The following is a 163,979-nucleotide window of genomic DNA, read 5'->3' as shown; positions in this document are numbered from 1 at the left end:
ACGGCGAGTTACTTTTTTGGCAAACGCCCCAAAAACGTAACCAAAAAAGGGCTTGGCTCCACATCCGGCCCCTCCGCTGCGCTGCGGGGTTCCCTCGCTCCGGTCTTGCTCCCGGGAGGACCGCGCTGTACGGGCCATCCTGGCCCGCAGCACTTGCCGGCCATCCATGGCCGTCACCTCCCTGCGCAAGACCTGCGCTCGGCCTCCTGAGTCGCCGGTGGATCAAGATCAAAAGCAGATCAAGATCAAGGGCACGCATCGCTGCGCTGGCGTAGATCAAGAGCTGGGGGCGCTCAGCGCCCCCGGCTTTTGGACTTAGAACAGGTCCATCGGCGCTGCTTCGTCCGCTGGCAGCGGGCTGCCAGGCGCTGCGCCGTTGCCCAGTTCATCCACCGACGGCGGCGAGTCTTCGGCCTTGAACAGTTCGAAGTAGGCGTTCGGCGTGCTTGGGGTCGCTGCGCGGCCGCTGACCGGATCGACCCGCAGGCTGAGGATGCCTTCAGGTTCGGCTGGAGCGTGGTTGGGTTTGTCTTTCAAGGCGGCGCCCATGAAGCTCATCCAGATCGGCAGAGCCGCAGTGCCGCCATATTCGCGGCGGCCGAGGGTTTCTGGCTGGTCGAAGCCAACCCAGACAGTGGTCACGTAGTCGGCGTTGTAGCCGGAGAACCAGGCGTCCTTCGATTCGTTGGTGGTACCGGTCTTGCCAGCCAGATCGGTTCGGCCCAGAGCCATCGCCCGGCGGCCAGTGCCGCGCTTGATCACGTCCTGCAGCATGCTGGTGAGGATGTAGCTGGTGCGCGGGTCGATGATCTGTTCAGCGAGCACTGGTGTCTGCGCACTGAACTGGGCGTTGGTGGTCGGCGCTTCGCCCGGCAGGCCGCTGCTGCTGATCGGCTGCTCTGGCGCGGCGATGCCGGCCTCGTCGCTGCCGCCGCCCTGCGGCACATGCGCAGGGTTGGCAGTAAACAGGGTTTCGCCGTTGCGGCTCTCGATGCGTTCGATCAGGTACGGGCTGATCTTGTAGCCGCCGTTGGCGAAGGTGCTCCAGCCGGTGGCAATTTCCATCGGGGTCAGGGTTGCGGTGCCGAGCGCCAGCGACAGGTTGCGCGGCAGGTCCTGCTTGTTGAAGCCGAACTTGGCGATGTAGTCGATGGTGCGGTCGACGCCCATCGCCTGCAGCAGGCGGATCGAGACCAGGTTGCGCGACTTGTACAGCGCTTCGCGCATGCGGATCGGGCCAAGGAAGGTGTTGGTGTCGTTTTTCGGCCGCCAGACCTTGTCCAGGTACTCATCGACAAACACGATCGGCGCGTCGTTGACCAGGCTCGCGGCGGTGTAGCCGCTGTCCAGGGCCGCGCTGTAGACGAACGGCTTGAAGCTCGAGCCCGGCTGACGCTTGGCCTGCATGGCCCGGTTGTAGTTGCTCTGCTCGAACGAGAAGCCGCCGACTAGCGCGCGGATCGCGCCGTTGTACGGGTCGAGGGTGACCAACGCACTCTGCGCGCCCGGCACCTGGCTGAACTTGAGCTTGCCTTCATCCAGGCGCTGCACGCGGATCAGGTCACCGATCTGGGCGACATCGGCAGGCGATTGTGGCGCCCGGCCTTGAGCGTTGGTATTCAGATACGGCCGCGCCCATTTCATGGTGTCCCAGGCCACGTCCTGCTCTTCGCCATTGCGGGTGAGCACTTTCAGGCCGGTTTTGTCGACCTGTGTAACGATAGCTGGCTCCAGCCCGCCAAGGGTGCGCTGCTTGCCCAGCTCCTGCAGCCAGGCGGCGTGGGTCTTGCCCGGGAAGCGTGACTCAGGGCCGCGGTAGCCATGGCGTTCATCGTAATCGGACAAGCCATTGAGCACGGCGCTGTTGGCCATGTTCTGCATATCGCTAGGCACCGTGGTGGTCACCCGGAAGCCTTCGGTGTAGGCCTCACTGCCATAGCGGCCGACCATTTCAGCACGGGCCATTTCGGCAATGTACGGCGCGTTCACTTCAGGCGTCGGCACGTGGTAACTGGCGTTCAGCGGCTCGGCCAGGGCGGTCTCGTAGCTGGTTTGGTCGATCTTGCCGAGTTTGTACATGCGCCCGAGGATCCAGTCGCGGCGCTCTTTGGCCCGGGTTGGGTTGGCCAGCGGGTTGAACCGCGAAGGGGCCTTCGGCAGACCGGCGATCATGGCCATCTGCGCCAGGCTGACGTCGCGGATCGACTTGCCGTAGTAGACCTGCGCTGCGGCGTCGATGCCGTAGGCGCGGTTACCCAGGTAGATCTTGTTGACGTACAGCTCAAGGATCTCGTCCTTGGTCAGTTCGCGTTCGATTTGCAGGGCCAGCAGGATTTCGTTGGTCTTGCGCGAGAAGCTGCGCTCGCTGGTAAGGAAGAAGTTCTTCGCCACCTGCATGGTGATTGTGCTGCCGCCGGTCTGGATATGACCAGACTTGACCAGTTGGGTCGCGGCACGCATCAGGCTGCTCGGGTCGACCCCGTAATGGTTGAGGAAATTATCGTCTTCGGCTGACAGAAGCGCCTGAATGAATTGTGGGGGAATTTCCGCGAAGCGAATCGGCGAGCGGCGCATTTCGCCAAACTCGGCAATCAGCTTGCCATCGCTGCTGTAGACCCTCAGGGGGATCTGCAACTGGATGCTTCTGAGCGAGTCGACCGAGGGCAGGCTGGGACTAAGATACAGAAACGCCCCGCTCAGACCGAGTACGAGGGCACAGATGACTGCGACGAAAGACCACCAGAAGAACTTCAGCAGGCGTATCAAGGCTTTTGGGTGTCCAGGTTGAGAAATGGAGTGCGCACAGGTCCGGCAGACAGGCAAAAACGCTGGGCATTATAAGCAGTTTTCGCCCCATCGGGCGACCGCCGGGGCTACCGGTCGGGCCAATGACGCGGGCTGACAATCATGGAGCAGGGAGACAGCGATGCTTGGACGCTTGGGCAAGGATGCCGGTTCATTGTTGGGTGTGGAAATAGCCGCCGACTCGGTGCGCATGCTTCAACTGCAGGGGCGCCAGGGGATTGAGCACGTCAGGGCCTGGGCGTATCAGCCGCTGCCGGGGGCAGTTGGCAATGACTGGGCGCAAGCCCCAGATGCTCTGATAGACGCGCTGCGCTGCGCCTTTGAGCGCTGCGGCAGTCGGCGTGCGCAGGTTGCAGTTGCGCTGCCGGGCGGGGCGCCGTTGTGCAAGCTTTGTTGCCTGCCAGCAGGCTTGTCGGCGGCTCAACTCGAGCAGCGCCTGCTGGTCGATGCCGAGCAGATGTTCCCGTTTGCCCTGGAAGACCTGGCGTTGGACTTTCAGGTGCTCGGCCCGGCGGTCGAGCCGGTGGGGCATGTCAATGTGCTGGTTGCCGCTTGCCGCCAGCGCTCACTGGATCAGCTCGAGCAGCTGCTGGAGGCCGCAGGTCTGTGCGCGGTGGCAGTTGAAGTCGACAGCATCGCCCTGCGCCGGCTGGTGCCCGACGGCCAGGCGTTGCTGCGTATCGAGCAGGGCGGGGCAGCGTTACATAGCTGGTCGGCAAGTGGCCTGCCGCAGCGTCAGGAGCTGACTTTCGGCGCCCATGAGCCAGACGATGCGCGCTTGCAGCGCATGCTTGAGTTGTGCGCAGCGGCGCTGCTAGGCGAGCACAGTGTGCAGGTGGTTGCGGCCAGCGAACAGGCATCACGCTGGCTAGCCGCTCTTGCTGCTCAATTGTCCTGCGATGCGCTGTCGCCGCTGCACGGTCTGGGCACGGCTGGCCTAAGCAATCGTGCCGAGCTGGCGCGGGTGGCGCCGCACATGGCGCTGGCCTGCGCTCTGGCACTCGGCGGTGTCTGCTGATGTTGCGTCTGAACCTGCTGCCCTGGCGCGAACGGCAGCGGCTGGCGGCGCTGCGACGGTTTCAATTGGCGCTGATTGGGAGCCTGTTGCTGGCGCTCGCCGGCGTGATCATGCTTGACCAGCTGGCGCGCCAGCGTGGTCAGCAGCAACTGGCGGCGATTGCCGAACGCCAGGCTGACGTCGCCCGACTCGATATCCAACTGCAGCAGTTGAAGGCGGTGCAGGACAACCACGCTGATGTAATGGCGCAGTCAGCAGCGCTGCAAGCGCTGCGCAATGGCCAAGACCTGCTACCGAGGATGTTCGCTGAGCTGGAGCAGGCACTCGGTGCCAGTTTGCAGCTGACCGAGATGTCCATCCAGGAGGGGCAGTTGCAACTGCTCGGGTTGGCGGCGTCGCCTGCGGTAGTGGCGCAGTTCATCCGCGATCTGCAGCAATCAAGGCGATTCGACGCGCTTGAACTGAAGCATATCCGTGCAGTTGCCGACGGCGATGAGTTCCTGTTGCTGGCACGGCTGTCGGCGCTTGAGCTGTGAGCGGGCCATGGCCTCCCGACTGGCAGCAGGTGGTGGGCAGCTCGCCGGTGGCCAGGCTGGCGATGCTGCTCGTACCGCTGCTGGTTGTGGCCAGTGTGGCCTGGCTGATGCGCTTTGAGGGTGTGCAGCGCACCTACCGGATGCAGGCGGCAACACTGCAGGCACTGGAGCAGACCTTCGCGGCCAAGGCGCTAGGTGTGCAGGACTTGCCCGCCGCGCAGGAGGCACTCGCTGACAGTAAGGTGCAGTTGCAGGACGCCCGCTGGCGCTTGGCGGCTGGGCAGGAAATGAGCGACCTGCTCGATCAGTTGGCGCGGTTCGGTCATGCCCATGGGCTGCTGATCGAGCAGGTGGATGTCGGCGAGCCGAGCCAGGCAGCCGGCTACCTGGTCGCGCCGCTGCAGTTGCAGGTGATCGGCAATTACCCGGCGCTGCGGGCATGGCTGGATGACTGGCTGGGTCAGATCCGCCTGCTGCACGTCTCGACCCTGCAGCTTGCAGCAGCAGGCCAGCCCGGGATGCTGCGGCTGCGCTTGCACGTGCAGGCCTTTGACGCGGGCCAGCAGTTACCGGCGCCGACCTCGCTAGCGCATGAAGCCGCCAGGCAGCGGGCACCGCCAGCGCAGGTCGATCCATTCCAGGCCTGGTCTGCACGCAGCGCAGCTGATGGTCTGGCCTGGGTGCCGCTGGCTCAGTTGCAGATGGTCGGCAGCCTCGCCCGCGATGGCCAGTATCAGGCTCTGGTGTGGTGGTCCGGGCGTTTGTATCGCGTGCGCGTGGGTGACCCATTGGGTCGCGACCAGGGTGTGGTTGTGCGGGTCGACGAACGGCAGCTGGAGGTGCGCGAGCAGGTCTTGCTTGGTGGAGCCTGGCAGGAGCGATCAACCCTGGTTGGGTTGCGAAAGCATGTGACGCAAGGAGGCATGGATGAAGCTCGGACAACTGGCAATGCTGCTGGCGACGGTTCTGGCGATGCACGGGGCGCAAGCGAAGACCTATCAGGGTGAACCGCTGTCGCTGAATTTTCAGGATGTTGAAGTTCGCGCAGTGCTGCAGGTGCTGGCCGACTATGCCGGGATCAACCTGGTGGTTAGTGATACGGCAACCGGCAACGTTACTCTTAGGTTGATACAGGTGCCCTGGGATCAGGCGCTGGATCTGGTCCTGCGCAGCAAAGGGCTGGCGAGCCGGCAGGAAGGCAATGTGCTGCTGGTAGCGCCGGCGACCGAGCTGGCCGGGCAATCCCGCGAAGAACGGCTGGGTCGGGAACTGGACGCCCAGTTGCAGCCGCTCGAACGCGCGTTGTTGCCAGTGCATCACGCCAAGGCAGCGGAGCTGGCCGAGTTGCTGCTGGCGACCTTGGCCGACGACGGCATCCTGACCGGGCGCGGCAGCCTGGGTGTCGATGCGCGGACCAACACGCTGGTGGCACATCAACCGGCAGAGCGACTTGCCGAGCTACGCCGACTGGTCACCGAGCTGGATGTGCCGGTGCGGCAGGTGCTGATCGAAGCACGCATCGTCGAAGCCAACGTCGACTATGAAAAAAGCCTCGGGGTGCGCTGGGGCAAGCCGTTCAGCAGCGCCGAAGGCCGCAGCGGCAAAGGGCTGTTCGTCGATCTCGGCGTGGATCGGCCGACTTCAGCGGTGGGCCTGGGGTTGCTGCGCGGCGACGCCTTGCTGGATCTGGAGCTCAGCGCGATGGAAAAGAGCGGCAATGGCGAAATCATCTCGCAGCCCAAGGTGGTGACCGCCGACAAGGAGACCGCGCGCATCCTCAAAGGCACCGAAGTGCCCTATCAGGAAACCAGCAAGAGCGGCGCGACCTCGGTGTCGTTTCGCGAAGCCTCGCTATCGCTCGAAGTTACCCCGCAGATCACCGCCGATGGTCAGGTAATCATGACCGTGCGCGTGACCAAGGACGAGCCGGATTACGTCAATGCACTCAACGATGTTCCACCGATTCGCAAGAACGAGGTCAACGCCAAGGTGCGCGTGGTCGACGGCCAGACCATCGTCATCGGTGGCGTCTACTCGACTACGCAAAACAATGTGGTCGACAAGGTGCCATTTTTCGGTGATCTGCCGTATGTTGGGCGGCTGTTTCGACGCGATGCATTACAAGAGAAAAAATCCGAGCTGCTGGTCTTCCTGACTCCGCGTATCATGAGTGACCAGGCGATTGCTGTGAGTCGTTGATTCTGTGCGAAATTTGATACTTGTAGGGCCCATGGGCGCTGGCAAAAGCACCATCGGACGCCTGTTGGCCAAAGAGCTGCGCCTGCTGTTCAAGGATTCCGACAAGGAAATCGAACTGCGGACGGGCGCCAATATCCCGTGGATCTTCGACAAGGAAGGCGAGCCGGGCTTTCGCGATCGTGAAGAAGCGATGATTGCCGAGCTCTGTGAGCTGGACGGCGTAGTCGTGGCTACCGGCGGCGGTGCAGTCATGCGTGATGCCAATCGGCGTGCTCTGCATGCCGGTGGCCGGGTGATTTATCTGCACGCCTCGGTTGAGCAGCAGGTCGGCCGCACGGCACGTGATCGCAATCGGCCGCTGTTGCGCACCGCCAATCCGGAAGCGACCCTGCGTGCTTTGCTCGAGTCGCGAGATCCGCTGTATCGCGAGATCGCCGACGTGATCGTGGAAACCGACGAACGGCCGCCGCGCATGGTGGTCCAGGATATTCTCGAGCGCCTCGAGCAGTTGCCGCCCCGCTAAGCCGGGACTATTCTCGGCCACCAACGCCGAGGCAGGGGTTCAACCTTACCGCGTGTGTCGTCCAGGCGACGCCGCGCTCCAGACATTGTGGGGATACATGCAGACACTTAAGGTCGATCTGGGCGAACGCAGCTACCCGATCTACATTGGCGAAGGCCTGCTGGACCAGCCTGAACTGCTGGCCCCGCACATTGCCGGCCGGCAGGTCGCCATTGTCTCCAACGAAACTGTCGCGCCCCTGTATCTGCAGCGCCTGAGCCAGACCCTGGGTGCCTATTCGGTGTTGCCGGTGATATTGCCGGACGGTGAAGCACACAAGAACTGGCAAACCCTGCAACTGATTTTCGATGGCCTGCTGACGGCTCGCCACGACCGCCGCACCACCGTGATCGCACTGGGCGGCGGGGTCATCGGTGACATGGCCGGTTTCGCCGCAGCCTGCTACCAGCGTGGTGTCGACTTCATTCAGGTGCCGACCACACTGTTGTCCCAGGTCGATTCGTCGGTGGGCGGCAAGACCGGCATCAACCATCCGCTGGGCAAGAACATGGTCGGCGCGTTCTATCAGCCCAATGCGGTGCTGATCGACACCACCAGCCTGAAGACGCTGCCGGCGCGCGAGCTGTCGGCAGGCCTGGCCGAAGTGATCAAGTACGGCCTGATCTGCGACAAGCCATTCCTCGCCTGGCTCGAAGAGAATATGACCGCCCTGCGCAGTCTCGACAACACGGCACTGACCGAAGCGATTCGTCGCTCTTGCGCGGCCAAGGCCGCGGTTGTGGGCGCCGACGAGCGCGAAACCGGCCTGCGCGCCACGCTGAACCTCGGCCATACCTTTGGCCATGCCATCGAAACCCACATGGGCTATGGCGTCTGGCTGCATGGCGAGGCGGTGTCTGCAGGTACCGTGATGGCGCTGGAAATGTCCATGCGTCTGGGCTGGATTGATCAGGCCGAACGTGATCGCTCGATTCGCCTGCTGCAGGACGCAGGATTGCCGGTGGCGCCACCACAGGAAATGACCCCGGCGCATTTCATGGAGCATATGGCGGTCGACAAAAAGGTCCTCGACGGGCGCATGCGGCTGGTGCTGTTGCGCCAGCTCGGCGAAGCCGTGATTACCGACGACTATCCGCAAGAGATCCTTCAGGCCACGCTGGCAGCGGATTACCGCGCCATTGTGGCCCAGCTTTGAGGTTGTGACAGCGCAATGACCAGTTTGCATGCCGATGAGGCGTTTCTCGACCATTACCAGCTGAGCCACGATCCGTTCGCGCCCCGTGTGCCCGGTTTCAAGTTCTTCCCCGCCCAGCGCAAGCCAGTGCTTGGCCAACTGCATCACCTGGCGCGTTACAGTCACCTGATGCTGGTGGTCACAGGTCCGGTGGGCAGCGGCAAGACCCTGCTGCGTCAGGCGCTGGTCGCCAGCACCAACAAGCAGTCGGTGCAGAGCGTGGTGGTCTCGGCCCGCGGTGCCAGCGACGCGGCCAGCGTGCTCGGCCAGGTGGCTCAGGCGCTTGGCGTGGCGCAGCCGGAAGTGCAGGCGATCCTGTCGCAGGTGGTGCAACTGGCCCTGACCGGCCAGGAAGTCTATCTGTTGGTGGACGATGCGGAACAACTCGACGAGTCGGCACTCCAAGCGTTGCTGGAATTGGCGGCAGGCGTTGCCGAAGGGCGCCCGCACGTATTCCTGTTTGGCGAGCCTTCGCTGATTGCTGGGTTGGATCAGCTCAATGGTGAGGGAGATCGTTTCCACATCATCGAGCTTGAACCCTACAGCGAGGAGGAAACCCGCGAATACCTTGAACAACGCCTGGAAGGCGCTGGCCGCGGTATCGAGGTATTCACGGCCGAGCAGATCGCCGATATCCACGAACATGCGGATGGCTGGCCTGGCAACATCAACCAGGTTGCCCGCGACACTTTGATCGAAGCCATGATCGCCACGCGCAGCACGGCGAAGCGACCATCCATGGGGTTCAAGATGCCTAAGAAACACGTACTCGCGCTGTCTGCAGTTGTCGTGGTCGCCGTAGCGGCGGCGGTCCTGATGCCGAAGAAAGGCGCTGACAAGCCTGCTACCGACGCACCCGCAGCGCAGGCTCAACTGCCGCTGGGCGAAGGCCAGGCCAACAGCAGCAACCCGGCTATCGAGTTCTCCGGCTCGCAGCCAACACCACTGCCGCTCAATGGGCAGTCGCAACCAGTCATGCGCGAGCCGCTGGCCCAGGCTGCAGGCATGGGCGACGGTGAAGAAGCCAGCCCAGCCGGCAGCACCGCATTGCAGCCTGCCAATCCACCAACCGTGACCACCATTGCCCCGCCTGAAGGCGTGCCGGCAGGCCCCGCCGCGGCTCCTGCGCAGCCAATCGCCAGCGCGCCAGCGCAACCGGTTGCACCTGCGCCCAAGCCTGCTCCGGCTCAGCCGGCGACCCAGCCAGCCAAGCCTGTTGCAGCGGCCAAGCCGGCCCCGGCGCCAACCCAGGTTGCCAGCGCCAAGCCTGCGTCGACTGCCGCTGGCGGCAGCGGCAACAGCGCCTGGTACGGCAGCCAGAAAGCCGGCAACTATGTAGTACAGATTCTCGGCACCAGCTCCGAGGCGTCGGCCCAGTCGTTCGTCAAGGCGCAGGGTGGTGACTATCGCTACTTCAAGAAAACCCTGCAGGGCAAACCGCTTTACGTCGTCACTTACGGCAACTTTGCCAACCGTGATGCTGCAGTTGCTGCAATCAAGAACTTGCCAGCGAAGGTCCAGGCTGGTAAACCTTGGCCACGTACCGTCGGCAGCGTCCAACAAGAGCTGACCACGACCCGCTGATACCTTCCGGGCGGCACCACCCCGCCGCCCAGTTGCTGAGCGACTCCTGACTTTCGTCTAGCCTGCTGCGTGTGATCGCGGCAGGCTTTTCTGTCCCAGACTGCCGGCCACAAGCCTCTAGTTGCAGTTCAGGCTGAAACGCTTCAGACTCCGAACCATGCCTTACCACGGCAAACGTTCAAAAACATTCAAAAATGCGACATAAATTTACAACGATTCGTCGTTTGAATTTGTGGGCTTCCCTGTCGCTGTGCAACAATGGTTTCACGTTGCCCCCCGCAAAAAAGCTGGCATTCGACCGGTGTGGATGGTAAGTGGTTGTACTAAAAAGAGATTTGCCTCCGTCGAGGGGCGAACCTGGTGAGAATGTGTCTATGAAAACAGGTCTGTACCATCCCGAAGAATTCAAGGACAACTGTGGCTTTGGCCTGATCGCCCATATGACGGGCGAGCCAAGTCACCACCTCCTGCAAACGGCCATGCAAGCGCTGACCTGCATGACCCACCGCGGCGGCATCAACGCTGACGGCAAGACCGGTGACGGTTGTGGCTTGCTCATGCAAAAGCCCGATCAGTTCCTGCGTGCCATGGCCAAAGAGCACTTTGCTGCGGAACTGCCCAAGCAGTACGCCGTCGGCATGGTGTTCTTCAACCAGGACCCGATCAAAGCCGAAGCCGCGCGGGCCAACATGGACCGCGAAATCATCGCGGCCGGCCTGCAGCTGATCGGCTGGCGCAAGGTGCCAATCGATACCAGCGTGCTGGGTCGTCTGGCCCTCGAGCGCCTGCCGCAGATCGAACAGGTGTTCATCGGTGGTGAAGGCCTGAGCGATCAGGACATCGCGATCAAGCTGTTCAGTGCCCGTCGCCGTTCGTCCGTGGCCAATGCCCACGACAGCGATCACTACATCTGCAGCTTCTCGCACAAGACCATCATCTACAAAGGCCTGATGATGCCGGCGGACCTCGCCGCATTCTTCCCGGACCTGGGTGACGAGCGCCTGCAGACCGCGATCTGCGTGTTCCACCAGCGCTTCTCGACCAACACCTTGCCGAAATGGCCGTTGGCGCAGCCGTTCCGCTTCCTCGCCCACAACGGCGAGATCAACACCATCACCGGCAACCGCAACTGGGCCATGGCCCGGCGCACCAAGTTCGCCAACGACCTGATCCCCGACCTCGAAGAGCTCGGCCCACTGGTCAACAGGGTCGGCTCCGACTCATCGAGCATGGACAACATGCTGGAGCTGATGGTTACCGGCGGCATCGACCTGTTCCGCGGCGTGCGCATGCTGGTACCGCCAGCCTGGCAGAACGTCGAGACCATGGACGCCGACCTGCGCGCCTTCTACGAATACAACTCCATGCACATGGAGCCGTGGGACGGCCCGGCCGGTATCGTCATGACCGAAGGTCGCCATGCGGTTTGCCTGCTCGACCGCAACGGCCTGCGCCCGGCGCGTTGGGTCACCACCCGCAACGGCTACATCACCATCGCCTCGGAAATCGGCGTATGGGGCTACCAGCCGGAAGACGTGGTTGCCAAAGGCCGCGTGGGCCCTGGGCAGATCTTTGCCGTGGACACCGAGACCGGGCAGATCCTTGATACCGACGCCATCGACAACCGCCTCAAGTCGCGCCATCCGTACAAGCGCTGGTTGCGCCAGCATGCCACGCGCATCCAGGCCACCCTGAGCGACGATCAGGGCGCGGCCAGTTACGACGCTGACCAGCTCAAGCAGTTCATGAAGATGTTCCAGGTCACCTTCGAAGAGCGTGACCAGGTGCTGCGTCCGCTCGGCGAACAGGGCCAGGAAGCGGTCGGCTCGATGGGCGATGACACGCCGATGGCCGTGCTGTCGCAGCGCGTGCGTTCGCCGTACGACTTCTTCCGCCAGCAGTTCGCTCAGGTGACCAACCCGCCGATCGACCCGCTGCGCGAAGCGATCGTGATGTCGCTGGAAATCTGCCTCGGCGCCGAGCGCAACATCTTCCAGGAATCGCCTGAGCACGCCTCGCGCGTGATCCTCAGCTCGCCAGTGATCTCCCCGGCCAAGTGGCGTTCGTTGATGAACCTCGAGCGCGAAGGTTTCGAGCGGCAGCTGATCGACCTCAACTACGAAGAAAGCCTCGGCCTGGAAGCGGCCATCCGCAACATCGCCGATCAGGCTGAAGAAGCGGTGCGCAGCGGCAAGACCCAGCTGGTGCTGAGCGACCGTTTCATCGCCCCGGGCAAGCTGCCGGTGCATGCCTCGCTGGCAGTTGGCGCGGTGCACCACCGCCTGACCGAGCAGGGCCTGCGTTGCGACAGCAACATCCTGGTCGAAACCGCAACCGCGCGTGACCCGCACCACTTCGCTGTGCTGCTCGGCTTCGGCGCCTCGGCGGTGTACCCGTACCTGGCCTACGAAGTGCTGGCCGACCTGATCCGCACCGGTGAAGTGCTGGGCGATCTGGATGAAGTGTTCAAGTACTACCGCAAAGGCATCTCCAAAGGCCTGCTGAAGATCCTGTCGAAGATGGGCATCTCGACCATCACTTCGTACCGCGGTGCGCAGTTGTTCGAGGCCATCGGCCTGTCCGACGAAGTGGTCGGCCTGAGCTTCAAGGGCGTACCGAGCCGCATCAAGGGTGCGCGCTTTGTCGACCTTGAAGGCGATCAGAAGCTGCTCGCCGCCGAAGCCTGGAGCGCGCGCAAGCCGATCCAGCAAGGTGGCCTGCTCAAGTTCGTCCACGGTGGCGAATACCACGCCTACAACCCGGATGTGGTCAACACCCTGCAGGCAGCCGTGCAGCAGGGCGACTACGCCAAGTTCAAGGAATACACCGCGCTGGTCGACAAGCGTCCGGTGTCGATGATCCGTGACCTGCTCAAGGTCAAGGTTGCCGAGCAGCCGCTGGCGATCGACCAGGTTGAGCCGCTGGAGGCCATCCTCAAGCGCTTCGACTCGGCCGGCATCTCGCTCGGCGCGCTGTCGCCCGAGGCACATGAAGCACTGGCCGAGGCGATGAACCGCCTGGGCGCGCGCTCCAACTCCGGTGAGGGCGGCGAAGACCCGGCCCGTTACGGCACGATCAAGAGCTCGAAAATCAAACAGGTGGCCACCGGCCGCTTTGGCGTCACCCCGGAATACCTGGTCAATGCCGAAGTGCTGCAGATCAAGGTCGCTCAGGGCGCCAAACCGGGCGAGGGCGGCCAGCTGCCTGGGGGCAAGGTCAACGGCCTGATCGCCAAGCTGCGCTATGCAGTGCCTGGCGTAACCCTGATCTCGCCACCGCCGCACCATGACATTTACTCGATCGAAGACCTCGCGCAGCTGATCTATGACCTCAAGCAGGTCAATCCGCAAGCGCTGGTTTCGGTCAAGCTGGTGGCAGAAGCCGGTGTCGGTACCATCGCGGCCGGCGTGGCCAAGGCCTATGCCGACTTGATCACCATCTCTGGCTACGACGGCGGCACCGGCGCTTCGCCGCTGACCTCGATCAAGTACGCCGGTGCACCGTGGGAACTGGGCCTGGCGGAAACCCACCAGACCCTGCGCGGCAATGACCTGCGCGGCAAGGTCCGGGTGCAGACCGACGGCGGCCTGAAAACAGGCCTCGACGTGATCAAGGCGGCCATTCTCGGCGCCGAAAGCTTTGGCTTCGGTACCGCGCCAATGATCGCTCTGGGTTGCAAATACCTGCGTATCTGCCACCTGAACAACTGCGCCACCGGTGTAGCCACGCAGAACGAAAAGCTGCGCAAGGACCACTACATCGGCACCGTCGACATGGTGATCAACTTCTTCACCTTCGTTGCCGAAGAAACCCGCGAGTGGTTGGCCAAACTGGGCGTTAGCAGCCTCGGCGAGCTGATCGGTCGCACCGACCTGCTCGAAGTGCTGCCGGGCGACACCGAGCGTCAGCAGTATCTGGACCTCAGCCCGCTGCTGGGTAGCTCGCACATCCCGGCCGACAAGCCGCAGTTCTGCGAAGTCGACAAGAACCCGCCGTTCGACAAGGGCGAGCTGGCCGAGAAGATGGTCGAGATGGCCTTGCCAGCGATCCGCGATCAGGCCGGTGGCGAGTTCGACCTCGACATCTGCAACTGCGACCGTTCGATTGGTGCGCGTATCTCTGGTGAAATCGCCAAGCTGTACGGCAACCAGGGCATGGCCGCCAAGCCGATCACCTTCCGCTTCAAGGGCACTGCCGGGCAGAGCTTTGGCGTGTGGAACGCCGGTGGCCTCAACCTGCATCTGCAGGGCGACGCCAACGACTACGTCGGCAAGGGCATGACCGGTGGCAAGGTGACCATCGTGCCGCCTGCTGGCAGCCCGTTCAAAACCCAGGAAAGCGCTATCGTCGGCAACACCTGCCTGTATGGCGCCACCGGCGGCAAGCTGTTCGCTGCCGGTACTGCCGGTGAGCGCTTCGCGGTACGTAACTCGGGCGCCCATGCGGTGGTCGAGGGTACCGGCGATCACTGCTGTGAATACATGACCGGCGGCTTTGTCTGCGTATTGGGCAAGACCGGTTACAACTTCGGCTCTGGCATGACTGGCGGCTTCGCCTACGTGCTCGACATGGACAACAGTTTCTTCGACAAGCTCAACCACGAACTGGTGGAAATCCAGCGTATCAGTGGTGAAGCCATGGAAGCCTACCGCAGCCATCTGGCGCGGGTCCTTGCCGAGTACGTCGAGGAGACTGGCAGCGAGTGGGGACGTGAGCTCTCGGAAAACCTGGACGACTATGTGCGCCGCTTCTGGCTGGTCAAGCCAAAGGCTGCGACGCTCAAGCAGTTGTTGTCCAGCACCCGTGCCAACCCGCAGTAAAAGCAGCTGCAAGTGGCAAGCCCCAAGCTGCGGCCAAAAGCAGCATGGGGCATTGCCCTGCTTATGTGATTGTCTTGCGGCGTGCAGCTAACAGCTCGCAGCTGCTGTGAAGAGGTATTGAAAATGGCTGAACGTCTGAACAACGACTTCCAGTTCATCGAAGTTGGGCGCAAAGACCCGAAGAAAAAACTGCTGCGCCAGCGCAAGAAGGAGTTCGTCGAGATCTACGAACCGTTCAAGCCGCAGCAGTCTGTCGACCAGGCGCACCGCTGCCTGGGTTGCGGCAACCCGTATTGCGAGTGGAAGTGCCCGGTACACAACTTCATCCCCAACTGGTTGAAGCTGGTATCCGAAGGCAACATCCTCGCGGCCGCCGAGCTGTCGCACCAGACCAACACCCTGCCGGAAGTGTGCGGCCGGGTCTGCCCGCAGGATCGTCTGTGTGAAGGTGCCTGCACCCTCAACGACGGTTTTGGCGCAGTGACCATCGGCTCGGTCGAGAAGTACATCACCGACACCGCCTTCGCTATGGGCTGGCGCCCGGACATGTCCAAGGTCAAACCGACCGGCAAGCGGGTTGCCATCATTGGTGCTGGCCCGGCTGGGCTAGGCTGCGCCGACGTGCTGGTGCGCGCTGGGGTAACCCCGGTAGTGTTCGACCGCAACCCGGAAATCGGCGGTCTGCTGACCTTCGGCATCCCTGAGTTCAAGCTGGAAAAGACCGTGCTGAGCAATCGCCGCGAAGTCTTCACCGGCATGGGTATCGAGTTCCGCCTGAACACCGAAGTGGGCAAGGACATCACCCTCGAGCAGTTGCTGGCCGAGTACGATGCCGTGTTCATGGGCATGGGCACCTACACCTACATGAAGGGCGGCTTCCCGGGTGAAGACCTGCCAGGCGTGCACGATGCGCTGGACTTCCTGATCGCCAACGTCAACCGCAACCTGGGCTTTGAAAAGTCGCCGGAAGACTTCGTCGACATGGCTGGCAAGAAGGTCGTAGTGCTCGGCGGTGGTGACACCGCGATGGACTGCAACCGGACTTCGATCCGCCAGGGCGCCAAGTCGGTCAGCTGCGCCTATCGTCGTGACGAAGCGAACATGCCGGGCTCGCGCAAAGAAGTGAAGAACGCCAAGGAAGAGGGCGTGAAATTCCTCTACAACCGCCAGCCCATCGCGATTGTCGGTGAAGACAAGGTCGAAGGCGTCAAGGTGGTCGAGACCCGTCTCGGCGAGCCAGACGCCCGTGGCCGCCGCAGCCCTGAGCCGATTCCGGGTTCCGAAGAGATCCTGCCGGCAGATGCGGTGGTGATCGCCTTTGGTTTCCGCCCAAGCCCAGCGCCGTGGTTCGAGCAGTTCGACATCCAGACCGACAGCCAGGGCCGGGTGATTGCTCCGGAGCAGGCGCGCTTCAAGCACCAGACCAGCAACCCGAAAGTGTTTGCTGGCGGGGATATGGTGCGGGGTTCGGATCTGGTGGTGACGGCAATCTTTGAAGGTCGTACTGCGGCTGAGGGGATTCTGGATTATCTCGAGGTCTGACTGATCGCCGGGGCTGCAAAGCAGCCCCATTCCCGCCATCTTGTATACAAAATCGTTTGATCCAAGACACCCAATAGACAAAACGCATGGCCTTGGCCGTGCCTTTTGTGCTGGCGTCTGAGAAAATGCCCGCACTTTTTTTCCGGATGCCGACATGACTGCCCTGAAGAACGACCGTTTCCTGCGTGCACTGCTCAAGCAACCCGTAGACGTCACGCCCGTCTGGATGATGCGCCAGGCCGGCCGTTACCTGCCGGAGTACCGCGCCAGCCGTGCTCAGGCCGGCGACTTCATGAGCCTGTGCAAGAACCCGCAGTTCGCCTGCGAGGTGACCATGCAGCCGCTTGATCGCTACCCTCTGGATGCGGCGATCCTGTTCTCGGACATCCTCACCATCCCTGATGCCATGGGTCAGGGCCTGTACTTCGAGACCGGCGAAGGCCCGCGTTTCAAGAAAGTGGTCAGCACCCTGGCCGATATCGAGGCGCTGCCGATCCCGGACCCGCACAAGGACCTTGGCTATGTGATGGATGCGGTCAACACCATTCGCCGTGAGCTCAATGGTCGCGTGCCGTTGATCGGTTTCTCCGGTAGCCCGTGGACGTTGGCCACCTACATGGTCGAAGGTGGCTCGTCGAAAGACTTCCGCAAGAGCAAGGCCATGCTCTATGACAATCCGCAGGCGATGCACCTGCTGTTGGACAAGCTGGCTCAGTCGGTTACCAGCTACCTTAACGGGCAGATCCAGGCTGGTGCGCAGGCGGTGCAGATCTTCGATACCTGGGGTGGCAACCTGTCGGCGGCGGCGTATCAGGAGTTCTCACTGGCTTACATGCGCAAGATCATCAGCGGGCTGATCCGTGAGCATGATGGGCGCAAGGTGCCGGTCATTGTGTTTACCAAGAATGGTGGCATGTGGCTGGAGAGCATTGCTGAGTGTGGCGCTGATGCGTTGGGCCTGGACTGGACCTGCGAGATCAGCGATGCCCGCCGCCGGGTTGGCGACAAGGTGGCGTTGCAGGGCAACATGGACCCGACCGTGCTGTACGCCAAGCCTGCGGCGATTCGTCAGGAAGTCGGGCGCATCCTGGCCAGCTACGGCAAGGGTACTGGCCATGTATTCAACCTTGGCCATGGCATCACGCCTGAGGTTGATCCGGAACATGCGGGTGCGTTCATCAACGCCGTGCATGAGCTGTCGGCGCAATACCATCAGTGATCAGTCGCTGAATAAAAACCCGGCCATGTGCCTGACGCTGTTTACTTAAGAATGCCTGGGCCGCAAAGCGGCCCCAATGCAGGCGATGTAGAGCTTAAGTGGACACCATTAGGCCATGTGCCGGGTTTTTTGTGCGTTAAGTTTAAATTCAGCGATCGTCGTTAATCTGGTCCCATCTCAACCAGTACAGGACTTGATCATCATGAAAGCCCGCTACCTCGCTCTGATTCTCGCGCCACTGTTCAGCACCGCCGCTCTGGCCAATACCTACACCGGCCCTGGTGCTCAGCCGGTCACTACCGTCACTGCTGCCAATGAGGCTGCTGACGATACCCGCGTAGTGCTTCAAGGCTTCGTCACCAAGAAGCTGGATAACGACGACAAGTACGAATTCAAGGACAACACCGGCACTATCAAGGTCGAGATCGACGACGAAGACATGCCGGCGGCAGGCTTCAACGACAAGACCAAGGTCAAGCTGACCGGTGAAGTGGAAAAAAACCTGATGAGCCGTGAAGTGGATGTCGATCTGGTCGAAATCATCAACTGATCGACGCTTTCAAAGCGACCGCGTGCGGCCTTTGGCTTCACGCGGTTTTTGGTGCTAGCCGGCTCAGGTGCAGCGCCACCAGCAAGGCCACTGCCAGCAGGCTGCCGATGAACAGGCCGATGCCGTTCCAACCGGCCATGTGCCAGAACACCCCGCCCGCGGTACCCGCCACACTCGACCCTGCGTAGTAACTGAACAGATACAGCGAGGACGCCTGGCCCTTGGCTTTCAAGGCCCGGCGGCCGATCCAGCTGCTAGCCACCGAGTGCGCGCCGAAGAAGCCGAAGGTGAACACCAGCATGCCGACGATGATCATTGCCAGCGGGCTGGCCAGGGTCATCAACATGCCGCCGGCCATCACCACGATGCTTGCCCAGAACACCTTGCGCCGGCCCAGCCGGTCGGCCAGGGCGCCGACCTGGGCGGAGCTGTAGATGCCCGACAGGTAGACAATCGACAGCAGCCCGACCAGTGCCTGGTTCATGTGATAGGGCTCGGCCAGCAAGCGGTAGCCGATGTAGTTGAACAGGGTAACGAATGCACCCATCAGCAAAAATGCTTCGAGGAACAGCCAGGGCAGGCCGGCGTCGCGAAAGTGCATGACAAAGCCGTTGAGCAGGCTGCGAGGGTTCAGCGTCTGCGGGCGGAAGTTGCGCGACTCGGGCAGTACCTTCCAGAACACCACTGCTGCCACCAGCGCCAGGCCGCCGATGCACAGCATCGCTGTGTGCCAGCTGACGAAGTCGATCAGCACGCCACTGATCAGCCGCCCGCACATGCCGCCAATCGCGTTGCCGCCGATGTACAAGCCCATCGCCAGGCCAATGTGCTGTGGGTGGATCTCTTCGCTCAGGTAGGTCATCGCCACCGCCGCCAGCCCGCTCAGCGACAGGCCGACCAGCGCTCGGGTCGCCAGCACCAGCTCCCAACTTGGCATCACCGCGCTGGCCAGGGTCGACAGGGCGGCGCAGACCAAGGCGAATACCATCACCGGCTTGCGGCCGATGCGGTCAGAGATCGGCCCGGTAATCAGCAGGCCGATGGCAAGCATGGCAGTGGCTACCGACAGCACCAGGCTGCTTTGCGCAGCGTTGATGGCAAATTCCTGCGACAGCAGCGGCATCATCGGCTGTACGCAGTAGAGCAGGGCAAAGGTGGCAAAGCCGCCGCTGAATAGCGCCAGCACTGTTTTCATGAAAGCCGGGCTGCCTTTTTCGATCCAGATATCCGGCAGCGGGGCGGCTTCGATCACGTGGGGCATTGCAGCAGTTTTCACGACGGCTCCCTCAAAAGCGCTGGCTGATTTGCTAATTGGAAAAAATCATATAGCTGGCTAATGATTAGATCCAATATATTGTTCGACCTGTTTAAGAGGTTTAACGACTCGTTTGGAGCAGCTATGGAATTGCGTCATCTGCGTTACTTCATTGCCGTGGCCGAGGAGCTGCACTTCGGCCGGGCTGCACAGCAGCTAGGCATCTCCCAGCCGCCGCTGAGCCAGCAGATTCAGGCGCTGGAGCATGAGTTGGGCGCGCGTTTGTTCGAGCGCACCAATCGTCGGGTCGAGCTGAGCGAGGCCGGGCGCTTGTTCCTCGAGGAGGCGCGGCAGGTGCTGGCACAGGTCGATAAAGCTGCCGACGTCGCCCGCCGTGCGCAGTTGGGTGAACTCGGCGAGATGAAGATCGGCTTCACTTCGTCAGCGCCCTTCACCTCGAAGATCCCCAAGGCGATCCATGCGTTCCGTCAGCGCTACCCGGCGGTGCACCTGAGTTTGAAGGAGATGAGCAGCCGTGATGTTGCGGCGGCGGTGTTTGATGAATCGATTGAAGTTGGCCTGATGCGGCCGATGCCATTGCCCGACGGCCTGCAGGTCACCGAGCTGTTCCGCGAGCCGCTGGTGGCAGTGCTGAATGCTTCGCACCCATTGGTTGCCGCCAGTGAACAAGGGTTACACATGGCTGATCTGGCCCGTGAACCGTTCGTGTTCTTCCCGCGCAGTTACGGCAGTGGTTTGCATGCACAGTTGCTGGCGCTGGCCCGCCAGGCAGGCTTCAGCCCGCATTTTGCCCAGGAGGTGGGCGAGGCGATGACGATTATCGGCCTGGTTTCGGCAGGCCTCGGCGTCTCGGTGCTGCCAGCCTCATACCAGCGCATGCGCATCGATGGCGTGGTCTATCGAACGGTGCTGGATGAAGGGGCGGATACCGCCGTGTGGCTGGTCCAGCGCCAGGCTGGCAGCTCGGTGATGGCCAAGGCGTTTGCCGACCTGCTGATCGGCAACGCCTGATGGCGGCGGTTTAGTCGACGCGAGCCAGGTCGCCTTTCAGTGCGACGCCTGCGATCACGGCGCCGGCGTGGCACTCGTAGGTGCTGGCATCTTTGCGCTCGTTCTTCTTGTAGTAGCTGGCGATGTTGGTCACTGCGTTGGCATTGGCCTGGCGCGCAGCGTCCTGCAGGGTCAGCAGGGCCGATTGCAAGGCCCACTCACAGGCACCCTGGTCGGTCTTGTTGAATGCGTTGGTCTTCTTGTTGGTGACCGCGCCGGGCTGGATCACGCTGACCTTGCCGCGCGGCTGTACACCGGCCAGGTAGAACTTCACCGAACCGTCGAGTTTCTTTTCGGCGAGCATTTGCTGGACGACTTTGTCGAAGGGCAGGTACAGCGCGGTATCGCGTGCCTGGCTGATGCCGGGCAGGGCGCAGAGCAGCAGGGCGGTGGTGGCAGTCCAGGTCTTCAGGCGCATCGGATCGTTCCTCGATCGGGGTGTGTTCAGGGCCAGCGGCGGAATATCAACGAAGTATTGACGCCGCCGAAAGCGAAGTTGTTGTTCATCACATGCTGGTTGCTCATCCTGCGAAACTCGCCGCGCAGGTAGTCCAGCTCGCCGCAGCGGGGGTCGATTTCATCCAGGTTGAGGGTGTGCGCATACAGGTCGCTGTTCATCATCTCGATGCTGAACCACGACTCCAGCGCGCCGCAGGCGCCGAGGGTGTGGCCGAGAAAACTCTTCTGCGAACTGATCGGCATGTGCGGGCCAAACAGGCTGCTGGTGGCCAGTGTTTCGGCAATGTCGCCCTGTTCGGTAGCGGTACCGTGGCCGTTGACGTAGCCGATGGCCTCTGGCGCCAGAGCAGCGTCCTCCAGGGCCAGCTCCATGGCCCGGCGCATCGTGCTCTGCTCGGGGCGGGTGGTGTGCTGGCCATCGGCATTGCTACCAAAGCCGACGATCTCGGCGTGGATGCGCGCACCGCGGGCCAGAGCATGCTCGAGCTCTTCGAGCACCAGCATGCCGCCGCCTTCGCCGATCACCAGGCCGTCGCGACCATTGTCGTAAGGACGTGGGCTCAGCTGCGGGGTGTCGTTTTTCAGGCTGGTGGCGTACAACGCATCGAACACCATCGCCTCGGTCGGACAGAGCTCTTCGGCGCCGCCGGCGAGCATCATCGGCAAGCGCCCGAACTTGATCGCTTCATAGGCATAACCGATGCCCTGACTGCCGCTGGTGCAGGCGCTGGAGGTGGGGATCAGGCGCCCGGTCAGGCCGAAAAAGATGCTGATATTGGCAGCAGTGGTGTGCGGCATCATGCGCACGTAGGAGTTGGCGTTGAGACCATCGGCTACCGAGTTGAGCAGCATGTTGCCAAATGCCTTGATCTCGTCGGTGCTGCCGGTCGACGAGCCGCAGGCCACGCCCATGCGGCCGTCGCGGATGATTGGATCATCGAGCAGGCCGGCATCGGCCAGTGCCTGCTCGGCCGCAGCCACGGCCAGGCGCGATACCCGGCCCATACTGCGCAACTGCTTGCGGGTCCAGTGCCCGGGCACCTTGAAATCGTCGATCGGGCCAGCAAGACGCGTGTTCAACTCGCTGAAGCGATCCCATTCAGCCATGCGCCGGATACCGCTGCGCTGGTTGGCGAAGTGGCCGGCGATGGTTGCCCAGTCGCTGCCCAGGGAGGTGATGCCGGCCATGCCGGTTACGACTACGCGACGCATCAGCACAACCCTCCGTTGACCGCCAGCACCTGGCGGGTGATGTAGGCGGCTTCCGCCGACATCAGGAAATTGACCACGCCGGCGACTTCCTCGGGCGTGCCCATGCGTCCGGCAGGAATCATCTTCATCAGCTCGTCGACCGGCACGTGCTCATCGAGCATGGCGGTGTCGATCAGCCCTGGGGCCACGCAGTTGACGGTGATCTGACGTTTGCCCAGCTCGATCGCCAGCGCCTTGGCCGCGCCGATCACGCCGGCCTTGGAGGCACTGTAGTTGACCTGGCCGCGGTTGCCGATCAACCCCGAAACCGAGGTGATGCAGACGATCCGGCCCGGTTTGCGACGGCGGATCATGGGCATGCTCAGCGGATGCAGAACGTTGTAGAACCCGTCCAGGTTGGTCCGCAGGACCTGGTCCCAGTCAGCGTCGGTCAGAGCCGGGAAGGCGCCATCGCGGGTCAGGCCGGCGTTGCAGACCACGCCATAGTAGGCGCCGTGGGTCTCCACATCCTGTTCGAGGATGGCCCGGCAGGCTTCGCGGTCGGCTACGTCGAACTGCAGCACCCGGGCCTGTTGACCCATGGCGTGGATTTCGCCGGCAACGCCATCGGCTTCGGCACGGCCACTGCGGCAATGCAGCACCAGGTCATAACCTGCTCGCGCCAGGCGCAGGGCGATCGCTCGGCCGATGCCGCGGCTCGACCCGGTGACCAGGATGGTATCAGTCATGGCAAGGTTCCTCAGGGGCCGCTTCGGTCAGGTAACCAGCGACCTGCGGCGGGCGATAGACATTCAGGCGGGCGCTGGCATGCAGCCCCGGACCGCGCAGGTGACACTCGAACACACCCATGCCGTTGTCGTCTTCCAGCGAGCGTAGGGCGTGGATGTGCAGCTCGGCGCCGGCAGGGAAGTGTTCGACATCACATTGGTAGTTGCGCGTGCCGAGGAGAAACCCCAGCTCCACCGGCAGGCCATCGCGACGGGCGCGGCAACCGGCATAGGCGGCAACGCTCTGAGCCATCAGCTCCAGGCCGAGCCAGGCCGGCAGGCTGCCGTCGGCGCGGTTGAAAAGGCCGCCAGGGCGCACTGTGCTGCGGGTGTGGATCTGCTCGTCGTCGCAGCTGTCGACCTGATCGATCAGAATCATGTCGCCGGCATGCGGCAGCAGTTCGGCCAGAGGCAAGGCAATCATGGGGTGTCTCCAACAATCAGGCTGACGTTGTTGCCGCCGAAGGCGAACGAGTTGCTCATTATCCGGCGTGGCCGCGCCGCATGCATCCGCTGCGTGCCGTCGACCAGGTTAAGGGCAGGCAGGCGCGGGTCGGCCTGGCCGTCCCAGACCTGCGGTGGCAACTGGCCGTGCGGGTTATGCTCACTCAGGCTCAGCCAGCACAAGGCGGCTTCCAGCGCGCCGGCGGCGCCTAGGGTGTGGCCGGTCATCGGTTTGGTCGACGAGCAGGCCAGCTGCGCGCCGAACAGGCCGTGCACCGCCAGGCTTTCCATGGCGTCGTTGTGCTCGGTGGCGGTGCCGTGCAGGTTCAGGTAGTCGATCTGTTCGGGCTCGAGGCCGGCGTTGTTCAAGGCCAGGGCCATAGTTTGCCGCGCGCCGGCGCCGCTCGGGTCAGGCGCTGAAATATGGTAGGCATCGCTGCTGGCGCCAGCGCCGAGCAGGGCCAGTGAAGGGCCATCGGTATTGCGCTCTGCGGTCATCAAAAACAGCGCAGCCGCTTCGCCGATATTGATCCCGTCACGGTTTTGCGAGAACGGATTGCAGCGTGCCTGGCTGATCGCCTCAAGGGAGTTGAAGCCGTTCAGGGTCAGGTCACAGAGGCTGTCGACGCCACCGCACAGCACCGCATCGCAGACGCCCAGGTCGAGCAGGCGCCGGGCGCTGAGCAAGGCCCGCCCGCTGGAGGTGCAGGCGGTGGAAATCACATAGGCCGGGCCGCTCAGTTGCAGCCAGTCGGCAAGGAACTCTGCCGGCGCGCTGAGGGCTTGCTGGTCGTAGCGATAGTCCGGCGGAAACTGCCCGCTCTGGCGCTGCTGGGCGATGGCTGCGCTGCCCTCGGCAATCCCCGAGGTGCTGGTGCCGAGCACCACCGCGATACGCTGCGCGCCGAACCGGGCGATGGCCTGGCGGATTGCCGGCTCGATCTGCATAGCGGCGCTGTACAGCAATTGATTGTTGCGGCTGTGCTGCGTTGGCAGCGGTACCGCCGGCAGCTCACCTTGCACCGCGCCGACGGTCGGACAGCGCTCCGGGATCCACCCAGGTTGGGCCTGCATGCCCGAACAGTCACCGGCAAACAGGCGTGCGGCGACCTCAGCCTGGCCACGGCCGAGGGCGCAGGTCAGGCCCAGGGCATTCAGGTAGGCGGTCATGGCAGGCGCTCGCTGGGTAGGGGGTCGACTAGATAACGCAGGCCGTGGGCCAGTTTCAAGTCAAAAGCGCCCGGCTGCCGATAGCTGACCTGCCAGCGCTCGCCCAACCAGCGCTGCTGGCCTTGTTCGCGGGCATCCGGGTAGAGCTGCGCCAGTTGCTCGGAGGGGGTCAGAGCAAACAGCAGCGCGGCAAACAGCTCGCGTGCCGGCGGATTGGGTGGCAACAGGCCGTCGGCCTGCCAGTGTTGACCATCGAACAACTGGCGTGCCTGGGGAATACCCAGCAGATCGAGTAGCGACCAGCGCAGTTGGCCGTTCTCGGCCTGCACCACGAGCATCCAGTCCTGGCGCTCGCCGGCCTGCTCGCGCTGCACGTGCAACTGCTGGGGCAACTGCAACTGCGGCATCTGCGCGGGCAGCGGCGCGCGGCTGCTGCAGGCGGCCAGCACCAGGCACAGCGTCGCCAGCAGCAGCGCCCTCATGGCTGCACCAGCGGCTTGCGGGCGACCACATTGACCAGGGTTTCTTCGCGCTGGCCTGGCGCGGGCGGCTTGCGCAGGCGCAGCCGTTCGAGCAGGCCGAAGTCCTTGGCGCGGCTCCACCACAGGTACGGGTAGGAGACATTGCGCGCCGTGAAGGCAAAGCCCTGTTCGCGCAGCATCTGCAGATAACCCTCGGCACTCTTCTGTACATGCATTGGGTGGCGGAACAGCCAGCGGATCACCCAGGTGTCGATATAGGCTTCGGTGGATTCGGCGAACAGCAGATAACCACCGGGCTTGAGCACCCGCCAGAACTCGGCGAGGGCCTGCTCCTGTTCCACCAGATGGTGGAAGGTCTGATGGCAGAAGACGATATCGACGCTGGCGTCTGCCAGTTGCAGCTGGGCGCAGTCGCTGCCCAGCAGCTCGACCGTAAGGCCCTGGCGCGCAGCTTCGGCGCCGCTTAGTTGCAGGCTGTGCGGGTCGGCATCGATACCGATCAATCGGCCGGGCGCAAATACTCGCTGCAGATGCTTGAACGATTTGCCCTGGCCGCAGCCGGCATCGAGCAGCACCGGCGCCGCTGGCAGCGGGCTGTCGAACAACTGGCGCAGGTCGTCGATCGCCACCCGTAGTACATGATGCTGCCAGGTGTGGCTGCGCAGGAACCAGAAACCAAAGCGAGTTTCTTCGACATAGCTGGCGCTGAGGAACGGAGGCTGGCTCATGCCTGGCCCCTCGCGCAAAGCGCCGCCAGCGTGGCCAGCCGACGCCGTGGTTCAGCCACGAACGGGTTGCGCTCATCCCAGGCGTAGCCAGCCAGAATCGAGCTGATCATGGCGCGAATCTGCGGCGAGCTGCCGGGGTGATAGATCACGTCCTGGAAGCTGCCGTCATACCAACCCTCGACATAGGCGCGGAAGGTATCCACCCCACGTTTGAGCGGCGCGGCAAACTCCAGCTGCCAGTCAACCGCTTCGCCGCGCAGCTGGCGGTCGAGCAGGGCGGCAGCCATGCTGGCCGAGCGCATGGCGATGGTGACTCCGGACGAAAATACCGGGTCGAGAAACTCTGCGGCGTTGCCGAGCAGGGCAAAGCCGTTGCCATGCAGGGTTTTGACGTTGGCCGAGTAGCCGCCGATGGTCCGCGCCGGGGTGTCCCACACGGCGTTGGCCAAGACCTTGGCCAGGCTTGGCGTCTGCGCCACGAAGTGCTGCAGGCAGGCGTCCAGATCGGTCGGCGCTGCAGCAAAGCGCTCGGCGGCCGCGACGACACCCAGCGAAGCGCGACCGTCGCTGAACGGGATGGTCCAGAACCAGATGTCGCGGTGTTCCGGGTGGGTGGTGATAAGGATCTTGTTGCGGTCGAAGCCGGGCAGATCGATGCGGTCTTCGATGTGGGTGAATACCGCCTGGCGCACCGGGAAATTCGACGGTGCTTCCAGGTCGAGCAGGCGCGGCAACACGCGGCCATAGCCGCTGGCATCGAGGACGAAGTCTGCCTGCACTTCGTATTCGCTGGCGTCTGGCCGGCGTGCGCGCAGGCGTGGCTGCGCTGCGCTCATGTCGGCGCTGATGATCTCGTGCTCGTAGCGGATTTCCACGCCCTGGGCCTCGGCCTGGTCGGCCAGCAGCTTGTCGAACCGCGCCCGTTGGACCTGGAAGGTACTCCGCCGGCCCTGGCTGAAGGTTTCGCCGAAATCAAACGCACTGTACTCATCACCCCAGGCAAAGGCGGCGCCGTCCTTGTACTGGAAACCCGCCGCTTCGAGCGCTTCGAGCATGCCGGCTTCTTCGACGAAGTCGATACAGTGCGACAACAGGCTTTCGCCAATGGAGAAGCGCGGGAAGCGCTGACGCTCGATGATCAGCACGTCGTGGCCGCGGCGCTTGAGCAACGCGGCAGCGATGGCGCCCGAGGGGCCAGCGCCAATGACCACGACCTGGTGGTGTTGCAGTTCACAGTTCGGCATGTGGCCTCCTTGGCGGCGTGAGGGAAGTCTGCGGGATGCGATGCAGGCCGGCGAAGGCAGGCATGAGGGTGGCGATCAGGCTCATCAGCATCAGCGCGAAGTACAACGCCGGGCTGATCAGTTGCTGGGTCAGCAACAGATTGAGAAAAACGATTTCGCTGAGGCCGCGGATGTTCAGCAGCAGGCTCTCGCGCCACTTGCTGGCGCCGGCGAACGAGGCGGCCGCCCAGCTCAAACCGAGCCAGTTGCCGAGCAGCTTGCTCAGGATCGGCAGCACCAGCAGCGCCAGCAGCTGGCTGGCGTCGAAGCCTGCGAAGGCATGCTGCAGGTCGATCTGGACCACGCCGTAGGTGAGGATCAGGGGCACGGCCAGGCCTTGTTGCAGGCGGCGGTTGCTGGCCTCTGGCAGCGGCAGGCGTAGCTGCAGGCCAAGCACGCGCAAGCAGGCCAGGTAGCCAACGCCGAAGATCAGCGCGTTGAGCCGGTAGTGCTCGGCGGCAAACAGCAGTAGCAGAAACACCAGGCCGTACAGACGTGGCGCGCGCAGGCCCAGCCCTCGCAGCACCAACGGCGTCAGTGCCGCCAGCGCCGGCAGGGCCAGGCTGCTTGGTTGCAGGCTGCCCTGGCCCATGCCGAGCAGCAGCCAGCAGGCCAGGTCGATGACGATCGCGGCCTGCAGCAGGCGCTGGCTAGCGGCTGGCGGGTAGTCGATGGCGCGCAGGTACAGGTACAGCACTGGGATTGCGGTGATGGCGAACACCAGGCCCATGGCCAGGGCGCTGACCCCGCTCAGTTCAAGCAGCCACAGCGCGCAGGCCAGGCCGCAGGCAAACGGCACGGCGAAGCTGGGCAGGGCGATCTTCAATGCTTGCGGGTCGAGGCGCAGGTGCGCGACGTCAGCGAGAATGTGCCCCAGCAACAAGGCAAAGCTGCAGCCGTAGAGGGTCTTCAGCCAGCTCGGGGCAATCAGCTGGGCCCCGTCAAGCTGCCAGTGCGGTTGTACCCACAACAGCATCAGCAGCGGCAGCACCAGCGCGGCCAACAGCAGCTGGCTGACGATAGGGATTAGCCCCAGGCGTTTGCCGAATGCGCTGGCCACGGCAAACAGGGCCAGGGTCATGAGCCAGAACAGGACGATGCTCATGGCTGCACCGCCGGCGTCTCGCGTGCCGCTGCCCACGGCGCCAGCAGGAAACTGAAGATCAACCCGAGGCTGACGGCCATGCCGAAGTTGCTCACCGCAGGCGTCTGCGACAGCGCCAGCAGGCCGAACGACAGCCAGGTGGTCAGAGCCGCCAGCAAGGTGCCGAGCAAGCTCACCGCAGCCCCGCCGATACGCTCGTGCATGAGGATGGCGTAGTCGACGCTGATGGCCGTGACCAGCAGCAGGCCAAACAGGCTGAACAGTGTCAGCGGCTGCCCCAGCCAACCGAGGCTGGCCAGGCTGCATAACGCTGCCAGCAGCGGCAGGGCGACAATGCGCAGCGAACCGCGCAGGCCGAACGGGGCTGCCAGCAGCACCAGGATCAGTGCGCAGGACAGCAGCTTGAGCTCGGCGGCGCTGATCTGGGTGGCGGCGAACAGTTGATTGAGTTCGCCGAGCCGGTCGACCAGTTGCACGCCATCCAGGCCGTCGGTCTGCAAGCGCAGCAGGCTGGCATCGCTCAAGCCTTGCAGACTGACGATGGCGGCGACGCCGGTGGCGTCCTGGCCAAGCCAGAGCGGTCGCCAGGCTTCAGCAAGCGGACCGGCGAGGGCCTCTTCGACGCTCAGGGGCGGCAACGTTTGCAGCTGTTGCAGCTGCGTTTGCAGGCCGGCTTGCGGCACACCGAGTTCAACCAGCGGCTGCCAGTAGTCGCTCAGGTGGGCCAACGCCTGCCGGGTTTGCGCCTGCTGCTCAGGGCTGGCGACGATCTGCGAGAGGCTCAGATAACCCTTGAGCTTGCCTAGGTCACGCAGCTCGTCGAGCTTGGCCGACAGCGCCTGCAGGCGCTGGAACAGTTGCTCTGGGTCGGCCCCGCGCACCAGGTAGAACTGACTGGTTGGCTGGTAGCCGGTGATGCGTGCGACTGCCTGGGCTTGCTCTTGCAGTTGCGGCGGGCTCGCCACCCATTGGCGGATGTCGTTACGCGTGTCCAGCTGCCACAGCCCAGCGGCGCAAAACAGCAGCACCAGCACCAGCAGCACTGCGCTGGGCACTCTGCGCAACAGCCGCTCGCGCCAGTTGGTGAGGGCTTGCGCGATGCGTAGCGGCCACTGCGCCGGCTTCAGCTCGACCTGGCCCAGCAATGCCGGCAGCAGGCACACCGCGCACAGGTAGGCGCCGATCAAGCCGGCGGCCGAGAACGCGGCAATCTGGGTCAGGGCCGGAAACGGCGTGAACGCCAGCGCCAGATAACCGATGCAGCTGGTCGCCAGGCTCAGGCTCAGCCCCGGCAGGGTCAGGCGTACCGCCGGCCAACTGCGCCATGGCTTGAGGCTCCAGCTCTTCGACAAGTAATGCAGCGGGTAATCCACCGCTACGCCGATCAGGCTCGAACCGAGTACCAGAGTCATCACGTGCATGTGGCCGAACAGCGCCACGCACACCACCGAGCCGAACAGCATGCCGGTCAGCACCGGCACGAACGCCAGCAGGGCCCGCCAGCGACGAAATGCCAGCAGCAGCAACAACAGAATGCTCAGCGTCGCGCCACCGCCGACCCAGGTGATTTCGCGGCTGGCCTGTTGCTGGCCGGCGGCCGCGTACAGCAGGCCACTGGCGGCCAGCAACTGGGCGCCTTGCGGCTCGGCCTGGCGGCGGGCGTCAGCCAGCAGCTCGGCCACCAGCAGCGGTAGCTTCATGTCGAAGGCAGTGCCCAGGGTGCGCGCCCGCAGCAGCACCCACTGGCGGCCATCGGCCTGCGCGATCAAGGCGCCACTGGCCGTGTCCAGTTCGATATTGACAGGTTTCGGCTGGCTGTTCTGAATACGCCCGGTCAAGCCCAGCCAGTCGTCCTGGGCAGGCACCAGGCTGAACCCGGCAAACGGGTCGAACAGGCTCTGCATGCGCTGCTCGATGAATGCCGCAGGCCGTTCGCGCAGCTGCGTGCGGTCAGCTGCCGAGAGCATCGCCACGCGGCCGGCGAGCAATTGCTCGCGGACCGCGCCGAGGTCTGTCTGCAGGCTCCACTGCACGTGCTCGAATAGTCCGCTGGCCTGCCATTGGCCGGCCAGTTGCTCGGCCAGGGCTAGCGCTTGGGGGCGTTCGGCGTGGCCAACCAGCACCAGTACCTCGCGGTTCAGTGGCTCTTGCACGCGCAGTTCGGCGCGCTTGACCAGGGCGTCTTCGGTGGCGCCCGGCACCAGCGCCATCAGGTCGGCCGACAACGGCGCGCCGCGCTGCCATTGCCAGCCGGCGATGGCCAGCATCACCAGCAGCAGGGCGAGAAAGCCGCGCGGCAACCAGCGTTCAATCGACAAAATCGCTGCGCTCCGTGTCGCTGAGGGCGGCAGCGCCATGGCTGTCGGTCATTCGCAGCAGCGTGCTGTCGCCCTGGGTTTCACTGAGCTGAATCTGTTCGACGAACTGCCCGCCGCTGATGTCGATGCGGGTGAAGATCTGTTTGAGCAGCAGCGAACGCGGGGTCAGTTGCAGCTGCCAGTGCGTGGCATCACCGCTCAGGCTCAGTTCGAAGTCGCGCTTGAGACCGGCACTGTCGCCTTGCAGCACGGCAAAGAACAGCCGGTTCTGCTCGGCGCCGGCACTGGCGCTGGGCAGGCGCTGCCAGCCGCTCGGATCACGCCGGGCAATGCCGTTGGCGTCGATCCGGTAGTCCTGGCGCAGCGGCGTCTGCAACAGCCACAACAAACCATGCTCGCGGGCCAGTACGAACTGGCCCTTGCTCAGCAACGGCTGGGGCAGGGCGCGCAGGTGCTTTTCCTGAATGAACGGGCCTTTGACCACCGCCGGCGCGCTGAGCTGGCGCTGCAGGTCATCAAGGCTGAATGCTTGCGCCAGCGGGCTGAGCAGGCTCAGGGCAAGGGTGAACAATGCGCACAGGCGCTTCATGGCAAAACCCTCTGCACGGCGTCGAGCATGACCTGCGGCGAGGCCAGCTGCATTTCGCCGCTGTCGATGTGCACCGCGACCTGCACCGTGCTCGCGCGGGTCATCCGCTCGCCGGTTTCGGCGTCGCTGATCAGGTAATGAATCTTCAAGCGGTTTTCCCACTCGACCAGGCTCGCGCGCACGGTCAAGCGCTGGCCAAAGGTGGCGCCGCGGATATAACGCAGCTGCAGGTCGATCACCGGCCAGGCAAAACCGCTCGCCTGCATCTGCACGTAGTTGTGGCCGAGCTGGTCGAGCAGCGCGCAGCGGGCCACTTCCAGGTATTTGACGTAATGGCCGTGCCAGACCACATGCATGCTGTCGACGTCGAAAAACGGCACCAGCAGTTCAGTGTCGACGTGGATCACTCCCGCACTACGCATGCAGCCTCCAGTGGCGTTGGCCGATGCGCAGCAGGCAGTGGCGCAGGTCGGCTTCCAGCGCGCGGTCTTCGATCACCGGGACGAACTCGTCGAGCAGGGCTTCGTGCATCTGCGCCAGTGCTGGCGGCAGTGCATGGCTCTCTGCCTGGCGGGCACGCAGCCACACGCCCTGATTCGCCGCCAGCAGGGTCGCAGCGGCAACCTGCTCGGTCAGCTCCAGCACGCGCAGGGCATCGCGCGCAGCGATGGTGCCCATGCTCACCTTGTCCTGGTTGTGGCATTCGGTGGAACGCGAGAACACGCTGGCCGGCATGGTCAGCTTGAGCGCTTCGGCGGTCCAGGCGCTGGCGCCGATCTGCACGGCCTTGAAGCCATGGTTGATCATCGCCCGCTCGGCCGGGGCGCCCGACAGGTTGCTTGGCAGGCCGTGGTTGTAACGGGTGTCGACCAGCAAGGCGAGCTGGCGGTCGAGCAGGTCGGCAACGTTCGCCACCAAGGTTTTCAGGCTGTCCATGGCAAAGGCGATATGGCCGCCATAGAAGTGCCCGCCATGCAGTACGCGCTCGGCGTCGCCGTCGATGATCGGGTTGTCGTTGGCGCTGTTCAGTTCGGTTTCGATAAAACCGCGCAGCCAGCCCAGGCTGTCGGCCAGCACGCCCAGCACATGTGGGGCGCAGCGTAGCGAGTAACGGTCCTGCAGGCGGTGCAGCGGTGGCAGCGGGGCGTCGATGGCCAGGTCCTGGCGCAACCAGGCGGCGACTTGCGTCTGGCCGGGGTGCGGCTTGGCGGCGAACAGGCGCTCGTCGAAGTGCTCCGGGTTGCCCTGCAGGGCGATCACGTTGAGGGCGGTGATGCGCGTGGCCAGTTGCAGCAGGTAGTCGGCGCGGGAGAAGGCCAGGCAGGCCAGGCCGGTCATCACCGCAGTGCCGTTCATCAATGCCAGGGCCTCTTTGGGGCGCAGCACCAAGGGCTGCCAGCCCAGCTCGCGGTGCACGTCGGCACTGCTGCGGCGCTGGCCCTGGTAGCTGACCTCGCGCTCGCCGGACAGGGTCGCGGCGACGTACGACAGCGGCGTCAGGTCGCCGCTGGCGCCGACCGAACCTTCTTCCGGGATCAGCGGCAGGATGTCGTGTTCGAGAAATGCGCGCAGGCGCTCCAGCAACTCCAGGCGCACCCCCGACACGCCGTGGCTCAGCGAGCGCAGGCGGGCCGCCAGCACGGCGCGCACCGCCGGTGCTTCGAGCAGGCGGCCCAGGCCGCAGCCATGGAAGGTGTACAGGTGCTGCGGCAGCGCCTCGACATGCTCCAGCGGCACGGCCACCACGCAGGAATCGCCGTAACCGGTAGTGACGCCGTAGATCACCCCTTCCTTGCTCAGCAGGGTGTCGAGAAAGCGCGCGCCACGAGCGATGCGTTCGCGGTAGGCGGCGTCGTCCTGCAAGTGGGCGCTGACCCGGCGTTCGGCCAGGGCTACAACAGCTTCGATGGCCAGGTGCGACTCACCGAAAGTTACAGGCTCATGCGGATGCATCGTCGTCGGTCTTCCAGAAAGGGTAGAAGTTGAACCACTGCAGCGGCGCTTGGCTGCAGTAGTGCGCCAGGCGTTGCGCATAGCGCGCGGTCCATTCGGCAATCACTTGGTCGCGCTGGCCGCGGCGCCATTGCACGCGCTCGGCGAAGGGTTCGAGAGTGACTCGGTAGCGGCCTTGCAGCTTGAGGCAGAACAGCAGGTTGAGCGGGCAGCCAAGGATCCCTGCCAGCAGCCACGGCCCCTGCGGGAATGCGGCGCGGTGGCCGAGGAAATCCACCTCGACGGTGCGCGCGCCATGCAGCGGTACCCGATCACCGGCAATCGCCAGCCATTCGCCGCGCTCGAGCCGTTCGGACAACTGCAGCATCACTACCGGGTCCAATTCGCTGACCTGAATCAGGCGCAGATTGGTCGCGCCGGCCTCGCCCAGCAGGCGGTTGAAGCGCTCGGCGTGGCGGGTGTGCACAAGCACGTTCATGGTCACCTGCTCGCCCAGTTCGGCCAGCGCCCGGCACACTTCAAGGTTGCCCAGGTGGGCGCCCACCAGCATCTGCCCGCGCTCGCCGCGCAATTGCGTGCGCAGTTGCGCGGGGTCGTCGATTTCGATGTCTTCCAGGCGCAGGCGGCCGTTCCATACATCGAGCTTGTCCAGCAGGGCGTCGGCGAACGCCATGAACTGGCGGAACACCTGCCACTGGCTCGGCGCCGGTGTCTGTCCGCCGTTGCATGCGCTGAGCCGTTGCTGGTATTGCCAGGCACTGCGCCGGGCGCGGCGGCCGAACAGGAAGAAGTAGCCGACGATGACGTGGATCAGCGGGCTCAGCACGCGCCGGCCAAGCAGCCGTACCAGTGTTGCGGTCAGCTTCATCAGCCAGAAACTGCCGCGCTCCTGATGCTGTGCCCAGTGCCGCGAAGGAGTAGTCATGCGCGCCACCTGCGCCAGACGATCAGCGGTGCGCGCAGCAGCATGCCGAAGAACAGCTTGGCGTGCATTTTCGAGATCAGCGCGTTGTCGTGCACCAGGCGAAAGTGCGACAGGCCGTCCTGTGGGTAGTGCACGCGGGTTGGCAGCCAGCGCATCGGCTGGTTGCGCCAGGCCAGGCGCACCAGGATCTCCGGGTCGAAATCCATTCGCCGGCCAAGCTTGACGCTGTCGATCAGGGCCAGCGTGGCAGGCAGCGGGTAGACGCGAAAACCGCACATGGAATCGGGAATCTGCAGCGACAGGCTGTTGATCCACACCCATACATGGGTCAGGTAGCGCGCATACAGACGGCCCTTGGGCACGCTGGCGTCGTATTGCGGATAACCACATACCAGCGCCTGTGGATCATTCTGCGAAAGCTCAAGAAAACGGCCGATGTCGCCCAGGTCATGCTGGCCGTCGGCGTCTACTTGCAGCGCATGAGTGAAACCCAGCCGCGCCGCTTCGCGCAGGCCGGCCATCACCGCGCCGCCCTTGCCCTGGTTGACGCTCAGGCTGACCAGATAGATGTCCGTTTGAGTGGCCAGCTGTGCCAGCACTGAGGCGCAGGCGGGGCTGCTGGCGTCGTCAACCAGCACGCAGGGCAGCCTGGCGCGCTGCAGGTCGCTGACTACTGCCGGCAGCGCGTGCTCGTGGTTGTATACCGGGATCACTGCGCAAGGCTTATGCATCGACCGTCTCCATCAGAATGCGGCCGCTGGAGCAGGCCTGCCCGGCGCAGGTGTAGGCGAAGTAAAGTTTGCCACGCTCGCTGTCCCAGCGCAGGCTCAGCAGCACTTCGTCACCGGGGCGCACCAGTTGCTGGAATTTGAGCACTTCCATGCCGGCAAAGCGGCGCTCGCCCGGCAGGAGTGCGCTGGCCAGGGCAATCGCCCAGTCGACCTGCACCACACCGGGCAGCACCGGCGTTTTCGGGAAGTGCCCGCTGAAGCAGGCCAGGTCCAGCGGCACGTGCAGTGTGAGCAGGTGCTGGTCCTGCTCCTGGCGCTGTTCGAGCAGCTCTGGCTGCATGCTGCGTGGGGCTTGCAGCAGCGCCTGCACCTGGGCCTCGGGCAGCTTGCCCTGGCTGGTCAACGGCAGCTGGCGCAGCAGTCGCCAGCGCCGCGGCAGGGCGACCGCTTCGCAGTGATCGGCCAAGTGCCGTCGCAGGCCTTCGATCAACGCGCGTCGGCCCTGATTGCGCAGGGCGTGCCGGCCGCTGGCCGACAACACCAGCAAGGCGCCGAGGTAGGCGCGGCCCTGTTCGAGCATGCCCAGCCGCGCTTCGCTGACCCAGGCATGGCTGCACAGCGCTTGTTCGAGCAGGGGCAGCGACACGCGTTTTTCTTCCAGCTTGACGATCCGGTCGAGCCGGCCGAGCAGGCGCAGGCGGCCGTCGGTGCTGAACTCGACCGCATCGGCCGTTTGTTCGACATGCCCGACGGGCAGGTAGGGTGAGGCAATGCGCAGGGCGCCGTGCGCGTCCTGGCTCAGTTGCACCTCGGCAAAGGGCTGCCACAGGGTGTCGCCCTGACGCCAGGCGATACCGCCCGTTTCAGAGCTGCCGAAGATCTCGGTCGGCCATTGGCCGAGCAACTGTTGCAGGCGCTGGCCTGCTTCGGCGGGCAGGGCGCCGCCGGAGGTGAATACCCGGCGCACGTGGCTCAGCGCTGGCCAGTCGAGGTTGTCACCCATGCGTTTGAGCAGGGCTGGGCTGGCCACCCAGGCGAAGTCTGCATGCTCGCGGCTGGCCCGTTGCAGGTCTTCGGGGAACGGCAGTTGGCGGCGCTCGAAGCCGCGCCCCGCGCACAGTGGCCAGAGCACGCGGAACAGCAGGCCATAGATGTGCTGGGTGGCGACGCTGCCAATGATCCAGGCATCGCCCAGGCTGGCGCCCCACAGTGCCTGCAGCGCGCTGACTTCATTGGCCAGTTGGCTCAGCTGCTTGTCGATGCGCTTGGGCTCGCCGCTGGAGCCGGAGGTGCACAGGCTGATCGAGCAGGTGTGCGGGTCGAGGTCGGCTGCCGGCAGTGGCTCATCGAGCAGGCTGAGCAATGAACGATCGCCGGCCTGGTCGCTGAGCCACAGGTCGACCTGCTCGCTCCAGCGGGCCCGCGTGGCGGCTTGCAGGTCGGCTGGCAGCAACACGGTGACGCCAGCGCGCCAGGCGCCGAGCAGGGCGATCGCCAGCTCGGCGGCGTCTTCCAGGTGCACCGCCAGGCGCTGCACGCCGCGCTGCTGCAGGCCACCGGCGAGGCGCAAGGCCTGGGTGCACAGCTCGGCGTGGTCCAGTGCTGGCGCCTGGGTCACCTGGCGCGGCGCATCCAGCGGGCGCAGCAGGTGGTGAAGATTGATCCAGTTCATGGGCGTCCTCGCACACGTTGTCTTGTCAGCCATTCGCCAGCGAACAGCAGGCCCATCGCGATATAGGCGATCAGGCCGTTGTACAGGGTCCACCAGCTCAGTGGCGCCCACAGGGTCAGGCCCGCTGCGATCAGCCCGTTAAGCAGAAAGAACAGGCACCACACCTGCGTCACCCGGCGGGTGTACTGCACCGCGCGGGCTGGCAAGTCAGGCTCTTGCAGGCGTGCCAGGCGCTCGGCTATGGGCATGCCGTGGAGCAGGCTGGAGCCGAACAGACCGAGCATGAAGGTGCTGATCAGCACCGGGTACCAGCGCAGCAGTTGGGCACTGTCGCTCAGCCCGAGCAGGGCGCAGAAGGCCAACGCCAGCGCGGCCATGCACAGGCTGGCCGGGCGGCGCGGCGCGCTCAAGACGCGGGCCAGCCACAGACCACCCAGCAGCAGGGCGAACTGCCTCGGGGCAAAGTGCGCCAGGCCGAAATGCACGGCAAACGGGTACAGCACCCCAGCCACGACCAGACCGAGGCCGATCAGGCGTTTCATGCGGCCGGGTTGACCAGGCGGAACACCGCTTCGACCACATCATTGACGGTGCGCACGGCCTTGAACTCTTCGGCGGCGATTTTCTTGCCGGTCTGGCGCTTGATGTGGTCGATCAAGTCGATCGCATCGATGCTGTCGATTTCCAGGTCCTGATACAGGTTGGCGTCCAGGGTTACGCGCTCTGGCTCCAGCTCGAACAGCTCGACCAGCGCATCGCGCAAAATATTGAAGATGTCTTCGCGGGTTTGCATGTGAATTCTCAGGCGGCGTTGCGGGCAGTGACGAACGCCGCCAGGGCGGCGACGCTGCTGAAATGGTTGCGGGTGTCCTTGGCGTCGGCGTCGATCTTGATGCCATAGCGCTTCTGTATCGCCAGACCGAGCTCGAGGGCGTCCACCGAGTCCAGGCCCAGGCCGTCGCCAAACAGCGGTTGCTGGTCGTCGATGTCGTCCACGCCTATGTCTTCCAGGCCGAGGGCGTCGATGATCAATTGCTTGAGGTCACGGTTAAGGTCTTGCTGTGGATCGCTCATCGGTGGCGAGCTCCTTGATGTAGTACTGATGCAGATAATCGTTGAGTGCGCGCGACGCCTTAGGCGCAGGTCCGAGGGCGGCGAACGTTTGTGGGTCGATATCGTTGCCGACACTCAGGCTCAAGTGCACGCGGCGCTGAGGGATGCGGTACCAGGGTTCGTTCTTGGTCAGGGTGGTCGGGCTGACCTTGATGGTTACGGGGGTGATGATCTTCGCACCGCGCAGGGCAATCGCGGCGGCGCCGCGATGAAAGGCCGGCGCTTGGCCAGGCGGGGTGCGGGTGCCCTCCGGGAATATCACCAGTGGCTGGCCGTCGCGCAGGCATTGCACGGCGTTGTCGAGCATGTCCATGCTGCCATCGTTGCCCAGGTACTGCGCTTCACTGACCGGACCGCGGGTGAAGGGGTTGTCGAACAGGCTCTGCTTGATCACGCAATTGCCCTGACGCACCAGACCGATGAGAAATACCACGTCGATCAGCGAGGGGTGGTTGGCGATGATCATCTGCCCGGGGCGGCCGAGGTGCTCGGCGCCGTCGATCTGGTAGGTGAGCACGCCACTGAACCGCATCACCCGTACGAACTGCCAGAACAGCCAGCTGATGGTGTGGCGCGCGCGTTGGCGATGACGCACCACTCCGCCTGGCAGGCAGCTGAGCAACGGAAACACCAGCACGCGCAGGCACAGGCCGCCGAGACCAAACAGGCAAAAGCACGCAGCTGTCGCCAGCAGGCGCCAGTAGTAGTGATCGCGGGGCTTGCTCACGGCTGCCGTTGCCAGGTCCATGACCGCCGCTTCCAGGTATGAGTGAAGCAATTCACGCCGCGCAGCGTGGCCTGCAGCCAGCTCAGGGCATGTGGCAGGGCGGGCGGCAACGACTGCGTGGCTGCCGGGCCAGGGCTCAGTTGCCACTGCTGACCCGGGGTGACCAACAGGCCAAGGGCGTAGGCGAAAGGCACATCGTCGACCCAGGCGTCGTATACCGCCGGCGGCAGTTCTTCACAGAGGATCAGTAGCACTGCTGGCGCGCCTTCCGCCAACAGCGCCGCCGCTTCGAGCAAGCCCTGCTCGAGGCCATCGCCGGCAGCGGCAATGGCGGTCATCTCGCTGGTTTCGCCGCGCAGGATCGACCACAGCCCGATTATCGCGTTGTGCACCGACAGGCTGAACTGGGTCGGCGACAACGGTTGCTGATCAGCCAGGTCACTGAGAATGGCAAAGGTGCGCGGGGTTTCGCCATGACGCGAGGCAAATACCAGCGGCAGTGCCTCGTACCCTTCAGCCAGCGGCCAGCCGACAGCAAAGGCCATGCGCGCCAGATTGCTCAGGCGACGGCGCTGCATGGCCGGCAGGAACGAGACGTCTGGCGACGCCGCTTCACTGCAGCTGTGTCGGCTGCCCTGGGCCCACGCCTGCCAGTCGGCAGGCGTCACCAGGCCTGGAGCCCAGGCACGCCATTGGCTGATATCGAAGGTGATCACGGTGCTTTTTATTCCGCCCTGAAGGACTGCCTTGCCGAGGAATGACTCGTAACAACGACCTGACAGGGTTGGCATATTCGCCGAGTGGCGCGCATTATCACGGCGCCAGCGATGTGTAGCAATTGCTGGTTACATAATCGCCATCAGACAAGTTCATTTACGTTTTGCACAATGCCGACATGTGGTGCAGGCAAATTCCGACAAACGGTGCAGCCGGCATGTCGGCTGCCGTTGAAGCGGCTTAAGCGAAGTGGCGCTGGCCAATGCATGGGCCTCGACACATACTCGGACATTCGTTGATACACGGAGGTCTCTCATGCGGCGCGTGGTATTCAATCAGAAAGGTGGCGTGGGCAAATCGAGCATTGCCTGCAACCTGGCAGCGGTCAGCGCCAACGAAGGCTACCGGACCCTGCTGATCGACCTGGACTCCCAGGCCAATTCAACCCAGTACCTGACCGGGCTGACCGGCGACGACATCCCCATGGGCATCGCCGACTTCTTCAAGCAGAGCCTGTCGACCGGGCCGTTCTCGAAGAAGAACAAGGTCGATATCTACGAAACCCCGTTCGACAATCTGCACGTGGTTACCGCCACGGCGGAGTTGGCCGACCTGCAGCCCAAGCTCGAGGCGAAGCACAAGATCAACAAGCTGCGCAAATTGCTCGAAGAGCTCGACGAGGATTACGATCGGATCTACATCGATACCCCGCCGGCGCTGAATTTCTATGCGGTATCAGCGCTGATCGCGGCTGACCGAGTGCTGATCCCCTTCGACTGTGACAGTTTCTCACGCCAGGCGCTGTACGGCCTGCTGGCCGAGATCGAAGAATTGAAGGACGACCACAACGAAGACCTGCTGGTCGAAGGCATCGTGGTCAATCAATTCCAGTCACGCGCCAGCCTGCCGCAGCAGATGCTCGATGAGCTGATCGAAGAGGGCCTGCCGGTGTTGCCGGTGTACCTGACCAGCTCGGTGAAGATGCGCGAATCGCACCATGCCAGCCTGCCGCTGATCCACCTGGATCCGCGGCACAAGCTGACCCAGCAGTTCGTCGAGCTGCACGCGTTGCTTGAAGAAAACGCCTAAACGCCCTGGCTGCTCAGCCACTCAAGTAATGGCTGGAGTGGAAATGCGCCAGCCTGACGGCTGATTTCGCGACCGTTCTTGAACAGGATCAAGCTGGGGATCGAGCGGATGCCCAGTTGGCTGGCCAGGTTGCGGTTGGCTTCGCTATCGAGCTTGGCCAAACGGCAGCGACCGCTCAGTTGCGCCGCTGCCTGGGTGAAGATCGGCGCGAACGACTTGCACGGCCCACACCAGTCGGCCCAGACGTCCAACAACAAGGGCAGATCGCCTTTGATCTGGCTGGCGTAGTTTGCCTCGCTCAGATCGAACGGCCGGCTCAGCAACACGGCCTGTTTGCAGCGGCCGCATTTGGGCGTGTCGTTCAGGCGCTCGGCCGGCAGGCGGTTGAGGCCGTTGCAGTGTGGGCAGGGGATTACTAGTGGCTCGGGCATTTTGCCTCCTTGTGAATGCGATTCGGTCGCGAAAGGGGTGCGCAGCACCCCCCGACGTCCTTAAAAGTTACTCAAGAAGAGCAGCTGATCTCCAGATGCTTACCCCACTCCGGCGGCCGCTCGGCATAGGCCTGCATCCCTGGTTGTTCTTCGAACGGCCTGCTCAACACCTGATGCAAACGGCGCACTTCGGTGTAGTCACCGCCATTGGCCGCTTCGATGGCCTTCTGCGCCAGGTAATTACGCAACACATACAGCGGGTTGACCGCATGCATGCGCTCGCGACGACCTTCGGCGTTGGCTGGCTCGCGCTCACAGCGGGCCAGATAGGTCGCGCTCCAGGCATCGAAGCCGGCCAGATCGACAAAATCGTCGCGTACTACCTGTAGGGCCGCTGCGGCGGGCTGATCGCCAAGCCGGCGGAAGAACAGCGTGTAGTCGACGCCGCCGCTCTGCATACGTTGCAGCAGGGTTTCGACCAGTTGCAGGTCGTCGTCCTCGGCGGTAGTCAGGCCCAGGCGGCGGCGCATCAGGTCGAGGTAGTGGGTCTGGTACAGCGGCAGGAACAGGCCCAGGGCCTGCTTCAGTGCCTCGACCTCGACAAACGGAGTCAAGGCCTGGGCCAGTGCGCTGAGGTTCCAGTGGGCGATGGGCACCTGATTGCTGTAGCTGTAACGCCCCTGATCGTCAGAGTGGTTGCAGATGAAGTTGGCGTCGAAGTCGTCGAGGAAGGCAAACGGGCCGAAGTCGAAGGTGATGCCCAGGATCGACATGTTGTCGGTGTTCATCACCCCATGGCAGAAGCCATAGGCCTGCCAGCGCGCGATCAACTCGGCGTTGCGCTCGACGATGGTCTGGAACATCGCCAGGTACGGTTGCTCGGCGCTGCGGCATTCTGGGTAATGCTGCTCCAGCACATGGTCGATCAGCAGCTGCTGCTGTTCTGGCTGGCGGGTGTAATAGAAATACTCGAAGTGGCCAAAACGGATATGGCTCTGTGCCAGGCGCAGGATCATTGCCGCGCTCTCCTGGGTCTCACGCCACACCGTCGTGCTCGAGCCGATCACGCACAGCGCGCGGCTGCTGGGGATGCCCAAGGCGTGCAGGGCTTCGGAACCGAGGAACTCGCGGATCGACGAGCGCAGCACGGCGCGGCCATCACCCATACGCGAGTAAGGCGTTTGCCCGGCACCCTTGAGGTGCAGGTCCCAGTGCTCGCCGGCATCGTTGACTACTTCGCCCAGCAGCAATCCGCGGCCATCGCCCAGACGCGGCGTGTAGCCGCCGAACTGGTGCCCGGAGTAGACCATCGCCCGTGGGTCGGCGTCTTGCCAGGACTGGTGGCCGCTGAACAGCTCGGCAAACAGCGGCAGCGCTGCCTGCGCCGGGTCGAGATCGAGCAGGGCCATCGCCGACTCGCTGGCCACTACCACCCGCGGCTCGGCGATCGGGTCAGGCAGTACCTGAGTGGAGAAGGCATCGCCGAGGCGGGCGAAGCGATTGTCGAAGGTCAGTTGGTCTAGGGCTTTCACGGGCCGGCTCCTGGCATGGCGGGCGAGGGCCAGGCCCTCGCCGTGAGTGTGCGGTGCATGCCGGTTTGAGTCCAGTCAGACCGGTTGAGTGCCTTCGGGTTTTGTCCCGTCGCCACCTTCAACGGCGATCAGCTTCTGCTTGTGGCCCAGGGTGTCCATCAGGAACACTTCGACCTGGCGCACCGAGATCTTGATGTCGTGGGCCTTGAACTCGCGGCTGATGTAGCGGTTGATCTCGTCCAGGGTCGGGTTGCGGTCGCCGAGGTCGCGCACGTGCATGCGCAACTCGTGATCCAGCGAGCTCTCGCCGAAGTTGAGGAAGTACACCAGGGGCTCCGGGTCTTTGAGGACCCGCGGGTTGTCGTGGGCGCCCTTGAGCAGCAGCTCGCGCACCAGGTCCAGGTCCGAGCCGTAGTCGATCCCCAGCTTCAGCGTGACGCGGGTGACCGTATCGGTCAGCGACCAGTTGATCAACTGGCCGGTGATAAAGGTCTTGTTGGGGACGATGATGTCCTTGCGGTCGAAGTCGGTGATCGTGGTGGCGCGGATGCGGATCTTGCTCACCGTGCCGGACAGGTTGCCGATGGTGATGGTGTCGCCGATCCGCACTGGGCGCTCGAACAGGATCATGATCCCCGAAATGAAGTTGGCAAAGATCTCCTGCATGCCGAAGCCCAGGCCTACCGAGAGCGCCGCGACCAGCCACTGCAGCTTGTCCCAGCTGACCCCGAGGGTCGACAGGGTGCTGACAAAACCGACCCCGGCGATCACATAGGACAGCAGCGTAGTTGTTGCGTAGGCGCTGCCCTGGGCCAGGTTCAGGCGTGACAGCACCAACACCTCGAGCAGGCCGGGCAAGTTGCCGGCCAGAGCGAAGGTGATGCCGATTATCACCAGTGCGCCGAGCAGGTCGCCGAGGCTGATCGGCACCATGCTGGCGGCGGCGCCGGTACCGCTGGTGTACTCGTACAGGGTGAAGTTGTTGAGGTAGGCGAACACCGAGAGCAGGTCCGCCCAGACCCAATACAGGCCGCCGATGAAGCCGCCGAGCAGGGCCAGACGGATCAAGCGCAGCGATTGCTGGTTGACCTGTTCGATATCCAGGGTCGGCTCTTCGACGATCACTTCACCGTCCAGGCCTTCCTTGCTGGCCTGGCGTTTACTCAAGGCCCGTTGATAGGCCAGGCGCCGCGCCGCAACAGACAGGCCGCGGACGAAGGCGGCTTCGATCACCAGCCAGAACAGCAGCAGGTACAGGGTGTAGATCAGCCGGTCGGTGAGTTTCAGCGCGGTGTAGTAGTAGCCGAAACACACCGCGACAAACAGCGCGATCGGCAACGCGGTGAACGCTACCCCGACGATCTTGCGAAACAGCGAGGTGTCGCGGTGTGCCGGGCTGCTCAACAGCAGACGACTGAGCAACCAGGCCATCAGCGCGTAGCAGGTCAGCACCACGCCGATGCCGAGCACGTCGTTGGCCAGCGCTGACGGCTGATGCTCGGCCACGGCGACCACACCAACCAGCGCCAGCACCACGGTGCCCAGGCGGCGGACCCAGCCACGGAGGAACTGCACCTGCGGCTTGTGCCAGCGGAAATGCACCTCGGCGACGCCGCCCGGGGCGAGAATGCGGTAGGCGGTATAGAACACCAGCCAGGCCTGAGCCAGCTGCCACAGGGCGGCACTCAGGTTGGCATTCTGCCCGCGTGCATCGACTTGGAGGATGTACGCGCACAGTGCCAGGGCCAGGCTCAGCGGCATCGCCAGCAGCACGTTGATCAGCAGCGCCTGCGGCGTGTGCCACTGGCTGTCGCGCTTGAAGTGACCGATGTCCATGTGCACCTTGCTCAGGCGCTGATACAGATAGCGCCGGCGCCATTGCAGGGCGCCGATCAGCAGCAACAGCGGCACGAACAGCAACGGTCGTAGGCTGAGACCCTGCAGCAGTTCCGTGACGCCCGAACCCCAAGGTAGGTTGGCTACCTGGTCGACCAGGCGCCCAGGCACACTGCTCAGCCATTCCCAGTCCAGCGGCTTGTTGCTGGGGATCCAGAACATCTGCTCTTCCAGGGTGGTGCGCAAGCCTTGAGCGGTGCTGAGCAACTGCTTCTGGTTCAACTGCAGGGTGATCGATTCGTTGAGCAGTGCCGACAGCTCGCGGTTGAGCCGTTCGAGCAGATCGCTGCGGGTGATGGCCACGTCCAACAGGGCCTTGCGCAGTTCGGGCGTGACGTCCTGCGGTGGCTGGTTGGCGAGCACCCCGTCGACGTAGCTGACCGGGTTGCTCATCTGCTCGCGCTGCTGGCTGACCTCGAACTGGTACAGGCGGATATCGGCGATCTGGTCGGCCAGGTCACGGTCGAGCTTCAAGTGCGGCAGGGTCTGCTTTTGCCGGTAGAGAATCTTCGACAGCAGCAGGCTGCCCTTGAGCACTTCGATCTGCTCGTCGAGCACCTGATCGGCCTGGGTCAGGCTGTCGAGTTGCTGCTTGGTCTTGAGGTTCTGCTGGGTCAGCTCGTTGAGGCGGTCGGTACTTTTCAGCAGGTAGTCGGAGAGCTTCAGGTTGGCGGCGCTTTCGTTGGCCAGCAGGACACTGCCGCCGGACTTCTGCGCTTCCAGCGATTGCTGGGTCACCGTCTGCTGCGACTGCGCCAGACGCTTGTCGTTGATCAGCGTCTGCAGTTGCTGGATTTCCTGCTCCAGGCGCGCGGTGCGCTCGACCAGCAGGTCATGCTGGGCGCTGCCCAGGTCCTGCAGCAGGCCGTTGCCGGCCAGTTCCTGGCGGCGCAGCAGGGTTTGCGCGTTGAGCGAGGCGAGCTCGGCGGCGAGCTGATTGCGTTGGTCGGCGGAGAGGGGCTTGCCAGCATCCTTGCCGGACTTGAGGCTGCTGTTGATCTGCTGGATACGGGTCTGGTTGCTGCTGATCTGCGCTTGCGCCCGTTCCGGGCGGGTCTGCGAGCTGATCACCAGACTGTTGGCATCGGCCAGCGCCTTTTGCAGCTCGCCTTGCAGCGTGCTGCGCTCGCTGAGCAGTTGCTCGAGTTGCGGCACGCTCAGGTTGGCATAGCGCTGGGTGACTGGGGCCGGTTTGCTCGCCTTGAGCTTGGCCAGCTCGCGCTGGGCCTCGCTGGTCAAGCGTGGCGCGTCGGCCAGCTGCTGCTTCAGCGCCTTGAGCTTGGCCGCGCTGTCCTGCTGGCTGGCGAGCAGACTCAGGGTCTGCTCGAGTACCTGCTGCAGGCTCTTCTGGTCAGCCTCGGGCAGCTTGCGCTCGGCGATCTTGTCGAGGCTGTTCTGCACGCTGGCAGTGGTCGGGGCCTCGGCAGCGGTGGCGCCGAAAGAGAGGGACAGGCACAGCCCGAGCAGGGCTGCGCGAAGGTACACGCGCAGGGACATAAGCAGAGTCTTGTCAGGGGTTCGTGTGATACGAGGCAAGTCGAGGGCTACAGGAACAAGCCCGGGCCGGGGCGAGTTCCTTCGGGGAATTTGACGCCGACTTTGTCGATCTTGTTCCCGTCCATGACTGCGACCGTCCAGATTGTGCCGTGCCATTCGATCTGATCGCCTACTACTGGAGCGCCTCCGACCTTTTGTCGGATGAACTGCGCCAGCGCCATATCGGCGTTCAAACCGTCCAGTTGCAGGCCATAAAGTGCTGCCACCTGGCCCAGTTCGGCATCGCCTTCGAGAACGAAATCGCCAAAGAAGCGCAGGTCCAGGCCACGTTGTGGTGCCTGGCTGAACAGCTTGCCCAGCGCCGGCAGGTTATGTTCGTGGCCGATCACGCAGAGCATGTCGTCCACTTCGAGCACGGTACTGCCGGATGGGTGCAGCAGCTGCTCGCCGCGAAACAGCGCGGCAATCCGCGTGCCTTCGGGCATCTTCAGCTCGCGCAGGGCGGCGCCGATGCACCACTTTTCTGCGCCGAGGCGGTAGACGAACATCTCCCACTCGCTGGTGATGTGTACCTCCAGCGCTGAACGGGAGATTGGTGCCGGGTCTGGCGGTACCGTGACCTTGAGCAGCTTGGCCATCCACGGCAGGCTGGTGCCCTGCACCAGCAGCGAGATCAACACGATGAAGAAAGCCAGATTGAAGAACAGCTGCGCTTGCGGCAGCCCCGCCATCAGCGGGAACACGGCCAGAATGATCGGGACCGCGCCGCGCAAACCGACCCAGGCAATAAAGCCCTTCTCGCGGTCGTGGAAGGCCTTGAACGGCAGCAGCGCGGCTAATACTGACAGCGGCCGCGCCACCAGGATCATCCACAGCGCCAGGCCCAGGGCCGGCACTGCAATCGGCAGCAGGTCATGTGGCGTGACCAGCAGCCCGAGCACCAGGAACATGCCGATCTGCGCCAGCCAGGCCATGCCGTCGAGCATGTGCAAAATACCGTGGCGGCTGCGGATCGGCCGGTTGCCGAGCACCAGGCCGCACAGATAAACCGCGAGGAAGCCACTGCCGTGCAGGGCATTGGTCAGCGAAAACACCACCAGCCCGCCAGCCACTACCAAAATCGGGTAGAGGCCGCTGGCGAGGTTGATGCGGTTGACCATCTGCAGCATCAGCCAGCCGCCGCCCAAACCCAGCAGGCCGCCGATACCGAACTCGCGCAGCAGGTGAGTGAGCAGGCTCCAGTGCAGGCCGGTCTGGCCGCTGGCGATCATGTCGATCAGGGTTACGGTGAGGAATACCGCCATCGGGTCGTTGCTGCCCGATTCGATCTCGAGCGTGGCGGTGACCCGCTCGTTGAGGCCTTTGCCACCGAGCAGCGAGAACACCGCCGCAGCGTCGGTCGAGCCGACGATGGCGCCGATCAGCAGGCCCTGGATCAGGCTCAGATCGAACAGCCAGGCCGCGACCATGCCGGTCAGCGCGGTGGTGATCAATACCCCGACCGTGGCCAGTGACAGCGCCGGCCACAGCGCTACGCGAAAGCTCGCCACCCGCGTGCGCAGGCCACCGTCGAGCAGGATCACGGCCAGCGCCAGGTTGCCCACCAGGTAAGCGGTCGGATAGTTGTTGAAGATGATGCCGCCACCGTCCACGCCGGCAACCATGCCGACCGCAAGAATGATGACCAGAATCGGAATGCCCAGGCGCGATGACAGCGAGCTGACCAGAATACTTGCACCCACCAGCAATGCGCCGATCAGGAACAGGCTGTTGATGGTGCTTGCATCCAAGGGCGGTACTCCGGAGAAACGGGGGGACAGGCGGCGCTGTTACGCAGGTTGCGTGCCAACTGATTCTAACCCGAGGTCTGCGCGGGCTGTAAAGCGTTACCGCATATTGATGCGGCATCCAGGTTGAAGTGCGGGCTCCCATTTGCACAGGCCACCGCGCATGACCCACCCCGACGATATGCCTCTGGCGGACATTGCCCGCCGTTATCTGGGCCAGTTCCCTGACCTGCATGGGCTGGCCCGTCAAGCCGCCGGCCATGTGCTGCGGCGCCAGCTGGGGTATTGGCTCGATCCAGACCAGGTGTTCTGGCATGAATTCGCCAGTGCCAGCAGCAGCTCGCGAACCTACACCGGCTGGCGTCATTCCGGCCCACCGCGGCGCTCGATGAGTCTGACCGAACTGATGACCCAGCGCTTCAGCCCGGCGCAGCAGGCCAATGTAGACGAACTGTCGGTGTACGGCGGCTTCTATCGGGTTGACGCCAGCCATGCCCTGTTCGATGAGCGCAACGAGCTGCGCCTGGACGCCCGGACTGTGCTTGAGCAGTTCTGGTCGATGGACTTCGCTGCGACCTACGGCCACCGGCTTGCGGGGTTTCGCGCCGAACGCGGCGAGGACTTCTGCGTGTTGGCGCGTTCGCGTTTTCTTGCGGCTGTCGCCCAGGCGCCACTGACCAAGGACGAGCAGCGCGAACTGCTCAGCGCTTCACTGGCCAACCCGCAGTTGCCGCTCAGCACCAAGGCCCTGCGCCTGTCTCAGGCTGACCACAGTCAGAGCGGCTGGGGCCGCCTGAGCCTGGGCGGGGCCGCCGCTCGGACGCTGTTGCTGCGGACCCTGAAAAGCGGCAGGTGCTGCCTGTATCTGGCGGATGAACACGCCAGCCTGGTCCTGCTGAAGGATGCCGTGGCGCTCAAGGCGTGGCTGGCTGACCTGGCGGCAACCGTACCGGGCCGGGAGCGACTTGTGAGCAATTTCGTCGGTAACGACCTGCTAGGTCAGCCGCTGCGCCCGCGTGTGGAAAAATACCTGCGCCTGCTGGCACAGCAGACGTATTCGCCGACGATCAGCAGCCAGGCACTGCACGGTGATCTGTTCGTGCAGCTGCGCGAACAAGCGCTGGATGCGCTGGCCGCTGATGCGCATGAGCGCCTCACCAGCAATGCCCAGTTGCGCAAGGCGGCCTGGTTGTCAGGGTTGCAGACCGCCTCGCTGGTGCTCGCACCCATGAGCATAGGCGGCTGGCCCGTGGCGTTGACGTCGCTCGGGGTCGGCGTCGGTTGCCTGGCATTGCACGTCGACCGGGCCATCAATGGCAAGGCCGGGTGGCGCTCGGCAGCCTGGTGGGCTGTATTGCTGGACGTCCTGTTTATTCTGCTGGACGCCGCCTTGATGCGCTCGGCCGAGCTGTTCGCCCCGACGCGATTGCCACCGCCGAGGACTGTCGAAGCGCCGCTGGCGGTTGCTGAAGACGGCTGGGAGGACTTCATGCGACCTGCTGTGGATACCTTGCTGGCGCGTTCCGACCAGGCCTTGGCGCGCCAGGAGGCGGCGCTGGGTGCGCTGCCATGGGCCGATGCCAGCCAGCTCGATGAGGCGGGTCGCTATCTGGATGCGTTCAGCGAACCGTATGCGGTCTATCGCGATGAGCTTGGTTATGGCGCGCCCGCCATTGCCGAGTACAGCCACTCGCCTGAGCGCTACAACAACCTTTGGCGCGGTCTGCCGCTGGGCGATCAGCTCGCGGTCTGCGTTGCCCGTAGCCATACGCTGGCTGAGGCATTGGAGCAGATCGGGGTGCACAGCCCGGTAACCTTGTATCGCGCCGCTTCGGGCATTCGCAGCACCGGCAATGCTGCTTTTGCTGCGGGCAGGGTCAAGGTTGGCGATGCGCTGGTCAGTACCGACTTCACCTCGTTCACCGAGAATCCTTACGTGCTCTGGGAGACGTTCAACAGCCCGCAGGTAGAGGGCAGTGGCAGGCCGGCATTCGATGACGAGGCTGTGGTGTATGTGCTGGAACCGGGCGAACATGTGCGGGCGACGCCGGTCGCGGCGTTTTCCAGCAGGCCGGATGAAGCCGAGTCATTGATGATGCCGGGGCGCTATCTGCAAGTCGCGCAGATCACGCCTGTGCGCAATGCGCGGTATCGCTTTGTCGAGGTGCGTTTGAAGGCGGTGGCGCAGGTGCCGGCAGGGGGGCAGGTGTACGATCTGCGCAGTGGCGAGGTGTTTGATCGGGAGGTGCTGGCGCAGCGCCTGGGGGCAGCGGATGACTCGCTGATGCGGCGGTTCTTTCCAATTCCTACGTAGCTTGGCGGTTGAGAATGCTGGGGGCGCTACGCACCCCTTTCGCGACACAAGGCCGCTGCTACAGGGGACCGCGCATGTCGGTTATGAGCGGTTCCTGTGGAGCGGCCTTGTGTCGCGATAGGGCTGCAAAGCAGCCCCAGCAATCTTGAACCAGGCGCGATCAGGCAGCCGTTACGGCTGCTTCACTTCACGCATCGGCTTGCCTTTGACTGGCGCGCCGTTAGCCACGTAGTACTTGGCGGTGCTGCGTGGCAGCGCCTGGCGGCCACGGATCTTGTCGGAGATTTTCTCGGCAATCATGATCGTGGTGGCGTTGAGGTTGCCAGTGATGATGATCGGCATGATCGACGCATCGACCACCCGCAGGCCTTGCATGCCATGCACACGGCCCTGATCGTCGACCACGGCCATCTCGTCGGTGCCCATCTTGCACGAGCACGACGGGTGGAATGCGGTTTCGGCATGCTCGCGGATGAACTTGTCGAGCTCTTCATCGGTTTGCACGTGGGCGCCCGGGCTGATTTCGCGGCCGCGGTACTGGTCCAGCGCAGGCTGGGCCATGATCTCGCGGGTCAGACGGATGCCATCGCGGAATTCCTGCCAGTCCTGTTCAGTCGCCATGTAGTTGAAGAGAATGCTCGGATGCTGGCGCGGGTCCTTGGACTTGAGCTGAATACGGCCGCGGCTAGGCGAGCGCATCGAGCCCATGTGCGCCTGGAAACCGTGTTCCTTGACGCCATTCGAACCGTTGTAATTGATCGCTACCGGCAGGAAGTGGTACTGGATGTTCGGCCACTCGAACTCAGGCCGCGAGCGGATGAAACCGCCCGCCTCGAACTGGTTGCTGGCGCCGATACCAGTCCCGTTGAACAGCCATTCGGCACCGATGGCCGGCTGATTCCACCACAGCAGCGATGGGTACAGCGAGACTGGCTGGGTGCAGGCGTACTGCAGGTACAGTTCAAGGTGATCCTGCAGGTTTTCACCCACGCCTGGCAGGTCGTGTACCACGGGCACGTCGAGGCTTTCGAGCAGTGCACGCGGGCCGACGCCGGAGCGTTGCAGCAGTTGCGGCGAAGCAATCGCGCCGGAGCTGACGATGACTTCCTTGCGGGCGCGGGCTTCCACGCGCTCTTCGCTGTCGCCGACCAGGTAGGTCACGCCGACGGCACGCTTGCCTTCGAACAGGATACGGTCGCTCAACGCGTGGGTGACGATGGTCAGGTTCGGGCGCTTCTTGGCCTGATCCAGATAGCCGCGGGCGGTGCTCGAGCGACGGCCGTTCTTGGTCACCGAACGGTCCATCGGGCCGAAGCCTTCCTGCTGGTAGCCGTTGAGGTCTTCGGTGCGCGGGTAACCGGCCTGCACGCCGGCTTCGACCATGGCGTGGAACAGCGGGTTGTTGCCGGCTTTGGGCGTGGCAACGCTGACCGGGCCGTCACCGCCGTGATAATCGTTGGGGCCGATATCGCGGGTTTCGGCCTTTTTGAAGTACGGCAGGCAGTCGAGGTAGGTCCAGTCTTCCAGGCCTGGCAGCTTGGCCCAGCCATCGAAGTCCATGGCGTTGCCGCGGATATAGCACATGCCGTTGATCAGCGACGAGCCACCCAGCCCCTTGCCACGGCCACATTCCATGCGACGGCCGTCCATGTGCGGCTCTGGATCGGTTTCGTAGGCCCAGTTGTAGCGACGGCCCTGCAGCGGGAAGGCCAGCGCGGCCGGCATCTGGGTGCGGAAGTCGAAGCGGTAGTCTGGGCCACCAGCTTCGAGCAGCAGCACGCTGACGTTGGCGTCTTCGGTCAGGCGGGTGGCGATGGTGTTACCGGCCGAGCCGGCACCGACGATGATGTAATCGAATTGTTGGGACATGCAAGTACCCTCGTTGTGGCGGTGTCAGGGAGCAAGACGCCCGCGCCGCAAGGCGCGGACTTGACTACACAGGTGCACACGAGGTGCTTAGAACACCGAGGTGTAGCCGCCGAGCTCGACCTGAACCGACTTGATGCGGGTGTACTGGGCCAGCGAGCTGACGCCGTTTTCGCGGCCGACACCGGATTGCTTGTAACCACCGACCGGCATTTCTGCCGGCGACTCGCCCCAGGCGTTGATCCAGCAGATGCCGGCTTCAAGCTGGTGAATGATGCGGTGGGCGCGGCTGATGTCGTTGGTGCAGACGCCGGCAGCCAGACCGTATTCGGTATCGTTGGCGCGGCGGATGACTTCTTCTTCGGTCTCGTAGCTGAGGATGCTCATGACCGGGCCGAAGATCTCTTCCTTGACGATGGTCATGTCGTCGCTGCAGTCGGTGAACACGGTCGGCGCAACGAAGGCACCCTTGGCCAGGTCGCCTTCGCTCAGACGCTCGCCGCCGCAGAGGACGCGGGCGCCTTCTTCCTTCCCTTTGGCGATGTAGCCGAGCACGCTTTCCATGTGCTGGAAGCTGACCAGCGGGCCGAAGTTGGTGTTCTCGTCTTCCGGGTTGCCAACGCGGATGCGCGCAACGCGCTCGGCGATCTTGGCTTCAAAGGCGGCTTTCATCGACGCCGGGATGAATACCCGGGTGCCGTTGGTGCAGACCTGACCGGAGCTGTAGAAGTTGGCCATCATCGCGATGTCGGCGGCCTTGTCGAGGTCGGCATCGGCGCAGATGATCAGCGGCGACTTGCCGCCCAGTTCCATGGTGACTTCCTTGAGCGACGAGCTCGAGGCGCTGGCCATGACTTTCTTGCCGGTAGTGGTGCCGCCGGTGAACGATACTTTTTCGATGCGCGGGTGCTCGGTCAGCAAGGTGCCGACTTCACGGCCGCTGCCGGTGAGGACGTTGAACACGCCATTCGGCAGGCCGGCTTCGGTGTAGATCTCGGCCAGTTTCAGGGTGGTCAGCGAGGTGACTTCCGACGGCTTGAAGATCATCGCGTTGCCGGCCGCCAGGGCTGGCGCCGATTTCCACAGGGCGATCTGGATCGGGTAGTTCCACGCACCGATACCGGCGGTCACGCCCAGCGGCTCGCGACGGGTGTAGACGAACGAGCTTTCGCGCAGGGGGATCTGCTCGCCTTCGATAGCCGGGACCAGGCCTGCGTAGTACTCGAGCACGTCGGCGCCGGTGACGATGTCGACGTAACGGGTTTCCGAGTACGACTTGCCGGTGTCGAGGGTTTCCAGCATGGCCAGTTCATCGTTGCGCTCGCGCAGGATGTCAACGGCACGACGCAGGATGCGCGAACGCTGCATGGCAGTCATCGCGGCCCAGACCTTTTGGCCACGTTCGGCGCTCTCGACGGCACGTTCGACGTCAGCGGCAGTGGCGCGCTGGACGTGGGCGAGGACTTCGCCGGTCGCCGGGTTGATGGCTTCGAAGGTGGCATTGCTGCCAGCGTCGACATAACCACCATCGATGTAGAGTTTTTGCGTTCCGAAACGGGCCATAGAATCCTCGCAAGTGCAGTGTGTGATTGGCTAGCCGCGTTGCGCTCCTGCTAGTGAGGCAGTCGCTGCGTGCGATTGTTCAGCAGCCTGGGGCGTTGTATCCAGGGCGTGCTGCTTAGCCAGTTGTAAATCCATGTATTCGTAGGCAATCCGAATTGCCTGCTCGGTATCGAACGCGTCGCCCGAGAGCGCGCCACGCAACCACAGGCCGTCGATCAAGGCTGCCAAGCCGCGGGCGGCCTTGCGCGCATGGTAGAGCGGCAGGACGCGGCGAAACTGACAGCACAGGTTGGAATAAAGGCGGTGATCGTTGATCCGCTGCAACCTGTGCAAGGACGGCTGGTGCATGCTGGCGGCCCAGAAGGCCAACCAGGTTTTCATTGCCGGGCCGCTGACCTGGCTGGCGTCGAAGTTGCCCTCGACGATGACTCTGAGGTGCGCCCGCGGGCTGTCGTCGGTGAGGGCTAGTCGACGTGCGACGGTGCCTTCGCTCAACGCGTTCATGAGGTGGCGCATGGTCGCTGCGATCAGGCCGTTCTTGTCCTGAAAGTAGTGACTGATGATGCCGTTCGACACTCCAGCCAAACGGGCGATCAGCGCAATGCTGGCATCTCCCAGACCGACCTGATCGACCGCCTGCAGGGTGGCTTCGATCAACTGCTGACGGCGAATGGGTTGCATACCGACCTTGGGCATCTGGCAAATCTCCTCAGGCCTGCGGGCAGACGACAAGCGGCTGCCTCGGCGAAGGCCAGTCTATTTTGTTTTGATTGAACGTTCAATCAATAAAGAATAAGCTCTGCGACAATTTGTGCCATTGACAGTTGTTTAAGGCTGTCGAGAAGGCATCGATTGGCACCCAGAAAAAACGTGCAACCCCCGGAATACAAGGCGTTGACGGGCATGGGCGCTGCGCGATACAGAATCTGCCGAGCGGTCGCGAGACTGCGCGCAGGGCCCTCGGAGCGGGGCTTGGCTCTGTAGTTGTGCATCGTTTCGCTACGGGATCACGGTTTTCCTGAGTGCTTTTATAACACCTGTCGCAGTGGCATTAATTGACCAATTGCACGGGATTGACTGATTAGCCTCCACCCCAGCACTGCCCGGAGCATTCGTGCAATGAGTTCTGCCTCCCTAACCAAACCCCCCGCCGAGAGGGTCCGGGTCAACAACGTGGTGTTCATCACCTCTGCGCTGCTGATCCTTGTTCTGACTGCCTTGCTTATCGCTGTACCCGACACCGCCGGTGAAGTGCTCAACGTCGCCCAGACCTGGCTGACGCGCAGCTTCGGCTGGTATTACATGCTGGTGATTGGCGGCTACCTGGTGTTCGTCATCGTTCTGGCCTTCTCCAGCTTCGGCAAACTCAAGCTGGGCGGCAAGGATGACCAACCGGACTTCAGTTACGGTGCCTGGGCCGGCATGCTGTTCTCGTCGGGTATCGGTATCTCGCTGCTGTACTTCGGTGCGTCCGAGCCGCTGGATCATTACTTCAACCCGCCCGAAGGCACCGCGGCCAGCGCTGAAGCGGCGCGCCAGGGCCTGCAGCTGACCTTCCTGCACTGGGGCCTGCATGGCTGGGCGATCTATGCCTTGGTCGGCCTGGCGGTCGGCTACTTCGCCTATCGGCACAACCAGCCGCTGGCCTTGCGTTCGGCGCTGTACCCGTTGATGGGCGAGCGCTGGGTCAAGGGCAGCGCCGGCCATGCGGTGGACATCTTCGGCATGTTCGTGACCCTGCTGGGGCTGGTGACCAACCTCGGTATCGGCTCGATGCAGGTTGCCTCGGGGCTCGAGTACCTGTTCGGCATGGCGCACAGCAACACTAACCTGCTGATCGTCATTCTGGTCATGGCGACGGTGGCGACGGTGGCTGCGGTATCGGGTGTGGAAAACGGCATCCGCCGCCTGTCCAACTTGAATATCGTGCTGTTCAGCGGTCTGCTGATCTTCGTTTTGCTGGCCGGCGATACCCTGCACCTGCTCAACGGCTTTGTGCAGAACACCGGCGACTACCTCAACGGCATCGTGCTGAAGACCTTCGACTTGTATGTATACGAGAACGAAGCGGGCAAGTCCGAGCGCTGGTTGGGACTGTGGACCGTGTTCTACTGGGCCTGGTGGATTTCCTGGGGGCCGTTCGTGGGCATGTTCATCGCCCGTATCTCAAAGGGCCGCACCGTGCGCGAGCTGGTTGCCGGCGTGCTGCTGATCCCGCTGGGCTTTACCCTGGCCTGGCTGTCGATCTTCGGCAACACCGCACTGGACCTGGTGATTAACCATGGTGCGGTGGAGCTGGGCAAGACGGCGCTTGAGCAGCCATCGATGTCGATCTACCAACTGCTGGAATACTTCCCGGCAGCCAAGATCGTCATTGGGGTGGCGGTGTTCGTCGGCTTCGTGCTGTTCCTGACCCCGGCCGACTCCGGCGCGGTGATGATGGCCAACCTGTCGTGCAAGGGCGGCCAGGTCGACGAGGACGCGCCGCACTGGATGGTGGTGTTCTGGTCGGTGGTGATCACCCTGGTAACCATTGGCCTGCTGCTGGCCGGCAACTTCGCCGCCATGCAGACCATGGTCGTGCTCGCAGGGCTGCCGTTCTCGGTGGTGCTGGTGCTGTTCATGTTCGGCTTGTACAAGGCCATGAAGCAGGACGCGCAACTGGAGCAGGAGCGGGCCGAGCTGGCCGCGCGCGGCCGTCGCGGTTTCAGCGAGCGGCTCAGTGCGATGGAGTTGCAGCCGACCCAGGCGGTGGTTCAGCGCTTCATGGACAAACACGTCAGTCCGGCCCTCAAGGACGCCGCAGCGCAGCTGCAGGCGCAGGGTTTCGAGGTCGAGACCCGCTTAGGCCAGTCGCGCAATATGATGGGCCTGCGGGTGATGATGGAAGAGGGCAACCCGTTCGTCTACGAGGTCAGCCTGGACGGCTACCTGGCGGCGCCCAACGAGGCACAGGTGCAGGGCGAGGCCGATGTGCGCCAACGCTATTATCGCGCCGAGGTCTATCTGCACGATGGTAGTCAGGAGTACGACCTGATGGGCTTCTTGCCGGAGCAGATCGTTCGCGACGTGCTTGATCAGTTCGAGAGCCATCGCCAGGTGCTGGGCCGCGTGTACAGCTAGGGCACGTGCGCAGCTTTGCTTGAAACAGGCCTTGTCCATTGGACAGGGTCTGTTTCGTTGTTGCGCCAACTGCCTGATGGCGCAGTGTCGACCCCAGCAATAACTAACACCGGAGCACCCTCCACTACGCGTTAGGTTGAGCCTTTTCTCATCAGGAAAGTGCCGCCATGCCCAGCAACCCATCCGCAACAGCTTTTGATTTCCACGCCAGCGTAGCTGCTCAATTCGCCAACCGCCCTGGCCTGCGCCAGATCGCGGCTGAGCGGATCATGCAACTCTTGATCGAACACCATCCCATTCTCAAGACTGCCAGACCTGACATGCATTCAGCTGAAGGGCTGATGCTGATGACACCTGGACTTCCTCTCCGGTCGCTGGTCGACCTGGTGCTGCAAGCGCTGATTGACGGCAAGTTGCTGGACTTGTCGCCGGTAGACAACGTTGCCCAGTACTTCTGCCTGGAACCGGGTAGGCGCTTTTATGCGATCGAAGACTCCATGACCACCGGCGAGGGCGATGTCATAAAGCCTGAGCGGCTGCAGACAGCCTTCGACGAACTGGTTAGGCAGTTGCCAGATGACTTCTGTCAGGCCCAGGTCGACTATTGGCGGGCGACTGGCAGCATGGGCGTCGACCACCTGAGCTGGCTGCAGCAACTGCTCAAATCGGCGCTACTCTGCAACTTGCCCTGGCAGGCGCTGGACGAACAGCAGGCGCAGTGCGTGCGCGAGCTGCTGGCACGCGGCAATGTGCCGTCCGGTGTGTATCTGGTGCAGGTCGAACTGGACATTGGCGGGGCTACCTTCAGCGAGACATTGCCAAACCTGCTGATTCAGGCGCAATGGGACGAGCGCGAGTCCCTTATGTGGTGCGCGCCCTCGGGGATCATCCGTGCATTCGACTCGTTCGACGAGTTTGCTGCTGCGCTTGCCGACGAGCTCGGCGTGCGTTACCGCTTCGAGGCCATGACCTGGCACCGCTTTGCGTTGGAGGGCGACTGCTTTGTGCAGCAGGCGGCAATGTTGCTGGATATTCTCCTGGCGACGCTGTCGCGGCTGCGCCCCGCCTTGCTGGCAGATGTCGGCGCGCTTGAGCAGGCATATGCCTCGCTGAGCGACCCTGCCAGCTTCTTCATCCCGGCCTATTCCAACGTTGGCAATACCAAACTGAGCCTGCCTCCAGGACTGAATAGAGCGTCTTCCGAGGACAGCTTTGCCTACCAGTGTGGCCTGTTCGAGCTGGCCTTGGCGCAGGCTGACTCCGACGGTATCGCTGCACTTGATGGCATTCTTGACCTGCATGGCTACGCCAGCCAGCGTTTGCGTGAGCAGATGTTGAGTGATCATCCGATCGACGCCAATTACTTTGCGGATGACCTGTTGCTGACCCTGAGCGTGGCCAGGGGAGTGCCAGGCGGTGCGGGCGCGGGTGTTGGCGGTGGGGTGGTTGAAACGCGCAAGGTTTCGCTTACCCAGCTTGCCGTAGGCAATTTGAGCTCGCTGGCCGGAGCTACCCTGACGGCGATCGAGCATCGGGACGATCAACTGATCATGGACTGGATGAACGTCGAGTACGTCAAGGCACTTATCCAGCGTGTCGACATCGGTGCTCATTATCCGGTGTATGTCGCTGACCGCCTGGATGAGCCGGCCCAGCGTGAGCTGCGCGTCAGTCGTTTCGCGCGTGAATGGCGTTGTTCCTTCCTGTTCAGTGCCTTGCAGGCAAAGCTGGCAGGTAGCCTGAGTGAGGCCGCGCTGCAAGCCGTGGTCAATTACTGCCGGGGGCTGGATGACAAGCAGTTGCCAGGCAGCATGTTGATGCCACTCGCATTTCGGCGCGAGCCCAGCAGTGAGCACTACGACCTGGTGCGTGGAATGTATGTGCTGTTTTGCGTCGAGCCTGCGGTGGTTGTGCTATATCGGCCGTTGTATGCATCGCGCTCGGTGTGCGAGTTCGCCAGTCTGGATGCGATGATGCAGGCGATTCGTTCCGATATGGCCTTGCAGCAGGACATCCTTGAGTGGATCCTGCCACAGGCTCGAAGCGTGTATGCGCACGGCGGATTTACCGAGCCGCATCTGGGTGTGCCGATCTTCGATTCCTCGCTCCTGCCCGAGCGCGTGCAACCGCCTGCGCTCTGGCCGCAGTTTTGGCGCATTGATGTCGACGCAAAGATGTATGCAGCAAACCGCGACCTGCTGGTGGAGCTGGCTGACCGGCAGAGTGTGTCGAATGCCGAGAGCCGTTGGGCCATTCTGTGTGAAGGTGCCTGGTTGCTGTTCGACCTGATTACCTTGCAACTGCGCGGGCCGGTAGCAGTGGTGGCCTGGATGGTGCAACTGGCCAAGAGCGTCGACAATGACCTCACCGCGTTGGCTCAAGCTAGTCCCTTCGGGCGCTCAGCGGCGGTTGTCGACCTGATCCTCAATGCCGGCATGGCGCTGCTGCATGCGCGGTTGCCGCAGTTGCAGGAGCCCGTCCCCGTAGAGCAACCGCCGCTGGATCTGTTGCGCGGGCCGACAATCGCAGGCCACGGTGCATTCACGGCGATGACTCGCCCAGTCCAAGGCAAGGTTTACCTGCCTGGCGAGGTGCTCAACCAAGCCAGCCTGAACCTGGACTTTTCTTTCAGTGGAGGGCAGGGCTTCAATGTCCTGCCTCCTCAACGGCGGCAGGCCTTGCTGGCGATGCGCAGTGCTGTATCGCTCAACGGCATCCAGCCGCTGGGTGCTGGCCCTGAACAGGGCTTGTACATCAAGGACGGGCAGCATTATGTGTCGCTGCGTGGGGACATCTACGCGGTGGCGCTCAGCGCCGAAGGCGCACGCATTGAAGGCCGGGACGGCGCCGTCGGGCCGTGGCTGCTGCGCGAGTTCGGAGCGTGGCGTATCGATGCTCGGCTGCGCTTGGATGGCGGTATGCCGCGTAATCGCGTTCAGCGCCTGCAGGAGACCAAGAAGCAGCAGCTTACTCTGCTCAAGAATCAGGAAAGTGCGCTGATCGTGGACAGCGAACCACGGCGGCGAGACCTTGAAAAATATATCAGGCAAGAGTTCGAGAACAAGGCGCTGATCCTTGATCTGGAACAGGAGGCATCACTGGACAGCGTTCAAGTAAGCAAGTTGGCGCTGCTCAGGAGCCTTCAGAAGCGCTACAGCGAGCGTGTTGTCGGTGGCTATAAACGACTGATCGAGGTAGACCGCAAGCATGATCGCATTCTGACCGAGATTACTGCCGTCAGGTCCGTTGACCCATTGCTGGATCAGGTGCTGGACGGACAGCGCAGCGATATTCGGCGCAGCCTGGTCGAGAACTGCGCGCATTACTACAACCGTCTGGCGGACATGATCAACGACGAAGACATTGAGGAGCAAAGGGAGCAGCTGTTGGTCCTCCCGGAAACCGAGGCCGAAATCCAGCATTATCGGGAATTCACCAAGGCGCTTGAGGGCGTGCAGGTGTGGGAGCAGGAGTTGATCGAACTGTCCGGGCCGTTCGACGCCCTGCTCGAGGAAACGCTAAAGGACAGCACGATTCATTTCAAATCCGAGGAAGGCGGCAGAGACACCAAGGTTCAGATGCTCAATCGGATCATCGAGGCAAGGCGAGCGAACGCGGTAGACCTTGAATTCCGTATGCTGCAGGACCTTGCCGAGCTTAGTCTGGATCGCCTTGGTGGGGCCGACGAAGCGACCTTGAACGAGTACCAGAACTATCTCAACGGCCCGGCGTTGGCCAGTGCTGGCGCTGCGCACGCCGAGCTGGCGGGTGGGGACCTCGCGCTGAGCGAGCGGCTGGAAGTCCTGAACGGTGTAATGGATGCCTACGAGGAAGCAGCAGGTATGGCTGATTACTTGCTGAGCGTGGGCAAGAGAGTCATCCGAGCGGACAAGCTGCGGCTATACCAGCAGACGCTGGGCAAGCTCAAGGACTCGGTCAGGATCGAGATTGCCAGCGACCTGCGTGAACTTGAGCTGGCGGATGTACCGAGGGTGCGTACGCCTCTCTATGCAAAGCGTGGCGGCATACGTCGAGTGGTCCGCACGCACCGTGGCCGAAGCGTGGTGGGAGAGGAGGTGCAGGTCGATGGCGAGTCGGTTATCCAGCAAAGAGATTCCCACTCCAAGGTTTTGAAAACTTTCAGACGCCAGAACAGTACATGGGTCGAAGACGCCGAGTCCAACCCGCTCGACGTAGCTTCCCCATCGACGCAAGGGCTTGCCAGTGTCCGCCGACGCGGACGCGCGCTGTTGGACGAGATGGATTCGGTGGTCAAGATCGCTCGGCGCTATGTTTCATCTGACGAGCCGTTGGGCTTGAGCACGGTATTGGAGCTGCACCGCGAAAAACTCAGCGAGGTGCTCGCAGCACTGCCTCGCAGCGAAGGCGATGCAGCGTTGTATGAAGACCTTGAAACGGGCATCGAGTCATTGCAGGCGACCCAGGATGACTTGCTCAGATCGATCTACTTCAACACCACTCACCCAACGGCACGAGCGCTCAAGTACCTGCACGAGCAGAAACAACTGACTATTGTACGCACCGTCAAACGCAGACCGCTGCCGCGCAACGACTACCTGGATATCTATGAAATCAAGCGGCTGGCCGTGTCCGGACATGGTCGAGGCATTGGCTTGTGGGAGGCGCATTTCCACTACGCCAGCGAGGGCGCAGCTGACCTTGATTTTGTCGCCGGGCACCTCAAAACCTGGGCGCAGCGCGCGTTGGGCCGCGACGCTCAATTACGTGCAGCGCAGAACAGTGAGGTATTGGAGATCTACCGCGGCAAGCTGACCAAGGCCGATGTGCTCGGCATCATCCCGTTCGAGTAGGCTTCAGCGATTGCTGTAGCGGCCTTGCTTGCCATGTGCAGGCATGGCCAGATTGCTGCGCACGGCGATCATCTGGCGCAGCTCTATCAGTTCGATGCCCTGGCTCTTGAGCCGGGGCATTTCTCTTTCCAGAACCTCCAGCGTTTGTGCGTAAGGGTGGCCAATCAGCACAGCAGAGCCCTGCCTGCGGGCCAGCTCGACGCCTTCACGCAACTGAGCGGTGATGGCTTCGCTGGTGCGCACGTCGTCCAGAAATACATCCCGTGACACGTGTGCCAGGCAGTCTTCCTGCGCCTTGGCGGCAGCCACGGTAGCGGCACTGGTGCGGCTGTCGACGAAGAACAGGTCACGGCGCTGCAACTCAGCCATCAACCAGGCCATGGCAGTTGGCTCAGCGGTCATGCGGCTGCCCATATGATTGTTCACGCCTGCGGCAAACGGCACCTTGAGCAACGCTGCGTCGAGGCGCCGGGCGAGCTCTTCGGTCGGTAGGCCGGGGTGCCAGGCATATGGGCCGGTGGCCGGGTCCATCGGCATGTGCAGGATCACCGTCTTGCCGGCTTTATGGGCCTGGCGGGCGAAGTCGCTGGCGTGCGGGGTATCAGGCATCACTGCCATGGTCACCGGGCCGGGCAGGGCAAGGGTGCGCTGGTCGCGCTCGATGCTCTGGCCAAGGTCGTCGATGATGATGCTCATGTAAGCCTTGGCCGGCGCCGCATGGGCGGCGCCGGTCAGCAGGCAGAACAAGGTCAACAGCAGATAACGCATCAGCGGATCATTCGCCCTTGGTGATGTTCAGGCCTTTGAGCAGGCTCAGTGCCTGGCTCAGCTGGAAGTCATCATCCTGCGGGCGCTCTTTGCGCTTGCTGCTGCCGGTCGGGCGGTCGGCGCCGCCGTTGCCGTTGCCGAGGTGACCTTGCAGGTCGGCTTCCTTGAAGTTCTCGGTGTCGGCCTCGGCAGTGAGCTTGGCCTGGCGCACTTCGATATCGGGGACGATGCCCTGGGCCTGGATCGAGCGGCCGTTGGGGGTGAAGTACAGCGCGGTGGTGAGCTTCAGGGCGCGGTCGTTGGCCAGCGGCAGCACAGTCTGCACCGATCCTTTACCGAAGCTGTCGGTGCCCATCAGCACGCCGCGCTTCTGGTCTTGCAGGGCGCCGGCGACGATCTCCGAAGCCGAGGCACTGCCGCCGTTGATCAGCACCACCAGCGGTACGCCTTCACTGGCGTCGGCCGGGTCGGCCGAGAAGCGCAGCTCGGAGTTGGCGATGCGGCCTTTGGTGTAGACGATCAAACCTTTGGTCAGGAAGTGGTCGGCCACTTCGACCGCCGACTGCAACACGCCGCCGGGGTTGTTGCGCAGGTCGAGCACGACCCCGCGCAGCTTCTTGCCGTTGTCCTTGCGCAGCTTGGCCAGGGCCTTGCCGACTTCTTCGCCGGTCTTGACCTGGAACTGGGTGATGCGGATATAACCGTAGCCGCTTTCCAGCAGCTGGCTCTTGACGCTCTTGACCTGAATGACCGCACGGGCGAGGGTCACGTCAAACGGCGTGCCGCCATCGCGGACCAGGGTCAGGGTGATCTTGTCGCCGATCTTGCCGCGCATCTTGTCGACCGCTTCGGTCATGCTCTGGCCACGGGTCGGCGCGCCGTTGATCTTGACGATCAGGTCGCCGGCTTCGATACCGGCACGCGACGCCGGGGTGTCGTCGATTGGCGAGACAACTTTGACGAAACCGTCTTCCATGCCCACTTCGATGCCCAGGCCGCCGAATTCGCCGCTGGTGCTTTCCTGCAGTTCCTGGAAGTCTTCCGGGCCGAGGTAGGCCGAGTGCGGGTCAAGGTTGCTGAGCATGCCCTTGATGGCGTTCTCCAGCAGGGTCTTGTCGTCCACCGGTTCGACATATGCCGCTTTGATGCGGTCCATGACTTCGGCAAAGGTGCGCAGCTCTTCCAGCGGCAGCGGCGACTTCGCCGTGGCCTCGGGAGCTGGCGTTGCGGCTGGCTTGGCCGGCTCGGCGGCATGGGCCAGGGGCGCGCCGATCGCCAGGGCGACGGTCAGGGCCAGTTGGGTGAGGCGAGGCGAGTGCAGCATGTCGAACGAACTCCTGATCCTGTTGGCGCTCCCGCAGGAGCCTCGGTGCAGCCACCATAAATAAGTTGAAATGCCTAGCCACGACACCATTGCGCCGGGTCGCTCGGGCGGCCCTGCTGACGAATGGCAAAGTACAGACCTGCGCTTTCCTGGCCACCGCTGTCACCCACGGTGGATATGGCTTCCCCAGCCTTGACCACATCACCGGCGCTCTTGAGCAGGCGTTGATTGTGGCCATACAAGCTCAGATAGCCATTACCATGGTCGAGAATGACCAGAAGTCCAGCCCCACGCAACCAATCGGCAAATACCACTCGGCCGCCGTGCACTGCGCGAACCTGGGTGCCACTGCTGGCGCTGATCATCACGCCATCCCATTTGGCGCGGGCATCACCACCACGGGCATCACCGAAGCGTGCCAGCAATCGACCATTGACTGGCCATGGAAGTTTGCCCCGCGCTGCAGAAAATGCACCGCCATAGCTGGCGCCATCGCCGGAAACCATCGGACCGAGGGTGGTCAGGGCCTTTTTCGGTGGCTCGGCCGGCGCCTCGGCTGGGGCCTGGCGTGCGGCCAAGGCCTCCTGCTGGCGGCGTTGTTCGGCTTCGCGCTGAGCGATCAGGGCTTTTTGCCGCGCCTCTTCAGCTTCGCGGGCCTGGCGCGCGAGGGTTTCTTCGATGGTCTTGAGCACCTTGCCCAGCTCGGCCTGGTCCTGCTCGCGGGCTTGCAGCTTCTGGTCGCGCTGCTTCAAGTCGCTGTTGAGCTTGGCCAATACCGCCTTGCGCTTGTCGCGCTCGGCTTCGAGCTCCTGCCGGCGGCTGTCGAGGTTGCCGCTCTGGGCGAGCAACTGTGCCTGCTGGCTGGCAATGTCCTTCTCGACATTGGCCAATTGACGCAGGGTCTCGTTGAACACGCGCAACTGCTCCATACGCGCCTTGCTCAGGTAATCGTAATAGGTGAGGGTGCGGGCGAATTTCTCTGGGTTCTGCTGGTTGAGCAGCAGTTTCAGGTATTCCTCGCGGCCGTTGTTCTGATAGGCCGAGCGGGCCTGACTGGCAATCAGGCCTTGTTGTTCAGTGCGGGCGGACTGGAGTTTTTTTTTCTCGGTATCAAGGCGCTCCAGTTCGCCCTCGGTCTTTTTTAGTTCTTGCTGCAGGGCCTCCACCTGCTTTTCCAGGTTACCGATGTCGGTTTCGGTGCTCTTCAGGTCTTTTTGCACACCGGATTTTTCTTCCTGGAGCTTGCCCAGCATCTTCTTGAGCTCGGCGATGTCCTGGCGGGTGGCATCCAGTTGTTGCTGGGTCTGTGCGCGCTCATCGGCAAAGGCCGGGCTGAGCAGGCATGACAGGGCGAGAAGGATCAGGGCGCGGAACATGGAGTGGGCGTACCAGGGATGGAGACTGGCCTAGTATGCCCGCCTGGGCCTGCAAACAAAACGCCCCGCGGCATCTGCAGCGGGGCGTTTGTCTGGAAACAGCGGTGTAGCGGGCGGTTTATTCGACCAGAATCGAAGTCCCGGTCATTTCTGCCGGGATTTCCAGGCCGAGCAAGGTCAGCATGGTCGGTGCTACATCGGCCAGCACGCCGCCTTTGCGCACCTTGAGCTGGCGCTTGCCGACGTAGATGAATGGCACGGGCTCGGTGGTGTGAGCGGTATGCGCCTGGCCGGTGCTCTCGTCTTCCATCTGCTCGACGTTACCGTGGTCGGCGGTGATCAGTGCTTCGCCACCGACTTTGTCCAGGGCATCGACAATGCGCCCGACGCAGGTGTCGAGTGCCTCGACGGCTTTGACCGCAGCGGCAAACACACCCGTATGGCCGACCATGTCGCCATTGGCGTAGTTGACCACGATCACGTCGTAGCGCTGCTGCTCGATCGCTTCGACGATGCGGTCGGTGACCTCGGGTGCGTTCATCTCGGGCTGCAGGTCATAGGTAGCAACCTTGGGCGACGGGATGAGGATACGTTCTTCGCCTTCGAACGGCTCTTCGCGGCCACCGGAGAAGAAGAAGGTGACGTGGGCGTACTTCTCGGTTTCGGCAATCCGCAGTTGGGTCTTGCCGTTTTTTGCCAGGTATTCGCCAAGCACGTTGTCCAGGCTGGCCGGGACGAAGGCTGCCGGCGCGGGGATCTTCGCCGAGTACTGGGTCAGGCCGATGAAGGCTGCCACTTTTGGCTGGCGGGTGCGGGCAAACTCGTTGAAGTCAGGCTCGACGAACACCCGCGACAGTTCGCGGGCGCGGTCGGCACGGAAGTTCATGAAGATCACCGCATCGCCATCTTCGACAGTGACCGCTTCGCCAATCCGCGTGGCCTTGACGAATTCATCGCTCTCGCCGCGCGCGTAGGCCGCTTCAAGCCCTTCCACGGCGCTAGCCGCAGTGTGGTCGGCACTGGAATCGACGATCAGGTTGTAGGCCGCAGCGACGCGGTCCCAGCGGTTATCGCGGTCCATTGCGAAGTAGCGGCCGATGAGGCTGGCGATACGGCCTTTACCCAGCTTGGCAAAGGCAGCATCGACCAGCTCCAGCGACGACTGTGCGCTGCGTGGCGGCGTGTCGCGGCCATCGAGAAACGCGTGCAGGTAGATCTTTTCGGCGCCGCGCTGCGCGGCCAGTTCGGCCATGGCGATCAGGTGATCCTGGTGACTGTGTACCCCACCGTCGGAGAGCAGGCCGAGGATGTGCACGGCCTTACCGGCACCGACAGCCTTGTCGACTGCATCGCAGAGCACCGGATTGGTGAAGAACTCGCCATCGCGGATGGCCTTGGTCACCCGGGTGAAGTCCTGGTACACCACGCGGCCAGCGCCGAGGTTCATGTGGCCGACTTCGGAGTTGCCCATCTGCCCGTCAGGCAGGCCGACGTCCATGCCCGAGCCCGAGATCAAGCCGTTCGGCTGGGTAGCGCGAAGGCGATCGTAGACCGGCGTATTCGCGGCAAAGATGGCGTTGTGTTCAGGGTGTTCGCTATGGCCGAAACCATCAAGGATGATCAGGACCAGAGGTTTGGGCGTGTTCGTCATCAATCGCACTCACGGTTGCCAGAAGATGATAAAGACCAGATTTTAGGGCAAATGCGCCACCCCAGGCGAAAATTCATCGTGTTTGCCGACTGGCGCTGTAACGTTTGCAGATGAATGCTGCACGCCTGCCCGGCGGGCGGGCTTTGGTGGGCCTTGGCTGCTGTGTATACTGGCCGACATTTTCAATCGCGTGGAACACACCTGATGGTTGCTAACCTGATTACATTTGCCACAAACCACTTGATTCTGGTGGCGATTTTCTTTGTTCTGCTGATCCTGCTGTTGCTCAATGAAATCCGTCGTGGCGGCCAGAGCCTGAGCAACGGCCAGCTGACTGCGCTGGTCAACGCCGACAAAGGCGTGGTGCTCGACATCCGCACCAGCAAGGAATTCGCGGCCGGCCACATCGTTGGCGCCCTGAACATCCCGCAAGACAAGCTCGCCAGCCGTATGGCCGAGCTGGAAAAGCATAAAGACAAGACCCTGATCGTGGTCGACAGCATGGGTCAGCAATCCGGTACCCATTGCCGTGAACTGCTCAAAGCTGGTTACACCGCGGCCAAGCTCAGCGGTGGCATTTCCAGCTGGAAAGCCGATAACCTGCCCCTGGTGAAGTGATATGAAGCCCGTCATCGTCTATTCCAGCGACTACTGCCCGTTCTGCATCCGCGCCAAGCAACTGCTGCAAAGCAAAGGCGTGCCGTTCGAGGAAATCAAGGTCGACGGCAAGCCCCAGGTTCGCGCCGAAATGAGCCAGAAGGCCGGCCGTACCTCGGTACCGCAGATCTGGATCGGCAGCACCCACGTCGGTGGTTGCGATGACTTGTACGCCCTCGAGCGCGCGGGCAAGCTCGACAGCCTCCTCGCGGCCTGAATCACACCGCATTCAACCCATTAGGATTAGGATCAGCCATGACTGAGCAACAGAACAACGGCGCTGCCACTGACGACAACGCAGCACAATTCTCCATGCAGCGTATCTACGTGCGCGATCTGTCTTTCGAAGCACCGAAGAGCCCGCAGATCTTCCGTCAGCAGTGGGAGCCGGCTGTTTCGCTGGACCTCAATACCCGTCAGAAAGCCCTCGAAGGCGACTTCCATGAAGTCGTGCTGACCCTGTCGGTGACCGTCAAGAACGGTGACGAAGTGGCTTTCATCGCGGAAGTGCAACAGGCTGGTATCTTCCTGATCAAGAACCTCGACCCGGCTTCCATGAGCCACACCCTCGGCGCGTTCTGCCCGAACATCCTGTTCCCGTACGCTCGCGAAACCCTGGACAGCCTGGTAACCCGCGGCTCGTTCCCGGCGCTGATGCTGTCGCCAGTGAACTTCGACGCCCTGTACGCGCAGGAAATGGAGCGCATGCAGGCCGCTGGCGAGGCACCGTCGCTGCAATAAGCACGGCTGCCAGACCGAGAAAAGCGCCCTGTTGGGCGCTTTTTTTGTGGCTCAGACAAAGCCCTGCTGGCGCCAGGCTTCATACACCGTCACTGCCACGGTGTTGGACAGGTTCAGGCTGCGGCAGCCCGGGCGCATTGGCAGGCGCAGCTTTTGCTCGGTGGGCAGGGGGTCGAGTACCTCGGCCGGCAGGCCGCGGCTTTCCGGGCCGAACAGGAAGGCATCGCCTGGTTGGTAGGCAACCTCGTGAAACGGGTGCGAGCCCTTGGTGGTGAAGGCGAACAGACGCGGCTGGCCGAGGCTTTCCAGGCACGCCGCCAGGCTCTCGTGGCGCTTGAGCGTGGCATACTCGTGGTAGTCCAGCCCGGCCCGGCGCAGGCGCTTGTCGTCCAGCTCGAAGCTGATCGGCTCGATCAGGTGCAAGGCGCAGCCGCTGTTGGCACACAGGCGGATGATATTGCCGGTATTCGGCGGAATTTCTGGTTGAAAAAGGATGACGTGAAACATGCACGGCTCCAAGCGTGAAGATGACGAGCATTCTACCCCTGAACCGGATCAGCGTTCGAAAGCGTTCCCGCGGGTAATGCTGTCGCTGGCCATCGTCGGGGTGATGGTCGGCTTGATGATCGGCCGCCTGACCACGCCGGAAGAGCGTTTGCTGGAGCAGATCGGGGTAGTGCAGGGCGGGCTTGACCTGTGGTTCAACGAAGAGCCAAAGCTGCATGGCGAGAACGTCGAAGGTACGGTGGCGATTTTGTTCGAAGCGAAGGGCAAGGCGCAGCGCGGGCAACTGATGCTGGAGGAGAAGCCGGTCGGCTGGCGTTTGCAGAACAGCGACAAGGGCTTGCTGCTGACGGTGGTGGCCGCGCGCCCCCTGCAGGGCGAATGGAGCGCTGCAGAGGACGCGGGACGTTGGCGTGTGCAGGTGAGGCTGCACTAATAAAAGAGGGGATTCCCGGCCTGCCTGTACCGAGGTCCCCAGAACTTGCTCGACTTGCGAATAAAATAGGGGTCACCCGGCCTGCCTGTACCAGGGCCCCCGAAACTGGTTGTGCAATAGCTATTGCAGGGGGCGTGCCAGGTTTGTAAAAGCAGTGTTTGTTGGGTTTTGCGGGTGATTCGGCCGGGTTTTGAGGTTGTTTTTGCCTTGCGGCGGTGCGTTGAGCACGATCTCGGTGCATGGTAAAGACTGCGCCGATCCCCAACCGAGCGCGGTCCCTGTGGGAGCGGCCTTGCCGGGGCGCCGGACCGGTCGGAAAGGCCAGCGAAGCTGGCCCGGCGATTCTGTGGCGTTGCGCAGATCCTGGGGCCGCTACGCAGCACTTTCGCGACACAAGGCCGCTCCTGCAGGGGGCGCGATGGACCGGTCAAAAAAGGCCGCTATGCGGCCCGGCGTGTATGGCGTCAGGTGTGGATCAATGATCGTCGCCGTCATCCTCATCGCCGCCGTCGATCTTCATCCCCAGTTCTTTGATCTTGCGGGTCAGGGTGTTACGCCCCCAACCCAGCAACACCGCAGCATCACGCCGACGCCCGGCGGTATGCTTGAGTGCGGTCTCGATCATGATCCGCTCGAAACTCGGCACCGCGCTGTCGAGCAGGTTGGACTGCCCCCGCGCCAACGCCTGATCCGCCCACTGGCGCAGTGCCTGCTCCCAGTTGGTTACCGGCGCAGCATCCTGCGGCAGGTTGAGCAGCTCCGGCGGCAGGTCACCCACCAGCACTTCGCGGCTAGAGGCCATTACCGTGATCCAGCGGCAGGTGTTCTCCAGCTGGCGCACGTTGCCCGGCCACGGCAGGTTGCGCATGAACTCTTCGGTTTCCGGCTTGAGCAGCTTTGGCTCGACCGACAGCTCTTGCGCCGCTCGGCCGAGGAAGTGCCTGGCGAGCGTGGGGATATCCTCACGGCGGTCGGACAGTCGCGGAATATGGATGCGGATCACGTTCAGGCGGTGAAACAAGTCCTCACGGAATTTGCCCGCCTGGACCAGGGTTTCCAGGTTCTGGTGCGTTGCGGCAATGATGCGTACATCGACCTTGACCGGGATATGCCCGCCCACGCGGTAGAACTCACCGTCAGCCAATACCCGCAGCAGGCGGGTCTGGGTGTCGGCTGGCATGTCGCCGATTTCGTCGAGGAACAACGTGCCGCCGTCGGCCTGCTCGAAGCGGCCACGGCGCAGGTTGGCAGCGCCGGTAAAGGCGCCTTTCTCATGGCCGAACAGCTCTGACTCCATCAGATCCTTGGGGATCGCCGCCATGTTCAACGCAATGAACGGCGAAGCAGCCCTTGGGCTGTGACGGTGCAGGGCGTGGGCAACCAACTCTTTACCGGTACCCGACTCACCGTTGATCAACACGGTGATGTTGGAGTGGCTGAGGCGGCCGATGGCGCGGAATACTTCCTGCATCGCCGGCGCTTCGCCAATGATCTCCGGCGTGCGCGTCAGCGTCGGCGCGACATGCAGGCCTTGCTGCTCCTGAGCATGTTGGTTGGCCCGCTTGACCAGCGAGACCGCCTCGTCAACGTCGAACGGCTTGGGCAGGTACTCGAAAGCGCCGCCTTGATAGGAGGCTACCGCACTGTCCAGGTCCGAATGCGCGGTCATGATGATCACCGGCAAGCGCGGATGTTGTTCGCGAATCTGCGCCAGCAGGTCCAGGCCGCTGGCGCCCGGCATGCGAATGTCGGAAATGATCACGTCTGGCTGCTGCCGTGCCAGGCGACCCATGACTCCGTCAGCGCTGTCAAAGCTCTGGGTGGTCATGCCCTCCTGTTGCAGGGCTTTTTCCAGGACCCAGCGGATGGAGCGATCATCGTCGACGATCCACACGGTTTCACTTCGGCTCATGGGGCAGTGGCTCCTTGTTCCAGAGGCAGGAAGATCGAGAAGGTGGTGTGGCCGGCATGGCTCTCACACTCGATCAGGCCCTGGTGCTGGCTGATGATGTTCTGGGTGATGGCCAGGCCGAGGCCGGTACCGTCCGGGCGCCCGCTGACCATGGGATAGAAAAGGGTGTCCTGCAGTTCCGCCGGGATGCCGGGGCCGTTGTCGGTGATTTCGACGCGGGCTACCAGGCGATGACGGATGTGGCCAATGGTGAACTGGCGCACGGCGCGGCTGCGCAGGCTGATGCGGCCCAGGCGCAATTCGTTCTGGCTGCTGATCGCCTGCATTGCGTTGCGCACGATGTTAAGTACGGCCTGGATCATCTGCTCGCGGTCGATCAACACGTCCGGTAGGCTCGGGTCGTAATCACGCACCAAAGTGATGCAGCCTTGGCTTTCGGCCTCGACCAGGCTGCAGACGCGCTCCAGCACTTCGTGAATGTTGGTCATCGCCAGCGACGGCAGCTTGTTTGAGCCGAGCATGCGGTCGACCAGGTTACGCAGGCGGTCGGCTTCTTCGATGATTACGTTGGTGTAATCACGCAGGCCATCATTGGGTAGTTCACGGGCCAGCAACTGCGCCGCGCCACGAATGCCGCCCAGCGGATTCTTTATTTCATGGGCGAGGCCACGCACCAGCATCTTGGTGGTTTCCTGCTTGGACAGCTGGGCCTCTTCCTTGGTGATACGCAATAGCCGGTCACGCGGGTGCACCTCGAGCAGCAGCAAGGTCTGGCCTTGATGCAGGATCGGCGTAACCGCGTAATCGACGGTGATGCTTTGCCCGGTCAGCGAGGTCAGTTGCGCTTCGCGCTTGGTGAACGGGTGAGCCTGTTCAACGGCCTGGCGCAGCGAGTTGAGCGCCTCGGTCGACTCGGTGAACAGCTCGCTGATGAACTGCCCATGACTGCGCTGACCGCTGACCGCCAGCAGCATCTCCGCGGCCGGATTCATGTACTCCAGGCGCAGTTCGGCATTGAGCAGCAGGGTCGCTGTGGTCAGGTTGTCCAAGAGTAGACGGTGCTGCGCATCGCTGATGGTCATGGGGCGTCGTCGACCTCTTTTGGCACATGGGTCGCCGTTGGCTGAGCCAAGGGCGGGCGCGCTGGTGATCCGCGTGATGGTTTGAAAATGCAAGAAACAAACCAAGGCTCCGAAAAGAAGCGCAATTGCCGGAAAAAGCCCTGTTCATGCGCTATTGCAGGCCAAAAAATGCCGATGAAACGTTTCACTTGAACCATATTGGGGTGCATGGCGGAGCGTTCGGCATACCTATGCACCAATATAGAGCATCTTGACCCGTAGCTAGTCGCACAGTTGCCCGGTGGCGCGGATCATGCCAACGCGGTGCAGTGGATCGCCCTGACGTTGCGCCAGACTCAGTGCCAGCTCGCGCGCGCACTGGCGGCTGCGGGTTTGATTTAAGGACGCCAACTGGCGTAGCAGATCTGCCTGCAGACCATCCAGTCGCGGGCGGATGATGCGCTGCAAGTCGTGACGGGGCAGTGCGGGTGCCGCTCCGGCGAGCTGCCATTGCGACAGTCGCGCGTACTGCACCAGCTTGTTGCCTTCTATCTGATCGGTGAAAAATGCTGCTGCCTGCTCAGGGTCCTTTTCCAGTGGAGGCTGCAAGTGTGCGGTGATGCCGAAGGTGCACAAGTCGGACGCTTCTGAAAATCATGCCTGGCGGAAATGAAAACGGCCTCCCGAGGGAGGCCGTATTCAGTTGATGCCTAGCGACGACAGGCGTCGCTTACATCAGCAGCTGTAGTACAGCTCGTATTCCAGCGGGTGTACGAAGGTGCGAACCTTGATTTCTTCTTCGCTCTTCAGCTCGATGAAGGCATCGATGAAGTCGTCGGAGAACACGCCGCCCTTGGTCAGGAACGCACGGCCTTTATCCAGCTCTTCCAGAGCTTCTTTCAGGCTGCCGCAGACTTGCGGAATGTCCTTGGCTTCTTCTGGTGGCAGGTCGTAGAGGTTCTTGTCGGCGGCATCGCCTGGGTGAATCTTGTTCTGGATGCCGTCCAGGCCAGCCATCAGCAGGGCTGCGAAGGCCAGGTATGGGTTGGCCGATGGGTCCGGGAAGCGCGCTTCGATACGGCGAGCTTTCGGGCTGCTGACGTAAGGAATACGGATCGAGGCGGAACGGTTACGGGCCGAGTAGGCGAGCATTACCGGTGCTTCGAAACCTGGGACCAGACGCTTGTAGGAGTTGGTCGACGGGTTGGTGAAGCCGTTCAGTGCCTTACCGTGCTTGATGATGCCGCCGATGAAGTACAGGGCGGTATCGGACAGGCCGGCATAGCCTTCGCCAGCGAAGGTGTTCTTGCCGTCTTTCCAGATCGACATGTGCACGTGCATGCCCGAACCGTTGTCACCGTACAGTGGCTTCGGCATGAAGGTAGCGGTGCGGCCGTAAGCGTCGGCAACGTTGTGCACGACGTATTTCAGGGCCTGGACTTCGTCAGCTTTCTTCACCAGGGTGTTAAACTTGACGCCGATTTCGTTCTGACCGGCAGTCGCCACTTCGTGGTGGTGAACTTCAACGATCTGACCCATTTCTTCCAGTGCATTGCACATGGCAGTACGGATTTCGTGGTCGTGGTCGAACGGAGGTACCGGGAAATAGCCGCCTTTGACGCCTGGACGGTGGCCTTTGTTGCCGCCTTCGATGTCAGCACCGGTCATCCACGAGCCTTGCTCGGAGAAGATCTTGAACATCGAACCGGAGATGTCGGACTGGAACTTCACTTCGTCGAAGATGAAGAACTCAGGCTCTGGACCGGCGAACACGGTGTCACCCAAGCCAGTGCTCTTGAGGTACTCTTCAGCGCGCTTGGCGATCGCACGTGGGTCGCGATCGTAGCCGAGCATGCTCGACGGGTCGACGATGTCGCAGGTGATGATCAGGGTTGGCTCTTCGGTGAACGGGTCGAGCACAGCGGTATCGTCAACCGGCATCAGGATCATGTCGGAGGCTTCGATGCCTTTCCAGCCGGCAATCGACGAACCGTCGAACATTTTGCCGACTTCAAAGAAGTCTTCGTCCAGACCATCACGCGCCGGCATGGTCACGTGATGCTGAGTGCCTTTGGTGTCCGTGAAACGCAGATCAATCCACTTGACGTCATGATCTTTGATGAGTTGAACCGACTTCGACATGTTGTCCTCCGGAGGGTCTAGAGCGCGGTGGGCCGCTGCCCTGGAAAAAGGGTGTTGCTGGGCGCGGATAGTCGGCCAAGCTTACCTGCCTCACAAGAGAGCAAATTGCATGCCAGTGCCCGAAAATGGCGAGCCTGAGATAAAAGCGGGCGTTCAGGGGCATTTATGAGTATTGGACCGAGCAAAAGCGCACCTTTTAGATGCGGAAATTGCGAGTTGCGCACCAAATCAGTGCGCATCTTTGCGGGAGCGTTCTCTGGAACCTCTTCGCGGCGGCCCGGCGTCCCGGTAAACCCGTTCCCACAGGGATAGCGGTGGAGTCGGGCTTTGCACCATCCTGTGGGAGCGGGCTTAGCGGGACGCCGGATCGCCGCGAAAGGGCCGACACAGGCGCGGCAAAATCAATCTCTTGCACTCATCTCAAACCTTTCTGTTCAAAAGTTGGTCAAATCCTGAGCAATTTCCGCTATAATTCGCGCCCCTCATTTTCGGCAGGCCCTGGGCGCGCTGTTTACCCATGAAACTCATCGTCAAAGTCTTCCCAGAAATCACCATCAAGAGCCGGCCGGTGCGCAAGCGCTTCATCCGTCAGCTCTCGAAGAACATCCGCAACGTGCTCAAGGATATCGACCCTGAGCTGAAGGTTGACGGTGTCTGGGATAATCTCGAAGTGGTCACCCGCCTCGAAGACGAGAAGCTTCAGCGCGAGATCATCGACCGGCTGTCGTGCACGCCGGGGATCACCCACTTCCTTCAGGTAGAGGAATACCCGCTGGGCGACTTCGACGATATCGTCGAGAAGTGCAAGGCGCATTACGGCCATCTGCTGGCCGGCAAGCGCTTCGCCGTACGCTGCAAGCGGGGCGGCCACCACGACTTCACCTCGATGGATGTTGACCGTTATGTTGGCAGCCAGTTGCGCCAGCAGTGCGGCGCCGCCGGTATCGACCTGAAGAACCCGGAAATCAAGGTGCGGATGGAAATCCGCAATCAGCGCCTTTACGTCATCCACAATCAGCATCAAGGTATCGGCGGTTATCCGTTGGGCGCGTTGGAGCAGACTCTGGTGTTGATGTCCGGTGGTTTCGATTCCACCGTGGCTGCCTACCAGATGATGCGTCGCGGCCTGATGACCCACTTCTGCTTCTTCAACCTCGGCGGCCGTGCCCACGAGTTGGGGGTGATGGAAGTCGCTCACTACCTGTGGAAAAAATACGGCAGCAGCCAGCGCGTGCTGTTCATCAGCGTGCCGTTCGAAGAAGTGGTCGGCGAGATTCTCGGCAAGGTCGACAACAGCTACATGGGCGTCACCCTCAAGCGCATGATGCTGCGCGCAGCGGCCAACATTGCTGACCGCCTGCAGATCGACGCGCTGGTCACCGGTGAGGCGATTTCCCAGGTGTCGAGCCAGACCCTGCCCAACCTGACAGTGATCGACCAGGCCACTGACAAGCTGGTACTGCGTCCGCTGCTGGCCAGCCACAAACAGGACATCATCGATACCGCTTATCAGATCGGCACAGCCGAGTTTGCCAAGCACATGCCAGAATACTGCGGCGTCATCTCGGTCAACCCGACTACCTGCGCCAAACCGCAGCGGGTTGTATATGAGGAGGCCCAGTTCGATATGCAGATCCTGGAGCGCGCGCTGGAGCGTGCCCGCTTCATTTCGATCGACCATGTGATCGACGAACTGAGCCAGGACATTCAGATTGAAGAGGTGGCCGAGGCCACTCCAGGCCAGATCGTCATCGACATTCGTCACCCCGATGCGCAAGAGGATCAACCTTTGGTGATCGACGGTATCGAAGTCCAGGCCATGCCTTTCTATGCCATCAACAGCCGCTTCAAGCAGCTCGATGGCAATCGTCAGTACCTACTTTATTGCGACAAGGGCGTCATGAGTCGCCTGCATGCGCATCATCTGCTCAGTGAGGGACATGCCAATGTGCGTGTTTATCGTCCGGCATAAACTGCCAGGGCTGTATGGCGGCAGCATCCGCCATCGCCCTCCCGACCCGCGGGCCCGCTGAGCCTTTTACCTTCATATTGGCCGTCTAGAATGGGCGGCAACCGAATCCTCTGATCGAGATACATTTGTGATCGAAAATCTGCGTAACATCGCCATCATCGCCCACGTTGACCATGGTAAAACCACTCTGGTCGACAAACTCCTGCGTCAGTCGGGCACCCTGGAGCGTAACGAGCTCAATGACGAGCGCGTCATGGACTCCAACGACCAGGAGAAAGAGCGCGGTATTACCATTCTGGCGAAAAACACCGCCATCAACTGGAATGGCTACCACATCAACATCGTCGACACCCCCGGCCACGCCGACTTCGGTGGCGAAGTTGAGCGTGTAATGTCGATGGTCGACTCCGTGCTGCTGCTGGTCGATGCCCAAGACGGCCCTATGCCGCAAACTCGCTTCGTGACCAAAAAGGCATTCGAAGCTGGCCTCAAGCCAATCGTTGTAATCAACAAGGTTGACCGTCCGGGCGCTCGTCCTGATTGGGTTCTGGACCAGATCTTCGATCTGTTCGACAACCTCGGCGCTACCGATGAGCAGCTGGACTTCCAGGTCGTCTACGCCTCGGCCCTGAACGGCATTGCCGGCCTGGACCACACTGCCATGGCCGAAGACATGACCCCGCTGTACCAAGCGGTTGTCGACCACGTTCCACCACCTGCTGTTGACCGTGACGGCCCGTTCCAGATGCAGATCTCCGCTCTGGACTACAACAGCTTCCTCGGTGTTATCGGCGTTGGCCGTATCGCCCGTGGTCGCGTCAAGCCAAACACTCCGGTTGTTGCCATCGATGTCGACGGCAAAAAGCGTAACGGCCGTATCCTGAAGCTGATGGGTCACCACGGTCTGCACCGTGTCGACGTTGAAGAAGCTGCCGCCGGCGACATCGTCTGCATCAGCGGTTTCGACGAGCTGTTCATCTCCGACACCCTGTGCGACCCGTTGAACGTCGAGGCGATGAAGCCGCTGACCGTCGACGAGCCAACCGTTTCCATGACCTTCCAGGTCAACGACTCGCCATTCTGCGGTAAAGAAGGCAAGTTCGTGACCTCGCGTAACATCAAGGACCGTCTGGACAAAGAGCTGCTGTACAACGTTGCACTGCGCGTTGAAGAAGGCGACTCGGCCGACAAGTTCAAGGTTTCCGGCCGTGGTGAACTGCACCTGTCGGTACTGATCGAAACCATGCGTCGCGAAGGCTTCGAGTTGGCCCTGGGCCGTCCTGAAGTGATCATTCGTGAAGTCGACGGCGTCAAGCAAGAGCCGTTCGAAAACGTCACCATCGACATCCCAGAGGAAGCTCAGGGCAAGGTCATGGAAGAGATGGGTCTGCGTAAAGGCGACCTGAGCAACATGGTCCCGGATGGCAAAGGCCGTGTGCGTCTGGAATACAACATCCCTGCTCGTGGTCTGATCGGTTTCCGTAACCAGTTCCTGACCCTGACCAACGGTGCTGGCATCCTGACCTCGATCTTCGATCGCTACGCTCCAGTCAAGTCGGGCCACATGTCCGGCCGTCAGAACGGCGTACTGGTTTCGGTTGAAACCGGCAAGGCTCTGACCTACTCGCTGGAAACCCTGCAGGCGCGCGGCAAGCTGTTCGTCGAACACGGTCAAGAGATCTACTACGGTCAGATCATCGGTCAAAACAGCCGCGACAACGACCTGGGTGTAAACCCAACCAAAGGCAAGAAGCTCGACAACATGCGTGCTTCGGGTAAAGACGAAACCATCGCTCTGGTTCCGCCGGTTCGCTTCACTCTGGAACAGGCTCTGGAATACATCCAGGAAGACGAGCTGTGCGAAGTCACGCCTAAGTCGATCCGTCTTCGCAAGAAGATCCTCGACGAAAGCGAGCGTACCCGCGCTGCCAAGAAAGCCAAGATCTGAATCCAGATCTAGCTGAATAAAAACGCCCCCGGTCGCGAGACCGGGGGCGTTTTTGTTTGTCTGGTGGCTTTAAGGGGCGCACAGCAGCCCCGGCTATTCAGCGTCCAACCACCTTTGGCTTGTAAGCGCAGAAGCCCGGCCGTGGGCCGACCTTGGGGTGGTTGCGGCAGGTATCGGGGCGCTTGTCATAAATGGTGCACAGGCGGCTCTTACGATCCAGATAGAGACAATCATCGTTGCTCATTCGGGTCAAGGTGAAGATCCCTGACTTCTGATTGAAACGCTCGATGATGCCGTCCTTCTGCAGGCGCTTGGCAACGTTCTTGGCCGGCTCGTCCTTGTCGAAGTCATCGACCACGCCAATACGGATCAGGTCTTTGATCTTCACTTCCACCGGCAGCGTGCAGCAGGTCGAATGGCAGCCCCCGCACATATGGCTGGAGTAGCGCTGCCAGGTATCGAGGCGGTCGACTTCAGCCGCGGCAATCAGGGTCGGTTTCATAGTTATAAGGAGCGAATCACGGTGTAGGGGCGCGCGATGATACCGGAGTTGTTCAAATTGTGAACAACCTTTCGCCCGATTATGCTTTTCGGCATGAAAACTGCGAACAACAACTGCCAGCCCCTGTCGAAGGGTCTAGTCTGAACACTCTCCTGCCTTTGCCCACTTGCCCGAGGATGTCACATGTCTCAGCAACCCAAAGCACGTGACGTCGAGGTCACCGAGTTCCGTGCCGCTGTATTGGCCAAGCTGACCTACGCGGTCGGCAAGGACCCGGAGCACGCCTTTGATCACGACTGGTTCGAAGCCATTGCCCTGGCTGCGCGCGACCATATGGTCGATCACTGGATGGACCACACCCGGCAGGCCTACCGACGTAGCCAGAAGCGCGTCTACTACCTTTCCCTCGAGTTTTTGATCGGCCGGCTGCTGTACGACAGCCTGAGCAACCTCGGCTACCTGGAAATCGCCCGCGAGGCGCTGGATGGCCTCGGTGTCGACCTCGATCGCATTCGCCTGCTGGAGCCGGACGCCGCGCTCGGCAATGGTGGCCTTGGCCGGCTGGCGGCGTGCTTCATGGAAAGCATGTCGACCCTGGGCATTGCCGCCCATGGCTACGGTATCCGCTACGAGCACGGCTTGTTCCGCCAGGCCGTGGTCGATGGCTGGCAGCAGGAGCAAACCGAGAACTGGCTGGATTTCGGCAACCCGTGGGAGTTCGAACGGGCCGAGGTGATCTATCCGATCAGCTTCGGTGGTGGCGTCGAAACCGTGACGGCTGCCGACGGCCAGCAACGGCAGATCTGGACCCCCGGCGAAACCGTGCGGGCGGTTGCCTACGATACGCCGGTAGTCGGCTGGCGCGGGTCCAGCGTCAACACTCTGCGCCTGTGGCGTGCACGCGCGCTGGAAGAGCTGCACCTGGAGCGCTTCAACGCCGGTGACCACCTGGGTGCAGTCGCCGAGGTGGCCCGCGCCGAGAGCATCTCGCGCGTGCTCTACCCAGCCGACAGCACCGAGGCGGGCCAGGAACTGCGCCTGCGCCAGGAGTACTTCTTTGTTTCCGCCTCGCTGCAAGACCTGCTGCGCCGGCACCTGAACATGCACAAGAGCCTGCTCAACCTGCCTGATGCGGCGGCGATCCAGCTCAACGACACCCACCCCTCGATTGCGGTTGCGGAGCTGATGCGCTTGCTGGTCGACCAGCATGAAATCCCATGGGACAAAGCCTGGGAAGTAACCGTCGGCACCCTGGCCTACACCAACCACACACTGTTGCCCGAAGCGCTGGAAACCTGGCCGGTGGCGCTGATGGAGCGCATGCTGCCGCGGCATATGCAGATCATCTATCTAATCAATGCCTACCATATCGATGCCCTGCGGGCCAAAGGCCAGCACGATTTCGACGTGTTGCGCGCGGTGTCGTTGATCGAAGAAGACAACGGCCGCCGCGTGCGCATGGGCAATCTGGCGTTTCTTGGTTCGCATAGTGTCAACGGCGTGTCCGCGCTGCACAGCAAGCTGATGAAGAGCACGGTGTTCTCCGAGCTGCACAAGCTCTACCCGGATCGGATCAACAACAAGACCAACGGCGTCACCTTCCGCCGCTGGCTGCACCAGGCCAACCCGCAGCTTACTGCGATGCTGATCGAGGCCCTCGGGCGCGAGGTGCTGGATGACGCCGAGGTGCGCCTCAAGGATCTTGAGCCGTTCGCCGAGCAACCGGCGTTTCGCAAGCAGTTCGCTGCGCAGCGGCTGCACAGCAAGCGTGCCTTGGCGAGCATCATCCAGGACCGCGTCGGCGTGACGGTCAACCCCGAGGCGATGTTCGACGTACAGGTCAAGCGCATCCACGAGTACAAGCGCCAGCTGCTCAACCTGCTGCACACGGTGGCGCTGTATCAGGCAATTCGCGCCGAGCCGAGCACCGACTGGGTGCCGCGGGTGAAGATCTTCGCCGGCAAGGCGGCCGCCAGCTATCACCAGGCCAAGTTGATCATCAAGCTGTCCAACGACATCGCCCGGGTGGTCAACAACGATCCGACTGTGCGCGGCCTGCTCAAGGTGGTATTCCTGCCCAACTACAACGTCAGCCTGGCCGAGAGCATCATCCCGGCGGCGGACTTGTCCGAGCAGATTTCCACCGCCGGCTACGAAGCGTCCGGCACCAGCAACATGAAGTTCGGCCTCAACGGCGCGCTGACCATCGGCACCCTGGACGGCGCCAACGTCGAGATGTGCGAGCAGGTCGGTGCAGAGAACATGTTCATCTTTGGGCTGACGGCGCAGCAGGTCGAGGCGCGCAAACGCGCGGGTGACTTTGGTGCCAGTGCGGCGGTGGCGGAGTCGCACCGCCTCAGCGATGTGCTGCACGCCATTCGCAGCGGGGTGTTCTCGCCGGATGACCCGTCGCGCTATACCCAGTTGATCGACTCGCTGATCGACCATGACCGCTTCCTGCTCTGCGCCGATTTCGACGCCTACTGGGATGCCCAGCGCAAGGTCGATGAGCTGTGGCACCAGCCGGAACAATGGTGGCGGGTGGCGGTGCTCAATACCTCGCGGATGGGCTGGTTCTCATCGGACCGGACCATACGCGAGTACGCGACCGAGATCTGGAAGGCATTGGATTGAGCTGACCATGGCAGGGCACCTGCCGACCACCGGCCGGTGCCGTGCTGAACTAGACTACGGTTCGACCGTCTGATCGGCCAGGCGAGTGTGTTTGCTAGCTAGCCTTTACGCCAAACCATCGGCATTACTGTAAACTGCGAGGGTTTTTCACCCTCTTTCCCTTTCGGAGCCATACATGTCCCGCGTTACCCTGAGTCGCTATCTGATTGAGCAGACCCGCAGCAACAATACTCCTGCCGATCTGCGCTTCCTGATCGAGGTGGTGGCGCGCGCGTGCAAGGAAATCAGCCACCACGTGTCCAAAGGCGCCCTCGGCGGCGTGCTGGGCAGCATGGGCACCGAAAACGTACAGGGCGAAGTGCAGAAAAAGCTCGACGTGATCTCCAACGACATTCTGCTCGAAGCCAACGAGTGGGGTGGTCACCTGGCCGGCATGGCGTCCGAAGAAATGGACAACGCCTACCAGATCCCGGGTAAATACCCGAAGGGTGCCTACCTGCTGGTGTTCGACCCACTGGACGGCTCGTCGAACATCGACGTCAACGTTTCGGTCGGCACCATCTTCTCGGTTCTGCGCTGCCCGCAGGAATACCTGAGCCAGAACGAAACCCTCAACGAAAACGCCTTCCTCCAGCCTGGCACCGAGCAGGTCGCCGCCGGTTACGCGATCTACGGCCCGCAGACCATGCTGATCCTGACCCTGGGCAACGGCGTCAAAGGCTTCACCCTGGACCGCGAGCTGGGCAGCTTTGTCCTCACTCACGAGAACATCCAGGTGCCGGAGAGCACTGCCGAGTTCGCTATCAACATGTCCAACCAGCGTCACTGGGAAGCGCCGATCCAGCGCTACGTCGGCGAGTTGCTGGCCGGTGAGACCGGGCCGTTGAAAAAGAACTACAACATGCGCTGGATCGCCTCGATGGTGGCTGATGTGCACCGCATCCTCACCCGTGGCGGTCTGTTCATGTACCCACGCGATTCGCGTGAGCCGAGCAAGCCAGGCAAGCTGCGCCTGATGTACGAGGCCAACCCGATGTCGTTCATCATCGAACAGGCCGGCGGCGCTGCCACCAACGGTGAGCAACGCATCCTCGACATCCAGCCGGACAGCCTGCACCAGCGCGTTTCGGTAATCCTCGGCTCGAAGCAAGAGGTCGAGCGCGTTACGGCCTACCACAAGGAATAAATCATGCTCGCACCTTGGCAGCCGTTGCTGGAGTGGTGGTTCGGTCCGGGCAAGAGCCCGCAGGCCGTGGCTGACGAGAAGAGCACGCTGTGGTTCGGCAAGCACCATGATGACGAGGCGCGCGAGCGTTTCGGCGCGCTGTGCGAGCAGGCCCTGGCGGGTGGTCTCGAAGACTGGCAGCAAAGCCCGCAGGGCTGGCTTGGCCTGATCCTGCTGCTCGATCAACTGCCGCGCATGATCTACCGTGACACGCCGCGCGCCTTTGAAGGTGACCGGCGCGCGCAGGTGGTGGCCATGCAGGGTTTGCAGCATGACTGGGATTACCAGTTGCTGCCGATCCAGCGGGTGTTCGTGCTGTTGGTGCTGGAACACGCCGAGGTGCTCGACTGGCAGCACCTTAGTGTCGAGCGCTATCGGCAGTTGCTGGACGAGCAACCGGAGGCCAACCGCCGTCTGTTCGAAGGCTTCCTCGACTACGCCGAGCAGCATCAGCGCGTGATCGAGCGCTTTGGCCGGTTCCCGCAGCGCAATCTGCTGCTGGACCGTCCGAGTACCGATGAAGAGATGGATTTCCTGCTCGAGCCGGGTTCACGGTTCTGATGCAGCGCTGAGCGGCTGCCCCATCTGCGTAGGCGAATGGGGCAGCACCCGGCTCAGATTCTGAAACTGCCAACCAACTGTTGCAACCGTTCGACCTGATGTTCCAGGTCGTTGCAGGCACGCAAGGTGCTCTGCAGGTTGTGCACGCCTTCCTGATTCAGCGTATTGATCTCGCTGATGTCGAGATTGATCGACTCGACCACCGCCGTTTGCTCTTCGGTGGCGGTGGCAACCGACTGGTTCATGCCGTCGATCTCGCCGATGCGCTGGGTCACGCTGCCCAGGCGTTCACCGGCCTGATTGGCAATCGCCACGCTGTGCTCGCTCTGCTGCTGGCTCTGGTTCATGGTGCTGACCGCCATCTGCGCGCCGGCCTGCAGCTCTTCGATCAAGCGCTGTACCTGCTGCGCTGATTCCTGAGTGCGGTGGGCCAGACTGCGCACCTCATCGGCAACCACGGCAAAACCACGCCCGGCCTCGCCCGCGCGGGCGGCTTCGATGGCAGCGTTCAGCGCGAGCAGGTTGGTTTGCTGCGAAATGCCGGTGATCACATCGAGGATCTGGCCGATGTTGCTGGTGTGCGAATTGAGCGTCTGGATGTTCTCGCACGAGTCACTGATGCGCGCCGACAGCTGATGCATGGTGCTGATGGTTTGCCCGACCACCTGCTGGCCTTCTTCGGCCAGACCGCGCGCGGCGGTCGAATGCTGTGAGGCGAGCGCGGCGTTCTGGGCGATTTCATGGGCGGCGGCACCGAGCTGATTGATTGCAGCGGCAACGCTGCTGGTGCGGCTCGACTGCTGATCGGCGTTGTTGATCGAGGCGTTGGAGGCAGTCACCACCTGGCCGGCCACGGCATTCACCTGGCCGGTCGCCGAGGCCACTTCGCGGATCGACTCGTGGATACGCTCGACAAAGCGGTTGAACGACTGGGCAAGGCTGCCGAATTCGTCCTGAGCATGGATGGTCAGGCGCCGGGTCAGGTCGCCTTCGCCCTCGGCAATGTCACGCATGGCGCGGCCCATGGCGTGCAGCGGCTGCATCAGCACGCGGATCAACAGGCCGAGCAGGGCAATGATGGCGATGATCGCGATCAGCGTCGCCACGGCTGCTGACGTGCGCAGCTCGCCGAGCATGGCGAAGGCGGCGTCCTGGTCGAGCACCAGCGCGACATACCAGTCGACCGACGAGATGCCGTCGACGTGGGTGAAGTTGATGAACTGCTTGCGCCCGTCGAACTCGACTTCCTTCAGCCCGCTGCTGATCTGCGGCGTGTCGCCAGGGAACAGATCGGCGAGGGTTTTCAGGGCCAGCTCAGGCTTGGGGTGGATCATGATCTTGCCTTCGCCGTTGACGATGAAGGCATGGCCATTGCCATCGAAGTCCAGCGCGTTGATCAGCTTGCTGATGGTCTGCAGGTCGGTGTCGACGCCACTCACGCCGAGCAGGCGAACGCCCTGTTGCACCGGCGTGGCCAGGGTGATCACCAGCTTGCCAGCCGAGGCGGAGATATACGGCTCGGTGACGATAGTCTGGTTAGCCGCAGTTGCTGCCTTGTACCAGCCACGCTGGCGCGGGTCGTAGTCGGCGGCGCGGTTGCCGGCGGGTACCGATTGCATGCTGCCGTCCTGGCCGCCGAAGTAGCTCAGCTGGAAGTTGTTGGCATACACCGGCAGTGCCAGGGCACGGTCCAGGCTCGGCTTGCCAGGGCCATCGACGGCCACTTGCTGGGCCAGGCTGTCGAGCACCTGCACGCGGCTGTCGAGCCAGTTGCGGATGTTGCCGGCAGTCAGGCTGCCCAGGTCCTGCAGCGACGTCTGCGTGTCGCTGCGCAGCGACTGGCGTTGGCGGTAGTCGTTGAACAGTACGAAGCAAGTGAAGGCGACCGCGACTACGAGGGCTGCGGCCAGCAGGATCTTGTGGCTGAACTTGAGATTTTTGGTCATGGCTGAGTCTGCGCGAATGCACGTCGAAGGGCAGGGGGTAGGGCAGGCTGCTGCTCCACTGCTCGTTGTGTCGACTTGTGCGGGTAAAACATGAGTCGTTGGCCAGTCAGACGACCAACGGCCGGCATTTAAGCGCTGCGGTCAGGGAACCACGGAGGCTTTTTACTCTCCAAGGTCTCCACAGGCGCCTCGCCTGATGTCCGTGTCCAGGAGTGTCCCTTCATGTCGCTGCGTTCCCTCGCCCTGTTGTCGTTGTGCGTCGTGCTGACTGCGTGCAGCAAGATCAACCAGGAAAACTACTCCAAACTCAGCGCCGGCATGAACCGCGCGGCGGTCGAACAACTGCTGGGTACACCTACCGAGTGCTCGGGCGCGCTAGGCATGAGCAGCTGCACCTGGGGTGACCAGAACAGCTTCATCAGTGTGCAGTATGCAGCGGACAAAGTATTGATGTACTCCGGGCAGGGCCTTAAATGAGGCACCTGAGTCTGCTGCTTGGGCTGTGCCTGAGCCTGTTGCTGGGCGGCTGCGCCACGGGTAGCCATGACCCGTTGGCGCCGAAGACGGCAGGCGCCGTCGACCTCAAGCGCTATCAGGGCAAATGGTTCGAGCTGGCCCGCCTGCCGATGTACTTCCAGCGCGACTGCGCGCAGTCCGAGGCGCATTACAACGCCCGGCCAGATGGCAGCATCGGCGTGCTCAACCGTTGCCGCATGCTCGACGGCCAGTGGATCCGCGCCGAAGGCAGTGCCACGCCGCAGGAGGCCGGGCATACCGACAAGCTCTGGGTCGAGTTCGACAACTGGTTCACCCGCCTGGCGCCTGGTGTGGCCAAGGGCGAGTACTGGGTGTTGTACGTCGACTCGCGTTATCAGACCGCGTTGGTCGGCAGCCCGGACCGCAAGTACCTGTGGATCCTGTCGCGTACGCCGAGCCTGCCGGCCTGGGAGCGCGAGAGCCTGCTGGCCAGGGCGCGTCAGCAAGGCTACGACACCAATCGCCTGATCTGGCGCGTAGCCGACCGCGACATCGCCGCCGCACACTGAGCCCTCAGCCAAGCAGTTGGCCGAGCACCTCGGCAAATGCTCGGTTGCTCTCGGCTTCCTGAGCATGGCGGCCCTGGCGCACCACCCACGCGCCGTTGACCATCACGTCGCGGATCTGGCGGTCGCCGCCGGCAAACAGCCAGCGGTTGAGGATGGCGTCGCCTTCGGCAGTAGCGATGTACGGGTCCTCACCGTCGAGCACCAGCCAGTCCGCGCGCTTGCCCACCGTCAACTCGCCGATCGGCTGCCCCAGGGCTTGCGCGCCACCGCTGAGCGCTGCGTCATAAAGGGTGCGGCCAACCATTGGCTGGTCGCTGCGATAGAGCCGATTGCGGCGCTGATCACGCAGTCGCTGGCCGTATTCAAGCCAGCGCAGTTCTTCGACCACGCTGAGTGACACGTGGCTGTCCGATCCAATCCCCATGCGCCCGCCCCGAGCCAGGTAGTCGACAGCGGGGAAGATGCCGTCGCCCAGGTTGGCCTCGGTGGTCAGGCACAAACCAGCTACCGCGCCGCTTTCGGCCATCGCTGCGACCTCGTCCGGCGCTGCGTGGGTGGCATGTACCAGACACCAGCGGCGGTCGACCTCGACGTTTTCATATAGCCATTGCAGCGGACGACGCCCGCTCCAGGCCAGGCAGTCGTCGACTTCCTTTTGCTGCTCAGCGATGTGAATGTGTACCGGGCAGTCCTGCTCGCCGCTGGCCAGCACCGTGGCAATCTGCTCGGGAGTGACCGCGCGCAGCGAGTGGAAGCACAAGCCCAGGCGCTGCGCCGGTTGTGCCGCCAGCACTGGCTTGAGCTGTTCGTGCAGGCGCAGGTATTGCTCGCTGCTATTGATAAAGCGGCGTTGCCCCTCGCTGGCGGGCTGGCCGCCGAAACCTGCGTGGCTGTACAGCACCGGCAACAACGTCAGGCCAATCCCGGCGGCGCTGGCGGCGGCACTGATGCACCGTGACAGCTCGGCGGGATCGGCATAGCGCTGGCCATCGCGATCGTGGTGCACGTAATGGAACTCGGCGACCGAGGTATATCCGGCCTTGAGCATCTCGATGTACAGCTGGCGGGCGATGACCTGCAGTTGTTCCGGGCTGATCTGGCCAACCATGCGGTACATCAGCTCGCGCCAGGTCCAGAAACTGTCGTTGGGGTTGCCTGCCACTTCTGCCAGGCCCGCCATGGCGCGCTGGAAGGCGTGCGAATGAAGGTTGGGCATGCCCGGCAGCAGCGGCCCGGCCAGGCGCTCGGCGCCGTCTGCCGAGGCATCGACCTGCAGGCTGGCAAGCTGGCCTTGGGCGTCGACCTCTAGACGGACGTTGCGCGCCCAACCGCTGGGGAGCAGGGCGCGCTCGGCAAAGTACACGGACATGTAGGCATCTTCCTGTTCTTGTTAGCTTGTATATACATATACAGGCGTTTGCCTGCCCGGTAAACTGCGGCAAGCTACTGCTCACTCAAACCGCACAAGGATCAAAGCCGTGCCGACACCTCCTGTCTCCGCGCTGGTTGCCCAGATGGGCGAAGGGCCGGCGCCGCTGTATGCCCGGGTCAAACAGATGATCGTCCAGCAGATCGAAAACGGCAGCTGGCCGCCGCATCACCGGGTGCCGTCCGAGAGCGAGCTGGTCAACCAGCTGGGTTTCAGCCGCATGACCATCAACCGCGCCTTGCGCGAGCTGACTGCTGACGGATTGCTGGTGCGCATGCAGGGGGTCGGCACGTTCGTCGCCGAGCCCAAGAGCCGTTCCGCGCTGTTCGAGGTCAACAATATTGCCGACGAGATCGCCGGCCGTGGCCATCAGCATAGTTGCCAGGTGATTGTGCTCGGCGAAGAGGCCGCAGGTTCCGAGCGCGCCCTGGCGCTGGATATGCGCGAAGGTCAGCGGGTATTCCACTCGTTGATCGTGCATTACGAAAACGGCGTGCCGGTGCAGATCGAGGATCGCTACGTCAACGCCGCGATTGCCCCGGACTACCTCAAGCAGGACTTTACCCGGCAGACACCCTATGCCTACCTGTCGCAGGTGGCGCCACTGACTGAAGGCGAGCACGTGGTCGAGGCGATTCTGGCCGAGCCGGACGAGTGCCGCCTGCTGCAGATCGATGCCGGCGAGCCATGCCTGCTGATTCGCCGCCGCACCTGGTCGGGTCGCCAGCCGGTCACCGCCGCGCGCCTGATTCACCCCGGTTCCCGCCATCGCCTGGAAGGACGCTTCAGCAAATGAGCCAGATGCAGTTGCTACACGCGGCGGATTACCCGCGCATGCCATGGAAGAACGGCGGCGGTTTTACCGAAGAGATCGCCCGCGATGCTGGCGATGGCCTGGATGGATTTGGCTGGCGCCTGTCGATTGCCGATATCGAAGAGTCGGGCGGCTTTTCCAGCTTTGCCGGGTACCAGCGGATCATCAGTGTGCTGCAGGGGGATGGCATGCGTCTGCTGGTCGACGGCCAGCTCAGCCGGCCGTTGCTGGCGTTCGATGCGTTTGCCTTCGGCGGCCAGAGCCAGGTGCAGTGCAAGCTGCTGGGCGGGATGATCCGCGACTTCAACCTGATCTACGCGCCGCAGCGCTATCGGGCGCGGTTGCAGTGGTTCGATGGCACCAGCCGCCTGTATAGCTCGGCGTCGACGCTGTTGCTGTTTGCCGCGGGTAGCCAGGTTGAAGTGCAGATGGCCGGGCGCGAGCTGCAGCGGCTGGGGTTGTATGACTGTTTGCGCCTGGAGGGCAACGACGGGTTGCTGGGGGTGGATGTGCAGGGGCGGTTTTGCCTGATTGAATTGATCACGGTTTGAGATTGCTGGGGGCGCTACGCACCCCTTCGCGGGTGAACCCGCTCCCACCGGGTCCGGCGGCGCTGCAAAACCTCTGGAGCGGCCTTGCCGGGGCGCCGGACCGGTCGGAAAGGGGTGCGTAGCGCCCCCAGCGATCTAACGGCGAGCTCCGAATAATTTGGTTGTCCATGCTTGTACATACAAGTAAAGGTGTGTTTGTATATTGCTCATCGACACCCGCCGTCGGATGACCGCAAAGGACCTCTCCCGTGACTGACAACAACAAATACCGTGACGTAGAAATCCGTGCCCCGCGTGGCAACAAGCTGACCGCCAAGAGCTGGATGACCGAAGCTCCCTTGCGCATGCTGATGAATAACCTCGACCCACAAGTGGCCGAGAACCCCAAGGAGCTGGTGGTGTACGGCGGCATCGGCCGTGCTGCGCGCAACTGGCAGAGCTACGACAAGATCGTCGAGACCCTGACCCGCCTGGAAGACGACGAGACCCTGCTGGTTCAGTCGGGCAAGCCGGTGGGCGTGTTCAAGACCCACAGCAACGCCCCGCGCGTGCTGATCGCCAACTCCAACCTGGTGCCGCACTGGGCCAACTGGGAACACTTCAACGAACTGGATGCCAAGGGCCTGGCCATGTACGGCCAGATGACCGCAGGCAGCTGGATCTACATCGGCAGCCAGGGCATCGTCCAGGGCACCTATGAAACCTTCGTCGAGGCCGGTCGCCAGCATTACAACGGCAGCCTCAAAGGCAAGTGGGTGCTCACCGCAGGCCTGGGCGGCATGGGTGGCGCACAGCCGCTGGCCGCGACCCTGGCCGGTGCCTGCTCGCTAAACATCGAGTGCCAGCAGAGCCGCATCGACTTCCGCCTGAGCAGCCGTTATGTCGACGAGCAGGCCAGCGACCTCGATGACGCCCTGGCGCGCATCGCCAAATACACCCAGGAAGGCAAGGCGATCTCGATTGCCCTGCTCGGCAACGCTGCCGAAATCCTGCCTGAGTTGGTCAAGCGTGGCGTGCGCCCGGACATGGTCACCGACCAGACCAGCGCCCACGACCCGCTCAACGGCTACCTGCCGGCCGGCTGGAGCTGGGAGCAGTACCGCGACCGCGCGCAGACCGACCCGGCGGCAGTGGTCAAGGCCGCCAAGCAGTCGATGGCGGTGCACGTCAAAGCCATGCTCGACTTCCAACAGCAAGGCGTGCCGACCTTCGACTACGGCAACAACATTCGCCAGATGGCGATGGAAGAGGGCGTCAGCAATGCCTTCGACTTCCCCGGCTTCGTCCCGGCCTATATCCGCCCGCTGTTCTGCCGCGGTGTAGGTCCGTTCCGCTGGGTGGCGCTGTCGGGTGACGCCGAAGACATCTACAAGACCGATGCCAAGGTCAAGGAACTGATCGCCGACGACGCCCACCTGCACCGCTGGCTGGACATGGCCCGTGAGCGCATCAGCTTCCAGGGCCTGCCAGCGCGGATCTGCTGGGTTGGCCTGGGCCAGCGTGCCAAGCTCGGCCTGGCCTTCAACGAGATGGTCCGCAGCGGTGAGCTGTCGGCACCGATAGTGATCGGCCGTGACCACCTCGACTCCGGTTCGGTGTCCAGCCCCAACCGCGAAACCGAATCGATGCAGGATGGCTCCGACGCCGTGTCCGACTGGCCACTGCTCAACGCCTTGCTCAATACCGCCAGTGGCGCGACCTGGGTCTCGCTGCACCACGGCGGCGGCGTTGGCATGGGCTTCTCGCAGCACTCGGGTATGGTCATCGTCTGTGATGGCAGCGATGAAGCTGCCGAGCGTATTGCTCGCGTACTGACCAACGATCCGGGCACCGGCGTCATGCGCCACGCCGATGCGGGCTACCAGATCGCCGTTGACTGCGCCAACCAGCAGGGCCTCGATCTGCCGATGATCAACGCCTGATCAGCCGCCGCCGACAACGCCGATACTGAATAACAAGAAGGGGCCTGCGGGCCCCGCCAATGGAGTAGCGAAGTGACCGAACTGACCCTCAAGCCCGGTACCCTGACCCTGGCCCAGCTGCGCGCCATTCATGCCGCACCCGTCAAGCTGCGCCTGGACGACAGCGCGGGCCCGGCGATCGATGCCAGCGTCGCTTGTGTCGAGCAGATTCTCGCCGAAGACCGAACCGCCTACGGCATCAACACCGGTTTCGGCCTGCTGGCCTCGACCCGCATTGCCCGTGAAGACCTCGAGAACCTGCAGCGTTCGCTGGTGTTGTCGCACGCCGCCGGTATCGGCGCGCCGCTGGACGACGCTCTCGTACGGCTGATCATGGTGCTCAAGATCAACAGCCTCAGCCGTGGTTTCTCCGGCATTCGGCGCAAGGTCATCGATGCGCTGATCAGCCTGGTCAACGCCGAAGTCTATCCGCACATTCCGCTGAAAGGCTCGGTCGGCGCCTCCGGCGACCTCGCGCCGCTGGCGCACATGTCGCTGGTGCTGCTCGGCGAGGGCAAGGCCCGTTACAAAGGACAGTGGCTGGAAGCTAGCGAAGCCCTGGCTGTGGCTGGCCTCGAACCGCTGACCCTGGCCGCCAAAGAGGGCCTGGCCCTGCTCAACGGCACCCAGGCGTCTACCGCCTATGCCCTGCGCGGCTTGTTCCACGCGGAGGACCTGTTTGCTGCCGCGATCACCTGCGGCGGCCTGACCGTCGAAGCCGCGCTGGGCTCGCGCTCGCCGTTCGATGCGCGCATCCATGAAGTGCGCGGCCAGCGCGGTCAGATTGACGCCGCGGCCTGCTACCGTGACCTGCTCGGTGATTCGACCGAAGTGTCGCGCTCCCACGAAAACTGCGGCAAGGTCCAGGACCCGTACTCGCTGCGTTGCCAGCCACAGGTGATGGGCGCTTGCCTGACCCAGTTGCGTCAGGCCGCGGAAGTGCTGGCGATCGAATCCAACGCTGTCTCCGACAACCCGCTGGTGTTCGCCGCCGAAGGTGATGTGATTTCCGGTGGCAACTTCCACGCCGAGCCAGTCGCCATGGCCGCTGACAACCTGGCCCTGGCGATTGCCGAGATCGGTTCGCTGAGCGAGCGCCGCATCTCGCTGATGATGGACAAGCACATGTCCCAACTGCCGCCGTTCCTCGTTGAAAACGGTGGGGTCAACTCCGGTTTCATGATCGCCCAGGTCACCGCCGCAGCATTGGCCAGTGAGAACAAGGCGCTGTCGCACCCACACAGCGTCGACAGCCTGCCGACCTCGGCCAACCAGGAAGACCACGTGTCGATGGCGCCGGCAGCAGGCAAGCGCCTGTGGGAAATGGCCGAGAACACGCGTGGCGTGCTTGCCATCGAATGGCTCGGTGCCTGCCAGGGCCTGGACCTGCGCAAGGGCCTGAAAACCTCGACCAAGCTGGAGCAGGCGCGCCGCGCCCTGCGTGCCAAGGTTGCCCACTACGAGCGTGACCGGTTCTTCTCGCCGGATATCGAAATGGCCAGCGCGCTGCTGGCCGAAGGCACGCTGACCGGGTTGTTGCCGGCTGGAGTATTGCCAAGCCTGTGAAGACGTTGGGGCCGCGCGGCGGCCCCGGCACGCAGTCGTTCGTCCATAAAAATAAAAGGGACGCAGCATGCAACAATCTCAAGGTCTAAAACGCGGGCTGACGTCCCGCCACATCCGTTTCATGGCGCTCGGCTCGGCGATCGGCACCGGGCTGTTCTATGGCTCTGCCTCAGCCATCCAGATGGCCGGCCCAGCGGTACTGCTGGCCTACCTGATCGGTGGCGCCGCCGTGTTCATGGTCATGCGCGCACTCGGCGAAATGGCCGTGCACAACCCGGTCGCCGGCTCCTTTGGCCAATATGCCAGCACCTACCTGGGGCCGCTGTCAGGCTTTGTGCTGGGCTGGACCTACGCCTTCGAAATGATCATTGTCTGTATCGCCGACGTGACCGCCTTTGGTATCTACATGGGCTTCTGGTTCCCTGAAGTGGCGCGTTGGATCTGGGTGCTGGGCATCGTCTTCCTGATCGGTGGGCTCAACCTGTGCAACGTCAAAGTGTTCGGCGAGATGGAATTCTGGCTGTCGCTGCTCAAGGTCGGCGCGATTGTCGCGATGATCCTCGCCGGGCTTGGCATCATGGCCTTCGGCATGGGCCAGGTCGGTAGTGGCTCGGCGGTCGGCGTGAGCAACCTGTTCGAGCATGGCGGCTTCATGCCCAACGGCATTGCCGGGGTGATCGCCTCGTTTGCCGTGGTGATGTTCGCTTTTGGCGGTATCGAAATCATCGGTATCACTGCTGGCGAAGCCAAAGACCCGCAGCGAGTCATCCCCAAGGCAATCAACGCCGTGCCGCTGCGTATCCTGCTGTTCTACGTGCTCACCTTGTTTGTCTTGATGAGCCTGTACCCCTGGCCGCAGATCGGCAGCCAGGGCAGCCCGTTCGTGCAGATATTCAGCAACCTCGGGATAGGCTCGGCCGCTGCCGTGCTCAACGTGGTGGTGATTTCTGCAGCAGTGTCGGCAATCAACAGCGACATCTTCGGTGCCGGGCGCATGATGTACGGCCTGGCCCAGCAGGGCCATGCCCCGCGTGGCTTCGCCCAGCTGTCCAAACACGGTGTGCCGTGGCTGACGGTGGTAGTGATGGGCGCGGCGTTGCTGATCGGCGTGGTGCTCAACTATTTGATCCCGGAGAACGTGTTCCTGCTGATCGCCTCGATCGCCACTTTCGCCACGGTCTGGGTCTGGCTGATGATCCTGCTCACTCAAGTGGCGATGCGCCGCAGCATGAGCTGTGAGGAAGTCGCCAGTCTGAAGTTTCCGGTACCGTTCTGGCCCTATGGGCCGGCCCTGGCGATTGCTTTCATGGTGTTCATTTTTGGTGTGCTCGGTTACTTCCCGGACACTCAGGCCGCATTGCTGGTCGGGGTGGTGTGGGTGGTATTTCTGGTCGCGTCCTACCTGCTCTGGTGCAAGCCGCGTGCAGGTCAGGGTGAGTTGGCCGAGCAGCAGGCCGAGCTGCACCGCTAGTAACGGAGGAAGTGTATGGCAACGTTATGGCAGCACTGCCATGTGGCAAGCATGGTCGGCGGCAGCTATTCGATCATCGAGGATGCGGCGATCATCACCCGCGCCGGGCTGATCGAATGGATCGGTCCACGCGCCGAGCTGGCGCCGCAGGCTGGCCTGGAGACGGTCGACCTGGCCGGTGCCTGGGTCACCCCGGGGCTGATCGACTGCCACACCCATGCGGTGTTTGGCGGTAACCGCAGTGGCGAGTTCGAACAGCGCCTGCAGGGCGTCAGCTATGCCGAGATCGCCGCCCAGGGCGGCGGCATTGCCAGCACCGTGCGCGCCACCCGCGCGGCCAGCGAAGAGCAGCTGCTGGCCAGCGCCCGGCAGCGGCTTGAGGCCTTGATGCGCGATGGCGTGACCACCGTGGAGATCAAGTCAGGCTACGGCCTGGATCTGGTCAACGAACGCAAGATGTTGCGCGTTGCCCGGCGTCTGGGCGATGCGCTGCCGCTGACCGTGCGCAGCACCTGCCTGGCCGCCCACGCGTTGCCGCCGGAATACGCCGGGCGCGCCGATGACTACATCCAGCACATCTGCGATGAGCTGCTGCCAGCGTTGGCCGGCGAAGGCCTGGTCGATGCGGTCGATGCCTTCTGCGAACATCTGGCGTTCTCGCCGGCGCAGGTCGAGCGGGTGTTCATCAAGTCCCGCGAACTGGGTTTGCCGGTCAAGCTGCATGCCGAGCAGTTGTCATCGCTGCACGGCTCCAGCCTGGCTGCCCGTTATCAGGCGCTGTCGGCCGATCACCTGGAGTTCATGACCGAAGACGACGCCATCGCCATGGCCGCGGCGGGCACCGTCGCGGTGCTGCTGCCGGGCGCGTTCTACTTCCTGCGTGAAACCCAGTTGCCACCGATGGAGGCGCTGCGTCGGCACGGGGTGAAGATCGCTCTGGCCAGCGACCTCAACCCTGGCACCTCGCCTGGCCTGTCGCTGCGGCTGATGCTCAACATGGGCTGCACGCTGTTCCGCATGACCCCTGAAGAGGCGCTGGCCGGGGTTACTACGCATGCCGCCACGGCACTGGGCCTGGGCAGCACTCACGGCACGCTGGAAGCCGGCAAGGTCGCCGACTTTGTCGCCTGGCAGATTGAACGCCCGGCCGACCTCGCTTACTGGCTGGGCGGCGACTTGCCCAAGCGGGTAGTGCGCGGCGGTGTGCAATCAACTTTTTGAGCGAGGCCTCATGGACAACGTATTGAGCTTTCATCAAGGCCGCCTGCCGCTGCTGATCAGCATGCCCCACGCCGGTCTCGGTTTGACCGCCGCCGTGCGCGACGGCCTGGTCGAACAGGCGCGCAGCTTGCCCGATACCGACTGGCATATTCCAAGGCTGTATGACTTCGCCCGTGAGCTGGGTGCCAGCGTGGTCGCCGCGGAGTACTCGCGGTTCGTCATCGACCTCAATCGGCCAGAAGATGACCAACCGTTGTATGCCGGGGCCACCACCGGGCTGTTTCCGGCCACCCTGTTCGACGGCGAGCCGCTGTTCGTTGCCGGCCTTGCGCCGTCTGCGGCGCAGCGGGCGGAGTATCTCGAGCAGATCTGGCGCCCCTACCACGACACCCTGCGCGGGGAACTGGCGCGTCTGCGTGAAGAGTTCGGCTATGCACTGCTGTGGGATGCACATTCGATCCGTTCGTACATCCCGCACCTGTTCGACGGCAAACTGCCGGACTTCAACTTCGGCACCTTCAATGGCGCCAGTTGCGACGCGGCACTGGCCGAGCAACTGCAGCGCACCTGCGCCCAGGCGCCGGGCTACAGCCATGTGCTCAATGGACGCTTCAAGGGCGGGCATATCACTCGACACTACGGTGCCCCGGCCGAGCATGTGCACGCAGTGCAGCTGGAGCTGGCGCAGTGCACCTACATGAACGAGGTCGAGCCGTTCGCCTATCGTGAAGATCTGGCCCAGCCTACCCAGGCAGTGCTGCGCCAGCTGCTCGAGGTGATGCTGGCGTGGGGGCAGGCGCGGTACGCGCGCTAGACGCGCACAGCGCAGGGGCTGCGCAGCCTTGGTCAGCTGCGATCAGGGTTGGCGAGGATGGTCAGTTCGCGGACAAGCAGGCGCTCCCTGGCCTGCTTGTCATCAGCCAAGGCCTGATACTCGGCCGTCAGTTGCTCAAGTGGGAGGTCGGGGAACTGGTCGGGGAGCGCCAGTACCTGCTCCTGGTAATGCTCTTCTCGAAGTAGATAGCCTGCAACAATGCTTGATATTGACCGCCGACATCCAGTGTTCGGCATAGCTGGGCGAACCGTTCAGGTTGCAGCTCCAGCGCGTTGTGAATCGGCACCGTACCCATGAAGCCCTTGTGGTCGACTCAACGCTGGGCAGGTCGCGGAACAACTGCGCCACTTCGGCGGCGTCCTGCGACAGCGCACGCTGCTCGGCCAGGGCCTTGACGATATCTGGCTGCTGCAGGCGCGCTTCGCTCAGCCAAGGTGGTGGATTGGCCAAGGCCTTGCGCATTGCGCTGTGCACCGACGGCGATGCCTGGCTGAGCCAGGTCGGGGTCTTGCTGGCGATCAGACGGTAGGCGCTGCTGAGTTCGGTTGAAGCGTTTGCGACAGTAGTCATGGACGAGCCCGTCCAGTTGGGGAAGGCTCTGCAACTATGTCTGCGGCTTGCAACCCTGCGCGGTACATATATTGCGAGCAGCGATGCAGGGCTCAGGTGAGCGTCGTTGCTACGGTTAGCGCGTGTTGCCGATGCGTCCCGGCATGATTCGGGTTTATGATGGCGGCAGCCGAAGAATAGCCCTTCATGGAGTGCGCAATGCAGACCCTGTACCCGCAGATCAAACCTTACGCCCGTCACGATCTGGCCGTGCAAGCGCCGCATGTGCTGTATGTCGACGAGAGCGGTTCGCCAGAAGGTCTGCCGGTGGTGTTCATCCACGGTGGCCCGGGTGCCGGCTGCGACGCGCAGAGCCGCTGCTACTTCGACCCGAACCTGTACCGCATCATTACCTTCGATCAGCGCGGTTGCGGCCGCTCGACCCCGCACGCCAGCCTGGAAAACAACACCACCTGGGATCTGGTCGAGGACATGGAGCGCATTCGCGAGCACCTGGGCATCGACAAATGGGTGCTGTTCGGCGGCTCGTGGGGCTCGACCCTGGCCCTGGCCTACGCACAGAAGCACCCCGAGCGCGTGCACGGGCTGATCCTGCGCGGCATCTTTCTCGCCCGCGCCCAGGAGATCCGCTGGTTCTACCAGGAAGGTGCCAGCCGGCTGTTCCCTGACTACTGGCAGGACTACATCGCACCGATTCCGCACGACGAGCGTGGCGATCTGGTCACGGCCTTCCACAAGCGCCTGACCGGCAACGATCAGATCGCCCAGATGCACGCCGCCAAGGCCTGGTCGACCTGGGAAGGCCGCACCGCCACCCTGCGGCCCAATCCGCTGGTGGTCGATCGCTTCTCCGAGCCGCAGCGGGCGCTGTCGATTGCCCGTATCGAATGCCACTATTTCACCAACGATGCTTTCCTCGAACCCGATCAGCTGATCCGCGACATGCCCCGCATCGCCCACCTGCCGGCGGTTATCGTGCATGGCCGCTATGATGTGATCTGCCCGCTGGACAACGCCTGGGAGCTGCACCAGGCCTGGCCCAACAGCGAGCTGAAAGTGATCCGCGACGCCGGCCACGCCGCGTCCGAACCGGGTATCACCGACGCGCTGGTGCGCGCCGCCGACCAGATGGCCCGGCGCTTGCTGGACCTGCCATTGGAAGAAGCGTGAAGGCCCTGCTGCAGCGCGTGCAGAACGCACGCGTCGAAGTTGCCGGCGAAGTGGTCGGTGCGGTCGAGCAGGGCTTGCTGGTATTGGTGGCGGTCGAGCCTGCAGATACGCGCGAGCATGCCGACAAACTGTTGCACAAGCTGCTTAACTACCGGGTGTTCAGTGATGCCGATGGCAAGATGAACCTGTCGCTCAAGGACATTGGCGGCGGCTTGCTGCTGGTGTCGCAGTTCACCCTGGCGGCCGATACCCGCAGTGGCATGCGCCCGGGCTTCTCGACCGCCGCGCCACCTGCACTTGGCGCTGAATTGTTTGAGTATCTGATGGGCCAGGCGCGGGCGTCACACGACGATGTAGCCAGTGGCCGTTTTGGCGCAGATATGCAGGTCCATCTGGTCAATGATGGCCCCGTAACATTTATGTTACAAATCTGAGGCGAAATAACCGCTTGTTTGTACAAAACAAGAGGGTTTTGACGATAAATAGTTGTTGCCGCCTGATGCGTTGTCACGCGGCCTGCTAGATAATCGCGCGGCTGTATGGACCTGCGTTCGCAGGTTCGTTGTACCAAGACTTGAGGACTGTCTGGAGCCGTTTGGGGAATCATTGAGCCCTTACGGGGTCCGAACAGTGCTCGCCAACCCGGCATTTGTAGCTGGCCGTTGGTTTCATGATCTGTTTTCGGCGAGGGTTGCTCGTGATTGTAAGTCCCCGTAATGCACCAAAGATCCCCGGCAATCGGTTGCGTACCGCCCTGGCGGCTGGCGTGGCCTTGGTCGGCCTGCTGAGCGCGGGTCAGCTGTGGGCATTCAACCTTGACGATGTCGCCGCCAAGGCGAAGGATCTGGCCGGTCAGAAGTACGAAGCACCGAAGAGCAATCTGCCGGCGGTGTTCCGTGACATGAAGTACGCCGACTACCAGAAGATCCGCTTCCTCCAGGAAAAGGCCGAGTGGGCTCAGGACAAGACCCCGTTCAAGCTGTCGTTCTATCACCAGGGCATGCACTTCGACACGCCGGTGAAAATCAACGAAGTCACTGCCTCCAAGGTTGAAGAGATCAAGTACGACGCCAGTCGTTTCGATTTCGGCGACGTGCCGCACGACGCCAAGACCGTGGAAAACCTCGGCTATGCCGGTTTCCGCGTGCTCTACCCGATCAACAAGGCTGACAAGCAAGACGAAATCATGACCTTGCTTGGCGCCAGCTACTTCCGCGTAGTCGGTAAGGGCCACGCTTACGGCCTGTCGGCGCGTGGCCTGGCCATCGACACCGCGCTGCCGTCGGGTGAAGAATTCCCGCGTTTCACCGAATTCTGGGTCGAGAAGCCCAAGCCTGCCGACAAGCACCTGGTGATCTACGCCCTGCTTGATTCGCCGCGCTCCACCGGTGCCTACAAGCTGACCGTACGCCCGGGCAACGACACCATCGTCGACGTCAAATCGCGCATCTATCTGCGTGACCACGTCAGCCGTCTGGGCGTTGCACCGCTGACCAGCATGTATCTGTTCGGCCCTAACCAGCCGTCCAAGGTGCTCAACTACCGCCCAGCCCTGCACGACTCCGAAGGCCTGGCGATCCATGCAGCCAATGGTGAATGGCTGTGGCGTCCGCTGAACAACCCGCGCCACCTGGCCGTGAGCAACTTCAGTGTGGAAAACCCGCGTGGTTTCGGCCTGATGCAGCGCCACCGCGCGTTCAGCGACTATGAAGACCTCGACGACAACTACCAGAAGCGTCCAAGCGCCTGGATCGAGCCGCAAGGCGACTGGGGCAAGGGCACTGTCGATCTGGTCGAGATTCCGACCGCTGATGAAACCAACGACAACATCGTTGCCTTCTGGAGCCCGGAAACCCTGCCTGAGCCAGGCCAGTCAGCGGATTACAACTATCGCCTGCACTGGACCATCGACGAGGCCAAGTTCCAGGCCCCTGATCTGGGCTGGGTCAAGCAGACCCTGCGTTCCACCGGTGACGTCAAGCAGTCCAACCTGATCCGTCAGCCGGATGGCAGCGTAGCCTTCCTGGTCGATTTTGCAGGTCCCGCGCTTGCCGCCCTGCCTGAAGACAGCACCGTGCGCAGCCAGATCAGCGTTGGCGACAATGCCGAGGTGGTCGAGAACAACCTGCGCTACAACCCGGAAACCAAAGGCTGGCGCCTGACCCTGCGTTTGAAGATCCAGGATCCGAAGAAGTCCACCGAGATGCGTGCAGCGCTGCTGCAGGACGTCCCGGTAGAAGCGCCAAAACCGGCCAAGGACAGCAAGCATGCCAAGGCTGCGGCCAAGCATGCCAAGGCTGAAAAGCCTGCCGAGCAACCTGCTGCAGACGCGGCAGCCACCCCTGCGGCCCCGGCCACCACCGAGAAAGTGTTGACCGAGACCTGGACCTATCAGTTGCCTGCCGATGAGTAATTCGAACCTACGGCCAGTCTCGGTTGCCGAGTATCTGGCCCACCTGCCCCTGAGTGACGAGCAGCGCGCGCAACTGGCCGACTGCAACTCATTCAGCGAGCTGCACCAGCGTCTGGCGGCCGATCCGGCCGCCGGCTCTGCCGAGGCGTCGGTGGCTGCCCGCCTGACCGTCGGCAGTGCCGGCGAAATGGAAGAGGCCGAGATGCTCGGCGTTGACAGCAATGGCAACCTGAGCCTGAAGATCGCTCCGCCGATCACTCGCACGCGTGTGTTGCCGGAGCCATGGCGGACCAACGTGCTGGTGCGCATGTGGCGGCGCATGACCGGCCGCCCGAATGCCCCGCAACCACCCCAGCGCGAGCTGCCGGCGGCACGCTGGCGCTGGGTCGGCTCGATGCGCCGTTACATCCTGCTGACCTTGATGCTCGGCCAGACGATTGTTGCTGGCTGGTACATGAAGGGCATCCTGCCGTACCAGGGCTGGTCGTTCGTCGACCTTGACGAAGTGTTCAGCCAACCGCTGTGGGACACCGTGGTGCAGGTCTGGCCGTATGCCTTGCAGACCTCGATCCTGATCCTCTTCGGCATTCTCTTCTGTTGGGTTTCGGCCGGCTTCTGGACCGCCTTGATGGGCTTCCTCGAGCTGCTCACCGGGCGCGACAAGTACAAGATTTCCGGCAGCAGTGCCGGCAGCGAGCCGATCGATGCCCAGGCGCGTACTGCGCTGGTCATGCCGATCTGCAACGAAGACGTGCCGCGGGTGTTCGCCGGTCTGCGCGCGACCTTCGAGTCGGTCGCCGCCTCCGGCAACCTCGACCGCTTCGACTTCTTTGTACTCAGCGACTCCAACGATCCGGATATCGCCGTGGCCGAGCAACAGGCCTGGCTTGAAGTGTGCCGCGAAGCCAAAGGCTTTGGCCGGATCTTCTATCGCCGCCGCCGCCGCCGCGTCAAACGCAAGAGCGGTAACCTCGACGACTTCTGCCGTCGCTGGGGCAGCGAGTACAAGTACATGGTCGTGCTCGACGCTGACAGCGTCATGAGCGGTGAATGCCTGAGCAGCCTGGTGCGCCTGATGGAGGCCAACCCGGACGCCGGTATCATCCAGACCGCGCCCAAGGCGTCGGGCATGGACACCCTGTATGCGCGTCTGCAGCAGTTCGCTACCCGGGTGTACGGCCCGCTGTTCACCGCTGGCCTGCACTTCTGGCAGCTGGGCGAGTCGCACTACTGGGGGCACAACGCGATCATCCGCATGAAGCCCTTTATCGAGCACTGCGCGCTGGCGCCGTTGCCGGGTAAAGGTGCCTTTGCCGGCGCGATCCTCTCCCACGACTTCGTCGAAGCAGCGCTGATGCGCCGTGCTGGCTGGGGTGTGTGGATTGCCTATGACCTGGACGGCAGCTACGAAGAATTGCCACCCAACCTGCTCGACGAACTCAAGCGTGACCGTCGCTGGTGCCACGGCAACCTGATGAACTTCCGCCTGTTCCTGGTAAAAGGCATGCACCCGGTGCACCGCGCGGTGTTCCTGACCGGGGTGATGTCGTACCTGTCCGCGCCGTTGTGGTTCTTCTTTCTGGTGCTGTCGACGGCGTTGCTGGCGACCAACACCTTGATGGAGCCGCAATACTTCGTTGAGCCGTTCCAGCTGTACCCGCTGTGGCCGCAATGGCACCCGGAAAAGGCCATTGCGCTGTTTTCCACCACGGTGGTGTTGCTGTTCCTGCCCAAGCTTTTGAGCATCATCCTGATCTGGGCCAAGGGCGCTACCGAATTCGGTGGGCGCTTCAAGGTGACCGTGTCGATGCTGATCGAGATGCTGTTCTCGATGCTGCTGGCGCCGGTACGGATGATCTTTCACACCCGTTTCGTGCTTGCCGCGTTCCTCGGCTGGGCAGCGACCTGGAACTCGCCGCAGCGTGATGACGACTCCACGCCGTGGAGCGAAGCGGTGCGTCGACATGGTCCACAGACCCTGCTCGGTGTGGCCTGGACGGTGCTGGTAGCCTGGCTCAACCCAAGCTTCCTGTGGTGGCTGGTGCCGATTGTTGGTTCGCTGATGCTGTCGATTCCGGTGTCGGTGATTTCCAGTCGCGTGGGCCTGGGGCTGCGCGCCAAGGACGAGAAGCTGTTCCTGATTCCTGAGGAATACGCCACGCCAACCGAGCTGCTCGCCACTGACCAGTACACCCACGAGAACCGTTGGCATGCATTGAACGACGGCTTCGTGCGGGCTGTGGTCGACCCGCGGCAGAATGCGCTGGCCTGCGCCATGGGCACTGCCCGGCATGGCCAGTCGGCGGCGATCGAGGCACTGCGTGAAGAGCGCATCGCCAAGGCGCTGGAAGTCGGCCCGGCCGCGCTGGATGGCAATACGCGCCTGGCGCTGTTGAGCGACCCGGTCGCGCTGTCGCGTCTGCACGAGCGGGTCTGGGCTGGCGAACATGCAGCCTGGATTGACGCCTGGCGCAGTTCGATCAACAGCGATCCGCATTCGCCGTTGTTGCCGTTGCATCCAGAGGGTGAGGCACAACCTGCCATGGTTGGCGTCTGATACAACGCTGGGGCCGCTTTGCGGCCCTATCGCGACCGGTCCGGCGCCCCGGCAAGGCCGCTCCTAAAGGTACAGCGCGATCCCTGTAGGGCCGGCCTTGTGTCGCGAAAAGGGCGCAGCGCGCCCTCCGATATCCCCATTCTTTTGGCCAACAAAGTCCCCCCAGCTCTAGGTCCCGGGACGCGCATGCGTTAGCATCGCTTCCGGTATTCCGAGCAGGCCAGTACGGCCGTGCCAACAATAAGATTCGTACTCTTTCTTTGCTAGGGGACTTGGTGATGATGAAGAAATACCTGTCGCGACTGCTGGTCGGCGTCACGGCGCTGGTCGCGGTGACTGCGGCCCAGGCCGGCGCCATCGACGATGCGGTCAAGAGCGGCACCCTGCGGGTCGGTATGGACCCCACCTACATGCCGTTCCAGATGACCAACAAGCGTGGCGAGATCATCGGCTTTGAAGTCGATATCCTCAAAGCCATGGCCAAGTCCATGGGCGTCAAGCTGGAGACTGTCTCCACCGCGTACGACGGCATCATCCCGGCGCTCCTGACCAACAAGTTCGACATGATCGGCAGCGGCATGACCCTGACTCAGGAGCGCAACCTGCGCCTGAACTTCAGCGAACCGTTCATCGTGGTCGGCCAGACCCTGCTGATCCGCAAGGAGCTGGCGGGCGAGATCAAGTCGTACAAGGACCTCAACAGCGACAAGTACCGCATCACCTCCAAGCTCGGCACCACCGGCGAGATGGTTTCCAAGAAGCTCATCAGCAAAGCCAAGTACCACGGCTATGACAACGAGCAGGAAGCGGTCATGGACGTGGTCAACGGCAAGGCCGATGCCTTTGTCTACGACGCCCCTTACAACGTGGTGGCGGTCGAGAAGGCCGGCGCTGGCAAGCTGCTGTTCCTCGAAGAACCCTTCACCTACGAGCCACTGGCATTCGGCTTGAAGAAAGGCGACTACGACAGCATCAACTTCATCAACAACTTCCTGCACCAGATCAAGCACGACGGCACCTATGATCGGATCCACGACAAGTGGTTCAAGAACAAGGACTGGCTCAAGGAAATGGAATAAGGGCCCAGGCCTCAAGCCCAGGCTTTGACCCCCGACGCGCAGGCAAACCCTGCGCGTTCGCATTTACGGAAGTACCCACGTGATCAAACACAAGAAAGCCCAGTGGCCCTGGCACGGGCTGACCGCGCTGGTTCTGGTCGGTCTGGCCATCAGCCTGTACCTCGCCACGTCGATGATGGCCTACGAGTGGCGCTGGAACCGCGTCCCGCAGTATTTCGCCTACCAGGCTGAAGAAGCCCAGCGCGCCGCCAGCTATGGCACGGTTGCCGAGATAGTAGTCCAGGGCGACAACGCACGCGTTACCCTCAAGGGTGAAGACGGCGAGCCGCAAGTGCTGGACGTGGTCAAAGACAGTCTGCAGCTGAGCCGCGGCGATGACGTTGCCGAAGGCGACCAGATCGGTGTCACCCGCCATTGGGCGGCCGGGCCGTTGGCCTGGGGCCTGTGGACCACGCTGTGGCTGTCGGTGGTGTCCGGGGCGCTGGGCTTGGTGATCGGCCTGTTTGCCGGGCTGTGCCGGTTGTCCAACAACCCGACCCTGCGCGATCTGTCGACGGTCTACGTCGAACTGGTACGCGGGACGCCATTGCTGGTGCAGATCTTCATCTTCTATTTCTTCATCGGCACGGTGCTCAACCTCTCGCGCGAGTTCGCCGGGGTGGCCGCGCTGGCGCTGTTCACCGGCGCCTACGTGGCCGAGATCGTGCGTGCCGGGGTACAGTCGATTGCCCGTGGGCAGAATGAAGCCGCGCGCTCGCTGGGCCTCAATGCCAGCCAGTCGATGCGCCATGTGATCCTGCCGCAAGCGTTCAAGCGGGTGTTGCCGCCGCTGGCCGGGCAGTTCATCAGCCTGGTCAAGGACACCTCGCTGGTCTCGGTGATCGCCATCACCGAACTGACCAAGAGCGGGCGCGAGGCGATCACCACCTCGTTCTCGACCTTTGAAATCTGGTTCTGCGTGGCAGGGCTGTACCTGCTGATCAACCTGCCGCTGTCGCACCTCGCCAGCCGGCTCGAGCGGAGGCTTGCGCAAAGTGATTGAAGTCCGTGATCTGTTGAAAGTGTTCGACACCCGCGGCCAGGTGGTGCGCGCGGTGGATAACGTCAGTACCGGTGTAGCCAAGGGCGAAGTGGTGGTAGTACTGGGCCCGTCGGGCTCGGGCAAGTCGACCTTCCTGCGCTGCCTGAACGGCCTCGAGCACTTCGATGCCGGCCACGTGTCGATCAACGGCATACCGCTGGCCGACCCGAAAACCGACATCAACGCCTATCGCCGCGAAGTCGGCATGGTCTTCCAGCACTTCAACCTGTTCCCGCACATGACCGTGCTGGAGAACCTGTGCCTGGCGCAAAAGGTCGTGCGCAAACGCAACAAGGCCGAGCGTGAGGCCAAGGCACGGGCGTTGCTGGACAAAGTCGGGATTGCCGAAAAGGCCAACGAATTCCCTTCGCGGCTGTCCGGTGGCCAGCAGCAGCGCGTGGCGATTGCCCGCGCATTGGCGATGGAGCCTAAGGTGATGCTGTTCGACGAGCCGACCTCGGCGCTCGACCCGGAAATGGTCGGCGAGGTACTCGACGTGATGAAGACCTTGGCCAAAGAAGGCATGACCATGGTCTGCGTGACCCACGAAATGGGCTTTGCCCGCGAAGTGGCCGACCGCGTGCTGTTTTTCGATCATGGCAAGCTGCTGGAAGATTCGGCACCAGCGGCGTTCTTTGACTCGCCCAAAGACCCGCGCGCTCAGGCTTTCCTGCGCCAGGTGCTGTAAGCGCAGGGCCCGTCGCCAGCCGGACTGGCGACGGGCTCGGGTTACAGGCTGAAGCGGCCGACCATGCTGCGCAGTTGCCGGCCCAGCTGCTCCAGCTCGCCGCTTGAGGCGGCGGTCTGCTCACTTGCCGCGCTGGTCTGATCGGACACATCACGTACGCTCAGCACGCTGCGGTTGATCTGCTCGGCGACCACGCTTTGCTCCTCGCTGGCAGTGGCGATCTGCTGGTTCATACCCTGAATATTGGACACCGTCTGGGTGATCTGGCCCAAGGCATCGCCGGCTTTGCGGCTCAGCTCGACGCTGCGCTCGGTGAGCTGCTTGCTGTCGTCGAGCAGTTGCGTGACCTGATCGGTACCGCTGTGCAGGTTGTCGATCAACTGCTCGATCTCTTCGGTCGACTGCTGGGTTCGTTGCGCCAGGCCGCGTACTTCGTCGGCAACCACGGCAAAGCCACGGCCCGCCTCGCCAGCTCGCGCCGCTTCGATGGCGGCGTTCAAGGCCAGCAGGTTGGTCTGCACCGAGACTGACTTGATCACATCCAGAATGCTGCCGATGCGCTGGCTCTCTGCCGCGAGGTGGTGCATGGCCTGCAGGCAGTGGTCCATCTGCGCGGCCAGCTGCTCGATCTCGGCCACGGCCAGGGTCACTACCGCATCTCCCTGTTGCGCCTGCTGATCGGCACTGGTGGCCGCCTGTGCAGCGTGCTCGGCGTTCTGCGCGACCTCCTGCACGGTTGCGCTCATCTGGTTCATGGCCGTGGCGACCTGGTCGGTGTCCTCCTTCTGCTGGTTGATCCGCGCCTTGGTGTCCTGGCTGGCCACCGCCAGTTGCGAGGCAGCGCTGGACAGCTGGCCGACGCCCTGATCGATGCCGCCGATCAGCTCGCGCAGGCTCACGGTCATGTCGCGCATGCTGGCCTGCAGCTGGCCCAGCTCGTCGCGCCGCTCGACCGTGTCCAGCTGGCTGAGGTCGCCGCGGGCAATACGCGCGGCCTGGGCCAGGGTCTGGCGCAGGGGCTGAATGATCTGGCCGGTGATCAACCAGGCAGCGATTACCCCGACCACCAAGGCCAACAAGGCGACGCTGGTCAGTAGCGAACGGTCTTCAACCACCTCATGGTCGCGCTGCTCGATCTTCTGCTTGGCCAGGGCAACGCTGGCGGCGCTCAGCTGGTCGCCGAGTTTCTCCATGTTGTCGTGCAGTTGCTCCACCTCGATCGCAGCGCTGCGGTACTGCTCGAGGCTGCTGCGATAGCGCGCCAGCTCGGCGCCTGGCCGCTCCGTCAGGGCGCGCGGCAGGCCCAACGGCGCAAGGGCACCGTGCAATTGCGCAAGCGTGCTGTCGGCGGCGGCCAACGCTGAGTCGCCTACCTTGGCGAAGGCCTCCAGCGGCGAGTAGGTATAGGCCGGCAGCAGGCTTTGCTGGTTGGCACCCTCGACATGCCGTGAAAGGCTGTCCATGAGGCTGATCAGGTTGCTTTGTTGGCCATCGGCCGAGAGCTTGAGCAGGGTCTGGTTCTGCAACTCGTCGATGGCCTCACCCAGCGTGTGTTCTTGCTGCTGCATACCGACGCGCAGCTGGCCGCGTTTGGCCACGGCTTGCTGGAGTAGGCCGAAGTCTTCGCGCAGGCGCTTGAGCTGATCCAGTTTTTGCGTGAGTAGCTGGCGTGACTGGTCGACTGAGCTGCGTTGCTGGAGGGTGGCGAGCATGCTCTCGAGCTGCTCGATGATGGCACTGATGCGCGTCCTGCTGGTCTCGTCGGCGAGCACCCGATAGGTGATCCGCTCTGCGCGCAAGTCCTTGCTCAGGTCATTGATGTGGGTGATTTCGCTGAGTTGTTGTGAGCGACTGATGGCGCCGTCGAGGGCGTTCCAGCCACTTATTGTGGTGGCCAGGGTAAGCAGCAGCACCACGCTGAAGCCCAGCGCCAACTTGAGCCTGACGCTCAGGTTGCCGAGCGTGCGATTGATAAAGCCGAACATGGCATACCTCCGTCCAATCAAGATGACCACGGACTGTGGCCATGCCTGCTCATCGGCGCGGAGGTTGTAGGACTTGACCTGTAAATCCTGTAGGAAAGTTCGCTGCGCGCCCTAGGAAAATTCCTAGGGCGCACGCAGTTTGGCTGCTCGTCTAGAGCCGGAAGCGCCCCACCAGGCCCTGCAGGTGGGTGCCCAGGCGCGCCAGCTCGACGCTGGAGCTGGCGGTCTCTTCACTGGCTGCCGAAGTCTGGTCGGAGATATCGCGCACGTTCATCACGCTGCGGTTGATCTCTTCGGCGACCGCGCTCTGCTGCTCGGCGGCAGTGGCAATCTGCTGGTTCATGGCCTGTATCGACGACACCGTGCGGGTGATCGTCTCCAGCGAACCGCCAGCACGGCGGGTCAGCTCGACGCTGCTCTCGGTCAGGTCGCGGCTGGCGTCCATCACGCTGGCTACGCGCTGAGTACCGCTCTGCAGGCTGGCGATCAGCGCTTCGATCTCTTCGGTCGATTGCTGCGTGCGCTGGGCCAGGCTGCGCACTTCGTCGGCCACTACCGCAAAGCCGCGCCCGGCCTCACCGGCGCGGGCGGCCTCGATGGCGGCGTTGAGGGCGAGCAGGTTGGTCTGCTGAGCCACTGCCTTGATCACATCGAGCACGCTGCCGATCTTGTCGCTTTCGCCCTTGAGCTGATTCATCGCTTCGCTGGAGTTGTTCACTTCGCTGGCCAGACGCTCGATCTGAGCGATCGCTTCGCCGACCACACGATCACCCTCTCGGGCCTGCTGGTCGGCCGCCAGGGCCGCCTCGGAGGCCTGTTCGGCGTTGCGCGCAACCTCCTGCACGGTGGCGGCCATCTCGTTCATGGCGGTGGCGACCTGATCGGTCTCGACCTTTTGATTATTGACCCCGGCGCTGGTCTGCTCGGTGACTGCCGACAGCTCTTCAGCCGCACTGGCGATCTGGGTGACGCCGTCGCCGATACCGCCGATCAACTCGCGCAGGCTGACGGTCATGCGCTGCATGCTGGCCTGCAACTGGCCGAGTTCATCGCGACGGTCGATCTGCAGGTTCTGGCTGAGGTCGCCGCTGGCTACCCGTTCGGCTGCGGTCAGGGTGTAGCGCAGTGGCCCAACGATCTGGCGGGTGATGGCCCATGCCGCGATCAGGCCGAGCAACAGGGCCAACGCGGTGGCGCCGGCGAGCAGGGTCTTGGCTTGCTGGGTGCCTTGGTCGCGCACCTCGGTTTGCGAACTGGTCATCTGCTTGCTGGTGTCGATCAGCACAGCGCCTTGCTCGGCCATGCGCTGCAGTGCCTGCTGGGCGGCGGTCTGGGCATTGCCAAACTGGTTGACCGCATCGCGGTATGCGGCCAGCGCTGTGGAGGCGTCATCCAGGCCTGCGGCATATTCTGCTGGCAGCTTGGTCGGCAGCGCCTTGAGCACGGCCAAGGCCTGGTCGATGGCCGTCAGAGCGGTCTGTTGGAATTCAGGTTTACCGCTGTAGGTGTAACCGCGCACCTGGAAGCGTGCCTGCTGCAGCAGGGTGCTGACCTCGACGGCGTGTTGGTACTGGTTGACATCGCCGGCCGCTAGCAGGCGCTGCTGGACCTGGCTGATCAGCGCAGCGGCCTTGTCGGCACTGTCGCCGAGCACGCTGCGGCTGGCATCGCGTCGCTGGCCCGCCTGGCGGATGTCAGCAAAGGCTTGCTGGTATTGACGCACCGCCTCACGTTGCTGCTCCAGGCGCTGTAGGTCGGCAGGTTGCTCAATTTGGCCGAGCATCAGTTGGACCTGACGGTCCAGGTTGCCCAAGGCTGTTTCCAGCGCGGCGACGCCTTTCTCGTCGCGGTCACGCTCGTATTGCTGGCGAGCGATGCGCAGTTCCTGGGTGTACTGATGGATCACCGAGATGTTGCCCAGCGTGTCACCGCGCGAGGTAACGCCGTTGATGCCGGACCAGCCGGTCAAGGTGATGGCCAGGGTCAGCAACAGGACCAGGCCAAAACCAAAGCCGAGCTTGCGGCTGACACTCATATTTCCCAGAGACTGGGCAACCCACTGGAACATGTTCGACTCCCCCGGCGTTGGCGCTGCAGATTTTTTCTTGTGCTGCTCAGGGCATCGGCCTTGGCTGGGGAAACTTGACGGAAAAGTTCTGACCGATCAGTCAGAAAATGCGCGACAGCAGGGCAGTGACGGCGGTCTCGACCCGCAGAATGCGTGCACCCAACTGCACCGGTTGCAGGCCTGCCTTGGCCAGCAAGTCGACTTCATAGGGGATCCAGCCGCCTTCCGGGCCGATTGCCAGGGTGACCGGCTGCTGCACGGCGCGAGGGCAGGCCGGGTAGTCGCCGGGGTGGCCGACCAGACCCAAGGTGTCGGCGGCGATGGCCGGTAGCCGGTCTTCGACGAACGGCTTGAAGCGCTTCTCGATGATGATTTCCGGCAGCACAGTGTCGCGCGCCTGTTCCAGGCCGAGGATAAGGTTTTCGCGGATTGCCTCGGGGGTGAGAAACGGCGTTTGCCAGAAGCTCTTCTCGACCTTGTAGCTGTTGAGCAGGATCAGCCGTGGCACGCCGAGGGTGGCGATGGTCTGGAACAGCCGGCGGAGCATCTTTGGCCGCGGCACGGCGAGGATCAGGGTCAACGGCAGCTTGGCCGGTGGCTGCTGGTCAAGACTGACCTGCAGCTCGGCCTCGTGGCCTTCCAAGCGAACCACGCGGGCCTGACCCATCAGCCCGTTTATCTGGCCCACGCGCAGGGTGTCGCCCACTGCGACGCGATGGATCTCCTGCATGTGGGTGAAGCGCCGATCAGCCAGCACGACGCGGTCGGCCGCGATGAAGTCGGTCTGTTCAAGCAGCAGCAGGTTCATGGCTGGGTCGCTGGCGGCTGGTCTTCCGGATCGTCGGCAGCGGGTTCATCGAGCGGGCCACGCTTGCGGATCAGGCCACCACAGAGCACGCCGATTTCGAACAGCAACCACATCGGCACGGCCAGCAGGGTCTGCGAGAAGATATCCGGCGGGGTAAGGATCATACCGACCACGAAGCAACCGATGATCACATAAGGGCGGATCTTGCGCAGGTACCTGACGTCAACCACGCCGATCCACACCAGCAACACCACCGCCACCGGGATCTCGAAGGCCACGCCAAAGGCGAAGAACAGGGTCATTACGAAATCGAGGTAGCTGGCGATGTCGGTCATCATCGACACCCCTTCCGGGGTGGCGCTGGCGAAGAAGCCGAAGATCAGCGGGAACACCAGGAAGTAGGCGAAAGCCATGCCGGCATAGAACAACACGATGCTCGAGACCAGCAGCGGGATCGCGATGCGTTTCTCATGGCGATACAGGCCCGGTGCGATGAAACCCCAGATCTGGTGGAGGATCACCGGGATCGCCAGGAACAGCGAAACGATCATGGTCAGCTTGAACGGCGTCAGGAACGGCGAGGCCACGTCAGTGGCAATCATCGTCGCGTTGGCCGGCAGGTGATCGCGCAGCGGCGCCGAGACCAGGGTGTAGATCTGCTGGGCAAACGAGAACAGCCCGGCAAAGATCAGGAAGATCACCGCGATACAGCGCAGCAGGCGTGTCCGCAGTTCGGTCAGGTGCGAGACCAGCGGCATCGGCTGGTCGTGGTCCGGTCTATCGCTCATGGGGCTCGTGGCGTCTGGGGCGGCTCAGGGATGGCGGCCGGGGCAACAGGCGTGCTCGGCTCGGCGGGCACTGCAGTAGGGGCCTGCACGGCGGCTGCTGGCTCTGCCAGCGGCACGATCGGCGCGCCAGCGTCTAGCGGCGGTTGGGCTGGCTTGGGTGGATCTGCCTGTGGGTTGAGAATGCGCCGGGCCTCCTGCTCCATCGACAGGATGTGCTCGTTGTGCAGCTGACGGCGAATGTCGTCGGCGCCGATTTCGCGCTCGACTTCCATCTTGATGCTGTTGAAGCTGCGCTTGAGCCGGCCGATCCACAGCCCCGCCGTACGCGCGGCGCCGGGCAGGCGCTCGGGGCCGAGCACCACCAGGGCGACCAGGCCGACGAGCAGCAACTCGCTGAAGCTGATGCCGAACATGGGTCAGTCTTTCCGCTGCTGCTCTTGGACCGGCTGGGCCTGGCCCTCGAGGGTGGTGTGCGGTTGAGTCAGCGGCGCTGTGGTATGCGGCTGTTGGGTTGGTGGCACTGGCTGCACCGGCGGCGGGGTCTGCTCGGCAGGTTTGTGTTCTTCGTCGCTCATGGCCTTGCGAAAGCCCTTGATCGACTCACCGAGGTCACCGCCGAAGTTTTTCAGCTTCTTGGTGCCGAACACCAGGACCACCACGACCAGCAGGACGATCCAGTGTTTCCAGTCAAAAATACCCATTTTGTACTCCTGAAAAAGGTGTGTCGGCTTCGCCAATACGCTCCTTGTATTGGAGCGGCCTTGCCGGGGCGCCGGATCGGTCGGAACAGGCTGCAAGGCAGCCCCATCAATCAGTGCATCACTATCAGGCCGAAGGCTGCCGCGCTGCCTTCTCATCATGCCCGGACAAACCAAAGCGGCGGTCCAGCTCATCCAGCACCGCCTGCGGATGTTGCCCCAGTGCCGAAAGCATCACCAGGCTATGGAACCACAAGTCAGCCGTTTCGTAGATGACATCACTGCAGTCGCCGCTGTGCGCAGCGTCCTTGGCAGCAATAATGGTCTCGACCGACTCTTCACCGACCTTCTCGAGGATCTTGTTCAAACCCTTGTGATAGAGGCTGGCAACGTAAGAGCTATCCGGGGCCGCGCCTTTGCGGGCCTCCAGTACTTCGGCAAGACGGGTCAGGGTATCGCTCATGTCAGTGGCCTGCGCGGTAAATTGCATCGGGATCTTTCAAAACCGGATCGACGCTGACCCATTGGCCATTTTCGAAGACGCGGTAGAAGCAGCTTTCGCGGCCGGTGTGGCAAGCGATCTGGCCCAGTTGCTCGACCATCAGGATGATCACATCGGCGTCGCAGTCCAGGCGCATCTCGTGCAGCTTCTGCACATGGCCGGACTCCTCACCCTTGCGCCACAGCTTGCCACGCGAGCGCGACCAGTAGATAGCACGGTTTTCGGCGGCCGTCAGGGCCAGCGCTTCGCGGTTCATCCAGGCCATCATCAGCACCCGACCGCTTTTATGGTCCTGGGCAATTGCCGGCACCAGGCCATCGCTGTCCCACTTGATCTCGTCCAGCCAGTCTTTCATCGTCGACTCCAAAACCGGGCCCGCTTCGCTACCGGGCCTGTTGCATTAGTGTGCCAGCCAGCAGCGTGGCTGGCTATCGGCGTACCACCAGGTACAGCCCGGCGCTGAGCATCAGCCAGGCCGGCCACGCCGCTGGCGCACCCAGGTTGACGGCGCCCGTGGCAAGGATGGCGCCACCAGCGAGCAGGCCGGCACCGAGCAGGCGCAGCGCCCATTGATCACCGTTACGACGGCGCTCGGGCATCTGCGGGTCGTGCAGGTGCGGTTGCGACAGGCGCTCGAGCAGGTCGCGGGTCATGTCGGCCAGGTGCGGCAGTTGCTCGGCCTGACTGTAGATATTGCCCAGCACCGCCTTGGGGCTCATGCGCTCGCGCATCCAGCGCTCCAGAAACGGCTTGGCCGTGCTCCACAAGTCCAGATCCGGGTACAGCTGACGGCCCAGGCCTTCGATGTTGAGCAGAGTCTTTTGCAGCAGGACCAGTTGCGGCTGGACTTCCATGTTGAAGCGCCGCGCGGTCTGGAACAGGCGCATCAGCACCTGGCCAAACGAGATGTCCTTCAGCGGCTTTTCGAAGATCGGCTCGCACACGGTGCGGATCGCGGCTTCGAATTCATTGACCTTGGTATGCGCTGGGACCCAGCCGGAGTCGATGTGCAGCTCTGCTACACGGCGATAATCACGGCGGAAGAAGGCGATCAGGTTGCGCGCCAGGTAGTCCTGGTCTTCGGCGGTGAGGCTGCCGACGATCCCGCAGTCGATGGCGATGTACTGCGGGCTCCATGGCTTGACCGTGCTGACGAAGATGTTGCCTGGGTGCATGTCGGCATGGAAGAAACTGTCGCGGAACACCTGGGTGAAGAACACCTCGACGCCACGCTCGGCCAGCAGCTTCATGTCGGTGCGCTGGTCGGCCAGGGCCACCATGTCGGTGACCGGCACGCCATAGATGCGCTCCATCACCAGCACCTTGGGCCGGCACAGGTCCCAATATACTTGCGGCACGTACATCAGATCGGAGCCTTCGAAGTTGCGCCGCAGCTGGCTCGAGTTGGCCGCCTCGCGGAGCAGATCGAGCTCGTCATAAATGGTTTTTTCGTAGTCGCCGACCACTTCCACCGGGTGCAGGCGGCGGGCATCGGCGGACAACCGCTCGGCGCCCTTGGCGATCAGGAACAGCCAGGCCAGGTCCTGGGCGATGATCGGCTTGAGGCCAGGGCGCACCACCTTGACCACTACCTCTTCGCCGGTCTTCAGGCGTGCGCTGTGGACCTGGGCGACCGAGGCCGAGGCCAGTGGCTCGACATCGAAGCGGCTGAACACTTCGCTGACCTTGGCGCCCAGTTGCGCTTCGATCAGCGCCACTGCTTTTTGCGGGTCGAATGGCGGTACGCGGTCTTGCAGCAACATCAGCTCGTCGGCGACGTCGCTTGGCAGCAGATCGCGGCGGGTCGACAGCAACTGGCCGAACTTGATGAAGATCGGCCCCAGGTCCTGCAGCGCCAGGCGCACCCGTGCGCCTCGGCTGAGCGGCGAGGGCTTGCGTGGCAGCCAGCGCCAGGGCATGAGCAGACGCAGGCTCATCAGCCACCAGGGCAGCGGTTGCTCGAACAGAATGTCATCGAGGCGGTAGCGAATCACTACACGCTGGATACGAAACAGGCGGCGGACGGCGAGCAACTTCATGCGTTATCGCTGGTATCAAGGGATCGGGCAAGGCGGCGGATGCGCGCCTCGAGGCGTTCGACATCGACCTTGACGCGGTCGAGCTCGCTGAATGCGGCCTCGGCTTCGCGGCGGCCGACCAGGGTACGGGATTCTTCGGCAAGGTACTCGGAGAGGTTCTGGCTGAAGCGCGCCAGGCCCTGCCGGGTCCAGCGTGCACGCTGGCGCAGGTGGCCGGCGAGCAGGGCGGTGGGCACCGGGCCCAGCCAGCGCGACAGCTCGTACTCCCAGTCCAGCTCGAGGTCTTGCAGCACGGCCATCAGGTCGAGCAACACGGCGCTGTCACCGTGCAGCTGCACCTGCGGGCTGTGCAGTACAGCGGTCTTGTCCTTGGCCAGGGCCAACTGGATCAAGCTACTGGCCGGTGCGCGCAGGGTGCAGTCGGCTTCACTTTCCCAATGCGCGGCCAGCAGCAGGCCGTCTTCATCGGGCAGGATGTAGAGCTGCAGGGCCGGCTGCAGGCAGTCGATGGCGATCACCTTGCCTTCCAACGCGGCCAGCCGCGGCAAGGCCGTGCTGTCCAGACGCAGGACGCGGTTGAGGCCATGCTCGACGCTGGCGAGCAGCCCGGCCAGCAACATCAGGGTTTGATCCCCCGGTGCACGGCGACGATACCGCTGGTCATGTTGTGATAGGTGACACGGTCGAAACCGGCATCGACCATCATCGCCTTCAACGTTTCCTGATCGGGGTGCATGCGGATCGACTCGGCCAGGTAACGGTAGCTTTCCGAGTCATTGGTAATCAGCTTGCCGGCCAGCGGCATGAAGGCGAACGAGTAGGCGTCGTAGGCCTTGGACATCAGCTTGCTGGTCGGCTTGGAGAACTCCAGCACCAGCAGGCGACCACCGGGCTTGAGTACGCGCAGCATGGAGCGGATGGCATCGTCCTTGTGAGTGACGTTGCGCAGGCCGAAGGCGATGGTCACGCAGTCGAAGTGGTTGTCCGGGAACGGCAGCTTTTCCGCGTCCGCCTGGACGAATTCGATGTTGCCGGCCACGCCACGGTCGAGCAGGCGGTCACGGCCAACCTTGAGCATCGACTCGTTGATGTCGGCCAGTACCACCTGGCCAGTAGGGCCGACCAGGCGCGAGAACTTGGCGGCCAGATCACCGGTGCCACCGGCGATATCCAGCACCCGGTTGCCACTGCGCACACCGGACAGCTCGATGGTGAAGCGCTTCCACAGGCGGTGCATGCCGCCCGACAGCACGTCGTTCATCAGGTCGTATTTGGCGGCTACGGAGTGGAAAACCTCGGCGACTTTCTTCGCTTTCTGGCTTTCTGGCACATCTTTGTAGCCGAAATGAGTGGTGGGTTCGGCGTGTTCGCCTTTGCGCTGGTCGTTCATATCGCATCACCGGAAAAAAGTATCGCCATTCTAGGGGCAATGGGCGGATTTGTCTTGGCGGGGTGTGCCCTCGGGCAGGGGCGGGCATAATGGCGCCATTGTCTTTATATCCAGGATTGCCCGCATGACCCAGATCAGCGTTGAACGCAAACACGCCCTCGGCCGCGAAGCCGCCCGCGCCAAGGCCGAGGCGCTGGTCGACAAGCTGACCCGCGAATATGGCCTGGAAGCCAACTGGCAGGGTGATCGGGTCGAAGTTTCGCGCAGCGGCGCCAAGGGCAGCGTCGAGATCGGCGACGACCTCATCCGCGTGCAACTGAAGCTGGGCATGATGATGTCGATGATGAGCGGCACCATCAAGGGCGAGATCGAACGGGCATTGGACAAGGCCCTGGCCTGAGCCTCCAGTGTTGAGGCATGTGCCGCTGAGCTGCGCCCCAGATGTTGGACACCCGTCCACTTTTGGGGCGCAGCTCACCTTGCGTCGCGATGGGCTGCGCAGCCGCCCCAGTACCGCCACGCTCAGTGAGGCGTGCTAGGGGGCGGAAAACGGGAACAGGTCTTCGATCTGCTCCAGGCGTAGATCCCCGCGGTAGATGCGCACCCGCTCAGCCGGGTTTACCGTGCGCTGCAGTTGTTCTTCCCGGCTCATCGCGCGTGGCTCCCAGAACTTCAGGTGGCCCTTGGCAAACGCGCGTGGCGCGGCTTGTGCGCTGGAGTAATGGAAGTGCGCTTCCCATAGCTGCTGGTGCGGCGTCGTGCGGTTGATGGCATAGACATCCAGGTAATCCTTGTCCTTGAGCCGTTTACGCAGCGTGGTCGGCACGCGCTGGATCTGTACCTCGCCTTGCGCCACCAGAAAGTGCAACGCCTGGCTGTCAGGGTGGCGGGTATCAAGGTAGGCCTGCGTCAGCAGGCGGCGCTTTTCACTTTGCATTTGCTCGATGGCCTCACGCAGTTGGATGGCAAGCGCTTGCTCTTGGCCGGCTTCAAGCTGCGTGGCAATGCCGTCCATGTCCTGGATGTGCCAGTCCAGCAGGTCGGCGAGGCTGTTGGGCTCGTTCAGGTAGCGGGCGGCCAGTGCGAGCCTGGCGTCCTTGCGCGCCAGCAGGCTTGAGCCAACGCGGCGCAGGTAGGCGTTACCGGGCGGGGTCGGCGCTGTCTTTGGCGCCTCGTCCCATTGGCCGTCACGCTGCTCGTAGTGGCTGACCGCCTGGTCGGTGACGGGGTCATGCTGGACAGCCTGCGTGCCTTGATCGTTCTGCTCGGCGAGCAGCGGCTTGCCGCGAGCGGTGCGGATCAAGCGACGGTTGCCCGGTCTTTCCCTGTGGGTCATCGGCGCAATCTGGGGCGTGGCGCCACTGTCGTTGTCGCGCAGGTTGTCGCTTAACTGTTCCACGGTCAGCGCTTCCAGTTGGGAAAGCTCGCGGATGTATTGTTCGACCGTGGGCTTGTCCACCGCAGGCTCGTCGAGCGACAACAGTTCGTGGGCCTTGCCTAGCGAGGCCCGGTATTCGCGCAATGCGTTGTCCAGCACCTCTACGCGCTCGGCAGACGTCAGGGCGCTCCCTTCGAGGCCGTCATGGCTGAGCAATGCCTGCTGGAAGTCCTTGTTGCGAAGGCCCACCTGCAGGCGCAGCAATGCTTCGAAGTTTTCCGGTCCCAGACGCGTCCTGTCCACCACCAACTGGGCGAGATCGCTGAAGATCTGCGCACGCACGATGAGGGTCGAATAGGTGCGATAGGCAACCGCCTTGCGCATCTTGACCTGCTTGTTCTCGAACTGGATCCGGTGGTCGGCGAAGATCGTGCGAATGTTGGCGTCTAGCCTCTCGCTCACGGTGAGCAGGCGCCGATGGGTGGTGAGGGCCGTGGCAACGTTACGGCGAAACGTGACGACGAAGTCGATCTGCCCCGGCTCGCTAGGCAGGGGGGCGAGTTCACGGGATTGCTGGTTGAGGACCTCATAATCGGTCAGCTCCAGTAACCGTTGATAAAGGTACTGATCGTTGTTGATGAGCTGCTCGTACCACTGGCTGACGGCATAGCTCGAGCGGCCTTGAGGATCCATACGCTGGTACTGCGGCTCGCCGAGCTCAGTGAACAGGGCGATATTAGACTCGATGATCGCCGCCTGTTTCTCGAAAATGGACGCCAGGATTCCGATGATGGGGCGGTGTTGCCTGCGCTGTGCATGCAGGTTTTCCAGACGGATGCGCAGATCATCCGGGAGCGCTGCGCGCGTATCAGGCGGCAGTTTTTCCATGTCGCTTCGAAAAGCTGCGGCTTCTTGATCATAGGCGCTGAGCAACTGCGCATTGCGTTCTGCCAGCGGCACCAGCTTGGTCAGCTCGCTGTCGTTGTTGCGGCGACGCTGCTGCAGCGAGTTGAAATGATCTACTTTCTCTGCGACCGCCTGGCGCCTGCTTTTCGGCATCCCGCCGGCCAGCCTCAGGTCGAGCCGCCACTCGCCGTTCCAGCGGGTTATCCAGGGGCCCTGGGCACGTTCTCGATCTGGCAGGTAGTAACCATCCGGCGCGCCGCCCCACTGCCCCGACCATTCACTCTGGTTCTGCTCGGGACCGATGACACGGACACCGGCAAAGGTCTCCTGGACTTCATAGGGCTCGTGCTCCAGCGCCACATAGTGACGCTCATTCACCTTGAACAGGCCGCGCAGGCGGCCGTGCGGCTCGGCGCTGTGCCCGGCGAGGGAGATCCTTGCGCGCAGGCCGGCCAGCGTCTCACGTTGCCCCGCGGTCAAATGGCCAAGGCCTTGCCCACCCTGCCAACCACTCACCCGCAAAGGTGCCGGACGGCCTTGGCCGACGGGTTCCTGCCAGGGCGCCGGAGAGGGCTCCTCACGGTTGAGCGTGGCGCCGGGTTCGTGCGGTCTGGGCCCTTCGAGACGGGGCTTGAGGGGTGTGGACAGTGTGTCCGGTTGCGCCCCGCTGGCATGACCGTGAACCAGCAGCATGGCCAGGTTGGTCAGTACGTCAGTGACAGCCAGGGCTTTCTCTTCAGGCGTACCCCGCTCCAGCGCGGCGAGGTCATCCTTAAGTGCCACCAGGCTGATGATCAGCCAGGCCACTGACGCGGCTGGACCGCGTAGCACCGATGCGACCGTGTTGAAGGCCAGCCAGGCCAGTTGGCTGATCAGTGCCCAGCGTTGTTGAGCGTTGGAGACGCTTTGCCTGGACGCCAGCAGCAGCAGGGCCTTGCCGCGGGCCTGGAACATGTGTTGGTCAAGATCGCCCTGCCAGGCGCTGAAGCGCACCCTTGCCGGCTGGCGCAATCGGCTCAGCAGTGCATCCAGCATGTCTGCAGGGGCCAGCAGGTGCGCCAGTTCCGACAGATTGCGGTGCAGGTGCGGTCGCTGGAAACCACCGTCTTCATAGATCGCGCGAGCGTCGTCGTCCATCCAGTCCAGCATGTCTTGCTGCAGGGGCTGATCGGTGAGAACGCTGTCCATCAGTTGCTCAAGGTCGTCGAATTCGCGCACGACCTGCTCGTTGCAAAGCGCCCGGTAAAGCACCCAGGGCCCGTTCGCCTGGAGCCGGATCAGGAACATGCCCTGGACCTCATTGGCCCCAGCCGCTTGCGGCGCACAGAGAAACGCCAGCGGGGCGATGGCGTGGACGCTGGAGCGATCCTCGGGCCGGTCACAGAAATCGGCCAACGCCTGCCAGCTGCGGTCCCGCAACTGGCCAGCGATCTTCGCCTGGAGGGCTCCGAGCAGCAGATGGCTGCGCCATTCGCGGGCGTGCAGCCGCACTCGGTGGGCCGTGTTGCGGGCATCCTGCAGCGCGGCGTTGACGTACGCCGGGTAGCGACCGCCGATGTCGACTGTCCGTATTAAGCTGTCGACATACTCAGGAGTCAGCCATTGAGGCGGTTGCGAGCCGTCGGCCAGAAGAATGCCGGTCACCGCTTCATGCTCGCCGACCTGCAGGCGGGTAATGGCCAGCGCGGTGAGCGACTCGGTTCTGAGGTATTGAAGATCGAAGGTCAGCGAAGAGGTCTGCACCCTTTGGGCAATGCTCGCCAGCACCTGGTCTGGCTGTAACAGCCTCCCCTGGGGATGATCCGCGTGCATCTGTTCACGCAGGCAGCGTGAGGCGTACTGGTTGAGGTCTTCGATATCACCCCACGAGGTCTCGCCTTTGGCCAAGGCTTGGCTGGCGGCTAGCTGGAGCATGGCCGTCTGGTACTGGAAACGATCGCCCGCGCTGGCCTGGGCCAGCCAGCCCGGTACTTCGATGGTGGGGTGGGCCGCTGGCGGCCACGGCTGATCGAGAAAGCCGGCCGCAGGGTCACTGAGCAGGCTCAGCGCCGCTTCAAGTTCACGCGGGGTAGCGATATCGGCCAGTCGCAGGCGGCCAATCTCATCAAGGATGCCATTAAGCAGCTGGCGGGCCTGATGTGCGAACGCATCCTCCTCCAGCGGCGCCTTCGCCCACACCATCGATTCGAAGCGATACCGCTGTGCCAATTCGTCGCGCAGGGCGCAGGCGAGGGCGGACAGGTCGTGGTAACCGTGCACGGTGCCGGTGGGCTTGCACCAGAGCAGCAAGTCACGATCGGCGTGGCGTGCGCAGAGCAACGTGCTGCTGAGTGAGAGGCAGTGCTCGACCCCCGCGCTGTTCAGCCTGACCTGCAGGGCATGGCACGCCAGGCCATCGCTGCGCCCCTCGAGCAAGCCGTACAGCACGCTCTTCTCGGCGTCGCCGAGGCCCTGGCGCTGGATGTTGGCCAGCAGGTTTGCTTTCAATAACTGTTGCATCCAGCGCAGGGCGGAGATTTCCGAATCGCCTTCGGGGGCATTCCAGAAGCCGATCTGGGCTTGCTGGAAGCTGTCGATAACGCAGGCCAGCAGGGCGTCGAAATCCGGGTTGAGGTCGGCCATGCGCAGATCGATCTCTGGCTGGCCTGGTCCGGCTTGCTGCGGGTGAAACACCTGTCCCGTTGCCAGGCTGAGCTGATCGGTCGGCGCCAACGCCATGCGATTTCCGCTGAGCAGGTGGGCGATCAGCGTGTCGACCAGCGGGCTTTGCCCAGGCCCTGCGCCGGGGGCTTGGGCGTGGATAATGCTGAAGCCTTCGAGCGATTCGAGCTGAGGGTAACTGGTACGAATCCACGGATAGCGCCTGGCAAGCGTCTCCAGACCTTCGTGGGCAATGACCTGGCGCAGGGTGGGGCGGTTGGCGAAGCGCGCCGCGACGAGGCGTTTGACCGAAGCGATGGGCGTTGGGGCGGCAAGCGGCATGGTGCGGGTCTCCAGTGCGAAAGGAGCTCGTACGCTAGGCCAGCGGCCGTGGTGGCCTGCGGTAAATACATCAAACGTGGGCCTGGCCGTTGCGGTTGCGTCGCTTAGGGTGAGAATTCTAATTTTTCTGCATACCGTTGTGCTCAAGCCCGAAGTCCGTGGGCAGTTCCTCCATCCCCTATGAGCGAGGCAGAGCATGGCCAAGATCAATCTGAAGAAAAAAGACGACGCCCAAGGCACGCTGGACGAAGTGCGTAACTATGCGCGCAGAGTCTGGCTGGCAGGCCTGGGCGCCTATGCCCGAGTCGGCCAGGAGAGCACCGACTACTTCAAGGAGCTGGTCAAGGCTGGCGAAGGCGTCGAGAAGCGTGGCAAGAAAGTCATCGACAAAAAGCTCGATGCCGCCAACGAGCAGATCGATGAAGCCGGTGAAGAAGTCAGCCGCGTACGTGGCAAGGTTGAAGTTCAACTCGACAAAATTGAAAAAGCTTTTGATGCGCGTGTCGCGCGTGGCTTGAATCGCCTTGGCATTCCGTCTAAACATGACGTTGAGGCGTTGTCCATCAAGTTGGAACAACTCCACGAATTGCTCGAGCGTGTCGCGCGCAAACCATAAGGAGAGCAGGATGGCTGGCAAGAAAAATATCGATAAAGAAGGCGGCTCCTGGATCGGCGGAATCGAGAAGTACTCCCGCAAGATCTGGTTGGCTGGCCTGGGTATCTACTCCAAGGTCGATCAGGACGGCTCCAAGCTGTTTGATTCGTTGGTCAAGGACGGCGAAAAAGCCGAGAAGCAGGCGAAGAAGACCGTTGATTCGGCGGCTGATGAAGCCAAGTCGGCAACCTCTTCGCGCGTTGCCGACGTCAAGGAGCGCGCGCTGGGCAAGTGGGGCGAGTTGGAAGAAGCCTTCGACAAGCGCCTCAACAGTGCTATCTCGCGCCTCGGTGTACCCAGCCGCAACGAGATCAAGGCGCTGCACCAGCAGGTCGACACGCTGACCAAGCAGATCGAGAAGCTGACTGGCGCGTCGGTGACGCCGGTGTCCAAGGCGGCCGCAGGCAAGTCCGCCGCCAAACCCCTGGCCAAGGCGCCGGCCAAGCCTGCCGCTAAAACCGCAGCAGCCAAGCCTGCCGCTAAAACCGCAGCAGCCAAGCCTGCGGCGAAACCTGCAGCAGCCAAACCTGCCGCCGCCAAGGCAGCAGTGGCCAAGCCGGCAGCAAAAGCTGCAGCCAAGCCTGCCGCGGCGAAAAAGCCCGCCGTGAAGAAAGCGCCGGCCAAACCGGCAGCGGCCACGCCAGCTACAGCACCCGCCGCCAGCTCGACGCCAGCGACTGGTTCGGCCAGCGCCGGCGATACCCCGTCGGCGCCGCTGAACGCCGCTAGCCAAGGCTGATGTCAGCGCGGGGTCAACCGCAGCGATCACTCGCCGCTGTTGTCCCCGCGCTTGCCATGGACACTGGCGCTCAACCCTCCAGATACTTCATCGCCAACTGCTCCGCCGCTCGCCGCGCGGGCACTTGCAGGTGCGGTGCTACCAGCATCATCACCTGATACACCACCACCCCGACGTCGGCCGCGCGGCCGATCACGCGCTGATAGTCCAGCGAGAACATCAAGGTCATAGTGATCTGCTCGACCAACTGCCCCAATGCCTGGGTTTCACTGGTGACTTGGCCGTGCGCCTTGAGGCTGGCCAGCAGCGCCGCCAGGGTGCGCTTGATCGCGTTGATCAGGCTGCGCATGCCGCGGGCCAGCTTGGGCAGGCGCCCGGTCAGGTTCGACAGGTCCTGAAACAGGAAACGGTACTGGGCCATGCGCTCGACGATCAGGTGCAGGAACAGCCAGTAGTCCTCGGCGTCGAGGCGCACGTCCAGCGGCGGATCGAGCAGCGGCATCAGGGCCTCTTCGAAGCGCTCGAACAGGCCGTTGACCAACGGCTCCTTGCCGTGGAAGTGGTAGTACAGGTTGCCCGGGCTTATGCCCAGCTCGTTGGCGATTTCCAGCGTCGACACATTCGGTTCGCCCTGCTGGTTGAACAACTGCAGGGCACATTCAAGGATACGGTCACGGGTCTTCATCGAGTCAGCGCACCAATACGTAAGTGCCAGGTGCCGGCGCCAGGGGTGGATAGGTGGTGTTGCCCAGGCTGCTGCGCGGAGCCTTCAGCGGCCCCGAGCGCTGGCCGATCCACTCCAGCCACAGGGGCCACCAACTGCCTTCGCTGCGCTTGGCATCATGGAACCAGGCGCGCGGGTCGCTGCTCAGGCGTGGGTTGTCGAGGTAGTAGGCCTTGGGGTTGCCGGGCGGGTTGATGATGCTCTGGATATGGCCGCTGTTGGCCAGCACGAAGCGTTGCTTGCCGCCGACCAGCAGCGCCGAGCGGTACACCGCATCCCAGGGTGTGATGTGATCGTTGCTGCCGGCGACATGAAAGCTGTCCAGCTCGACCTGCTTGAGATTGATCGGCGTGCCGCACACCTCCAGGCCATCGGCGTGGGCCAATGGGTTGAGCTTGAAAAAGTCCAGCAGGTCGCCATGCAGTGCTGCCGGCAGCCGCGTGCTGTCGGCGTTCCAGTAGAGAATGTCGAAGGCCGGCGGGGTCTTGCCGAGCAGGTAGTTGTTGACCCAGTAATTCCAGACCAGGTCGTTGGGCCGCATCCAGGCAAAGACCCGCGCCACTTCAGCGCCGTCGAGCACGCCGCGCTGGTAGGAGCGGCGCTTGGCGGCTTCGACTGTCTGCTCGTCGGCAAACAGGCTGGCCGGGCTGTCGAACTGGCTGTCCAGCAGGCTCACCAGATAGGTCGCACTGCGCACCTTGCGCAGTTGCTTCCTGGCCTGCAGATGGCCTTGCAAGGCCGCCATGGTCAGGCCGCCGGCGCAGGCGCCGAGCAGGTTCGGGTCGCGGTTGCCGGTAATGCTGCGGCAAGCATCGAGCGCTTCCTCCAGCGCCTGCACGTAGCTCGACAGGCCCCATTCGCGGTGGCGCGGTTCCGGGTTACGCCAGCTGACCATGAACACCTGCAGGCCGTTCTTGAGCATGTACTGGACGAAGCTGTTGCCGGGGCTGAGGTCGAAAATATAGTACTTGTTGATCTGCGGCGGCACGATCAGCAGCGGCCGCGCATGCTGTTGCTCGCTCATCGGCTGGTACTGGATCAGCTCCAGCAGCTCGTTGCGAAACACCACCGCGCCGGGCGTGTTGGCCACGTTGCCACCCACGGCGAAGGCGCTCTGGTCGACCTGGCGCGGCATGCCGTCGTTGTGGCGCAGGTCGTCAAGCAGGTGGCCAAGGCCGCGCAGCAGGCTCTGCCCGCCGGAGTTGAGCAGCTCTTTGACGGCCAGCGGGTTGAGCAGCGAGTTGCTCGGCGCCAGCGCGTCGTTGATCTGGTTGAGCAGAAACTGCGCGCGGGCGCGATCATCTGCCGACAGTGAACTGTGCTCGATCCACAGCCGCGATTGTTTCTGCCAGGCCAGATACGCCTGCAGGCCGCGTCGGTACAGCGGGTTGTCCTGCCAGGTCGGGTCAGCAAAGCGGGTATCACGCGGGTGCGGCTGTAGCGGTGAATCGCCGAGCATCACCCGGCCCAGTTGGCTGCCCAGAGCGAGCAGGTGGCGGGCGGTGTGCAGCGGATCGCGCAGGCCCTGACGGCCAACCTGGCGCAGTGTCGAAATCAGGTCGCGACCGCGCAGGCCGGTGATGGCGTTCTGCACATTCATCACCGTGACCGGGGCGGGTGAGTTGCCTTTGGCCGGCTTTTCTTGCATGACAACACTCCCTCGTTGTGATGGCGTCGGTTGCACCAGCGCGGTCGCGGCGTCACTGCCCCGCCAGATGCACAGGCGTTGCTAGGTGCCGCTGGCGGGGCGCGGGTGCATCCGTGCGCGCTGCCGTTCCTGCTCGAGAAACTTCATGATGATCGGCGCCACCGCTTCGGCTCGGGTAATCAGGAACAAGTGGCCGTCGTCGATGATGTGCAACTGGGCGTTGGGGATGCGCCAGGCCAGCAGGCGCATGTTGATCAGTGGAATCAACGGGTCATCGTCACCGGCCAGCACCAGGGTCGGCTGGCTGATCTTGTGCAGCCAGTGAATGCTGGTCCAGCCAAGTCCGGCGAACAGTTGCCAGTAATAACCTAGCTTGCCGCCCGAACGCACTTTTGCGGCATGCCGGGCAGCCAGTTGCGGGTCGCGGCGAAACGCGCCGCCGTAGATCAGCGGGGCGATACGCATCACATGGGATGGCTGCACATAACGCCGCGGGCTGGCCATCATCCACAGCACCTTGGGCTTGCCCGGCACCATCACCGCGCCGGCCGCCGTGGCCGCCAGCACCAGCTTCTTGCAGCGCTCGGGGTAATCATGGGCGAATTGCTGGGCGAGGGCGCCGCCCCAGGACACGCCGATGACGTTGACCTGGCCGTAGTCGAGGTAGTCGAGCATGCGCGCGGTCAGCTTGGCCAGGCCAGGAAAGCGATATGGCTGGCGCGGCGTCGATGAGCCGCCCACGCCGGGCACGTCGAAGGCAATTACCTCGAGGTCCGGGTCAAGTGCCTCGATGAATGGAAACACCAGCTCAAGGTTGGCGCCGATGCCGTTGAAGATCAGCAACGGCGTCAGGTGCGGCTTGCCTGGGCGAACCGCCGTGCGGATGGACTGGTCGTCCAGCTCGACGGTGCGAAAAACATAGGGTTGCGGCATGCGCGAAACTCTGTGAGGAACGAAGCGCCACGGCGCTAGGCCGTAGCGGTCATGCTCAACGTTCGTGAACGTAGGTGCCCGGTGCAGCTTCGCCGGCGACATAGGCCCGATTGCCCAGCCGCGCTGGTGCTTTTTTCAGCTCGCCCGCACGCTCGCCGAGCCAGGCTTGCCAGTGCAGCCACCAGGAGTCGGCGTGCTTGATGGCGTTTTCCTGCCAGGCCAGCGGGCTGTCCGGGCGATCTTCACCGGTCATGAAGCGCGCCTTGGGGTTGCCTGGCGGGTTGAGGATGCTCTGGATGTGGCCGCTGCTGGACAACACGAACTCGATCTTGCCACCGAACAGATGCGCCGAGCGGTAGCAGGCCTGCCACGGCGTGATGTGGTCGGCGGTGCCGGCCAGGCTGTAGATATCGCACTTGACTTGCTTGAGGTCGATGGCCGTGCCGCACACTTCCAACGCTTGCGGGCGGGTCAGCGGGTTGTTCTTGAACATCTCTATCAGGTCGCCGTGGAAGGCCGCCGGCAAGCGCGTGGTGTCGTTGTTCCAGAACAGGATGTCGAACACTGGCGGCTCGTTGCCAAGCAGGTAGTTGTTGACCCAGTAGTTCCAGATCAGGTCATTGGGGCGCATCCAGGCAAACACCTTGGCCATGTCGCTGCCTTCGAGTACGCCGGCCTGGTAGGAGTGGCGCTTGGCTGACTCCAGGGTCTGCTCATCGACAAACAGCGCGACCTGGTTGTCCATGGTGGTGTCGAGCACGCTGACCAGCAGGGTCAGAGCGTTGACCTTGTTCTCGCCGAGCGCGGCGTAGTGGCCGACCAGCGCGGTGCAGGTGATGCCGCCGGAACAGGCCCCGAGCATGTTCAGGTCCTTGCTGCCGGTGATCGCCAGCACCGCGTCGACCGCTTCCTTGAGCGCATCGATGTAGGTCGACAGGCCCCATTCGCGCTGGGCCTTGGTCGGGTTGCGCCAGCTGATGATGAAGGTCTGCTGGTGCGAGCGCAGGCAAAAGCGCGCCAAGCTCTTGTCCGGGCTCAGGTCGAAGACGTAGAACTTGTTGATCTGCGGCGGCACCACCAGCAACGGCCGTGCGTGCACTTGTTCGGTGATCGGCCGGTACTGGATCAGCTCGAGCACGTCGTTGCGAAACACCACTGCGCCTTCGCTGGTGCCGAGGTTCTTGCCCACTTCGAACGCGTCCTTGTTGACCTGGCTGGGCATACCGCCATTGCTGACCATGTCCTTGGCCAGGTTGGACATGCCATCGAGCAGGCTCTTGCCGCCGGTTTCGAAGAAGCGTTTGACCGCTTGCGGGTTGGACAGGGTATTGGTCGGCGACATGGCCTCGGTCATCAGGCCGATGACGAACTGGCCGCGGCTGATGTCCTGTGGCGACAGGTCGCTGGTGCTGATCCAGTCGTTGAGCTCCTGGCGCCAGGCCAGGTAGGTCTGCAGGTAGCGTCGGTACAGCGGGTTTTGTTGCCAGGCTGGGTCATTGAAGCGGCGGTCGTCGCCGGCCGGTTGCAGGCTGGACTTGCCCAGCAGCACGTTTTTCAGTTCCAGGCCAAAGTGAGCGACGTGCTTGGCGCTGTGCAACGGCTGGCGAATGGCCTGGCGCAACACCGTACGCGCCGTGCTGAGCAGATCCTTGCGGCGAATGCCGATGATCGGGTTCAGGCCCAGGGTGTTTTCCGAGGCCTGGCGCTGCAAGTCATCGTTGTTCTTGTTACTCATCTACGACGCTCCGTTGTCCTGAGACGAGTACCGGCTGGCTGAGGCAGATACACAGCACATGCCGGTACAGATCGCTCGGGTGACCAGTGATAAGGAACAGCGCTGCGGCGAGCGGATGCGTAGTGGTGATGAGCTGCGGGGGATTCTGCGTGTGAAGACAGCCTGCTTTCGCTCGCGACCTCTACAACAACCGGCTCGGCCCTGCTTGGCTGAATGCAATGCAGGGAGCTTGCCAGCTCCATTGGTTACCCGACTTTCATGTATTGCGCAAGACAGCCCAAACCCTGGCTGGCATCAAGCCATTCAAGCAGAGCAAATTAGAAAATGCGCTCTAAACATGACAATCCTTGCGCTAGAGCATCAGCTTGACCACCGATTCGGCAGGGTCGCGAGATTTGCCGGCCTTGCGCAGCTCGTCGAGATAGTCGGCCCACAGCTCGGCCTGACGCAGGCTGAGTTGTTCGAGGTATTCCCAGGTGAACAATCCGCTGTCATGGCCGTCGTCGAAGATCAATTTCAGTGCATATTGGCCGGCCGGTTCCACGCCGATGAGGCCGACGTTGATCTTGCCGAATTGCAGGATGGGTTTGCCGTGGCCCTGGACCTCGGCGGAAGGCGAGTGCACCCGCAGGAATTCGGCGGGCAGATGGTAGACCTCGCCGGGGGCGTAGGTCAGGGCGAGGGTTTTCGAGGCTTTGTGCAGGTTGATGGCGGTGGGCAGGCGGGGCATGGGTCAGGATCTCTGTAGGAGCGGCCTTGTGTCGCGAAAGGGCCGCAAAGCGGCCCCCGACGGTCTTACAGAATATACCGCGACAGATCTTCGTTCTGCGCCAGCTCACCCAGATGGCCGTTGACGTACTCGGCGTCAATCCGGATCGGCGTGTCGTCATGCGCGCTGGCCAGGTCGCCAGCACTGAACGAAACCTCTTCGAGCAGACGTTCAAGCAGGGTGTGCAAACGACGCGCACCGATATTCTCGGTCTTCTCGTTGACCTGATAGGCAATCTCGGCCAGACGCTTGATGCCGTCGGCCGCGAACTCGATGGTGAGGCCTTCGGTCTTGAGCAGCTCGCGGTACTGTTCGGTCAGCGACGCGTGCGGCTCCTGCAGGATGCGCTCGAAGTCTTCCGGGGTCAGCGCCTTGAGTTCGACGCGGATCGGCAGACGGCCTTGCAGCTCGGGTACCAGGTCGCTCGGCTTGCTCAGGTGGAATGCACCGGAGGCGATGAACAGGATGTGGTCGGTCTTGACCATACCCAGCTTGGTGTTGACCGTGCAGCCTTCGATCAGCGGCAGCAGGTCGCGCTGTACGCCTTCACGGGAGACATCGGCGCCGCCGACATTGCCGCGCTTGGCCACCTTGTCGATCTCGTCGATGAACACGATACCGTGCTGCTCGACCGCTTCGAGGGCCTTGGCCTTGAGCTCTTCTTCGTTGACCAGGCGGCCCGCTTCTTCTTCGCGGACCATCTTCAGCGCTTCCTTGACCTTGAGTTTGCGCGACTTGCGCTTGCCCTTGCCCATGTTGGCGAACAGGCTCTGCAGCTGGTTGGTCATCTCTTCCATGCCGGGCGGAGCGGCGATGTCGACGCCCATGCTCTCGGCTACTTCGATCTCGATTTCCTTGTCGTCCAGCTGGCCTTCGCGCAGGCGCTTGCGGAACAGCTGACGGGTGTTGGTATCGCTGCTCGACGGCGCGGCTTCTTCGGCAAAGCTGCTGGCGCTGCGGGCCTGTGGCAGCAGTGCATCAAGTATCCGGTCTTCGGCGGCATCTTCGGCGCGATGGCGCACACGGATGATTTCCTGCTCACGGAACAGCTTCAACGCAGCGTCGGCGAGGTCGCGAATGATCGACTCGACGTCGCGGCCAACGTAGCCGACTTCGGTGAACTTGGTCGCTTCGACCTTGATGAACGGCGCGTTGGCCAGCTTGGCCAGGCGACGGGCGATCTCGGTTTTGCCGACGCCGGTCGGACCGATCATCAGGATGTTTTTCGGGGTAACTTCAGCGCGCAGCTCAGCCGGCAGCTGCATGCGCCGCCAGCGGTTGCGCAGGGCAATGGCGACGGCGCGCTTGGCGTCGTCCTGGCCGATGATATGGCGGTTGAGTTCGTGGACGATTTCGCGGGGGGTCATGGACATGATCTATTCGGTCCTCAGGCACAGTAATCAGTGTGGAAAAGTCCCGCGCTGAGCGGGACGCCAGAACAACTGATCACTCGGCCAGGTCCTGCTCCTCGATGGTCAGGTTGTGGTTGGTGAACACGCAGATGTCACCGGCGATGTGCAGCGCGGTTTCGGCGATTTCGCGAGCCGACAGCTCAGTCTTGTTCAGTAGTGCGCGGGCAGCGGCCTGGGCGAAGGCGCCGCCAGAACCCATGGCGATCAGGCCGTCTTCTGGCTCGACCACGTCACCGTTGCCGGTGATGATCAGCGAGGCGTCCTTGTTGGCCACGGCGAGCATGGCTTCGAGGCGGCTCAGGGAGCGGTCGGTACGCCATTCCTTGGCCAGTTCGACGGCGGCGCGAACCAGGTGACCCTGGTGTTTTTCCAGCTGGCCTTCGAAGCGCTCGAACAGGGTGAAGGCATCGGCAGTGGCCCCGGCGAAGCCTGCAATGACCTGACCGTGGTACAGGCGGCGGACTTTTTTCGCGTTGCCTTTCATCACGGTGTTGCCGAGGGATACCTGGCCGTCGCCCGCCATGACGACTTTGCCGTGGCGGCGGACTGAAACGATGGTAGTCAAGGGAGAGTCTCCACGCAGCGGGGCGAAAATGCCTGATGCAGACTCATATGGGGGGAGGGGGGAAAGATTTCAACCTTGGCGGATGGATGGTTGGCTTCAGGCCCAAGCGATGCCCGATGGGGTACGCGGTCGGCGCAGGAGCGGCCTCGTGTCGCGAAAGGGTCGCGGAGTGGCCCCAGATTTTTAGCTTCGCCGCCGACATCGCCGGCCCCGCTGTGCGGGCCTTTCGGACCGGTCCGGCGCCCCGGCAAGGCCGCTCCTACAGATCGCGGTGTTCGCGGTCGGTGCAGGAACGGCCGCGCCAAGCCTCAGGCTTCGTGACAGATGTGGCCATCCACTAGGGTATAACGCACCGCACTCGGCAGGCAGTGGCCGATGAACGGGCAGTTGTCGCCGCGCGACAGCCAATGCTCACCGGCCACGGTCGAGGCCTTTGGATCAAACAACACCAGATCCGCCGCACCGCCAACCTTCAGCTCACCTGCCGGCAAGCGCAGCGCCTGGGCAGGCCCGCTGGTCAGGCGCGCAAGCAAGGTCGGCAGATCCAGCAGGCCATCCTCGACCAGCGTCATCGCCAACGGCAGCAACAGCTCGACACTGCTGATCCCGGGCTCGGTCGCGCCAAACGGCGCCAGCTTGGCATCGCGCTCGTGCGGCTGGTGATGGCTGGAAATCGCCTGGATCACCCCCGACTTGACCGCTTCACGCAGGCCATCGCGATCCGCCGCGGTGCGCAGCGGTGGCTGCACGTGGTACAGGCTGGAGAAGTCGCGCAGCGCCTCGTCGGTGAGGATCAGCTGGTACAACGCCACGTCGGCCGTGACCGGCAGGCCCAGTGCCTGCGCCTGGGCAATCAGGCGGGCGCCGCGGGCGCTGGTGATCTGGGTGAAGTGCGCACGCACGCCACTTTGCTCGACCAGCAGCAGGTTGCGCGCCAGGGCGACGGTTTCGGCGCTTTCCGGGATGCCGGGCAAGCCGAGGAAGCTGGCCATCGCACCTTCGTGGGCCAGCCCGCCGAGGGCCAGGTCATGGTCCTGGGAGTGGAACACCACGGTCAGGTCGAAGGTGGCGGCGTACTCCAGCGCGCGCGCCAGGGTGCGGTTGTTGGGGATCTGCTTCAAACCGTTGCCAAATGCTACGCAGCCGGTATCACGCAGGGCCACCAGCTCGGCCAGTTGCTCGCCTTCAAGGCCCTTGGTCAGGGCGCCGATCGGGTAGACCTTGCTGTTGCCGGCTTCACGGGCACGGTCGAGCACCAGCTCGGCCACTGCCGAGGTGTCCAGCACCGGCTTGGTCTGCGGTGGGCAGCACAGGCTGGTGACGCCACCGGCGACGGCCGCGCGGGTTTCGCTGGCGATGTTGCCCTTGCGGCTGTAGCCCGGCTCGCGCAGGGCGACGTCGAGGTCGACCAGGCCCGGTGCGGCGACCAGGCCGTTGGCGTCGATACTGCGGCTGGCGCTGAAACCGGCCGGGGCGGCGCCGATGGCGACGATCTTGCCCGCTTCCAGGTGCAGGTCGCTGATGCTGTCCAGGCCGCTAATCGGATCGATGACCCGGGCGCCAAGAATACTGATGCTCACAGGGCGTGCTCCTGGTCCAGTTGTCGTTGCGTGTTCTGCCCGCTCATGGCCATCGACAGCACCGCCATGCGCACGGCGATGCCGTAGGTGACCTGGTTGAGGATTACCGAATGTTTACCGTCGGCGACTGCCGATTCGATCTCGACGCCGCGGTTGATCGGCCCCGGATGCATGACGATGGCATCCGGTTTGGCGCCGGCCAGGCGCGCGGTGGTCAGGCCGAACAGGCGGTAGAACTCGCCTTCGCTGGGCAGCAGGCCGCCGGCCATGCGCTCACGCTGCAGGCGCAGCATGATCACCACGTCGACGTCCTTGAGGCCTTCGGCGAGGTCGGTGTAGACCTTTACGCCGTACTGTTCGATGCCCACCGGGATCAGGGTTTTCGGGCCGATCACGCGGATGTCCGGGCAACCCAGGGTCTTCAGCGCGAGCATGTCGGAGCGGGCCACCCGCGAGTGCAGGATATCGCCGACGATGGCTACCGAGAGGTTCTCGAAGCTGCCTTTGTGGCGGCGAATGGCGAGCATGTCGAGCATGCCCTGGGTCGGGTGCGCGTGGCGGCCGTCGCCACCGTTGATCACGGCAACGTCCGGGCACACGTGCTCGGCGATGAAGTGCGCCGCGCCCGAGTCGGAGTGGCGCACGACGAACATGTCGGCGGCCATGGCCTCAAGGTTGCGCAGGGTGTCGAACAGGGTCTCGCCCTTGCTGGTCGAGGAGGTCGATACGTTCAGGCTGATGACGTCGGCCGACAGCCGCTGGGCCGCCAGCTCAAAAGTGGTGCGGGTGCGGGTGGAGTTTTCGAAGAACACGTTGCACACGGTCTTGCCGCGCAGCAACGGGACTTTCTTCACTGCCCGGTCGCCGACTTCAAGAAACGAGTCGGCAGTGTCGAGAATCTCGGTGAGCAGTTCGCGGGGCAAACCATCAAGCGAGAGGAAGTGGCGCAGCTGGCCCTGATCATTGAGCTGCAGCGGGCGCTTGGCGTCGAGTGGCGTCATCGCAGGGGACTCTTAAAGGGCGGAAGCGGTAGCAAGGTCCTGGCGCTCGAGGGCGAGCGGGGCCGGGCCGGTCAATTTTACCCGCTCATGGGCTGCCAGTGACAGCGTGGCGCCGAGCACGTTGGGCCGGATCGGCAGTTCGCCGGCATCCAGATCGAGCAGGCACACCAGGGTGACGCTGGCCGGGCGGCCATAATCGAACAGTTCGTTGAGGGCAGCGCGGATGGTGCGCCCGCTCATCAGCACGTCATCGACCAGTACCAGGTGCTGGCCTTCTACCTCGAACGGCAGCTCAGAGGGGCGCACTTGCGGGTGCAGGCCGTTCTGGCTGAAGTCGTCGCGATAGAACGACACATCCAGGGTGCCCAGCGGGCTGCTGTCGGCAAGCTCCTGCTGCAGCGCCTGAGCGACCCACACACCACCGGTGCGGATGCCGATGAAGCGCGGCTCGGCAATGTTGCGGCGGGCCAGGTGGGCGCGAAGGTCGACGGCCATCTGCCGGATCAACTCGGCGGGGTTGGGTAGGCTCATTGCGTGCTCCTCGGGGCGCCGGCAGACCCGGCGGCAAAGCGAAAGGTAGAATCAGTGACCGGTATTAGCCTCCAGCCAGCCCTGCAGGAGCAGCGCGGCGGCGATGGCGTCGACCGGGTTGTCTCGATAGGTACCACGCTGACCGCCACGGGCCATGCGCTCACCCTTGGCTTCGAAGGTGGTCAGGCGCTCGTCGTGGGTGTGCACCGGTAGGTTGTAGCGGCCGTGCAGGCGGTTGGCGAACTTCTGCGCGCGGGCGCTCATCTCGCTGGGGGTGCCGTCCATGTTCAGCGGCAGGCCAACGACGATAGCGTCGGGTTTCCACTCCTTGATCAGTTTTTCCACCTGGGCCCAATCCGGAATACCGTCCTGGGCACGCAGGGTGCACAGCTCGCGGGCCTGGCCGGTGATGACCTGGCCAACCGCGACGCCGATCTGTTTGGTGCCGTAGTCAAAGCCCAGCAGCAGGCGCACCTCGGCCATCAGGCGTGACCTGCCTGGCTGGTCAGCAGGCTGAGGTTGATGCCCAGCGACGCTGCTGCCGCACTCAGGCGCTGGTCGCTGGCCAGGCTGAAGATGATTTCAGGGTCGAATGGGCAGTTGAGCCAGGCGTTGTCGGCAAGTTCGGCTTCCAGCTGGCCGGCTTCCCAACCCGCGTAACCGAGAGTGATCAGGCTCTGCGCCGGGCCTTCGCCGTTGGCCAGGGCAAACAGCACATCCTGCGAGGTCGACAGTGACAGGCCTTCGAGCTCGATGGTGGCCTCATAGCTGCGCTCGCTGCTGTGCAGAACGAAGCCGCGGTCGGTCTGTACCGGCCCGCCGATGTAGATCGGTACCTGCAGGGTACTCAATGGAGGTTCCTCGTCCGGGCGCAACTGCTCGAGGATGTCTGCCAGGTTGAGTTCCTGCGGCCGGTTGACCACCAGGCCCATGGCGCCATTGGCGTTGTGCTCAACGATATAGGTCAGGGTCTGGGCAAAGTTCGGATCGGCCATGTGTGGCATGGCGATCAGGAACTGATGCTTGAGGTAACTCGGAGTGAGGTTTTTCATGGGGGTAGTGTGGCGCCAGGCGACGTCAGCTTCAAGCTGCAAGCTGTGAGAAAAAACCACTGACGCGGTTTAGTTGCTCGACAGCCGGTCGCCGCGGGCAAAGCGCCAGGTACGGATGATCTCCAAACGGTCGAATTCGGCCAGATCACCGGTAAACGGCGCGAACGGCGCGGCAAGGCGAACGATGCGCTGCGCGGCCTGATCCAGCAGCGGTTGGCCGGACGACTCCAGCACCAGCACCTCGAACAACGAGCCATCGCGGTTGATCGAAACCATCATGCGCAGGTTGCCGTAGATCTGCTGGCGACGGGCTTCGTCGGGGTAGTTGAGGTTACCGACCCGCTCGACCTTCTTGCGCCATTCCTCTTTGTACCAGGCACCTTTGTCGCGCATGGTCGAAGCCGCGTTCAAGCGGTGAATCTTGGGCCGCTTGGCATACAGCTGCTGCTCGTTGGACAGCTCGGCTTCAAGGCTGGCGATCTGACTCGACAGCTGTGAACTGTCAAATTCCGGGGTCGCCGCAGGAGGCTTGGGCTGGGCCTTGGTTTCCTTGGGCTTGGGTTCGACCTTCTGCATCTTGGCTGCCGTGGTGGCGACCGCGGCCTTCTGCGGAGCAGGCGGCGTTTCGCGCTTGGCGGCCGGCGGAGGCGTGACCTTGTTGATCTTGCTGTCCTGAAACGGCGCCAGCTCGGTGGTTTTGGGCACTGCCTTCTTGTCCAGGGTACCGCTGCCTTGCTGGTTGTCCTGGGCCTGGAAATCGGCCTTCTCGGGCGCTTTCTCGCTCTTGAAGGTTGCCAGGGTGATATCCATGGTGTGGCGGATTTCACTCGGCTTGACCACCGTGAAGCCGACCCCGAGGATCAGCGCCAGGTGCACCAGGGCAGCCAGAAACAAGGTAAAGCCAAGCCGGTCCACCGGGCGAACGCGGGGTGGCAGCAGGTCGGCAGGGATGTCAGCGGGCAGCGTCATCAGGTATCCAGCAATCGCCAGGCGGGGCAGCAGGTCAAAGGACCGGCATCATACCGCACTGAGCGATTGCGCTTCGCGTCGGTGGTCAGCGCGCCTTCAGCTTGCGATCAATGGCGTCCATCAACTGTACGCCGATCTGGGTGCCGTAGGCGTTGTCGATTTCGCGGATGCAGGTCGGGCTGGTCACGTTGATTTCGGTCAGATGCTCGCCGATCACGTCCAGGCCGACGAACAGCAGGCCCTTTTCGCGCAGGGTTGGCCCGACCTGGGCGGCGATCCAGCGGTCGCGCTCGCTCAGTTCGCGCGCTTCACCACGGCCGCCAGCAGCCAGGTTGCCACGGGTTTCGCCGCTGGCCGGGATGCGCGCCAGGCAGTACGGCACCGGCTCGCCGTCGATCATCAGGATGCGCTTGTCGCCGTCCTTGATTGCCGGCAGGTAGGCCTGCGCCATGATCTGCTGGGTGCCAAGCGCGGTCAGGGTTTCGAGGATCACCGACAGGTTCGGGTCACCGACCCGGTGGCGGAAGATCGAGGTGCCGCCCATGCCGTCCAGCGGCTTTAGGATCACATCGCCATGCTCGGCGGCAAACGCACGGATGATGTCCGGGCGGCGGCTGACCAGGGTCGGCGGGGTGCACTGCGGGAACAGCGTGGCGAACAGCTTTTCGTTGCAGTCGCGCAGGCTCTGCGGGCGATTGACCACCAGTACCCCGGCAGCTTCGGCCTGCTCCAGCAGGTAAGTGCTGTAGACGAACTCCATGTCGAACGGCGGATCCTTGCGCATCAGGATCACGTTGAGGTCGCTCAGCGGTGCGTCGATTTCAGCGTCCAGCTCGAACCACTTCTCGGGATTGGCGAATACCTGCAGTGGGCGCATCTTCGCCCGCGCCACGCCTGCGCTCTGGTACAGGTCCTGCTGCTCCATGTAGAACAGCGTCCAGCCGCGGGCCTGGGCTGCCAGCAGCATGGCCAGCGAACTGTCCTTTTTGTAGGAAATGGACGCGATAGGGTCCATGACAATCCCGAGGCGAACGCTCATGGGTGAATTCCTCTTGGCGGCAATTGACCGCGATGGCAATAGATAAAGTGGCTCAGGGTGGCGCCGAGCGCGCCGTCGGTCAAGGGGGCGGCGACGGCAAAGGCTGTCAGGATGCGTGCAGCTTCAAGCTGCACGCTATAAGCTGCTGATAAATGCGCACAGTCGCTGGCGCAGCGCTTTTTCCGGGCGCGTGAACCTTGTACTGTGCGGCGCAACGTCATTGTCGGTAGGCGATTATGGAACAACCCCTGAAGGTGATGGTGATCGACGATTCACGCACGATCCGCCGCACTGCGCAGCTGCTGCTGGGTGAGGTCGGCTGTGAAGTGATCACCGCCAGCGACGGCTTTGACGCGCTGGCCAAGATTGTCGACCATAGACCGCGGATCATCTTCATCGACGTGCTGATGCCGCGCCTGGACGGTTACCAGACCTGCGCCGTGATCAAGCACAACAGCGCCTTCAAGGACACCCCGGTGATCCTGCTGTCGTCGCGTGATGGCCTGTTCGACAAGGCCCGTGGCCGCGTCGTCGGCTCTGATCAATTTTTGACCAAACCATTCAGCAAAGAAGAATTGCTTGAGGCGATCCGGGCCCATGTGCCGGAATTTGCCGCTCAGGCGCAACCTGCATCCTGACCGCGCCTGGCATGGCGGCGGCACTTTCCTTCAATGGGGAACAGCATGGCCCGAGTTCTGATTGTCGATGATTCGCCGACAGAGTTGCACAAACTCACCGCGATCCTGGAAAAGCATGGCCATGAGGTGCTCAAGGCTGACAATGGCGCCAACGGCGTGGCGCTGGCCCGCCAGGAAAAGCCCGATGTGGTTCTGATGGACATCGTCATGCCCATCCTCAACGGCTTTCAGGCAACTCGCCAACTGAGCAAGGACGCCGCTACCAGCGGCATCCCGGTAATCGTCATCACCGCCAAGGACCAGGAAACCGATCGGGTCTGGGCGGCGCGCCAGGGCGCGCGTGATTTTCTTATCAAACCGGTCGATGAAGACTCGCTGCTGGCCAAGCTGAAAGCGGTGCTCGACATTTGACCACCCGCCGCGCCTCGCTGACTGCGTTCGAGCTTCTGCTCGACATCGATCGCCGCTGCCGTCTGCTGGAGGCCGATCAGCCGTCGCAGGACAGCCGGATGCAACAGTGGAGCGGGATTGGCTTTCGCGTTGCCGAGCAGTGGTTCGTGGCGCCCATGGTCGAAGTCGCCGAAGTCTTGCGCGAGCCGCGCAGCAGCCGCGTCCCCGGCGTGCAGCCGTGGGTGTGCGGGGTGGCCAACCTGCGTGGGCGGCTGCTGCCGGTGATGGACCTGAGCAGTTTTTTCGGCCTTGGGCCACTGCCGCCAGGCAAGCAACGGCGAGTGCTGGTGCTGGATCACGAGGCACTGTTTGCCGGCTTGCTGGTCGATGAGGTGCTGGGGTTGCAGCATTTCAGCCTGAGCAGCCTTGACCTGTCGCCACCGCAGCCGTTGCTGGCGGCGGCGACGCCGTTTGTGCAGGGCCATTTTGCCCGCGAGCACAACTGGGCCATCTTCAGCCCGCTGGCCCTGGCCCAGGCGCCGGGTTTTCTTGATGTAGCGTTGTAGAGGATCGACCGTGAACAAGCCTGTCAGCCCCGTCACTCCACCGGCCGTGACCCCGCGCGTGCGCAGCAGTGCGCAGATCACCGTGCTGTTCGTGGTGCTGATCCTGTCGATCATCCTGCTGTTCGCCAACTTCGCATACCTCAACACCCAGTCCAATTACGACAAGCAGTACATCGGCCACGCCGGTGAGCTGCGCGTGCTGTCCCAACGCATCGCCAAGAACGCCACCGAGGCCGCTGCCGGCAAGGCCCTGGCGTTTCGCCTGCTGTCGGATGCGCGCAACGACTTCGAGCGGCGCTGGGGCTACCTGCGTGAAGGTGACAAGGCCACCGCGCTGCCGGCAGCGCCGGCCAAGGTCCGCGATGAAATGGAAGCGGTGCGCCAGGACTGGGAGACGCTGCGCAAGAACACCGACGTGATCCTCGCCAGCGAACAAACCGTTTTGTCGCTGCACCAGGTCGCGGCAACCCTCGCCGAGACCGTGCCGCAGTTGCAGGTCGAATACGAGAAGGTGGTCGAGATCCTCCTGCAAAGCGGTGCCCCCGCCGCGCAAGTGGCCGTAGCCCAGCGCCAATTGTTGCTGGCTGAGCGGATTCTGGGTTCGGTCAACACCGTGCTGGCCGGCGATGATTCGGCAGCGCAGGCGGCCGATGCCTTTGGTCGCGACGCCAGCCGCTTTGGCCAGGTGCTTGAAGGCATGCTCGGCGGCAACCCGGCGATCCAGGTCACCCGAGCCGAGGACGCCGATGCCCGCGCGCGACTGGCGGAGATTGCCGAGCTGTTCCAGTTTGTCTCCGGCAGTGTCGATGAAATCCTCGAAACCTCCCCCGAACTGTTCCGCGTGCGCGAAGCGGCGAGCAATATTTTCAGTCTGTCGCAAACCCTGCTCGATGAAGCCTCGCACCTGGCCAACAGCTTCGAGAACCTGGCCAACGGGCGCACCCTTGATACCGTTGGCGGCTACGTGCTCGGCTTGCTGGCGCTGGCCTCGATCATCCTCATCGGCTCGGTGATGGTCCGCGCGACCAATCGCCAGCTGCGCGAAACCGCGGAAAAGAACGAGCGCAACCAGCAGGCAATCATGCGCCTGCTCGACGAAATCGAGGAGCTGGCCGACGGCGACCTGACAGTGACGGTGTCGGTCACCGAAGACTTCACCGGGGCCATCGCCGACTCGATCAACTACTCGGTGGACCAGCTGCGTGACCTGGTCACCACCATCAACCACAGCGCCCTGCAGGTTGCCGCCGCCGTGCAGGACACGCAGAACACCGCACGCCAGCTGGCCAAGGCCTCTGAGCAGCAGGCCGAGCAGATCAGTGAAGCCTCGGTGGCAGTGGGCGACATGGTCGAGTCGATCGATCGGGTGTCGGCCCACGCCTACGAGTCGGCCAAGGTCGCCGAGCGCTCGGTGGCCATCGCCAACAAAGGCAACGAGGTGGTGCACAACACCATCCACGGCATGGACAACATTCGCGAGCAGATTCAGGACACCGCCAAACGGATCAAGCGCCTGGGTGAGTCGTCTCAGGAGATCGGCGACATCGTCAGCCTGATCGACGACATTGCCGAACAGACCAACATTCTTGCCCTCAACGCGGCGATCCAGGCCTCGCTGGCCGGTGAAGCCGGGCGTGGTTTTGCCGTGGTTGCCGACGAAGTCCAGCGTCTGGCCGAACGCTCGTCGTCGGCCACCCGGCAGATCGAGGCGTTGGTGCGGACCATTCAGACCGACACCAACGAGGCGGTCATCTCCATGGAGCAGACCACTGCCGAAGTAGTCCGCGGAGCGCGTCTGGCGCAGGATGCCGGGGTGGCTCTGGCGGAAATCGAAGGCGTCTCGCAGACCCTCGCCGAGCTGATTCACAGTATTTCCGATGCCGCCCAACTGCAGACCTCTTCAGCCGGGCAGATTTCCCACACCATGGCTGTGATCCAGCAGATTACCGCGCAGACCTCGAGCGGCTCCGGCGCCACCGCCGACAGCATTCGCCACCTGGCGCGGATGGCCAGCGAGATGCGCCGCTCGGTCTCCGGTTTTACTTTGCCGGCCCCGGCCGAACCCCGCTGAGGAGTAACCCATGGCCTCGGCAGCAGTAAGCCCCGAACGTCACGACACGGTCGCCCTGGCCTGGACCAAGGCGCCCATTCTCGATTGTCTGGCCCAGGCCCGGCAGGCGCTTGAGCGGTTTGCCGGCGACCCGACGGAGCTGGCCACGCTGGCGCTGTATGTGGATAACCTGCACCTGGTCCACGGTTGCCTGCGCATGCTTGAACTGCGCGGGGCGACGCGCCTGGCCGAAGAACTCGAGTTGCTCGGACGGGCCATGGCTGACGGCCAGATCAGCCCGCGCGGCGACTGCCTCGGCGCGATGTTCCGTGGCCTTGAACAGCTACCGCCTTACCTTGAGCGCCTGCGCGGCGCCCGCCACGACCTGCCGCTGGTGATGCTGCCGTTGCTCAATCGCCTGCGTGAGTGCCGTGGTGTCGAGCCATTGGCCCAGGGCAGCCTGATGGGTGAAGCGGCGCAGCGCCTGGCCGGTGCTGCCGACCTGGCTGACCTGGACCTGTCGCTGGGCAACTGGCGCGAGCAACTACAGGCTGGCCAGGGCCGCGACGCCCTGCGTTCGGTGGTGGCGGCGCTGTGCGATGACCTGATGCGGATCAAGGACTGCCTTGATCAGTTTGTCCGAGGCGAGCAATCGCGCGAGCAACTGGACGCCCTGGTCGCGCCCTTGCGTCAGGTCGCAGACACCCTGGCAGTGTTGAATTTCCAGCAACCGCGGCGGGTCATCATCGATCAGGTGCTGGCGTTGCAGGCTCTGGCACAGGATCAGCAGAGCGTCGACGATGCGCTGTTGATGGACGTTGCCGGGGCCCTGCTGTACGTCGAGGCAACCCTCAATGGCATGGTCGGCCCGCTGGAAGAAAGCGGCCAGGGCAGCATGCCCGGCTCGGACATGGCGCACATCCGCCACGTGGTCCTCAGCGAAGCGGTGTCGGTGCTGCAACAGGCCAAGGACCTGATTGGCGACTGCCTCGAATCGGGCTGGCCACGTCAGCGCCTGCAAGCCTTGCCGGGGTTGTTGCAGCAAGTGCGCGGTGCATTGGCGATGCTCATGCTGCCTGCTGCCGCCGAGCTGTTTGCCGGTGCCGCAGGCTATGTGCAGGGCTGGCTGGCGCATCTGGAGGAAGAGCCACAGCTGGATGAACTGACCCACCTGGCCGATGCGCTGTGTGCCGGCGAATGCTATTTGCAGTGGCGCGTGGCTGATCCGCTGGCCGACGCCCAGCCGTTCATCGACATGGCCAGGGCCAGCCTGACGGCGCTTGGCGTGAACTGTGGGCATGGCGCACTGGCCGATGAAGGCGAGGAAATCGACGCCGAGTTGCGCGAGGTATTCCTTGAAGAAGCCAACGAGCTGCTGCCCGAGATCGAACGCCACTGGCTGCGCTGGCGTGCCGACAACAGCCTGCGTGAGGCGCTGATCGAAGTGCGCCGGGCTTTGCACACGCTCAAGGGCAGCGGCCGCATGGTCCGCGCCGAAGCTTTGGCGGAGCTGGCCTGGGGCGCCGAGCGGCTGATCAACCGGGTGCTCGAAGGCCGGGTCGGCCTGGCCGGGCAAGGCCTGGTCGCCTTGCAGCAGGCTTTCGTGCGCCTGCCGGACCTGCTCGCCGACTTCGCCGTGGGCCATTTGCCGCCGCTGGCCGAGGTCGAGCATCTGGTCAGCCAGTTGCACGCGCTGGCCGTCAACGAAGCCCCTGTCGCGGCGGGGCTGGACGGGCTTGATCCGCAGTTGCTGGAGATCTTCCGTAACGAAGCGGCTGGCCATCTGGCCAGCCTCGAGGCGTTTCTGCTCGCTGCCGACCGCCATGGCACGCCGGTCAGCGACAGCTTGCAGCGCGCGCTGCACACGCTCAAGGGCAGCGCCGCCATGGCCGGGGTGATGCCGATCGCTGAGCTGGCCACGGCCTTCGATAGGCTCGCACGGGAATATCGCAGCCATGAGTTGCGCCTGCAACAGACCGAACTCGACTGGCTGGAAGCCGCCCACGCGCTGTTCCATCTGGGCCTGGCGCAGCTGCACAGCACACCGCTGGCGCCCATAGCCGGCTCCGCCGAGTTGATCGAACAGGTTGGTCAGGGCGTCGATGCTCAGTTAGCGGCATTGCACGACGAATCCTCGGCCAGTCGCCGTAGTCGGCGTGACCCGCAGCTGATCGCCAGCTTTCTGGCCGAGAGCATGGATATTCTGCTCGATGCCGAGTCGCTGCTGGCGCGCTGGCAGCAGCAACCGCAGCAGCGTCAGGAGCTGGAAACCCTGCTCGACGAACTGACCAACCTCAGCCACGGCGCGAACCTGGCCGACCTCTGGCAAGTGGACGAGGTCTGTGAGGCGCTGCTCGATCTGTACGGTGCGGTGGAAGAGGGCAGCCTGGTCGCCGACACGCGCTTTTTCAACCAGGCCCGCCAGGCCCACGACGTGCTGATCGACATGCTCGACGAGATTGCCGCCGGGCAGGAAGTCAGCTCGCGCAGCGAATGCATCGACGGTTTGCGCGCACTGCTCGATCAAGCGCTGGCGCCCGATGCCACCGGCCTGATCGGCCGTGATGGGGTCACGCCGCTGCCGCCCCTCGAATATGCGCAAGTAGTGCAGCCAGCGCTGCTCGAAGCACCGCCCGAGCCGAGCCATGCTCCGGCTACAGTAGAGCCTGTCGAATCCGGCGAAGCGCCGGACAGCCCAGGTGATCAGGAGCTACTCGAGGTGTTCCTCGAAGAAAGCTCGGACATCGTCGAAAGCTCTGCGGCCGCGCTGGCCCGCTGGCAGGCCGACCCGCGCAGCAGTGTCGAGGTCGAGACCCTGCTGCGCGACCTGCATACGCTCAAGGGTGGCGCGCGCATGGTCGAAATCGCCGCGATCGGCGACCTCGCCCATGAGCTGGAATTTCTCTACGAGCTGCTTGCCGCTGGCCGCCTGCCGCCGACCGCAGCGCTGTTTGCCCTGCTGCAGAACTGCCACGACCGCCTGGCGCACATGCTTGATGCGGTGCGCCTGGGCGAGCCGCTGCATGCGGCCACGGCGCTGATCGACTACATCCGCAACTTCAGCAGCGCGGCGTTGACCGACAGCGCCGCCGCGCCGGCTATCGCCAGCGAAGCGGCAGTCCCCGCTGAACCGGCAGCGGTTGCCCCGGAGCGGGCGCCGGGCGATATGGTCAAGGTCGATGCCGAGCTGCTCGATGATCTTGGCAACCTGGCCGGCGAGCACGCGCTGATCCGCGGCCGTATCGAGCAGCAGGTCAACGACGCCCAGTTCGCCCTCAGCGAGATGGAAACCACCCTTGAGCGCATGCGTGATCAGTTGCTGCGCCTGGAGATAGAAACTCAGGCCAGCAGCGCCAGCCGTTATCAGGCTGAAAGCGACAGCTATGACGATTTCGATCCGCTGGAAATGGACCGCCATTCACAGTTGCAGCAACTGTCGCGGGCGCTGTTCGAATCCGCCTCAGACCTGCTCGACCTGAAAGAAACCCTGGCTCAGGGCGCGCAGGAAGCCCACGGCCTGCTGCAGCAGCAGGCGCGGGTCAACAGCCAGTTGCAGGAGGGCCTTACCGCCACCCTGATGGTGCCGTTCGAGCGCCTGGTGCCGCGTTTGCAACGTGTCGTGCGGCAGGTCTCCAGCGAACTCGGCAAGCAGGTCGAGTTAGTGGTCGGCAATGCCGAGAGCGAGCTTGACCGCAGCGTGCTGGAGCGCATGGTGGCGCCGCTTGAACACATGCTGCGCAACGCCGTCGACCATGGCCTGGAGTCGCGCGAGGCGCGCCTGGCTGCCGGTAAACCTGAGCAAGGTACGATCCATCTGAATCTGCTCCACGAAGGCGCCGACATCGTTATCGAGATGAGTGACGACGGTGCCGGGGTGCCGCTCGCGGCGGTGCGCGACAAAGCCATCAAGCGCGGCCTGCTCGATCCGCGCGCGCGCCTGAGCGACCACGAAATCCTCCAGTTCATCCTCCGTCCCGGTTTCTCGACGGCAGAAAAGATCACTCAGATTTCCGGCCGCGGGCTGGGCATGGACGTGGTCCATGAAGAGGTCAAGCAGCTCGGTGGCGCCATGAGCATCGCTTCCAGCCCCGGCAAGGGTGCGCGCTTCCAGATCCGCCTGCCATTCACGGTATCGATCAACCGCGCCTTGATGGTCCACCTGGGTGATGAGCAATACGCCATTCCGCTCAACACCATCGAAGGCATCGTCCGCGTGCCGCCCAGCGAACTGGCTGCCTGCTACCAGCTGGATACGCCGAGCTACGTGTATGGCGGCCACGCCTACCAGCTGCGCTACCTCGGCGAGTTGCTGCAAAGCGGTGTCGCCCGGCCTGGCCTGCTTGGCCAGAGCGTGCCGCTGCCGGTGATCCTGGTGCATTCGCAGGAAGCGTCGTTCGCGATCCAGGTCGACAGCCTGTCACCCAGCCGCGAGATCGTGGTCAAGAGCCTCGGCCCGCAGTTTGCTGCAGTGCCGGGGCTGTCCGGGGCAACCTTGCTCGGTGACGGCCGGGTGGTGCTGATTCTCGATCTGCTCGGCCAGCTCCGCGGCCAGCAACGGCGCCTGGCCCGGCTGCCCAGTGGCGATGTGCATCAGCAGCGGCAGTTCGAGGCCGCGCCTCGGCAACGGTTGGTGATGGTGGTCGACGATTCGGTGACGGTGCGCAAGGTCACCAGCCGCTTGCTCGAGCGCCACGGCATGAGCGTGCTGACCGCCAAGGACGGCGTCGATGCCATGGCCCTGCTGGCAGAGCATCGGCCTGACGTACTGCTGCTGGACATCGAAATGCCCCGTATGGATGGCTTTGAAGTGGCCACGCGGATCCGTCAGGACCAGCGCCTGAAGGACCTGCCGATCATCATGATTACCTCGCGCAGCGGCCATAAGCACCGCGACCGAGCCATGGCCATCGGCGTCAACGAATACCTGGGCAAGCCGTATCAGGAGTCGCTGCTGTTGCAAAGCATTGCCCACTGGAGCCAACCCCATGCTTGAACATATCGCCGGCCAACGCAGCAGCCTGACCGGCCTGCTGCTGCCCCTGGGTGATCGGACCCTGGTTCTGCCGAATGTGGCTGTGGCAGAGTTGATCGGCCAGCGTGCGTTGTCTTGTCAGATCGGTGAGCCAAACTGGCACCTGGGCTGGCTCGACTGGCGTCAGCAACGCTTGCCGCTGATCGGTTTCGAGGCGGCCTGTGGCGGCCAGACGGTGTGCGGCGAGCGAGCGCGGATTGTCGTGCTCAATGCGCTCGGGGATACCGGCCTGCGCTACCTGGCATTGCTGCTGCAGGGCATCCCGCGGGCGTGCAAGCTGGACAGCCAGCTCAATTATGTCGACGTGCCGTTGAACGCGCTCGAGCTGGCGGCGGTCCAGGTAGGCGAGCAAGTAGCGCGGGTGCCGGACCTGGTCGCGCTGGAGCGGATGGTGCGCGAGGCGGCGCTGCGCTGAAACCCGGAACTAGCGAGGAGGTCTTTGACTGCATGTATTACGGTGAACGCTTCAATGCCTGGACGCACCTGGTCGGTGCCATTCTGGCTTTCATCGGTGCCAGCTGGCTGATCATCACCGCCGGCCTGCAAGGCGACCCATGGAAGATCATCAGCTTCTCGATCTACGGCGGCACCCTGGTGCTGCTGTACAGCACCTCGACCCTGTACCACAGCACCCGCGGCCAGGCCAAAGTGATCATGCGTAAGCTCGATCACCTGTCGATCTACCTGCTGATTGCCGGCAGCTACACCCCGTTCTGCCTGATCAGCCTGCGCGGCCCGTGGGGCTGGAGCCTGTTCGGGGTGGTCTGGGGGTTGGCGGTGATCGGCATGCTGCAAGAGATCAAGCCGCGCTCGGAAGCGCGGATTCTGTCGATCATCATCTATGCGCTGATGGGCTGGATCGTGCTGGTAGCGGTCAAGCCGCTGCTGCAGACTTTGGGCTCTGCCGGTTTTGCCTGGCTGGCAGCCGGTGGCGCGTGCTACACCATCGGCATCATCTTCTTCGCCTATGACAGCCGCTTTCGCCACTGGCACGGCATCTGGCACCTGTTCGTGATTGCCGGCAGCCTGCTGCACTTCATCGCCATCAGCTTCTACGTGCGCTGAGCAGTAGTTAAAAATCGCCCCACAGCTGCTGCGCTACTGCGAGCGCCACTACCGGCGCGGTTTCGGTACGCAGCACGCGTGGGCCGAGGCGCGCGGCATGGTAGCTGGCGGCCTTGGCCTGCTCGACTTCGGCGTCGGTCAAACCGCCTTCAGGGCCGATCAGAAACGCCAGCCGCTCAGGCCGCTGGTGGCTGGTCAGCGGCTCGGCGACCGGGTGCAGCACCAGCTTCAGGTCAGCCTCGGTTGCCTTCAGCCACTCGGCCAGGGTCAATGGCGGATTGATCAGCGGCAGGGTCGAGCGGCCGCATTGTTCGCAGGCGCTGATCGCCACTTGGCGCCAGTGCGCCAGACGCTTGTCGGCGCGTTCGTCCTTGAGCCTTACTTCGCAACGTTCGCTGACGATCGGGGTGATCTGGTTGACACCCAGCTCGGTGGCTTTCTGGATGGCCCAGTCCATCCGCTCTCCGCGCGACAGGCCTTGGCCGAGGTGCACGTGCAGGCTTGAATCGGCCTGGCCGGGCAGAGCCTGGTCGAGGCTGACGCGCACGCTCTTCTTGCCCACTTCAAGCAGCTGGCCGAGGTACTCCTGGCCGCTGCCATCGAACAGCTGCACGGCATCGCCGGTGGCCATGCGCAGCACGCGGCCGATGTAATGGGCCTGGGCTTCGGGGAGGTCGTGTTCGCCGATGGACAGGGGGGCGTCGATAAAGAAGCGGGACAGTCTCATGGTTCTGCTCTGGAATTAGGGAAGACACATACACCTCGGCGGCGGGAGAGCCCGCCGCCGAGGCCTGCTGCACGGGCTGTGCTCAGCCCGGATCGCGAAAATCGGGGTGGAAATTCTGCGGCACGGCCACGCTGATGCTGTCGCGGGTGGCGATATCGATGCCCTCGGTGGCCACCTCGGCAAGGAAGTCGATCTGCTCGGGGGTGATCACATATGGCGGCAGGAAGTACACCACGCTGCCCAGCGGGCGCAGCAGGGCGCCGCGGGTCAGGGCATGTTCGAATACCTTGAGGCCGCGCCGTTGCTGCCATGGGTAAGCGGTTTTGCTGGCTTTGTCCTCGACCATTTCGATGGCCAGGGCCATGCCGGTCTGGCGCACTTCGGCCACATGTGGGTGATCGACCAGGTGCGCAGTGGCGCTGGCCATCCGCGCCGACAGGGCCTTGTTGGCCTCGATCACGTTGTCCTGCTCGAAGATATCCAGGGTTGCCAACGCGGCAGCGCAGGCCAGTGGGTTGCCGGTGTAGCTGTGCGAGTGGAGGAACGCGCGCAGGGTCGGATAGTCGTCGTAGAAAGCCTGATAGACATCATCGGTGGTCAGGCAGGCCGCCAGCGGCAGGTAACCGCCGGTGAGGGCCTTGGACAGGCAGAGGAAGTCCGGACGGATGCCGGCCTGCTCGCAGGCAAACATCGTCCCGGTGCGGCCAAAGCCCACGGCAATCTCGTCGTGGATCAGGTGCACGCCATAGCGGTCGCAGGCTTCGCGCAGCAGCTTGAGGTACACCGGGTGGTACATGCGCATGCCGCCGGCACCCTGGATCAGCGGCTCGACGATGACTGCCGCGACAGTGGCGTGATGCTCGGCCAGGGTCTGCTCCATGGCCAGGAACATCGTCCGCGAGTGCTCCTCCCAGCTGACCCCTTCAGGGCGCAGGTAGCAGTCCGGGCTGGGCACCTTGATGGTGTCGAGCAACAGCGTCTTGTAGGTCTCGGTGAACAGCGGCACATCGCCCACCGACATCGCTGCGATGGTTTCACCGTGGTAGCTGTTGGTCAGGGTGACGAAGCGCTTCTTGCCGCTCTGGCCTTTGTTCAGCCAGTAATGGAAGCTCATCTTCAGCGCGACTTCGATGCACGACGAGCCGTTGTCGGCGTAGAACACTCGGTCCAGCCCGGCTGGAGTCATGGCTACCAGGCGCTCGGACAGCTCGATCACCGGCTGATGGCTGAAACCGGCCAGGATCACGTGTTCGAGCTGGTCGACCTGGTCCTTGATGCGCTGGTTGATGCGCGGATTGGCATGGCCGAACACGTTGACCCACCACGAACTGACGGCGTCCAGGTAACGCTTGCCTTCGAAGTCCTCGAGCCACACGCCTTCGCCGCGTTTGATCGGAATCAGCGGCAGCTTTTCGTGGTCTTTCATCTGGGTGCAGGGGTGCCACAGGACCTTGAGGTCACGTTGCATCCACTGATCATTGAGGCCCATCGGCACTTCTCCTGGCGGCACGGCTTGGTTTGACCGCACAAGCCTAAGCAAAGGTGCCGGCCACCACAACCGTGATCAGGCTCAATGGCGCACAGCGGGCTGCCAGCTCAGGGCCGGGATGTGCACGGTGCCGGCCTGGGTGGTGGAGATGGTCAGGGTGCGAAATGGCCCCAGCAGCAACTGGCGGGTGGGCGAACTGGCGTAGTGCCCTGGCACGATTTCGGTACCGGCCAGGCCGGACAAGGTCAGCCAGTACAGCGGTGGCGGACCCAGCAATTCGGGGTCGAGGCCGAGGTACTCGCACTCGATCAGGTCGTCTTCATCAAACTCGAGGCGGTCGCTGACGACGTAGAACTCCATCATCAACCTGTCGACTTCCTTGCCGAAGTCGATCTTAAGGTCGTTGTTCTGGCCAATCACCAGTTCGGTGCCGGGATTGCCGTTGACCGCTGTTGCCAGGCCGGCATAAGAGGTACAGCTTGAACTGATGCTCAGGCCATAGTTGCCTTGCCAGATGGCATGCGGGATGAAGTTGCGCGGCTGCAGGCGGGCAAAGTATTGGTGCTGTTGCATGGCTGAAAGTCCCGCTGCGGTCGATGACGCCACTGTCCGACGAAAGCGGCGCTGCTGGCTACTGACAAAAATGCCAGTTGCGTAAGCGGCTTGGCATCGCCCTGCTGGCAGGGTGCCCACGGGTGACGTATTCTTAGCGCAATTTTCTCCGGGGCTTCTTCCCCGTTTTCATCGACCTGTTTTCAACCGGAGTTTGCCGACATGGCTGCTGCTTGGGTGCGCCTGTGCGCGTTGGTATTGATCGGATTTTCCAGCACCTCGGCGCTGGCGCAGGACAAGACACCCACGGCAATCGTCGTCGGTGGCGGCCTGGCAGGCTTGACGGCTGCCTACGAGCTGCAGAACAAAGGTTGGCAGGTCACGCTGCTGGAAGCCAAGGCGGGCATGGGCGGGCGCTCTGGCCTGGCCACCAGCGAATGGATCGGTAACGGCAAAGCCCAGCCGGTACTCAATCAGTACCTGGATCGCTTCAAGCTCGATACCTTGCCGGCCCCTGAGTTCGTGCGCACGCCGGGCTACCTGATCGATGGCGAATACTTCAGCGCAGCTGACCTGGCCGTCAAGCAGCCGGCAACTGCCGAAGCGCTCAAGCGCTACGAGAAAACCCTCGACGATCTGGCCCGTTCGATCGACGACCCGCTCAACCCGCAGGCCAACAGCACGCTGTTCGCCCTAGACCAGATCAACGTCTCCAACTGGCTCGACCGTTTGCAACTGCCCGCCACTGCGCGGCAATTGATCAACCAGCAGATTCGCAGCCGTTATGACGAGCCTTCGCGCCTGTCGCTGCTCTATTTCGCCCAGCAGACCCGCGTCTATCGTGGCGTCAGCGACCGTGACCTGCGTGCTGCGCGCCTGCCTGGCGGTAGCCCGGTGCTGGCTCAGGCCTTCGTCAAGCAGCTGAAAACCATCAAGACCAACGCACCGGTTACCGCGATCGTCCAGGACAAGGACGGCGTTACCGTCAAGGTCGGCGCTGTCGGCTATCGCGCCGACTACCTGGTGATGGCGGTGCCGCTGCGGGCACTGGCCAAGATCCAGATGACCCCAGGCCTGGACAACCAGCATATGGCTGCGATCAAAGGCACCAACTATGGCTGGCGCGACCAGATACTGCTCAAGTTCAAACAGCCTGTGTGGGAAAGCCGGGCGCGGATGTCGGGTGAGATCTTCAGCAACACCGGCCTGGGCATGCTCTGGATCGAGCCGGCGCTGAAAGGTGGTGCCAACGTGGTGATCAACCTGTCGGGCGACAACGCCCGCCTGTTGCAGGCCTTTGGCGACAAGCAGATGGCCGACCAGGTGCTGATTCGCCTGCATGCGTTCTACCCGAAGGCGCGCGGCGCATTCACTGGCTATGAAGTGAAGCGCTACAGCGCCGATCCCGGTACTGGTGGTGCCTATCTGGCATATGGCCCGGGGCAGATCAGCAAATACTGGCGTTTGTGGGAGCGCCCTCTGCAGCGCATCAGCTTTGCCGGTGAGCATACCGACGCGCTCTACCCCGGCACGCTCGAAGGCGCCCTGCGCAGCGGCCAGCGTGCTGCCGGCCAGGTGCAGGACCTGCTGGCAGGCAAGTCGTTTGACCCGGTCAAGGCCGTGCCTGCGGCGGCAGCTGCCGCAACCGGTGCTGCGGCGGCCAAGGGCGGTTTCTTCTCCAATCTTTTTGGTGGCGGCGACAAGGCGGCCAAGGCGGACAGCGCGCCAGCCAAGGACGAGCCGGTCAAGGCCAAAGACGCCGAGCCAGCCAAGCCTGGCTTCTTCTCGCGCCTGTTTGGTGGCGCAGAAGAGCCTGCAGCCAAGCCGGCACCTGTTGCCAAGCCTGCGGAAGTTGCACCAGTAGCACCGGCGCCTGCGCCAGCGCCAGTGGTTGCGCCGGTACCGGAGCCTGCGGCCAAGCCTGCACCGGTCAAGCCTGCGGCAAGCAAGGCCGCACCAGCCAAGCATGCGCCTGCGCATAAGCCAGCCGCCAAATCGGAGGCCGCGAAGAAGGCCGAAAACAAGCCTGCGCAAGCGAAAAAGGCTCCCGCCAAGGCCGAGCCGGTGAAGAAACCGGCGGCCAGCAGCCAAGGCTGATTGATCCAACACCCCCAAGGGCCGCATCGCGGCCCTTTCTTATTTTGCGAGCGTACCGGGCTGGTCTAGGGTTAATGTTTCCTTAATAACCGGTCGAGAGAATAAGCATCGATTAATTCGATCTACCAAAGCAGTTTTTTCCGCTTTTATTCGATACGTTTCGCGCTAGTCTGTACGCAGCTTCAAGGGGGAGCGCCGCCAACATGCAAGTACGCAATTCTTCAACTCGCTACGGCCTGGTCAGCATGGTCATGCACTGGGGTGTAGCGCTGGCAGTCTTCGGGCTGTTTGCTCTGGGCCTGTGGATGGTCGATCTCGACTACTACGACCCGTGGCGCAAGGCCGGCCCGGATCTGCATAAAAGTATTGGCCTGGTGTTGCTGGCGGTAATGCTGCTGCGGGTGCTGTGGCGTTTCATCAGTCCGCCGCCGGCAGTGCTGGCCAGCCATGACCGCTTCACCCGCGTTGCAGCCAAACTGGGCCACCTGGCTTTATACGCAGGGCTGTTTGCGGTAATGATCGCCGGGTACCTGATCTCTACCGCCGATGGCGCGGGGATCTCGATGTTTGGCCTATTCGATGTGCCGGCATTGCTCAGCAACCTGCCCGACCAGGCTGACACCGCTGGAGTGATCCATTTTTACCTGGCCTGGGGGCTGGTGATTTTCGCCGTCCTGCATGGCCTGGCTGCACTGAAACACCATTTTATCGACCGTGACGCGACCCTGACTCGTATGCTGGGCCGCAAAGCTTGACCCTCAACCTCAATTGCAAGGAATCGAAAGGATGTTGAAAAAGACTTTTGCCGCTCTGGCGCTCGGTACCGCTCTGTTCGCCGCTGGTCAGGCCATGGCTGCTGACTATAAGATCGACAAGGAAGGCCAGCACGCGTTCGTTGACTGGAAGATCAGCCACCTGGGCTACAGCTTCATCCACGGTACTTTCAAAGACTTCGACGGTAGTTTTACCTGGGATTCGGCCAAGCCTGAAGCCAGCAAGATCAACGTCGACCTGAAGACCGCCAGCCTGTGGTCGAACCACGCCGAACGTGACAAGCACATCGCGAGCAAGGACTTCCTGGACGTCAGCAAGTATCCAGAGGCCAAGTTCGTCTCCACCGCAGTCAAATCGACCGGTGACAAGACCGCTGATGTGACCGGCGACCTGACCCTGCACGGCGTGACCAAGCCGGTAACCTTCAAGGCTACCTTCAACGGTGAAGGCAAGGATCCATGGGGCGGCGAGCGCGCTGGCTTCAACGCCACCACTACCCTGAACCTGAACGATTTCGGCATCAAGGGCCCAGGCCCAACCTCGCAGACACTGGATCTGGATATCAGTGTTGAAGGCGTGAAGCAGAAGTAATCAGCCGCAAACGAAAAAGCCGCCCATAAGGGCGGCTTTTTCATGTCTGCAAATCCGTAATCAGCGATTACGGGTCAGCAGGGCCGGGCGCTCGCCACGCGGGCGGCTCGGCAAGTCTTCCAGCTGCTCAGGCGTTGGGTAGCGCTCGAGTTTGGACTCCTTGCGGATGATCACCGGCTGGCTTTGCGATTCACGCGGGTTGCGTACTGCTGGTTCTTGACGAGCGCTGTCGTCACGGGCTGGGCGGTTACGGCCCGGGTTGCCGTCGCGACGGCCACCACCAGCGTTGCTGCCGTTGTTGCTGCGTGGACGCTTGTCGCCAGCACCCTGACGCGGCTGGCCGCTGCCGCCGTTGTTACTGCGGCCTTTGGCTGGCGCACCAGCACCTGCACCTCGAGTGCCGCTGCCTTGGGTTTGGCCGGCACCAGCTGCAGCGCCTGGGCGACGGTTGCGGCCTTGGTTCTTGCCATTCTGGTACGGGCTGACGTAGTCGGCCTTGTTACCGAAGTTATCCACATCGTCGTCGAGGAACGCTTCCGGGTCACGGTTGCCGTTGCCATTACCGTTGGCTGGCGCCGACGCTTCGCGGCGCTCGCCCTGTGGCTGGCGCGGCTTGTTCTCACGTGGCTTGCGCGGCTGCTGCTGACGCTCACCTGCAGGCTTGTCGGCCGGCTTTTCAGCGGCGCTGCTCTGCTTGGCGCGGCCTTTGTCCTTGCCCTTGTCCTTGCGTCCGCCGTTGCTGTCTTTGCTGGCATCGCCGCGAGGCTGGTTACGACCACCGCGGCCGTTGGCCTGCGGGCGCTCACGGACTTCAGGCTTCTCGACTTCGACGGTGCTGGCGTCAAAGCCCATCAGATCGCCGTCCTGGATCTTCTGGCGAGTGACGCGCTCGATGCTCTTGAGTAGTTTCTCTTCGTCCGGGGCAACCAGCGAGATGGCTTCACCTGAACGACCGGCACGGCCAGTACGGCCGATGCGGTGTACGTAGTCTTCCTCGACGTTCGGCAGCTCGAAGTTGACCACATGCGGCAGCTGATCGATGTCCAGGCCACGCGCAGCAATGTCGGTTGCGACGAGGATGCGCACTTCGTTGGCCTTGAAGTCGGCCAGGGCCTTGGTGCGTGCGTTCTGGCTCTTGTTGCCGTGGATCGCTGCGGCCGGCAGGCCGTGCTTTTCAAGGTACTCGGCCAGGCGGTTGGCGCCATGCTTGGTGCGGGTGAAGACCAGCACCTGTTCCCACGCACCGAGGGTGATCAAGTGCGCCAGCAGGGCACGCTTGTGGCTCGCCGGCAGGCGGTAGACGCGCTGTTCGATACGCTCGACCGTGGTGTTCGGCGGCGTGACTTCGATGCGCTCGGGGTTGTGCAGGAGCTTGTCGGCGAGGTCGGTGATGTCTTTGGAGAAGGTCGCCGAGAACAGCAGGTTCTGGCGCTTGGCCGGCAGGCGGGCGAGGACCTTCTTGACGTCATGGATGAAGCCCATGTCGAGCATGCGGTCGGCTTCATCGAGGACCAGGATTTCGACGCGGGACAGGTCAACCTTGCCTTGACCGGCCAGGTCGAGCAGGCGGCCAGGGCAGGCCACCAGTACGTCGACGCCTTTGGCCATGGCCTGAACCTGTGGGTTCATGCCGACACCGCCAAAGATGCAGGTGCTGACCAGACTGAGGTCGCGTGCATACACTTTGAAGCTGTCGTGCACCTGAGCCGCCAGTTCACGGGTCGGCGTCAGCACCAGTACCCGCGGTTGACGCGGGCCGTGGCGCTGGGATTTGTCTGGGTGGCCGCCCGGGAACAGACGCTCCAGGATCGGCAGGGCGAAACCGCCGGTTTTGCCAGTACCTGTCTGTGCGGCGACCATCAGGTCGCGACCTTGCAACACGGCGGGGATGGCCCGCTGTTGCACTGGGGTAGGCTCGGTGTAGCCCGCTGCTTCGATAGCGCGGACAAGTGCCTCGGAGAGACCGAGGGAAGCAAAGGACATGGGCAATCCTGTTCTGGTGGGGGCTAGGCCCTATAGGGTGATCTGCCTGGCGCGACGGGCATCTGAGGGATGCGATCGCGTCCGGTCCAGCTTGGTGTCCACTGCGCATCAGAGAAACATCGGGCCTGCGCTGTGGAGCGCGTTGGCGATGATCGAGATGCCTGGATGAAGACCGAGCGTCCGGGCGTGAGCCTGGCGGGAAGGCCCGAGTATAACAGAGCTAGCGAAGTGTGCTGCGTTCCTGCTGCTCAACGGCGCCAGGCAGCACTCCAAGGTCGTCTTCGAAGTGAGCGATCATCTGCGCGTAGGCGGGTTCTTGCTTGAAACGGCGCAGTTCTTCGGCAAACGAGCGAGCAAGTTGTTCGCGCCCGGGCTTGCGCGCCAGACCCAGATACTGGTTTTGCCGATCGATCAGCAGCGGCAATTGTTCAGTTTGCTGCTGCAGCCCCATCTGCCGGCGCAGGTAGCGCCCGACGCGACTGTCGGTTACCACCAGATCGATGCGGCCAAGCATCAGTTTGCCGAGGTTGGCCTCATGGGTCTGTGCCGGCTCTTGCTTGAACAAAGTTGACTGATTGAATGCCGCGCCATAGTCATAGCCCGGCGAGGTGCCGAGGGTCAGCCCGGCGAGGTCCTCCAGTCGCTTGACGGCGCGGTGCTGGCCGCGTTTGCCCAGCAAAACGAACTCGACTTCAGACAGTGGTTCGTCCGGGAACACCATGTACACCTTGCGCGCATCGTTCTGGAAAATCCCCAGCACGCCATCGACCTGGCCCTGTTCGACCATCGCCAGGCAGCGCTTCCACGGCATGAGCTCCCAATCGACCTGCACACCGAGGCGCTTGAACACCTCGCTGGCAACCTCGTACTGGATACCCTGCGGCTGGCCGTTGTGTTCGTAGACATAAGGCGCCCAGTCATCGCTGACCACGCGCAGGCGTTCGGCCTGAGCCGAACAGCTCAGGCAAACAAGCAACAGGCAGAGTAGGCGGGGCAGAAGCGACATGGCGTGAGAGTACGCCGTCCATCGGGCGATGAACAGTGAGCGGCGCTTGTACAAATGCCGATTGTTGTAAACACCCAGGCTAGAGCTGATGCAGCCGGGAGCGGCCTTGTCGGCCGCTCAGGCATCAACGTGGCAGCTTGAGGTTGTTCCAGATCGCGAGGCTCGGTTCGGCCTGGTTCAGGGTATAGAAGTGCAACCCTGGTGCGCCGCCTTGTAGCAGTTGCTCGCACATGTTGCTGATCACTTCTTCGCCAAAGGCCTGGATGCTCGCGCTGTCGTCGCCATAGGCTTCAAGTTGCTTGCGGATCCAGCGCGGCAGCTCGGCGCCACAGGCGTCGGAGAAGCGCGCCAGCTTGCTGTAGTTGGTGATCGGCATGATGCCGGGCACTACCGGGATATCCACGCCCATCTTCTGTACGCGCTCGACGAAGTAGAAATAGCTGTCGGCGTTGAAGAAGTACTGGGTAATGGCGCTGTCGGCACCGGCCTTGACCTTGCGCACGAAGTTGCTCAGGTCGGCTTCGAAGTTCTGCGCCTGTGGGTGCATCTCGGGGTAGGCGGCAACTTCCAGGTGGAAGTGATCGCCGCTTTCCTGGCGGATGAACTCGACCAGGTCACTGGCGTAGCGCAGTTCGCCCGAGGCCATGCCCATGCCCGACGGCAAATCACCGCGCAGGGCGACGATCCGCTTGATGCCGGCAGCCTGGTATTCGCTGAGCAAGCCGCGCAGGTCGGCCTTGGAATCACCGACGCAGGACAGGTGCGGCGCGGCGGCGACTTTGACTTCATGTTCCAGCTGCAGCACGGTGTTCAGCGTGCGGTCGCGGGTCGAACCGCCAGCGCCGTAGGTGCAGGAGAAAAAATCAGGATTGTAGCCAGCCAGCTGGCGAGCAACGGCCATCAGCTTTTCGTGACCGGCTTCGGTCTTGGTCGGGAAAAACTCGAAACTGTAACGGCGTTCTTCGGACATCGTTCGTTCCTCATGCAGCCAACGCCAGTAGCGCGCCTTCAGCTGCAATCTGCAAGTAAAAGCCAGAGCGGTGAAGGCCGGTCTGGCTTGGCGTCATTCAATTGCATGGACTGCCCGCGGCAAGCATGCCTGCCGCGGGTCACTCGCTTAGTAGCGGTAGGCGTCCGGCTTGAACGGGCCTTCGACGGTGACGCCGATGTATTCGGCCTGCTGCGAGGTCAGCTGGGTGACCACGCCGCCGAAGCCGCGGACCATTTCCAGAGCAACTTCTTCGTCGAGTTTCTTCGGCAGCACTTCTACGGTCAGACGCTCGGCTTTCTTCTCGGCCGAGAGGTCAGCGAACTTCTGCCCGAACAGGAAGATCTGTGCCAGCACCTGGTTGGCGAACGAGCCGTCCATGATCCGGCTTGGGTGGCCAGTGGCGTTGCCCAGGTTGACCAGACGGCCTTCGGCCAGCAGGATCAGGTAGTCGTCGTTCTGCGGATCGAAGTCACCAGCGCCGGTGCGGTGAATCTTGTGCACCTGCGGCTTGACCTCTTCCCATGCCCAGTTCTTGCGCATGAAAGCGGTGTCGATTTCGTTGTCGAAGTGGCCGATGTTGCACACTACAGCGCGCTTTTTCAGCGCCTTGAGCATGTTCGCATCGCAGACGTTGACGTTACCGGTGGTGGTCACGATCAGGTCGATCTTGCCCAGCAGAGCCTTGTCGATGCAGGCTTCGCTGCCGGTGTTGATACCGTCGATGAACGGCGAAACCAGCTCGAAGCCGTCCATGCAGGCTTGCATGGCGCAGATCGGGTCAACTTCGGAAACCTTGACGATCATGCCTTCCTGACGCAGCGACTGGGCCGAGCCCTTGCCGACGTCACCGTAGCCGATGACCAGCGCCTGCTTGCCCGACAGCAGGTGGTCGGTGCCGCGCTTGATAGCGTCGTTGAGGCTGTGACGGCAGCCGTACTTGTTGTCGTTCTTGCTCTTGGTGACCGAGTCGTTGACGTTGATCGCCGGGACTTTCAGCTCGCCCTTGGCCAGCATGTCGAGCAGACGGTGAACACCGGTGGTGGTCTCTTCGGTAACGCCGTGGACGCGATCCAGAACCTGCGGGTACTTGTCGTGCAGCAGCTGGGTCAGGTCGCCGCCGTCGTCGAGGATCATGTTGGCATCCCATGGCTGGCCATCCTTGAGGATGGTCTGCTCCAGGCACCACTCGTACTCTTGCTCGGTCTCGCCTTTCCAGGCGAATACCGGGATACCGGCAGCGGCGATGGACGCAGCGGCCTGGTCTTGGGTGGAGAAGATGTTGCAGGACGACCAGCGCACTTCGGCACCCAGGGCAACCAGGGTTTCGATCAGCACTGCTGTCTGAATGGTCATGTGGATGCAGCCGAGGATTTTCGCACCCTTGAGCGGTTGCTCTTCGAGGTACTTGCGGCGCAGGCCCATCAGTGCCGGCATTTCCGATTCGGCGATGATGGTTTCGCGACGGCCCCAGGCGGCCAGGGAGATATCAGCGACTTTGAAATCGGTAAAACCAGCAGGCGTGTTTACAGCGCTCATGAAGAGCCTCCATTCGTAGTGTGCGAATGGGCGCCGTTGTGCGTTGAGCGTCCACTTGAGCGGACAACGCCCCATCCGAGCCTGACAGGTCGAACCTGCTGCAGCGCCCCTCGGACAGGTGGCGGGCATGGCACCGCGGCGGGTGGCCATGTTAAACGGCGCTGATTATAGCCGGGCAGGGCGATCAGGCCCAAGGTTTTCTGTCGATTAATCGCGACGATAGTCGATGATCAATGGAGCCCTGCGGCAGGCTCTGCCATCATGACTGCACGTTAGCCAAAGCTGGTAGGAGCAATGATGAACTTCCACACCCGCAAATGGGTAAAACCCGAAGACCTCAACCCCAACGGCACTCTGTTCGGCGGCAGCCTGCTGCGCTGGATCGACGAGGAAGCGGCGATCTACGCCATCGTCCAGCTGGGCAATCAGCGGGTGGTGACCAAGTACATCTCGGAGATCAACTTCGTCAGCGCCTCGCGCCAGGGCGACATCATCGAGCTGGGCATTACTGCCACCGAGTTTGGCCGCACCTCGATCACCCTCAAGTGCGAAGTACGCAACAAGATCACCCGCAAGAGCATCCTCACCGTCGACAAGATGGTCTTCGTCAACCTGGGTGACGATGGCTTGCCGGCTGCGCATGGGCGCACCGAGATCAAGTACGTGCAGGATCAGTTTCCCGACTCTGCAGTCGAGTGATTTTTTGGGGCCGCAAAGCGGCCCCAGCAATCTCAAGGCTGAACGCTAACCTTGCTCACCACACGACCAATGCTCAGACCCTGGATCAGGATCGACGACAGCACCACGATGTAGGTGATCGACAGCAGCAAATCACGCTCTTCACCCAGCGGCAACGACAATGCCAGCGCCACCGACACGCCCCCACGCAAACCACCCCAGGTCAGCACGCGAATGGTGCCCTGCGGCACGCTGCGCCAGCGCCGCAACAGCAGAATTGCCGGCGCCACCGTGAGCAGGCGCGACATCAGCACGGCGAGGGCCAGCACCGAACCGGCGGCCAGGTGCATCCAGTTGAACGGCAGCAGCAACAGCTCCAGGCCGATCAGGGCAAACAACAAGGCATTGAGCATGTCGTCGATCAGCTCCCAGAAACCGTCCATGTAGCGCCGGGTCATGTCGTTCATGGCCAGGTTGCGGCCCATGTTGCCGATGATCAGGCCGGCCACCACCATCGCGATCGGTGCCGAGACATGCAGCTCGTAGCACATTGCCGAGCCGCCGATGACCAGCGCCAGAGTCAGCATGACCTGGACCTGGTATTGGTCGATGCTCTTGATCATGCGATAGGTCGCATAGCCGATCAGGCCGCCGAAGGCGATCCCGCCGATGGCTTCGCGGGCGAACAGCAGTGCGGTCTCGGAGATGCTTGGCGTCTCGCCCAGCTGGACGATGCCGAGCAATACCGTGAACACCACCACCGCCGTGCCGTCGTTGAACAGCGACTCGCCAACGATGGTGGTCTTCAGCGGCTTGGAGGCGTTGGCCGTACGCAGCGCGCCGAGCACGGCGATCGGATCGGTCGGCGAGATCAATGCGCCGAACAGCAGGCAGTAGATCAGGCTGATGTGCCAGCCAAACAAGGCGAACACCCAGTGCGCGAGAAAACCGATGACCACGGTGGCGATGAGCACGCCGATGGTCGCCAGCAGGCCGATCGGCCAACGGTAACTGCGCAGATCGCTGAGGTTGACGTGCAGGGCGCCGGCAAACAGCAGGAAGGCCAGCATCCAGTGCATCAGCAGGTCATTGAAGTCGATCTGGTTCATCAAGCCTTCGACGCGTTCTTCCAGGCCCGGAAAGCCGATCAGGCTCAGACCCTGCAGAATCAACGAGAACAGCAGCGCCGTGACCATGACACCGATGGCCGGCGGCAGGCCAATGAAGCGATAGTTGACATAGGTAAGGAGGGTGGTCAGGCAGATAAAAGCGGCAACAAGTTCAAGCATCCCGAATCCTGTAAAAAGTGGCTTCCAAGTCGGACCCGAATCGCTCGGGTCAGAGGTTTGATGGTCCAGCAGGGGGCGTGGGACACACTCTATGACCAGAAATGTCCGAATCGTTCAAAATATGTACAAGGGCGCCCTGGCCCTGTCCGCCGCGTAACCCGCTATATTGTGCCGACCTCTGAGTCTGAGCCCTCCAAGGAAACCTCGCGTGCTGGCAACCGTTCTTGTCCTTGTCGCAGCCCTGTTGCATGCCATCTGGAACACCCTGGTCAAGTTCAGTGGCGAACGGCTGCTGGTGATCGCCAGCATGGACTCGGTAGCGTTGCTGTTCGCTGTGGTGGCTGTGTGGTTCGTCGATTTCCCGCCTGGCGAAATCTGGCCCTGGCTGCTGGTTTCGGCGCTGGCCCAGCAGATCTACCGGGTCTTGCTGATCAAGGCCTATCGGGTGGGCGACCTGGGTCTGGTTTACCCACTGATGCGCGGTTTGTCACCGCTGGTGGTGCTGGGTCTTACTCTGGCGTTTGCCGGCGAGACCCTCAGCGATCAGCAGATCATCGGCATCTTGCTGATCCCGTGTGGTATGGCCTGCCTGCTCTGGCAGGGCGGCGGCGGGGCGCGCTTGCCGTGGTCGATGTTGCCGGTGGTGGGCCTGATCGGGCTGTGCATAGGCTGCTACACCTGGTTCGACGGCCAGGGCGTGCGTGCGTGGGGCAAACCCTGGGATTATCTGGTGTGGCTGACCTTGCTCAGTACCTGGCCGTTTCCGCTGCTGGCCGGCAGCGCTCGGCGTGCACCGTTCGTGCAGTTCTGGCGTAACCAATGGCGGCTGGGCCTGGCGGTCGGTGTTTGCGTGCTGGCCAGCTACGCTCTGGTGCTGTGGGCGATGCACCTGGGGTCGGTGGCCGAGGCGGCGGCGTTGCGCGAGATCAGCGTAATTCTGGTGGTGCTGCTGGGCATGCGCTACCTCAAAGAACCTTTCGGCGGACCGAGGCTCTTAGCTTGCGGGCTGGTGCTGGCAGGCATGCTGGTGATGAAGCTCTGAATCCAACTCTTTTGAACAAGGAATTCTGTCCATGACCGTTGCCCTGTGGTGCATTTTGATCGCGATGATCCTGCCGCCGCTGTGTGCGTTGATCGCCAAACTCAGCAGCGGCCGTTTCGGCATGCAGCACAACCACGATCCGCGTGCGTTTCTGGACACGCTGTCAGGGCTGCCACGCCGCGCCCATGCGGCCCAGCAGAACAGCTATGAAGCGTTCCCGGCCTTTGCGGCGGCGGTACTGGTGGCTGATATCGTCGGCAACGCCGAGCAAGTGACCCAGGATGTGTTGGGGGTGATGTACATCACCAGCCGGTTGCTGTTCATCATCTGCTACCTGGCCGATTGGGCGATATTGCGCTCGATAGTGTGGTTTGCCGGGTTGGCGCTGATCGTGGCGTTCTTTGTGGTTTCCGCGTAACCCAGCCACTACACCGTCCCTGTAGATACCGTCTTGACCCTCACCCCGCAAGGGCGATTTGGGGGTCAAACGGTTTGCCCGACTTCACCACCCCGTAAACCAGATGCAGCAGCTTGCGCATTGCCGCACACACGATCTGCTTGTAGGCCTTGTGCCGGCTGCTCAAACGCTCTGCCAGTGCCTTTACGACTGGGTTATGCCTGATCGAGACGGTGCCCGACATCCACAGGCCCGCTCGCAACCTTGAGGCGCCTGTGCGCGAAATGGTGCTCTGGCCTGTGAACTCGCCCGACTGTTGCATCACGGGGTTCAGGCCTGAGAAGGCGACAATTGCAGATGGGCTTTGGTATTTCAGGGGATCGCCCAGCTCGGCCAACAGCAACGCGGCGGTGGTCTCGCCCAGACCGTCGATCGAGGTAATCAGGTCGCGCCGCCCGCGCAGATCTGGATCGTCATCGATCGTCTGCTCAATGGCTTTTCTGGTCTTTTCCAGCTCTTTGATGATGTGCCCGATCACGTCTTGAATCGATTGCTTCACCGCATCTTGTGCGACATCCAAGCGATTCTGCTCCATCTGGCGCATTTCCTTGAGGTCGTCCAGTCGGCGCACCAGAGCACGCAAGCGGCGCTGTGCTGGCGGCTCAGGCTCCCACTGGCGAAGCGAGTCGGCGTTCTGTTGGCTGTAGGCAGCAATTACCTTCGCGTCAGCCCTATCGGTTTTGACGCGGCGAAGCTCCACATCAGCGAATTTCGCAATCACCGCCGGGTTCAGAATGCACACCCGATAGCCTTGGTCGTGGCAGTGCTCGGCAAGCGCTTCGTGATAGGTGCCCGTGGCCTCCATGACAATCCAGGTTCCGGGTCCTGCGTGACGCTCAAGCCAGTCGCTGAACTGGGCAAACCCTGCGGAATCATTGGGAAGCTTTGCCTTGGTGCGCTTCTTCCCGTTGGTCAACGTGGTGGCAATGTCGAAAGATCTTTTGGCAACATCAACGCCAACAAAAATGGACATGATCCTCTCCTTCAAACTACGAAAGTCGATCACCCAGCACTCTGTTCTACCTTGTGAATGCGTGCTCACGCCGGAGGCGGGCACTAGATACCGTTCGGACTTGTCGAGTGGGGTTGGAAGGTCAGAGCACCATCTACAATGCGGGCTCGATGCCCTAGGAGCGGCTCGGCTTCATGACCTTCCCTCGATGATCAGTCGAGAACTTTCGCTTCTTTGGAAGCGAAAGTCGAGATACAAGGAGCGGCCTCGTGTCGCAAAAGGGTCGCGCAGCGGCCCCAGATCTCAGCTTCGCCGCCGAAATTGCCGGGCCCGCTATGCGGGCCTTTCGCGACACAAGGCCGCTCCTACAGGGGGGCGATTGGCTCAGGGGACTTTGGGTAGCTCAGGCAATGGCTGACCTTTGGGCCAGAGCATCCAGATCTGCCCTTGCTGCTTCATGTTGCCGGCCAACTCACCGGCTTGCGGTCCGGTACCCCAGAACAGGTCGGCACGTACTTCGCCGGTGATCGCCCCGCCGGTATCCTGCGCGCCGACCGGGCGCACCACGGGTGAACCATCCGGGCGGGTGGTCGACAGCCACAGCAGGCTGCCCAGCGGGATCACCTTGCGGTCGATGGCGACGCTGTACCCTGCGGTCAGCGGCACGTTCAACGAGCCGCGCGGGCCTTCGTTGCTGTCCGGCCGGGTGCTGAAGAACACGTAACTGGGGTTGCTCGCCAGCAACTCCGGTACCCGCTGCGGGTTGGCCTGGGCCCAGGCGTGAATCGCGCCCATGCTGACATCTTCTTTCTTCAACTGGCCTTGTTCGATCAGCCAGCGGCCAATCGGCCGATACGGGTGGCCGTTCTGGTCGGCGTAACCCAGGCGCAACTGGCGCCCGTCTTCCAACTGAACCCGGCCAGAGCCCTGAATCTGCAGAAATTGCAGGTCCATCGGGTCCGTCAGCCAGGCCTGCACAGGTGCGTTGACGCCATCACGATAGATGCTTTCCGAGGTGTCGTAGGGCTTGAGCACGCGGCCTTCCAGGCGCCCGCGCAGACGCTTGCCCTTGAGCTCAGGGTAAATACTCGCCAGATCGACCACGATCATGTCCTGCGGCACGCCATATACCGGCACCTGGGCAGCCGCAGTGCGGGTCAGGCTGCCCGGGTAGACCGGCTCGTAATAGCCGGTGATCAGCCCGGTAGCGTTGTTCTCGGCCGAGCGCAGGCCGTACACCTGCAGGTTCTGCTGGAGAAACGCGCGGGCCTGGGCGGCATCGTCAGGAATGCGTAGCGCCGCCTCGCAGGTCGCCGCCCAGACCGTATCGCGCTTGAGCTTCTCGCAGCCGACGCGCCAGGCCTGAAAGCCCGCCAACAGATCAGCATCACTGACGCTGGGCAGGTCTTTCCAGGTGGCGGGGGCATAGGTGGCAATGGCGTGGGGCTCAGGCTTGGTGCTGTCACCGCCGTTGCAGCCGGCCAGCAGGGCCAGGGCAGGCAGCGCCCAGGCGAGGTGGCGCAGTGCAGATTTCATGGTTGAATCCTTGAGCGGGCGGCGGCGTGGCTGCCCCTGTTTTCTGTAAGGGTATTGGTCTTTGTCGAGCAGGCGAGGATACTGTCGGCCCTCTCCCGATGCCAATGTGACCGTGATGTTCAAATGTTTCACCGTGCTGCTGGTAGCCAGCCTGGCCCTGCTGGGCTGCGACCGTGTCGATCCTAACTCACCGCTCGGGCAGCGCAAGGCGATCTTCAAACAGATGCTCAACACCAGCGAAGACCTTGGCGGCATGCTGCGCGGACGCTTGCCGTTCGATGGCGACAAGTTCGCTGCCGGTGCCATCAAGCTCGATGGCCTGGCGCATGCCCCTTGGAAGCATTTTGTGCAGGTTCAGGACGGCGGCGACAGCAGTGCGCGGGCCGAGGTCTGGCAGCGCCAGGCGCGCTTCGAGGAGCTGGCCCGGCAACTGGAAGGCGTGACCGGCAAACTGGTTGCCGCGAGCAGCAACAAACCGCTGAACGCAGCGCAGTTGCAAGCGCCTATGGACAAGGTCGAAGCGGCCTGCAAGGCCTGCCACACCGAATTTCGTAACCACTAGGCCGCGCTGACGCCGGCAGCGCGCTCACGGTTCAGCGTGGCGTCGGAGTGGTCACTTTTCCAGATCGTCGAGCGCTTCCTGCAGCTCCTTTTTCGATTCGGCAAGCTTGTCTTTACGCTTGTTGATCTTCTCGGAGTCGCCGCGCTTCATGGCCTTGTCCAGATCCTTGGTGCGCTTGTTCACTTCGTGACGCGCATCCAGCACCTTCTGCTCGCGCTCTTTGCGCAGGCTGCTGTCGGTGCAATTGGCAGTCACTTCGCTCAGGGCTTTTTCAAGGCCAGCCTGCTGGTTGCTGTTGCCGTGGGCACGTGCCTGCTCGATCTGTTCGCTGATCGCTTGCTTCTTGGCGGCGCAACCTTTGAGCTCGGTCTGCTCGGCAGCCAGCGCGCCGTGGGCAGTGAGGCCAAGCAAGGCGGACAGGGCGAGGGTAGAGATCAGTTTCATCGGGGACTCCAGTCGGGTGCAGGGCAGCGAAAAGGGAAATGCTGCCCTGATCCGGCAAAATTAGAAACCCTTGATTGTGTGATGGCGTAACTGCGCGGCCAGTAATTGCACTGCGTCGTCACTGAAAAATGCCTGCAACTGCT

General features: G+C 63.1%; 139 protein-coding genes, 3 pseudogenes and 1 riboswitch (1 of these 143 running past the window's edge). Of the genes and pseudogenes, 58 read left to right on the top strand and 84 right to left on the bottom strand.

Annotated features, from left to right (window positions below; genetic code table 11):
• Positions 1–315: 315 nt before the first annotated feature.
• Complete coding sequence (locus HU736_RS16020; RefSeq protein ID WP_186701253.1) at positions 316–2,766, bottom strand: penicillin-binding protein 1A; 2,451 nt, start codon at positions 2,764–2,766, stop codon at positions 316–318.
• A 160-nt stretch (positions 2,767–2,926) separates the two neighbouring features.
• Between HU736_RS16020 and pilM the strand changes: the two genes are divergently transcribed.
• From pilM to HU736_RS15965, 11 genes are all read left to right on the top strand, one after another.
• Positions 2,927–3,823, top strand: coding sequence for a type IV pilus biogenesis protein PilM (gene pilM, locus HU736_RS16015; RefSeq protein ID WP_186701252.1), 897 nt, complete (start codon positions 2,927–2,929; stop codon positions 3,821–3,823).
• Positions 3,823–4,359, top strand: a complete 537-nt coding sequence (locus tag HU736_RS16010; RefSeq protein WP_186701251.1) for a PilN domain-containing protein — start codon at positions 3,823–3,825, stop codon at positions 4,357–4,359. The genes pilM and HU736_RS16010 overlap by 1 nt, the downstream gene beginning before the upstream one ends.
• Entirely contained in the window at positions 4,356–5,366 is a 1,011-nt protein-coding gene (locus HU736_RS16005; RefSeq protein ID WP_186701250.1) for a pilus assembly protein PilP, read from the top strand. Before HU736_RS16010 ends, HU736_RS16005 begins: the two co-directional genes overlap by 4 nt.
• On the top strand, positions 5,287–6,558 hold the full coding sequence (locus HU736_RS16000; protein ID WP_186701249.1) for a type IV pilus secretin PilQ: 1,272 nt from the start codon (positions 5,287–5,289) through the stop codon (positions 6,556–6,558). Before HU736_RS16005 ends, HU736_RS16000 begins: the two co-directional genes overlap by 80 nt.
• Positions 6,559–6,562: 4 nt before the next feature.
• Complete coding sequence (gene aroK / locus HU736_RS15995; protein WP_101315515.1) at positions 6,563–7,081, top strand: shikimate kinase AroK; 519 nt, start codon at positions 6,563–6,565, stop codon at positions 7,079–7,081.
• Between the two features lie 97 nt (positions 7,082–7,178).
• Positions 7,179–8,276: a 3-dehydroquinate synthase gene (aroB, locus tag HU736_RS15990; RefSeq protein WP_186701248.1), complete on the top strand. Its 1,098-nt coding sequence runs from the start codon at positions 7,179–7,181 to the stop codon at positions 8,274–8,276.
• 15 nt (positions 8,277–8,291) lie between these two features.
• Complete coding sequence (locus HU736_RS15985; protein WP_186701247.1) at positions 8,292–9,899, top strand: AAA family ATPase; 1,608 nt, start codon at positions 8,292–8,294, stop codon at positions 9,897–9,899.
• 374 nt (positions 9,900–10,273) lie between these two features.
• Positions 10,274–14,719, top strand: a complete 4,446-nt coding sequence (gene gltB, locus HU736_RS15980; protein ID WP_101315521.1) for a glutamate synthase large subunit — start codon at positions 10,274–10,276, stop codon at positions 14,717–14,719.
• Positions 14,720–14,842: 123 nt separating this feature from the next.
• The gene (locus HU736_RS15975) at positions 14,843–16,261 is read left to right on the top strand and encodes an FAD-dependent oxidoreductase (RefSeq protein ID WP_101315523.1); all 1,419 of its coding nucleotides are present in this window, start codon (positions 14,843–14,845) and stop codon (positions 16,259–16,261) included.
• A 154-nt stretch (positions 16,262–16,415) separates the two neighbouring features.
• Entirely contained in the window at positions 16,416–17,480 is a 1,065-nt protein-coding gene (hemE, locus tag HU736_RS15970) for a uroporphyrinogen decarboxylase (RefSeq protein ID WP_186701246.1), read from the top strand.
• Positions 17,481–17,682: 202 nt separating this feature from the next.
• Positions 17,683–18,030: a YgiW/YdeI family stress tolerance OB fold protein gene (locus HU736_RS15965; protein ID WP_103435700.1), complete on the top strand. Its 348-nt coding sequence runs from the start codon at positions 17,683–17,685 to the stop codon at positions 18,028–18,030.
• Positions 18,031–18,067: 37 nt separating this feature from the next.
• Here the strand turns inward: HU736_RS15965 and HU736_RS15960 are convergent, their stop codons facing one another.
• Positions 18,068–19,291, bottom strand: a complete 1,224-nt coding sequence (locus HU736_RS15960; protein ID WP_189691822.1) for an MFS transporter — start codon at positions 19,289–19,291, stop codon at positions 18,068–18,070.
• 138 nt (positions 19,292–19,429) lie between these two features.
• Here HU736_RS15960 and HU736_RS15955 point away from each other — a divergent pair, with 138 nt between their 5' ends.
• The gene (locus tag HU736_RS15955; RefSeq protein ID WP_101315531.1) at positions 19,430–20,317 is read left to right on the top strand and encodes a LysR family transcriptional regulator; all 888 of its coding nucleotides are present in this window, start codon (positions 19,430–19,432) and stop codon (positions 20,315–20,317) included.
• A gap of 10 nt (positions 20,318–20,327) precedes the next feature.
• Here HU736_RS15955 and HU736_RS15950 read toward each other — a convergent pair whose 3' ends face one another.
• The 21 genes from HU736_RS15950 to HU736_RS15850 are packed head-to-tail and all read right to left on the bottom strand — an operon-like array spanning position 20,328 to position 38,750.
• Positions 20,328–20,774: an excinuclease gene (locus tag HU736_RS15950; RefSeq protein WP_103435703.1), complete on the bottom strand. Its 447-nt coding sequence runs from the start codon at positions 20,772–20,774 to the stop codon at positions 20,328–20,330.
• A gap of 26 nt (positions 20,775–20,800) precedes the next feature.
• The gene (locus tag HU736_RS15945) at positions 20,801–22,027 is read right to left on the bottom strand and encodes a beta-ketoacyl-ACP synthase (protein WP_101315535.1); all 1,227 of its coding nucleotides are present in this window, start codon (positions 22,025–22,027) and stop codon (positions 20,801–20,803) included.
• Complete coding sequence (gene fabG / locus HU736_RS15940; RefSeq protein ID WP_101315537.1) at positions 22,027–22,755, bottom strand: 3-oxoacyl-ACP reductase FabG; 729 nt, start codon at positions 22,753–22,755, stop codon at positions 22,027–22,029. The genes HU736_RS15945 and fabG overlap by 1 nt, the downstream gene beginning before the upstream one ends.
• Entirely contained in the window at positions 22,748–23,218 is a 471-nt protein-coding gene (locus tag HU736_RS15935) for a hotdog family protein (RefSeq protein WP_103435705.1), read from the bottom strand. The genes fabG and HU736_RS15935 overlap by 8 nt, the downstream gene beginning before the upstream one ends.
• Positions 23,215–24,408 carry a beta-ketoacyl-[acyl-carrier-protein] synthase family protein gene (locus HU736_RS15930; RefSeq protein ID WP_186701245.1) on the bottom strand — a complete coding sequence of 398 codons (1,194 nt, stop codon included), beginning with the start codon at positions 24,406–24,408 and terminating at the stop codon, positions 23,215–23,217. The genes HU736_RS15935 and HU736_RS15930 overlap by 4 nt, the downstream gene beginning before the upstream one ends.
• Entirely contained in the window at positions 24,405–24,890 is a 486-nt protein-coding gene (locus HU736_RS15925; RefSeq protein ID WP_103435707.1) for a hypothetical protein, read from the bottom strand. The genes HU736_RS15930 and HU736_RS15925 overlap by 4 nt, the downstream gene beginning before the upstream one ends.
• Positions 24,887–25,618 (bottom strand): class I SAM-dependent methyltransferase, encoded by a 732-nt coding sequence (locus tag HU736_RS15920; protein WP_186701244.1) that lies wholly within the window; start codon positions 25,616–25,618, stop codon positions 24,887–24,889. The genes HU736_RS15925 and HU736_RS15920 overlap by 4 nt, the downstream gene beginning before the upstream one ends.
• The gene (locus HU736_RS15915) at positions 25,615–26,862 is read right to left on the bottom strand and encodes an NAD(P)/FAD-dependent oxidoreductase (RefSeq protein WP_186701243.1); all 1,248 of its coding nucleotides are present in this window, start codon (positions 26,860–26,862) and stop codon (positions 25,615–25,617) included. Before HU736_RS15915 ends, HU736_RS15920 begins: the two co-directional genes overlap by 4 nt.
• The gene (locus HU736_RS15910) at positions 26,849–28,006 is read right to left on the bottom strand and encodes a sodium:proton antiporter (protein ID WP_186701242.1); all 1,158 of its coding nucleotides are present in this window, start codon (positions 28,004–28,006) and stop codon (positions 26,849–26,851) included. Before HU736_RS15910 ends, HU736_RS15915 begins: the two co-directional genes overlap by 14 nt.
• On the bottom strand, positions 28,003–30,363 hold the full coding sequence (locus HU736_RS15905; RefSeq protein ID WP_437180462.1) for an MMPL family transporter: 2,361 nt from the start codon (positions 30,361–30,363) through the stop codon (positions 28,003–28,005). The genes HU736_RS15910 and HU736_RS15905 overlap by 4 nt, the downstream gene beginning before the upstream one ends.
• Positions 30,314–30,913 (bottom strand): outer membrane lipoprotein carrier protein LolA, encoded by a 600-nt coding sequence (locus tag HU736_RS15900; RefSeq protein ID WP_186701240.1) that lies wholly within the window; start codon positions 30,911–30,913, stop codon positions 30,314–30,316. The genes HU736_RS15905 and HU736_RS15900 overlap by 50 nt, the downstream gene beginning before the upstream one ends.
• Complete coding sequence (locus HU736_RS15895) at positions 30,910–31,335, bottom strand: acyl-CoA thioesterase (protein ID WP_186701239.1); 426 nt, start codon at positions 31,333–31,335, stop codon at positions 30,910–30,912. The genes HU736_RS15900 and HU736_RS15895 overlap by 4 nt, the downstream gene beginning before the upstream one ends.
• Positions 31,328–32,866: an HAL/PAL/TAL family ammonia-lyase gene (locus HU736_RS15890; protein WP_186701238.1), complete on the bottom strand. Its 1,539-nt coding sequence runs from the start codon at positions 32,864–32,866 to the stop codon at positions 31,328–31,330. Before HU736_RS15890 ends, HU736_RS15895 begins: the two co-directional genes overlap by 8 nt.
• Positions 32,853–33,791, bottom strand: coding sequence for a lysophospholipid acyltransferase family protein (locus HU736_RS15885; protein WP_186701237.1), 939 nt, complete (start codon positions 33,789–33,791; stop codon positions 32,853–32,855). Before HU736_RS15885 ends, HU736_RS15890 begins: the two co-directional genes overlap by 14 nt.
• Positions 33,788–34,522 carry a glycosyltransferase family 2 protein gene (locus HU736_RS15880; RefSeq protein WP_186701236.1) on the bottom strand — a complete coding sequence of 245 codons (735 nt, stop codon included), beginning with the start codon at positions 34,520–34,522 and terminating at the stop codon, positions 33,788–33,790. The genes HU736_RS15885 and HU736_RS15880 overlap by 4 nt, the downstream gene beginning before the upstream one ends.
• A complete protein-coding gene (locus tag HU736_RS15875; protein WP_186701235.1) occupies positions 34,515–36,194 on the bottom strand; it encodes an ApeI family dehydratase in 1,680 nt (559 codons plus the stop codon). Before HU736_RS15875 ends, HU736_RS15880 begins: the two co-directional genes overlap by 8 nt.
• Positions 36,191–36,736, bottom strand: a complete 546-nt coding sequence (locus HU736_RS15870) for a COG4648 family protein (protein WP_186701234.1) — start codon at positions 36,734–36,736, stop codon at positions 36,191–36,193. The genes HU736_RS15875 and HU736_RS15870 overlap by 4 nt, the downstream gene beginning before the upstream one ends.
• Positions 36,733–36,987, bottom strand: a complete 255-nt coding sequence (locus HU736_RS15865) for an acyl carrier protein (RefSeq protein WP_101315566.1) — start codon at positions 36,985–36,987, stop codon at positions 36,733–36,735. The genes HU736_RS15870 and HU736_RS15865 overlap by 4 nt, the downstream gene beginning before the upstream one ends.
• Positions 36,988–36,995: 8 nt before the next feature.
• Entirely contained in the window at positions 36,996–37,268 is a 273-nt protein-coding gene (locus HU736_RS15860; protein ID WP_103435720.1) for a phosphopantetheine-binding protein, read from the bottom strand.
• Positions 37,243–38,055, bottom strand: coding sequence for a lysophospholipid acyltransferase family protein (locus tag HU736_RS15855; protein ID WP_186701233.1), 813 nt, complete (start codon positions 38,053–38,055; stop codon positions 37,243–37,245). Before HU736_RS15855 ends, HU736_RS15860 begins: the two co-directional genes overlap by 26 nt.
• Positions 38,031–38,750, bottom strand: a complete 720-nt coding sequence (locus tag HU736_RS15850) for a beta-ketoacyl synthase chain length factor (RefSeq protein WP_367615297.1) — start codon at positions 38,748–38,750, stop codon at positions 38,031–38,033. The genes HU736_RS15855 and HU736_RS15850 overlap by 25 nt, the downstream gene beginning before the upstream one ends.
• Before the next feature lie 316 nt (positions 38,751–39,066).
• Between HU736_RS15850 and HU736_RS15845 the strand changes: the two genes are divergently transcribed.
• Positions 39,067–39,840, top strand: coding sequence for a ParA family protein (locus HU736_RS15845; protein ID WP_101315573.1), 774 nt, complete (start codon positions 39,067–39,069; stop codon positions 39,838–39,840).
• On the opposite strand, the gene trxC is transcribed toward HU736_RS15845, so the two are convergent.
• The 4 genes from trxC to HU736_RS15825 form a co-directional block, all read right to left on the bottom strand.
• Complete coding sequence (gene trxC / locus HU736_RS15840) at positions 39,837–40,271, bottom strand: thioredoxin TrxC (RefSeq protein ID WP_186701231.1); 435 nt, start codon at positions 40,269–40,271, stop codon at positions 39,837–39,839. The two genes, HU736_RS15845 and trxC, sit on opposite strands and share 4 nt — an antisense overlap.
• A 71-nt stretch (positions 40,272–40,342) precedes the next feature.
• Positions 40,343–41,803 (bottom strand): protein adenylyltransferase SelO, encoded by a 1,461-nt coding sequence (gene selO, locus HU736_RS15835; RefSeq protein ID WP_103435725.1) that lies wholly within the window; start codon positions 41,801–41,803, stop codon positions 40,343–40,345.
• 75 nt (positions 41,804–41,878) lie between these two features.
• Complete coding sequence (gene mscK / locus HU736_RS15830; protein ID WP_186701230.1) at positions 41,879–45,196, bottom strand: mechanosensitive channel MscK; 3,318 nt, start codon at positions 45,194–45,196, stop codon at positions 41,879–41,881.
• A gap of 47 nt (positions 45,197–45,243) precedes the next feature.
• A complete protein-coding gene (locus HU736_RS15825) occupies positions 45,244–46,986 on the bottom strand; it encodes a potassium/proton antiporter (protein ID WP_103435727.1) in 1,743 nt (580 codons plus the stop codon).
• A gap of 160 nt (positions 46,987–47,146) precedes the next feature.
• On the opposite strand from HU736_RS15825, the gene HU736_RS15820 reads away from it, so the two are divergent.
• Positions 47,147–49,297 (top strand): dermonecrotic toxin domain-containing protein, encoded by a 2,151-nt coding sequence (locus HU736_RS15820; RefSeq protein ID WP_186701229.1) that lies wholly within the window; start codon positions 47,147–47,149, stop codon positions 49,295–49,297.
• Positions 49,298–49,468: 171 nt separating this feature from the next.
• Here the strand turns inward: HU736_RS15820 and betA are convergent, their stop codons facing one another.
• The 3 genes from betA to betI all read right to left on the bottom strand — a co-directional run bounded on the left by betA (position 49,469) and on the right by betI (position 53,422).
• Positions 49,469–51,166 (bottom strand): choline dehydrogenase, encoded by a 1,698-nt coding sequence (betA, locus tag HU736_RS15815; protein WP_103435729.1) that lies wholly within the window; start codon positions 51,164–51,166, stop codon positions 49,469–49,471.
• A gap of 87 nt (positions 51,167–51,253) precedes the next feature.
• On the bottom strand, positions 51,254–52,726 hold the full coding sequence (gene betB / locus HU736_RS15810) for a betaine-aldehyde dehydrogenase (protein ID WP_186701228.1): 1,473 nt from the start codon (positions 52,724–52,726) through the stop codon (positions 51,254–51,256).
• A gap of 30 nt (positions 52,727–52,756) precedes the next feature.
• Positions 52,757–53,422: a transcriptional regulator BetI gene (betI, locus tag HU736_RS15805; RefSeq protein ID WP_186701227.1), complete on the bottom strand. Its 666-nt coding sequence runs from the start codon at positions 53,420–53,422 to the stop codon at positions 52,757–52,759.
• 423 nt (positions 53,423–53,845) lie between these two features.
• On the opposite strand from betI, the gene betT reads away from it, so the two are divergent.
• Both betT and HU736_RS15795 read left to right on the top strand, forming a co-directional pair.
• Complete coding sequence (gene betT, locus HU736_RS15800; RefSeq protein WP_189691812.1) at positions 53,846–55,849, top strand: choline BCCT transporter BetT; 2,004 nt, start codon at positions 53,846–53,848, stop codon at positions 55,847–55,849.
• Between the two features lie 167 nt (positions 55,850–56,016).
• Positions 56,017–60,681: a dermonecrotic toxin domain-containing protein gene (locus HU736_RS15795; RefSeq protein WP_186701226.1), complete on the top strand. Its 4,665-nt coding sequence runs from the start codon at positions 56,017–56,019 to the stop codon at positions 60,679–60,681.
• A gap of 3 nt (positions 60,682–60,684) precedes the next feature.
• Here HU736_RS15795 and HU736_RS15790 read toward each other — a convergent pair whose 3' ends face one another.
• From HU736_RS15790 to gpmI, 4 genes are all read right to left on the bottom strand, one after another.
• Complete coding sequence (locus HU736_RS15790; protein WP_101315596.1) at positions 60,685–61,449, bottom strand: divergent polysaccharide deacetylase family protein; 765 nt, start codon at positions 61,447–61,449, stop codon at positions 60,685–60,687.
• 7 nt (positions 61,450–61,456) lie between these two features.
• Positions 61,457–62,773 (bottom strand): S41 family peptidase, encoded by a 1,317-nt coding sequence (locus HU736_RS15785; protein ID WP_101315598.1) that lies wholly within the window; start codon positions 62,771–62,773, stop codon positions 61,457–61,459.
• Between the two features lie 74 nt (positions 62,774–62,847).
• On the bottom strand, positions 62,848–64,149 hold the full coding sequence (locus tag HU736_RS15780) for a murein hydrolase activator EnvC family protein (protein WP_103435734.1): 1,302 nt from the start codon (positions 64,147–64,149) through the stop codon (positions 62,848–62,850).
• A gap of 118 nt (positions 64,150–64,267) precedes the next feature.
• A complete protein-coding gene (gpmI, locus tag HU736_RS15775; RefSeq protein WP_186701225.1) occupies positions 64,268–65,800 on the bottom strand; it encodes a 2,3-bisphosphoglycerate-independent phosphoglycerate mutase in 1,533 nt (510 codons plus the stop codon).
• Positions 65,801–66,004: 204 nt separating this feature from the next.
• Between gpmI and HU736_RS15770 the strand changes: the two genes are divergently transcribed.
• The 3 genes from HU736_RS15770 to secB are packed head-to-tail and all read left to right on the top strand — an operon-like array spanning position 66,005 to position 67,198.
• Entirely contained in the window at positions 66,005–66,418 is a 414-nt protein-coding gene (locus tag HU736_RS15770; protein ID WP_103435736.1) for a rhodanese-like domain-containing protein, read from the top strand.
• Position 66,419: 1 nt separating this feature from the next.
• A complete protein-coding gene (gene grxC / locus HU736_RS15765; protein ID WP_101315605.1) occupies positions 66,420–66,674 on the top strand; it encodes a glutaredoxin 3 in 255 nt (84 codons plus the stop codon).
• 38 nt (positions 66,675–66,712) lie between these two features.
• The gene (secB, locus tag HU736_RS15760) at positions 66,713–67,198 is read left to right on the top strand and encodes a protein-export chaperone SecB (protein ID WP_103435737.1); all 486 of its coding nucleotides are present in this window, start codon (positions 66,713–66,715) and stop codon (positions 67,196–67,198) included.
• 51 nt (positions 67,199–67,249) lie between these two features.
• On the opposite strand, the gene trmL is transcribed toward secB, so the two are convergent.
• Positions 67,250–67,705 (bottom strand): tRNA (uridine(34)/cytosine(34)/5-carboxymethylaminomethyluridine(34)-2'-O)-methyltransferase TrmL, encoded by a 456-nt coding sequence (gene trmL / locus HU736_RS15755; RefSeq protein WP_186701224.1) that lies wholly within the window; start codon positions 67,703–67,705, stop codon positions 67,250–67,252.
• Here trmL and HU736_RS15750 point away from each other — a divergent pair.
• Positions 67,704–68,138, top strand: coding sequence for a hypothetical protein (locus HU736_RS15750; RefSeq protein ID WP_186701223.1), 435 nt, complete (start codon positions 67,704–67,706; stop codon positions 68,136–68,138). The genes trmL and HU736_RS15750 overlap by 2 nt on opposite strands.
• Positions 68,139–68,613: 475 nt before the next feature.
• On the opposite strand, the gene ntrC is transcribed toward HU736_RS15750, so the two are convergent.
• The 4 genes from ntrC to glnA form a co-directional block, all read right to left on the bottom strand.
• Positions 68,614–70,050 (bottom strand): nitrogen regulation protein NR(I), encoded by a 1,437-nt coding sequence (gene ntrC / locus HU736_RS15745; protein WP_101315613.1) that lies wholly within the window; start codon positions 70,048–70,050, stop codon positions 68,614–68,616.
• Positions 70,047–71,132, bottom strand: coding sequence for a nitrogen regulation protein NR(II) (gene glnL / locus HU736_RS15740; RefSeq protein WP_101315616.1), 1,086 nt, complete (start codon positions 71,130–71,132; stop codon positions 70,047–70,049). Before glnL ends, ntrC begins: the two co-directional genes overlap by 4 nt.
• Positions 71,133–71,393: 261 nt before the next feature.
• On the bottom strand, positions 71,394–71,747 hold the full coding sequence (locus tag HU736_RS15735) for a chorismate mutase family protein (RefSeq protein ID WP_186701222.1): 354 nt from the start codon (positions 71,745–71,747) through the stop codon (positions 71,394–71,396).
• Positions 71,748–71,846: 99 nt separating this feature from the next.
• Positions 71,847–73,253 carry a type I glutamate--ammonia ligase gene (gene glnA, locus HU736_RS15730; protein ID WP_101315620.1) on the bottom strand — a complete coding sequence of 469 codons (1,407 nt, stop codon included), beginning with the start codon at positions 73,251–73,253 and terminating at the stop codon, positions 71,847–71,849.
• Between the two features lie 517 nt (positions 73,254–73,770).
• Here glnA and thiI point away from each other — a divergent pair.
• Both thiI and typA read left to right on the top strand, forming a co-directional pair.
• A complete protein-coding gene (gene thiI / locus HU736_RS15725; protein ID WP_103435741.1) occupies positions 73,771–75,225 on the top strand; it encodes a tRNA uracil 4-sulfurtransferase ThiI in 1,455 nt (484 codons plus the stop codon).
• Positions 75,226–75,352: 127 nt separating this feature from the next.
• Positions 75,353–77,173 (top strand): translational GTPase TypA, encoded by a 1,821-nt coding sequence (gene typA / locus HU736_RS15720; protein ID WP_103435742.1) that lies wholly within the window; start codon positions 75,353–75,355, stop codon positions 77,171–77,173.
• Between the two features lie 97 nt (positions 77,174–77,270).
• Here typA and HU736_RS15715 read toward each other — a convergent pair whose 3' ends face one another.
• The gene (locus HU736_RS15715) at positions 77,271–77,675 is read right to left on the bottom strand and encodes a YkgJ family cysteine cluster protein (RefSeq protein WP_101315626.1); all 405 of its coding nucleotides are present in this window, start codon (positions 77,673–77,675) and stop codon (positions 77,271–77,273) included.
• A 183-nt stretch (positions 77,676–77,858) separates the two neighbouring features.
• On the opposite strand from HU736_RS15715, the gene HU736_RS15710 reads away from it, so the two are divergent.
• The 3 genes from HU736_RS15710 (at position 77,859) to HU736_RS15700 (ending at position 82,095) form a co-directional block, all read left to right on the top strand.
• A complete protein-coding gene (locus tag HU736_RS15710) occupies positions 77,859–80,309 on the top strand; it encodes a glycogen/starch/alpha-glucan phosphorylase (protein ID WP_103435743.1) in 2,451 nt (816 codons plus the stop codon).
• A gap of 175 nt (positions 80,310–80,484) precedes the next feature.
• A complete protein-coding gene (locus HU736_RS15705) occupies positions 80,485–81,495 on the top strand; it encodes a class 1 fructose-bisphosphatase (protein WP_103435744.1) in 1,011 nt (336 codons plus the stop codon).
• Between the two features lie 3 nt (positions 81,496–81,498).
• Positions 81,499–82,095: a DUF924 family protein gene (locus HU736_RS15700; protein WP_101315633.1), complete on the top strand. Its 597-nt coding sequence runs from the start codon at positions 81,499–81,501 to the stop codon at positions 82,093–82,095.
• 53 nt (positions 82,096–82,148) lie between these two features.
• Here HU736_RS15700 and HU736_RS22275 read toward each other — a convergent pair whose 3' ends face one another.
• Together HU736_RS22275 and HU736_RS22270 are read right to left on the bottom strand one after the other, a co-directional pair.
• Entirely contained in the window at positions 82,149–82,934 is a 786-nt protein-coding gene (locus HU736_RS22275) for a methyl-accepting chemotaxis protein (protein ID WP_411563235.1), read from the bottom strand.
• Between the two features lie 69 nt (positions 82,935–83,003).
• Positions 83,004–84,041: pseudogene (locus tag HU736_RS22270) on the bottom strand (HAMP domain-containing protein); the annotation flags it as partial.
• A 222-nt stretch (positions 84,042–84,263) separates the two neighbouring features.
• Here HU736_RS22270 and bamE point away from each other — a divergent pair.
• Positions 84,264–84,518, top strand: coding sequence for an outer membrane protein assembly factor BamE domain-containing protein (gene bamE / locus HU736_RS15690; RefSeq protein ID WP_101315637.1), 255 nt, complete (start codon positions 84,264–84,266; stop codon positions 84,516–84,518).
• Positions 84,515–85,087 (top strand): lipocalin family protein, encoded by a 573-nt coding sequence (locus HU736_RS15685; protein WP_103435746.1) that lies wholly within the window; start codon positions 84,515–84,517, stop codon positions 85,085–85,087. The genes bamE and HU736_RS15685 overlap by 4 nt, the downstream gene beginning before the upstream one ends.
• A 4-nt stretch (positions 85,088–85,091) precedes the next feature.
• Here HU736_RS15685 and HU736_RS15680 read toward each other — a convergent pair whose 3' ends face one another.
• Positions 85,092–86,456 carry a formimidoylglutamate deiminase gene (locus HU736_RS15680; protein ID WP_181088389.1) on the bottom strand — a complete coding sequence of 455 codons (1,365 nt, stop codon included), beginning with the start codon at positions 86,454–86,456 and terminating at the stop codon, positions 85,092–85,094.
• Between the two features lie 145 nt (positions 86,457–86,601).
• On the opposite strand from HU736_RS15680, the gene hutC reads away from it, so the two are divergent.
• From hutC to hutG, 7 genes are all read left to right on the top strand, one after another.
• The gene (hutC, locus tag HU736_RS15675; RefSeq protein ID WP_178080811.1) at positions 86,602–87,312 is read left to right on the top strand and encodes a histidine utilization transcriptional repressor HutC; all 711 of its coding nucleotides are present in this window, start codon (positions 86,602–86,604) and stop codon (positions 87,310–87,312) included.
• Positions 87,309–87,881: a HutD/Ves family protein gene (locus HU736_RS15670; RefSeq protein ID WP_186701220.1), complete on the top strand. Its 573-nt coding sequence runs from the start codon at positions 87,309–87,311 to the stop codon at positions 87,879–87,881. Before hutC ends, HU736_RS15670 begins: the two co-directional genes overlap by 4 nt.
• Before the next feature lie 248 nt (positions 87,882–88,129).
• Positions 88,130–89,803 carry a urocanate hydratase gene (gene hutU, locus HU736_RS15665; RefSeq protein WP_186701219.1) on the top strand — a complete coding sequence of 558 codons (1,674 nt, stop codon included), beginning with the start codon at positions 88,130–88,132 and terminating at the stop codon, positions 89,801–89,803.
• 72 nt (positions 89,804–89,875) lie between these two features.
• On the top strand, positions 89,876–91,408 hold the full coding sequence (gene hutH, locus HU736_RS15660) for a histidine ammonia-lyase (protein ID WP_186701218.1): 1,533 nt from the start codon (positions 89,876–89,878) through the stop codon (positions 91,406–91,408).
• A 67-nt stretch (positions 91,409–91,475) separates the two neighbouring features.
• A complete protein-coding gene (locus HU736_RS15655; protein WP_186701217.1) occupies positions 91,476–92,879 on the top strand; it encodes an amino acid permease in 1,404 nt (467 codons plus the stop codon).
• Between the two features lie 15 nt (positions 92,880–92,894).
• Positions 92,895–94,100 carry an imidazolonepropionase gene (gene hutI / locus HU736_RS15650; protein ID WP_186701216.1) on the top strand — a complete coding sequence of 402 codons (1,206 nt, stop codon included), beginning with the start codon at positions 92,895–92,897 and terminating at the stop codon, positions 94,098–94,100.
• 10 nt (positions 94,101–94,110) lie between these two features.
• Complete coding sequence (gene hutG, locus HU736_RS15645; RefSeq protein ID WP_186701215.1) at positions 94,111–94,914, top strand: N-formylglutamate deformylase; 804 nt, start codon at positions 94,111–94,113, stop codon at positions 94,912–94,914.
• Positions 94,915–95,041: 127 nt separating this feature from the next.
• On the opposite strand, the gene HU736_RS22065 is transcribed toward hutG, so the two are convergent.
• A complete protein-coding gene (locus HU736_RS22065) occupies positions 95,042–95,230 on the bottom strand; it encodes a dermonecrotic toxin domain-containing protein (protein WP_367615296.1) in 189 nt (62 codons plus the stop codon).
• Between the two features lie 473 nt (positions 95,231–95,703).
• On the opposite strand from HU736_RS22065, the gene pip reads away from it, so the two are divergent.
• The 7 genes from pip to HU736_RS15605 all read left to right on the top strand — a co-directional run bounded on the left by pip (position 95,704) and on the right by HU736_RS15605 (position 104,493).
• Positions 95,704–96,675: a prolyl aminopeptidase gene (gene pip, locus HU736_RS15635; protein WP_101315661.1), complete on the top strand. Its 972-nt coding sequence runs from the start codon at positions 95,704–95,706 to the stop codon at positions 96,673–96,675.
• Complete coding sequence (dtd, locus tag HU736_RS15630; RefSeq protein WP_101315663.1) at positions 96,672–97,109, top strand: D-aminoacyl-tRNA deacylase; 438 nt, start codon at positions 96,672–96,674, stop codon at positions 97,107–97,109. The genes pip and dtd overlap by 4 nt, the downstream gene beginning before the upstream one ends.
• Positions 97,110–97,372: 263 nt before the next feature.
• Positions 97,373–99,088: a glucan biosynthesis protein G gene (locus HU736_RS15625; protein WP_258035047.1), complete on the top strand. Its 1,716-nt coding sequence runs from the start codon at positions 97,373–97,375 to the stop codon at positions 99,086–99,088.
• Positions 99,081–101,645 (top strand): glucans biosynthesis glucosyltransferase MdoH, encoded by a 2,565-nt coding sequence (gene mdoH / locus HU736_RS15620; protein ID WP_186701213.1) that lies wholly within the window; start codon positions 99,081–99,083, stop codon positions 101,643–101,645. The genes HU736_RS15625 and mdoH overlap by 8 nt, the downstream gene beginning before the upstream one ends.
• A gap of 281 nt (positions 101,646–101,926) precedes the next feature.
• Complete coding sequence (locus tag HU736_RS15615) at positions 101,927–102,724, top strand: transporter substrate-binding domain-containing protein (protein ID WP_101322924.1); 798 nt, start codon at positions 101,927–101,929, stop codon at positions 102,722–102,724.
• A 79-nt stretch (positions 102,725–102,803) separates the two neighbouring features.
• Entirely contained in the window at positions 102,804–103,766 is a 963-nt protein-coding gene (locus HU736_RS15610) for an amino acid ABC transporter permease (RefSeq protein WP_186701212.1), read from the top strand.
• Entirely contained in the window at positions 103,759–104,493 is a 735-nt protein-coding gene (locus HU736_RS15605) for an amino acid ABC transporter ATP-binding protein (protein ID WP_181088425.1), read from the top strand. The genes HU736_RS15610 and HU736_RS15605 overlap by 8 nt, the downstream gene beginning before the upstream one ends.
• Positions 104,494–104,534: 41 nt before the next feature.
• Here HU736_RS15605 and HU736_RS22265 read toward each other — a convergent pair whose 3' ends face one another.
• The 13 genes and pseudogenes from HU736_RS22265 to ubiE all read right to left on the bottom strand — a co-directional run bounded on the left by HU736_RS22265 (position 104,535) and on the right by ubiE (position 114,771).
• A complete protein-coding gene (locus HU736_RS22265) occupies positions 104,535–105,398 on the bottom strand; it encodes a methyl-accepting chemotaxis protein (protein ID WP_411563234.1) in 864 nt (287 codons plus the stop codon).
• A pseudogene (locus HU736_RS22260) lies at positions 105,390–106,478 on the bottom strand (methyl-accepting chemotaxis protein); the annotation flags it as partial. The gene HU736_RS22265 and the pseudogene HU736_RS22260, both read right to left, overlap by 9 nt.
• A gap of 151 nt (positions 106,479–106,629) precedes the next feature.
• A complete protein-coding gene (locus HU736_RS22255) occupies positions 106,630–107,343 on the bottom strand; it encodes a methyl-accepting chemotaxis protein (protein ID WP_411563233.1) in 714 nt (237 codons plus the stop codon).
• 141 nt (positions 107,344–107,484) lie between these two features.
• Positions 107,485–108,513: pseudogene (locus HU736_RS22250) on the bottom strand (methyl-accepting chemotaxis protein); the annotation flags it as partial.
• Positions 108,514–108,646: 133 nt separating this feature from the next.
• Positions 108,647–109,354, bottom strand: coding sequence for a 16S rRNA (uracil(1498)-N(3))-methyltransferase (locus HU736_RS15590; protein ID WP_103435760.1), 708 nt, complete (start codon positions 109,352–109,354; stop codon positions 108,647–108,649).
• On the bottom strand, positions 109,351–110,142 hold the full coding sequence (gene tatC / locus HU736_RS15585; RefSeq protein WP_103435761.1) for a twin-arginine translocase subunit TatC: 792 nt from the start codon (positions 110,140–110,142) through the stop codon (positions 109,351–109,353). The genes HU736_RS15590 and tatC overlap by 4 nt, the downstream gene beginning before the upstream one ends.
• Positions 110,139–110,555 carry a Sec-independent protein translocase protein TatB gene (gene tatB, locus HU736_RS15580; protein ID WP_103435762.1) on the bottom strand — a complete coding sequence of 139 codons (417 nt, stop codon included), beginning with the start codon at positions 110,553–110,555 and terminating at the stop codon, positions 110,139–110,141. Before tatB ends, tatC begins: the two co-directional genes overlap by 4 nt.
• A 3-nt stretch (positions 110,556–110,558) precedes the next feature.
• Positions 110,559–110,843, bottom strand: a complete 285-nt coding sequence (locus HU736_RS15575) for a twin-arginine translocase TatA/TatE family subunit (RefSeq protein ID WP_101315681.1) — start codon at positions 110,841–110,843, stop codon at positions 110,559–110,561.
• A 124-nt stretch (positions 110,844–110,967) separates the two neighbouring features.
• Positions 110,968–111,303, bottom strand: coding sequence for a phosphoribosyl-ATP diphosphatase (locus HU736_RS15570; protein ID WP_101315683.1), 336 nt, complete (start codon positions 111,301–111,303; stop codon positions 110,968–110,970).
• Position 111,304: 1 nt separating this feature from the next.
• Entirely contained in the window at positions 111,305–111,697 is a 393-nt protein-coding gene (gene hisI, locus HU736_RS15565) for a phosphoribosyl-AMP cyclohydrolase (RefSeq protein WP_101315685.1), read from the bottom strand.
• Between the two features lie 73 nt (positions 111,698–111,770).
• Positions 111,771–113,381: a ubiquinone biosynthesis regulatory protein kinase UbiB gene (gene ubiB / locus HU736_RS15560; RefSeq protein WP_103435763.1), complete on the bottom strand. Its 1,611-nt coding sequence runs from the start codon at positions 113,379–113,381 to the stop codon at positions 111,771–111,773.
• A complete protein-coding gene (locus tag HU736_RS15555) occupies positions 113,378–114,001 on the bottom strand; it encodes a ubiquinone biosynthesis accessory factor UbiJ (RefSeq protein WP_186701209.1) in 624 nt (207 codons plus the stop codon). The genes ubiB and HU736_RS15555 overlap by 4 nt, the downstream gene beginning before the upstream one ends.
• Complete coding sequence (gene ubiE, locus HU736_RS15550; protein WP_101315691.1) at positions 114,001–114,771, bottom strand: bifunctional demethylmenaquinone methyltransferase/2-methoxy-6-polyprenyl-1,4-benzoquinol methylase UbiE; 771 nt, start codon at positions 114,769–114,771, stop codon at positions 114,001–114,003. The genes HU736_RS15555 and ubiE overlap by 1 nt, the downstream gene beginning before the upstream one ends.
• Positions 114,772–114,895: 124 nt before the next feature.
• On the opposite strand from ubiE, the gene HU736_RS15545 reads away from it, so the two are divergent.
• Positions 114,896–115,171: a polyhydroxyalkanoic acid system family protein gene (locus HU736_RS15545; RefSeq protein WP_101315693.1), complete on the top strand. Its 276-nt coding sequence runs from the start codon at positions 114,896–114,898 to the stop codon at positions 115,169–115,171.
• Positions 115,172–115,306: 135 nt separating this feature from the next.
• Here the strand turns inward: HU736_RS15545 and HU736_RS15540 are convergent, their stop codons facing one another.
• Complete coding sequence (locus HU736_RS15540; protein WP_189691810.1) at positions 115,307–120,037, bottom strand: DUF6543 domain-containing protein; 4,731 nt, start codon at positions 120,035–120,037, stop codon at positions 115,307–115,309.
• A gap of 196 nt (positions 120,038–120,233) precedes the next feature.
• On the opposite strand from HU736_RS15540, the gene HU736_RS15535 reads away from it, so the two are divergent.
• Together HU736_RS15535 and HU736_RS15530 are read left to right on the top strand one after the other, a co-directional pair.
• Positions 120,234–120,653 carry a phasin family protein gene (locus HU736_RS15535; RefSeq protein ID WP_101322926.1) on the top strand — a complete coding sequence of 140 codons (420 nt, stop codon included), beginning with the start codon at positions 120,234–120,236 and terminating at the stop codon, positions 120,651–120,653.
• Between the two features lie 10 nt (positions 120,654–120,663).
• Positions 120,664–121,431 (top strand): phasin family protein, encoded by a 768-nt coding sequence (locus HU736_RS15530; RefSeq protein ID WP_186701208.1) that lies wholly within the window; start codon positions 120,664–120,666, stop codon positions 121,429–121,431.
• 70 nt (positions 121,432–121,501) lie between these two features.
• On the opposite strand, the gene HU736_RS15525 is transcribed toward HU736_RS15530, so the two are convergent.
• From HU736_RS15525 to gshB, 14 genes are all read right to left on the bottom strand, one after another.
• Positions 121,502–122,116 carry a TetR/AcrR family transcriptional regulator gene (locus tag HU736_RS15525; RefSeq protein WP_186701207.1) on the bottom strand — a complete coding sequence of 205 codons (615 nt, stop codon included), beginning with the start codon at positions 122,114–122,116 and terminating at the stop codon, positions 121,502–121,504.
• A 4-nt stretch (positions 122,117–122,120) separates the two neighbouring features.
• Positions 122,121–123,803: a class II poly(R)-hydroxyalkanoic acid synthase gene (gene phaC, locus HU736_RS15520; RefSeq protein WP_186701206.1), complete on the bottom strand. Its 1,683-nt coding sequence runs from the start codon at positions 123,801–123,803 to the stop codon at positions 122,121–122,123.
• Positions 123,804–123,884: 81 nt separating this feature from the next.
• A complete protein-coding gene (gene phaZ, locus HU736_RS15515) occupies positions 123,885–124,736 on the bottom strand; it encodes a poly(3-hydroxyalkanoate) depolymerase (RefSeq protein ID WP_186701205.1) in 852 nt (283 codons plus the stop codon).
• A 55-nt stretch (positions 124,737–124,791) separates the two neighbouring features.
• On the bottom strand, positions 124,792–126,471 hold the full coding sequence (gene phaC, locus HU736_RS15510) for a class II poly(R)-hydroxyalkanoic acid synthase (protein WP_101315706.1): 1,680 nt from the start codon (positions 126,469–126,471) through the stop codon (positions 124,792–124,794).
• Positions 126,472–126,823: 352 nt separating this feature from the next.
• Positions 126,824–127,201, bottom strand: coding sequence for a gamma-butyrobetaine hydroxylase family protein (locus HU736_RS15505; protein WP_103435770.1), 378 nt, complete (start codon positions 127,199–127,201; stop codon positions 126,824–126,826).
• Between the two features lie 65 nt (positions 127,202–127,266).
• Complete coding sequence (hslU, locus tag HU736_RS15500) at positions 127,267–128,613, bottom strand: ATP-dependent protease ATPase subunit HslU (RefSeq protein ID WP_101315710.1); 1,347 nt, start codon at positions 128,611–128,613, stop codon at positions 127,267–127,269.
• Positions 128,614–128,686: 73 nt separating this feature from the next.
• Complete coding sequence (gene hslV / locus HU736_RS15495; protein WP_101315712.1) at positions 128,687–129,217, bottom strand: ATP-dependent protease subunit HslV; 531 nt, start codon at positions 129,215–129,217, stop codon at positions 128,687–128,689.
• Between the two features lie 308 nt (positions 129,218–129,525).
• Positions 129,526–130,797 (bottom strand): dihydroorotase, encoded by a 1,272-nt coding sequence (locus tag HU736_RS15490; protein WP_101315716.1) that lies wholly within the window; start codon positions 130,795–130,797, stop codon positions 129,526–129,528.
• Entirely contained in the window at positions 130,794–131,798 is a 1,005-nt protein-coding gene (locus HU736_RS15485; protein WP_101315718.1) for an aspartate carbamoyltransferase catalytic subunit, read from the bottom strand. The genes HU736_RS15490 and HU736_RS15485 overlap by 4 nt, the downstream gene beginning before the upstream one ends.
• Before the next feature lie 12 nt (positions 131,799–131,810).
• Complete coding sequence (pyrR, locus tag HU736_RS15480; RefSeq protein ID WP_103435772.1) at positions 131,811–132,329, bottom strand: bifunctional pyr operon transcriptional regulator/uracil phosphoribosyltransferase PyrR; 519 nt, start codon at positions 132,327–132,329, stop codon at positions 131,811–131,813.
• A 51-nt stretch (positions 132,330–132,380) separates the two neighbouring features.
• Complete coding sequence (gene ruvX, locus HU736_RS15475; protein WP_101315722.1) at positions 132,381–132,812, bottom strand: Holliday junction resolvase RuvX; 432 nt, start codon at positions 132,810–132,812, stop codon at positions 132,381–132,383.
• Complete coding sequence (locus tag HU736_RS15470) at positions 132,812–133,381, bottom strand: YqgE/AlgH family protein (RefSeq protein WP_101315724.1); 570 nt, start codon at positions 133,379–133,381, stop codon at positions 132,812–132,814. Before HU736_RS15470 ends, ruvX begins: the two co-directional genes overlap by 1 nt.
• Before the next feature lie 69 nt (positions 133,382–133,450).
• Positions 133,451–134,350 carry an energy transducer TonB gene (locus HU736_RS15465; RefSeq protein WP_103435774.1) on the bottom strand — a complete coding sequence of 300 codons (900 nt, stop codon included), beginning with the start codon at positions 134,348–134,350 and terminating at the stop codon, positions 133,451–133,453.
• A gap of 85 nt (positions 134,351–134,435) precedes the next feature.
• Positions 134,436–135,389, bottom strand: a complete 954-nt coding sequence (gene gshB / locus HU736_RS15460) for a glutathione synthase (protein WP_103435775.1) — start codon at positions 135,387–135,389, stop codon at positions 134,436–134,438.
• Between the two features lie 236 nt (positions 135,390–135,625).
• Here gshB and HU736_RS15455 point away from each other — a divergent pair, with 236 nt between their 5' ends.
• From HU736_RS15455 to trhA, 7 genes are read left to right on the top strand one after another with little or no spacing between them, the layout of a single operon-like run.
• Entirely contained in the window at positions 135,626–136,027 is a 402-nt protein-coding gene (locus tag HU736_RS15455; RefSeq protein WP_186701204.1) for a response regulator, read from the top strand.
• 45 nt (positions 136,028–136,072) lie between these two features.
• Complete coding sequence (gene pilH / locus HU736_RS15450; protein ID WP_101322927.1) at positions 136,073–136,438, top strand: twitching motility response regulator PilH; 366 nt, start codon at positions 136,073–136,075, stop codon at positions 136,436–136,438.
• Positions 136,435–136,983 (top strand): chemotaxis protein CheW, encoded by a 549-nt coding sequence (locus HU736_RS15445; protein WP_186701203.1) that lies wholly within the window; start codon positions 136,435–136,437, stop codon positions 136,981–136,983. Before pilH ends, HU736_RS15445 begins: the two co-directional genes overlap by 4 nt.
• A gap of 10 nt (positions 136,984–136,993) precedes the next feature.
• Positions 136,994–139,054, top strand: coding sequence for a methyl-accepting chemotaxis protein (locus tag HU736_RS15440; protein WP_186701202.1), 2,061 nt, complete (start codon positions 136,994–136,996; stop codon positions 139,052–139,054).
• A 10-nt stretch (positions 139,055–139,064) separates the two neighbouring features.
• Entirely contained in the window at positions 139,065–144,026 is a 4,962-nt protein-coding gene (locus HU736_RS15435; RefSeq protein WP_186701201.1) for a hybrid sensor histidine kinase/response regulator, read from the top strand.
• Positions 144,019–144,480 carry a chemotaxis protein CheW gene (locus HU736_RS15430; RefSeq protein ID WP_103435779.1) on the top strand — a complete coding sequence of 154 codons (462 nt, stop codon included), beginning with the start codon at positions 144,019–144,021 and terminating at the stop codon, positions 144,478–144,480. Before HU736_RS15435 ends, HU736_RS15430 begins: the two co-directional genes overlap by 8 nt.
• A gap of 32 nt (positions 144,481–144,512) precedes the next feature.
• Positions 144,513–145,130 (top strand): PAQR family membrane homeostasis protein TrhA, encoded by a 618-nt coding sequence (trhA, locus tag HU736_RS15425; protein WP_186701200.1) that lies wholly within the window; start codon positions 144,513–144,515, stop codon positions 145,128–145,130.
• 7 nt (positions 145,131–145,137) lie between these two features.
• On the opposite strand, the gene HU736_RS15420 is transcribed toward trhA, so the two are convergent.
• The 3 genes from HU736_RS15420 to HU736_RS15410 all read right to left on the bottom strand — a co-directional run bounded on the left by HU736_RS15420 (position 145,138) and on the right by HU736_RS15410 (position 147,919).
• A complete protein-coding gene (locus tag HU736_RS15420) occupies positions 145,138–145,857 on the bottom strand; it encodes a 16S rRNA (uracil(1498)-N(3))-methyltransferase (RefSeq protein ID WP_186701199.1) in 720 nt (239 codons plus the stop codon).
• An 82-nt stretch (positions 145,858–145,939) separates the two neighbouring features.
• Positions 145,940–147,346 (bottom strand): adenosylmethionine--8-amino-7-oxononanoate transaminase, encoded by a 1,407-nt coding sequence (locus HU736_RS15415; RefSeq protein ID WP_103435782.1) that lies wholly within the window; start codon positions 147,344–147,346, stop codon positions 145,940–145,942.
• Positions 147,347–147,427: 81 nt separating this feature from the next.
• Positions 147,428–147,919 carry a hypothetical protein gene (locus HU736_RS15410; protein WP_103435783.1) on the bottom strand — a complete coding sequence of 164 codons (492 nt, stop codon included), beginning with the start codon at positions 147,917–147,919 and terminating at the stop codon, positions 147,428–147,430.
• Between the two features lie 201 nt (positions 147,920–148,120).
• Here HU736_RS15410 and HU736_RS15405 point away from each other — a divergent pair, with 201 nt between their 5' ends.
• The 3 genes from HU736_RS15405 (at position 148,121) to HU736_RS15395 (ending at position 151,360) form a co-directional block, all read left to right on the top strand.
• The gene (locus HU736_RS15405; RefSeq protein WP_103435784.1) at positions 148,121–149,995 is read left to right on the top strand and encodes a flavin monoamine oxidase family protein; all 1,875 of its coding nucleotides are present in this window, start codon (positions 148,121–148,123) and stop codon (positions 149,993–149,995) included.
• 203 nt (positions 149,996–150,198) lie between these two features.
• Positions 150,199–150,750 (top strand): cytochrome b, encoded by a 552-nt coding sequence (locus tag HU736_RS15400; protein WP_186701198.1) that lies wholly within the window; start codon positions 150,199–150,201, stop codon positions 150,748–150,750.
• Between the two features lie 31 nt (positions 150,751–150,781).
• Positions 150,782–151,360, top strand: coding sequence for a YceI family protein (locus tag HU736_RS15395; RefSeq protein ID WP_101315752.1), 579 nt, complete (start codon positions 150,782–150,784; stop codon positions 151,358–151,360).
• Positions 151,361–151,420: 60 nt separating this feature from the next.
• Here HU736_RS15395 and rhlE2 read toward each other — a convergent pair whose 3' ends face one another.
• The 4 genes from rhlE2 to ahcY form a co-directional block, all read right to left on the bottom strand.
• Positions 151,421–153,343: an RNA helicase RhlE2 gene (rhlE2, locus tag HU736_RS15390; RefSeq protein WP_103435785.1), complete on the bottom strand. Its 1,923-nt coding sequence runs from the start codon at positions 153,341–153,343 to the stop codon at positions 151,421–151,423.
• Positions 153,344–153,563: 220 nt separating this feature from the next.
• Positions 153,564–154,349 (bottom strand): substrate-binding periplasmic protein, encoded by a 786-nt coding sequence (locus tag HU736_RS15385; protein ID WP_186701197.1) that lies wholly within the window; start codon positions 154,347–154,349, stop codon positions 153,564–153,566.
• A 124-nt stretch (positions 154,350–154,473) separates the two neighbouring features.
• Positions 154,474–155,319, bottom strand: a complete 846-nt coding sequence (gene metF / locus HU736_RS15380) for a methylenetetrahydrofolate reductase [NAD(P)H] (protein WP_101315758.1) — start codon at positions 155,317–155,319, stop codon at positions 154,474–154,476.
• Between the two features lie 147 nt (positions 155,320–155,466).
• Positions 155,467–156,876, bottom strand: a complete 1,410-nt coding sequence (ahcY, locus tag HU736_RS15375; RefSeq protein WP_103435787.1) for an adenosylhomocysteinase — start codon at positions 156,874–156,876, stop codon at positions 155,467–155,469.
• Between the two features lie 21 nt (positions 156,877–156,897).
• Positions 156,898–156,994, bottom strand: a riboswitch (S-adenosyl-L-homocysteine riboswitch).
• Between the two features lie 179 nt (positions 156,995–157,173).
• On the opposite strand from ahcY, the gene HU736_RS15370 reads away from it, so the two are divergent.
• A complete protein-coding gene (locus tag HU736_RS15370; RefSeq protein ID WP_016489524.1) occupies positions 157,174–157,575 on the top strand; it encodes an acyl-CoA thioesterase in 402 nt (133 codons plus the stop codon).
• A 32-nt stretch (positions 157,576–157,607) separates the two neighbouring features.
• Here the strand turns inward: HU736_RS15370 and HU736_RS15365 are convergent, their stop codons facing one another.
• A complete protein-coding gene (locus tag HU736_RS15365) occupies positions 157,608–158,843 on the bottom strand; it encodes a cation:proton antiporter (protein ID WP_103435788.1) in 1,236 nt (411 codons plus the stop codon).
• A gap of 208 nt (positions 158,844–159,051) precedes the next feature.
• Here HU736_RS15365 and HU736_RS15360 point away from each other — a divergent pair, with 208 nt between their 5' ends.
• Entirely contained in the window at positions 159,052–159,885 is an 834-nt protein-coding gene (locus HU736_RS15360; protein WP_103435789.1) for a DMT family transporter, read from the top strand.
• A gap of 31 nt (positions 159,886–159,916) precedes the next feature.
• Positions 159,917–160,303 carry an MAPEG family protein gene (locus HU736_RS15355; protein ID WP_186701196.1) on the top strand — a complete coding sequence of 129 codons (387 nt, stop codon included), beginning with the start codon at positions 159,917–159,919 and terminating at the stop codon, positions 160,301–160,303.
• 40 nt (positions 160,304–160,343) lie between these two features.
• Here the strand turns inward: HU736_RS15355 and HU736_RS15350 are convergent, their stop codons facing one another.
• The gene (locus tag HU736_RS15350) at positions 160,344–161,315 is read right to left on the bottom strand and encodes an IS110 family RNA-guided transposase (protein ID WP_217862381.1); all 972 of its coding nucleotides are present in this window, start codon (positions 161,313–161,315) and stop codon (positions 160,344–160,346) included.
• Between the two features lie 363 nt (positions 161,316–161,678).
• Positions 161,679–162,830, bottom strand: a complete 1,152-nt coding sequence (gene mltA, locus HU736_RS15345) for a murein transglycosylase A (RefSeq protein ID WP_103435791.1) — start codon at positions 162,828–162,830, stop codon at positions 161,679–161,681.
• A gap of 115 nt (positions 162,831–162,945) precedes the next feature.
• Between mltA and HU736_RS15340 the strand changes: the two genes are divergently transcribed.
• Positions 162,946–163,392 (top strand): c-type cytochrome, encoded by a 447-nt coding sequence (locus HU736_RS15340; RefSeq protein WP_186700716.1) that lies wholly within the window; start codon positions 162,946–162,948, stop codon positions 163,390–163,392.
• A 51-nt stretch (positions 163,393–163,443) separates the two neighbouring features.
• Here HU736_RS15340 and HU736_RS15335 read toward each other — a convergent pair whose 3' ends face one another.
• Together HU736_RS15335 and ligB are read right to left on the bottom strand one after the other, a co-directional pair.
• Complete coding sequence (locus tag HU736_RS15335; RefSeq protein WP_186700714.1) at positions 163,444–163,836, bottom strand: DUF1090 domain-containing protein; 393 nt, start codon at positions 163,834–163,836, stop codon at positions 163,444–163,446.
• A gap of 60 nt (positions 163,837–163,896) precedes the next feature.
• A protein-coding gene (ligB, locus tag HU736_RS15330) for an NAD-dependent DNA ligase LigB (RefSeq protein ID WP_103435794.1) crosses the window boundary here: on the bottom strand, positions 163,897–163,979 show its end. It continues 1,591 nt past the right edge of the window; the window shows 83 of its 1,674 coding nt (coding positions 1,592–1,674); its start codon lies beyond the right edge, outside the window — the gene reads right to left on this strand; the stop codon is at positions 163,897–163,899.

Origin of the sequence: Pseudomonas shirazensis (assembly GCF_014268785.2) — a bacterium.
Classification (GTDB): domain Bacteria; phylum Pseudomonadota; class Gammaproteobacteria; order Pseudomonadales; family Pseudomonadaceae; genus Aquipseudomonas; species Aquipseudomonas shirazensis.
This window is presented reverse-complemented; position numbering and strand designations above follow the sequence as displayed.

Excerpts from the sequence above, each read along its gene's own strand:
- HU736_RS15705 (WP_103435744.1), top strand. The coding sequence starts at position 80,485 with ATGTCCCGCGTTACCCTGAGTCGCTATCTGATTGAGCAGACCCGCAGC.
- HU736_RS15885 (WP_186701237.1), bottom strand. The coding sequence starts at position 33,791 with ATGACTACTCCTTCGCGGCACTGGGCACAGCATCAGGAGCGCGGCAGT.
- HU736_RS15340 (WP_186700716.1), top strand. The coding sequence starts at position 162,946 with ATGTTCAAATGTTTCACCGTGCTGCTGGTAGCCAGCCTGGCCCTGCTG.
- HU736_RS15685 (WP_103435746.1), top strand. The coding sequence starts at position 84,515 with ATGAGGCACCTGAGTCTGCTGCTTGGGCTGTGCCTGAGCCTGTTGCTG.
- HU736_RS15505 (WP_103435770.1), bottom strand. The coding sequence starts at position 127,201 with ATGCCCCGCCTGCCCACCGCCATCAACCTGCACAAAGCCTCGAAAACC.
- HU736_RS15935 (WP_103435705.1), bottom strand. The coding sequence starts at position 23,218 with ATGATTGCCTTGCCTCTGGCCGAACTGCTGCCGCATGCCGGCGACATG.
- HU736_RS15680 (WP_181088389.1), bottom strand. The coding sequence starts at position 86,456 with ATGTCCGTGTACTTTGCCGAGCGCGCCCTGCTCCCCAGCGGTTGGGCG.
- HU736_RS22255 (WP_411563233.1), bottom strand. The coding sequence starts at position 107,343 with ATGAACGAGATGGCCGCCACCGTGCAGGAGGTTGCGCGCAACGCCGAA.
- HU736_RS15590 (WP_103435760.1), bottom strand. The coding sequence starts at position 109,354 with ATGAACCTGCTGCTGCTTGAACAGACCGACTTCATCGCGGCCGACCGC.
- HU736_RS15890 (WP_186701238.1), bottom strand. The coding sequence starts at position 32,866 with ATGCATCCGCATGAGCCTGTAACTTTCGGTGAGTCGCACCTGGCCATC.
- trhA (WP_186701200.1), top strand. The coding sequence starts at position 144,513 with ATGTATTACGGTGAACGCTTCAATGCCTGGACGCACCTGGTCGGTGCC.
- HU736_RS15710 (WP_103435743.1), top strand. The coding sequence starts at position 77,859 with ATGTCTCAGCAACCCAAAGCACGTGACGTCGAGGTCACCGAGTTCCGT.
- hisI (WP_101315685.1), bottom strand. The coding sequence starts at position 111,697 with ATGAAAGACTGGCTGGACGAGATCAAGTGGGACAGCGATGGCCTGGTG.
- HU736_RS15365 (WP_103435788.1), bottom strand. The coding sequence starts at position 158,843 with ATGCTTGAACTTGTTGCCGCTTTTATCTGCCTGACCACCCTCCTTACC.
- HU736_RS15975 (WP_101315523.1), top strand. The coding sequence starts at position 14,843 with ATGGCTGAACGTCTGAACAACGACTTCCAGTTCATCGAAGTTGGGCGC.
- HU736_RS15415 (WP_103435782.1), bottom strand. The coding sequence starts at position 147,346 with ATGGGCCTCAATGATCAGTGGATGCAACGTGACCTCAAGGTCCTGTGG.
- HU736_RS15930 (WP_186701245.1), bottom strand. The coding sequence starts at position 24,408 with ATGACCGCCTACCTGAATGCCCTGGGCCTGACCTGCGCCCTCGGCCGT.
- HU736_RS15925 (WP_103435707.1), bottom strand. The coding sequence starts at position 24,890 with ATGAGGGCGCTGCTGCTGGCGACGCTGTGCCTGGTGCTGGCCGCCTGC.
- pip (WP_101315661.1), top strand. The coding sequence starts at position 95,704 with ATGCAGACCCTGTACCCGCAGATCAAACCTTACGCCCGTCACGATCTG.
- HU736_RS15355 (WP_186701196.1), top strand. The coding sequence starts at position 159,917 with ATGACCGTTGCCCTGTGGTGCATTTTGATCGCGATGATCCTGCCGCCG.
- HU736_RS15670 (WP_186701220.1), top strand. The coding sequence starts at position 87,309 with ATGAGCCAGATGCAGTTGCTACACGCGGCGGATTACCCGCGCATGCCA.
- HU736_RS15785 (WP_101315598.1), bottom strand. The coding sequence starts at position 62,773 with ATGCTGCACTCGCCTCGCCTCACCCAACTGGCCCTGACCGTCGCCCTG.
- hutG (WP_186701215.1), top strand. The coding sequence starts at position 94,111 with ATGGACAACGTATTGAGCTTTCATCAAGGCCGCCTGCCGCTGCTGATC.
- HU736_RS16010 (WP_186701251.1), top strand. The coding sequence starts at position 3,823 with ATGTTGCGTCTGAACCTGCTGCCCTGGCGCGAACGGCAGCGGCTGGCG.
- mscK (WP_186701230.1), bottom strand. The coding sequence starts at position 45,196 with ATGTCCCTGCGCGTGTACCTTCGCGCAGCCCTGCTCGGGCTGTGCCTG.
- HU736_RS22265 (WP_411563234.1), bottom strand. The coding sequence starts at position 105,398 with ATGACCGTGAGCCTGCGCGAGCTGATCGGCGGCATCGATCAGGGCGTC.
- betB (WP_186701228.1), bottom strand. The coding sequence starts at position 52,726 with ATGGCCCGTTTCGGAACGCAAAAACTCTACATCGATGGTGGTTATGTC.
- HU736_RS15545 (WP_101315693.1), top strand. The coding sequence starts at position 114,896 with ATGACCCAGATCAGCGTTGAACGCAAACACGCCCTCGGCCGCGAAGCC.
- HU736_RS15400 (WP_186701198.1), top strand. The coding sequence starts at position 150,199 with ATGCAAGTACGCAATTCTTCAACTCGCTACGGCCTGGTCAGCATGGTC.
- rhlE2 (WP_103435785.1), bottom strand. The coding sequence starts at position 153,343 with ATGTCCTTTGCTTCCCTCGGTCTCTCCGAGGCACTTGTCCGCGCTATC.
- HU736_RS15855 (WP_186701233.1), bottom strand. The coding sequence starts at position 38,055 with ATGGACCTGGCAACGGCAGCCGTGAGCAAGCCCCGCGATCACTACTAC.
- secB (WP_103435737.1), top strand. The coding sequence starts at position 66,713 with ATGACTGAGCAACAGAACAACGGCGCTGCCACTGACGACAACGCAGCA.
- gshB (WP_103435775.1), bottom strand. The coding sequence starts at position 135,389 with ATGAGCGTTCGCCTCGGGATTGTCATGGACCCTATCGCGTCCATTTCC.
- HU736_RS15350 (WP_217862381.1), bottom strand. The coding sequence starts at position 161,315 with ATGTCCATTTTTGTTGGCGTTGATGTTGCCAAAAGATCTTTCGACATT.
- pyrR (WP_103435772.1), bottom strand. The coding sequence starts at position 132,329 with ATGAGCCTACCCAACCCCGCCGAGTTGATCCGGCAGATGGCCGTCGAC.
- HU736_RS15715 (WP_101315626.1), bottom strand. The coding sequence starts at position 77,675 with ATGAAACCGACCCTGATTGCCGCGGCTGAAGTCGACCGCCTCGATACC.
- HU736_RS15950 (WP_103435703.1), bottom strand. The coding sequence starts at position 20,774 with ATGCGCCTGAAGACCTGGACTGCCACCACCGCCCTGCTGCTCTGCGCC.
- glnA (WP_101315620.1), bottom strand. The coding sequence starts at position 73,253 with ATGTCGAAGTCGGTTCAACTCATCAAAGATCATGACGTCAAGTGGATT.
- HU736_RS15875 (WP_186701235.1), bottom strand. The coding sequence starts at position 36,194 with ATGAACTGGATCAATCTTCACCACCTGCTGCGCCCGCTGGATGCGCCG.
- HU736_RS15530 (WP_186701208.1), top strand. The coding sequence starts at position 120,664 with ATGGCTGGCAAGAAAAATATCGATAAAGAAGGCGGCTCCTGGATCGGC.
- HU736_RS15880 (WP_186701236.1), bottom strand. The coding sequence starts at position 34,522 with ATGCATAAGCCTTGCGCAGTGATCCCGGTATACAACCACGAGCACGCG.
- HU736_RS15845 (WP_101315573.1), top strand. The coding sequence starts at position 39,067 with ATGCGGCGCGTGGTATTCAATCAGAAAGGTGGCGTGGGCAAATCGAGC.
- HU736_RS15420 (WP_186701199.1), bottom strand. The coding sequence starts at position 145,857 with ATGAGACTGTCCCGCTTCTTTATCGACGCCCCCCTGTCCATCGGCGAA.
- hutC (WP_178080811.1), top strand. The coding sequence starts at position 86,602 with ATGGGCGAAGGGCCGGCGCCGCTGTATGCCCGGGTCAAACAGATGATC.
- ahcY (WP_103435787.1), bottom strand. The coding sequence starts at position 156,876 with ATGAGCGCTGTAAACACGCCTGCTGGTTTTACCGATTTCAAAGTCGCT.
- HU736_RS15870 (WP_186701234.1), bottom strand. The coding sequence starts at position 36,736 with ATGAAACGCCTGATCGGCCTCGGTCTGGTCGTGGCTGGGGTGCTGTAC.
- HU736_RS15395 (WP_101315752.1), top strand. The coding sequence starts at position 150,782 with ATGTTGAAAAAGACTTTTGCCGCTCTGGCGCTCGGTACCGCTCTGTTC.
- phaC (WP_186701206.1), bottom strand. The coding sequence starts at position 123,803 with ATGCAAGAAAAGCCGGCCAAAGGCAACTCACCCGCCCCGGTCACGGTG.
- aroB (WP_186701248.1), top strand. The coding sequence starts at position 7,179 with ATGCAGACACTTAAGGTCGATCTGGGCGAACGCAGCTACCCGATCTAC.
- pilM (WP_186701252.1), top strand. The coding sequence starts at position 2,927 with ATGCTTGGACGCTTGGGCAAGGATGCCGGTTCATTGTTGGGTGTGGAA.
- ubiE (WP_101315691.1), bottom strand. The coding sequence starts at position 114,771 with ATGAACGACCAGCGCAAAGGCGAACACGCCGAACCCACCACTCATTTC.
- thiI (WP_103435741.1), top strand. The coding sequence starts at position 73,771 with ATGAAACTCATCGTCAAAGTCTTCCCAGAAATCACCATCAAGAGCCGG.
- betI (WP_186701227.1), bottom strand. The coding sequence starts at position 53,422 with ATGCCCAAGGTCGGTATGCAACCCATTCGCCGTCAGCAGTTGATCGAA.
- HU736_RS15780 (WP_103435734.1), bottom strand. The coding sequence starts at position 64,149 with ATGTTCCGCGCCCTGATCCTTCTCGCCCTGTCATGCCTGCTCAGCCCG.
- HU736_RS15915 (WP_186701243.1), bottom strand. The coding sequence starts at position 26,862 with ATGCCGAACTGTGAACTGCAACACCACCAGGTCGTGGTCATTGGCGCT.
- HU736_RS15435 (WP_186701201.1), top strand. The coding sequence starts at position 139,065 with ATGGCCTCGGCAGCAGTAAGCCCCGAACGTCACGACACGGTCGCCCTG.
- grxC (WP_101315605.1), top strand. The coding sequence starts at position 66,420 with ATGAAGCCCGTCATCGTCTATTCCAGCGACTACTGCCCGTTCTGCATC.
- HU736_RS15865 (WP_101315566.1), bottom strand. The coding sequence starts at position 36,987 with ATGCAAACCCGCGAAGACATCTTCAATATTTTGCGCGATGCGCTGGTC.
- phaC (WP_101315706.1), bottom strand. The coding sequence starts at position 126,471 with ATGAGTAACAAGAACAACGATGACTTGCAGCGCCAGGCCTCGGAAAAC.
- glnL (WP_101315616.1), bottom strand. The coding sequence starts at position 71,132 with ATGACCATCAGCGATGCGCAGCACCGTCTACTCTTGGACAACCTGACC.
- HU736_RS15570 (WP_101315683.1), bottom strand. The coding sequence starts at position 111,303 with ATGAGCGATACCCTGACCCGTCTTGCCGAAGTACTGGAGGCCCGCAAA.
- HU736_RS15405 (WP_103435784.1), top strand. The coding sequence starts at position 148,121 with ATGGCTGCTGCTTGGGTGCGCCTGTGCGCGTTGGTATTGATCGGATTT.
- HU736_RS15750 (WP_186701223.1), top strand. The coding sequence starts at position 67,704 with ATGCACGGCTCCAAGCGTGAAGATGACGAGCATTCTACCCCTGAACCG.
- HU736_RS15770 (WP_103435736.1), top strand. The coding sequence starts at position 66,005 with ATGGTTGCTAACCTGATTACATTTGCCACAAACCACTTGATTCTGGTG.
- tatC (WP_103435761.1), bottom strand. The coding sequence starts at position 110,142 with ATGAGCGATAGACCGGACCACGACCAGCCGATGCCGCTGGTCTCGCAC.
- ubiB (WP_103435763.1), bottom strand. The coding sequence starts at position 113,381 with ATGAAGTTGCTCGCCGTCCGCCGCCTGTTTCGTATCCAGCGTGTAGTG.
- mdoH (WP_186701213.1), top strand. The coding sequence starts at position 99,081 with ATGAGTAATTCGAACCTACGGCCAGTCTCGGTTGCCGAGTATCTGGCC.
- hslU (WP_101315710.1), bottom strand. The coding sequence starts at position 128,613 with ATGTCCATGACCCCCCGCGAAATCGTCCACGAACTCAACCGCCATATC.
- trmL (WP_186701224.1), bottom strand. The coding sequence starts at position 67,705 with ATGTTTCACGTCATCCTTTTTCAACCAGAAATTCCGCCGAATACCGGC.
- HU736_RS15700 (WP_101315633.1), top strand. The coding sequence starts at position 81,499 with ATGCTCGCACCTTGGCAGCCGTTGCTGGAGTGGTGGTTCGGTCCGGGC.
- HU736_RS15410 (WP_103435783.1), bottom strand. The coding sequence starts at position 147,919 with ATGCAACAGCACCAATACTTTGCCCGCCTGCAGCCGCGCAACTTCATC.
- HU736_RS15655 (WP_186701217.1), top strand. The coding sequence starts at position 91,476 with ATGCAACAATCTCAAGGTCTAAAACGCGGGCTGACGTCCCGCCACATC.
- HU736_RS15920 (WP_186701244.1), bottom strand. The coding sequence starts at position 25,618 with ATGAGCCAGCCTCCGTTCCTCAGCGCCAGCTATGTCGAAGAAACTCGC.
- tatB (WP_103435762.1), bottom strand. The coding sequence starts at position 110,555 with ATGTTCGGCATCAGCTTCAGCGAGTTGCTGCTCGTCGGCCTGGTCGCC.
- HU736_RS15430 (WP_103435779.1), top strand. The coding sequence starts at position 144,019 with ATGCTTGAACATATCGCCGGCCAACGCAGCAGCCTGACCGGCCTGCTG.
- fabG (WP_101315537.1), bottom strand. The coding sequence starts at position 22,755 with ATGACTGATACCATCCTGGTCACCGGGTCGAGCCGCGGCATCGGCCGA.
- HU736_RS15485 (WP_101315718.1), bottom strand. The coding sequence starts at position 131,798 with ATGACGCCACTCGACGCCAAGCGCCCGCTGCAGCTCAATGATCAGGGC.
- trxC (WP_186701231.1), bottom strand. The coding sequence starts at position 40,271 with ATGCCCGAGCCACTAGTAATCCCCTGCCCACACTGCAACGGCCTCAAC.
- ntrC (WP_101315613.1), bottom strand. The coding sequence starts at position 70,050 with ATGAGCCGAAGTGAAACCGTGTGGATCGTCGACGATGATCGCTCCATC.
- HU736_RS15795 (WP_186701226.1), top strand. The coding sequence starts at position 56,017 with ATGCCCAGCAACCCATCCGCAACAGCTTTTGATTTCCACGCCAGCGTA.
- HU736_RS15945 (WP_101315535.1), bottom strand. The coding sequence starts at position 22,027 with ATGCGTCGCGTAGTCGTAACCGGCATGGCCGGCATCACCTCCCTGGGC.
- gltB (WP_101315521.1), top strand. The coding sequence starts at position 10,274 with ATGAAAACAGGTCTGTACCATCCCGAAGAATTCAAGGACAACTGTGGC.
- bamE (WP_101315637.1), top strand. The coding sequence starts at position 84,264 with ATGTCGCTGCGTTCCCTCGCCCTGTTGTCGTTGTGCGTCGTGCTGACT.
- HU736_RS15895 (WP_186701239.1), bottom strand. The coding sequence starts at position 31,335 with ATGCGTAGTGCGGGAGTGATCCACGTCGACACTGAACTGCTGGTGCCG.
- HU736_RS15540 (WP_189691810.1), bottom strand. The coding sequence starts at position 120,037 with ATGCCGCTTGCCGCCCCAACGCCCATCGCTTCGGTCAAACGCCTCGTC.
- HU736_RS15335 (WP_186700714.1), bottom strand. The coding sequence starts at position 163,836 with ATGAAACTGATCTCTACCCTCGCCCTGTCCGCCTTGCTTGGCCTCACT.
- HU736_RS15455 (WP_186701204.1), top strand. The coding sequence starts at position 135,626 with ATGGAACAACCCCTGAAGGTGATGGTGATCGACGATTCACGCACGATC.
- HU736_RS15985 (WP_186701247.1), top strand. The coding sequence starts at position 8,292 with ATGACCAGTTTGCATGCCGATGAGGCGTTTCTCGACCATTACCAGCTG.
- gpmI (WP_186701225.1), bottom strand. The coding sequence starts at position 65,800 with ATGACGAACACGCCCAAACCTCTGGTCCTGATCATCCTTGATGGTTTC.
- HU736_RS15905 (WP_437180462.1), bottom strand. The coding sequence starts at position 30,363 with ATGGCGCTGCCGCCCTCAGCGACACGGAGCGCAGCGATTTTGTCGATT.
- hemE (WP_186701246.1), top strand. The coding sequence starts at position 16,416 with ATGACTGCCCTGAAGAACGACCGTTTCCTGCGTGCACTGCTCAAGCAA.
- HU736_RS15465 (WP_103435774.1), bottom strand. The coding sequence starts at position 134,350 with ATGACGCTGCCCGCTGACATCCCTGCCGACCTGCTGCCACCCCGCGTT.
- HU736_RS22065 (WP_367615296.1), bottom strand. The coding sequence starts at position 95,230 with ATGGGTACGGTGCCGATTCACAACGCGCTGGAGCTGCAACCTGAACGG.
- metF (WP_101315758.1), bottom strand. The coding sequence starts at position 155,319 with ATGTCCGAAGAACGCCGTTACAGTTTCGAGTTTTTCCCGACCAAGACC.
- HU736_RS15790 (WP_101315596.1), bottom strand. The coding sequence starts at position 61,449 with ATGCGTTATCTGCTGTTGACCTTGTTCTGCCTGCTGACCGGCGCCGCC.
- hutI (WP_186701216.1), top strand. The coding sequence starts at position 92,895 with ATGGCAACGTTATGGCAGCACTGCCATGTGGCAAGCATGGTCGGCGGC.
- HU736_RS15370 (WP_016489524.1), top strand. The coding sequence starts at position 157,174 with ATGAACTTCCACACCCGCAAATGGGTAAAACCCGAAGACCTCAACCCC.
- HU736_RS15555 (WP_186701209.1), bottom strand. The coding sequence starts at position 114,001 with ATGTTGCTGGCCGGGCTGCTCGCCAGCGTCGAGCATGGCCTCAACCGC.
- HU736_RS15470 (WP_101315724.1), bottom strand. The coding sequence starts at position 133,381 with ATGAAAAACCTCACTCCGAGTTACCTCAAGCATCAGTTCCTGATCGCC.
- HU736_RS15900 (WP_186701240.1), bottom strand. The coding sequence starts at position 30,913 with ATGAAGCGCCTGTGCGCATTGTTCACCCTTGCCCTGAGCCTGCTCAGC.
- betA (WP_103435729.1), bottom strand. The coding sequence starts at position 51,166 with ATGTCCCAACAATTCGATTACATCATCGTCGGTGCCGGCTCGGCCGGT.
- phaZ (WP_186701205.1), bottom strand. The coding sequence starts at position 124,736 with ATGCCGCAACCCTATGTTTTTCGCACCGTCGAGCTGGACGACCAGTCC.
- HU736_RS15525 (WP_186701207.1), bottom strand. The coding sequence starts at position 122,116 with ATGAAGACCCGTGACCGTATCCTTGAATGTGCCCTGCAGTTGTTCAAC.
- HU736_RS16000 (WP_186701249.1), top strand. The coding sequence starts at position 5,287 with ATGAAGCTCGGACAACTGGCAATGCTGCTGGCGACGGTTCTGGCGATG.
- HU736_RS15615 (WP_101322924.1), top strand. The coding sequence starts at position 101,927 with ATGAAGAAATACCTGTCGCGACTGCTGGTCGGCGTCACGGCGCTGGTC.
- HU736_RS15860 (WP_103435720.1), bottom strand. The coding sequence starts at position 37,268 with ATGAGCGATCCACAGCAAGACCTTAACCGTGACCTCAAGCAATTGATC.
- HU736_RS15910 (WP_186701242.1), bottom strand. The coding sequence starts at position 28,006 with ATGAGCATCGTCCTGTTCTGGCTCATGACCCTGGCCCTGTTTGCCGTG.
- HU736_RS15965 (WP_103435700.1), top strand. The coding sequence starts at position 17,683 with ATGAAAGCCCGCTACCTCGCTCTGATTCTCGCGCCACTGTTCAGCACC.
- HU736_RS15960 (WP_189691822.1), bottom strand. The coding sequence starts at position 19,291 with ATGCCCCACGTGATCGAAGCCGCCCCGCTGCCGGATATCTGGATCGAA.
- ruvX (WP_101315722.1), bottom strand. The coding sequence starts at position 132,812 with ATGGCCGAGGTGCGCCTGCTGCTGGGCTTTGACTACGGCACCAAACAG.
- mltA (WP_103435791.1), bottom strand. The coding sequence starts at position 162,830 with ATGAAATCTGCACTGCGCCACCTCGCCTGGGCGCTGCCTGCCCTGGCC.
- HU736_RS15820 (WP_186701229.1), top strand. The coding sequence starts at position 47,147 with ATGACCCACCCCGACGATATGCCTCTGGCGGACATTGCCCGCCGTTAT.
- HU736_RS15575 (WP_101315681.1), bottom strand. The coding sequence starts at position 110,843 with ATGGGTATTTTTGACTGGAAACACTGGATCGTCCTGCTGGTCGTGGTG.
- HU736_RS15955 (WP_101315531.1), top strand. The coding sequence starts at position 19,430 with ATGGAATTGCGTCATCTGCGTTACTTCATTGCCGTGGCCGAGGAGCTG.
- pilH (WP_101322927.1), top strand. The coding sequence starts at position 136,073 with ATGGCCCGAGTTCTGATTGTCGATGATTCGCCGACAGAGTTGCACAAA.
- HU736_RS15535 (WP_101322926.1), top strand. The coding sequence starts at position 120,234 with ATGGCCAAGATCAATCTGAAGAAAAAAGACGACGCCCAAGGCACGCTG.
- betT (WP_189691812.1), top strand. The coding sequence starts at position 53,846 with ATGAGTTCTGCCTCCCTAACCAAACCCCCCGCCGAGAGGGTCCGGGTC.
- HU736_RS15385 (WP_186701197.1), bottom strand. The coding sequence starts at position 154,349 with ATGTCGCTTCTGCCCCGCCTACTCTGCCTGTTGCTTGTTTGCCTGAGC.